This is a genomic window from Williamsia maris (genome assembly GCF_024171815.1).
In the GTDB taxonomy this organism is placed as follows: domain Bacteria; phylum Actinomycetota; class Actinomycetes; order Mycobacteriales; family Mycobacteriaceae; genus Williamsia_A; species Williamsia_A maris.
On record NZ_JAMTCJ010000001.1, the window covers coordinates 115,343 to 344,683 of the forward strand.

Consider the following 229,341-nt stretch of genomic DNA (forward strand, 5'->3'; position numbering starts at 1 on the left):
TGTGGGACGCCCTGAACACCTCGTGCCCGATGCTCGGACCGCCGAGCTACCTGCTCGCCGCGGTCGACCGCAGCGATCGTTCGACGATCATCTGCGGCTTCGACCACGCCCACGTCGACGCCTACTCGATGGCGATCGTCATCGACGACCTGCACCAGCTGTACGAGGGATGCCTCGCCGAGCCCGGAGGGTTCTGCCCCCGGCGCCTGCCGCAGGCGGGCAGCTTCGTCGACTACTGCGCCGCCGAGGCCGACGACGATCGCGACTACCGCACCCACCCGGCCATGGCGCGATGGCTCGAGTTCTTCGAGCGACACCGCAACACCCCGCCGTCGTTCCCGCTCGACCTCGGACTCGCCCCCGGCGAACAGGCACCCCAGGCCGTCGACCTGAGACAGGTGCTCGACCGCACCGGACTCGACGCGTTCGAGCGCGTGTGTCGCGAGAACGGCGCCAGCGTGTTCGCGGGCGTCCTGGCGGCGATGGCCCAGGCCGCGCACAACCTCGGCGCCGGGCGCGAGATGTCGGTGCTGTTCCCGATGCACACGCGTCGCTCCCGGCTGTGGCAGAACGCGGTGGGCTGGTTCACCACCAACGCCCCGCTGACCGTGCGCTGCGCAGACGACGTCCTCGACACCCTCGCCGCCACCGGGCCGGCGTTGCGGTCGGCCGTCGCACTCGGCGAGATCCCGGTGCCCCACGTCCTCGAGGCGATCGGCGGTCTCACCTGCCTGCGCAACGACATCTTCATGGTCTCCTACATCGACTACCGCCGACTCCCCGGCGCCGCCGCCCACGCCACGATCGACGCGCACCACATCTCCAACGTCACCACCGCCGACGACGCACAGTTCTGGGTCTCGCGGACCGACGACGGCGTCGCGCTGCGGAGCCGGTACCCGGACACACCGACCGCCCACACCCAACTGGGCGCGTTCTTCGCCGAGCTGGAGTTCGTCGTTCGCTCGATCATCTGATCTCGACCGCGGTGATGCGACGCGCGGGGACGGTGACCACTAGGCTCGGACGCGTACTCGTCCGCCCACCTCAAGCCCCGGGAGCCGTGCCGTGACCGTCCAGACCGACCCATATCCGGGCTTCGCCGCCTACGCTCACCCCGAGCGACTGGTCAGCACCGAATGGCTCAGCGCCAACCTCGGGACCCCCGGACTCAAGGTCGTCGAGTCCGATGAGGACGTCCTTCTCTACGACATCGGCCACATCCCGAGCGCGCAGAAGATCGACTGGCACCTGCATCTCAACGATCCCGTGACCCGCGACTACATCGACGGCGACCAGTTCGCGGAGTTGATGCGCGCCAAGGGGATCCGACGCGACGACACCATCGTGATCTACGGCGACAAGTCCAACTGGTGGGCCGCCTACGCCCTGTGGGTGTTCACCCTGTTCGGCCATTCCGACGTTCGCCTGCTCGACGGCGGACGGCAGGCCTGGTTCGCCGAGGACCGTGAGACCAGCTTCGAGGTCCCCGAGTACCCGCGATCGGACTACCCGGTGGTCGACCGCGACGACAGCACGATCCGCGCGTTCGCCCCGCAGATCCGCGAGATCATCGGGTCCGAGCCGCTCATCGACGTCCGCTCGCCCCAGGAGTACTCCGGCGAGCGCACCCACATGCCGGAGTACCCGCAGGAGGGTGCGTTGCGCGGCGGCCACATCCCGACCGCCGTCTCCATCCCCTGGGCCAAGGCCGCCGCCCCGGACGGGCGCTTTCGCAGCCGCACCGAACTCGACGAGATCTACGGCGACTTCGCACCGGATCAGCCGACCGTCGCCTACTGCCGCATCGGTGAGCGCTCATCGCACACCTGGTTCGTGCTGACCCACCTACTCGGGTTCTCCCGGGTGCGCAACTACGACGGCTCGTGGACCGAGTGGGGCAATGCGGTGCGCGCACCGATCGTCACCGGTGACGACCCCGGCACGCTGTGACGGTGCCCGCCGCGCTCGCCGAGATCGTCGACGACTTCGAGGCGCTGGGTGAGTCCGACAAGGTGACGTTGCTGCTGGAGTTCTCCTCCGAGCTCCCCGCACTGCCCGACACCCTGGCGACCGCCGCGATGGAGCCGGTTCCGGAATGTCAGTCGCCGGTGTTTCTCTCGGTCGACGCCGCCGACCGATCGTCGGTGCAGTTGTTCTTCAGCGCCCCGCCGGAGGCCCCGACCACACGCGGTTTCGCGTCCATCCTGCACCAGGGGCTGAACGGGGCGTCGGCCGACGAGATCCTCGCCGTGCCCGCGGATTTCTATCACGACCTCGGGCTGGACAAGGCGGTGAGCCCGCTGCGGTTGCGCGGGATGGCCGGGATGCTCGCCCGCATCAAGAACCAGATCGTCGCCCAGGCCGGTGACCCGAACCCGGCATCGCAGCCGTAGTCGTCACCGCCGCCCGCCATGAAGTTCATCCAGATGATGGACCAACCCGTCGACCCCGGCGGATTGGTCGAATGGTCACCGCACACCCCGGGCGGGTTCGCGAACTGGAACAGCGACCCCCGCCCGACGTCGCACAATCATGAACTGCACCTGCGCGGTGCGCTCGAATACCGATGGCGCACACAGCGTGAGGGCGGCCGCGAGTCCTGGCTGGGGCTGGCCATCGAGTTCGACGAACCGATGTCGGTACCGGCGATCCGTTCGGCGCTGACCCGGTGGATCGACCGGCACGAGGTGCTGCGCAGCCACGTGATCATCAAGAACACCGGCATGGCGCGACTGTCGACCCCGCCGGGATCGGTGGCGCTGAAGATGGGGCGCGTCCGGTGGTACGCCGAGGCCGGTCCGCTGCTCGATCAGCTCGCGGGCACCTTCGACCGCGCCACCGCACCCCTGCAGTGGCCCGCCTACCTGTTCGCCACGGTGGCGCGCGAACGCACCTTCACGCTGTTGTTCGCAGGCGACCACTCCCTGCTCGACGGCTACTCACTGATCCTGGCCCAGCACGAGCTCATCGAGCTCTACCGTGCCGCCCGCGAACGTCGGGAACCCGATCTGCCCCCGGTGGGCAGCTACGTCGACTTCAGCGCCGAGGAACGTCGCGTCGCCGACGCCGCCGAGCGGGACCACCCCGCGGTCGCCGCCTGGGACAGTTACCTGCTCTCGACCGATCGACAGATGCCGCGGTTCGCGACATCGGCGCCGGATCCGCAGCCGACGTCGGAGGAGGGCACCGACGCCCCCGCCCTGCCCCAGTCCTCGGTGACCATGGAGCTGCTCGACGACGACGCGGCCAACCGGTTCACCGCGGTGTGTTCGGCGGCCGGGGGGAACCTGTTCGCGGGCATCCTGTCGGCGTTGGCGCTGGCCTACCGCGAGGTCGGCGGCGGCGAGGAGTTCCGCTGCATCACGCCACGGCACACGCGTTCCGAGGGGCGCTGGCTCGGCGCCCTCGGCTGGTTCGTCGCGGTCTCGCCGCTGTACCTCGACACCACCGGCGTCGTCTCGTTCGACCAGCTCATCGACCGCGCGACCGCCGAGCTGCGACAGGCGCGGGTGGCCGCCGGGATCCCCTTCCTGCGCGTGGCGGGTCTGCTGGCGTACGAGGGGGAACCGAAGTTCGTGGTGTCGTTCATCGACACCCGGCACGCGCCCAACGCCGCGGAGGCCGACGCCGGCGGCGCGCGGGTGCTCCGCAGCCACAGCTACTCCACCGACGAGGTGTTCATCTGGGTGAACCGCACCCCGTCCGGGGTACGGATCTCGGCCCGGTTCCCGGCGGCGGGTCCGGCGCACGGTGAGGTCAGTCGTTTCCTGGTCACCTTCGGCGACATCGTGCGCGGTATCGGCGATCAGAGCACCTTCGCGCCACACAACACTTGACCGCCGAACCGATCAATCGCTCGGTGCGTTAGGGTACTTTTCGTTGCCAGCACCTCACATCCGCGTCACATCGCCACAGGAGAACAAGTGCCCAGTCATGCCAGTCCGGTGATCAGCAAAGTCCTCGTCGCCAATCGCGGTGAGATCGCCGTCCGGGTGATCCGCGCCGCGCGCGACGCGGGCCTGGGCAGCGTGGCTGTCTACGCCGAGCCCGACGCCGATGCACTGTTCGTCAAGCTGGCCGACGAGGCCTTCGCCCTGGGCGGCCAGAGCTCCGCGGAGTCGTACCTGGTGTTCGACAAGATCCTCGACGCCGCCGCCAAGTCCGGCGCCGACGCCATCCACCCCGGATACGGCTTCCTCTCGGAGAACGCCGACTTCGCCCAGGCCGTCATCGACGCCGACCTGGTGTGGATCGGCCCGTCGCCGCAGTCGATCCGCGACCTCGGCGACAAGGTCACCGCACGCCACATCGCCCTCAAGGCCGACGCCCCCATGGCGCCGGGCACCAAGGACCCGGTCAAGAACGCCGACGAGATCGTCGCGTTCGCCGAGGAGCATGGTGTCCCCGTCGCCATCAAGGCGGCATTCGGTGGCGGTGGCCGCGGGATGAAGGTCGCGTACACGATCGCCGAGATCCCCGAGCTCTTCGACTCGGCCACCCGCGAGGCCGTGTCGGCCTTCGGTCGCGGCGAGTGCTTCGTCGAGCGCTACCTCGACAAGGCCCGTCACGTCGAGGCCCAGGTGATCGCCGACCAGCACGGCAACGTCATCGTCGCCGGAACCCGCGACTGCTCGCTGCAGCGACGTTTCCAGAAGCTCGTCGAGGAAGCCCCCGCGCCCTTCCTGACCACCGAGCAGCGCGACAAGATCCACTCCTCGGCCAAGGCCATCTGCCGCGAGGCCGGCTACTACGGTGCCGGGACCGTCGAGTTCCTCGTCGGCTCCGACGGACTGGTGTCGTTCCTGGAGGTCAACACCCGCCTGCAGGTCGAACACCCCGTCACCGAGGAGACCGCGGGCATCGACCTCGTCCGCCAGCAGTTCCGCATCGCCGCCGGCGAGAAGCTCGAGTTCACCGAGGACCCCACACCGCGCGGACACTCCTTCGAGTTCCGCATCAACGGCGAGGACGCGGGACGCAACTTCCTGCCCGCCCCCGGCCCCATCACCGTCTACAAGGAGCCGACCGGCCCCGGCGTGCGCGTCGACTCCGGTGTCGTCCAGGGCGACGTCATCGGCGGCGGATTCGACTCGATGCTGGCCAAGCTGATCGTGACCGGCGAGAACCGCGAACAGGCGCTGGAGCGCTCGCGCCGCGCCCTCGCCGAGTTCCAGGTCGAGGGACTGGCCACCGTGCTGCCCTTCCACCGCCACATCGTCTCCAACCCCGCCTTCATGGCGTCCGTGGACGACAACGGCGTGGAGAAGTTCGACATCTACACCAAGTGGATCGAAACCGACTGGGACAACCCGATCGAGCCGTACACCGGTGGTCAGCCCATCGAGGAGGACGACTCCGCGCCGCGACACAACGTGGTGGTCGAGGTCGGTGGCCGTCGCGTCGAGGTCTCCCTGCCCGGCGACCTCGCCCTGGCCGGCGCCAACGGCTCCGCAGGCGGCGCCGTCCGCAAGAAGCCCAAGTCGCGCACCCGCACCAAGGGCGGAGCCGCGGCCGTGTCCGGTGACGCCGTCGCCGCACCGATGCAGGGCACCGTCGTCAAGGTCGCCGTCACCGAGGGCCAGGAGGTCACCGCCGGTGAACTCGTCGTGGTGCTCGAGGCGATGAAGATGGAGAACCCGGTCACCGCGCACAAGGACGGCACGGTCACCGGCCTGTCGGTCGAGCCCGGATCCGCGGTCACGCAGGGCACCGTCCTGCTCGAGCTCAAGTAGCACCGGGCCCGGTCTCCGCGATGGAACCCGTGGAGATCAACGCCGGCGCGTGGTACCTGCGCGCGCTCCGCGACGACGAACGGGTCAGTGACGTCCCCGCGCTCGCCGAGACGGGTCTGCTCGGCACCGCGAGCGGCTCACCCGCGCAGTTCGTGGTCGATGCCGCCTCGTGGTGGGCCGACGAGTCGCGGTTCACCTGGGCGGTCTGCGAACCGACCACCGGTGAGCTGATCGCACTGATCGCGGTCACCACCGACGACCGCCGGCCAGATCACGCGCGCCTGACCTCGGCCCACCGCGCCGATCACACCGAGGCTCTCGCCGTGGGGAGCGCGGCGGTCACCCGTTTCGTCGAGGGCGCACTGGGTCTGACTGTCGACCCTTCGGCCGAACTGTAAGACCTTGGCGTCCGCGAGCGATAGTCGAGGATAGGATCGACCAACCTCCTTCGAAAGGCCTGGACCCTTGTCTCACCGGACCCCGGTTGCCCGTGTGCGCACCGCGCTGCTGACCGCAGCGGCGGCCGCCGCAGTCGTGTTGGCGGGGACGGTCACCGTCCCGACCGCGACCGCAGCCCCGCTCCCCGTTCCCGGCGCGAAGTCGGCGGACGGCTCACAACTCGTCACGGTCACCAAGACCGGTGATCGGCAGCTGAACATCGAGGTCCGTTCGGCCGCGATGAACAAGGTCATCCCGCTCTCGGTCATCCTGCCGAAGGATCGCAGCGCTCCGCGGCCGACCCTCTACCTACTCAACGGCGCAGGCGGCGGCGAGGACGCGGCGACCTGGGAGCGACAGACCGACGTCGTGAAGTTCTTCTCCGACAAGAACGTCAACGTCATCACTCCCAACGCGGGCGCCTACAGCTACTACACCGACTGGGAGCGCACCGACAAGGTGCTCGGCAAGCCGCTGTGGTCGACGTTCCTCGGCAAGGAACTGCCCACCATCATCGACCAGGCGTTCGCGACCACCGGGCGCAACGCCATCGCCGGCATCTCGTCGTCGGCGTCGTCGGTGTTGAACCTGGCCGTCGAACACCCCGGTCTCTACCGCTCGGTCGGCGCCTACAGCGGCTGCGCCGCGTCGTCGAGCCCGGCGGGTCAGGCCTACGTCCGTCTCGTGGTGGAGAGCCGCGGCGGCGCCAACGTGACCAACATGTGGGGTCGCTACCCCGGACCGGGCTGGACGAACCACGATGCCCTGGTGACCGCACCCAAGCTCCGTGGGACGAGCCTCTACATCTCCAGCGGCAGCGGGTTGCCCGGCAAGTACGACAACCAGGCGGACCTGCGCCCGGGTGCCGACCTCGGCTCACAGATCATCCTGGGTGGTCCGATCGAGGCCGCGACCAACGCCTGCACCCATCAGCTCGCCGAGCGCCTGGGCCAGTTGAAGATCCCCGCCACCTTCCACTTCCCCGGCGGCGGCACGCACTCGTGGGGTTACTGGCAGGACGAGCTGCACCGGTCCTGGCCGCAGCTCGGTCGTGCGATCGGCGCCTGAGCGCAGACGTAGAAGACGAGACGACCGCCGGGCCCTGAGGGCTCGGCGGTCGTCTCGTTGGTGAGCGACTACTTCGCGGCCAGCAGGCCCTTCGCGACGTGGGTCACCTGGATCTCGTTGCTGCCCGCGTAGATCATGAGCGACTTGGCGTCGCGGGCGAGCTGTTCGACGCGGTACTCGGCCATGTAGCCGTTGCCGCCGAACAGCTGGACGGCCTCCATGGCCACATCGGTGGCTGCCTTCGACGAGTAGAGCTTCATCGCCGACGCCTCCGACAGGCTGATCGCCTTACCGTCCTTGCCGCGCTCGAGCGCGCTGAAGATCATGTTCTGCACGTTGATCCGCGCGATCTCCATCTCGGCGAGCTTGAGCTGGATGAGCTGGAACTGGCCGATGTTCTTGCCCCACAGGGTGCGGTTGCGGGCGTAGTCGACCGACAGGCGCAGGCACTCGTTGATGATGCCCAGCGACAACGCGGCGATGCCGACCCGCTCGGTGGTGAAGCCGGCCTTCGCGCCCTCGCCGCCCCGCTTGTCCGCGCCGGTGTCCTCGGTCTCGCCGAGCAGACGGTCCTTGGACACGCGCACGTTGTCGAAGAACAGCTCACCGGTGGGCGAGGACATCATGCCCATCTTCTTGAACGCCTTGCCCTGGGTCAGCCCCTCCATGCCTTTGTCGAGCACGAAGGTCAGCACCTTGCGATCGCGGATCGGGGTGCCGTCGCCCTCGTCGAGCTTGGCGAACACCACGATGGTGTCGGCGTACGGGCCGTTGGTGATGAAGGTCTTGTTGCCCTTGAGGATGTAGTCCTCACCGTCGCGCTTGACGGTGGTCTTCATGCCGCCCAACGCATCCGAACCGGAGTCGGGCTCGGTGATGGCCCAGGAGCCGACCTTCTCCAACGTGACGAGTTCGGGGAGCCAGCGCTTCTTCTGCGCCAGGGTGCCCTTCGAGCGGATGGTGCCGATGGTGAGCTGGCAGACGCCCAGCGACGCGATGATGCCGAGGCTGACGCCCGCGAGCTCGGTGTTGAGCAGCATGAACGTGCTGTCGCCCATCCCACCGCTCACCGTGGCCGGCTTCGCGGCCCCGGTCGCCTCGGACTCGAGCTCCTTCTCCAGACCCTCGCGGGCCATCTGGTCGACGCCGAAGGTGGTGTACAGCTTCCGCGCGATGTCGTAGGGCGGGAGCACCCCGGTCTCGAGCTCATCGAGGTGCGGTCGGACCTCTTTGTCGATGAACCCGCGCAGGGCATCGCGGATCATGAGATCTTCTTCGGACCATTCGTACATGGGGCATTCCTCCGGCGCTGATGGCGTCACTGATGGGCATCGATGAAACAAAAAGTGAAACTTGCTTCATTTCTGTGTATCAGAGTGACACCGATCCCCGCCACTGTCCAGTGGCAGGGACACCGTGTGCTCGGAGGCCGGCTCCACCTCGATGGACCAGTAGTCATGCGGGCCGCCGTGGGTGGCGCACGCGATCACGGCCTGCGCCACCGGCATCGAGACGACGAGGATCATCTCGGGGCTGCGGGCCCGGTCGAGCCAATCACCGATGCGCGCAACGAAATCCGCGATGCTCTCTCCGCCGTGGGGCACCGAGGCGACGTCGGTGAACCAGTCACGCAGTTCGCCGACGGGGATGTCCTCTGGTGCGCGACCCTGCCAGCGCCCGAGATCGAGCGAACACAGACCGGCGTCGACGCCTGCGTGGATGCCCAGTAGGTCGGCGGTCTGCACCACCGACGCCTCCGGCCCGCAGAACGCCACACCGACCGACGTGAGACCCGCCGATCCCTCGACGAGCCGGCGGCAGTCGCGCCGGCCGGTCTCGTCGAGGTCGTGGTGTTCTGATCCGAATCTCAGGTCCCGGTTGGGACCGGTCCGTCCGGCGGCGATGACCCGGACGGTCAGCGAAGCGACTCCGCGGCCGCCTGCGTGGTGCGGCGCGTCGCAAGCCGCGTGAGCACGACCGCGAAGACCAGTCCGAGGACCGTCCACAGGATCATCTGATTGGCGATCGAGTAGAAGCGGAACGTACCGACGACGTCACCGGGGAAGCCCGGGAACACGATCGCCCCGTCCGGAGCGGTCAGGGCCGTGGGCACCTCGTCGAAACTCGGCAGCAGCGCCATCGCGACACCGACGATCGCGAGATAGCCGACCGCGGACACGATCAGCGCGTACAGGCCGCCGATGCGAGGCAACAGCCAGAACGCCAGGACCACCGCGGCGATCGCGACGACCAACGACACGAGCGTCATCGTCAGGTAGGACCCGCTGCGCGAGCCGATGGTGTCGTCGTTGCCGACGGCGGGCGGGTTGGCCGGGTACTTGCCGAACGGCACGAGATAGACCGCGATGAACCCGCCGAACGCCAGCAGACCGGCGACGAGACGAGGATCGACGGACGGGTACCGACGACCGACGTAGGCCCACAAAACGGTGAAGATCACCGCGAAGATCGCGCCCATCGCCAGTCCGAAGACGATCGAGCCGACGCCGGCACCGATGTTCTCCTGTATCGAGCGGGTGAAGACCTCGGGGTGCTCGTGGCCTCCATGCCCGCCCGCCAGCATCTCCTCGGCGGCGCTGCGGCCACCCTCGTAATCGATGGCCTTGACCACCTGTGGCTCGATGAAGATCCGAGCGAACACGAACGCGAACAATCCGGCGACCAGACCCGAGATGAGTCCGGCGCCGATGAATTTCTTCTCCATGGAGTTGTCGACTTCCTTCGCTACGACCGGTGGGGTGCTCAGTGGCAGGGGAAACCGAGGAAGTGACGGGCGTCGTGGACGAACTCGTGCACGTGGGTGTCGGCACCGAACATCGAGACGGCGCCCTGGTCGTAGCCGAGGAAGTAGTAGGCCAGTGCCGCGACCGCGGTGGTGGCGGTGAGCCACAGCGCGGTGTTGACCAGCGAGATGTCCGGGGTGTCGAGAACCAGCGAGCCGGGGACGGCCCGGCGGTTCGCGGTGGCGACAGATGCGTTCGACATGGAGCTCCTCAACGGGATTGCGCGTCCCGTGTCGTGGGGGTGATGTGTGCCGTGCGCGGATACCTGACTCGATCACCTCGTCGGCGACCTCACAGTGGCGCGACCGTCCCGGATTCTCACCGGGTTCCCCGCGCACAGCTCGCATGACTGTATTGCCGACCATCACCGCTGGTCAATACGCATCGCCCGGCGAGACGGCGGAGTTGTCACAGGTGTGGTGGATCATGGACCGATGACCACCACCGTCGCTGCCGACGTGCTCGCGCGGTTCAGCGCGCCCACCCGCGACTGGTTCACCGGTGCGTTCACGGCCCCGACCCCGGCTCAGATCGGTGCGTGGAACGCCATCGCCGACGGCGCCCACACCCTGGTGGTGGCCCCGACCGGATCCGGCAAGACCCTCTCGGCGTTCCTCTGGGCGCTCGACCGCCTCGCATCCGAACACGCCGCTCCGACACCGGGTGCGCCCGACGCTCCCTCCCGCACGGGTACCACCGTGCTCTACATATCCCCACTCAAGGCCCTCGCGGTCGACGTCGAGCGCAACCTCCGGGCACCGTTGGCCGGGATCACCCGGTCGGCGGTCGCCCTGGGGCTGCCCGCGCCGGACATCACCGTCGGCGTGCGATCGGGCGACACCCCCACCGCGCAGCGCCGCCTGCTGCTGCGCACCCCGCCCGACATCCTCATCACCACGCCCGAGTCGTTGTTCCTGATGCTGACGTCGTCGGCGCGCGAGACGCTGACGTCGGTACACACCGTCATCGTCGACGAGGTGCACGCCGTCGCGGCCACCAAGCGGGGCACACATCTCGCGTTGTCCCTCGAACGGCTCGACGACCTGCTGGCCGCCCCGGTCCAGCGGATCGGGTTGTCGGCCACGGTCCGCCCGGCCGACCGCGTCGCCGGGTTCCTGGCCGGGGCCGCACCGTGCACGATCGTCTCGCCGCCCGCGGCCAAGACGTTCGATCTGCAGGTCGACGTCCCGGTCCCGGACATGGCCAACATCCCCGCTCCGCCCGGCGTCGGGGAGTTCGACGACGAGACCGCGCCCACGGCGGGATCGCTGTGGCCCTACGTCGAGAACGGCATCGTCGACCTGGTCGAGAAGAACCGGTCCACCATCGTCTTCACCAACTCGCGACGGTTGTCCGAGCGGCTCACCGCGCGGCTCAACGAGATCCACGCCGAGCGGATCGGCGATCCGGCGGAGAAAGGCCCGAACACGTCGGTGCCCGGCGGGGCGCCCGCCTATGTCATGGGCAGCGGCGCCAGCTCCGGCGCCGAACCGCTGCTGGCCCGCTCCCACCACGGGTCGGTGTCGAAGGAACAGCGCGCACTCATCGAGGACGACCTCAAGGCCGGCCGGTTGCGCTGCGTCGTGGCGACCAGCTCGCTGGAACTCGGTATCGACATGGGTGCGGTCGATCTCGTGATCCAGGTGGAGACACCCCCGTCGGTGGCCAGCGGGCTGCAGCGGGTGGGTCGCGCCGGTCACCAGGTCGGCGAGATCAGCAAGGGGGTGCTGTTCCCCAAGCACCGGGCCGATCTCATCCACAGCACGGTCGCGGTCTCCCGCATGCGCGACGGGCTGATCGAGGAGATCGCGATACCGGCCAACCCGCTCGACATCCTCGCCCAGCACACCGTGGCGGCGAGCGCCGTCGACGTGCTCGACGTCGAGGCGTGGTTCGAGACGGTGCGCCGCGCCGCGCCGTATCGGACGCTGCCCCGGTCGGCGTACGAGGCGACCCTCGACCTGCTGTCGGGGCGCTACCCGTCCGACGAGTTCGCCGAGCTGCGGCCCCGCGTCGTCTGGGATCGCGACGCGTCGACGATCTCCGGCCGGCCGGGCGCGCAACGTCTCGCCGTGACCTCGGGCGGTTCGATCCCCGATCGCGGCATGTTCGCCGTGTTCATGGTCGGCGAGAAGGGCACGCGCGTCGGCGAACTCGACGAGGAGATGGTGTACGAGTCCCGCGTGGGCGACGTGTTCGCGCTCGGCGCCTCGAGCTGGCGCATCGAGGACATCACCCACGACCGGGTGCTGGTCTCGCCCGCATACGGCCAACCCGGCCGACTCCCCTTCTGGATCGGCGACGCGGTCGGTCGGCCCAGCGAACTCGGTGCAGCCATCGGCAAGTTCATGGGCGAGATCGCCGACGACCTCAGTTCGGGCACGTCGACCGTGCTCGAGGACCGCGCACGCGAGCTCGGTCTGACCGACTACGCGCGGGACAACCTCCGGACGCTGGTCGCCGAACAGCGCGACGCGACCGGGCACCTGCCCACCGACCGCACCCTGGTCGTCGAGCGCTTCCGCGACGAACTCGGCGACTGGCGCGTGATCCTGCACTCGCCCTACGGATTGCGTGTCCACGCTCCGTGGGCCAGTGCCATCGGCGCGCGTCTGCGCGATCGTCTCGGACTCGACGGCGCCACCACCGCCTCCGACGACGGAATCATCGTGCGTCTGCCCGACACCGACGACGATCCGCCCGGCGCGTCGCTGTTCGTGATCGACCCCGACGAGATCGAGGACATCGTCACCGAGGAGCTGGGTGGGTCGGCGATGTTCGCGAGCCGGTTCCGCGAGTGCGCGGCGCGCGCGCTCCTGCTCCCCCGCCGCAACCCCGGCAAGCGCGCCCCCCTGTGGCAGCAGCGCCAACGCAGCGCCCAGCTGCTCTCCGTCGCAGCCAAGTTCCCGCAGTTCCCGATCATCCTCGAGACGATGCGCGAGTGCCTGCAGGACGTCTACGACCTGCCCGCGCTCACCGACCTGCTCACCGGGATCTCGACGCGGAAGATCCGCATCGTCGAGACGGAGACCGACTCCCCATCCCCTCTGGCGGCGTCGCTGCTGTTCGGCTACGTCGGTGCGTTCATGTACGCCGACGACGCCCCGCTGGCCGAACGGCGTGCAGCGGCGCTGTCGTTGGACACCGCCCTGTTGGCCCAGCTCCTCGGGCGAGTGGACCTGCGCGAGTTGCTCGACCCCGCGGTCATCTCCGATGTCGAGACCAAGCTGCAGCGCACCCACCCCGATCGCCGCGCGCACGACGCCGAGGGCATCGCCGACCTGCTGCGCTGGCTCGGGCCGCTCACCGACGAGCAGATCGCCGAGCGGTTCACCCTCACCGACTCCCCCGCCACCCCACGCGAGCTGGTCGAGAACCTGCAGCTGACCAACCGGGTCATCTCGGTCAACCACGCCGGCGCGGTGCTGTGGGCGGCCATCGAGGACACCGCCCGTCTGCGCGACGCGCTCGGGATCCCGGCGCCGCTCGGCGTCCCGGCCGCGTTCAGCGAACCGGTGCCCGACCCCGTCGGCGATCTCGTCGGCCGCTTCGCCCGCACCCACGGGCCGTTCACGGTGGCCGAGGCCTCGTCCTCGATCGGCATCCCGGTCGCGGTCGTCCGGGACACGTTGCGCAGGTTGGCATCCGAACGCCGCGTCATCGAGGGCGACTTCCGTCCGGAGCCGGCCGACGCCACACCCGACGCACAGCAGTGGTGCAACACCGAGGTGCTCGCACAGATCCGCCGGGGTTCGCTGGCCGCGAGTCGCGCCGAGATCGCCCCGGTCTCGGTCGACGCCTTCTCCCGGTTCCTGCTCGACTGGCAGCATCTGCGCCCCGCCGATTCGCAGGCGAGCGAGTCCCGCAAGCCCCTGCGCGGCGCCGACGGCGTCGCCACCGTGATCGACCAACTCGCCGGGGTACCGATCCCGGCGTCGGCGTGGGAGTCGTTGATCCTGCCCGCCCGGGTCGCCGACTACCGGGCGGGGATGCTCGACGAACTCATGGCGGGTGGCGAGGTGGCCTGGGCCGGACACGGCCGGCTCGGTACCGCCGACGGCTGGATCAGCCTGCACCCCACCGACCTCGCACCCCTGACCCTGCCCGAACCCGCCGAGATCGACATCACCGAGGTCCACCGCGGGCTGCTCGGACACCTCGAACACGGCGGTGCCTACCAGTTCCGACAGCTGGCCCCGGCGAGCGCCGACGACGGTCCCGTGCCCGACGACGCCGATCTCGAGCGCGCCCTGTGGGATCTGGTGTGGGCCGGTCAGATCAGCAACGACACCTTCGCGCCCGTGCGGGCGCTGCTCAGTCCACGGAAGTCGCCGGGTACGCCGCGCGGTACCCCCGCGCACCGCAGCCGCGGCCGGGCACCGCGCCTGCGGGGGCACCGTCTGTCCACCCGGTACCTCAGCGAGTCGCAGATGTCATTGCGTCAGACGCCTCCCACCGTCGCCGGTCGGTGGTTCGCCCTCGATGCCCGCGTCGACGACCCGACGGTGTCGACGCACGGGATCTGCGAGCAGTTGCTCGAGCGGTACGGCGTGGTCACCAAGGGGTCGGTCAGCAACGAGGGCGTGCTGGGTGGATTCGCGCGGATCTACAAGGCGCTCAGCGGTTTCGAGGACAGCGGTAAGGTCCGCCGCGGGTACTACATCGACGGTCTCGGCGGCGCCCAGTTCGCGGCGACCGGCACCGTCGACGCGTTGCGCGAGCACACCGAGGACGCGACCGACGATCGCACCGGCCCGCAGAACGCGACCGTGCTCGCCGCAACCGATCCCGCCAACCCGTTCGGCGCGGCGTTGACGTGGCCGGAGTCGACGAACACCGAGAACGCCGGGCACCGCCCCGGACGGAAACCAGGTGCTCTGGTGGTGCTCGTCGACGGGCGCCTGACCCTGTTCGTCGAGCGGGGCGGTAAGACGGTCCTGACCTTCGGCGACCGTGCCGCCGACCTCGTACCCGCGGCCACCGCACTCGCGGCGACCGTACGGTCCGGTGGCGTCAGCCGGTTGTTGATCGAACGTGTCGACGGCGATCCGATCTTCGGCACCGATCTCGCCACCGCACTCACCGAGTCGGGGTTCACGGCCACACCGCGGGGCATCCGACTCCGGCACATGGTGCGCTGAGGTGCCCGAGGGCGACTCCGTGTACCAGGCCGCCGCACGCGTTCGTACAGCGTTCGAGGGCAAGGTGATCGCGCACTGCCAGTTCCGCGTTCCGCGGTTCGCGACGGTGGATCTGAGCGGGCGGACGGTCGAATCGGTGCGCTCGGTGGGCAAGCACCATCTGATCGACGTCGGCGACGACCTCTCGATCCACACCCACCTGAAGATGGAGGGGGCGTGGCACGTCCACCCGATCGGGACGAAGTGGCGTCGCCCCGCCTTCCACGCACGGCTGGTGCTGCGCACCGACACCCACGAGGCGGTCGCCTTCGAGATGGGGATCTGCGAGATGCTCACCGACGCCGACGGCGCGTTGGCCTACATCGGCCCCGACCTGCTCGGCCCCACCTGGGACACCGACGTCGCCGTCGCCAACCTCATGCGCGACCCCGATCGACCCATCGGTCTCGCGCTGCTCGACCAGCATCTGATGGCGGGCGTCGGCAACGTCTTCCGCTGCGAGGCCTGCTTCCTGCGCGGGGTGGACCCGCGCAGGAAAGTGGCCGACGTGGACATCCCTGCAATGGTCGACCTGTGTCACAGGCTGTTGCAGGCCAACCGTTCCCGCATCCGCACGACGACCGGCGTGAACGTGAACGGCAAGCGCTACTACGTCTACGGACGCGGACGGAAGCCGTGCTTCCGGTGCGGTACGCCCATCAGCCGGGACTTCCTGGGTGAGGACGACAGCGAGGAACGGGTCCTCTACCACTGCACCCGCTGTCAGACCTGAGTCGACGGTCGGGAATACCCGCTCCTCGGGCGGCCTTGGATGTCCCATGAGACTCAACGACTCGGCGCGCGCACTGGTCGGATCCGGCGCCGACGCGACCCTCGTGACTTTGAACCCCGACGGCGGCCCGCAGGTGTCGGTCGTCTGGGTGGCGCTGCGCTCGACGCCCGAGGGCGACGAGCTGCTCACTGCCCACCTGGGGGTGTATCAGAAGGTGCGCAACGTCCGCCGTGACCCGCGCGTCGCAGTCACCATCGTGGGATCAGACCCTGCGGCCCTCATGACGCCCTACCTGGCGATCAACGGCACAGCCGACATCATCGAGGGCGGTGCGCCGGAGTTGCTGTCCGACCTCGCGGCCTCGCTCGCACCTGCCGGCTCCGGCTTCCCGCCGCAGGACGCGCCGCCCGGATACATCACCCGCATCCGGATCGAGAAGGTCGGCGGCGTCGGCCCCTGGAAGGACTGAGCCGGCCGTACCGGCTGCCCTACCCTGGGCTCATGCCCTCCGATCAGCACTGGACCCCGGCTCGCCTCGGCGATCGCACCGGTCAACGCATCATCGTCACCGGCGCGACGAACGGTGTCGGACTCGCAACCGCCCACGCTCTCGCCGGCGCAGGCGCGCACGTCATCCTCGCGGTCCGCAACACCGAACTGGGTGCGCAGCGGGCCACCGAGATCGGCGGGTCCACCGAGGTAGCGCACATCGACCTCTCGCATCTGGCGTCGGTGCGGGCATTCGCCGAGCGGCTCGACGACGACGTCGACATCCTGATCAACAACGCCGGGCTCGTCTCGCAGAACCGGGAGGAGACCGCCGACGGGTTCGAGAAGACGATCGGGACCAACTTCCTCGGACCGTTCGCGCTCACCAACCTCATTCTCCCCCGCGTCCGTTCGCAGATCATCAACGTCGGGTCCGACGCCCACAAGCAAGCCACCATTCGTCTCGACGACCTGCACCTGACGTCGCGGAAGTGGAACATCATGGGCGCCTACTCACGGTCGAAGCTCGCCGTGATGCTCTGGGGGCTCGAACTCGACCGTCGCCTGCGCGAATCGGGGTCGCCGGTGACCTCCCAGCTGACGCACCCGGGATGGGTCGCCTCCAACATCTCGAACGTCTCCGACACCCCGTTGATGTCGACCTTCCACAAGGGTGTCCAGGTGGTCGCCAACCGTTTCGCCAACGACATCGACGCCGGCGCCGGCCCCACCCTCTACTGCCTCAGCGAGCCCATCCCGCCGGGCAGCTACGTCGGCATCGACAGCCGTTTCGGCTACAAGGGTGGCCCCACTCTGGCCGGGCGAACCGGCAACGCCTGCGATTTCGCCGCCGCCCGGCAACTGTGGGAGATGGCCGAGAGCCAGACCGGTACGTCGTGGCCGCTTAGCTGATCCACACCGCGTTCAGCGGAACGTTTTTGTCGGTGCCCGTCGGTATTCTTCCCCAGTAGATTCATCACATCCGGGGAGGGATGGCAATGGATTTCGTGGACATGTCAGACGGGGAACTCGAGGACACGGTCATCGGTCACGCCGGCCAGCTGGCCGCACAGACCTGCACGTTCCTGGATGCGCTGCGGGAGTTCGACACCCGGGGCGCGTGGAACGGCGTCAACATCCGGTCGTGCGCACAGTGGTTGTCGTGGAAGACCGGATTGTCGCGACGCACCGCGCAGGATCAGTTGCGCGTCGCCCATGCGCTCGCCGGCCTCCCACACCTGCACGACGCATTCGCGCACGGGCGGCTGTCCTATTCGAAGGTGCGCGCCGTCTCACGCGTGGCCACCGCCGACAGCGAACCCGAACTGGTCGACATCGCTCTGTCGTCGACCGCCGAACAGGTCGAACGTCTCTGCCGTGGACTGCGCACCATCAACCGGCGCGGGGCACCCGACGCCGCGCCCGCCGAATCCACGGCCGGGTGGAACTGGGACGACGACGGGACCTTACGAGTGTCGATGCGGCTCAACCCGGTCGACGGCGCACGGTTCCTTGCCGGCGTCGTGCGCAGCGACTACGAACGGACCCGCACCGTCGACGATCCCGATGTACCGGAATCGCCGGGATCGCCGGACGACTCGGGCCTGCCCACCGATCTGTGGCGAAACGTCCCGTCGAACATCGCGCCTGCGGTCACTGCGATGTCCGACATCGCCTGCGACATGATCGACGTCCCCGAAACCGCCCCCGGCGCCGAGGTGTTGATCGTGGAGGACTCCGCCACCGGCGACGCGCACATCGACGACGGCCCACCGCTCGACACCCACGAGCGTGACGAGGCCCGCTGCGACGCCATCGTTCGCGCGGTGCGCGTGCAGCAGGGCGCCGTGCTGGCCTGGGGACGCCGACGCCGCACACCCAGCCCGGCACAGATCCGGGCGGTCTTCATGCGGGACCGCTGCTGCACGATGCCCGGCTGTGGCCGCACCCGATTCCTACACGTCCACCACGTCACCTTCTGGTCACACGGTGGGACCACGAATCTCGACGACCTCGTGCTGCTGGGCGAGCACCACCGTCGGCTGCACCGCGACGAATTCAGCATCGTCCCCACTGCGCCGCAACAGTTCGAGTTCCACACTGCCGCAGGCGACCTCATCGAGGTGGCGCCACCGATCGCCGCAGAACCCCGGTTCCGCCCCGACCGCACCATAGCTCCGGCAGCCATCGTGCCCAACTGGGGCGGCGAGAAGCTCGACCTGTCCTACGCCACGGATGTCCTCACCCACATCTGGGCGCTGCGCGCGCGGGAGAAAGCCGCGGACACCACACCGGCAGATGCGATGGCCGCCTGATCAGTTCGCGGCAGCACTGAGCCGGGCGCCCAGTTCGGCGATCGTGTCCATGCGCCCCCGCGTCGGTGCCCACGGCAGGGTCAGGCGATCTCTGGTCTTGTCGACATACCACGGGATGACGTGCAGATGGAAATGGAACACGGTCTGCCACGCGTCGGCCCCGCAGCAGTTGAGCAGGTTGACGCCGTCGGCACCGAGTTCTCGGACGGCCACCTCGGCGATGCGCTGAGCCGACAGAGTCACCGCGGTCAGGTCCTCGGCCGGGATGTCGAGCAGATCGGTGCTGTGCCGCTTCGGTATCACCAGCAGGTGCCCGTCGGACGCCGGGTTGATGTCCATGAACGCAAGGCTCGTATCGTCCTCGGCCACCGTCACACTCGGACTGTCACCGGCGACGATGTCGCAGAACACGCACTGTTTGCTCATCTCCTGACACTAGGTCAGGTGCGTTCCGCGGAACGCACGACGGCGCCGCGCCGACGGGCCCCACGTTTGCCGGAACGGCAACACTGCTGGCGCCGGGTACGTCTCGTCCGACAGGCTGCACCCATGACGGATGCACAGACGGTCGCTGCGGAGTGGGACGAACGCTTCAGCAGTTCCGAACAGTTGTTCAGCGGTCGACCCAACGGGTCCCTGGTCGCCGAGGTCGGCGAACTGCCCGATGGCCGGGCCCTCGACGTGGGTTGCGGTGAGGGCGCCGACGCGATCTGGTTGGCGCAGCAGGGCTGGACGGTCACCGCACTCGACGTGTCCCGCGTGGCCCTCGACCGCGGTGCCGAGGCCGCCCGGCAGGCGGGGGTCGAGGTGACGTGGCGCCTGTCCGACCTCTCCGGACTGGCGGAGTCCGATCAGTTCGACCTGGTGACGGTGCACTACCCGGCGCTGCCCAGCTCCCCCGATCGCCGAGCCGAGCACGCCCTGATGGCAGCGGTGGCACCGGGAGGACTCCTCCTCGTCGTCCACCACGCCGACATGGACGCCGAGACGGCACGGGCGCACGGCTTCGACCCCGCCGACTACGTGGGGACCACCGACATGGTTTGCGCGCTCCTGCAGGGTGACTGGCTCGTCGAGCTGGACACCCGGCGGCCCCGCGACGTGGCCGCCGGGGGCGGACGCCACACCCACGACGTCGTGCTGCGGGCACGACACGCCTGACGGCTCGGCGGAACTCAGCCGAGCGACGCCGCCAGGTGGGCCACCGCCCGGTCGATGTCGTCGGGCGCGAGGGCGGCGAAGCTGAGTCGTAGACAGTCACCAGCGTCTCGGGAGACCGCGAACGCCGAACCCGGGACGTAGGCCACGCCGTGGGCGACGGCCGTGTCGAGCAGAGCGGTCGTGTCGACCCCGGGCAGTCGAACCCAGCAGAACATGCCGCCCTCCGGCGCGGTGAACTCCGCCGCCGATCCGAGGTGCATCGTGAGTGCATCGACCAGTGCAGCGGCGCGCACACGGTACGCGTCGCGGATGACGGCGACGTGGCCGTCGAGCCACGCGTCGTCGCCCAGCAGATCGGCCACCATCGACTGGGTGAACGTCGAGCCGCACAGATCGGCGCCCTGGCGCAGGCGCTCGACGAGCGCGATCACCGCCGTCGGCGCCACGCACCATCCGACGCGCAGTGCCGGCGCGAGGATCTTGGACACGGTGCCCAGGCTGATGACGCGGTCACCGAAGTCTCGCCACGGGGTCGGTTCTGTTCCCCGGAAACGCAAGCGGCCGTACGGGTTGTCGTCGATGATCCAGAAACCGTAGCGCTCGGCGAGGCGGGCGAGGTGGGCTCGTCTCCCGTCGTCTGCGGTCACGCCGCCCGGGTTGTGAAAAGAGCTGACGGTGTGGACGATCACCGGACGCGCTCCGGCCGCGCACCACTGCTCGAGCAGGTCGGTGTCGATGCCGCTGCCGGTCAGCGGCAGACCCCGGACGTCGGCGCGCACCGACTGGAACACCTGCAGCGCACCGACATACACCGGGTCGTCGACAACGACGAGATCGCCGGGATCGAGGAGTGCATGCGCGAGCAGGAACAGCGCCTGCTGCGACCCGTGGGTGATCAGGATCTGCTCGGGACGGTCGATCCCCTCGTACCGCGCGACGGCGTCGCGACACTCACGCAGACCGGCACTGACCGTGTATTGCAGGAGGTCCCGATCACCGACCGCGCGTTGTGCGGCCACGGCGATCCGCTCCTGCGGGATCAACTCGGTGGCGGGCAGACCACCGGCCATGCTGAGGACGTCGGGGCGCTCGGTGAGGCTGAGCAGGTCGCGGATCGCCGAACCGCGGACGTTGGACAGGGCGGCGGACGGGGTGACGGGTGCGGACACGTGGGACTCCAGGGAAGTACGAGGTGAGTCGGTGATACGTGTGGTCACCAGATGACGGGGGATGTCCCGTCGCTCACGCTACGCCCCGCATTCCACAGGGTGAAAGCGGTTTCCCAGATGTCGGGACAGGTCAGTCCAGGTCGTCGTGGCGGATCAGCTGTCGCGCCGCCTCGGTCACCGACCCGGTGAGCGAGGGGTAGACCGAGAAGGTCTGGGCCAGGTCGTTGACCATCAGCTTGTTCTGAACCGCAAGCGCGATCGGCAGGATCAGCTCTGATGCGTTGGGGGCCACCACGACTCCTCCGATGACCACACCGGTGGCCGGGCGGCAGAAGATCTTCACGAAGCCTCGGCGCAGCCCGCTCATCTTGGCCCGCGGGTTCGTCGACAGCGGCAGCATCACGGTGCGGGCCGGGTACTCGCCGTCGTCGATGGCCTGCTGGCTGACGCCGACAGTGGCGATCTCGGGGCGCGTGAAGATCGCCGACGCGACGGTCTTGAGCTTGATGGGTACGACACCCTCGCCGAGCGCGTGGTACATCGCGATGCGCCCCTGCATGGCCGCCACCGACGCCAGCGGCAACAGCCCGGTGCAGTCGCCGGCGGCGTAGATGCCGGGCACCGTGGTCCGCGAGACCCGGTCGACGGTGAGGTAGCCGCCCTTCGACAGCTCGATGCCGACGTTCTCCAGTCCGAGGCCCCCGGTGTTGGGCACCGATCCGACCGTCATCAACACGTGCGATCCCGAGACGACCTTGCCGTCGGCGAGATGCACGTCGACACCATCGTCGGTGCGACGAACCGCGTCGGCGCGAGCGTGCTTGATCAGCGTGACACCGCGTTCGGCGAGGACGTCCTCGAGCACGAGCGCGGCGTCCTCGTCCTCACCCGGCAGCACACGGTCGCGGCTCGAGACCAGCGTGACCCGCACACCGAGCTCGGTGTAGGCGTGCACGAACTCCGCGCCGGTGACACCGGAACCGACCACCACGAGGTGCTCGGGCAGTTCCTCGAGGTCGTAGAGCTGACGCCAGGTGAGGATGCGTTCCCCGTCCGGCTGCGCGTCGGGCAGCACGCGCGGTGAGGCGCCCGTCGCGATCAGGACGACGTCGGCGTCGATGGTGATCTCGGGATCGGGTTCCACACCGTCGGCGCGTTCGCCGACCGGCGTGACGATCACCCGGTGCGTCGACATGCCGATCTCGGCGTCGCCCAGGTGTGCGCGGCCCGCGACCAGGTGGACGCCCTCGCTGACCAGTCGGGACCGGATGTCGGCGGATTGCGCGAAGGCGAGGTCGCGGACCCGCTGATGGATCTGCGGCAGCGACACCAGCGCGTCGTCGTGATGCAGGTTGATGCCCAGGTCGACCGCTCGACGCACCTCGGTGCGGATGCCGGTCGAGGCGATGAAGGTCTTCGACGGGACGCAATCCCACAGCACGCACGCGCCGCCGATCCCGTCCGAGTCGACAACCGTCACGTCCGCGCCGTAGGCGGTCGCGGCGAGCGCGGCCTCGTATCCCGCGGGCCCGCCGCCGATGATCGCGATCCTGGTCACTGCTGACATCACTCCTGTGGTTGTGAGTTCGTGGTCGGCCCGTCTTGTGGACATGCCTCGCGAGGAAACGCTAGTCGATCCATGACCGACTTCGCCGACCGCGCTCTCACATGGCCACCGGGGCTCATCTAGGCTTTCGCCGTGCCGATATACGCCGCCTACGGCTCCAACATGCACCCGGACCAGATGATGGAACGGGCCCCGCACTCACCCATGTCGGGTACGGGTTGGCTCAACGGCTGGCGGCTGACGTTCGGCGGCGGTGACATCGGCTGGGAGGGCGCTCTCGCCACCGTCACCGAGGACCCCGACAACCCCGACGCGCGCGTGTTCGTCGTCCTCTACGACGTCACCTCCGAGGACGAACTGACCCTGGACAGCTGGGAGGGATCCGAGCTCGGGATCCACCGCAAGATCCGCGCCCGGGTGCACACCGACGACGGCGCGGTCCTGGCGTGGCTCTACGTGCTCGACGCCTTCGAGGGTGGACTGCCCTCGGCGCGCTACCTCGGCGTGATGTCGGAGGCCGCGGAGATCGCGGGCGCTCCGGCCGACTACGTGCACGCGCTGCGTGTCCGCGACGCCCGCAACGTGGGGCCCGGCCCCGGCGACACGCTCGACACCTGAGTCGCCTGCTCACATGTCCCTCGAAGAGCGGCGTGGTCGCGGCCGACCCCGCGACGCCGACATGGAGGTCCGTGTCTTCGACGCCGTCCTCGAGGTCTACTGGGAGACCAGCTGGCGGGGGTTCACGTTCGACGCCGTCGCCCGGCGAGCCCGGGTGGGACGAGCAGCGCTCTACCGGCGGTGGTCCAGCAAGGAAGACCTCCTCGTCGCCGCGCTCGAGGCGCGCAGTCCGCTGCCCGCTCCCATCGACACCGGCTCGGTCCGCGGCGACCTGATCGAGCTGTCCGATCAGCTCGCGCGGGGCTACGCCGAACTCGCCGGACTGGTCTCTATCCGGGTGACCCTCGACGCGATGGTCAACCCGGACCTGCTGGCCCAGCTCACCGACACCCTCAACCAGAGCCGGTTGGTCACGACCCGACGGATCGTCGGTCGCGCGGTCGCGCGCGGCGAGTTGCCGCCGACGACGTCGACGACGCTGCTCCTCGAGCTGGTCACCGGTGCGGTGCTGAGCCACGCTCTGTTCTCCCATCCCCACCGGGACGCGGAGACCGACGCATCCCCCCGGCATTCCGAACTGGTGGTGGAGACCGTCCTGCGGGCGCTGGTCGAGGCCTGAATCACAGCCGGACACCTTTTACAGACAGTCACTGTCTGTATTACGGTCGACCACGTGGCAGACCCCAGCACAGTCCCCGTCATCATCGGCGTGTCCGACCTCCGATCGGGCGGTGCGGGCGTCACCGCCGAACCGCGGGAACCGGCCGCGTTGATCACCGAGGCGACCGACGGCGCGATCGCGGACACCGGCGTCGCCGATCTCGGGCCGCGGATCGACACCATCTACGCGGTCAAGACCGCGAGTTGGTCCTACGACGACCTCCCCGGCCTGATCGGCCGCCACGTCGGCGCCGCGTCGCCGCAGACCCACACCAGCTCGATCGGAGGGCACTGGCCCGCGGCCCTGCTCGACCGCATCGGCGCGCAGATCGCCGCAGGGACCACGTCGGTGGCCCTGCTGATCGGCGGCGAGTCCGCGGCGTCGACCCGCGCCCTGTCGAAAGCGGGCCTCGACCCGATCGGGCAGGGCTGGCTCCGCGAGCCCGGCGGGCCGCCCGACTTCAGCACCGACGACCTCGGCAGCGACGACATGCGCCGGGCGAACGTCGTCGCGCCCACCCGGGTGTACCCGCTGTTCGAGAACCGTTTCGGCCACGACCGCGGACTCACCCCGCAGGAGACCCTGCGGGAGTCGGCGACGATGTACGCGCGCTTCTCCGAGATCGCCGCCGAGCACCCTGTGGCCTGGACACCCACCGTCCGCAGCGCCGACGAGATCGCCACGGTCGGACCCCGCAACCGGTCGGTGAGTGACACCTACCCACTGATGATGAACGCCATGCCGTTCGTGGATCAGGCTGCTGCCGTGATCATCTGCTCACTCGCGGTCGCCAGGGAACTCGGCGTGGCCGAGGATCGCGTCGTCCACCTGTGGGGCGGCGCAGGCGCCACCGACACTCCCGACGTCGTCGCACGGGAGCATTTCGGGCACTCCCCCGCACTGACGTCCGCGGTCGATCGGACCCTGGCCGGCGCCGGGATCACCGGTCGTGACGTCGGGATCGTCGACGCCTACAGCTGTTTCCCGATCGTGCCGAAACTGCTCCTGCGCGCCCTCGATCTGCCGGACTCGTTCGTGCCCAGCGTCCTCGGCGGGCACTGCTCGTTCGGCGGTCCGCTCAACAGCTACTCGCTGCACGCCGTCGCCGAGATCACCCGACTCCTGCGGGCCGGTGAGCCGGGAACCGTGGCGATGGTGCACGCCAACGGCGGCTACCTCACCTACCAGCACACGGTCCTGCTCTCCCGTGCCGCGCACCCCGACGGCTACATCGGCGATCCGGAGCACGTCCGCATCACGTCGTCGGCGCCGGAACTGGCGGTTAGCTACGACGGTGACGCCGAGATCGTCACCGCCACCGTCGAATACGACCGCGACGGCACCCCGAAAACGGCGGTGATCATCGCCGAGACCGCGGACGGACGCAGGGTGGCCGGGCACACCGACCCGTCCGGCGCCGCCGAACTCCTCGGCCACACCGACGGTGGGGCACGCAGCCTCGTCGGCATCGCGATCCACGTGATCGACCGTGACGGCCGGCTCGCCGTGACCATCCGAGAAGAGGCGCACACATGACCGCAGTGGTACTCACCGAGCAGCGCGGACACACCCTGCTCGTGACCATCAACCGCCCGAAGGCGGCCAACAGCATCAACGCCGAGGTCCATCAGCTTCTCGGGGAAGCCTGGGAGACAGCGCAATCGACCGAGTCGGTACGCGCGGTGGTGCTGACCGGTGCCGGTGAGGCGACGTTCTGTGCCGGGGCCGACCTGAAGGCGCTCGGCACCTCGGGACCGGAGGGCATCACCCCCGCCGACACCGCACACTGGGGATTCGCCGGCGTCGTCCGACACCCGATCACCAAGCCGATCATCTGCGCGGTCAACGGGAACGCGCTCGGGGGCGGCACCGAACTCGCACTGGCCGGCGACCTGGTGGTGGCGGCCGACACGGCCACGTTCGGTCTGCCCGAGGTACGTCGCGGACTCATCGCCGGAGCCGGCGGGGTGTTCCGCCTCGTCTCGGCCATCCCCCGGGCGATCGCGATGGAACTGCTGCTGACCGGGACACCCCTGCCCGTCGAGGACGCCGCACGATGGGGCCTGGTCAACCGGGTCGTCCCCGCCGCCGATGTCGTCACCGCGGCACTGGAACTCGCCGACACGATCGCCGAGTGCGCCCCGCTGGCCGTACAGGCCAGCAAGGTCGTCGCACGCGGCATCGTCGACGGCGCGGTCCCGACCGAGACCCAGGGCTGGGAACAGACCGAGGAGGCCCTCGCCCGATTGACCACCTCGTCGGACACCGTCGAGGGCATCGTCGCGTTCATGGAGAAGCGCGCCCCGGTGTGGACCGGCAGGTGACGTCCTAGGCCGCCGGCGCCCCGAGAACCAGACCGGCGAGGGTACGAACCCCGATCGCGAGGGCGCGCTCGTCGAGGTCGAAGTTGGGTTGATGCAGATCCACCGGGGATCCCGCGCCGTTCCAGACGCCGAGTCGCCCCATCGCACCGGGTACGTGCTCGAGGTACCAGGAGAAGTCCTCGCCGCCACCGGATTGCGGGGTGTCGGCGACGGCGTCGTCGGAGATGGCCGCGACACTCCGGTGCAGCATCGCGGTCGCCTCGACGTCGTTGACCACCGGCGGTACCCCGCGGTGATAGTTGAGCTCGTACGGCACGGCCAACGGGGCCAACAGTCCGCCGATGACCTCGCGGACGAGTGGCTCGAGCAACGCCCAGGTCGCGTGGTCGCCGGTGCGCACGGTGCCCTTGAGGCGCCCCTCCTGCGGGATCGCGTTGGCGGCGTTGCCCGCGTGCGCGGCGCCCCACACCATGACGGTCCCGGTGCGCGGGTCGATGCGCCGCGACAACACGGCGGGCAGACCGGTGATCACGGTGCCCATCGCGTGGATGAGGTCGGCGGTCAGGTGCGGTCGTGAGGTGTGACCGCCGGGCGAGTGCAGCAGCAGATCGACGTGATCGGCGGCGGAGGTGATGGCCCCCTGCCGCAGGCCCACCTTGCCGACCTCCAGCTTCGGGTCGCAGTGCAGCGCGAAGAACCGTGAGACGCCCTGGGTGACACCGGCTTCCACCGCGTCCCGAGCACCACCCGGCATGACCTCCTCGGCCGGTTGGAAGACCAGCCGGACGCCGACGGGGAGATCACCCGCCGAGGCGAGGATCTTCGCGACCGCGATCAGGATCGAGGTGTGGGCGTCGTGTCCACACGAGTGCGACACCCCGTCGACCGTCGAGGCGAACGGCAGCCCCGTCCGCTCGGCGATCGGCAACGCGTCCATGTCGGCGCGCAGGGCGATCACCGGGCCGGCCGGGCCCAGGTCGCACACCACGCCGGTGCCCAGCGGGAGTCGTTGCGGGGACAGTCCGGCGGCGGTGAGTTCGGCGAGGACGAAGTCGGTGGTGCGGAACTCCTGTCGCGACAGCTCCGGGTGCGCGTGCAGGTCTCGCCGCCAGCCGATGAGCTCTTCTCCGTGCCGGGCGAGCCACTCGTCGACGTGCCGCATCGCCTCAGGACCCGATCTGATCGGACTCACGAACCGTTGGCCGACGGGGTCGCCAGGTCGGTGAGCAGCGTGCGTCGCAGGCCCTTCTTGATGACCGCCAGGTTCGGGCCCGCGAAGGGCACCCGGTCGGCGGCGACCGCACGGGCCGTGGCGAGCAGGTCGTCGGCGCCGACCGCCTGATCGACGATGCCGAACTCGGCCGCCTCGACGCCGCCGTAGCGGCGTCCGGTGGTCATCGCCTCGGTCACCGTCGCGTTCGGGATGCGTTCACGCAGCAGCGAGGTCATGCCCACCGGGAAGGGCATCCCGAGGACGACCTCGGGCAGCGACCAGAAGCCGCGCTCGGTCCGCATCACACGGTGATCGGCGCACTGGGCCAACATCGCACCGGCACCGAAGGCGTGACCGTTGATCGCGGCCACGGTGGCGACCGGCAACGAGAGCAGGCGGGCGTAGAGCCCGTGGACGAGGTCGATGTACGGGTCGATCCTCGACGGGTCGGTGATCTCGGCGATCTCGAGCCCGTTGCTGAAGTACTTGCCGGTGGCGGTGATGACCAGCGCGCCCGAGGGCTCCTTCTCGACGGTGTCGAGCAGACCGTGCACGGTGCTCATCCAGGCGGATCCGAACCGGTTCTCCGGATTGTCCGGATCCAGCTCGGCATCCTCGGCGCCCAGGTAGAGCTCCCACACGGCATCGGTTCGACTCAGATACGGCATCGCACGACCATATCGTGTGCAGCCGAGCGGGCTCAGGTCGTGCGCACCGTCGGGATCGCTCTACCCTTTTGTCCATGACCCGGCCGAACACCGTCACCGATCCGACCGTCGACGCAGACGCCGCGGCGGCCGCCGCGGCCGCGGTGATCGGCGAACGCACCGGCGTCGCCGCGCACGACGTCGCGGTGGTGCTCGGATCTGGGTGGGCGCCCGCAGCCGAGACCCTCGGCGGCGCGGCGGCGACGATCCCCATGGCCGAGATCCCCGGCTTCACCCCGCCGCGCGCGGCCGGGCACGCCGGGGTCGTGCACTCGGTCGCCATCGGGACGCGACGGGTGTTGGTGCTGCTCGGGCGTACCCACGCGTACGAGGGCAATCCCCTGGCGCGCGTGGTACACGCGGTCCGTACCGCCGCGGCGACCGGCGTACACACGGTGATCCTCACCAACGCCGCAGGTGGTCTGCGCGACGGTATGTCGGTCGGTCAACCGGTTCTCATCAGCGATCACCTCAACCTCACCGCACGGTCGCCGCTGCACGGCGCGCAGTTCGTCGACATGGTCGACGCGTACACGCCGCGTCTGCGCGAGATCGCCCGATCGGTGCGCCCCGACCTCACCGACGGGGTCTACGCGGGTCTGCCCGGCCCGCACTACGAGACTCCGGCGGAGATCCGGATGCTGCGCACCATGGGAGCCGACCTGGTCGGGATGTCCACCGTGCACGAGACGATCGCCGCGCGTGCCGCCGGCCTCGACGTGCTGGGGATGTCGTTGGTCACCAACCTGGCCGCGGGCATCACCGGCGAACCACTCGATCACACCGAGGTCCTCGAGGTCGGACGCAGTTCGGCCGGCGCGATGGGAACCCTGCTGGCCCAGGTCATCGAGCGGCTGTGACCCGACTGCGTTTCGGTACCGCGGGACTGCGCGGTCGGGTGGGACCCGGTACCGACCACATGAACGTCGACGTCGTGCGGCGCACCACCGACGCGCTGGCGCAGTGGCTGCTCGACCACGGGCACCGCGGCGCGACCGTGGTCGTCGGCCGGGACGCCCGACACGGGTCCGCGGAGTTCTTCTGCACCACGGTCGCGGCGTTCGACGAGGCCGGCTTCGACGTCGTGGCGCTGGACTCCCCGTTGCCCACCCCGGTCCTCGCCTTCACGACCCGCGAACTCGGTGCCGCCGCCGGCGTGATGATCACGGCGTCGCACAACCCGCCCGCGGACAACGGCTACAAGGTGTACCTCGATGGTGGGGCCCAACTCATCCCGCCCGCCGACGCCGAGATCGAGTCGCTCATCGACGCCGACGCGACCCCGCCGAGCGACCCCGCTCCCACCACCGCACCGCAGCCGGATCCCCGCGCCACCGCGGCACCGGATCGCTACCTGGCCCGCATCGCGTCCCGACTGGGGACCCGCCACTCGTCGATCCGGATCGCGCTGACCCCCATGCACGGCGTCGGCGGCGACCTCGCGCTGCGCGCACTCGCCGGCGCGGGGTTCACCGACGTGGTGGTGGTCGACGAGCAGTTCGCGCCCGACCCGGACTTCCCCACCGTCGCCTTCCCCAACCCGGAGGAACCCGGGGCATCGGATCTGCTTCTCGCACTGGCCCGTCGGCACGACGCCGACATCGCGATCGCGCTCGACCCCGACGCCGACCGGTGCGCGGTCGGCGCCGTCGTCGACGGCGGGTGGCGGATGCTGACCGGGGACGAGACCGGGGCGTTGCTCGGATCGGCCGTGTTGGCCGAGGACACCTCTCCGGTCGAGTCCGCGACCGAGGCCCTGGTCGCCAGCACCATCGTCTCGGGCAGCCTGCTCGCCGCGGTCGCCGCCGCCGCGGGTGCCCGGCACGTGCAGACGCTCACCGGGTTCAAGTGGCTGGTGCAGGCCGGCGAGGGCCTTCGCTACGCCTACGAGGAGGCCATCGGCCACTGCGTCGACCCGGATGCGGTGCGGGACAAGGACGGGATCAGTGCCGCGGTGGCGCTGGCGGTCGTCGCGCACGACCGGGCGGCCGCGGGCAGCACTCTCGGCGATGCTCTCGACGATCTGTTCGTCGATCACGGCGTGCACCGCACCGGGCAGGTCGCGATCCGGGCCGAGCGTCTGTCCGACATCGCCGACACCATGGCCCGACTCCGCGCCACCCCGCCGACGGAGTTGGCGGGCGTCGCGGTCGAGATGACCGATCACGCCACCCGCTCCGACGAACTGCGGACCGACGCCGTCGCGTTCACCGGGTCGTCGCAGGGCGCGCGGATCCGGCTCATCGCCCGACCGTCCGGGACCGAACCCAAGCTGAAGTTCTATCTCGAGGCGGCGCTCGCGCCGGCCGACCGAGGTGATCTGCCGGCGGACAAGCAACGGGCGGACGCACTGCTGGCCCGTCTGGAGAACGAGGCGGGGCAACTCGCAGAAGGTGGGTCATGACCGACAACGAGGCGTCGACGGTGGTCTCCGCATCCGGGATCGACGTGGTCCGCGGCGGGCGATTCCTGTTGCGCGACATCACCCTGCACGTGGCCGCCGGGGAACACTGGGCACTGCTCGGCCCCAACGGCGCGGGCAAGTCGACACTGCTGCACATCCTCGGGGCGTTCGGTCACCCCACGAGCGGCACCGTCGACGTCCTCGGCAAACGGCTGGGCCGGGTCGACATGCGCGAACTACGCACCCACATCGGTCACGTCGACCCCCGGCACCGACTCGACCTGCCGCTCGCCGCCCACGACGTGGTGCTGACCGGGCTCACGAACACCCCCGAACTCGACGCCCGACGCACCTACACCGCGGCCGAACACCGGCATGCCGACGACCTGCTGGACGTGCTCGGAATGGGCGACCGACGGTCGCTGGTGTGGACCACCATGAGTCAGGGCGAACGTGGCCGGGCACTCGTGGCCCGGGCGCTGATGGCCCGACCGTCCCTGCTGCTGCTCGACGAACCGGCCACCGGTCTCGATCTGGCCGCTCGGGAACAACTCCTGATCGGGATCGACCAGCTGCGGTCGGAGGTCCGCGACCTCGCGAGCATCCTGGTAACACACCATCTCGAGGATCTGCCCGCCAGCACGACCCACGCCCTGTTGTTGCGCGACGGTCTCGCCACGGCGCAGGGACCGGTCGACGAGGCACTCACCTCGGCGTCGATCAGCGACTGCTTCCGACATCCGGTGGTGCTGCGCCGCGACGGCGGGCGGTGGTCGGCGATGTCGTCGCAGCGGGCCTCCAGCGCCTGCTAGCGCGGTCCGAACTGACGGTCGCCGGCGTCGCCGAGGCCGGGCACGATGTAGGCGTTGTCGTTGAGTCCCTCGTCGACCGCGGCGGTGACGAGTCGGACCGGGTGTCCCGAATCCGCCAGTGCGGCCACACCCTCGGGTGCGGCCACCACACAGACCGCGGTGATGTCGACGGCGCCACGACCGACGAGCAGTTCGATCGTGTGCAGCATCGAGCCGCCCGTCGCCAGCATGGGGTCGAGCACGAACACCGTTGTGCGGGACAGGTCGTCGGGAAGCGACTCCAGGTACGGGACCGGCTGGTGGGTCTGTTCGTCGCGCGCGATGCCGACGAAACCCACGTTCGACTCGGGGACCATCGCGTGTGCCTGGTCGACCATCCCCAGTCCTGCGCGCAGCACCGGCACCAGCAACGGCGGGCTCGCCAGCTTCGCGCCGGTCATCGTCGCGACCGGGGTGGTGATCTCGATGTCGGCGACCGGGGCGCCGGACAGTGCCTCGTAGATCAGCATCTGCGTGAGGTCGGCGAGCGCGCCGCGGAACGACGCGTTGTCGGTCCGTTCGTCACGCAGGGTCGTCAGTCGTGCTCGTGCCAGCGGGTGATCGACGACGGTGACATCCATTCGGCAATGGTAATGGTCGGAACCGTCCGGTCGCGCGCGACGTCGAACCACCCATGAACCCCATCTCGGTCGAACCGACCACTCTCACCTCGGTGGCCGCCACCCACGCCACGGTCGCCTCCGACATCGACTCGGTCGTGTCGCGCGCCGACCTCGACGCCATCGCACTCGGTGTCGTATTCGGCATCATCGGAACGGAATTCGCGGCCACCGCACAGTCGGCCACCCACCGGTACCGCGAGCTGGTCGGTGCGATGGCGCAGGGCTCACACCGGATCGCGCACGACGTCGGTGCCGCAGGCGCGGCGTATCGCACCACCGACGAGGACGCGGGCACCGGCATCGCGGCCACCGTATGACCCCGGTCGACGCGCTCGCGGCACCGATCCGGACGCTGCTCGATTCGGTGGGGACGGGGTCGACCTCGGTCACCGACCCGACGGTGTCGGTGCGTGAGGTGACCGCCGAGCTCGAGCGGACGGACGCGCGGTTGCGACACGCACTCGACGCCGCGCTCGAGGACTGGGAGTCGACAGCCGGTGACGACGCCCAGACCATCCTGCGACGGCATCGCTCGCAGACGAGACACGCCGGCGAGGACGGTCGGACACTGACGTCGGTGATCGAGGACGCGGCGCGATCGGTTCGGCGGGCCGCGGTCGAACTGCGCGGGACACTCGACTCGTTCGTGCACGCGGCGGACGCGATGGGTCCCGCGTTGTACACACCGACCGGCGTCGCGATGATCCTGCCCGTGGCCGCGACCCACCTCCAGCGGGCGTTGGCCGTCGTCGAGCGCACCCGGGCCGAACTCGACGCCCAGTCGCGGCGACTGCTGTCGATCGGGCGGACGGTGGCACCCGGCACCGCGCACGGGGTCGCCGCCGCCGTCGGCGATGCCGCGAGGACTCCGGCGAAACGCCCGATCGCGACGGGCGGGGCCCGGACCCGGTCGGCGTCGGTCGGCCCCGCCGCCCACGACCGGCCCGACGCCGCGGCGTCGCGGTCCGGCGGACCACCGACCCCCGGCGCGGTCCCGATCACCCTGCCGGACGGCTCGGTGGCCTACGCCCCGAACCAGCGCGCGGCCACCGCCGTACGCGCTGCGCTCGGACAGCGTGGTGTCCCCTACGTCTGGGGTGGCACGACTCCCGGGCGGGGTCTGGACTGCAGTGCCCTCACCCAGTACGCGTATCGGCAAGCCGGAGTGGAACTGCCGAGACTGGCCCAGGACCAGGACACCGCGGGTTACCGCGTCGACCGCGGCGAGCTGCTGCCCGGCGACCTCGCGGTGTGGTCCGGACACGTGGCGATGTACGTCGGCAACGACCAGATGGTCGAAGCGGGCAACCCGGTCCAGGTCTCACCGGTGCGCACGAACAACCTCGACCAGGCTTTCGAGGGCTTCTATCGTCCCCGTTGACATCGCCGGAAAGGCCACGACCAGGGCCACTGGCCCGCTCACAGAACCAATGATTAGGCTTCATCCCCATGGCCGGAGACATCGTACCGATCGAGCTCGGATTGACCGACGGAAACGCGTTCACCCTCTGGGCGCCCCGTTGGCGCGAAGGCGACGACGAATGGGAGGCGTTCCTCGGTCTCGACGAAGATCTCTACGGATTCCCCGGCGTCGCCGAACTCGTCGCGTTCATCCGCAACAACGACGACAACGACCTCGTCGAGCACCCGGCCTGGGAGACCGTCGTCGGTCTCAAGGCCGAGGAACTGGTTCCGGCCGAGGACAAGTCCTACGACCTGATCGGTGTGCCCGAACTGGCGTCGGAGGATCCCACTCCCGAGGTCATCGCCGAGCTCGAGGACGTCCTGGAGATCGTCCGCATCATCGGCGAGGTCTGCGAGTTGGCCACCGTCACCAAGTTTTTCAACGGCAACCCGATCCTCGGTGCGGTCACCACCGGTACCCGCAACTTCATCGGCAAAGAGGGACAGGAACTGTGGGGACGCATCGGCGGCCTCATCGACAAGCACTGGGATGACGTGGTCGACGCGATCGACGACGTCATCTCCACCCCCGACGTCGACGCCACCGCGGTCACCACCGCCGAGGCCGAGTTGGAGGCCGCCGCGAGCGCCGAGGACGAGGACGAACCCGACGACGACGACATCGAGATCGTCGGCACCGGAACCGAGTCCACGCCTGCCGACGCCGACGACACCGATGACGATGACGATGACGACGAGGCCGATGAGGACGACGACGACCTCGAGGACGACTTCTGGGCCGGTGTCGGCATCGACCCCATCCGGATCGTCACCGACGCCGCCGAGTACCTCACCCTCCGGTGCTACCTCGGCGACGACCCGATCTTCCTGGGCCGCAACGGCAAGATCTTCGTCTTCACCTCCGAGCGTGCGCTGACCCGCTTCATCGCCGACCACGACGACCACGAGCTGTCCGAGGTGAGCACCTTCGAGGAGGTCCGGGTCGCGGCCACCGACGGCTCGCTCGAGGTCGACGTGTTCGACGAGAACGTCTACGTCTTCCCCGGCCTGGCCGCCGACATCGCCGACGGCCCGCGCCGCATCGACCGCAAGCAGTTGGAGCTCGCCGTCGAGTTGCTCAACGACGCAGCCGATTTCGCCGACGACGACTCGGTCAGCGAGGCACTCGGGTCGACGACACCGCTGGGCTTCTTCGTCAGCTACGCCGTCAACCCCGACCCGAAGCGGCTCGCGCCCAGCGGCCCGTTCGACAACGAGTCGGAGGCGTGGCGCGCCCTGGTCCACGAGCTCGAGGGCCGCCTGACCAAGAAGTAGGTCCGCGTCACCCGATCAGGACGGCGTACCCCGGCTTGATCACGTCGTCGATGAGGGCGAGCCGCTCGTCGAAGTGTACGAACGCCGACTTCATGGCGTTGACCGTGAAGCGTTCGAAATCGGCCCAGCCGTAACCGAACTGGTCGTGCAGAGTCGTGAACTCCTTGCTCATCGACGTGTCGCTCATCAGGCGGTTGTCGGTGTTCACCGTCACCCGGAAACGCAGCCGTGCGAGCACGTTGAACGGATGGTCGGCGATGCTCGCCACCGCACCGGTCTGCACGTTCGAACTCGGGCACAGCTCGAGCGGGATCCGCTTGTCCCGGACGTAGTTCGCGACGTCGCCGAGTTCGGCCCCGGCGAAGGCGTGCGCGGCGAGGTCGGATCCCGCGGGTAGCGAGATGTCGTCGATGACCCGGACCCCGTGACCGAGCCGGTCGGTGCCGCAGAAGCTGATGGCCTCGTGGATCGACGGCAACCCGAACGCCTCGCCGGCGTGGATGGTGAAGGGCGCGTTGTTGGCGCGCATGTACTCGAAGGCATCGAGGTGACGGCTCGGCGGATATCCCGCCTCGGCGCCGGCGATGTCGAAGCCGACCACGCCGCGGTGTCGGAACCGGACGGCGAGTTCGGCGATCTCCCGGGAGCGGGCCGCGTGACGCATCGCGGTCACCAGGCAGCGCATCACGATCGTCCGTCCGGCCGCCGCGGCGGCGGTCACGCCCTCGGTGAACCCATCGAGCACCGCCTCGACGACCTCGTCGAGCGACAGCCCGGCGGTCAGGTGTTGTTCGGGGGCGAAGCGCACCTCGGCGTAGACGACGCCGTCGTCGGCGAGGTCCTCGGCACACTCGCGTGCCACCCGACGCAGCGCGGCCGCGGTCTGCATGACCGCCACCGTGTGGGTGAACGTCTCCAGGTACCGGACCAGCGACCCGCTGTCCGCCGACTCCCGGAACCAGCGGGCCAGGGAGTCCGCGTCGTCGGCGGGCAGGTCGCCGTAGCCCACCTCGTGGGCGAGGTCGAGCACGGTGGCCGGACGCAGTCCACCGTCGAGATGGTCGTGCAGCAACACTTTCGGCGCCAGCCGGAGTGCACCGGGATCGAGAGGCGCCACGGCGCGGAGATCGGTCATGATCCGACGGTAACGCGATCGATGATCAGTGTCCCCGCCAGATCGCTCACACCGTCGTGCGCGTCGGCGACGGTGACCGCGTCGGCGAGCGCCTCGCGCGCCGAGGCGAACCGCTCGGGGGTCTGCGTCGACAACGTGAACAACGGATCGCCGGCGTGGACGCGGTCGCCGGGACGGGCGTGCCAGCGGACCCCGGCCTCGTGTTGGACGTCCTCGCCCTGCCGCGCGCGCCCCGCACCGAGTCGCCATGCGGCCACCCCGACGCCCAGGGCGTCGAGTCGCGTCACGACGCCGTCGCGCTCGGCGGTGATCACCTCCTGGTGATCGGCCCTGGGCAGCGGCGCATCCGGGTCGCCACCCTGAGCGGCGATCATCGCCCGCCAGCTGTCCATGGCGCGACCGTTGGACAGGTTGGTCGCGGGGTCGGCGTCGATGCCCCCTGCGGCGAGCATCTCGGCCGCCAACGCCAGCGTCAGTTCGACCACGTCGTCCGGGCCGCCGCCGGAGAGGACCTCCAGCGACTCCTCCACCTCGATGGCGTTGCCTGCCGTGTATCCCAGCGGCGTCGACATGGCGGTCACCAGTGCGACGGTCTCGACCCCGGCGTCGGCGCCGAGCGCGACCATGGTCTCGGCCAGTTCCCGCGCGTCGTCGATCGACTTCATGAACGCGCCGCTGCCGACCTTGACGTCGAGTACCAGCGCACCGGTGCCCTCGGCGATCTTCTTGCTCATGATCGACGACGCGATCAGGGGGATCGACTCCACGGTCGCCGTGACGTCGCGCAACGCGTAGAGCCGCTTGTCCGCGGGGGCCAGGCCGGACCCGGCGGCACAGACGATCGCCCCGACGTTCTCGAGCTGGGTCATCATGTCGGCGGCGGTGACGTCGGCGCGCCACCCCGGGATCGACTCCAGCTTGTCGAGCGTGCCGCCGGTGTGGCCGAGCCCACGGCCGGACAGCTGCGGCACCGCGAGGCCGTAGGAGGCGACCAGCGGGGCGAGCGGCAACGTGATCTTGTCCCCGACACCGCCGGTGGAGTGTTTGTCGACGGTGCGCAGTGACCGGCCGTCTCGACGCAGCGCCCCGAAGTCCATGCGGTCGCCGGAGGCGATCATCGCCCGGGTCCAGCGGGCGATCTCCCGCCGATCCATCCCGCGCAGGACGATCGCCATGGCCAGTGCCGACATCTGCTCGTCGGCCACGGCTCCGGTGGTGAAGGCGTCGACGACCCAGTCGATCTGGCCGTCGGTGAGGGCATGGCCGTCCCGCTTGGCGGCGATCACCGAGACCGCGTCGTGGGTGCTCACGCGTCGACATCCCGGGCGGCGGCGATGTCGTCGGGGCCGAACGCGTGCGGCAGCAGCGCCGAGAGGGGAAGCGGACCGTCGCGGTGGTCGACGAGCAACGCCGCCCCGCCGTGCTCGAAGAGGATCTGTCGACACCGGCCGCACGGCATCAGCGCGAGGCCTCGTCGGTCGGTCACCGACAGGGCGACAAGACGTCCCCCACCGGTACGCCGCAGGTCTCCTGCCAGCGAACATTCGGCGCACAGGCCGAGGCCGTATGAGACATTCTCCACATTGCATCCGAGGACTATCCGTCCATCGTCGACCAGGGCAGCGGCGACCACCGAGAAGTCCGAGTAGGGCGCATATGCGTGGACCATGATCTCTGTTGCCTTGGTGCGCAACAGATCCCAGTCGATCGAGGTCGACATCCCGGCGTCTCCTCCCGCACGGGGATCCGACGACTCCCGCACTGAGCTGCGATGGAAGTGATGTAAGGCAAACCTAATTCGTGAGAATCGGGACCGATCGAGAACTCGGGCCGGTTCTTGCAACGCTCAGCATAGGTTTAAAGTCGTTGAGGTAGGCATGTCCGAGCCGGAGCACCGCGGCTCAACGCATCCATCGACGATGTTGGAGGCCAGTCCCCTGATGAGTACTCAAACCGAGGTCGCACCGGATCCGGTGCGCCGCCGCTCCCTGTATCGCGGGGACCCGGGGATGTGGTCGTGGGTCCTGCACCGCATCACCGGCGTGTCGATCTTCTTCTTCCTCTTCGTCCATGTCCTGGACACCGCGATGATCCGCGTCAACCCGGACACGTACGACAAGATCATCGACACGTACAAGACCCCGATCATCGGCCTGATGGAGATCGGTCTCGTCGCCTGCGTGCTGTACCACGCACTCAACGGCGTGCGGATCATCCTGATCGACTTCTGGTCCACGGGCCCGAAGTACCAGCGCCAGATGCTCTGGACCATTCTCAGCGTCTTCGTGATCGTCTTCGCCGCCGGCGCGGTCCGGATGCTCCAGCTCCTGATCCAGAACCTGTAGAGGCGGGGACACGATGACCACTTCGCAAGCACCCAACATCGCCAAAACAGTTGGCACCGCACACGACCGCCCGGCGAGCCTGGACAACCCGCGCTCCCCGCGTCGTCCCAAGGGCGGCAACTTCGAGAAGAACGCATGGCTGTTCATGCGCTTCTCCGGACTCGCGCTCATCATCCTCACGCTGGGTCACATGACGATCATGCTGACCCTCGACAACGGCGTGCACCGGATCGACTCGGCGTTCGTCGCACAGCGCTGGGGACAGCCGTTCTGGCAGGTCTGGGATCTCACCATGCTCTGGCTCGCCCAGCTGCACGGAGGCAACGGCGTGCGCACCGTGATCGCGGACTACTCCCGCAAGGACTCCACGCGCTTCTGGCTCAACGTGGTTCTCGCGCTGTCGATGATCCTCACCGTGGGACTCGGCACGTACGCGATCCTCACTTTCAACGTGTAGTTCAACCACCCTCACCAGTCTCGCAGAGGAGACACCACATGCAGGAACATCGTTACGACGTGTTGATCGTCGGCGCCGGTGGAGCGGGGATGCGCGCAGCCATCGAGGCCGGTCCCCGAGCCCGTACCGCCGTGCTGACCAAGCTCTACCCCACCCGTAGCCACACCGGCGCGGCTCAGGGCGGCATGTGCGCCGCGCTGGCCAACGTCGAAGAGGACAACTGGGAGTGGCACACCTTCGACACCGTCAAGGGCGGCGACTACCTCGCCGACCAGGACGCCGTCGAGATCATGTGCAAGGAGGCGATCGACGCCGTCCTCGACCTCGAGAAGATGGGGTTGCCGTTCAACCGCACCCCCGAGGGCAAGATCGACCAGCGTCGCTTCGGCGGACACACCCGCGACCACGGCAAGAGCCCGGTCCGCCGTGCCTGTTACGCCGCCGACCGCACCGGCCACATGATCCTGCAGACGCTCTATCAGAACTGCGTCAAGCACGACGTGGAGTTCTTCAACGAGTTCTACGCACTCGACCTGTGCCTGAGCGAGAACGAGGCCGGCGAGCAGGTCGCCACCGGCATCGTCGCCTACGAGCTCGCCACCGGTGAGATCCACGTCTTCCACGCCAAGTCGATCGTCTTCGCGACCGGTGGCTCGGGACGCATGTTCAAGACCACCTCGAACGCGCACACCCTGACCGGCGACGGCATGGGCATCGTGTTCCGCAAGGGCCTGCCGCTCGAGGACATGGAGTTCCACCAGTTCCACCCGACCGGTCTGGCCGGTCTGGGCATCCTGATCTCCGAGGCCGTCCGCGGCGAGGGCGGGATCCTGCGCAACGCCGACGGCGAACGCTTCATGGAGCGCTACGCCCCCACCATCAAGGACCTCGCACCGCGTGACATCGTCGCCCGGTCGATGGTGCTCGAGGTGCTGGAAGGTCGCGGTGCGGGTCCGAACAAGGACTACGTCTACATCGACGTGACCCACCTGGGCGCGGAGGTGCTCGAGGAGAAGCTCCCCGACATCACCGAGTTCGCACGCACCTACCTCGGCGTCGACCCGGTGACCGAGTATGTGCCGGTGTTCCCTACCTGCCACTACGTCATGGGCGGCATCCCCACCAACATCCACGGTGAGGTCCTCTCCGACGCCGACACCGTCGTCAAGGGGCTCTACGCCGCCGGCGAGTGCGCCTGCGTCTCGGTGCACGGCTCGAACCGCCTCGGCACCAACTCGCTCCTCGACATCAACGTGTTCGGCCGTCGCGCCGGCATGGCGGCCGCCGACTACGCGACGTCGGCCGAGTTCGTCGAGCTGCCCGAGACCCCCACCAAGATGGTCGACGAGTGGCTCGAGCTGGTGCTCTCCGAGCACGGCCACGAGCGTGTCGCCGACATCCGCACCGAGCTGCAGGCGTCGATGGACGCCAACGCGTCGGTGTTCCGCACCGAGGAGACCCTCAAGCAGGCCCTCACCGACGTGCACGCACTCAAGGAGCGGTACAACCACATCCGCGTGCACGACAAGGGAACCCGCTTCAACAGCGATCTCCTGGAGGCCATCGAACTCGGCTTCCTCCTGGAGATGGCCGAGGTGACCGTGGTCGGCGCGCTCAACCGCAAGGAGTCCCGCGGCGGACACGCCCGCGAGGACTACCCCGATCGCGACGACACGAACTACATGCGGCACACGATGGCGTACAAGAAGGGCACCGAGCTCCTCTCCGACATCGAACTGGGCTGGAAGCCCGTCGTGCAGACCCGTTACGAGCCGATGGAGCGCAAGTACTGATGACCACCGCCCCCGACATCGCACGCGACCCGCGGACCGATGATCCGCCGTTGCCACCCGTCCCCGACGAGGCGACGATGGTCACCCTCAAGATCGCCCGGTTCAACCCGGAGGATCCCGACGCACAGGGCTGGGAGAGCTTCCGCGTCCCCGCACTGGGCACCGACCGCCTCCTGAACCTGCTGCTCTACGTCAAGGGTTACCTCGACGGCACCCTGACCTTCCGTCGCAGCTGCGCACACGGCGTGTGCGGCAGCGATGCGATGCGCGTCAACGGCGTCAACCGGCTCGCGTGCAAGCTGCTGATGAAAGACCTGCTGCCCAAGAACAAGGACGGGTCGTTCAAGGACAAGGAGATCACCATCACGGTGGAGCCCATCAAGGGTCTCCCCGTCGAGAAGGATCTCGTCGTCGACATGGAGCCGTTCTTCGACGCGTACCGCAAGGTCAAGCCCTTCCTGATGACCAGCGGCAACGAGCCGACCCGTGAGCGCATCCAGAGCGTCACCGACCGCGCCCGGTTCGACGACACCACCAAGTGCATCCTGTGTGCGTGCTGCACCACGAGTTGCCCGGTGTTCTGGAACGAGGGCAGCTACTTCGGCCCCGCGGCCATCGTCAACGCGCACCGCTTCATCTTCGACAGCCGCGACGAGGGTGCCGCCGAGCGTCTCGACATCCTCAACGAGGTCGACGGAGTGTGGCGCTGCCGCACCACCTTCAACTGCACCGACGCGTGCCCCCGAGGCATCCAGGTCACGCAGGCCATCCAGGAGGTCAAGCGCGCGCTGATGTTCTCGCGCTAGACCGCTCCGGAGATCGACACGAGACGCCGTGGGACATCAGTCCCGCGGCGTCTTCTCGTCGTCCTGGTCGAAGCGCACCACGATCTGCTCGAAGCCCTTGGCGCGCTGCGCCTTCGCCTGCTGTGTGTACGCCCGACGGTCACCCTTGGTGAGATCGACCGCGTCGGTGAACGGGGTGAGCAGGGCGCGCGGGAAGAGCCGGTTGACCCACACCGCGTTGATCTCGGCGCAGAACACCACCGCCGCCGAGGTGAGGTAGAGAAAGGCCAGCAGGCCCAGGACGACGGCGAAGACGCTGTTGGTCGCGCTGGCGTTGCGGACCACTCCGCCGACGTACACCGCGCCGAAGTTCTGCAGCAGCTGCCAGGCCACCGCCATCACGATGGCTCCGGGTGCGACATCGCGCAGTCGCAGCGACCGCGCGGTACCGATCCGGTAGCCCTGCGAGAAGATGAACGAGTTCAACACCACCGCGGCGATGGTCAGGCCCCAGTTGGACAGCGCGCCCAGGGAATCGAAGAAATTGCCGAGCAACGACAACGCCGTCGTCGCGGCCAGGGCCATCACCAACACCACCACGAGACGCAGGCTGTGCAGCCGCGACAGCAACGGGTTGGGGCGCGAGTTGCGCGGCACCGCCCACACGACGTTCATCGCGTTCTGTGCGGCCTGTCCGATGCCGGACGCGCCGTAGAGCGCCACGATCACACCGATCACGACACCGGCGGTCCCACCGCCGAGCTGTCGGGGCTGACCGAGCTGGTCGCCGATGATGGGGAACTCCCCCAGCGCCGAGTCGAGCAGGCTGGCCTGCATGGCCGGGTCGTCGGCGAGCAGGAACCCGAGGATCGTGGTCACCAGCAGCAGGATCGGGAACAGCGACAGGAACGCGTAGTAGGTGATCAACGCGGCGAGATAACCGCCCTGGTCGTCGATGAACTTGTAGATCACGCCGATCACGTAGCCGACGACGCGATTGCGTCGTTGCAGCGCATCGACGCGGGCCACCATCTGGACAACGCTAGTACACCGACCTCACAGATTCGCGAGGGGAAACCTGCCAGGGTCGCTGCCTACACTCGCGGCCTGTGAGGACATCCCGAACGGCGAGGGCGATCGCGGCCGGTGCCGCCCTGTGCGTCGCCGTCGCCTGTGCCCCCGCACCCGGCTCCCAGATCGACGACGCGGCGGTGGCGATCCCGGGTGTCGCGGCCACTCCGCCGATGGGCTGGAACAGCTGGAACTCGTTCGGGTGCGACATCGACGAGACGACCATCCGAGCGCAGGCCGACGCGTTGGTCTCCTCGGGGCTCGCCGCGGCCGGATACCGGTACGTGGTGGTCGACGACTGCTGGTACTCCCCGCAACGCGCCGCCGACGGCACCCTGACCGCGTCGCCGCAACGTTTCCCGTCCGGCATGGCCGCACTCGGCGACTACCTGCACGAACGCGGCCTGCGCTTCGGGATCTACGCAGGCGCGAGCGAGCAGACGTGCGCCCAGCTCTCGGGCACCTACCCGGGACGAACCGGCAGCGCGGGCCACGAGGCGACCGACGCACGGACGTTCGCGTCGTGGGGCGTGGACTTCGTCAAATACGACTGGTGCTCGCCGAACTCCGATCTCGCCGACCAGAAACAGGCTTTCGTCGCGATGCGCGACGCCATCCGGGCCACGGGGCGACCGATGGTCTACAGCATCAACCCCAACAGCGGCGTGACGAGCAATGGCGAGGTGCCCGGCGCGCGTTGGGACTGGGGCGGCGTGGCGACCATGACCCGGCTGACCAACGACATCAGCCCGCAGTGGACCACCGACACCGGATCGAGCGGCTATCAGGGCGTCGCCGACATCATCGACGCCTCCGCCGACGCCACCCCCCGGGTGTCGGCGGGGCGGTGGACCGATCTCGACATGCTCGAGATCGGTGTCGGCACGAGTCTCACCGCGGCACAACAGCGCTCACACCTGGCCCTGTGGGCGATGATGGCCGCGCCGCTCGTGGCCGGCAACGACCTGACCGTCATGGACCCCGCGACCGCGGCGCTGCTGCGCACGCCGGGGGTCCTCGCGATCGACCAGGATCCGGGCGCGCATCCGGCGACGTCGACGACCGCCGACGGCAGCGTGCGCACCCGCGAACTCTCCGGTGGTCGGCGCGCGGTGTCGCTGAGCAATCGCGGCGCCACCGCGACGAAGATGTCGTTCACGCCGACCACATCCGGACCGGTGCACGACGCGTGGACCGGCGCGGTGGTCCCGGTCGGGTCCGACGGGACGATCACGGTCACCGTCGCGCCCGGCGACACCGCCCTTTTCGAGACGGCGCCGGGCGGCTCGGATCAGTAGTGGTAGGTGTCCGACGGTGCCGGCGCGTGATCGGGATCGTCGTGATCGGGATGGATCTCGATGCCGTAGGAGCGCGCGAGGTCGATGATCTTGGTCGCGCGTGCGATGCGCGGGAGGTCGGATCCGTTGCGGATCTCGCCTCCGTCGCGTTCGAACTCGGCGAAGAACTCGCGCGCCCAGGCGATCTCCTCCTGTGAGGGGGAGAGTCCCTCGTTGACCGCGGCGCACTGGTCCGGGGCCAGGCAGATCTTGCCGGTCATGCCGAACTCGGAACTGACCGCGGTCGCCTCGCTGAGCTTGAGCGCCGAGGAACCGACGGTCGGACCGTCGATCGCGCTGGGCAGATGCGCGGCCTTGGCGGCGATGGTGAACCGTGATCGGGCGTACGCCAGCGTGGCGGGCTGGTCGCCGAAACCGGTGTCTCGGCGGAAGTCGCCGATCCCGAACGCGAGCCGGAACGTCCCCTTCGCGGCCGCGATCTCGCTGATGCGCTCGAGGCCGCGCGCGGTCTCGACGAGGGCGACGATGCGCACCCCGGGGAGCTTCTTGGCGGTCTCGGTGACGTGGTCGACCGACTCGACCATCGCCAACATCACCCCGCCCACGGTGGCGCCACTCTCCCCCACCGCACGCAACGCGTCGAGATCGTCGGCCCACCAGGGCGTGCCGAAGCCGTTGACGCGGACCCAGTCCGAGTTGCCCGCCGCGATCCAGTCGATGACGTTGCCGCGAGCGGAGACCTTGTCCTTGGGGGCCACGGCGTCCTCGATGTCGAGGACGACGATGTCGGCTCGGGAGTGTGCGGCCGCCTGGAAACGGTCGGACGACACCCCGTTGACCAGGAGCCAGCTGCGGGCGAGCACGGGGTCGATGCGCGAGCCGATATCCTCGGCATCGACATCGCTGTCGGTTTTCGGTGGCGGGTTCATCGCCGACCATCGTCTCCCACCGGGACGGCCAGAGCAATCGAAGGGGCGCCGAACGTGGCAGAGCGAGACCAGCCGTCGGAGCGGGAGCTCACCGCCGCGGACTACCCGGTGCTGTGGCCGGTGACGACCCGCTGGGCCGACAACGACATGTACGGCCACCTCAACAACGCCGTGTACTACCAGCTCTTCGACACCGCGATCAACGGATGGATCATCGGCGCGACCGGCATCGACCCGGTCAGCGCGTCCGCACAGGGTGTGGTCGTCGAATCCGGCTGCAGGTACTTCCGTTCCGTCGAGTTCCCCCATCCGCTACGGATCGGGATCCGGGTGGCGCGGCTCGGGAACTCCAGCGTCACCTACGATCTGGGGCTCGTCGACGCCGAGGGCGACGACGCCACGATCGCCGCCCGGGGCAGCTGGGTGCACGTCTACGTCGACACCGACTCCCGGCGCCCGGTCGCCATCCCCCCACCGATCCGCAACCTGCTCGCGGGAGCAGAGACCGAGGCCCCGTCATGAAGATCGATGCAGCCGTTCTCGTCGAGTCCGGCCGGACCCGTCCCTACGCCGAATCCGAGCCGCTCGTCGTCACCGCCCTGGAACTCGACGATCCCGGTCCCGGGGAGATCGGTGTCCGGATCGAGGCCGCCGGCGTCTGTCACTCCGACCTGTCGGTGGTCGACGGCAACCGTCCCCGACCGCTGCCGATGGCGCTGGGCCATGAGGCGGCCGGGATCGTGGAGTCACTCGGCGCCGGCGTCGACGACATCGAGATCGGCACCCGGGTCGTGATGGCGTTCCTGCCACGGTGCGGTGAGTGCGCCGAATGTGCCACCGACGGACGCCTGCCCTGCGCCCCTGGATCGGCGGCAAACAACGCGGGCACCCTGCTGGGCGGTGACAAGCGTCTGCACGGAACCGACGACTCCGAGGTGTTCCATCACCTCGGCGTGTCCGGGTTCGCGACCCACGTCGTCGTCGACCGCCGCTCGGCGGTCGCCGTCGGCGCGGACGTCCCGCCGGAGGTGGCCGCGGTCCTCGGCTGCGCGGTGCTCACCGGCGGCGGCGCGGTCATCAACGCGGGTAAACCGTCGCAGGGCGACACGGTCATGGTGGTCGGACTCGGGGGCGTCGGCATGGCGGCCGTCCTGACCGCGGTGTCGTTGGGCACCGGGGACGTCATCGCCGTCGACTCACTGCAGGAGAAACTCGCCGCGGCCACCGCGGCGGGCGCGTCGGCGGTGTACACGCCTGCGGAACTGGTCGAGCAGGGCATCACCGCGGCGGTGGTCATCGAGGCGGCAGGCAACGCACGGGCGTTCGAGACCGCGGTCGCGGCGACCGCGGCGGGCGGCATCACCGTCACGGTGGGACTGCCCGCCCCCGACGCCCGCTCGTCGATCTCACCGCTGGGGCTGACCGCCCAGGCCCGCACGATCGTCGGCAGCTACCTGGGATCGGCCGTGCCGAGTCGGGACATCCCGATCTACGAGCAGCTGTGGCGTGAGGGCAAGCTGCCCGTCGAACAACTCATCTCTTCGCGTATCGCGCTGCGCGACATCAACGCGGCGATGGACTCGCTGGCCGACGGGGCCGCGATCCGCCAGGTGATCGTCTTCGATCAGGACTGATCGAGCGCAGGTGCCGGGGTGCGGTTCTTCTTGACGCGGTTGCGGATCACGAGCGCGATGATCGCGACCACGAACAACCCGATGAAGACGTACGACGTGTAGCCGAGATCCTTCTCGACGGTCTTGTACGACTTGCCCGCGATGTAACCCAACGAGCCGACGACGCACGCCCAGATGGTCCCACCGATCGCGTTGGCGATCACGAAGGTGCGCAGTCGGACGTCGGACATGCCCGCGAGCCCGGGGATGAGCGCGCGCAGCGCGGCGATCCACCGACCGAACAGCACCGCCACGGCACCGCGCTTGCGCAACGCCTCCCGACCGCGCTCCACGTGTTCGGGTTTGACCAGGCGCTTCGGGAGTTTCTCGAGCAGCGCCGCGCCCCAGCGCCGACCGACCTCGAATCCCACGAAGTCACCGATGATCGCGCCCGCGCAGGCCGCCACGAGCACCTGCCACAGCTCGAGTCGACCGCCGTTGGCGATCACGCCGGCGATGAGCACGGCGATCTCACCGGGCACCACCACACCCACGAAGATCGAGGCCTCGAGGGCCGGGAACAGGAAAGCCATCAGCAGGGCCACCCACGGGGGGAGGTCCAGCAGCCATTCGACCAGTGCATCGATCACCCGTTGACGATAGCCGCACCACGATGCGGTGCGGCCGGTCGAGCGATCCAGCAGTTAGCGCGGGTAAAAACGACTGATTCAGTCGCTGTGTTACCGCATCGAAAACAAATCCGTCGTTCGAGCGCGGACTGGGTGCGGAAATCGTAGTGTCTGCGCATGGCCGTATCAAAGCCGGTGTCCACGCTGCCGGCACCGTCGTCCGACAAAGGACTCCGAGCGGGATCCCTGGGGCTCGTCGGGAACGTGGTGATCGGGTTGTCGGCGGTCGCACCGGCCTACAGCCTCGCCGCCACCCTGGGCTTCGTGGTCGCCGAGGTGGGGACCAAGGCCCCGGCGATGTTCGTCCTCGCCTTCATCCCGATGCTGCTCATCGCCTTCGCCTACCGCGAACTCGGTGAGGACACCCCCGACTGCGGCACCACGTTCACGTGGGCGACCAAGGCGTTCGGACCCTGGATCGGCTGGATGGGCGGCTGGGGCCTCGCGGTCTCGGCGATCATCGTGCTGGCCAACGTCGCCGAGATCGCCGCGATCTACATGTTCAAGTTCCTCGGACTCGAGTCGCTGGCCGACAACCTGCTCGTCAAGGTCGGTGTCGGGTGCTTCTTCATCATCGCGATGACGTGGGTGAGCATCCGCGGCATCCTGATCAGCGAGCGGATGCAGAACGTCCTCATCGCGGTGCAGTTCGGGGTGCTGATCGTCGCCAGCGTCATCGCCCTGGTGAAGGTCGGCTTCGACAAGGCCGGTCCGCAGGCCATCACCCCGAGCTGGAGTTGGCTGTGGCCCAGCGGGGTCTCGTCCTCGTCGCTCGCGGCAGCCATCATCCTGTGCATCTTCATCTACTGGGGCTGGGACGCCTGCCTGGCCGTCGGCGAGGAGACCAAGGACTCGACCAAGACCCCCGGACGCGCAGCCGTTCTCACCACACTGATCCTGGTCTGCACGTACGTCCTCGTGGCCTACGCGGTGCAGGCATTCGCGGGTTTCGGCGACACCGGCATCGGCCTCAACAATCCCGACAACACCGACGACGTCCTCACCATCCTGGGCAAGCCCGTGGCCGGCGTCGTGATGTCGTCGCTGCTGCTGCTCACCGTGTCGATCTCGGCGCTGTCGTCCACGCAGTCGACGATCCTGCCGACTGCCCGGGGGACCCTGTCGATGGCGGTCTACAAGGCGATCCCGCAGCGATTCGCCAAGGTCCACCCCCGGTACATGACGCCGGCGTTCGGTACCGCGGTCATGGGTGCCGCCGCGTTGTTCTTCTACCTGGTGTTGGCGTTGGCCAGCGAGAACACGCTCGGCGACTCGGTGTCGTCGCTCGGACTCGCGGTCGCCTTCTACTACGGCATCACCGCCTACGCCTGCGTCTGGTATTTCCGACGCTCGCTGTTCACGTCCGTCCGACACTTCTTCATGCGGGGCCTGTTCCCGCTGCTCGGAGCGCTCGCGATGACGTGGGCGTTCGTGCAGAGCTCCATCGACATGATCAAGCCCGACTACGGCTCGACGTCGTTCGGCGGGATCGGTGGCGTGTTCATCCTCGGGGTCGGCATGCTGGTCCTGGGCATCCCGCTGATGCTGCTGTGCGTCGCCGGCGGCAAGGACTTCTTCCGCGGCAAGACCCTCAACGCCACCACCGAGGTCAAGGTCCCCGATGTCTACTGACACCCACCCCCGCATCACCGTCGGCTATCTCGCCACGCAGTCCGGCGACGACGGGGTCGCGCTCGCGGTCGCGCTGGCCGAATCCACCGGCGCCGCGGTCGATCTCGTGTGCGTGGTTCGATCCGAGGAACCCGACGGCACGCCCGGTCGCGCCGCCTACCAGGACATGCTCGTCGCGCGGGCGCAGGAGTGGCTGGCGCAGGGGGCGAAGCTGGTACCCGAGGCAGTCGGGGTGGAACTGCATGCGCCGGTGGCCGAGTCGTTCACGGAGGGGCTGATCGATTTCGCCGCCGCCACCGGGGCCGACATGATCGTCGTCGGCGGGACTCGAGATGGGCTGTTCGGGCGACACACCCTCGGCTCGATCAGCTCCGAACTGGTGCACTGCTCCCCGCTGCCGGTCGCGCTGGCCCCCCGCGGATATTCCGATCGCGCGGATGTCCCGCTCACGTCGGTCACCGTGGCGGTACCCACCACGACCCGTGGCGACAACCCGCTCCCGTTCGCGCTGTCCCTCGCCGAGAAGGCCGGGATGTCGATCCGGCTGGTGTCGCTGGTGTCGTTGGACGACGGGCCGTTGGCCGATTCAGAGACCTCGTCGCAGACCCGCGTGCGTCACGTGGCGGCGGCCACGGCCATCCTCGACGAGGCACGCGACGGTGCCGAGACAACGCAGAAGATCGAATCCGTTGTCGCCGAGGGTGACACCCTCGACGAGGCGATGGAGATGCTGCGGTGGACCGAGGGCGACATCGTCGCGGTCGGCTCGGCCCGACTGGGGCCACCGAGCCGCGCGTTCCTCGGATCCACCGCCGCACGCATCCTGCGCGGAACCACCGCGCCGATCATCGTGGTCCCCAAGTCGGGCGAGTGATCGCCCGGCGGACGGGCTATGCGCCGGTGGTCGCCGCTGCGAGGCGTCCGAGGGAGTCCTCGAGTTCCTTCTCGCTGACCAGCGGGAAGGAGATCTGCTTGAGCAGTTCCTTGTCGGTGACGTTCGACCAGTCGTAGGTCTGACGCACGAGGGTGGCGTCGGGTCCCTGGGGCTCGAGCTCCCACAGCCACTCCCACCCGGGAGGCTCGGTGCCCGCGGGCGCGGTCTTCCATGCGAGCAGCTTGTCGTTGACGAAACCGCTGACGTGGTTGTCGGTCTTGTACTCGCCGCCCATGTGCGGACCGTCCATGTTCATGGTGAAGACGTCGCCGACCTTGCTGATCCGCTCGCCGTTCTCATCACCGCGGACGAACCCGGATCCGTCGAGTTCGACGTGGCGTTTCGGATTGGACAGGATCTCGAAGATGTCCTTCGCGGATGCGTCGATGAGACGCTCGACCGTGACACTCGTCTGATTGCTCATGCAATCCAACGTACGCGAATCGTTCTGCCGTCGAAACCGTCACGGAGCGATCAGCTGTCGAACCCGATCGCGGAGCGATCAACTGTCGAAACCCAGTCCGACGGCATCCATGGCGCGCAGCCACAGTCCGCGACGGCCCTTCCGTCGGTCGGACCTCGCGAACTCCTTGCGGGTGATGGTTATCCCGATCCAGCGCAACGGTTCCGGCGGGAACGGGATGGGCCGGCTGCGGACCATGGCACTGCGGGTGCGTTCGGTGTCCCGGCCGTCGACGAGATCGAGTGCGGTGCGCGCGCCGAAATGTGCTGCGCCGACACCGAGTCCGGTGAAACCGAGGACCGACACGACCCGGCCGCCCATACTCGTGTCCCAGAAGGCCGAGAACCGCGAACAGGTGTCGATGGCCCCGCCCCACACGTGGCTGATCCCGATCCCGTCGAGCTGCGGGAACATCTGCAGCAGGTGCTCGGCGAGCAGCGCGAACTCGGCGTCGTCGTACGCGTGGCGTGGATCGTGGTCCGAACCGTAGTGGTAGACCGCGTCCCATCCACCGAACAGGATGCGGTCGTCGACGGTCAGTCGGAAGTAGTGGAACCGGGATCCGCTGTCGGCCAACCCCTCCCGACCCGACCATCCGATGGCGGCCCGTTGCTCGGCGGTGAGCGGTTCGGTCATCAGGACGTAGTCCCACACCGGGACCATCGCCCAGCGGTTGCGCCGCAGCAGCGGCCGTGTGGCGGCGGTGGCCACGACGACGCGGCCTGCGGTGATGGTGCCTGCGGCGGTCCGCGCGCGGATCGAGCCCCGCCTGCGCCGCAGCGACACGATCTCGGTGTTCTCGACGATCCGGACACCGAGACGTTCGGCCGCGGCGGCCAGACCCCACGCGAGCTTGGCCGGGTCCACCATCATCACGTTCGGATCGTGTGCGGCGGCGGCGACCATCGGCGAGTTCACCCTCGCCCTGGCCTCGTCACGGCCGTAGAAGGTGGCCGGTTGGTCGTAGAGCAGGGCCTCGGTGACGTGTTCGCGGACATCGTCGACCTGCCAGTCGAAGTTCGCGATGTCCAGTTCCCCGACCCGTTCGGCGGCGGCGTCGACACCGAGCCGCTCCAGGGCCGCCTCGATGTCGTCGAGGGTCTCGACACCGAAACGCAGCAGGGTCGGCAACTCGTCGCGATATCGCGCAACCCCGTTGGCGAGGCCGTGGGTGAGGCTGGCCGAGCAGAACCCGCCGTTGCGGCCCGACGCACCGTCGGCGATGCGTGCGCCCTCGACGAGCAGGATCCGCCGATCCGGGTTCTCCTCCGCGGCCTGCACGGCGGTCCAGAGCCCGGTGAACCCGCCGCCGACGATCAGCAGGTCGGTGTCGGTGTCGGTGTCGGTCCCCAGACCCGGACGTGCGGCGGGTCGTTCGGGACGGTCCAGCCAGTAGGGTGCGCGGACCGCGTCTGCCACCATCGCGGCCCCGCGCTGGGTCGGCTCCTCGAGCCATGCCGACATCGCGGTCACCCCTCGCTCGGCAGGGTGAACACCGTGCGGTGCCAGTCCTTGTGGGCCACGCCGGTGATGTCGCTCATCACGTGTTTGACGCTGAGGTACTCGTCGAGCGAGTAGGCGGACATGTCCTTGCCGAACCCGGAGGCGCCGAAGCCGCCGTGCGGCATCTCGCTGACGATGGGGATGTGGTCGTTGATCCACACGCAGCCGGCGTGGATCTCACGTCCGGCGCGCTGCGCGCGGTAGACGTCCCGGGTCCACGCCGACGCCGCCAAGCCGAAGTCGGTGTCGTTCGCGCGCCGGATCGCATCGTCGTCGTCGTCGAACGCGCTGACCGTGAGCACCGGCCCGAAGACCTCGTCGCGGTAGACCTCCGCGTCCTCACCGACGTCGGCCAGCAGGGTGGGCGGGTAGTACGCGCCGGGCCCGTCCGGTACCGATCCCCCGGTGACCGCCCGGATCCCGGAATCGGTGGCGCGCGCGACCATCGCGGCCACCTTGTCGCGGTGCGCCCGGGAGATCAGCGGACCCATGTCGGTCGCGGGGTCGGACGGATCGCCCACACGCACGCGGGCCATCAACTCACCCACCCCGGCGACGAAGTCGTCGTAGAGATCCCGTGCCACGATCGCGCGGGTGGCCGCGGTGCAGTCCTGCCCGGCGTTGATGAGCGACCCGGCGACCGCGCCGTGGACGGCCGCGGTGAGGTCGGCGTCGTCGAACACCACGAAGGGCGCTTTTCCGCCGAGTTCGAGTTGTACGCGTGTGCCGTTCGTGGCCGCAGCCGCCATCACGCGCCGTCCCACACCGGTGGAGCCGGTGAAGGTCACGACGTCGACGCCGCGATGGCCCGCGAGATGCGCGCCCACCTCCGCGCCGGTCCCGGTGAGGACGTTGAGCACGCCGTTCGGCACACCGGCCTCGGTCGCCAGGGCGGCGAGGCTGATGGTGGTCAGCGGGGTCAGCTCCGCGGGTTTGAGGACCACCGTGCAGCCGGCGGCCAACGCGGGCATCACCTTCCACACGGCCATGCCGAGGGGATAGTTCCACGGCGTGATCGACGCGACGACACCGATCGCCTCCCGCCGGATCGACGAGGTGTGGTCGGCGGAGTACTCGGCGCTGGCCTTGCCCTCGAGATTGCGTGCGATTCCGGCGAAGAAGTCGGTGTTGTCGACGGCGCCGGGCAGGTCGAACTCGGTCGCCAGGCGGATGGGCTTGCCGGTCTGCGACACCTCCTCGGCCGCGAAGGCGTCCGAGTCGCGTTCGATCAGCCGCGCCAGGCGCCCGAGGACGGTGCTGCGCTCACCCGGGGTGGCACCGGCCCAGTCGGGGAGGGCGGCGCGCGCGACGGCCACCGCGGCGTCGACGTCGGCGGCGGTCGCGAGCGCCATGTACGCGACCGGCCGGTCCGTCGCGGGATCGATGACGGTGTGCTGGGCGCCGGTGGCGACGAACGCGGCACCGGACACCCAACCTGCGGGCAGAGTGGTCGACATGGCCTGATGGTAGGCGACCGAAGACGGAATCCGCCACGAAAGTGACCATTGAACGACCGAATCGGCGGCTTTTCTTGCGGAAAACTACGGAATCCGTCACCATGGCCACGTGGCCAAGGACCTCGATCATGTCTCGAAACAGATCATCGAGGCGTTGCAGACCGACGGTCGTCGGTCCTACGCATCGGTGGGCAAGTCGGTCGGTCTGTCCGAGGCAGCCGTCCGCAATCGCGTCCAGAAGCTCAGCGACAGTGGCGTTCTGCAGATCGTCGCGGTCACCGATCCGTTGCAGGTGGGCTTCGCCCGGCAGGCGATGATCGGTATCCGCTGCACCGGCGACTCGGTGGTGCTCGCCGAGAAGCTCGCCGAGATCGACGAGATCGACTACGTGGTCCTGACCGCCGGATCGTTCGACATCATGATCGAGGTGGTGTGCGAGGACGACGACGGCCTGCTCGAACTGCTGAACCAGAAGGTCCGCACTCAACCGGGCGTGACCGGCACGGAGACGCTCGTCTACCTGAAACTCGTCAAACAGCAATACAACTGGGGTACCCGATGACAACCACACCACTTCCCGTCACGTCCGACTCCGATGCGGCAGGTACCGATCTCGGGGCCCGCAGCGCCCGACACCTGTGGGGGCATTTCGCCCGCCACGGCGAGGGCATCACCCCACCGGTCATCACCCGGGGCGAGGGTGTCCGCATCTTCGACGACCGCGGACGGAGCTACATCGACGGCCTGTCGGGCCTGTTCGTGGTGCAGGTCGGCCACGGCCGGGAGGAACTCGCCCGCGCCGCCGCGAACCAGGCGCAGACCCTTGGGTTCTTCCCGCTGTGGTCCTACGCGACGCCACCCGCGATCGAACTCGCGGAGCGCTTGGCCCACTACGCCCCCGGCGACCTCAACCGCGTCTTCTTCACCACCGGCGGCGGCGAGGCGGTCGAGAGCGCGTGGAAGTTGGCCAAGAAGTACTTCAAGCTCAAGGGAAAGCCGTACAAGCACAAGGTGATCTCGCGTGCGGTCGCCTACCACGGCACCCCGCAGGGAGCGCTCGCGATCACCGGGATCCCGGCGATGAAGCAGGATTTCGAACCCCTGACCCCCGGCGCGTTCCGCGTCCCGAACACGAACATCTACCGCGCCACCGAACACGGCGACGACCCGAAGGCGTTCGGACGCTGGGCCGCTGACCGGATCGCCGAGGCCATCGAGTTCGAGGGACCGGAGACGGTGGCCGCGGTGTTCCTCGAGCCGGTGCAGAACGCGGGCGGATGCTTCCCGCCCCCGCCCGGATACTTCGAACGGGTACGCGAGATCTGCGACGAGTACGACGTGTTGCTGGTGTCGGACGAGGTGATCTGCGCCTTCGGACGGATCGGCTCGATGTTCGCCTGCGACGACTTCGGCTACGTCCCCGACATCATCACGTGCGCAAAGGGAATGACGTCGGGGTACTCCCCCATCGGCGCCATGATCGCCAGCGACCGACTGTTCGAGCCGTTCGACGACGGCATCACCTCGTTCGCGCACGGCTACACCTTCGGCGGACACCCGGTCTCGGCGGCGGTCGCGTTGGCGAACCTCGACATCTTCGAGCGCGAGGGCATCAACGACAACGTCAAGAACAATGCCGGCGCGTTCCGCTCGACCCTGGAGCGGCTGAAGGATCTGCCGATCGTCGGCGACGTCCGCGGCGAGGGCTACTTCTACGGGATCGAACTGGTCAAGGACCAGGCGACCAAGGAGACGTTCACCGCCGACGAGTCCGAGCGGGTGCTGCGCGGGTTCCTGTCGCACGCCCTGTTCGAGGCGGGGCTCTACTGCCGCGCCGACGACCGCGGCGATCCGGTGGTGCAGCTCGCACCCCCGCTGATCTGTGGTCAGTCGGAGTTCGACGAGATCGAGCAGATCCTGCGCTCGGTGCTCACCGAGGCGTACTCGCTGATCTGAGGTAGGTGACGGTGCCCGCCATTGCGCCTCTCGGCAGAAGGCCGCTCGTGGCGGCAAATGGGGTGGTACCCGGGGCAGTGGGTCGGGCACCGTCATGGGTGCTCAACCCACGTGCGCGCACCGGTATTCCGCCTACCCTGGGACCATGTCCGATGCCCAGCTCCCCCTGCCCGGGACGGCCCTCGTCTTTGCCCCCACCCCGACCGACGCCGGCAGACGCGTCGTCATCTCCGCGCACGGCCTGACCTCGAGTCGTTCCGACGAGGACGCCGGCGGCATCTTCGACTGGTCTGCCGTCGACGACGTCGACACACAGCTCGTGCGGTACGACGCACGAGGTCACGGCGAGTCCAGCGGACGCCCCGAACCGGCCGACTACGCGTGGACCACGCTGGCCGACGACCTCCTGGCGCTGATCGACGCGGTGTCGCCGGACGCCCCGGTCGACGCCATCGGCGCCTCGATGGGAACGGCGACCATCCTGTGGGCCGCACTCCGCCGCCCCGACCGGTTCCGACGGCTGGTGCTCGCGATCCCGCCCACCGCGTGGCAGACGCGAGCCGCCCAGGTCGAGGGATATCTGGCCGCGGCGGTGATCGCGGAGCAGCACGACATCGACGCGTTCGTCGCTGCGATGGCCGAGCAGCCGCAGGCGGAGATCCTCACCGCGGGCGGATGGGCGGACGAGCCTAAGCGGCCGTCGGTGGGCATCGACCTGCTGCCGTCGGTGCTGCGCGGGGCCGCCATCTCCGATCTCCCCGACACCGCGGAGTTGGCCGGTCTGGGGCACCCGACGTTGCTCCTGCCGTGGGCCACCGACCCCGGACACCCCGTGAGCACGGCCGAGTTGCTGGCCGACACGCTGGCCGCGTCGACCCTCGAGGTCGCCGAGGACCCCGACGCCATCCGCGGCTGGGGTCGCCGGGCCGCCGAGTTCTTACGGTCCTGATATACCGGGTTTGCGTTCGTTCGCGCGGTACGTTCGACAGCAATGTCCCCGGTCTCGCACTCGTTCCGCGTTCTCGTCGCGTCCGCCCTGCTCGCGGCGTGTGTCGCGGTCGGGGCACCCGCCCAGGCCGACCCCGTGGTCGCGACCCCCGATGTCGCCGCGCCCTCCACCCCGAACACCGAACGCTGTCCGTACCGGTCGCAGCCCGCGGCCGCGGTCGATTCCTCGGAGGTGCCACCGGCCGGCCAGGCCGCCCCCGCGCCGCTGCCGGTCCCCGATCCCACGGTCGGAGGTGAGCGACTCTCGGCGTGTGGCGTCGTGACGGCCGGGTCACCGAATGCCATCCCGCGTGGCATCACCTCGGCCGGCTGGCTCGTCGCCGACGCCGGATCGGGCGCGGTCCTCGCGGCCAAGGACCCGCACGGTCGCTACCGACCGGCCAGCACCATCAAGACCCTGCTGGCGTTGGTCGCGCTCGACGAACTCGACCTCGACAAGGTCGTCATCGGGACGCGGGAGGACTACGGCATGGAGGGTGACTCCGCAGGCATCGGTCCCGGCGGCACCTACACCGTGCGGCAGTTGTTGCAGGGCCTGCTGATGGTGTCGGGAAACGACTGCGCCAACGCCCTCGCCCGCGAACTGGGCGGTTACGACGTCGCCGTCGGCAAGATGAACGAGATGGCGCACGACCTCGGCGCCGAGGACACCCGCGCCGCGTCGCCGTCCGGCCTCGACGCCCCCGGGATGAGTACGTCGCCCTACGATCTGGCCCTCGTCTTCCGTGCGGCGCTGAAGAACTCGACGTTCCGCGAGCTCGTGTCGAACGTGAGCGCGCCGTTCCCGGGATACCCGAAACTCGCCGACGTCCCCGGCGACAAGGATCATCCCGGGTATCTGATGCAGACGCAGAACCGACTGTTGCTCGACCAGTACCCCGGCACGATCGGCGGGAAGACCGGTTACACCGACGATGCCCGTAAGACGTTCGTCGGCGCGGTCGAGCGGGACGGCCGGAGCCTGATCGTGGTGCAGATGTACGGCCTCAACGAGGCCGGCGATTCGTACTGGGATCAGGCGAAGGCGCTACTGGACCTCGGATTCGCAACCGGCGCACAGGCGTCGGTGGGGACACTGGTGTCGGGCCCCGCGGGTGCCGGCGCGTCGACCTCGCCGTCGGCGTCTGCCGGCGCGGACCGGTCGGGGAATCTGGCGTACCCCTCGTCCCCCGACGGGCCCGGCGGTTCGGACTGGACCGACCGACTGCTGTTCGGCGGTATCGGAGTACTCGTCGTGATCGGTCTGGTCTACGCCGCGATCCGCGTCAACCGCCGCTCCCACTGAGCGGCGCTGACAGCTACCTCCGGCGCGAGCGGAACCGCGAGAACGTCAGCGCCGCAACCGCACCGGCGGCGATCGACGCCGCGACGGCGGTGGGCGACGGCTCCGGTCGGACCACCACGGTCGGCGCGATGGTGACGGGGTCGGGGACCGCCGTCTGCTCGAAGCGGGCGTTCGCCTCGTCGGTGGCCGCCCAGGCCGTGGCGAACAGGATGATGCGGGTGGTGAAGAACGCGAACACCATGATGCCGATGATCGGGCCGAAGGTCGCGCCCGCGGGGCCGCTGGTGACGCCCTTGAGGTAGAAGGTCGCGATGAACTTGAAGACCTCGAAGACGACGGCGGTGAGCAGACCCGCCTTGACCGCGTTGCGGTACGGCAGCGGGATCCGCGGCAGCCGCGCGATGACCCAGGTGAACAGCAGCGTCGAGGCGGCGAGTGAGACCACGATCGACAGCACCCGGATCAGGATGGACACACCTGGCAGGTGGTCGAGATTGACCAGCTCGAGGAGCTTGGTGGTCAGGCCACTGCCCGCGAGCGCGGACAGTCCGAACGACACCACCAGGGCCACGAACAGTCCGAGCAGCGCTCCGAGGTCACCGACCTTGGTCTTGACGAACGACGACGACGGCGGCTCGGTCCCCCACTGCACGGTCAGCGCGTTGCGCAGGTTCGCCATCCACCCGAGGCCGGAGTAGATCGCGAGAACCAGCCCGATGACACCGATCGACGCACGCGACGAGATGGCCTGGTCCATCAGGTCCTGTAGCTGGTTGCCCATGTCGCCCTGGACCGAGTCGGCGATCTTGTTCTTCGCGTCGTCGAGAAGGCCGGGGCTCGCCGTGAACACGAAGCCGGCCGCGGCGAACCCGATCATCAGCAGCGGGAACAGCGCCAGGATGCTGAAGTACGTCGCACCCGCGGCGAAGAAGTCGCCCTTGCTGCTCTGATAGCGGCCGCCTGCGCGGACCAGATGGTCCAGCCACGGATACCTCGCCCGCAACGTCTCCAGGCGGGATGGTGTGTCGTCGGAGGACTCCGCGGTCTCGGGGGTCGTGGTCTTCTGCGTGTCGGCCATCATCGCTCCCTGCTCGTCGGCGGGTGGGCTGCTGCGTGCCTCACCGAGCTACGTCCTCGGCAGGAACCCCACCCTGTCATAGGCGGTTGCCAGCGTCTGCGCGGCCACGTCACGTGCCCGTGCTGCTCCGCGCGCCAGGATCGCGTCGAGCTCGCCCCGGTCGGCGAGCAACTCGGCGACCCGACCCCGCAACGGCTCGACGAACTCGACGAGTGCGTCGGCGGTCTCGACCTTGAGATCCCCGTATCCCTTGCCCTCGTATCCGGCCACCAGGTCGGCGATCGGGGTTCCGGTGAGGGCGGACTGGATGGAGAGCAGGTTGGACACACCGGGCTTGTTCTCGACGTCGAACCGGATCTCACGCTCGTTGTCGGTGACCGCGGACCGGATCTTCTTCGCCGATCGCTTCGGCTCGTCGAGCAGGTTGATCAGTCCGGCGTCACTGTCGGCCGACTTGCTCATCTTCGCGGTCGGGTTCTGCAGGTCGTAGATCTTGGCCGTCTCGGTGACGATGTGCGCGGTGGGGACGACGAACGTCTCCCCGAACCGGGAGTTGAACCGCTGGGCCAGGTTTCGGGTCAGCTCGAGATGCTGGCGCTGGTCCTCCCCGACCGGTACGCGATCGACTCCGAAGGCCAGGATGTCCGCGGCCATCAGGATCGGGTAGGTGAACAGTCCGACGCCGGCGGTGTCGACGCCCTGCTTGGCCGACTTGTCCTTGAACTGGGTCATCCGGCTCGCCTCGCCGAATCCCGTGATGCACGACAGCACCCAGGTCAGCTGGGCGATCTCCGGGACGTGTGACTGCACGTAGACGGTCGCGCGCTCGGGATCGACACCGACGGCGAGCAACTGGGCGACGCTGACGTGCGTGCGCTCACGCAGCGCGGCCGGATCGTGCGGCGCGGTGATCGCGTGCATGTCCGGGATGAAGTAGAACGCCTCGAAGTCGTCCTGGAGCGCCACCCACTGCCGAACCGCGCCCAGGTAGTTGCCGAGGTGGAACGAGTCGCTGGTGGGCTGGATACCGGACAGTACCCGGGGGCTGGTCATGGTTGTCGATTCTTCCATCCGTGCACAAACAGGTTTTCAGGCGTACTCGACGGTGACCGGCGCGTGGTCGGACCAGCGCCGGTCGTAGGCCTCCGCCCGCTCCACGCGTGTCGAGGTCGCGAGCTTCGCCGCCGCCGCGTTGGCCAGGTGGTAGTCGATCCGCCAGCCCGAATCGTTGTCGAAGGCCTTGCCGCGCCACGACCACCACGAATACGGTCCCGGCTCGTCACCGCTCAGCGAGCGCACCACATCGGTCCACCGACCGGAGAGCAGGTCGGCGATCCACTGCCTCTCCTCGGGGAGGAACCCGGGGCTCTTCGAGTTCGTCTTCCAGGCCTTCAGATCGAGCTCGGTGTGTGCGATGTTCCAGTCGCCGCCCACGACGACCGCACGGCGTTTGCGCGCGGCCGTGTCGAGGTGTGCGGCGAACGAGTCCATGAACCGGAACTTGTCGTCCCGCTTGGGTCCGTCGGAGGCGCCTTTGGGCAGGTACAACGACCCCAGGGTGAGCGGGGGTCGGTCGTCGGCGGCGGCGAAATCCGCCTCCAGGTACCGGCCGGTGTGATCGAACTCGTCATCACCGAATCCCCGGCGCACCGCGGTGGGTGCGACGGTGCTCAACACCCCGACACCGGCGTGGCCCTTGACCGAGGAGTCGACCATCGACAGGTGCCAGCCGTCGTCGAGGGCCGGGGCCAGGGCCTCACGGGCCTGCTCCTCGGTGGCGCGGATCTCCTGCATCAGCACGAAGCGCACGCCCGTCGGCGCACCCAACCAGGGCAACATCCCGGGGTTGTGCGGATTGCGTTCCTTGACCGCGGCGCGGACGCCGTTGACGTTGGCTGTGGTGATCGTGAAGGGCACGGCCGCGAGACTAGTGGACGCCTACCGGCGTATCGATTTCGGCCGCAACGGAGTTCGCCTTGTCCGTGGTGCGCCGCTGCGCGAACACCGCCACCGCGAGCATGACCAGCCCGGCGACCCCGAGCCCCGCCCCGAGCACCGACGGCGCGCGATAGCCGAACCCGCCTGCGATGACCAGACCACCGAGCCACGCGCCGCCGGCGTTGGCGACGTTGAGCGCCGAGTGGTTCAGAGCGGCGGCCAGGGTCTGGGCGTCGTCGGCGACATCCATGAGTCGGGTCTGCAGGGCCGGCACCAACGCCGAGCCGGTCACGCCGACGACGAAGACCAGGACCAGCGCAGTCCAGACGTTGCCCGCCACGGCGACGAACGCCAGCAGGGCGACGACGATCGAGACCAGTCCGGCCACGAGGGTCCCGACGACGTTGCGGTCGGCGAGCGCTCCGCCGACGATGTTGCCCACGACCATGCCGATCCCGAACAGCATCAGCGCGATCGGGACGAGTCCACCGGGTAGTCCGGAGACGTCGGTCAGGGTGGTGTGGATGTAGGTGTAGAACGCGAACATGCCGCCGAAACCGACGATCCCGATCAGCAGGGTGAACCACACCTGCGGGCGGGCGAGGGCGCCGAGCTCGGTCATCGGGTTGCTCATGGTCATGCCCGTGAGCGGGGGCAGGTAGCGGATCAGCGCCGCGATGGTGAGCAGTCCGATGACGACGACGACACCGAACGCGGTCCGCCAGCCGAGGGAGTCGCCGAGCCAGGTCGCGGCCGGGACACCGACCACGTTGGCGACCGACAGGCCCATCATCACCTGGCCGACGGCCTTGGCGCGGCTGCCCGCACCGGCGAGGTGGGCCGCGACCAGCGCGGCGACACCGAAGTACGCACCGTGCGGCAGACCCGCGACGAACCGGGCCGCCATCAACGTCCCGTAGGTGGGCGCGAAGACCGTCGCGGCGTTGCCCACGACGAACGCGACCATGAGTGCGATGAGCAGGGTCCGTCGGGACATCCGTGCGGTCGCTGCGGCGATCAGGGGTGCGCCCACGACCACGCCGAGCGCGTACGCGGAGATGACGTGGCCGGCAGTGGGTTCGCTGATGTCGAGCGAACCGGCGATGTTGGGGAGCAGTCCCATCGACACGAACTCGGTGGTTCCGATGCCGAAGCCGCCGAGGGCCAGCGCGAGGATCGCGACCCGTCGGGTGCGGGTCACCGCCGCAGAGGTCGAGTCGGCGTCGGTGTGCAGCGCGGTGGTCATGGCGCAGTCCTTTCACACAGGATGAACCGTCAGGTCCGCTTGCGATGAGAGGGCGCACACCAGCGGGCGCCACGAGTCACCTCAACGGCCGACCGTGTGAGAAAGATTCCGTAGAGGCGGGTGAGTTGCTTCACACCCGGCCCGGTTCAGGATGCGGCAGCGGCGCCGGTGTCGGAGTCGTGAGTGGTCGACGACTGGTCCGGGTGGGAGGTGGGCGACGGCGTGTTCGTCGTGCGGTCGGGGGTCGCGCTCGACGGCGACGGCTTCGCCGAGCTCGACGGGGCGGGAGACGGCCGGAACCTCGTGAGGACCTCACCGAGCCGGTGCTGCACGGCTGTACGCAGAGGACCGGTAGGGGTGCTGCTCGGGGGCGGGGTCGTCGGGCGCGGGGTCGCCGGGCTCGGGTCGACGTTCGAGGTCACCTCAGGCGGCATGGGCGTCGTCGGGGGGTCAGCGTTCGCGGCGGGACCCTGAACGGGTGCGGTGGCGGGCACATCGCCGACGACGCGGTCCCGGACGACCGCGGTCCAGTCGGCGACGAACCGGACCGGGAACCGGGCGATCCCACGAAGGGAGACGAGCAACCGCGCCTGCGATGCCGGGTCGCCCCGGAGCGCGGTACCGATCGTCAGGAGATCGGGGAGCGTCGCCCCGTGGCCCAGGTCCGGGTATTGCAGCCCCCTGGCCTGGAAGAACGCGACCACCGGTGCAAACCGCGCCAGTTCGGGGTACCCGAGCGGAATGTAGAAGGTGGGTACGCCGTCGAGGGCATGCACCCCGACGCCGGCGAGCAGGATCGACAAGGCCGTCGGCCTCGCCATCAGGACCGATCCGGTGGGCATGGCACCGTGTCCGAGAGCCGTGGGGTCCGCCATGTACTGGCCGTACTCGAAATGCTTGGTCCCGAACCCGAGCAGGGCGTCGATGGCACCGAGTGGATCGTGCAGCGGGTCGGGTAGATCGCAGATGGGGTCCCCGTCGACACACACGTCGAGTACGGGGATGTCTCCGTATCCTCCGGGTCCTCGCGGTCCGCGCATACCGAGGCCCGGAATGACGCCGATCATCGACAACTCGACTCCGCGCCCTCGTGCATCGCCGGTCCGCCGCGGATCGGAGTACAGCTCACCGGACACGATCGGTGCACCCTGGCTGTCGCGGGTTGCGACCGATGAGTGCGGGTCGGTGGCGAGCGCGTGCAGTTCATCGCCGGCGATGGCCGCGCCCTGCGAGTAACCCACGATGACGACCGGGCTCTCTGCGCACCCGGAAGTGGCCCGGTAGCTGACCACACCGTCGTGCACGGCTGTGCGGCCGGCGGCCGCGCTCGCCGCATAGGAGGTCGCGCCCAATGGCCACACCGTCGCGGGGTAATTCACGTGCTCGACGTCGTAACCGGGGTAGCGCCCGGCTATCTCCCTGGTGTGGTAATTCGACGGGTCATCATTTGTTCCGTCGACGATGAACACTTTTCCCGACGTCGGGCAGGTGGAGTGCTGGGTATCCGCTGCGGACGCCACATCCGCCTGGAACAGCACCAACACGGCCGGTATCGACACAGACAGAACGGCGAGCGCGAGTCGAGCCTGCAGGATTCTCACTACGGAAACCACTTTCCTACGGTGCCGGGTACGAGCACCCGTGATTCCCGAGAATATGGCCTCGCGCCATTGTGTGAAATCGTTCGAACGCGCGAACAATCAGCGCGAACAATACACACATGAAAGCATTGAATGTATTTTCGCTAACATTCTTCTCCACTCGACGCGAGGTCGTGGCGACCCCCTCCGCACCGACCTCCTCGACCGTTGGAATGCAAGGCAGCGGGCGGTTGCGATCGGGGTGCGTCAGAGCCTTCCGTCCGTGAATTCCCGGTGTTATATCCTTGACGCCAGGTCATGAGTGTCAGCGACAAGCCCCGGCTAGCTGATCGGCAACCCTCCAACCGCGGTGGGGTGCTCCGGGTGATTGACCGGGTTGTGGACGCCCACCGCACGCGGTGGGGCCACGGCAAGCGCGGGTCCGAAGGTCGGACCCACATCGGGCACTGTTGCCCGGCCGACCGAAAGAGAGCTCCTTTCAGATGTCTGACCTCCCGTACGACGGCACCCTCGAGCCCGAGGATCCCACCCTGAACTGGTCCTTCGAGACCAAGCAGATCCATGCCGGCCAGACCGCAGACGCGGCCACCTCGGCACGCGCACTGCCGATCTACCAGACCACCTCGTACACGTTCCGCGACACCCAGCACGCCGCCGACCTCTTCGGACTCGCCGAGCCGGGCAACATCTACACCCGCATCATGAACCCGACGCAGGATGCCGTCGAACAGCGCATCGCCGCTCTCGAGGGCGGCGTCGCGGCGCTGCTCGTGGCGTCCGGTCAGGCCGCGGAGACCTACTCGATCCTCAACATCGTCGAGACCGGCGGACACCTCGTGTCCAGCCCGCGGCTCTACGGCGGCACCTACAACCTCTTTCATTACACGCTGCCGAAGCTGGGCATCGAGGTCACCTTCGTCGACGACCCGGAGGACCTCGACTCCTGGCGCGCGGCGGTCAAGCCGAACACTCGGGCATTCTTCGGTGAGACGATCTCGAACCCCAACAACGAGATCCTCGACCTCCCCGGCATCTCGGGTGTCGCGCACGAGAACGGGATCCCGCTCATCGTCGACAACACCGTCGCCACTCCTTTCCTGATCCAGCCGCTCAAGCACGGCGCCGACATCGTCGTGCACTCCGCGACGAAGTACCTCGGGGGCCACGGCACCGCGGTCGGCGGCGTCATCGTCGACGGCGGCACGTTCGATTGGCGGGGTCAGCGCGACGGTGTCGACCTGTTCCCGGGGTTCACCACTCCCGACGCGAGCTACCACGGCGCGGTGTTCGCCGACCTCGGCGCTCCGGCCTTCGCGCTCAAGGCCCGTGTGCAGTGGTTGCGTGACACCGGTGCGGCGATCTCGCCGTTCAACGCGTTCCTGATCTCGCAGGGCCTCGAGACCCTGAGCCTGCGGATCGAGCGGCACGTCGAGAACGCACAGAAGGTCGCGCAGTTCCTCGAGGGGCATGCCCAGGTCGAGGCGGTGGCCTACGCCGGCCTGCAGTCGTCGCGGTGGTACGAGCGCGGTCAGCAGCTCGCCCCCAAGGGTCAGGGCGCGATCGTGGCGTTCGAGATCGTCGGTGGCGTCGACGCGGGCAAGCGATTCGTCGACGCCCTGACGCTCCACAGCCATGTCGCCAACATCGGTGACGTGCGCTCGCTGGTCATCCACCCGGCCTCGACCACCCACTCGCAGCTGACCCCGGAGGAGCAGCTCGCCGCGGGTGTGGCCCCCGGGCTGGTGCGCCTGGCGGTGGGTATCGAGGGGATCGACGACATCATCGCCGATCTGGAGACAGGATTCGGAGCAGCCGAGTAACTGTGAGCATCGATCCACGGACACGCGCGGTGTCCGCACCCTCTGAGACGTCATCCGACTGGGAGACCCTCCCGGACGGTCAGCTCACCGGCGTGTCCGTGGGTCCGATCTCGCTCGACAACGGCGACCGGATCGACGACGTCACCCTGGCGTTCCAGCGGTGGGGTCGACTCTCGCCCGACCGCGACAACGTCGTGCTCACCCTGCACGCGCTCACCGGCGACAGCCACGTGACCGGCCCGGCCGGTCCCGGTCAACTGTCCCCCGGTTGGTGGGACGGCCTGATCGGACCCGGCTGCGCGGTCGACACCGACGAGTGGTGCGTCATCTCGGCGAACGTTCTCGGCGGGTGCAACGGATCCACCGGCCCCTCCTCCCCCGACTCCGACGGCAACATCTGGGGGTCGCGCTTCCCGAACATCACCGTGCTGGACCAGGTCCGGGCCGAGGTCGCCCTCATGGATGCGCTCGGGATCGACTCGGTGGCAGCGGTTCTCGGTGGTTCGATGGGCGGAGCCCGATCCCTCGAGTGGGTCATCGGCTTTCCCGACCGCGTGCGCAGCGCATTGATCCTGGCCGTCGGCCCACGGGCGACCGCCGACCAGATCGGTACGCAGACAACGCAGATCGCCGCCATCAAGGCCGATCCGCACTGGCGCGGTGGCGATTACCACGCCACACCGGACCGACCCACCGCCGGCCTCGGCATCGCACGCCGGATCGCGCACATGTATTACCGTTCCGAACCCGAACTCGACAGCCGCTTCGCCAATCAGCCACAGGGCGAGGAGGATCCGTTGACCGGAGGACGGTACGCGGTGCAGAGTTACCTCGAGCACCAGGCCGACAAGCTCGTCGCCCGGTTCGATGCGGGCAGCTACGTGGTGCTCAGCGAGGTGCTCAACCACCACGACGTCGGACGCAACCGCGGCGGTACCCGGGCGGCCCTGCAGGGCTGCCATGTGCCGGTGGTCATCGGCGGTATCACCTCCGACCGGCTCTACCCGTTACGTACCCAGGCCGAGCTGGCCGAGCTCATGCCCGGTTGCGTCGGTGGACTGCAGATCGTGCACTCCGACAACGGACACGACGGGTTCCTGACCGAGTTCGACGCCATCGCCGATCTCCTCAAGCGCACCCTGGAACTCGCGCGCCGCTGATCGCATCGACCCGATGCGTGCGGCGTCAGCCGACCGGCGCGGTGGTCGGTGCTGTTCGTACGGAGCGATTCGGGGCAGGATTCAACGGATTCGGGTACGGCGTCAGCGTGCGCGTCGGCGCCTCTCCCGGCGGCGGGGTGACCGACCCCGAGTAGGGGCTCGTCGAGCCCGACGGGGAGCCCGGAGCGAGTGGTGAGCCGGTGGTCGGGGCCGAACTCTCGGGTGTGATCGTGGACGTCGGGACCTGCGACGAGGGCGTGATCGTCGGCAGTTCCGTTGTCGCCCAACCGGGGCGGTTGGGCACCCGCGACGATGGAGGCGCGATGGTCTCCACCGGCGCTTCCTCGGTCGTGGTCTGCGGAGCGGCCGTCGACGACACCTCGGGTATCGCCGGGGCGACCGATCGGGCGGGCGAGATCGACGTCGCCGAGGTGGCGGTCGCCGAGGCAGCGTCGACGGTCGGCTCGCTCACCACCGAGGACGCAGGCCCGGTCGGGGTGAACACCTCCGGCGACGAGTTGCCGGTGAGGGCGGCGCCAACGGCGTAGACGGTCAGCATCGTGCCCGCGAGCAGGGCCCCGACGATGGCCAGTGGGACCGCGGAGAGCCAGTCCCGGTGGCGGCGACCGCCGATGAACGCCAGTCGGAGTGGGGCCGTGGTGCCCGACCCGGCCAGCAGTGCGGCGCCGATGGCGCACAACAGTTCCGGCGACCGCGGCCGGATCACCTCGGTCGGGTTCTCGCGGTCGACGATGTCGTGCAGCGCAGGGATGTTCGCGAGGCCACCGACGAGGACGACGGGTACCGACGAACCGTCGACGAACTCGGTCAGCTCGGCGACCAACGCCCCGGCCATCGTGGCGATCGCCGCCCCGAGCATCGCCACCGACATCTCGCGATCGACCCCCGCGACCCCGAAGGTGGTCGAATCCTCGACCGAGAGATCCTCTTTGGCCGTGCGACAACCCGACACGAGTGCGGCCCAGCCGGCCCGGGAGGTCATCGGACTCGTCCGAGCGGTGACCTGATCGGCCAGTGCGGCGTCGAGCGCGAATCCGGAGATGGCGGTCGATCGCGTGATGTCGGCGATGGCACCGGTCGCGGTGTCGAGGCGGAACATCGTCACACCGCTGTCGCCGCAGTCGACGACGACGACCTCGGGATGTGCTGCTATCTCACCGGATTCGGCGAGTGCACGTGCCACCGACTCGGCATCACCCACGAGGTGGATCTGGCGACGCGGGCCGGTGCCACGGGAGGCGATCTCGCGACCTTGCGCCGTGGTGCGGCACGCCACTCCGATCGATCCCACCGTGGTGTCATTGCTGCGTGCGCGGTCGAGCATCAGGTCGATGCCGGAGTTGACCCGTCCCGCGCGATCGAGGCGGTCGGTGGGGTCGACATCGATGACACGCGAATCGACCGACCGCTGCCCCGCGTCGTCCACCGTGACGAGGGCACAGTGGATCATGCCGTTACCGGCAGAGACGCCAAGAGTGGTACCAGGACCGGAAGTCATATGTCTCAACGGTAACAGTTTGGTCACGGCGAGCACCACATGTTTTGCCGTGACGAGTGCCTCAGTCGGTCCCCAGGGGGTCGATCGAGGTGGCCAGCCACAGGATCGCCGCGCCCGCCGCGGCCATCGCCCCGACGTCGAACACGCGGCTGCGGACCTGCAGCAATCCCACGCGTGACGTGGGCAGGACCGCGCGCAGCAGGGCGGCCAGGACCGCTCCGGCACCGAAGACGAACGCACCGCGTCGCCAGCGATCGAGCAGCAGGAACACCACGGCGACCCCGACGAAGATCAGGACGATGACGAACGGGATCTGCACCACGATCGCGCGGACGCGCCGCGCCCGACCGAACGAAACCGCGGCATCCCGTCGGTCGGTGTCGGAGCGGCGGTCCGCGGTCATCGTGCCTGCGCCCGGTCTGCCGCCATCTGCTTCTCGGCGCGCTCGACCACGTTGACGAGCAGGAACGCGCGGGTCAGCGGCCCGACCCCGCCCGGGTTCGGCGAGACGTGCCCGGCGATCTCCCACACGTCGGGGGCGACGTCGCCGACGAGTCCGGCGTCGGTGCGGCTCACACCGACGTCGAGCACCGCGGCGCCGGGCTTCACCATGTCGGCGGTGATCAGGTGTGGGACACCGGCGGCCGCGATGACGATGTCGGCGCGCGAGACCTCCGCGGCGAGGTCGGCGGTTCCGGTGTGGCACAACGTGACCGTGGCGTTCTCGCTGCGCCGGGTCAGCAGGAGGCCGATGGGACGACCGATGGTGACGCCACGACCGACCACCACGACGCGGGCGCCGGCGATGGGGACGTCGTAGCGGCGGAGCAGGTGGACCACGCCGCGCGGGGTACACGGCAGCGTCGACTCGGTCCCCAGGACCAGGCGACCCAGGTTGATCGGGTGCAGACCGTCTGCGTCCTTCTCCGGGGCGATGCGCTCGAGTGCGGCGTTGTCGTCGAGCTGCGGGGGCAGCGGCAACTGGACGATGTAGCCGGTACACGCGGGATCGGCGTTCAGCTCGTCGATGACGGCGTTGAGCTGCTCGGTGGTGGTGTCAGCGGGCAGGTCGCGTCGGAGCGAGGCGATGCCGACCTTGGCGCAGTCGGCGTGCTTGCCGCGCACATAGGCCTGCGATCCCGGGTCGTCGCCCACCAGGACCGTGCCGAGGCCGGGCGTGATGCCCGCCTCGCCGAGTACGCGCACCCGTTCGGTCAGGTCGACGAAGATCTCGTCGCGGGTGGCCTTGCCGTCGAGTGCAGTCGCAGTCACCCGACCAGTGTCCCCGACCGCGCCGTTCAGCCCAACCTCAGCCCGTGCGCCACGGCGAAATCGACGGCGTGCGCCGGATCGACGGTGGTCTCGGTGACCGTCGCCTGCAGCCAGAACGTCGCCTCGACGCGCGCGCCCCGCAGGTCCGAGCCGGTCACCGTGGCCCCGACCGCGCGGGCCCCGGACAGGTCGACATCGGTCAGATCGGCGTCGACGAGGCTCGTCCCCGACAGGTTGACCTCACGCAGGCGAGAGCCCCGCAATGTCGCCTTGTGGATCTTCAGACCACCCAGTGACACGAGCGTGAGGTCGCAGTCGGTCATGGTCACCGCCCGCAGGAGCGACTCGGAGATCATCGAACCCATCAGGCTGCAGTCGGAGAAGACCGCGGAGGGCATCGGACTGCGTCGGAACGTGCAGTTGCGGAACGCGCTCTGTCGGTGCCGTGAGTCGGCCAGGTTGGCGCCGGAGAAGTCGCAGTCGGTGAACACGACGGTGTCGGTGCTCAGTTCCCGGAGATCGGCGTCACGGAAGGTGCAGTTCTCGAAGGTGTCGTGTGTGAACTGTCGTTCGCTCAGGTCGGCTTCGTCGAACGATTCGTCGATGTGGTCGGTCACGTCCCCAGTGCATCACGCGGCGACGACACCGACTCGACCGACAGTGTCCGCTCGAGCAGGTGCGGCGAGACCGGCGGCAGGCTCGCCTCCGTGACGGTGCGCTCGACGATGTGCGCGGACACCGGGGGCAGCTCGACGCGCAGCGGCGTCGTCCGGCCCACGCGGGTCAACGGGTAGCAGAGCAGGCCGATGAGGACGGCGCAGAGGTGCCCGATGTCGGTGAAGGTGCCGTGGCTGCCGTTGAGCAGCGGCCAGACGACCGGGCTGGCCGCGACCACGAGAAGTGCCACCAGGTAGCCGTACCGCCAGGGTCCGCGGAGTCGGTAGACCAGGATCCCCGCCACGCCTGCGAGTCCGTAGCTGACGCCGATGTCGATGACGTTGAGATCGCTCTGCGGTGCGTGACCGGTGTTGATCGCCCACAGCAGGACCGACTGGCTGATGTAGGTCGCGCCGACGTGCGCGATGACCACGACCGCCAGCCAACGCACGGTGCCGAGCCACCGTTCGATGGTGGCGTGGATCAGTACGTAGGGCAGCACGTAGACGAACCAGCCGTTGCCGTCGATCCAGAAGGCGCTCCGGAACAGGCTCGGCAGCGGATCGTGCATCAGGTGCCGCAGGTTGGTGGAGCGGTTCTGCAGGATGTCGGTGAGCTGGTCGTGACCGACGCGGTGCGCGATGACCGTGGTGACGAACAGGACGGCCAACCAGATGAAGGTGCCCGGGGCGGAGCGCACGTAGCGCCACGTGGCGGACGCGCCTGCGCGCGGGACACCGGTCATGATCGTCGCACCTCCCGGGATCGGCCGATCCCTCCCCTGAGCACCCGGGGATGACGGGTGGTCAGGCAATGTAGACGCCTGTGTTCCGACTTTTGTTCCATGAGCCCCGCATACCGCCCAATACGGGCAACGCGATCCGGTTGGCGGCCAACACCGGCTGCGAGCTCCATCTGGTCGAACCCATGGGGTTCGACCTGACCGAGGCGAAGGTGAAGCGCGCGGGCCTGGACTACCACGAGATGGCGTCGGTGACCGTCCACGCCGATCTCGCGGCCGCCTGGGCGGCGCTGGCCCCCGAGCGGGTCTACGCGTTCACCGCCCACGCAGAGAAGTTCCACACCGAGGTGCAGTACCGACCCGGCGACGTGTTGCTGTTCGGACCAGAGCCCACCGGGTTGTCGGCCGAGGTGCTCGCCGATCCGCACGTCACCGAGCGGCTGCGTATCCCCATGTTGGCCGGCCGCCGGTCACTGAACCTCGCCAACGCCGCGAGCATCGTCATGTACGAGGCCTGGCGTCAGAACGGTTTCGACGGCGCCGTCTGACGCGCGTGTCCGGGCCGCGGCGGCACACCCGGCCCGCGGATCACCAGACGACGCGGGATGCCATGTCGAGCAGTTTGTCTCGCCGGGCCGGGCTCGTGGCACCGATCCAGGCGATCTTCCCGTAGACGTGGGCCCGGAAATCGGCGTGTCCGTCGCGGTTCTGGGCGGCCCCGCCGGTTCGGATCGCATTGTGCAGCAACGCCCGCAGTGCGTCGTGATCGGCGCGCGACACCTGCGGGCGATCGTTGACGACAAGACCCGCGAGACGCTGTTGCTGGTGTGCGTACATGATCCGCGTCTTGGCCGGGTGCACGGTGAAACCCTCGTCGGCGACGACGCGCAGCACGGTCCACAACACCCGATCGGCGTCCATCCGGTCGCCGGAGAGCGCGAGGTCGTCACCGTAGCGGGTGTATCGCAGGTCGTTGCGCGTCGCGAACCCGGCCAGGCGCCGATCCAGACCGCGCAGAACCAAATTCGCGAGGTGCGGCGACGTCGGCGCACCCTGCGGGAGATGGCGCTCGCGCAGGAGGCCGGCGTGGATCGGGTCGAGACCGCGTAACGCATCGGGCGGAGTCGCGGTGGTGCAGAGTTCGGTGAGGATCCGGGCAATCGCCGACGAATACCCCACTCCGGAGAACACGCGTCGGACCCGTCGGGCGTCGATCGACTCGAAGCAGTGCCGCAGATCGACTCGGAGCACCACCGGACGATCGGTGTGCGGCCACGCGAACGCGGCCGTCGACGATCCACGTACGAATCCGCGAGCGGCCGGATGCGCCGGGATCCGCTCGATCAGACGACGCAGCAGTCGACGCTGGGTCTCGCGCATGCGAGGCTTCGGGGCCTCGATGATCCGGAACCCGTCCCGCTTCTCGACGCGGAACACGCGATAGTGCCGCAACGGTTCTCGCGCCTGACGCAACCATCGGCCGCGGTCGGCGAACCATTCGAGCTCGCGGACCGTGAAGTTCAGCCAGTGCGCGAGCTGTTCCACGTCGTAGATGTCGGGCAGGTCCTCGGGGACCCGACCGGTCGATGCGGGTTCGGCGAGCACGAGGACGGTAGGCGGCGGCGGCTCGACGACCGGAGGCGCGACCGTCCAATCACGCAACGCTGCGACGATTCGGCTCTCGATGTCATGCTCATTGGCGTCATCGGTTTCGACGCCGAACAATCGTTGCCCCACCGAGTCGGCGAGCTCCGCCCTCACACCGGCACCGATGAGGGCGCGCTGCATTTCCGGCCAGGTCCATCCGGTGAGATGGGCGTCGACGTACGAGGCGATCTCAGCGGCCTCCTCTATCGAGAACTCCGGCTCATCCACGCGCGAACCCGGGCACGATCGACGACGAAGTGGCGATGGACCGCGGGCGAGGTGACCAGCAACTCGTGAAGCGGCGCCGCGAAGCACGCGCAGCGTGCCGTCCGGCGTCGGACGCAGGGACCAACTGTGCGGTGTACCCAGGGGTTACCCCTGAGACGGGTCGTGACGACCCACTCTCACCTCGCCCGCCGTCCATCGCCCACGATGGTGCCACGGACGATCACTGCCAGTCGCGGGATCGGGTACCGACCTTGAGGTCGAGCCGTTGCAGATGTTCGGCCACGACGGTGACCGCACCCTCGGCGTTCTGCACCGTTCCGCGGATCATCAGGGCCGTCGCGCTCTGGGCGAGCTTGCGATACCGCTTCCACAATCCGACCGAACAGACGACATTGACCATGCCGGTCTCGTCCTCGAGGTTGATGAACGTGACCCCCGAGGCGGTGGCCGGTCGTTGACGGTGGGTGACGGCGCCCGCGACGAGCACCCGGGATCCGTCGCGCACCGACAGCAACCCGTCGGCCGGGACGACGCCCATCGCCGACAGCCGAGGTCGCAGGAACTGCGTCGGGTAGACCGTCGGCGTCACGCCGGTGGCCCACGCATCGGCCGCGGCGAGTTCGACGTCGGTCATGCCGGGCAGCGTCGGCGCCACACCCGACGCCTGCAACGCCAGATGATCGGCCCGCTCCAACGACGCCGCACCCGCGTCCCACAGCGCCTGTCGACGGGTTCCGCCGAAGCAGTCGAATGCGCCTGCGGTGGCGAGCGCCTCGAGCTGGCGTTCGCTCAGCTCGGCGCGGCGAGCGAGGTCGGCCGGGCTGCGGTACGGACCGTCGGCCACCCGGCGGTCGACGACGAGTTGTGCGACCTCGTCGCCGATGTGTCGGACCGAACCGAGCGCCATCCGGACGTCGAGCCCGTCGTTCTCCAGGTTCGCGTGGGCCAGGGAGAGGTTGATGTCGGGACCGTGCACGCGGACACCGTGTCGGCGGGCGTCGGCCACCAGCGACTGCGGCGAATAGAACCCCATCGGCTGCGCCCGTAGCAGCGCCGCGCAGAACGCCGCGGGGTGGTGCAGCTTGAACCACGACGAGTAGAAGACCAGCGCGGCGAAACTCTGCGAATGACTCTCGGGGAAACCGAAGTTGGCGAAGGCGGCCATCTTCTCGAAGACGCGGTCGGCCACGTCGCCGACGATGCCGTGGGTCTGCTCCATACCGGCATAGAACCGCTCCTTGAGGAGTTGCATCTTCTCCGGCGAGCGCTTCGACCCCATCGCGCGACGCAGCTGATCGGCCTCGGCCGCGTCGAAGCCTGCGACGTCGACGGCCAACTGCATCAGCTGCTCCTGGAACAGCGGCACACCCAGCGTGCGCTCCAGCGCGGTCTTCATCGACGGGTGCTCGTAACTGGTGACCTCGAGCCCGTTGCGACGGCGGATGTAGGGGTGCACCGACCCGCCCTGGATGGGACCGGGGCGAATCAGCGCCACCTCCACCACCAGGTCGTAGAACCGTCTCGGCTTGAGCCTCGGCAGCGTCGCCATCTGCGCGCGCGACTCCACCTGGAAGACACCGACCGAGTCGGCGGCGCAGAGCATGTCGTACACCGCGGTCTCCGCGAGGTCGATCCGGGCGAGGTCGACGTGGATGTCCTTGTGCTCGGCGACGAGGTCGATGGCGTAATGCAGCGCCGAGAGCATGCCGAGCCCGAGCAGATCGAACTTCACCAGACCGATTGCGGCACAGTCGTCCTTGTCCCACTGCAACACGCTGCGGCCGGCCATCCGGGCCCACTCGGTCGGACACACGTCGGCGATGGGGCGATCACAGATGACCATCCCCCCGGAATGGATCCCGAGATGTCGCGGCATGCCCGCGATCTGCCCGGCCAGGTCCATGACGTCGTCAGGGACTTCGTGCTCCGGGTTCTCCTCCTCGTCGACGGTGCGCCCCCACCGGCTGACCTGCTTGCTCCACGCGTCCTGCTGGCCGATCGAATAGCCCAGTGCGCGAGCCATGTCCCGCACCGACGACCGCCCGCGGTAGGTGATGACGTTGGCGACCTGCGCGCTGTACTCACGGCCATACCTGGCGTACACGTGCTGGATGGCCTCCTCGCGCCGATCGGACTCGATGTCGACGTCGATGTCGGGCGGACCGTCCCGCTCGGGGGACAGGAAGCGCTCGAACAGCAGACTGTTGCGCACCGGGTCGACGTTGGTGACCCCGAGCGCGTAACAGACCGCGGAGTTCGCGGCACTCCCCCGGCCCTGACACAGGATGTCGGAGCGTTTGCAGAAGTCGACGATGTCGTGGACGACCAGGAAGTACCCGGGGAAGTTCAGCGAGTTGATGACCGCGAGCTCGTGTTCGATCTGCCTGTACGCCTTCGGGTTCGACGTCGGCGGCCCGTAGCGGTTCGCGGCGCCTGCCATCGTGAGATGGCGTAGCCACGATTTCTCGGTGTGCCCGTTCGGGACATCGAACGGCGGGAGTTCCGGTGCGATCAGGCGCAACTCGAAGGCGCAGTCGCGACCGATCTGCGCCGAGTTGTCGATGGCCTCGGGGTGGGCGGCCAGCAACCGCGCCATCTCGTCGCCGCTGCGCAGGTGGGCACCGCCCACCGGACCGAGCCATCCGGCGATCTCGTCGAGACTCGCCCTGGCGCGCACCGCGGCCATGGCCATCGCGAGTCGGCGGCGGTCGGGGCCCGCGAAGTGGGCACCGGTGGTGGCGACGGTGACGAGACCGTGTGCCGCAGCCAGTTCGGCGAGGGCGGCGTTGCGTTCGTCGTCGGTCGGCATGGACTGGGTGGTGAGTTCGACGGCGACGTTGTCACGGCCGAATCGATCGACCAGCAGCCGCAGTTCGTGTGCGGCCGCCTCGGGCCCCCGGGTGGCCAGGGCCTGGCGCACAGTCCCCTTGCGGCACCCGGTGAGGATGAGCCACGACCCGTCGGCGGCGGTGGCCAACTCGTCCATGTCGTAGCGCAGCAGACCTTTCTCACCGGCCGCCATGTGTGCGGCGGCCATCTGCCGCGACAGCCGCCGGTACCCGTCCTGCCCCCTGGCCAGCACGAGCAGATGACTGCCCTCCGGGTCGTTGACGCCGGTACGTGCCGCGTCGTGCTGCATCGACAGTTCGGCGCCGAACACCGTCGGCAGTCGCCACTCGCGGGCGGCCTCGGCGAACCGGACCACACCGTAGAAACCGTCGTGATCGGTGACGGCGAGCGCCTCGAGTCCGAGTCGGTGCGCCTCGGTGACCATCTCCTCGGGCGAGCTGGCGCCGTCGAGGAAGCTGTAGGAGGTGTGCGCATGCAGTTCGGCGTAGCGCGTCGTGCTCCGCCCCCGCGCGCTGTCGTCGGCCTGGAACGGGTCACGCTTCCGGGACCAGGCGGGGCTGTCGCCACCGTCGCCGGGGAACGTCTCGCCCGGCCGCCCACCGTTGTTCGGGCGCCCGGACAGCACCCGCTCCATCTCCGCCCAGGTGGGCGGGCCCTCGTTCCAACCCACACCCGATGGTAGCGGGATTCGAACACATATTCGACCCGGTTCGGCCCGGTTTAGTCTGTTGCCCATGCATGCCCCGTGGCCCGGACGCGGGGTCGTCGCCACCCTCGAGCGGTTCCAGATCTCGTTCTATCTGCTGGCCCTGGCCGTGGGTGCCGCGCTCGGCCTGGCCGCCCCGGGCGCGGCTCCGACCGTCGAACACGCGATCAACCCCGCGTTGATCGTCCTGCTGTACGCCACGTTCCTGGCCGTGCCGTTCGCACGGATCGGCGCCGCTCTGCGCGACGTCCGCTTCCTCGTCGGCACCGTGGTCCTGAACTTCGCCCTCGTCCCGATCGTGGTGTTCGCGCTCACGCGGTTCGTCGCCGACGATCGGGCCGTACTCGTCGGCGCCGTCCTCGTGCTGTGCGCGCCATGCATCGACTACGTGATCGTCTTCAGCGGACTCGCCGGTGCGGCGTCCGAGCGACTCCTCGCCGGTGCACCTGCGCTGATGCTGCTGCAGATCGTGCTGCTCCCGCTCTACCTCTGGTTGTTCGTGGGCGCGGACGTGGTGGACACGATCGAGATCGCGCCGTTCGTCGAGGCCTTCGTGATCCTGATCGTCGTACCGATGGCCCTCGCCGCGACCACCCAGGCGCTCGCGCGTCGGCATCGGTTCGCCACGGCGGTCACCGAAGCGATGGCGGCGGGGATGGTCCCGATCATGATGGTGACGCTGGCCGTCGTCGTCGCCTCGCAGATCGACGCCGTCCGTACGCGCTGGGCCGACCTCGTCGGCGCCGCCACCGTCTTCGTCGCCTTCCTGGTGGTCATGGCCGTCCTCGGACGCGCCGCGGCAGCCGTCGCCCGACTCGACGTCCCCGCCGGTCGCGCTCTCGTGTTCTCCGGTGCCACCCGCAACTCGCTGGTGGTGCTACCGCTCGCGCTGGCCCTGCCGTCAGCCCTGGCCCCGGCGCCGGTCGTGGTGGTCACGCAGACACTGGTCGAGTTGATCGGGATGATCGCCTACGTCCGACTCGTCCCCCGCCTGATCCCGGCCGACTGATCCGGTCGCCGTACAAAAGTTACTGTTACTCTCGTAACACAAACACGGGTCAGTCCCGATCATGACGTCGTCAGGATGTGCCATGACCAGCTACTTCATCACCGGTGCGACCGGTTTCATCGGCCGCCGCGTGCTCCCGCGCCTCCTCGCGGCGCAGCCGGACGCAACGGTGTACGCACTGGTTCGCCCGCGGACGATCGAGGGTTTCTCCGACATCATCGACGGGTGGGACGGCGCGGATCGGCTGCACCTGGTGCCCGGCGATCTGACGGCCGACGCGCTGGGCATCGCCGACGACGCCGCGATCCCCGACCACATCGATCACGTGCTGCACCTCGGAGCCGTCTACGACATGACCGCCGACGCGATCAGTCAGCAGGCCGCCAACGTCGAGGGCACCTCCCGGATCGTCGACTTCGCACTGACACACGACGCGATGCTGCATCACGTCTCGTCGATCGCGGTGTCGGGCGATCACCGCGGCACGTACACCGAGGACGATTTCGATCTCGGTCAGCGCTTCCCCACGCCGTATCACCGCACCAAGTTCGAGGCCGAGAAGGTCGTCCGCGAACAATCCGGTCTGCGGTGGCGCGTCTACCGTCCGTCGATCGTGGTCGGCGACTCCACGACCGGCGCGATGGACAAGATCGACGGTCCCTACTACTTCTTCGGCCATCTGCGTCGCCTGGGTGCATTGCCCTCGCGCGCAACGGTTCCGATGCCCGCTCTCGGGAACACCAATGTCGTGCCGGTCGACTTCGTGGCCGACGCGATCGTCGCGTTGCTCGGACACCGACCGGACCAGACCGGTCGGGTGTACCACCTCGTCGACCCGGACAAGCGGTCGATCACCGATCTGTACAACGCCGTGGCGCCGGCGTTCGGCGGCCCCCGTGGACTCGACGTGATCCCCCGACGCATCGTCGCCCCGGTGGTGGCAGGCAGCAGCCGCGGCGTGATCCGGACCGCGCGCGATCTCGTTGCGCTGCAACAGAAGATCCCACCCGCAGTGCTCGACACCACCGAATTGCCCGCCGTGTTCACCACTGCGAGGACCACCCCGGTGCTCGATCGGTACGGCGTCTCGGTGCCCGATCTCGCCGAGTACGGCCCGCGACTCTTCGATTACTGGGCCGAGAATCTCGACCCGACCCGGTTCTCCCGCACCGACCCTCGCGGTCCGCTGGTGGGCAGGCACGTGCTGATCACCGGCGGATCGGCCGGCATCGGACTCGAGACCGCCCGTATCTGTGCGCGCAAAGGCGCCACGGTGTTCGTCCTCGCCCGCAAACAGGACGACCTCGACGCCGCGGTGCGCGACATCGGTTCCGCCCTGCGCACCGCGCCGTCCGACACCGACGTGCCGACCGGGTCGGTACACGCCTACGTCTGCGACATCACCGATCCCGAGGCCGTGGCGGTGACCGTGAAGACCATCCTGACCGAGCACGATCACGTCGACGTCCTGGTCAACAACGCCGGACGGTCCATCCGACGGGCCACGATCAACGCCACCGACCGCTCGCACGACTACCACCGGACCATGGCGGTCAACTACTTCGGTGCGGTGGAGATGGTGCTGGCGTTGCTCCCGCACATGACCGGTCGGCGCACCGGCCACATCGTCAACGTGTCGAGCATCGGCGTGCAGGCGCGCGGCCCGCGTTTTGCCGCCTACGTCGCGTCGAAATCTGCGCTGGAGGCGTTCAGCGACATCACCGCGGCGGAGACGCTGTCCGATCACGTCACGTTCACCAACATCCACATGCCGCTGACCAGGACCCGGATGATCGCACCCACCGACTCCTACGACAAGGCCCTGGCGCTGACGGCCGAGAAGGCCGCCGCGATCGTGGTCCGCGGCATCGTGGAGAAGCCCAAACGCATCGACACGCCATTGGGCACGCTGGCGCAGGTCGGCCAGTTCCTCCTGCCCGGTGTGACCGCTCGACTGCAACACCAGGGTTTTCTGCTGTTCGGTGAATCGACTGCGGCACAGGGAAAGACCGAGCCGACCGATGTGGTGCCCGCCGACGGCACCACCGCTGCGTCGTCGGCACCGGTGTCGCCGACGATGTCGATCGTGCACGGCGTGCGCGACCGTGCGCAGGCCGTGGCCCATCCGGTGAAGTCCGCGGTGGTCGACAGCGGTGCGCGTCGGGTCGTCCGCCGTTCGCTCAACCTGGTTCCCGGGGTGCACTGGTGACCGACGCGTTCTCCGGCGACACACCGGACACCCCGTACGTGGCAGTCGACGCCGACGTGCTCGACGCCAACATCGCCGCGCTCGCCGCGCAGACCGCCGGATCAGGCATGGCGGTGCGCCCGCACGGCAAGACCCACAAGTGCGCGCAGATCGCTCGACGCCAGGTGGCCGCGGGAGCTGTCGGACTGACCGTCGCGACGATCGGCGAGGCCGAGGCATTCGCCCGATCGGGGATCGACGACCTGTTCATCGCCTATCCGCTCTGGCTCACCGAGAACAAGGGCGCGCGGTTGCGCGAACTGTCCGAGCGGACAGCACTGCGTCTGGCCGTCGATTCCGCAGCCGGTGCAGAGTCGATGGCGCACGCACTCGGCGATGCGCGGGACGCCGTGGAGGTCCTGGTGGAGGTCGACAGCGGTCAGCACCGCACCGGATGCGACCCGACGCGGGCGGGTTCGGTTGCGGCACGGGCCCTCTCGGTCGGTCTACGGGTGGTGGGGGTCTTCACGTTCCCTGGCCACGGCTATCGGCCCGGCCATCGCGAGGAGACCGCCCATCAGGAGTCCGCAGCGCTCTCGACCGCCGCGGACGCGGTGACGTCGGTGGGGGTCGACCCTGTGGTCCGCAGCGGTGGATCGACCCCCACGGTGGAGTTCGCCGACGCAGGCGTCCTCACCGAGGTGCGCCCCGGCGTCTACCCCTTCAACGACGCCCAGCAGGTCGCGTTGGGGCGAGCCGGCATCACCGATGTCTCGCTGATGGTGATGGCGACCGTGGTGCATCGCGAGCCGGGACGGTTCGTGCTCGACTGTGGCAGCAAGATACTCGGGACCGAGCGACCCGAGTGGGTGAGCGGGTTCGGACTCCTGCTCGATCACCCTGATGCGCGCGTGGTGGCGCTGTCGGAGCATCACGCGACCGTGGTCACCGACACCGTGGTCCCCGAACTCGGTTCGGTGCTGCGGGTGGCCCCGAACCACGTCTGCATCACCGTCAATCTCGTCGACGACCTGGTGGTGACGGCGGGCGGTGCGGTCGTCGACCGGTGGTCGGTCATGGCGCGGGGTGCCAACACCTGATCAAGGCACCGATCGGGGTCGGGCACACTGTGGGCATGTCCTCTCGTCGCCGACTCGGCCTGTCGGTGGGCGTCGCTGGCGTGCTGCTGTTCAGCGGGTGTGCCACCGATCCGGCGCCCCCGACCACCGCACAGCTCAGTAAGGCGCCCAGCGTGACATTTCAACAGATCGGCATAGACCAGGTCCGTGCAGAATCGGCCGAGGTGGTCACGGCGACGCGGGATCTCGGTGTCGCCCTCGCGCAGGCGGAGCCTGACACCGGCGGCACCAACCGGGTGGTGTCGCCGTGGAGTGCGATGACCGCGCTCGGCATGGTCCGGGCGGGTGCCGACGGGACGACCGCCGACGAGCTGGACCGGGCCCTCGGCCCCTACCGACCGAAGGCCCTGGCCGCCTTGCTCGGGCAACTCGACGTGATCGGAGGCGACCCCGGCACTGTCGACGAGGACAACCCGCCCACCCCACCGGTCTACCGGCAGGGCACCGGCGCCTTCGTACAGAAGTCCTCCTCCCTGGGCAGGCAGTATCTCACCGACCTCAGCTCGTTCTTCGACACCGGCGTCTACCCCATCGACTTCCGGACCCCGCAGGCCGCCAACGCGATCAACGAATGGATCGCGGTCAACACCGGCGGTCAGATCACCCAGGCGCCGGTGCCGCCGGATCCGGAGACCGTGTTCAGCCTGCTGAGCACGGTGTATCTCGGGGCCGCCTGGGACCGACCGTTCACTCAGACCATCGACGACGGCACGTTCACCACCGGCCCGGGTCGGACGGTCCCCACGGCGATGATGTCGCAGACCGACGACTTCCGACTCGCCCGCGGGGCTGGGTGGACTGCGCTCGAACTCCCCTACGGCGGTGGTGGTCTGGCCATGCAGGTGGTGCTGCCCGACGTCGGCGCTTCGGTGGGCTCCACGCTCTCCGGCGCGGTACTCGGCGCGGTGTCGGACGGCCTGAAGCGGGCCCGGCCCGCCGAGGTGTCGGTGACCATGCCCCGCTGGAAGATCGAGCAGACGGTCGATCTGGCGCCGGTGCTCGAGGGTCTCGGCGCTCGACGGATGTTCACCTCCGACGCCGATCTGAGCGCGATCGGTGAGGACGTGTTCGTCTCCGGTGCCGCGCAGTCGGCGACGATCACCGTCGGCGAGAAGGGCACGGTCGCCGCCGCGGTCACACAGGTCGCGATGACGACGACCGGCCTTCCCCCGGAGCAGCCCGAGACCTTCGACGCCGACCGCCCGTTCGTGTACCAGATCGTCGACACCTCGACCTCGCTGCCGCTGTTCCTCGGTGTGGTGGCGAACCCGACGGCCAACTGATCCCGACTCATTCGTAGACCCCCTCGACGGTCCAGTTCTGCTGCTGGTACCGCAGCAGCAGTGCGCGCGAATCATCCAGCAGGACCTGGGCTCTCGCGTGTGTTCCCACCTGCTCGGAGGGACTGGCCCACCAGCGCTCGTCGGCGGGCCACGGACCGGCCCACCACCGCAGCTCCCAGGTACGCGATCCCCAGATCACCGTGGTCGGCTCGGCGCTGAACACCCCGCGCCGGGTGACCTGCACCGGCTCGTCGTACATGTCGCACACCCGCACCGGGGCGCTGAGCAACACCGACGGGGCCGGCTCGGGAACCCGACCCGGCCATGGCGCATCAGGGTCGGAACGCGGGGTCAGTTCGTCACCCAGCGGGACCAGGGTGATCCGCTCGGACGTACCCCGACCACCACTGCGCACCGGCACCCGTACCGCCTCGCCACCGAGCAGTCCCTGCACCCGGACCAGTGCGCGTCGGGCCCGGTCGGCCACCTCGCCGTCCCCGCCGGGGATGCCCGCGCCGCGGAAACCGAACTGCAGTGCACCGGAATCCACCAGCTCGACCGGTTCCAGGCGCAACGACACGATGGGGGAATCAGGACGGTCCCCGGCCTTGCCGCTGAGCCATCCGTCGAGTTGCCAGCGGATGCGGTCGGCGGTGGCCTCCGGGGTCAACGGCTCGGCACAGCGCCACGTGCGCGAGGACTGCTGCCCACCGGTGGTCGTCGCGTGCACGGTGAGTCGGGTGCAGGCCACCGCGGCCGCCATCAGTGCCCGATGCAACTCGTCGGCCAACCGTCGCCCCACGAACGCGGCCGCATCGACCCGGTCGATCGGCGGATCGCACTCATGGGAGATGACGACATCGGTCGCCGACAGACGACCCGAGGGCGCTCGGCCCGGCATCCCACGGGCGGCACGATGGGCCACCACGGCGTCGGATCCGAAACGCGTAGCGACATCACTCGACGCCAACTGCGCGAACGCACCCATGGTGCGCACCCCGAGCCGCCACAGCAGATCGATCAACTGATCGCGGTCGGCGGCGGACAGACTCGGCTCCGCACCGAGTTCCGAGATCGGCAGGTCGGCAAGGAACTCCGCGTCGGAGCCGGTCGGGACGATCTGTCCGTGACGGGCGGCGGCGACGCTGGTGAACAGTTCGTCGGCGATCCCCGTCTGCGATTCCACCCCGCAGGCGGAGATCACGTCGATCAGCTTCTCGGCGGCCACCTCCTCGCCGTCGAAGTACCGGGCCGCGCCGGCTGCGGGCAACACCATCAACCCCGGCCGCAACACCTCGACCGTCGGGATCACCTCGGCCACCGCCGCGACCACCGGGTCGAAGTACCGCCCGTCACGGCCGGCGTCGACGGTCACCACATGCAGGCTCGGACACCGGGCCTGCGACTCTCGCTTGCGCATCCCGCGTCGGACGCCCATCGCGCGGGCGGTCGCCGAACAGGTGACCACCCGGTTGGCCGAGATCACCGCCACCGGCTGGTCCGGGGACATGTCGGCGTCGGCCGCGGCGGCCACCGCGGGCCAGTCCGGACACCACACCGCGAGGGTGCGCCGCCCGGCCATCAGTGGGCCCCCATCAGTTCGCCACCGACAGCGACACCGGCGCCACCGCAGGAGAATTCACCGGGGCGGCCGCCGAACCGGCCGCGACCAGTTGCACGCGGTCGTCGAGGTGCACCACGTCGACGCGGGCATGCCTGCCTCGCGTACCCCGTCCGCGCGCCTCGACCGACAGCGACATCCCCGCGATGCGACCGTGCCCGAGATGGCGGAACGGCAGGTGCCGGTAGTCGGCGACCTGTGCGGTCAGCGACGCCTGCACGCCGGACCACCGTCCGTCGGTGACCACCAGGGCGGCCCCCTTCGCCCGCGCCCGGGCCATCACCGCCCGCGATCGCGACGGCGGGACCGAGACACCGCCGAGTCCGACGACCACCAGATCCAGGCCGTCGAGCAACACCGCGGCCGCCTCCACGGGATCGAATCCGGGCGCTCCGTCGACGGTCGCGATGCGGGACAGATCGGCCCCCATCTCGGCCGCGGCGTGCAGGCTCAGATGCGGCTGACCGATCACCGCGACGTAGCCGCCCGCGGCCGTGATGGCGGCGATCATCGACAGCAACATCGACCGTGCGCCGTCGACCGAGACCACCGAGCCGCGGGCGAGACCACCACCGGGCAACAGCTCCGCGAGGACCTCCGGGATCGGCAGCAACTCCCGCGCGCGCTGCTCCGACGCCGACACCGTGACCGTCTGCTGATTCTGCGGCACAACCGATTTCGTACGTCCCGTCGACGCCGCCGCCAATCGTGCGCGCAGCAGCGCAACAGTGTCCTCTACCGTCTCTCCGGTATCAATTTTCCCAACGCTCACAGGCGACATGGCACTTCCTCAACCGACTCAGGGCCGCGTGGAAGGTGTGCACAGGGAAGGTGCGAACACTCACGACAGTTCGAACATGTTTTCGATTCTGATCGTAGGTCCGGGGTCCGACAACCGTCAATCGCGAGCCGCTGACGAGGCGGTCCGCACCCCCGCGCTACCCGACGGGGGTCATCGCACGCCGCGCCGCGACCGCCTCGGCGATGTCGTCCTCCATGAGACTCGCGTGCACGGCCATCGCGACGTTCACCCCGGCCGCGGCCGATGCGACCACGGTCGCGCGCGCGTCGGCGACGTTGCCGGCCGCCCACACCCCCGCGACCCCGGTCGCGCCCATCGGATCGGTCGCGATCACGGTCGCCATCAGGTGATCGCCCACCCGCACCTCCTCGACCGTCAGCCCCAACGACTCCACCACCGCACCGCCGACCCGCCCGGTGCTAGCGACGACCACCGCGTCGCACGCCACCTCGACCCCGGAGGCGAGCCTGATCCCGACGATCCGATCGTCGCGCACGACCACCTCGGTGACGAGGCCGTCGACGACACCGATGTCGCGGGCGGTGAGCGCCTCGAGTTGCTCGCCGCCGAACTCCGGCGCCGTGTGCCGCGCGATGGTCACGTCGGCACTCAACTGCCGGAACATGTGCGCCTGATGCGCCGACATCGCACTCGTCGCGATGATGACGATGGCCCGATCGCGCACCTCCCAGCCGTGACAGAACGGGCAGTGCAGAACGTCACGACCCCATCGCTGCGACAGCCCGGCGATGTCGGGGAGCTCGTCGGCGACACCGGTCGTGACGACCAGACGACGCGCACGCACGGTGCCCCCGTCGTCGAGCGTCACGGTGAAGTCCCCGACCCCGCCGTCGACGCGTGACGCGGTGCCCCTGATCACCCGACCGCCGTAGAGCTCGACCTCCGCGCGGCCGGTCGTCACCAGTTCCGTGGGCGAGATCCCCTCGCGCGTCAGGAAATTGTGCACCCCGTCGGCGGGCAGATTGCGCGGCGACCCGGCGTCGACGACGACCACCGATCGTCGTTGACGCCCCACCGTCACCGCTGCTGCGAGCCCTGCCGCACCGCCGCCGATCACGGCCACGTCCATCATCTCGTCCATCGATCTCTCCTCTGCTCGATTCGCACTGTCCCCACTGTGCGACCACACCCCGAAGACTGGCAACGTTTGTTGCTGATCTGGCAAAGTGATCGGTATGGACGATCCCACCACCGACACCGACGCCGTACTCGCCGCCGTCGGGCCACGCCTGCGTGCGCTCCGCAACCAGCGCGACATCACCCTGTCCGACCTCTCCGAGACCACCGGCATCTCGGTCAGCACCCTCTCCCGCCTCGAATCGGGTCAACGCCGGCCGACGCTCGAACAGCTGCTCCCCTTGGCGAGCGCGTACCGGGTGCAACTCGACGACCTGGTGGGCGCTCCCCGTACCGGCGATCCGCGCGTGGTCCTCCGACCGACGAAACGTCATGGGCTGACGTTCATCCCGCTGACCGGACGCGCCGGCGGTCTGCAGGCCTACAAGATGATCCTGCCGGTGGCGCCGGATACCCCGGTCCCGGAACTACGGACCCACGAGGGCTACGAATGGCTCTACGTGCTCGACGGCAGGCTGCGGCTGATCCTCGGAGATCGCGACCTGATCCTGACGCCCGGCGAGGCCGCCGAGTTCGACACACACGTGCCGCACTGGCTCGGCGCTTCCGGACCCCACCCCGCCGAGGTGTTGGCACTGTTCGGCAAGCAGGGCGAACGAGCGCATCTGCGCACCGGGCCGCGACCGTAGAGTGCAGACGTGAGCCGTAGTGAACCCGACCATCGCCGAGCCGACGCGCGATTGACCGACCTCTTGCCCGCCACCGATCTGGCCGACCTGCATCAACTACGAGATGACTTCGCGCGCTTCATGATGCAGTACAAATTCGGGATCGACACGGTCAACACCAAGATCACGATCCTGCGGGACGAGCTCACCCACCTCCACGACTACAACCCGATCGAGAACCTGTCGTCGCGGCTGAAGGCACCGGAGAGCATCCTCGCGAAGATCGGGCGCAAGGGGTGCGCTCCGTCCTTCGAGGCCATCCGCGCGACCATCACCGACATCGCCGGGGTCCGGGTGACCACCTCGTTCGTCTCCGACGTCTACCACGTGATGGACATGCTCTCGCGGCAGGACGACGTCACCGTGCTCGAGGTCCGCGACTACATCGCGAACCCGAAACCCAACGGCTACCGCAGCCTGCACGTGCTCCTCGAGGTGCCGGTCAACATGTCCGACCGGGTCGTCCCGGTCGTCGTCGAGGTACAGATCCGCACCATCGCGATGGATTTCTGGGCGAGTCTCGAGCACAAGATCTACTACAAGTACGCCACCGAGGTGCCCCAGGATCTGCTCGACGAACTCGGCCAGGCCGCCGAGACCGCGCATCGACTCGACGCGACGATGGAACACCTGCACGAGGAGATCCGCGGAGCCGATCGCGGTTCCGCGGTCGGCGATGTGGTGCCGTCGGACGCGGTGTTGCACGAGTGGGTGGCCGCGCGGACGAGGTTCATCACCGAGCAGTAGGGCGGCATTGTCACGTTTGCGCGACCCGCGGTGTCTCAAGGGGGAGAGAATTCCCCACGAGGTCCACGAGGAGCGTCCGATGAACACACGCACGAGCGACAACCGACATGTGGTGGTGGTCGGCGGCGGATACGCCGGCACCATGGCGGCCAACCGTCTGGCGGCCACCGACACCGCCGCGGTCACGCTGATCAGCCCGAACGCCGATTTCGTCGAGCGCATCCGTCTCCACCAACTCGCCGCGGGTACCGGCGGGGCCACCGTCGGCTACGACACCCTGCTGCACCCCGGCATCGAACGGGTGATCGCGGCGGTCGACCGTATCGACGTGTCGGCTCGCACGGTGCTCACCTCGACCGGCGAGATCATCGCCTACGACCGGGTGATCTACGCGGTCGGCAGCGCGGCGGGTTCGGCGCCGGTTCCCGGTGTCGCCGAGTTCGCCCACACCGTCTCCGACCTCGACGACGCGACCCGACTGGCGGCCGCCCTGACCGACGCCCCCGCGGGCGCATCGGTCGTCGTGGTCGGTGGCGGGTTGACCGGTGTCGAGATGGCCGCGGAGGTCGCGGAGGCGCGGGACGATCTCGGGGTGACGCTGATCTGCGGCACCGGGGTGGTGCCGTCGGCCGGAGCCCGCGGCGGCGCGTCGGTGACGAAGCGGTTGCGCCGACTCGGTGTGGACCTGATCGAGCACACACCCGTCGGTGAGGTCACCGACACCAAGGTCGTCCTGACCGACGGTCGGGTGATCGCCGCCGACATCACCGTCTGGACAGCCGGATTCGCCGTTCCCGACCTCGCGGCGCGCAGCGGACTGAGCACCGACCCCATCGGCCGGTTGATGGTCGATGCGGACCTCGTCGGTGTCGACGATCCCCACGTCATCGGGGCGGGCGATGCGATCACGGTGGCCGGACGCGATCTGCGGATGAGCTGCCAGTCGGCGCTGCCGCTCGGGGCGCAGGCCGCGAACACCGTGCGCGCGTTGCTCGACGGCGACACCCCCGCGCCGGTGGACCAGGGCTTCGCCGCCCAGTGCATCAGCCTCGGCCGAACCGCGGGCACCGTGGTGGCCACCCACCGCGACGACCGTCCTGCACCGATCCTGGTGGGTGGCCGGGCCGGCGCGGTGGTCAAGGAGCAGGTGTGCCGGATGACGCTGCGATGGATGGCCGGTGAAGGCCGACGCGGCGGTTCGTACTCGTGGACGAAGGGCCCGCGCCGATGACCGGGGAGACGACGCACGCCGACACGTTCACCCACCTGCGTCCGCTGCTGTTCACCATCGCCTATGAGATCACCGGGTCGACGACCGACGCCGACGACATCCTGCAGGAGAGCTATCTGCGGTGGGCCGCCGTCGATCTCGACACGGTGCGCGACGTGCGGTCCTACGTGGCGTCGATCGTCACCCGGCAGTCGTTGAACACGCTGCGGGCCTCGGCGCGCCGTCGTGAGGAGTACGTGGGACCGTGGCTGCCCGAGCCGCTACGGATGCCCGAGATCAGCGGCGCCGCGGGTGATCCCGAGGCTGACGTCGTACTGAGCGAGTCGGTCTCGATGGCGATGATGGTGGTGCTCGAGTCGCTGGGTCCCGACGAGCGGGCCGTGTTCGTCCTGCGGGAGGTGTTCGGCTTCAGCCACTCCGAGATCGCCGAGGCCGTCGGGAAGTCCGTCGACGCCGTCCGCCAGAGTGCGGGTCGCGCCCGGTCCCACGTGCAGGCCCGCCGCCGACGCTTCGAGTCGACACCGGCCGCCGTCGAGGAGATCACCACAGCGTTCCTGTCCACCACCCTCTCCGGCGACCTGCAGGGGTTGATGAACATCCTCGCGCCGGACGCGATACTCATCTCCGACGGTGGCGGCAAGGTCAACGCGGCGCGTCGACCGATTCACGGCGCCGACAAGATCGCACGGTTCCTGATCGGCATCGCCCGCCGGGAGATGCCCGAACTCGGTCTGGAATCCGCGATCTACAACGGTGGCCCGGCGCTGGTGATCTCGTCGCGCGGGGTGGTCGACTCGGTGTTCGTACTCGAGATCGTCGGCGGTGCGGTCACCGGCGTGTACGCCGTCCGCAATCCCGACAAGCTCGCGGCGGTGCTCACCCCGTTCGACATCGCACGCTGACGACCCGGCCGCGCCTCGCGTGTCGCACGTCCGAACGACTCGCGGTGGCGTCCACTAATCTTGTGGTCGTGACCGTTCCCCACAACCCCCGACAGGTTCCCGGACCCGGCTTTCTCGTCGCCGGACGCTATCGGCTCCGGTCCAAACTCGGTGGTGGTGGGATGGGCGCGGTCTGGCTGGCGACCGATCAGCTGCTCGAGCGCGAGGTCGCGGTCAAGCAGGTGGTGTCCACCGAGGGCCTGACCGAGGAGTCCGCGAGCGACGTCCGCTCGAGGGCGCTGCGCGAGGGTCGGATGGCGGCCCGACTGAGTCATCGCAACGCGATCGCGATGCACGACCTCGCACTCGAGAGCGGCGAACCCTGGCTGGTCATGGAGTACCTGCCGTCGCGCAGCGTCGCGCAGATCCTGCACACCACCACGACCCTGCCGATCGGGTACGCCGCCCACATCGGGGCCCAGGTGGCCGCGGCGATGGCCACCGCACACTCCGAGGGGATCGTGCACCGCGACATCAAACCCGGCAACATCCTCATCGCCAACACCGGCCGGGCGGCGGGCACGGTCAAGATCTCCGACTTCGGCATCTCCCGGGCGAAGGACGACGTCGCCAACGTCGAGAGCGGTGTGATCACCGGTACCCCGGCATATTTCGCGCCGGAGCTCGCCCGGGGCGGGGAGCCCACCGAGGCCTCCGACGTCTACTCGCTGGGCGCCACGGTCTACACGGCCGTGGAGGGTGAGCCGCCGTTCGGCGTCGACGAGGACTCGCTGGTCCTGCTGCACCGGGTGGCTCGCGGCGAGATCACTCCCCCGACCCGGGCCGGCGACCTGACGCCTGCGCTGCTCGCCATGTTGGAGCCGAGCCCCGCGCGTCGACCGACCATGGCGCAGGCCCGAGATCAGTTGGCGCGCATCGCCGCCGGCCCCGGCGGCAACGTGGGCGCCGTGCTCCAGTCGCCCCTGCCCCGCAACGACAGCGCGATCCCGATCTGGGGGCTCTCGGGACGGTCGTCGACGCGGTCGAACCGGTCGTCTCCGCGGACCGAGTCGGGGTTGCCCGCCGCCCGCGTGCACCCGACCGCGACACGACCCGCCGCCGGTCCCGTGCCGGAGCCCACTCCACCGACACCGACACCGACAGCTCCAACTCCCGCTCCGGCTCCCGCGGCAGCGACCACACCGCCCCCGTCGCCGGACCGGCCGGCCGCGCCCACCCTGCCCATCTCACCGGCGACGATCGGCGTGGCCGCCGTGGTCGTGCTGGTGCTGCTGATGATCGTGCTCATCGTCGCCCTCTGACGGCGCCGGGTCCGCCCGTCGGCGCGCATCTCCACCGTCTCGTGGGCCAACGCGGCCAGACGGGTGTCGTGGGTGATCAGCAACGTCGCGCGTCCCGCGGCCAGACGGAGCAGCGGCCCGATGATCCGGTCCACGCTGTGGTCGTCGAGACCCGCGGTGGGCTCGTCGAGGACGAGAACGGGGGCGTCGCGCAGGATCGCCCGCGCGATCGCGATCCGTTGTCGCTGTCCGCCCGAGAGTCGTAGACCGCCGTCGGCGAGCTGCGTTCGGTAGCCGTCGGGGAGTCCGCGGATGAATCCGTCGGCATCGGCGTCGCGGGCCGCGGCGACGACGGCCGCCTCGTCGGCACCCGGTGTGCCGTAGGCGATGTTCTCCGCGACCGTGCCCGCACGGATCACCACCTGTTGTGGCAGCAGGGTGATCTGTTCGCGGACCGAGTGGGCGGTGTGGACGCCGATGTCGTTGCCGCCGAGCGTGATGACCCCGCACTGTGGTCGGTCGAAGCGGGCGACGAGTGCGGCCAGTGTCGATTTGCCCGAGCCACTGGGTCCCACCAGCGCGGTGATGGACCCGGGGCGGACGGTGAAGGTCGCGTCGGTGATGAGCGGACGGTCGTACTTGAAGCCCACGCCGCGCAGCTCCAGCGTTCCGCGGCCGCTCGGGAGGGGACGGGCGTCGTCGAGATCGGCTGCGCTGGGCGTGATGTCGAGGATCTCGGCGACGCGTTCGGCGCTGACCACCGCGGCGGCGACCGCCAACCGCAGCTCGGCGATCTCCTGCACCTTGGGGTACAGGTAGCCGAGGTAGCCCGTCAGTGCGATCAACTCGCCGACCGTGAGATGTCCGAGCCGGATCTGCCACGCGCCCACCACCGCGATGGCGAGCATGGTGAGAATCTGTCCGACCGACAGCACCGAGCCGAACCCGGCCTCGACCCGGGTCTGGGCCAGTCGGGCACGCATCCAGGACCGTCCGTGGCGATCGACCAGGTCGTGTTCGCGCTTCTGCTGGTTGTAGGCGACGGTGGTCTCGATGCCTGCGAGTCCCTCGTGCACAGCGACACCGATGGCGCTGGTGGCGGCACGCTCATCGCGTGCGGCCCGCGTCTGGGCCCTGCTGAACAGCGCCGAGAGCGCACTGAGGACCGGGATGGCGATGACGGCGACCAGCGACACCTGCCAGCTCAGGACGAACCCGACGACGAGCAGCCCGATCACGTGCAGCAGGGCGACGCCCAGCTGCAGCAACCCCGATCCGGTCATGTGCTCGACCGCCTCGATGTCGCTCGAATGTCGGGTGACCATGTCGCCCAGGCCGTAGCGGCGGTGGATGAGCGGATTGAGGCGTTGTACATGGGCGTAGAGCTGATTGCGCAGCCGCAGCACGAATCGCTCCGACGTCCCGACAGCGGTCAGCAGACCGGTGTAATCGGCGCCCGCGGCCACCACCGTGATGACCAACCACACCGCGGCCGACAGCGCGAAGGACTGCATCGAGTCCGAGGTGAGGGCGCCGTCGATCACATCGGACAGGAAGAACACGGCCGCGATCTCGCAGCCCGCCGAGATCGTCAGCAGGACAGCGGCGATCGCGAGAGACCGCAGGTCCGGGCGCAGCAGGGGTGCGAAACGGCGGAGGGCGGCGATGACGGTCACGAGGGGATCCTTCGGGGTGCGAGCTCGGTCGGTGGACGCACGTCCGGGGCCCGTCGAAACGGGCCCCGGAATGGCGTTCGGTTGTGCGCAGCGGTCAGCGCCAGATCCACAGCCACTGACGGCGGCGCGGATCCCAGGTGCGCTGCCGGCGCTTGGTGCGGGTCGGGGTCTGCTGTGCCACAGGCTGATTGCGGTATGCCATGTCGTTCTCCTTCATCGTGGTCGGCATCTCTTGCCGACCTGACCGAAGGTAGGAGCGCTGTCTGTACGGGCGCCGCTGCTGCACTGTGCGTCCGCTGGCAGAACCAGCGGAGCTGTTCGTCAGCTGATGTGCCGGTTGGCGGCCCACCGGGTGAGTGCGTTGCGGTTGGACTGCTGCGTCTTGCGCAGGACGTTCGACGCGTGGGTCTCGACCGTCTTGATCGAGATGACCAGGTCCTCGGCGATCTCCCGGTAGGTGTAGCCACGGGCCAGCAACCGCAGGACCTCCATCTCGCGCGGCGTCAGCGAGTCGAGCTCGGGGTCGAGATGCGGTTCCGGGGCAGCGGAGCGTCCGGTGAACGAATCCAGCACGAAACCGGCCAGGCGAGGACTGAACACGGCGTCGCCGTCGGCGACGCGACGCACCGCGTCGGCGAGGTCGGCCCCGGCGATGGTCTTCGTGACGTAACCGCGGGCGCCTGCACGGATCGTGGCGATCACGTCCTCGGCCGCGTCGGACACGCTGAGCGCCAGATAGACCGGCTGGGTGTCGATGCGGGAATCGGCGACACCGCGCACGACCGCCACCCCACCGCCGTCGGGCATGTGCACGTCGAGGAGCACGACATCCGGTGTGGTGGCGACGATCCCGTTCACGGCGTCGGCGACGTTCCCGGCCTCGCCGACGATCTCGAGACCGACCTCCGAGGACAGCTCGGCGCGTACACCGGAGCGGAACACCGCGTGGTCGTCGACCAGGAAGACGCGACACACCGCGGTGTCGGTGGGCACGGTCATCGATTCCTCTTCTCGTTCTGGGTCATCGGGTCGGCGGTGTGTTCGCGGCGCGGCATCGACATCGCCACCTCGGTGCCCCGATCCGGCCCGGTCTTGATGACGACCGTTCCGTCACTGCGTTCGAGTCGCGCGCGGATCGACTTCGCGACGCCCTGCCGGTCATCGGGTATCCGGTCGGGGTCGAAACCGCGCCCGCGATCGCGGACGAAGACGTCGACCGCGTCACCGGTCACCTCAGCGAACACGTCGACCTTGCGTTCCCCGGAGTGCTTGGCCGCGTTGATCAGTGCCTCACGGGTCGCGCCGATCAGGGCCGCCCATCGTTTCGACTCGGCGACGTCGGTGGCGGCGGCGCCCCGCGGCCAGGCCAGGTCGCCGACGGTCACCACGTCGACCTCGATGCCGTAGGCGTCCTCGACGTCGCCCGCCACGATCTCCAATGCGGCCGCCAGCGAACTGCCCGAGCGTTCCCGCTCTCCGAACAACCAGCGCCGTAGTTCGCGCTCCTGGCCGCGGGCCAGCCGGGCGACCTCGTCGGGACGGTTGGCCTGTTTCTGGATGAGCGCCAACGTCTGCAGCACCGAATCGTGGAGGTGCGCGGCGATCTCGTCGCGCTCAGCCGTGCGGATGCGTGCTGCGCGTTCGGCGTTGACGGTGCGCAACATGCGCATCCACAGGGGCACGGTCAACAGCACCACCCCGAGAAGGGTTGCCCCGACGGCCAACAGCGTCGCGCTGAGGCCACCGAAGGACCGGTTCGTGGCCAGCACGACGACGGCGAGACCGGCGATGACCAGGACCCCGCCACCGATGACTCGCGTCCACGTCAGAACCGCGCTGCGCGAATCGTTGGCGGGCGAGGCGTGTTCGGGGGAATCGAACTCACGCCACACCAGGGTCGCACCGATGGCGACGACGACGAGCGGAACCAAGTATTCGGCCGGGGTTCCCGACGCCGCGAAACCGACGACGATCACCGCGACGATGCCGACCACGGCCAGTCCGTACGCCTGGGTTCGCTCCCCGCGTGCGGGCGGTGTCGTGTCCGAGCCGGGCGGGCAGAAGAACCAGAGGAGTCCGTAGGCACAGACCCCGGCCCCGGCCAGCGCGCTGAGCACGACGAACACGATGCGCACGCGGACCGGGTCGACCCCGAGGTGGTCGGCCACGCCGCCCGCGACACCGCCGATGATGCGGCCGGCGTCGCGACGCGCGATGCGCTCGGGCAGCGGCGTCGAGCCACTGTCGGATGAGCGTTGGCGTGCCGGTGCGTCCACACGTCGATACTGACACGGGAGTCCGCACCCGCACATCAGGGAGAGCCCTGAGTCCGGTGTCGCGGTCGGGGCCGATTTCAGGGTGAATCCTGATGGTGTGGAGGGCAGCGCGCCGGTGAAGATGATCGGTATGAACACGACAACCGCCACACCGAGTGCCGAATCGTTGCTGCGCATGTGGAACACGCGACCGGTACGGCCGAACGCCGACGGCACCGTCGCCGGGGTGTGTGCCGGCATCGCGCGGCGGTATCGGGTGGACCCGACGCTGGTCAAGATCGCGTTCGTCGTCGCCACCCTCTTCGGCGGCAGCGGCGTCATCATGTACGTACTCGCATGGATCACACTCCCCGCAGGCGACGACGCACCCTCGGAGTACATGAACCGCGGGGAACGCAAGGCGGTGTACCGGCGGGCCCGTGCCGAGTACCGACGAGCCCGTCGCGAGCACCGTCACGGTCGGCGTCCCGACCTCGATGGGGCGCGGCACCGTTCGCATCCACCGACGATCGTGCTGATCGTCATCGCGGTGATCGTCGTGACGTCGTTCACCCCGAACATCGCGTGGAGTTCGGGTGGCCTGCTCGGCGCCGCGTTGATGCTGCTCGGGTGGTGGCTGCTCTACCAGCGCAGCCCGGACGCGGAGCCGGGCACCTCGGCCGACACCATCGGTACCGCACCCATCGTCGCCACCGAGACCTTCACCCGATGGGTGCCGAAGGCCTGGGCCGACAACGTCACCGCGGCAACGGCTTCCGGGGTGTCGACTCCTGATGCACCCGGCGTCGGCGACGCGCCGACCGTCCCGACAGAGCGGGTCGATCTCGAGAAGCCGATCGAGGCCCCGCCCGGCCCCCCGACCCCACCGGCGTGGGACCCGCTCGGGGCGGCCCCGTTCGCCTGGGATCTGCCCGAGCCGTCGGTGGCTCCGGCTCCCGCGCCGATGCGACGCCGCTCTGCGCTCACCCCGATCACCCTCGGCGTCGCGCTGCTCGCCGCCGCCGGCGCCGCCACCGCCGCGTTCGCCGGTGTCGGCGCCCTGACTCCGGCCCGTATCGCCGCGCTGGCCCTCGGCGTCGTCTGCATCGGCCTGCTCATCGGGGCGGTCACCCGCAGGGGTCCGGGTCTCGTCCCGGTCGCGGTGATCCTGGCCGTCGTGGTGGTGTTCACCTCTGCCGCTTCGGGTCTGGGTTCCCTACCCGGCGGTGGCGTTGGCGACCGTGACTGGCGTCCGGTCACCGAGTCCGACATCGACCCGAGCTACGAACTCACCGTCGGCTCGGCGACGTTGGACCTCCGGTCGGTGTCGTTGACGGGCAACCGATCGGTACGGCTGCGCGTCGGACTGGGTGAGGCCGTCGTGCTCGCGCCGGCCGGGATGAACCTGAAGGTGCGGTGCCGCACCACCATCGGCGACGAGACGTGCCGGACCGGACTCGACGGTGGCTCGGACGGGCCCGCCGGACCGGTGCTCGACATCGACGCATCGAGCATCGTGGGACACGTGGAGGTCGGCCGTGGATGACCGCCGCTTCTCCCCCACCCAGGCCGTAGTCGGTGTCGCGGGGCTCGCCGTGGCGGTCTGGGCACTGGCCGGCGCGCCCGACATCGCCGACACCGGCGCGGTGCGCTGGGGCGTGGTCGGCGTCGCCGTCCTGATCGGCGCGGTGCTGATCGTCGTCGGCGGACTCAGCGGCCGACACCGCTGACGCGAGGTGGGCACCTGAGCCCGGCGACGTTACGTGCCCAGGTGACGGGTTTACGTGCCCAACTGGCGGGGTTACGTGCCCAACTGGTGGCGGGTCACTCCCACTCGATCGTGCCCGGGGGCTTGCTGGTCACGTCGAGAACGACCCGGTTGACCTCGGCGACCTCGTTGGTGATGCGGGTCGAGATGATCTCCAGCACCTCGTACGGCACGCGGGTCCAGTCGGCGGTCATCGCGTCCTCGCTCGACACGGGCCGCAGCACGATCGGGTGGCCGTAGGTGCGGCCGTCGCCCTGCACACCGACACTCCGGACGTCGGCCAACAACACGACCGGGCACTGCCAGATCGAGTTGTCGAGGCCTGCGCTGGTCAGTTCCTCGCGGGCGATGAGGTCGGCGGCGCGCAGGGTCTCGAGACGATCTGCGGTGACCTCGCCGACGATCCGGATCGCGAGGCCCGGTCCGGGGAACGGTTGGCGACCGACGATGTCCTCGGGCAGACCGAGTTCACGCCCCACCGCACGGACCTCGTCCTTGAACAGCAACCGCAGCGGCTCGACCAGCGAGAACTCGAGATCCTCGGGCAATCCGCCCACGTTGTGGTGGCTCTTGATGTTGGCCGTTCCGGTGCCGCCACCGGATTCGACGACGTCGGGGTACAGCGTCCCCTGGACCAGGAAGTCAATGGCTTGCGGCCCGCTCGCTTCGCTCCCGGCGCCGGCCGTGCCCTCGCTGCCGTCGAGAACGTCGGTGACCGCGCCCTCGAACGACCGGATGAACTCGCGGCCGATGATCTTGCGCTTGGTCTCGGGATCGCTGTGTCCGGCCAACTCCCGCAGGAACGTCTCCTCGGCGTCGACGGTGACCAGACGGGCACCGGTGGCGGCGACGAAGTCCGTCTGGACCTGCTCGCGCTCACCGGCCCGCAGCAGCCCGTGGTCGACGAACACACATGTCAGCCGGTTGCCGATGGCCCGCTGCACCAACGCGGCGGCCACCGCGGAGTCGACGCCGCCGGACAGCCCGCACAGGGCACGCCCGTCACCGACCTGGGCGCGGACCTGCTCGACGAGGGCGTCGGCGATGTTCGCGGCGGTCCAGTCGGCCTCGAGGCCGGCGATCTCGTAGAGGAACTTCGTCAGGATGTGCTGTCCGTGCGGGGTGTGCATCACCTCGGGGTGGTACTGCACCCCGGCCATCCGACGCTCGAGGTTCTCGAACGCCGCCACCGGTGCACCCGGCGTGGACGCGGTGACCGTGAAGCCGGCCGGGGCCTCCTGCACGGCGTCGTTGTGGCTCATCCACACCGGCTGGGTCTCGGGGGTGCCTGCCATCAGCACCGACTCGCCGATCGACGACAGCGTCGTGCGACCGAACTCGCGGCCGCCGGTGTTGGCGACCACGCCGCCGAGTTCCTTGGCCATCGCCTGGTAGCCGTAGCAGATGCCGAACACCGGGATGTCGAGGTCGAGGACCGCGGGGTCCAGGCCGGGTGCGTCGTCGGCGTAGACCGACGCCGGTCCGCCCGAGAGCACCAGGGCGACCGGGTTTTTCGCGGTGATCTCCTCGATGGTCGCGGTGTGCGCGATCACCTCGGAGTAGATGCGGGCCTCGCGGACCCGACGTGCGATCAACTGCGCGTACTGGGCGCCGAAATCGACGACGAGGACCGGGCGGGGTGCGGCCGATTCGACCGGATCAGGGGCTGCGCTCACGCGTGTGAGTCTACGGTGCGACCGATCAGGCGCTCACGCCGTCGCGTCGCACTCCGGCGGCCGGGAACAGCGATGCCCCGTCGGCCGGTGCCGCGGTGCCGTTGGTGATCGCCACGATCGGCAGACGCAGCGCGCCCGGCGCCGACTCGGGGACGACCGGCGACTGTGGCGCGACCGCGGTGATGCGACGGTAGGCCTCACCCTGCGCGGGTCGGGTGTCGACGCTGTTCTTGTTGGGCCAGAACGACATCGCGCGCTCGGCCTGCGCGCTGATCGACAGCGACGGGTTCACACCGAGGTTGGCGCTGATCGCCGATCCGTCGGTCACGTGCAGGGTCGGGTAGTTCCAGACGCGGTGGAACGGGTCGATCACGCCGGTCGACGGCTTGTCGGAGATCACACAGCCGCCGAGATAGTGCGCGGTCATCGGCATGTTGAACACGTCGCCCCAGGTGCCACCGGCCAGGCCACCGAGCTTGGCCGCGACACGCTGCGCCGCCTCGTTGCCCTTCGGGATCCAGGTGGGGTTGGGCTCGCCATGGCCCTGTCGGCTGTTGACGAAGCGGAACGGTCCCAACTTCTGGACGAACGTCGTCAGCGAGTTGTTCTTGTTCTGCATGACCAGCAGGATCACTGTGCGCTGCGACCATTTCCGGACGTTGATCAGCGAGAGCAGCGCGAACGGGTTCTTGCGCACCTCGTCGAGGAACTTGAGGAACCGGTTCCGGCCGGGCTCACCGTCGGTCAGCATCGTCTGCAGCAGCCCCATCGCGTTGGACCCCTTGCCGTATCGGCAGGGCTCGATGTGGGTGTCGGAGTCGGGGTGGATCGACGACGTGATCGCCACACCCTCGGAGAAGTCGTCGGTCGGATCGACCTTGGTGCGCATCGCGCCGAGGATCGCCTCGGAGTTGGTGCGGGTGAGTTCGCCGAGTGCGTCGGACAGCTCCGTCAGCGACCCGTCGTCCTTGGCCAGGTGCAGCAGCTTCTGGCTGTTGTAGGTGCCTGCCGCGACGATGACCTGGCCCGCCGTCAGTGTGCGACGTCGGGCGCGCAGCTTCGTCCAGGTCCCGGTGCGCTCGGTCTCGACCGACCAGGTCCCGTCGGCGTGCGGGTGCAGCCCGGTGACGGTCGTGCGATCGAGGATCTGCGCGCCGTTGCTCTCGGCGAGACCGAGGTAGTTCTTGAGCAGGGTGTTCTTCGCACCCACCCGGCACCCGGTCATGCACGATCCGCACTCGGTACAGGCCGTGCGCGTGGGACCGGCTCCGCCGAAGTACGGGTCGGGAACCGTCGCCCCCGGGGCGCCGTCGCCGCCGGTCTTGGCGCCGAAGAACACACCCACCGATGTGGGTACGAACGTCTCGGCGACCCCCATCTCCTGCGCCAGGTCCTTCATGACCCGGTCGGAGTTGGTGAACGTCGGGTTGGTGACCACGCCGAGCATGCGACGAGCCTGGTCGTAGTACGGAGTGAGTTCGTCGTCCCAGTCGGTGATGTGACCCCACTGCGGATCGGTGAAGAACGGCGTCGACGGCTTGTAGAGCGTGTTCGCGTAGTTCAGCGAACCGCCACCGACACCCGCGCCGGCCAGCACCATGACGTCGCGCAGCATGTGGATGCGCTGGATGCCGTACAGGCCGAGCTTGGGTGCCCACACGAACTTGTTCAGACGCCAGCTGGTCTTCGCATGATCGGAGTCCTCGAAGCGACGTCCCGCCTCGATCACGCCGACGCGATACCCCTTCTCCACCAGGCGCAGTGCACTGACACTGCCGCCGAAGCCCGAACCGATGATCAGGACGTCAAAATCAGTGGAGTCGTGCGCCATTGGGAGAACCTCTCGCCGTGCCGGGGGCTGTCTCGCGTACCGCGGCTGTGTCACAAGTCTCTGTGACTGCCGTTAACAGACAAAATGCTACCCGCCCGGTCCGCGATCCGGCGACACCCGCGACGACATGGGTCGATCAGCTGCAGGCGGTGAGCCCGACCTTCTGGAATTCCTTGAGGTCGGAGTAGCCGGCCTTGGCCATCGACCGCCGCAGACCACCCACGACGTTGAGCTGGCCGAACGGCTCCGACGACGGCCCGTGCAGGACCTCGGAGAGCGGCGGACGGTCCTCGTCGCCGGCGACCTGCAGCAACGCGCCGCGAGGCAGTGACGGGTGCGCCGCGGCCGCGGTCCAGAACCAGCCGCGACCCGGGGCCTCGGCCGACGCGGCCAGCGGGGTGCCGAGCATCGCGGCGTCGGCGCCGCAGGCGATCGCCTTGGCGAGAGTGCCCGAGGAGTGGATGTCGCCGTCGGCGATGACGTGGACGTACCGTCCACCGGTCTCGTCGAGGTACTCGCGACGGGCGGCGGCCGCGTCGGCGATGGCGGTCGCCATCGGGACACCGATACCGAGCACCTCGCCGGTCGTGGTCGAGCCGGCGGCCGACCCGTATCCGACCACGACGCCCGCGGCGCCGGTGCGCATCAGGTGCAGTGCGGTGCGGTGGTCGTGCACGCCGCCGGCGACCACCGGGATGTCGAGTTCGCTGATGAACGTCTTGAGGTTGAGCGGTTCCCGGTCGTCGTGCGAGACGTGCTCGGCGGAGATGATCGTGCCGTGCACGACCAGCAGGTCGATCCCCGCCTTGACCAGGGCGGGGGTCAGCTCCTGCGCGTTCTGTGGACTGACCCGGACCGCGGTGGTGACGCCGGCGTCGCGCACGCGGGCGACGTTCTCGGCGAGCAGACCGGTGTCGAGCGGTGCGGCGTGCAGTTCCTGCAGCCGACGGATGGCCGCGGCCGGATCGACGTCGTCGACCGCGATCGCGATCACCTCGGCGAGCTTCGCCTCCACGTCGCGGTGCCGGGCCCACAGCCCCTCCCCGTTGAGCACACCGAGCGCGCCGAGTCGGCCGAGTTCGATCGCCGACTCCGGTGAGACCAGGGCATCGGTGGGATGCGACAGGATCGGGGTGTCGAACCGGTAGGCGTCGAGCTGCCACGCGGTCGACACCTCGCTCGACGACCGGGTACGACGCGACGGGACGATGTTGATGTCGTCGAGCTCGAAGGTCTGCCGGGCGGTTCTGCCCATGCCGATGTCCACAAGATCTCGCACCGATGCGCCCTTCTGTCAACCATGGTTCAACCGACCGGGACCCGGTCGGGCGATGTGTCTACGACGATCGCAGCGCGATCACCGGGAATAGTAGTTGGGCGCCTCGACGGTCATCGTGATGTCGTGCGGGTGGCTCTCCTTGAGACCCGCCGAGGTGATCTGCACGAACCGCGCCTGCTGCAGGTCCTCGATGGTCGCTGCGCCGGTGTAGCCCATCGCGGCACGCAGACCGCCGCGCAGCTGATGGATCACCTGGGTCAGGGGTCCGCGGAACGGGACCCGGCCCTCGATACCCTCGGGGACCAGCTTCTCCTCCGAGAGCACGTCGTCCTGGAAGTAGCGGTCCTTGGAGAACGACTTGCGGTCGCCGCGGCCCTGCATAGCGCCCAGCGAGCCCATGCCGCGGTAGCTCTTGAACTGCTTGCCGTTCACCAGGATCAGCTCACCCGGGGCCTCCGCGGTTCCCGCCAGCAACGACCCCAACATCACGGTCGACGCGCCGGCGGCGAGCGCCTTGGCGATGTCACCGGAGAACTGCAGGCCGCCGTCGGCGATCACCGGGACACCGGCGCGCTTGCACACCGCGACCGCCTCCATGACGGCGGTGATCTGCGGTGCACCGACGCCAGCGACGACCCGGGTGGTACAGATCGATCCCGGTCCGACACCGACCTTCACCGCGTCGGCACCGGCGTCGACCAGGGCCTGGGCCGCCTCGCGGGTCGCGACGTTTCCGCCGACGATCTGCACGCGGTCACCGACCTCGGCCTTGAGCTTGGCGACCATGTCGAGGACGAGGCGATTGTGGGCGTGCGCGGTGTCGACGATGATCACGTCGGCGCCTGCGTCGGTGAGCGCCATCGCTCGGGCCCACTGGCTGTCGCCGGTGCCGATGGCCGCACCGACCAGCAGGCGTCCGTCGGAGTCCTTGGTCGCGTCGGGGTGCTGCTCGGTCTTGACGAAGTCCTTGACCGTGATCAGGCCGGTCAGCTTGCCGTTGCCGTCGACGATCGGCAGCTTCTCGAGCTTGTTGCGCCGCAACAACCCCAGCGCCGCCTCGGCCGACACGCCCTCCTGGGCGGTGATCAGCGGCGCCTTGGTCATGACCTCCGACACCGGGCGGTTCTGATCGACCTCGAAACGCATGTCGCGGTTGGTGATGATGCCCAGCAGGTTGTCGTCGGAGTCGGTGACGGGCAGCCCGGAGATACGGAAGCGCGCACACATCGCGTCGACCTCGGCGAGGGTGTTGGTGGGGCCGCAGGTCACCGGGTCGGTGACCATCCCGGCCTCGGACCGCTTGACCGTCTCGACCTGCCCGGCCTGCTCGTCGATCGACAGGTTGCGGTGCAGGACGCCCATGCCACCGGCGCGGGCCATCGAGATGGCCATCCGCGACTCGGTGACGGTGTCCATGGCCGAGCTGACGAGCGGCACCTTGAGTCGGATCTCGCGGGTCACCTGCGACGAGGTGTCGACCTCGCTGGGGATCACGTCCGACGCCGCCGGGAGGAGGAGGACGTCGTCGAAGGTCAGGCCGAGCATGGCGACCTTGTTGGGGTCGTCGCCGCCGGTCCGCACCGCGGGGACGACAGGGGCCGTTCCGGATGAGCCGTTGCGGTCTGTGGGGTGAGTCATCGCCAGTGCGCCTCTCTGGTGAGTGCCGAGTGAATGGGGAACGAGTGCACTCGGGCGAAGTACTTCGGTCCATCGTATAAGCCGATCCCCTGTGCACGAATTCCGCTCGGCGCGCGCGGGAGAGTGGCGCGGCGTGACGGTCGCTGACTACGGTGGTCGTGTGCGTGACCACCTGCCGCCGGGACTGCCCCCGGACCCCTTCGCCGACGATCCGGGCGGCGATCCGTCGGCTGCTCTGGATTCGGTCGAGCCGGCACAGCCGCTCGACGCCGACGAGCGCCTCGCGGTCGAGGAGGATCTCGCGGATCTGGCCGTGTACGAGGCGTTGTTGGCCCGTCGCGGGGTGCGCGGACTCGTCGTGGTCTGCGAGGACTGCCAGCAGGATCACTATCACGACTGGGACATGCTGCGCGCCAACCTGCTGCAGCTCCTTGTGGAGGGCACGGTGCGTCCGCACGAGCCCGCCGTGGACCCGTCCCCGGACGCCTACGTCACCTGGGACTACTGCCGCGGATACGCCGACGCGATGATGCACACCTCCGACGACGACTGATCGTCACGACCACACTCGACGCACCTCGGGTACACACGACAACGGCCGACGGGATCACCGTCGGCCGTTGTTCGTCTGCGGACTCAGTTGCCGGACGAGGGGGTGGTCGTCGTGGTCGTGGTGGTCGTCTCGTCATCGGCCGGGGTGGACGACGATGGCGGCGCCTGCGGTGTGGTGGTCACCGGCGAGGACGGCCGGGTGGTCTGTTTCGTCGGTCGCTGCGACGGGTTGATCCGGGCCTGCATCTCGCGCTGACGCTGCAGGATGTTCGACGGGATGGTCGGGACGACCACATCCGACGGCAACTGGAGCGGCGGCAGACCCGACACCGACGGGAGTGAGGTGAGCGACGTCAACGGGTTGTCCGGGATCGGACCGACCTGGGTGGCCAGCCGCTGCACCCAGTCCTGCATCCGCTGGCGGGCGTCGTTCCCGCTCATGCCGCCCACCTGCTTCTGGGCGTCGGCGACGAGCTGTGCGGCCTGACGGTTGTCGCCGGAGGACAGTGCCTGTTCGGCCTTCTCCAGGTTCGACTGTGCATTCGCCGAGGCGACGGTCTGACTCGCCGCGCTGCCGAACATCGCCTCCTTGACCTGCCACAGCGGGTCGCCGGGGTTGGAGTTCTGGGCGAGGACGGTGATGGCCCCGAAGGCGACGACGGCGACCGCGGCCGCACCGCTCAGCACCCGAAGGCGCTTGAACGTGGTGTGGCGCGACCCGGCGCGCCTGGTCCGTGCGATCTCGGCCTCGACCTCGTCGAGGGTGGGCCCGATCGGCATCGGTCGCGCATCGATCTCGTGTCGCCACTCGGCCAACAGCGACGCCAACTGGTAGTCGGCGGAACCGTCCAGTCCGCTGCCCGGGACCTGGTTGCGGGACAGTGCGTCCAGCAGCCGGTCGTCGGCGCGCAGCGACGCGAGGTCGATCGGGGTCGCGTCGTCGGGATCCTCGGGTGAGGACACGGGATAGTCACGGTCGTTCATCTGCCCTCACCTGCTCTCATCATCTCGCTCTTCAACTTGTTCAACGCTCTGTGCTGCGCGACGCGCACCGCTCCCGCGGTGCTGCCGACCGCCTCGGCGGTCTCCTCCGCCGACATCCCCATCACCAGCCGCATGACCAGGACCTCGCGTTGCTTCTCGGGGAGCCGGTCGAGCAGCTCACTCATGCGCCGACTCGCGTCGGCGTTGAGGGCCATCTGCTCCGGCCCGTCGTCGACATCCATCGCCTCGGGGATGGTCTCGACGGGATCGGCCTTGACCCGGGCGGCCCCACGATGTGCGTCGGCGACCTTGTGTGCGGCGATGCCGTACACAAAGGCCATGAACGGCCGCCCCTGGTCTGAATACCTGGGCAGCGCGGTCATCACGGCCATACAGACCTCCTGCGCCACATCGTCGGCGGACAGCGAATGCCGTTCACCAGCCCCCACCCTCGCCCTGCAATACCGCACCACGAGGGGCCGAACACTCTCGAGAACATCAGAGAGAGCTGACCGGCTGCCCCGCCCTGCGGCGGCGACAGCGCGATCTAACTCGTCACCTGTGAGGATCATCGTCGAGTGGGGTCCCTGCGTTACATGTGGCCGAACGAACGGGTCTGCGGTACGACCAGGTCATCAGGCCGTGGTCGTGGAAGTCGCTCGTCAGCTTAGCGAGCGGCGCCCGGGAAAATCGTGACCACGGGTACAGATGGGTCACGGGATGACCGGGCACACGCTCATACGGGCGTGAATCCGCCCCCACGGGCGTTCAGTTCCGCGCGCAGACGGGCCTCGGACGCGACGAGACTCTCGTCCCGACCGCCGGAGGCCCCGATCCCGACCAGCAGAGCGGTCGCCGCCCATTCGAGCGGCAACTGATCGTGCGTTCGCGCCGCCTCGGCGCAGTCGGTGGCCGCCCGGGTCGCCTCGCCGGTGTCACCGGTGGCGGCCGACGTCGCCGCGGCAATCAACTCTGTCTTGATCCGATGTCGCACCGACGGACACGCGCGCAGCAACTCCTCGCGGTCGGCCATCGTCTCGCGAGCCCGGTGTGCGTCACCCCGATACAGGGCCGACTCGGTCCGGACCCAGAGATGTCGCAGCCGAAGCCGACCCGACCAGATCCATCCCTCGTCGTCGTCGACGAGGGCCAGAGGGCCCGCACACCGGGCCAGCAACCGATCGGCCAGATCGAAGTGGGCCGTGCCGAGGCTGTCCGCGGCCAACCCGATCAGCGCGTCGAGTGTCGCCGCCCGGGTCATCGTGTCGGCCACGCCGCCGGCCGACCACCAGAGCGCCTCGCCGTCGTACCGCCGTGCCGCCGCATGCCTGCCGGCCTGTCGCAGGTGCGAGGCCCGTGTGGAGGACGCGAGCGAACGGACGGTCCTGCCCGTCGTCGACGCACACAGATGGTCGAGTTCCGCCGATGCGGCGGCGTAGTGGCCGCGGGCGCCCGCCGCCACCGCGCGCATCCACGAATCGACCGACGCATCGCCGTATGCGGCACGCGTCGGGGCGTGCGCGGACCCCGGTCGGGATCCGAACGCGACGGCCTGCAGATGGTCATTCATGGGTATATCGTGCTGCGCTCGTCGATGTAGCGAGAAATTAACCTTCTGTTGACGCGGGAAGAATGTCGCGCGATGTCACCGACATGTCACCCGAATATGTATTCCATGTAACCCAAGCCCACGCAAACGGGCAATTGTCCACCGCTTCCGGGCGCACCGACAGGGTCACCACCGACCGCGAATTACCGTGCCTGACGAGCATTTTGACCGACGCCGGAAATGCTGACCGTGGTCCGTTTGTGGGAGTCGCAGCATGACAGAACTTGGCAACCCACCGTTAACATCTGGTCGATCTCGGGCCCTTTTCCGCAGGCTGGGTGGCTTGTTGACTCGTTTTCGACGGTTTGCTTACCTAGATCAAGTCGGACGGGAACAACGTCGTACTCGACCACGGAGAACTGCTTCACCCAACCAGTTCACGCCGATCTCGGCAGTTCAAGGAGCCAGCAGATGCCGCAACCAAACAGCCTTCCCGGACCCAACGCGGATATCTGGGACTGGCAGATGAAGGGACTCTGCCGGGGCGTCGACTCGTCGATGTTCTTCCACCCGGACGGTGAGCGCGGTCGCGCACGAGCGCACCGCGAGCGTCGCGCCAAGGAGTTGTGCCACCAGTGCCCGGTCATCGCGCAGTGCCGTGAGCACGCACTCGCCGTCGCCGAACCGTATGGCATCTGGGGAGGACTCTCCGAGTCCGAGCGCGGGATCCTGATGAAGCGCGGTGTCGGTCGCCGCATGGCCGGCTGATCGGCCCACAGACACACGACACCTCGAGGGGCATCCGGTATCCGGGTGCCCCTCGAGGCGTGTCCGTGACCGGTGACCGCTTTACGGACGTGCGTACGCCTCGATGATCGGTTCGAGTTCGCCCGGTGTGGCCCCGTGCAGGATCACCGCGTCGCAACCCAGGTCGAGCTGGCGCCGGATGGCGGTGACGCACTGCTCCGGTGTCCCGGTGGCGGCCGCGGCCAACCACTCCTGGGGGATCAGCGTGGCGGCGTGTTCGAGCTGATCGGGGGTGCCGACGATGTCGAGCCCGGCCACGCCGCTGATCACCGGATCGGTCAGGAAACGCTGAAGAACGGCGGGATCCCACCGGTTGGTCTCGACCATCAGTGCTCCGTATCCCTGCAGATAGGTGCCCAGACGTCCGACGGTCTTGCGCAACCGGTCCGCGTGGGGCACGTGATCGCCGACGGTGGCCAGGCACGACCACACCCGCACCCGATCCGGATCACGGCCCGCGCGCGCCGCCGCGGTCTTGACGGTCTCGACGCACCTCCGGGTGGTCTCGTCGGTGAAGTAGGTGTGCAGGATGACGTCGTCGAACAGGCGGCCGCCGAGTTCGAGCGTGCGGGGTCCGAACGCGACCAGCGCCATCGGCAGGTACTCGTCGAGCGACGCGTCGAGGTGCAGGACCGGGAACCTCCCGGCGGGGCCGTCGTGGTCGATGAGCGTCTCGCCGCGGAACAACGCCCGCATGATGCCGACGAAGTCCTCGATGGCCGCGGTGGTGATCGGCGGGATCCCGTAGGCGTCCTGCAGCAGTCGGATCCCACGGCCGAGTCCGAGGGTGAAACGGCCACCGGTGAGATCCCGGGCCGTGCGCGCCATACCCGCGGTGACCATCGGATGGCGGGTGTTGTGGTTCGTCGCGGCCGTGCAGATACCGATGTCGTCGCTCGCCGCACCCGCGGCGCCGGTGAGGACGGCGGCCTCTTTCTTGTTGTAGCGCTCGGAGATGAACGCCGTGCCCAGGCCCAGTCGTTGTGCGCCGCGTACCTCGTCGACGATGTCGCGGACACTGTCTGGTTGCCCCGCCAGCAGGTACGCCCCGAGCTCCGGGAAGCGCGGGGTCACGGCCGGTCGCCGATGAGATCGAGGGTCCCCAGTTCTCGGATCGCCTCGCAGCCGCGCTCGATCATGGCGATGAACATGTCGTCGCCGCGATCGGATCCGGCGGCGAAGGCGAACCCCAGGGTGGTGATGAGCGGGATCGCCAACATCCCGGATCGGTAGTCGCGCCAACACGTCTCGGCGTCGTATCCGGTCACGCCGTGTCCCGACAACGCCTGGTGGTAGGCGCAGACCAGGTCGCGTTCGTGCTCGGCTCGGGTATGGGGGTCCAGGCTGGTGCCGATGAAGTAGGCGAGGTCGCGCGCGGGCAGCCCCACGCTCAACGTCTGCCAGTCGACCACCGTGACCTCGTCGGTCTCCGGGTGGAACAGCAGGTTGTCGAGTCGGAAGTCGCCGTGTAGCAGCGAGAACCGCTCGGTGTCCGATAGCAGCCACGGCGTGATCGCGTCGGCGGATTCGGTGAGCGTGGCGCGGTCGGCGTCGCTGAGCGAGGCGCCGAGCCGTTCGATCGTGGTCGTGGTCGCGATCCGCGCGATCTCGCCGAACCCGTCGGCGGTGGCCGCGTCCGGCACCGGCATGACGACGCCCTCGAGGGTCAGCCAGGTCGGGTCGCACCATCGCGGGCCGTGCAGTCCGGCCAGGGCCGCCACGGCCGCACGGGCCTGCGTGGGCGAGCACCCGGCGATCTGGTCGCCCTGCACCGCAGGCGCGAGATCGGCCAGCACCAACACGAAGTCGGCAGCGTCGTCACTGATGTCGATGTGCAGACAGTCCGGGACCGGGACGGCGACGGTGTCCGCGACGCGGGAGTAGAAGACGTGCTCCGAGCGGTATCCCAGCGCCACCCGTTCGCGCACGCCCGCGTCCTGCGACGGCAGCTTCACCACGAGCGTGGTCGGTGACGACTCGGTCGGGTCGGTGTAGACGACGGTCAGCCGGTAGGTCGCGCCCGTCTGGCCGGTGCCCACCGGGTCGACGGTCACCGTGTCCACGGACACCGGGTGCTCGTCGGTACCGAGGACCGACTCGAGCCACCGGCCGGTCAGCTCGTGTGGGCTCGAGGGGATCGGGGATGCTGTCGCCGTCATCTGATCACATTTCGTCGTCGATGGGTGGGATGAGAACGAGACATCGGGAGACCAACTCCGACAACCGGATCCGACCCGGTGGCGCGGTCAACCATCGATGGAAGGCGAATTCGCCTGCGGCGAGGAAGACCTCGACCATCAGTCCCGGTCGGACGCTGTCCTGCGACGACACACCGATGCGCGCGGCGACCAGGTCCACGAGTGCCGCCCGGTCGGACGACCCGATGAGCGAGACGCGCTCGAGCAGGTGCGGTGCGCTGAGCACGGCGGTCCGCCAGTGGTCGACATCGACGTCGTCGAAGGCCGACATGCGTGCGGTGATCGCCGCGGTCAGGGCGGCATGGGCGGTCTCGTGCTCCGGCTGCGCCCGCAACGCGCGCACGATCGCCGCCCCACCGCCGCGCACGGTGTCGAGCAGCAGCCCCTCCTTGGTGGGGACGTATCGGAAGTAGGTGCTCATCGACACCCCCGCGGCCGCGGCGATCTCCTCGGTGCTCACCGAGTCGTAGCCGCGCTCGGCGATCAGCGCGAGGGCCGCGCGTTGGATGTCCTCGCGCACGCGGGCGCGTTGACGTTCGCGCAATGTGCCCGCGTGTGGTTCCGGCATACCGGATGTCTATCCCGCGTTGGGAGTCACTGTCAACGGGCGACCCCATCTCAGGTTTCCGCCCACGACGACGAACGAGGGGCACCCGGAGAAATCCGGATGCCCCTCGTGTCAGGAGACTTGCTCAGCCTCGACCTCCGGTCAGTGGCTGTGGCCGTGGTGGCCGTGTCCCTCGTGATCGTCGTCGGAATCGGCGGGCTTGTCGACGATCGCGCTCTCGGTGGTGAGCACCATGCGGGCGACCGACGCGGCGTTCACGACGGCCGAGCGGGTGACCTTCACCGGGTCGACGATGCCCTCGGCGAGCAGGTCGCCGTAGGTCAGGGTCGCGGCGTTGAAGCCGTGTCCCTTCTTCGCGGCGGCGACGGTCGCGGTGACGACCGAACCGTCGGCGCCGGCGTTGGTGGCGATCCAGTGCAGCGGTGCCCGGACCGCCGAGCGCACCACGGCGACACCGAGTGCCTCGTCGCCGGTGAGGGTCGCCGCCAGCTCGTCGAGAGCTTCCGACGCCTGGACGATGGCGGATCCGCCACCGGGGATGATGCCCTCCTCGACCGCGGCCTTGGCCGCGGCGACCGCGTCCTCGACGCGGTGCTTGCGCTCCTTGAGCGCGGTCTCGGTCGCCGCACCGACGCGGATCACCGCGACGCCGCCGGACAGCTTGGCCAGCCGCTCGGACAGCTTCTCGCGGTCCCAGTCGGAATCGCTGGCCTCGATCTCGCGACGCAGCTGATCGGTGCGCGCCGAGATGGCCTCGGCGGTGCCGGCACCGTCGACGATGGTGGTGGCGTCCTTGGTGACGACGACGCGACGCACCGAACCGAGCGAGTCGAGCCCGGCCTCGGCGAGGCTTAGACCGATGTCGGTGTTGATCACGGTGGCGCCGGTGACGACGGCGAGGTCGTCGAGGAACGCCTTGCGACGGTCACCGAAGAACGGCGCCTTGACCGCGACCGCGCGGATGGTCTTGCGGATCGAGTTGACCACCAGGGTCGAGAGCGGCTCGCCCTCGATGTCCTCGGCGATGATCAGCAGCGGCTTACCGGCCTCGGCGACCTTCTCCAACAGAGGGAGGAAGTCGGGAAGCGAGCTGATCTTCTCGCGGTAGAGCAGGACGCTGGCGTCCTCGAGGACGGCCTCCTGGCTGTCGACGTCGGTGACGAAGTACGGCGAGAGGAAACCCTTGTCGAACTGGACGCCCTCGGTGATCTCGAGATCGGTGCTCAGTCCCGAGCTCTCCTCGACGGTGACGACACCGTCGACGCCGACCTCGGACATGGCCTTGCCGACCATGGCGCCGATCTCCTCGTCACGCGAGGAGACGGATGCGACCTGGGCGATCGCCTTCTCGCCCTCCACCGGGGTGGCGGCGGCGAGCAGGGCCTTCGAGATCGCGTCGGCGGCCTGCGAGATGCCCGAGCCGAGTGCGATCGGGTTGGCGCCGGCGGTGACGTTGCGCAGGCCGTTCTTGATGATGGCCTGGGCCAGGACGGTCGCGGTGGTGGTGCCGTCACCGGCGACGTCGTTGGTCTTGGTGGCGACGGACTTGACCAGCTGCGCGCCGAGGTCCTCGAACGGGTCCTCGAGGTCGATCTCGCGGGCGATGGTCACGCCGTCGTTGGTCACGGTCGGCCCGCCGAACGCCTTGGCGAGGACCACGTGCCGGCCGCGCGGGCCGAGGGTCACCTTGACTGTGTCGGCGAGCTTGTCGACGCCGCGTTCCAGCGAGCGCCGGGCCTGGTCGCTGAATTCGAGTTTCTTGGACATGTGGTCGCTAGCTCCTTCAGGAGTCAATGCAGTGCTGTGAGTTCGAGCAGGTGGAACGAATCCGCCCCGGCCACTCCCCAGCAGGGAGTGTCCGGGGCGGGTCGTCCTCGACAGGCTCATACAAGCCTGCGGATGAGGACTACTTCGAGATGACTGCCAGCACGTCGCGTGCGGACAGGATCAGGTACTCCTCGCCGGAGTACTTGATCTCGGTGCCGCCGTACTTGCTGTAGATGACGGTGTCGCCTTCTTTGACGTCGACCGGGACCCGGTTGCCCTGCTCGGTGACACGTCCCTCGCCCACGGCGATGACGGTGCCCTCCTGGGGCTTCTCCTTCGCCGTGTCAGGGATGACCAGGCCGGAGGCGGTCGTCGTCTCAGCCTCATTGGCCTGGACGAGGATCTTGTCCTCGAGCGGCTTGATGTTCACGCTCGCCACGATGTGAGCCCTCCACTTTCGGGGTTCTGGGCCGGACGGTGCGTCCGACCTCTTTGGAGTCGATGCAATGCTTATGGCGCCTAGCTCGGTTGCGTCGTCGCGGGAGCCGTAACCGCACTCGGTGCCACCTGGCACTCTATACATGCGAGTGCCAGCACTCAAGTACCCCTGAGTGCCAGCCTCCACATGATCCTCAGACCGCGGCCGGCGTCGTGCTCGGACGCCGGCGGCGGATGATCACGGCCAGGCTCCCGGCCACGCCGAGCATCGAGAGCACGGAGATGACCGTGATCGCGGTCGGCATGCCGCCGATCATCTCCCCGGGCACCTGCGTCCCACCCGAACTGGCGGTGATCGCGGTGACCACGGCGATCATGATCGCCCCGCCGATCTGGATGCTGGTGTTGACCAGACCGGACGCCAGGCCCTGTTCGGCGTCGGAGACACCGGCGGTGGCCTGCGAGTTCACCGCCGGGAAGCAGAGCGCGAAGCCCAGTCCCAACAGCAGGATCGTCGGGAGCAGGAAGTTCGCGTACCCCATGCCCGGCTGCGCCCGGAGGAACAGCAGGTAGCCGGCGACAAAGGCGGTCAGCCCGATCGCGATCAGGATCGGGGTGCCGACGCGGTCGAGCACGCGGTCCATGCCGAACGCACTCGCGACGACGAGCAGGCCGGCCGGGAGGAACCCGAGGGACATCGCGATGGGCGACCAGCCGAGCGAGTCCTGCAGGTACAGCGTCACGAGGAACTGGAACGAGACGTAGCTGCCGAACATGACCGCCGCGGAGATGTTCGCGTGCACCAGGGTCAGCGAGCGCAGGATCCCCAGGCGCAGCAGCGGGTTGCGGTGTCGGGCCTCGATGGTGAGGAACGCGACGAGCAGCGCGGCCGACGCCACGAACAGTCCGACGGTCGACGGAGCGGCCCAGCCGACGTCGGGTGCGCGGACCACGGCGTAGACCACGATCAGCAGCGCGCCGGTACTGGTGAGAGCACCGCCCACGTCGAGGTGTCCCCAGTTGACCGCGGGGCGCGGGACCGACGGGATGACCTTGATGCCCGCGATGAGCAACAAGACCGCGACCGGGCCCGGGAACAGCAGGGTGGCCTGCCAGCCGACCTCGGTGAGCAACCCACCGAAGACGAGGCCCAGCGAGAAGCCGCTCGCACCGCACACCGTGTAGATGCTCAGCGCCTTGTTGCGCGCCGGCCCCTCGGCGAACGTCGTCGTGATGATCGACAGGCCCGCGGGCACGGTGAATGCCGCGGCCACACCCTTGATGAAGCGCAGCGCGACGATGGCCGAGTTGACCTCGACGAGCGCACTGATCACCGACGCGACGCCGAAGACCGCGAGCGCGGCCAGGAACACCGTCCGCCTGCCGAACAGGTCACTGGCGCGTCCGCCCAGCAGCAGGAAGCCGCCGTATCCGAGCACGTAGCCGCTGACGATCCACTGCAGTTGCGACTGGTCCATACCGAGGTCGGCGCCCATGGACGGCAGGGCGACCCCCACCATCGAGACGTCGAGCCCGTCGAGGAACAGCGCCCCGGCCAACACCACCAGCAGGACCCACGTCGCCGTGGACCATCCCCGCGCCGTCGTGACGACCGAGGAAACCGCCCCACCCCCATCCACCGACGACGCGGTGCGCACGTCGGTCTCGTTTCCTGATGAATCACTGAGTTCCAGAGTCATGCGGAGGACTATATGCACATGCATTCAATGTGTCTACAAATAATGTCAGTGCAATAAATGAGTTGACATGTGATAGTCTGCGGGGCATGTCCATCGGTGAGCATGCGTCGGCGACACCCGCCCCGGCTGCCGGTCCGTGCGACGAGGACGCCCTCGCCGCCGCGTGGCATCAACTGACCGTTCGCTATCACCGCCTGCACTGCGAGATCGACCGCGCACTCGAGGCCGGGCACCAGATCAGCGGCAGCGAGTTCGAGGTCCTCGAGCTCCTCGCCTCGGCGCCGGAGAACAAGCTGCGGATGAGCGAACTCGCCGCGCAGGTACATCTGAGTCAGAGCGCGCTGTCCCGTCTGGTCGCCGGACTGGACAAATGCGGACTGGCCCGACGATCCATGTGCGAGAACGACCGTCGCTCGGTGTTCGCCGAACTGACCGACTCCGGATGCGCCCGGTACGAGTCGGCGCGCCCCACCCAGCGGTCGATCCTGCGCAGTCAGGCGGTCGACACCGACGGGTCGTCACTCTGCGGTGCCGACGACTTCGTCGATGTCATGCGCTCGGTCCGCACGGACTCCTGACCCCTCGCCCGTTGGGCCCTCGTCCCCCGCTGTTGGGCCTTTGTTGCCCGCTGTCGGGCCCCCGTTCACGCGTGTGGGCCCTTGTCACCGCGTGTTGGGCGGTCACTCCCCGCTGTTGGGCCCTTGTTGCCGCGTGTTGGGCCGCGGTGCGCCTGTGGTGGGCCGTTCCGACGCCGACAGGTTGACCCGCACCCAACCGGCGCACACAACGGCCCAACGCACTGCGACGTCGGCCCAACTCGCGTCAGCGACGGCCCACCACGGAGGAACGAGGGCCCACCACGCGAAGTGGGGAATCGAACCGAGACGACTCAGTAGGCGCTGATCTGCACCGACATCCCCGGGTCGGTAGCCACGGTCAGGGCCGACGGCGGCGCTCCCCCGGCGATGACGTGGGCTCCCAGCGTCGCGATCATCACACCGTTGTCGGTACACAGGCGCGGCTTCGGGATACGAAGCGTCACACCGGCGTCCGCGCACCGCGCCGCGGTGAGCGATCGGATCCGCGAGTTCGCGGTCGCACCGCCGCCCAGCACGAGGGTGTCCACGCCGGTGTCCTCGCACGCCCGCATCGCCTTGCGCGTCAACACGTCGGCCACCGCCTCCTGGAACGACGCGGCGACATCGGCGATCGGCACGGCGTCACCCGCGCGCTCACACTTCTCGACGAAGCGGGCAACCGCGGTCTTCACGCCGCTGAAGGAGAAGTCATAGCGTGCGTCACGGGGTCCGGTCATGCCGCGGGGGAACGGGATCGCGGCCGGATCGCCCTGCGCGGCAACGGCGTCGAGGGCCGGTCCGCCGGGGTAGCCGAGTCCGAGCAGCCGGGCGACCTTGTCGAAGGCCTCCCCTGCCGCGTCGTCGACCGTCGTCCCCAGTTCGATGATGGGCGCCCCTAGATCGTCCACTCGCAACAGGTGGGTGTGCCCGCCGGAGACGAGCAGCGCGATGCACGCAGGCATCGGTCCGTGTTCGAGGGTGTCGACCGCCACGTGTCCCCCCAGGTGGTTGACCGCGTACAACGGCACATCCCAGGCCGCGGCATAGGCTTTCGCCGCCGCGACACCGACGAGCAGTGCCCCGGCGAGGCCGGGACCGATCGTCACCGCGATCGCGTCCGGTCGGTCGACACCCGCCGCTAACCGTGCCCGCCGCATCGTCGGCATGATCGCCTCGAGGTGGGCACGCGATGCCACCTCGGGCACCACGCCGCCGTAGCGCGCGTGCTCGTCGACGCTGGATGCGACCTCGTCGGCCAACAGGGTGGTCGTCGCGTCGTCGTTCCATTCGACGATCCCGACACCGGTCTCGTCGCAGGAACTCTCGATACCCATGACGATCATCTACGACGCCCCTCCGCGCGGACGCCGCATCGTGTACGCATCGGCGCCGCTGGGCTGGTAGTAGCCCTTGCGTAGACCGACCCGGACGAAGCCGTTGTGCTCGTAGAGTTCGATGGCGCGGTCGTTGTCGGTGCGGACCTCGAGGAACACCTCGGCGTCCACCTCGTCGGCAACCGCGAGCATCTCGGCCATCAGGGCCCGGCCGTGCCCACCGCCGCGGTGGGCGGGATCGACGGCGATGGTGTGGATCTCGCACTCGTGGTCCCCGGTCCGACCCAGGATCGAGACGCCCGCGTATCCGATGAGTACGTCGTCGTCCCCACGGACGGCGAAGTATCGGTTGTGCGGTGACGCGAGTTCGGCGGTGAACGCCTCGACCGGCCACGGCGAGTCACCGGCGAAGATGGCGGCCTCGAGTTGGGCGCAGCGGGGCGCGTCGGTCGCGCGCAGTGGTCCGATCATCGTTTCCGGTCCTTCAACTCGACGGCGTCCGGGCGGCGGAGGTACAGCGGGACGACGGGTTCGGGGGCCGCACCGGACTCCAGGGCGTCGCGTGCCGCGGCGACGAGTCCCGTGGTGGTCGGTGCGCTGATCGAATCGTCGGTCGGTTCGCCGAACAGCGCTGTGTGCGAGGTCGATCCGACGATGAGGTCGACCGTCTCACCGCGCAACCGCCCGATCAGGTCGGCGGGGGTGTCGACAGCTGGGCCCGCCATACGCCCGTCCGGACCGTAGAGCGCCCAGTACACCTCACGGCGGCGGGCATCGGTGACGACGAGAACACGTCCCGCGCCGGCGTCGGATCGGATCGCGTCGAGCGAGCACACCCCCTGCAGCGGGATCGCGAGGGCGTCGGCGAACGCCGCGGCGGTCGCCATGCCGACGCGGAGGCCGGTGAACGGTCCGGGGCCGGCACCGACAACGACCGCGTCGAGATCGGATCGCGCGACCCCGGCCTCGGTGAGGCACTCCAGTATCAGCGTCGTGAGGATCTCGGCGTGCCCGCGCGGAGTGTCTACCCGACGCTCGGCGCGCAGCACGACCGCGCGGTCCGGGGTCACCTCCCCGACCCCGGTGGTCACCGTGGGTGTGGAGGTGTCGACGGCCAGAACGAGCACGGTGATCCAGCCTATGCGGAACCGTCGGGAGACCGGACCCAGCCCCAGGTGGCCGTGCGGACGTCGGAGTCCGGTTCGCGCCGTAGCCGCACCAGCAGGTGACGGTCGGAGAGACGCTCGGCCACCCCCGCGCCCCACTCGACGACCACGACGTTGTCGGTGATCTCGGTGTCCAGGTCGAGCCCGTCGAGATCGGCGAGGACGTCGCCGCCGGTCGAGCCCAGTCGGTAGGCGTCGACGTGGACCATCCCGACGCCGCCGACATGTCCGGGGGCGTGTGCGCGGGCGATGATGAACGTCGGCGAGGTGACGCGTCCGGCGACCCCGAGACCGGCGCCGATCCCGCGGGCGAGGGCGGTCTTGCCCGCCCCCAGCGGCCCATCGGTGATGACCAGGTCACCGGCGCGCAGATCGGCGGCGAGTTCGGCGCCGAACGCCTCGGTGTCCTCGACAGTCGTCAGGGTCCGTCGGTTCGACGGTTCCGCGGGGTGGGCGTCCTCGCTCACCGGACGCTCCGCTGGACCAACCGCTCGATGGCCTCGGTGATCACCTCGGGTCGTTCCAGCAGCACGAGGTGACCGCAGTCGGGCACGCCGACGAGTTCGCAGTCGGCCAGCGCACCGTGCAGTTCGACCGAGTTGGGCAGTGGGGTGACCTTGTCCTCGTAGCCGCACGCGACCAGCGTCGGGATGCGCGACAGCACGGCGAGGGCGGCGCTCTCGTCGTGACTCTCCAGCGACCGGAGGAAGTCCACGACGGTGTCGATGGGGGTGTTCTGGATCATCGCCGCGACGAACTGGCTCAGTGCCGGCGAATGGAAGGTCGACCCGAAGCTCGCGGCGGTCAGCACCGGCGTCATGACGGCACGGGTGACGCCGCGGCCGGCGCGGACCGCCCGCGGGACCCGCCGCACCGAGAGACGGAACGCGTCGACGAGCGGGTTCTGCAGACCCCGACCGAGGCCCGCCTCGGTGATCCCCCGCGCCGCAGTGGCGATCAGCCCCACGCCGATGATCTTGTCGCCGAACAGTTCCGGTGCGCGGGTCGCGAGACCCATGACGGCCATCGCTCCCATCGAGTGGCCGACGAGCACGACCGGGCCGTCGGGGATTACCGATCGGATCACGGCGTCGATGTCGGCGCCGAGTTGGGTGATGGTGGCGGTGTGCGCGGGCGCCGCCCCCGATCGGCCGTGGCCGCGGTGGTCCATGAACACCAGCCGCACGTTGTCGCCCCACACCGCGGCCAACTGCTGACGCTGGAAGTGCCAGCTCGACATGCGCAGGCTGAAACCGTGCGAGAACAGCACGGTCACCGCGGCGTCGGCCGGTCCGACCTCGCGGATGGCCAGCGGGACACCGTCGTCGGCCGTCGCGAAGCTCGCGCGGTCGGCGTAGATCGCACGGAAGTCCTCGATCGAGTTCGGGTCGACGCGCGCGTCGGCTCGGCGGGTCACGTTGCGGGCGACCCCGCCGATCGCGACCGCCCCCAGAGCGGCGAATCCCGCGGCGCCCGCGAGGATCCCGAGTCGCTGCGGTCGGTCGGCGCTCATCTGCGCACCTCCGGAACGCCGGACACCGCCGAGGTCACGTGTCGACGCTGCGCCCGTCCACGGATGCCGGAGACGATCTCGTAGTCGATCGTGCCGATGGTGGCGGCCCACTCCTTGGCGGTGGTGCCCCCGTCGGCACCGGATCCGAAGAGCACGGCCCGATCCCCCTCCGTCACATCGCTGTCGGTGCCGAGATCGATCACCATCTGATCCATGCAGATCCGTCCGACACCGGGGTACGAGCGACCGTTGATCTGTACCCGGAGACGGTTGGACAACAGTCGCGGCACACCGTCGGCGTACCCGGCGGGCAGCAGCGCGAGGGTCGTGTCGTGCGGTGCGGTCCAGGTGTGTCCGTACGACACCCCCTGCCCGGCCGAGACCTTCTTGACCATCGAGACCTCCGCCGAGAGCGTCATCGCCGGGATCAGCCCGTAGCCCTCCGGCAGTGGCGAGGTGCCATAGACGGCGATGCCCGCCCGCACCAGATCCCGCGACAGATCCGGCCGGGCCAGCGCCGCAGCCGAATTGGAGATGTGCACGACCTGTGGTGCGACACCGAGACGGTCGAGTTCCCGGACACATTCGTCGAGGCGGGCGGCCTGGACGTCGTTGAGCGGGTGCTCCGGTTCGTCACCGCGGGCGAGGTGACACATCGCCGCCCGCAGCACGATCGACTCATCGGCTACAGCCTTGGCAAGAGCGTCACGGAGGTCGGGCCACTCCTGCGGGCCGACCCCGTTGCGGGCCAGGCCGGTGTCGATCTTGACGCTGAGGACCGCGGTTTCACCGACGTGCGCCGCCGCGGTGATGACCCGGTCGAGTTGGCGGGTCGACGAGACCGCCAGTTCGATCCCGGCGTCGACCGCCGGGGCGAAATCGGTGGTCGGGGTGTGCAGCCAGGCCACGAGCGGCGCGGTGATGCCGTCCGCGCGCAGCGCGAGTGCCTCGGCGACGGTCGCGACCCCGAGGTCGGTCGCGCCGGCCGCGAGCGCCGCGCGTGCCACCGGCGTCGCGCCGTGGCCGTATCCGTCGGCCTTGACCACGGCCATGACGGCTGCCCCCGACCGCCGGGCCACGACCTCGACGTTGTGGGCGATGGCGGCGAGGTCGATGGTCGCCTCGAGCGCGGGACGCTCCGCGATGTCGTCGACGATCATGCGACCGAACGCATCTCGCGGATGGCCGGGCGGATCGCCGCGAGCAGGTCCGACGCACCGATGGGAGCGCCCGCGGAGGTGTCGTCGTCCCCTCGCGCGGCGAGGATGGCGGCGTGCGCGTGGACCCGCGCGGCCGACGCGGCGGCCACCCGGGCGGTGAGGCCGGCGGCGAGCAGGGCACCCGCCAGACCCGACAGCACGTCGCCGGCGCCCGCGGTCGCCGCCCAGGAGGCGCCCGCGTCGTTGACCAACACCGGCCCGGCCCCGTCGGCCACGACGGTGATGCGGCCCTTGAGCAGGACCGTGGCACCGAGCCGCGTGGCGAGGTCGGTGACGGCGGTGACGCGGTCGGAGCCCACCGGGGCGCCGGCCAGCCGCGCGAACTCACCCGCGTGCGGGGTGAGCAGGGTCGGCGCCTCGCGCTGCTGCACCCAGTCGAGATGCGCTGCGAGAACGGTCAACCCGTCGGCGTCGACCAGCACCGGGAGATCGGTCGCGAGGATGCTGTGCACCTTGTCGGCGGCGTCGTCGTCGGTGCCCGCCCCGGGCCCGATGACCCACGCCTGCACACGCCCAGCGGAGTCCAGGTCCGGTGCGGCGACGACCTCGGGGTGGCGCGAGAGGATGTCGCCGGCGGCCGTGCCGACATAGCGGACCATGCCCGAGGTGGCGGCGACCGCGGCGCCGGTGCAGAGCATTGCCGCGCCGGGGAACCTGTCGGAGCCGGCGATGATCCCGGTGACACCCTGGGAATACTTGTCGTCCGCCGGTCCCGGGACCGGCCAGTTCGTGGCGACGTCGTGGTCGTCGAGGGCGACCATCCGCGCGCCGGGTACATCGATGCCGATGTCGACGCACTCGACCCGACCGCACTGGTCGGCGGCCAGGATGTGCGCGCGGCGTCGGGCGCCGAAGGTGACGGTCACCGCGGCGTGCACCGACGGGTCGTGCACGACGCCGGTGTCGGCGTCGACGCCCGACGGGATGTCCACGGCCACGACCGGCGCGCGCACGTGCTCGAAAACTGCTGCGGCCGCGGGGCGCAGGGGGCCGGAGCCACCGAGACCCACCACCCCGTCGACGACCAGGTCGAGATCGTGTCCGAGAGCGTCGACGACACGACCACCGGCGCGGCGGAAGGCGGCGAGACCGGCGGCGTGCGCGCGGTCGGGCGCGAGCAGCACCGCGGTGACGGCCACTCCGCGGGCGCGCAGGTTCGCCCCGGCGAACAGGGCGTCGCCACCGTTGTCGCCGGCACCGACGACGAGTCCGACGCGCGATCCGTACACCGCACCGCGGCGAGCGCGGAGTTCGGCCGCGACCACCCCGGCGAGACCGGCGGCGGCCCGTCGCATCAGGACACCGGACGCCAGCAGGTCGCCCGTCGCCGCCTCGGCGGCACGGATCTCGTCGGCGGAGTGGTAGCCGAGCACGGCCCTACTCCACCGTCACGGACTTGGCGAGGTTGCGCGGCTTGTCGACGTCGTAGCCGCGCGCCTGGGCGACCGCCGCGGCGAACACCTGCAGTGGGACGGTCGAGACCAGCGGCTGCAGCAACGTCGGGACACGCGGGATCTGGATGAGGTGGTCGGCGAACGCACCGACCGCCACGTCGTCGTCCTCGGCGATCACGATGGTCCGTGCGCCGCGCGCCTGGATCTCGCGGATGTTGCTGACCATCTTCGAGTGCAGCAGCGGCCGGCCACTGGCCGACGGCATCACGATGATGACGGGCAGACCGTCCTCGATCAGCGCGATCGGCCCGTGCTTGAGCTCACCGGCGGCGAACCCCTCGGCGTGCATGTAGGCCAGCTCCTTGAGCTTGAGCGCTCCCTCGAGCGCCACCGGGTAGCCGACGTGCCTGCCGATGAACAGCACCGTCGGGCTGGTCGCCAGCGAACGGGCCAGCGCGCGAACCGGTTCGACGGTGGCCAACACCTGTTCGACAGCCGCCGGCATGGCCTCCAGCTCGGCGAACTCACGGGCAACCTCGTCGGGGTACTTCGTACCGCGGGCCTGCGCGAGCGCCAGACCGACGAGGTAGGCCGCCGCGATCTGCGCCAGGAAGCACTTGGTCGACGCGACGCCGATCTCCGGGCCGGCGTGGGTGTAGAGCACGGCGTCGGACTCGCGCGGGATCTGCGCACCGTTGGTGTTGCAGATGGCCAGGACGCGGGCCTTCTGCTCCTTGGCGTGTCGCACCGCCTCGAGGGTGTCGGCGGTCTCCCCCGACTGCGAGATGGCCACGACGAGGGTGGACCGGTCGAGAACCGGGTCGCGATAGCGGAACTCGCTGGCGAGTTCGACCTCGACCGGCAGGCGGGTCCAGTGCTCGATCGCGTACTTGGCCAGCAGACCGGCGTGGTACGCCGTACCGCAGGCCACGACGAACACCTTGTCGATGTCGCGGAGGTCCTGGTCGGTGATGCGCTGTTCGTCGAGGACGATGCGCCCGTTCTCGAAGTGACCGACCAGGGTGTCGGCGAGCGCCTGCGGCTGCTCGGCGATCTCCTTGAGCATGAAGAAGTCGTGACCGCCCTTCTCGGCGGCGGCGAGATCCCAGTCGATGTGGAACGGCTTGCCCTCCTGCGGCGTGCCGTCGAACGAGGTGATCGTGTAGCTGTCGGCGGTGATGACGACGACCTGGTCGTGGCCGAGCTCGACCGCCTCGCGGGTGTGCTCGATGAACGCGGCGACATCCGAGCCGACGAACATCTCGCCCTCGCCGACACCGACCACCAGCGGGGTGGACCGGCGGGCGGCGACGATCGTGCCGGGGTGGTCGGAGTGCGTGAACACCAGGGTGAACGCGCCCTCGAGTCGGCCCAGCACGGCGTAGGCGCTGGCCACGAAGTCACCGGCGTTCTCGCCGGAGGCGTACTCGAGGTCGAGCATGTGCACCGCGGTCTCGGTGTCGGTGTCGGAGCCGAACTCGATCCCGGCGCGCTCGACCTCCGCGCGCAACGCGGCGTAGTTCTCGATGATCCCGTTGTGGACCACCGCGAACTTGCCGTCCCGGCTGGTGTGGGGGTGGGCGTTGCGGTCGGTGGGACGGCCGTGGGTGGCCCACCGGGTGTGCCCCATGCCGCTGGTCCCGGCGAATTCACTGCGCCCGACGGTCGCCAACTGCTTGTCCAGGTTCTCCAGACGGCCGGCCTTCTTCTCCACCGCGGTGTGACCGTGGCCGTCGAGGATGGCGACCCCGGCCGAGTCGTACCCGCGGTACTCCATCCGCCGGAGAGCCTCGACGACGATCTCGAGAGCATCCCGGTTTCCCACGTATCCGACGATTCCGCACATTCGTCACAGGGTACTGGGGGTAGGACCGTCCGATCTGCTCCCCTGGTGCCATAGGGTCGTGTGGGTGACCTCGGTGAAGAAGTTGTTCGGGCAGCTACAGCGACGTGGACCACATCGTGTCCTGCGCGGTGACATGGCCATCGTCGGTCTGCCCGGGGTGGTCTACACCCCCGAATCCGGTACGAACCTGCCCGGTATCGCGTTCGGCCACGGCTGGTTGACCCGCAGCAAGCAGTACATCGACACCCTCGAGCACCTCGCCTCGTGGGGGATCGTCGTGGCCGTACCCGACACCGAGCGCGGTCCGTTGGCGTCCGACCGTGCGCTCGCCGCGGACCTGGAGACCGCGTTGCAGGTGATCAGCAGCGTGCGCCTGGGATCCGGCGACATCACGGTGCACCCCGAGCGACTCGGGTTGGCCGGCCACGGGCTCGGCGCGTCGGCCGCGGTGCTCGCCGCGGGCAACTCGTCGCGCGCCAAGGCGTTGGCCGCCCTGTTCCCCGCCCCCACCAGTCCCGCGGTGCTGCCCGCCGCGCACCGGGCTCGGGTGCCCGCCCTGATCCTGGCCGCGCCCAAGGATCTCGACGGTGTGACGTCGAACGCACTCGCACTGCGCAACGCGCTGCAGGGTGACGGCGTGTCGCTGCGGACGGTGCCCAAGTCGACCAACCGCGGGCTCGCGGAGGGTTTCAGCATCCGAAAACGCCTCGGCGACGGTTCCGACGACAAGAAGACCCAGCGGGCCTCACGCGCGGTGCTCGCGGGATTCCTGCTGGCCCATCTCGGACCGGACAAGACCTACTCCGACTTCGGCGACCCCTCGACGGCGCTCGGGAAGCTGCAGACCGTCGACCCTGCGACCGCGGAGATCGAGGATCTCGATCCCGTCAGTCGTCTGCTTCGTCGCTGACGGTCGTCTGACCGTCCTCGTCGACGACTGCGTCGTCGGCGCGCGACTGTCTGCGTCTCGCGTGGGTGGCGCGGAGCGCGGTGAGGTCGGCGACCGCACGGTCGGCGGTCGCCTCGATCTGATCGGCCGGCCTCATCGGTCACCCGCCAACGCGAGTCCACCGCCGTCATCGGGGTCCGGACGACCCCGAGACTGCTCACGGTCACGCTGACGCGGACCCACCGACGGGACGCCCCACGCCTCTGCGGTGCCCGGTGACGGCGGGTCGGCGGTATATGTCGACGGTGACCGGTCGTCGGTGTCCGGCGACAGGACGGCGGCGGGCACCTCCGGCACCGTCTCCGACTCGAAACCTCGAACTGTCGGTGACGACGGCTCGACGCCGAGCAGCGGTTGCGGTGCCACGGGCACCGGTACGACAGCGGTCGGCGCGATCGGATCGGTTGCGCGCGAGGAGCCCTCGCCCACGGAGGCCTCCGGCTCGGTGCGCCCGGGGACGATCGGCACGATCGCACGGTCGTCGCCGTCAGGGCCGTCGCCCAGGTCGCTGCCTGCGTTGATGAGGTGGGTCAGCACCGCCCCCACACCTCCGGTCGCGGCGGTGCCCACCGACGACGCGGCCGCGATGGCGGCACCGGCGATCGTCGCGCCTGCCGAGATGGCGGCGACGACGACATCCGGATCGGGCCCGCCCCGACCGCGACCGCCGCCCGCCGTCGGGGTGACGACGATGTCGGTGCGACGGCGCGCGCGAGGGTCCCGTCGCGGACCCGAACGCTGCCCGGGTCGGAGGCTCGCCCGCGGTCCGATCTCGTGCGGTGCGGGCAGCGCCCGGAACGAGTCGGTGAGGGTGGCCAGGATCGCCGCGGCGGCGGCATCGACCACGTCCATGGTGCGGGTGAACAGTTCGACCGCGCCGACGATGTCGGCCCGGTACGGTTCGGGGTCGGCGGCGACGTCCTCGGCACTGATGGTCGACATGGGTTGTCCCGCAACGTTGTCGGCCTGCAGCATCGCCAGCGTCCGATGCTTCGACCCCTGCACCCGCCCCAGAGCGGTGGCCGCGGCGGTGACGGTCGCCGACACCGTGCGTACCCCGTCGACCACATCGCTCGCCGTCCGGAGATGCGTACCGACCGCCGCGTCGGCCGCTTCGGCCGCCGCACCGTGCCAGACGGTTGCGAGCCCACGACGGACGTCATGGGCGGAGTCGACCGCGCCGCCCAGCGTGACGATGACGTCGTCGAGCATGACGGCGTCATCGGCGAGCGCGGTCAGGTCGATGCTGTCGGTCGCGGCGAATCGGGCGGCGATCGCCGCATCGCCCGGTACGGCGACACCGACCTGCGCCGCGATGGCGCGCACGTCGGAGAAGTACTGCAGGCCGGCGAGCGCGGCCGCGCGGGTGGTCACGGCGCCCCGCGGACGGCGCGTATCGCCGTCCCGACATCGGCGTCGGTCGAGTGCAGGGCGCGCGCGGCCACATCGAGGTGGTCGACGAGTTCCGCGACGGATCCCGCCATCGCGTCGACGACGGCGCTCAGATCGCGCATGCCCGCGGTGTAGGCGACTCCGTGTTCGCGGAGATCGGCCGCGACCGAGTGGGGACCGAAACGCGCCGCGTCGGTCTCGGCGACGGCGCGGGTCAGCGCGTCGACGGCTGCGTCGAGACGATGTCCGACAGCGACGACCCCCGACGGATCGATCCGAATCCCATCACTCACACCGAACCCCCTGACCACGGCGTCGTCGTCCGCGCCCTGGACCATCTGACGCACCCACGACTCGATCGGTTCCGGTCGTCGGTGCCCGATTGTCCGTTTCGGGCGACTGATCGGGTCAGATTATCGCGAGGGAGGCGACCGCGCCCAGGAGTCCGTCGGGTCGCTGGTATGTGGGCAGCGGCTCGACGTGCGCGAACGCGCATCCGATCGCACGAGCACCGCCGTCGGCCTCGACACTGTCGCCGACCATCAGGGCCCGCTCGGGGGCCACACCGAGGTCGTCGAGTGCGGCGGTGAAGATTCCCGCGTCGGGTTTGATGATCCCGACCTCGTGGGACAGGGCCCACGCTCCGACGAGGTGGTCCCAGCCGTGCAGGGCGAACACCGGTCGCAGGTCGAAGGCGATGTTGCTGACGACGCCGACCGCCACATCCAGTTCGGCCAGCAGGGTGAGCACCTCGCCCGTGTCGGGATAGGGCTGCCAGGACTCCGGGTCGGCGACCCGCGCGTACAGCGACTCCGCGTGGCCGGGTGCCGTCAGCCCGGACGCGCGCAGGATCGCGAGGTACGCCGTTCGATGCAGTCCCGGATCCAGGTCGCGGCGGTGCCAGGCGTCGGTCGACTCGGCGTCGAGTTCGGCCGGGACGCCGGTGGGCGCGGTCATCCGTCGCATCAGCTCCGCCTGCAACGCCCCGTCGATCGGGTTGCCCACCGCATCGTGCAGCTCGGCGAACCAGTCGTCGCGCTCGGTCAGACGGAACAGCGTCCCGGAGAAGTCGAAGAGGACCGCGTCGTGGTTCAGGTCCGCATTCATCGCTCCGCCGTTCATCGACCGACCGCGCCGACGACGTCGGCGATCCGCCCGGCAACCTCTTTCGCGTGGGGCTCGGTGGTCGCCTCGACCATCACCCGCACCAGCTGCTCGGTTCCCGACGGGCGCAACAGGACTCGGCCCTGCTCCCCCAGCTCGACCTCGGCGGCGAGCACGGCCTGCTGCACCGACTCGGCGATGGCCACCGAGTGCTTGTCGAGCACCGGCACGTTGATGAGAACCTGCGGCAGCGCGGTGATCACCGACGCCAGCTCCGCGAGCGAACGACCGGTGGCCGCCATCCGCGCCATCAGCGTGAGACCGGTGAGGATTCCGTCGCCGGTCGTGGCGAACGACGGCAGGACGACGTGGCCGGACTGCTCTCCCCCGAGACTGAACGAGCCGCTGCGCAACTCCTCGAGAACGTAGCGGTCGCCGACCCCGGTGGTACGCACCGTGATCCCGGCCGAGCGCATCGCGATGTGCAGACCGAGGTTGCTCATCACCGTGGCCACGAGGGTGTCGGCGACAAGTGAGCCGGAGTCCTTCATCGCGAGCGCGAGGACGGCGAGGATCGCGTCGCCGTCGACGACCGCGCCGGTGTGATCGACCGCGAGACACCGATCGGCGTCACCGTCGTGGGCCAGGCCGAGATCGGCCCCGTGTTCGAGGACCGCCGCCCGGACCACGTCGAGGTGCGTGGACCCGCAGCGGTCGTTGATGTTGAGGCCGTCGGGTGCGGCGTTGATGGCGATGACCCGCGCGCCCGCGGCCCGATAGGCCTCCGGTGCCGTCGCGCTCGCGGCTCCGTGGGCGCAGTCGACGACCACGGTGACGCCGTCGAGCCGGGTGGGGACGGTCTGGGCCAGGTGCGCCAGGTAGGGCACTTCGGGGTCGACGGCGTCGGCGATCCGGCCGATGTCGGATCCGACCGGACCGGTCGCGGTCCACGCCGACGCGGGATCGGCCATCGCCGACTCGATCTGCGCCTCGAGGTCGTCGGGCAGCTTGTGCCCGCCGGCGGCGAAGAGCTTGACGCCATTGTCCGGCATGGGATTGTGCGAGGCCGAGATCATCACGCCGAACGCCGCACCGTGGTGCGCGGTCAGGAACGCGACGGCCGGGGTCGGCAGCACACCGACCCTGAGGGCGTCGACGCCGGAGGCGGCCAGACCCGCGCAGACGGCGGCTTCGAGCATCTCGCCCGAGGCGCGTGGATCGCGTCCCACCACGGCGACGGCCCGACCGTCACCGGCCGTCGGGCCCAACACCCGTGCGGCCGAGCGCGCGATCTCCAGCGCGAGAGCCGGGGTGAGGTCGACGTTCGCGAGTCCGCGAACACCGTCGGTACCGAAGAGTCGTCCCATCGACGTTGTTCCCCCTCATTCGTCTTCGAGGATGCGATGCGCCGGTGGCGACACCGGCGCATCGAGGTGACCGTGAACGCAGACGAGCAGGTGTCCAGACGTTCCTGAACACCTGCTCGTTGCCACGACCTACAGCAAGGATCCGCGCGTGAGCGCCGGGATCAACGCTTCGAGTACTGCGAGGCCTTACGGGCCTTCTTGAGGCCGTACTTCTTGCGCTCCACTGCACGCGGGTCACGCGTGAGGTAACCGGCCTTCTTCAGGACGCCACGGTCGTCCGGCTGCACCTCGATGAGTGCGCGGGCGATCGCGAGACGCAGTGCGCCTGCCTGTCCGGACGGGCCGCCACCGTGCAGCTTGGCGATGATGTCGAAGGACTCCGCGCGCTCGACGAGCACCAGCGGCGCCTTGATGAGCTGCTGGTGCACCTTGTTCGGGAAGTACGCCTCGAGGCTGCGGCCGTTGAGGGTGAAGCCACCGGTACCCGGCGACACGCGGACGCGGACGACGGCTTCCTTACGACGGCCGACGGTCACGATGGGTCCGTCGAGCACGATGGGGGCGGCCGGCTCGACGTACTCGCCGGCATCGGTGGCCGCACCGGTGGTCTCGTCGACCACGTAGTCGTCGGCGGCGACCTCGACGGACGAGTCAGCGACGGAGTCGCCGATGGACTGGGTCTCGACCTCGGGGGTCTCGGTTGCGATGGGCTCGGTCACTGGGACACCTGCTTGATCTCGAAGGGAGCGGGGCTCTGCGCCACGTGCGGATGATCCGGGCCTGCGTAGACCTTGAGCTTGCTGCTCATGGCGCGACCCAGCTTGGTCTTGGGGAGCATGCCGACGACGGCCTTCTCGATCACGCGCGTGGGCTGCGTTGCGAGCAACTCGGCCGTGGTGCGCGAGGAGAGTCCACCCGGGTGACCCGAGTGCCGGTAGTTGAGCTTGCGCTCCGCCTTGTTGCTGGTCAGGACGACCTTCTCGGCGTTGATGATGACGACGAAATCGCCGCCGTCCATGTGGGGGGCGTAGGTCGCCTTGTGCTTGCCGCGCAAGAGCGTGGCGACCTGCACGGCGAGGCGGCCGAGCACCACGTCGGTGGCGTCGATGACATGCCACGCGTGCGTGATGTCACCGGCCTTGGGGGTATAGGTGGACACAGGTGTGATCCGTTCCGTGTGATCGGGGCTGGTCAGATACGACGGCGGGGTGCTCCCGGCGACCAGTGGGGACCCGGGACCCGGTGTGTGCCGCGTACCAGCGGTCCAGAGTACGTGTCGGGGTCTGACCAGTCAAAATGCTCGCCACGGACGCGTTCAGGGCGCGATCGCGACCGAGCGGACGGCCGCGAGGCACTCGGCGTCGACCGACTGGCCCTGACCGCCGTCCTGACACCCGACACTGACCTGCAGCGCGGACTCGACGACCACGTACCAGCGGATCTGCCCGCCCGAGACGGGCGTCTCGCGGTAGCCGATGACGTCGCGGTCGCCGTAGCGGGTCCGCGGCGAGAACTCGGTGACGACGTCGGTCCCGCGCTGGTCCAGACGGTTGCGCAGGCTGACCGCCACGGTGTCGATGGTGGAGTCGGAGCGCACCGAGTTCTGGACCAGGATGATCCGGCGGTCGTCCGAGCGCGCCGCGAACGTGGTGAAGGGGACGGCTCCGTCGTCGTCGGCGGGATCACTGGTGCGGCGCCACCCCGCGGGCACGGTCACCGACACCCGGCCGACGTCCGCGGTGACCCCGGCGGGAGTCGGGGTGTCGCCGGTGGTCCGGTCGGCCCGGGCGGTGTCGGCGAGCCGTTGCGCGTCGTCGGTGTCGGTGCGCCAGGGCGCGACGACGATGACCGCGACGAGCACGGCGACCAGGACGGCCGACGCGGCGGTGACGATCGCGACGGTCTGGGCCCGGGACCGGGGCGCGGCGGATCCGACGGGAGCCGAGGTGAGCGGCGGCGCGGGTTGCCGGGTGCCGCCGTGCCGGTGCAGCAGGACGCGTTCGACCGCGGCGATGCGGCCGGTCGGCGTGTGCTCGTCGAACAGTCCCAGCGTGGCGGCCACCCGATCGCGGTTGTCGCCGTCGACGAGGATCGCCTCCACGGCGTCACCGACGAGGGGTTCGAGAGCATCCGCGGCCTCGTCGTCGTCCAGCGTCTCGTCGAAGACCGACGTGGCCGTCACCGACCAGTGGCCGGCGTCGCGGGTCAACTGGTGGACGTCGAGGCGACCGTCATGACATTCGGCGACGACACACATCTGCGCCGAGGACTCCATGTGCGCCTGCGCGATGGCGACGGCTCGCGGGACGACCGAGAGTGCGACGCGGTCATCGACGGCCGTCCGGATCGCCTCGGTGAGCAACGACGTGCGCAGCGTGCCCCACGCGGTCGGGTGGGCGAGGGTGATCGCTTGCGGATCGGCGCCGGTCAACGCGTCGGCGAACACCGCCGTCCAGGCCTCGCGAGCAGGTCTGCGGACGCCGTTGACCACGACGTACGGGCTGTTGATCGATTCGACGAGGGGGCCGATGCGCAGACCTGGCCGACCGGCCACTTCGAGGCGGGAGTAGGCGACGTCGACCACCATGGCCCGACGGGACGACGGTCCGGCCGCAGCCGCGGGCGACGCCGTCTCGGTGGAGGCCATCGCCGACGGGTCAGCGGGCGGTGCGGGCGGGGCGCAACTCCCGGGGAAGCGCGAACGTGAGGGTCTCGTTGGCCGTGGTGACCGTCTCGACGGTGCCGTAGCCGTGCTCGGCCAGGAGGTCGACGACGCCGCGGACCAGGACCTCGGGCACCGATGCGCCGGAGGTGACGCCCACGGTCTGCGCGCCCTCGAACCAGGCGGTGTCGATGTCGCGGGCGTAGTCGACGAGCTTCGACGCTCGGGCGCCTGCCTGCAGGGCGACCTCGACCAACCGGACCGAGTTCGACGAGTTCGTCGAACCCACGACGATGACGAGATCGCAGTGCGGGGCCATGGCCTTGACCGCGACCTGGCGGTTCTGGGTGGCGTAGCAGATGTCGTCGCTGGGCGGGTCCTGCAGCAGCGGGAACCGCTCGCGCAGACGTCCCACGGTCTCCATGGTCTCGTCGACCGAGAGCGTGGTCTGCGAGAGCCAGATCACCTTGGACTCGTCGCGCACCTCGACCGCGTCGACGCCGGCCGGGCCGTCGACGAGCTGGATGTGTTCGGGCGCCTCACCCGCGGTGCCCTCCACCTCCTCGTGGCCCTCGTGGCCGATGAGCAGGATGTCGAAGTCGTCGCGGGCGAACCGCTTGGCCTCCTGGTGGACCTTGGTCACCAGGGGGCAGGCGGCGTCGATGGTCCGAAGGTTGCGTGCCGCGGCCGACGCGTGCACGGCCGGGGAGACGCCGTGGGCGGAGAAGACGACGAGCGCACCCTCGGGCACCTCGTCGGTCTCCTCGACGAAGATCACGCCGCGCTCGGTCAGGGTCTCGACGACATGCCGGTTGTGCACGATCTCCTTGCGCACGTAGACCGGCGCGCCGTGCTTCTCGAGGGCTCGCTCCACGGTCTCGATCGCCCGATCGACTCCCGCGCAGTATCCGCGGGGTTCGGCCAGAAGTACTTTTTTGGCGGTCATGGGCTCCAGACTACGTGCCTTTCTCACCCCATTTGTGGTGACCACCGTGGCGATGAGGCAGAGTTGACCCATGATTCGTCCACCGTTCGCGGCTCGTGTCGTCACCGGGCTCATCGTGACCGCGATCGAGGAGACCCGGAAGCTGCCGAGCACCGCCGTCACCCTCCCGATGACCGCAGTCAGCCAGACCCTGCAGGCGGGAATGCGTTTCCAGCAGGGAATCGCCGAACTGGCCATCAAGGGCGACGAGGTCCTCGACGCGCTGTTCCACCGCGCACAGGAGGAACCCGAGTGGGCGACCTTCGACGACGACGCGCCTGCAGATGTGACGCACGACCCCAAGTCGCAGGCGCCGAGCGACTCCGAATCGACCTCGACGACCGCGACGGTGACTCCGATCACCGCTGCCCCGACCGCCACCGCGGCGAGCGAGGACGCGCCCACCGGGAGCGCCACCCCCGGCCACATCCCGACCGGCCCGGACGAGCCCACGCCCGCCGACATGCCGTCGGAGCAGGCCGACACGGTCGAGCCCACTCCCCCGGCGAAGGCCACGAAGGCGCCGGTGAAGGCACCTGCCAAGAAGTCCCCCGCGAAAAATGCTCCTGCGAAGAAGGCTCCTGCGGCCACGGCCGCTCCCGCGAAGCCGTCGACCGGCGACACGGGTTCGGCGAACGACGATGCCGCGCCGTCGAACACCGGGCGGTTCGCGCTGTACAGCTCCGCTCCCGAGAACGTCGTGCGCTCCGACGTCGAGGCGACACCGGTCGCCCCGTCCGCGGACGCCCCCGAGATCGTCGAGTACCTGGACTACGACGGGCTCACCCTGGCGCAACTCCGTTCCAAGATCCGCTCGGTCGACCTCGACGACCTGCGGGCGCTCGCCGACTACGAGCGCAGCCATCGTGGCCGCGCCCCGTTCCAGACGATGCTCGACAACCGGATCACGGCCGCGGCAGGCAAGTGAGCGCGTCGATCCACCCCGGATCGCTGCGATGAGCGGGCCCGGCAAGTCCACGCCGGAGGACCCGTGGCCCGTACGCACGCTCAACACCAAGATCGCCGACTGGATCCACCGCCTCGGTCAGGTGTGGGTCGAGGGCCAGATCACCCAGATCAGCCGTCGCGGGTCGAAGACCGCGTTCCTACAGCTGCGTGACCCGTCGGCCGACATCTCGATATCGGTGACCTGTTCGCCCGCCGTGCTCGATCGCTGCGAGGTCCCGCTCACCGAGGGCATCCGCGTGGTGATGGCCGGACGGCCCAGTTTCTACACCGGCCGCGCGACGTTGTCGTTGCGCGTCACCGAGATCCGACCGATGGGCATCGGCGAACTGCTCGCGCGGATCGAGCGCCTCCGTCGACTGCTCGCGGCCGAGGGCCTCTTCGAACCGGCCCTCAAGCGGCCGCTCCCGTTCCTGCCGCACGGTGTCGGTCTGATCACCGGTCGCTCCAGCGCCGCCGAACGCGACGTGCTCTCGGTCGCGCAGGGTCGGTGGCCGTCGGTGCGGATCGAGGTCCGCAACACCCCGGTGCAGGGACCGACCGCGGTCCCGGCGATCCTGCGTGCGCTCGCCGAACTCGAGGCCGACCCGGGCGTGTCGGTGATCATCATCGCGCGCGGCGGGGGCAGCGTCGAGGATCTGCTGCCGTTCTCCGACGAGACGCTGCTGCGCGCGGTGTCGCAGGCGCGGACGCCGGTGGTCTCGGCGATCGGGCACGAACCCGACCACCCGCTGCTGGACCTGGTCGCCGACCTCCGGGCCGCGACACCGACCGACGCCGCCAAGAGAGTGGTCCCCGACGTGGCCGCCGAGTTGGCGTTGATCGACGAGCTCCGTGCGAGAACTGCGGGCGCACTGCGCAACTGGGTGTCGCGGGAACACCGGGGGCTGCTCGGTCTGCGCGCCCGGCCGGTGCTGGCCGACCCGCTGCGGATGATCGACGAACGCACCGAATCGCTCGACCGGACCCTGCGCGAGGTGCGGCGTGAGGTCGCGCGGTTCGTCGGACACGAGGAGCATCGGGTCGAGAGCCTGGCCGCCCGACTGTCCACGTTGGGGCCGGCACAGACGCTGGCCCGCGGATACGCGGTGGTGCAGCGGATACACGGCGACGATCCACCCGAGGTGGTCGCGTCCGTTGGCGACATGCCCATCGGGTCGCAGCTGCGCGTACGAGTCGCCGACGGTGCCATGCGCGCCGCGGTGATGGGCACCGACAAGAAGAGGGATGCATAGATGGCCACCCGCAAGACCGACGCCGACACCGAGGAGCCCTCGGTCGACGAGCTCGGCTACGAGCAGGCCCGCGACGAACTGGTCGCGGTCGTCCGCACCCTGGAGCAGGGCGGTCTCGACCTCGACGCGTCCCTGACCCTGTGGGAGCGCGGTGAGGCGCTGGCGCGCCGGTGTGAGGAACATCTCGAGGGTGCGCGCAGGCGCATCGAGACCGCGCTCGGCGATGTCGATGCGGACACCGACTCCGACATCGTCGACGACGATGACGACGGCGATCTGGACGACGACACCGACGACTGAGTCGGGCCGGTCTATCCGGTGGGGACCGGCCGGTTCCGTTGCGGTTGCAGGACCTTCGCCGAGGTCACCGCGGACGCCAACGTCTGGAAGTCGCTCTCGTTCGCCTTGCTGTACAGGGCGATACGCGTGTCCCTGGTGTCGGTGACCCACACCGACTTACCGTCGTCGGCGCCGTATCGGACCCATTGCGCGCCGCCGACCTCGATGACCCCGCGGCCCAGTACCTGCCCGGTGCTCAGATACCCGACGAGGGAGTCCTCGGTCGCGTCGGTCTGGCTGAGCTGCATGTACACGCCGTCTCCGGTGATGTAACCGGCGTTGCTCACGGTCTTGCCGTCGATACCGCCCCGGCTACCGGAGTTCGGCTTCCAGTCCGTCGGGGTCTCGGGTAGCCGGATGGGGAACGACATCGTCTGGGCGTCGGCGGTCAGGCCGGCGGTCACGTCGTAGGCGGGGGTCTTGTCGTCGCGCGCCCCGCCGGTCAGACCGACCGAACAGTTACCCGAGACGACCGCGATCACCGCACAGATCGCGATGAGCGGGATCAGCGACCAGATCATGTCTTTGTGATCGGTCAGTATCCGGGGTTTGGCAGCCACGAGACCAGTATCCACGCACGCCCATGAAAGGATGAGCACCACACCCGCCGTGGGCTCCCACCACGCGCGACCGAGCACTGGAGGCCTCCATGTCCGACCCCGTCCGCTCCCCGCAAGCCCCGGATCGAAATCTGGCGATGGAGCTGGTCCGGGTGACCGAGGCAGCGGCGCTCGCGGCCGGACGCTGGGTCGGACGCGGCGACAAGAACGGCGGCGACGGCGCGGCGGTCGACGCGATGCGCCAGCTGCTGTCGACAGTGTCGATGCGCGGCGTCGTGGTCATCGGCGAGGGCGAGAAGGACGAGGCCCCGATGCTCTACAACGGCGAAGAGGTCGGGAACGGCGAGGGACCCGAGGTCGACGTCGCCGTCGACCCGATCGACGGCACCACGCTGATGGCCGAGGGCCGCCCGAACTCCATCGCGGTTATCGCGGTGTCCGAGCGCGGCACCATGTACGACCCGTCCGCGGTGTTCTACATGGAGAAGATCGCCGTCGGCCCGGAGGCCGCGGGCGCCATCGACATCAACCAGTCCGTCGAGTGGAACGTCACCTCGGTGGCCAAGGCCAAGAACATCGCCGTCGCCGACACGACCGTCGTCGTGCTCGACCGTCCCCGTCACGCCGATCTGATCGGCGAGATCCGCGCTGCGGGCGCCAAGGTGCGGCTCATCTCCGACGGTGACGTCGCCGGTGCGATCGCCGCCGCGCAGGCGGAGAGCTCGGTGGACATGCTGATGGGCATCGGTGGCACGCCCGAGGGCATCATCACCGCCGTCGCGATGAAGTGCATGGGCGGCGAGATCCAGGGCAAACTGTGGCCACAGACCGAGGCCGAGCGCCAGAAGGCGCTCGACGCCGGCCTCGAACTCGACCAGAAGCTGACCACCAACGACCTGGTCAAGGGCGAGAACATGTTCTTCTGCGCGACCGGCGTCACCAACGGCGACATGCTGCGTGGCGTGAGCTACCGCTCGACCGGCGCCACCACCCGCTCGCTGGTGATGCGGTCGAAGTCCGGGACGATCCGACGGATCGAGGGCTTCCACCAGGTGGACAAGCTGCGTGAATTCGCGACCATCGACTTCGGTTAAGGTCGTTGTCCATGAGTGATTCTGACGCCGACGGCACACCGCAGTTCCGTATCGAACACGACACCATGGGCGAGGTCCGGGTACCCATCGACGCACTGTGGCGGGCCCAGACCCAGCGTGCGGTCGAGAACTTCCCGATCTCCCACCGCCCGCTGGAGCGCACGCAGATCCGCGCGATGGGGCTGCTCAAGTCCGCGTGCGCGCAGGTGAACAAGGATCTCGGGTTGCTCGACGCCGAGAAGGCCGACGCGATCATCGCCGCCGCCGCCGAGATCGCCTCCGGTGCGCACGACGACCAGTTCCCGATCGACGTGTTCCAGACCGGCTCGGGCACCAGCTCGAACATGAACGCCAACGAGGTCATCGCCTCGATCGCGAAGGCCGCCGGTGTCGAGGTGCACCCCAACGACCACGTCAACATGTCGCAGTCGTCGAACGACACCTTCCCCACCGCAACCCATGTGGCCGCGACCGAGGCCGCGGCGACCGACCTGATCCCCGCACTCGAGCACCTGCACGAGGCCCTCGCGGCCAAGGCCATCGAATGGCGTGAGGTCGTCAAGTCCGGTCGCACCCACCTGATGGACGCCGTCCCGGTCACCTTGGGTCAGGAGTTCGGTGGTTACGCCCGCCAGATCGAGGCCGGGGTCGAGCGCGTGCAGGCCTGCCTGGTCCGCGTCGGCGAACTGCCCATCGGCGGCACCGCCGTCGGCACCGGGCTCAACGCGCCCGACGAGTTCGGCACCAAGGTCGTCGCCGACCTGGTCAAACAGACCGGCGTGCAGCATCTCTCGCTGGCCGTCGACAACTTCGAGGCGCAGGCCGCGCGCGACGGGCTCGTCGAGCTGTCCGGCGTTCTCAAGACCGTCGCGGTGTCGCTGACCAAGATCGCCAACGACGTCCGCTGGATGGGATCGGGGCCGCTGACCGGTCTCGGCGAGATCCGGCTCCCCGATCTTCAGCCCGGCAGTTCGATCATGCCCGGCAAGGTCAATCCCGTTCTCCCCGAGGCGGTCACGCAGGTCGCGGCGCAGGTCATCGGCAACGACGCCGCGGTCACCTGGGGCGGCGGCAACGGTGCGTTCGAGCTCAACGTCTACATCCCGATGATGGCCCGCAACGTCCTCGAGTCACTGAAGCTGTTGGCCAACGTCTCCCACCTGTTCGCCGACCGGTGCATCGCCGGCCTGGAGGCCAACGTCGACCATCTCAAGACCCTCGCCGAGAGCTCCCCGTCGATCGTGACGCCGCTCAACAGCGCGATCGGGTACGAGGAGGCCGCCGCGGTCGCCAAGCAGGCCCTCAAGGAGGGCAAGACGATTCGTCAGACGGTGATCGATCGCGGTCTCATCGGCGACACGCTGAGCGAGGCCGAGCTCGACAACCGGCTCGACGTGCTGAAGATGGCCAACCTCGACCACAAGCGCTGAGCGCTGCGGGACCGTTCCCGCGACTCGAATCCGTTACCGCGACCGAGATCTCGGTCGCGGTAACGGATTTGTGTCGCGGGAGGCCTCAGAGGAACACCGCCTCACTGCGATAGCAGAGGAAGGCGAGCAGCGCGACGACCACCGCACGCACCAGGTCGGCCTGCCTGCCGCGCAGCCGACCGGCGAGAGTCATGCCCACCGGGACGATCGCGGCCGCGGTGACCGCGTACCCGGCGAATACTGTCGGGCGTGCAGGCGGCGTGCCGGTCACCCATGCCACCAGACCGGTTGCCAGCCAGGCGGTCACGGCCACCCAGAGCATCGTGATGGGCAGTGTGGACGGCGCCGTGGCCGGTCCGAGCACCGCCCGTCCGAGGAACCACAGCCCGGCCGCGCCCGCCCAGATGATCACCGCGAGGGCGACCGTCTGGTTCATGCCCCGGCGGGAGCAGAACGGCCGGCGTCCCGCGCCGCGCGAGCCTGCTTCTTGCGCTTGGTGGTTCCCCGTCGGAACAGCCAGGTCGACACCCCGGTGATCATCAACATCAGCGGGGTGAGGCCGAACAGGAACCACAGCGACCGCCACCACGGGTTGACCGAGACGCCGTAGTGCAGCATCGGTTGGGCCCACTGCTCGATGATCTCGGTGGAGAGACCGTCCGGGGTCCCGCTCATCACCTTCACGTCGGTCGCGTCGTGGGCGTCGACCCCGACCGAGCGGTTGCCGTGGTAGGTCGGGCTGTGGGCCCACAGGTCGGCGTCCGTCCCGTCGGGTCCGCGGTCGAGGAGAGTGAAGCCGTAGTAGCCGTCCGTGTCGGCCGGTAACGTCACCGCCGTCACCACGGAACCGGGGAACGCCGAGGTCGCCGCCGCGGAGGCTGCGGCGAGGGTGATGCCGGGGCCGGTCGTCCCCGACGGTTCCATCTCGTAGGCGTCGTCGGCTGCCGCGGTTCCTCCGGTCGTCGAGTACCAGAGGTCGGTGACGGCGGGGATCTCGAAGTTCATCCCGGTCAGCGCCCAGACGAGCAACGCCGGAGCGGCGACGATACCGATGACGTTGTGCAGGTCGTAGTCACGGGCGAAGCGGCCCCGTCCGAGCCGCACCCGGAAACCGTGGCGCCACTTCCGGATTCCCGGCCACCACAGGACGAATCCGCTGATCGCCAGGACCAACAGCAGCAGGCCCGTGCCGGCGAGGATCAGTCCGCCCCACGTCATGTCCGCGGTCGCCGCGAACCCGGCCAACGGCGACGCCTCGTTCAACCAGGGCAGGTATCCGGGGTAGGCCTCGCAGGTGAGACCGCAGTCGTGCACGTTGACTCCGAACCCGATGACGCCGCCGTAGATGTCACCGTGACCGTTGATCGCGCCGGTCCCCGCGTCCACGAAGTAGGCCTCGTTGGATGTCGCGTCGTCGGAGAACAGAACGTACACACCGTCTTTCTCGGATGCGTACGACGTGGCGAACCCGGGGTCGGCGGCGCGTACAGCGTCGAAGGCCGCTGCGAAACCCACCGGCCGCTCGGCCGCGGTCGACGCGAACAGGTCGGAGTTGGTGGCCCTGAGGAGTTCCGGCGCGTAGACGAGGGAGGCACCGGTGGTGCAGACCACCACCAGGACGAGTCCGAGGACGAGCGAGGACCACCGGTGCGCCAGCACCAGACCCTGCGAACGGGTTTGCGGGTGCGCCGTTTTCGTGCGCGCGGTCTCGGCACACGGGCAACCACGGGCTCGGTGAGGCCTGGAGGATCCAGGACGACGTCGGACATAGCTGGTTAGGCTAGCAGTACCTAACTCGACTCCCCACCCTGTGAAAGCGGCGGGATCGCCCGCTAGCGGCGCAGCAGGTCGAACGTGGGCTTTCGCTTGTAGTCGTAGGTCAGCAGGGCCCCGAAGCGGGTCTCCCGATTCGCCAGTGACTGCGGATCGCCCGCCGTGTCCCGGATGCTGTAGATGAACGCCGGTCCGGAGTACGGCAGACGGGCCAGGAACGCCAACGTGTCGCGGATCTGGTCGCGCTGCTGGATCGGGGTGTTGCCGCCGAAACGCGGGCCGTTCGTGGGCGCGCCGAACTCGGTGAACCAGATCTTCTTCCCGCCGTCGCCGTTGCGCGACATGATCGCGTGGACCACCGCGATGTCGGAGATCCCGTTCTCCTGGTTGGCGCGCAGTCCACCCGGGAAGGTGTACGGGTGCATGGCCGCCGCGTCGAAGAAGCCCTTGGCCCCGTAGCGGTACATCGCCTGGATGAAGGCCGGCGGTGAGAGCGCCCCGATCTGACGGCTCAGGCCGGCCGCGATCACGGTCGCGCGCGGCTGGACACGCTTGATCGCCGGGTAGGCGGCGCGGAGCAACTGGGTGTACTTCAACGCCGGATTGGGCACGTTGCCGAAGAACAGCGGGAGGTTGGGCTCGTTCCAGATCTCCCAGTTCGACACCCGCCCCTGGTACCGCTGTGCCGCACGCGAGGTGAACACGGCGAAGTCGTTGACGTTGGCCGGGGGTGCGGTCCGGAGGAGACCGCCGCCCTGCAGGATCGGGGTGTAGGCGATCACGGCCAGGACCGTGAGGCCACGCGCACGGGCCGCGTTGATGACCCGGTCGGAGGTGCTCCAGTTGTAGACGCCGGGGCCGGTCTCGATCTGGCTGCGGTCGACACCGACACGCAACCACCGGGCACCGGTCGCCGCGACGGCGTCGAGTTCGCGGTTCAGGTCTCCCTGCGACAGCGCGAGCAGATCCGCACCACCGGAGAAGCCGTACCCGGCCGCCGGCGCGAGCGGTGCCGCCGATGCGGAGGGAACGGTCGAGAACCCGAGCGTGACCGCGAGGATCACGCCGGTGATGAGAGTTCGCAGAGAAAGCCGTGACATGCGGAACATTGTTACATCACCAGCGTGAATCCAGCGCATCGAAAGTGCAGGCTCACAGGAAAATCGGGAGCTTGGTCGGCAATGTCAGGCCTGGTTGGCGTTCAACCCGATCGTGATGACCGGATCCTTGCTCGGGTCGAGCCACTTGAGCACGGAGACCATCGTCGCCTTGTCCACCGCGACGCATCCCTGGGTCGGCGAGCCGTCGGTGACGTGCAGGAAGATGCCCGACGCGTAACCGGGACGGCGCTGCGGGTTGTGCGCGATGTTCACCGCGTAGTCGTAGACGGGGCCGCTGTCGTACAGGTTCTCACTGTCGCCGCCGGGGCTCTTCACCTGGCGGACGTGGGTGTTGTAGGTCGGGGACGACGGGAACTCGTCCCACCAGTCCTGTCGATCAGCCTGGAAATAGGGCAGTTTCGTGCCCGGGTTGGGCTGGCGACCGAAGGCCTGGTCGAAGGCGAAGGTGCCCTCGGGCGTGCGCGGCACGTTGTCCCGCGGAGCGCCGATCCCCTGCGAACCGACGAACGCCTTGACCGGGCCGATGGTGGCCTTCCAGGCGCCGTCGACCTTGTCCCACGCGGTGAGGGTGGCGGTCGTGTCCGACCGCTCGTCGGACATCACCGTGACCATCTGCGCGGTGCTCGGGAAATCCGCCGGCGAGACGACCGTCGCCGCGTTCGCAGGTGCCAACCCCACAGCACCCGACAACGCGGCCATCATCACCACCCCGGCCGCGATAGCAGGAGACAACACACGCCACTTGAACAACTCTCGTAACTCGAACACCATAGAAGTATCCGGCCACGCCGGTCGATGATCGATATCGACAGGGTCACAACACTGCACTGATACGGTCACCGACCGGCGTGGTGACGTGAGTCACGAGCCAACGGTCAGTTTCACGCTCCCGGCGCGAACTCCTCCAGCATCTCCGTCACGAGCGCCGCGATCGGCGACCGCTCACTCCGGGTCAGCGTGATGTGCGCGAACAGCGGATGCCCCTTCAACTTCTCGATCACCGCCGCGACCCCGTCGTGCCTGCCGACGCGGAGGTTGTCGCGCTGGGCGACGTCGTGGGTGAGGACCACCCGCGAGCCGGAGCCCAGACGCGAGAGCACGGTGAGCAGGACGTTGCGTTCGAGCGACTGAGCCTCGTCGACGATGACGAACGAGTCGTGCAGCGACCGGCCGCGGATGTGCGTGAGCGGCAGGACCTCCAACATCCCCCGACTCAGCACCTCCTCGATCACCTCGGTGGATGCCAATCCCTCCAGGGTGTCGAACACGGCCTGCGCCCAGGGGCCCATCTTGTCCGATTCACTGCCGGGCAGGTACCCGAGATTTTGACCGCCCACGGCGTAGAGCGGACGGAACACGACGACCTTGCGCTGCGTGCGACGCTCGAGGACCGCCTCGAGTCCGGCGCACAGGGCCAGCGCCGACTTACCGGTGCCCGCCTTGCCGCCCATCGAGACGATCCCGACGCTCTCGTCGAGCAACAGATCGAGCGCGACCCGCTGCTCGGCCGACCGACCGCGCAGCCCGAACGCCTCGCGATCGCCGCGGACCAACTGCACCTGCTTGTCCGCGTTGACCCGGCCCAGTGCACTCGACGAACCGCCGAGGAGTCGAACCCCGGTGTGGCACGGCAGTTCCCGGGCCACATCGACATCGGCCACACCCTCGGCGAACAGCCGGTCGATGTCGGTGGGGTCCACCTCGACCTCGGTCATCCCCGCCCACCCCGACACCACCACGTCCTGGGCGTGGTACTCGTCGGCGGCCAGTCCCACCGCGCCTGCTTTCACCCGCAGCGGGGTGTCCTTGGACACCAGCACGACATCGTTGCCCTCGGCCCGAAGATTCAACGCACAGGCCAGGATTCGTGAGTCGTTGGTGTCGGTGCGGAAGCCGGCGGGCAGGACTGCGGGGTCGGTGTGGTTCAGCTCGACCTGAACGGTCCCGTCGTCGTCGCCGATCGGGACGGGGAGATCGAGGCGCCCGTGTTCGATTCGCAGATCGTCGAGCATCCGCAACGACTCGCGCGCAAACCATCCCAGCTCGTGGTGATGCCGCTTGCCCTCGAGTTCGCTGATCACCACCAGCGGCAGGACGACGCGATGCTCGGCGAATCGCGTCACCGCCCACGGGTCGGACAGCAGCACGGAGGTGTCAAGGACATAAGTGCGTGTGGTCACGAAGGGCTCCTCGGCCGGCACGGCTCCCGTGCAAGCAGTTTCGACAGGACCGGGCCGGTACAGAGACCGGGGCCGGTCCCCTCGCGGTGTGTGAGGAAAACCACGAATAGAACCTCCCGGACGGACCACTTCCCCGCGATCCGTCATTCGCCAAGCTACGCCCGGAGGACCCGGACTTCGCGTCATGCCGCCCGCGTGTCCGTGAACAACACGTAACGCGGTGAACCGCCGTGTTCGACCGGTGTTCATCCGGTGACGCGCGGACGATCCGAGTTCATGCGCGGGTCATCCACCCACCCCCGCAGCGACCCGCGACGGTCAACGCAACCTGGTCGGCTGGATCACCATGAGCCCTCGAATCCTCGCGCCCTCGGTCGTCGTCGACGCCGACAAGTCCATCCGCCACGGGGTGAACCGCCGTCGCTTCCTGACCTGGACCGGTGTCGCCGGGGCGCTGGCCTTCACACCCGGGCTGTTCGCCGACGCCGCTCCCCTGGCCACCGCGCCGTCGTCCGGCGACCACCTGTTCACCCTCGGCGTCGCGTCCGGCGATCCGCTGCCCGACGGTGTCGTCCTCTGGACCCGACTGGCGTCGGCCCCGCTGTCCCGGGGTGGCGGGATGGGGGCGGCATCGGTCCCGGTCGAGTGGCAACTCGCCACCGACGAGAAGATGACATCGGTCGTCCGACGCGGACGTGTGGTCGCGACCGCCGCCGACGGACACAGCGTGCACGTCGACGTCCGGGGCCTGACCCCGGCACGCGAGTACTTCTACCGGTTCCGATCCGGACCGCACATCTCCGATGTCGGACGGACCCGGACGGCGCCGGCGGCCGGGTCCCCACTGTCCGCGCTGACCTTCGCGTGGGCGTCCTGCCAGTCGTGGGGCGACGGGTTCTTCAACGCCTACGAGGACATGGCGTCGTTCGCACCCGACGTCGTGTTCCATCTCGGTGACTACGTCTACGAGAAGGGGATCCCGGCAGGCGGCGGGCGCCGCAACACCGCGGCGCTGCCCGCGTCGTGCCTGACCGAGATGATGACGCTGGACGACTACCGCGACCGGTACGCGCTCTACAAGCTCGACCCACAGCTGCAGCACGCCCACCGCGTCAGCCCGTTCATCACCGTGTTCGACGACCACGAGGTGGAGAACAACTGGGCGGGGCCCATCTCCGAGGACAACGCGCCGATCCCGCAGTTCCTGGCTCGGCGCGCCCAGGCGATGAAGGCGTGGTGGGAGAACACCCCGGTGCGCGCGGCCCAGCGTCCGCTCGGACCCGACGTCCAGGCCTACCGCCGCTTCGATTTCGGCGATCTCGCGCGCTTCGACGTCCTCGACACGCGTCAGTACCGCAGCGATCAGGTCAACGGCGACATGGACTCTCCGCAGGACGCGCAGACCGCCGATCCCCGTCGGACCATCACCGGCGCCCGCCAGGAACGATGGATCCTCGACAGCCTGGGCTCGAGCCGTCGCCGCTGGAACGTGCTGGCGCACCAGACCACCATCGCCGATCTGGCCCGCGACATCGACGGACAACGCAAGGTCAGCATGGACGGATGGAGTGGGTACGAGGCCTCACGCGTCCGCATTCTCGACGGCGCCCGCGACCGCAAGGTTCGCAACCTGGTGTCCATCGTCGGCGACATCCACCGCAGTGTGGTGTCCGACCTCCGGTCGACCTATACCCGCGAATCCCCCACCGTCGGAATCGAACTGGCCGGGACATCGATCGCATCGGGCAAGGACGGTGCCGACAGCGACGCGAGCGACAAGCAGCTCAAGGCCGCGTCACCGCACGTCCGCTTCGGCAACGCCCAGCGTGGATACGTCCTCAACCGACTGACGCGGGCACAGTGGCAGGCCGAGTTCCGGGTGACCGATTCGATCGCCGATCCGCGGAACCCGTTGCACCGCAGGGCAGTCGTGACCATCCCCGACGGCCGACCCCAGGCCGACGTCTCCGCCTAGGCGGTCATGCGTTCGCGCGGGCGAAGAGTTCCTGGCGGGCGGCTTCCGCGTCCGCGCCGAGACCGTCGAGGGAGTTCAGACCGAGCGCGGACACCAGGCTCTTCGCGACACCACCGAGCACCGACGAGTCGGTGTACTCGCCGAGCAGCGCGTACTCCGCCTCGAAGTGCGCGATGTCGGCACCGATCGGCACCGCGGCGTTGACCGCGGCGGCGACGGCGAGCACTGTGTCGTCGGGTTCGGCGTTGAGCGCGGCGTTGAGGAACGCGATGAACGTCGCGGCCTGTACCTCGTCGTCCTTGGCGACCAGTCCGAGCATGTCGGCCAGACTCTTCGTCTCGACCTTCTCGGCGAGCGCGCGTGCGAATCGGGAGGCCTGCAGTTCGTGCACGGCCATCAGCGCCAGCGCCAACGCGGGTCCGGTGGACTCACGGAAATCGCTGTTCTGCTGATACCCCTGGGTCACGTGTGAGAGGCGCAGGGCCTCGAGTCCCTCGGGGTCGATCTGGCGGGTCACCACGAGGTGGTCGCGTAGAGCGATCGAGTGGCGGTTGTCCTCCGCGGTCCAGCGGCCGACCAGATCACGCCATTCCGAGAACGGCGGGAAGTGCAGCCCGAGCACACGGTGGAACGACGGCAGGTTCTCCTTCGTGAGGAGCAACGCGAGAACGGCCGCACGGACCTCTGCCGACATCGTCGATTCGGCGGCGTCCCAGTCAGATCCGCCCAGGAACGCGAAGTTGCGTCCCTCGTCCCACGGCACCAGGTCGTGTGGATTCCAGGTGATGGAATCCTCCTCGTGCGCGGCGGCGATCTCCGGCAGAGCCTTCTCCAGAGCCAGGATCAGGTCGTCGTAGGCAATGTTCTTCACGCGAAACACGATAGAGAATCGGCGGGACGGAAGCCAACGAACGCGGTTTTCACGCGCGCACCCCGGTGCTCAGCATGCCCCACTCCTCGAGTCCTTCGTAGAGCGGGAAATCCAGGGCGAGCTGCGAGACCCGACCGCGCAACGCGGCCACATCGGCCGACGCGCCGGCGGCGAGCGCGGTGCCGATGATGTCGGCGACCTCGGTGAACTCGGTGGCCGAGAAACCACGGGTCGCGAGAGCGGGCGTACCGATACGCAACCCGGAGGTCACCATCGGCGGGCGCGGATCGAACGGAACGGCGTTGCGGTTGACCGTGATACCGACCTGGTGCAGGAGATCCTCGGCCTGCTGGCCGTCCATCTCGCTGTTGCGCAGATCGGCGAGCACCAGGTGGACGTCGGTGCCGCCGGTGAGGACGGACACGCCCGCCGCGGACACGTCCGAGCCGGTGAGTCGTTCGGCCAGCAACTGTGCGCCCTCGATCGTGCGGCGCTGGCGGTCGACGAACTCGTCGGTGGCCGCGATCTTCAGCGCGACGGCCTTGGCGGCGATCACGTGCATGAGCGGTCCACCCTGCTGGCCGGGGAACACCGCGGAGTTCAGCTTCTTGGCCCATTCCTGCTTGGCCAGGATGATGCCGGAGCGTGGGCCACCGAGCGTCTTGTGGACGGTGCTCGTGACGACGTCGGCGTAGGGCACCGGCGACGGGTGCAGTCCCGCTGCCACGAGGCCGGCGAAGTGCGCCATGTCGACCCAGAGGTACGCACCGACCTCGTCGGCGATGGACCGGAACGCCTCGAAGTCGAGCGTGCGCGGGTAGGCCGACCAGCCGGCGACGATCACCTTCGGCTTCTCGGCGACCGCGATCTTGCGGACCTCGTCCATGTCGATGCGGTAGTCCTCTTTGCTCACCCCGTAGGCGGCGGTGTCGTAGAGCTTCCCGGAGAAGTTGAGCCGCATGCCGTGGGTGAGGTGTCCGCCGTGCGCGAGGTCCAGCCCGAGCAGCTTCTCGCCCGGGTTCATCAGGGCCATCAGGACGGCGGCGTTGGCCTGCGCGCCCGAGTGCGGTTGGACGTTGGCGAAGTCGGCGCCGAACAGCGACTTCGCGCGTTCGCGGGCGATGTTCTCGACGACGTCGACGTACTCGCAGCCGCCGTAGTAGCGCCGACCCGGATAACCCTCGGCGTACTTGTTCGTCAACACGCTGCCCTGCGCCTGCAGAACCGCCCGGGGGACGAAGTTCTCCGAGGCGATCATCTCGAGCGTGTCGCGCTGTCGGCTCAGCTCACCGTTCATCGCGGCGGCGACGTCGGGATCGAGTTCGGCCAGGGACGCGGTGTTCAGATCCTGCGCGGTCATGCCGACCAGTCTATTGCGCCAATTCCGCCCGCAACGCCGCCGGGGTCAGCGGCTCGTCGAGGAGCCGCCCGAACCGGGCGGATCGGCCCGGACCCGAGGGCCCGTCCGCGTCGGCATCGAGCCACGTCCCCAGCAGTCGGTAGCCCTCCACGTAGGTGGTGATGTAGGCCCGCCACAGCGGTGACGACAGGAATCGCAGCATCTGACGGGCTCGGGGCTGCGACGCCAACAGCCAGGTCTGCAGGTACTCGGCGACGGTGTCGTGGTCGGCGCCGCGATCGTGCAGGAGCAGCGCCGCGTCCTGCCGGACGCCCAGGAGTCCGCCGGTGGCACGGGAGATCCGCTGCGCGCGGTCGCCGTCGAAGCGCAGACCGAGGTCGGCGTAGATCTCCTGGGCCCAGAGCCCCCAGTCGGGACCGATCGCCGACTGGAGCGCGTGGTCGGCCAACCCCTCGGCCATCAGGCACTGCGGGGTGTTGACCAGGAAGATGCTCTGCTCCCGTTGGCCGCCCGCCACCAGGATCTCCTCCTTGCGGCAGTGCTCGGTGTGGTGCCCGGGGTAGGCCTCGTGCGCGATCAGGTGCGGCAACGACGCCATGTGCTGGGTGAGGTCGACGTTGATGGCGACCCGCGAGCGGAAGTCGCCGAGGTAGTAGTTGAACCCCGACCACGGCTTGTCGGTGACCACCTCGAACTCGACGATCTCGGTGTCGGGCAGCGGATGGGAGGCCCGGACGCGTTCGCGCAGCGCCGAACTGAACGCCGCGACGCAGTCGGCGACCCGATCACCGGGGATCTCGTCGCTCGCACGGTGCGTGGCGTACCTCTCGGCGAGGTCGCCGGATCCACCGAGCACTTCCGACAGCGCCGTGTGGGCGCGTCGATAGTCCTCTGGATCGCCGAGCGCGATGTCGACGTCGAAGTAGTGGCGCACCTCGTCGACGAACCCGATCTCCTCGCCCGCGAACCGGCGGGCGGAGCACTCCATGGCGTCGAGATGCGCGGCGACGAACGCACGACGCTGCTTGGGCAGGTCGGATGCGGTGACGTCGGCACACAGGCCGCGGATCCGTCGGGCCAGCTCCGACGGGTCGGGGGCCGGGCTGTTCACCGACTCGGCACGCAGGCGCGGGTCGCCGGTGAACGCGTCGACGAAGCCCTCCTCGAGCCGGTCGAACGCCAGACCGACGCGCAGGTAATCAGTGATCAACGACTCGGAATCCACGACGTCGACGCTACCCAAACGACCCCCGAGTTTCGGATCCCGCGCCGATTGGCGAGACTATGTGCCATGCCGCCGGAGTCTGCCGAACGGCCCGTACGTCCGGCCGAGAGGCTTGCATGTCACGGGTAGCCGAACCGAGCCCCTATATCGAGCTCGATCGCGCGCAGTGGCGGAAGCTGCGTCAGTCGGTCCCGCTGGTGATGAACGAGGAAGAGCTCCGCGGTCTGCGCGGGCTGGGCGAGCAGATCGACCTCTCCGAGGTCGCTGACGTCTACCTGCCCCTGTCACGTCTCATCCATCTGCAGGTCGCCGCCCGGCAACGACTGTTCGCGGCCACCTCGACCTTCCTCGGCGAGCGTCAGCCCGAACGTCAGGTGCCGTTCGTCATCGGTGTCGCGGGCAGTGTGGCGGTCGGCAAGTCCACCACCGCGCGCGTGCTGCAGGCGCTGCTCGCCCGGTGGGACGCCCACCCCAAGGTCGACCTCGTGACCACCGACGGCTTCCTCTACCCCACCGCCGAACTCGAACGGCGAGGGATCATGCACCGCAAGGGTTTTCCGGAGTCGTACGACCGACGGGCGTTGTTGCGCTTCGTGACCGAGGTCAAGGCAGGCGCGGTCGACGTCCCGGCGCCGGTCTACTCACACCTGAGCTACGACATCGTCCGCGGCGTGGAACACCATGTGGAGCAACCGGACATCCTCATCCTCGAGGGGCTCAACGTGCTCCAGACCGGACCGCGGCTGATGGTGTCGGATCTGTTCGACTTCTCCGTCTACGTCGACGCCCGCATCGAGGACATCGAGGACTGGTACGTGCACCGGTTCCTCGCGATGCGGTCGACGGCGTTCGCCGATCCCAACTCGCACTTCCACAGCTATTCGTCGCTCGGCGATCACGACGCGACGTCGGCCGCCCGCGACATCTGGCACGGGATCAATCTGCCCAACCTCGTGCAGAACATCCTGCCGACGCGCCCGCGCGCGACCCTGGTGCTGCGCAAGGACGCCGACCACGCGATCAACCGCGTGCGGCTGCGAAAGATCTGACCCCGAGGCGCTAGCGGCCGAACCGCCTGCTGCGGGCACCGTAGTCGCGAAGGGCGCGCAGGAAGTCGACGCGTCGGAACTCCGGCCAGTAGGCGTCGGTGAACCAGATCTCGGAGTAGGCGCTCTGCCACAGCAGGAAGCCCGAGAGTCGTTGTTCGCCCGAGGTCCTGATCACGAGATCCGGGTCGGCCTGTCCCTTGGTGTAGAGGTGCGCGTCGATCGCGTCCACCGACACCGCCTTGACGAGGTCGGCCGCGTCACCCCCGGATTCCAACCGGTCGACCAACAGTGAGCGCACGGCGTCGACGATCTCCTGACGACCGCCGTAGCCGACCGCGACGTTCACGTGCATCCCGGTGTTGTCGACGGTGCGTTCCTGTGCGGTCTGCAGCCGGAGGGCGACGGGCTCGGGCAACTGATCGAGCGTGCCGACGATGTGGACCTTCCAGTCCTGCCCGGGTGCGGCGATCTCGTCGACGATGTCGGGGACGATCTGCATCAGCGCGTCGAGCTCCTCGGAAGCGCGCTGCAGGTTCTCCGTCGACAACAGGTAGATGGTCACCGTCTCGATCGACAGCTCTGTGCACCAGCGCAGCATCTCGGCGATCTTCTGGGCGCCGACGCGGTGCCCGTGGCTCACGTCCTCGAAACCGGCCTCCCGCGCCCAGCGTCGGTTCCCGTCGCAGATGATCGCGATGTGTCGGGGCATCCGCTCGGGGTCCATGAGTTGAACCAGCCGGGTCTCGTAGACCCGATAGAGCGGGATGCGGAATTGTCCGGGGATCAATTTCACCGGATGGGCTCCACAGGTTCGGCGCGTTCTCGGACTTCCTCCACGCAACGAGAGGATACTCGTGAATTCACCGCCGGTTCAGGCCCCACAGGCAGAACCTACGGTAGCGTAGGTTTGTCCGAAGAAGTCCGGCCCGTCGCGGAGGTGAGTGCGATCGTCATCGAGACGAGCAAACAGGATCTCGCAGAGCTCTCGGTGCTCGCCGATCTCCGCCCCCGGATGCGCGGGTGGATCCACCTGTACTCCGGATTCGTCGCCATCATCACCGGCGCCACGCTGGTCGCCGTCGCGTGGGCGATGACCGGTCCGGTCGCCGCGTTGGCCTGCGGCATCTACGCCCTGACGGTCTGCGGTGTGTTCGGGGTCAGCGCGACCTATCACCGCGTCCACTGGTCGACGGTGGCCGCGCGCACCTGGATGAAACGCGCCGACCACTCGATGATCTTCATCTTCATCGCGGGCAGCTACACCCCGTTCTGCGTGCTGGCACTGTCCGCTCCCGAGAAGTGGGTCGTGCTCGCGGTGGTGTGGGCGGGTGCCCTCGCCGGGGTCACGTTGAAGATGATCTGGCCGGGCGCGCCGCGCTGGCTCGGCGTGCCGCTCTACATGATCCTGGGGTGGACGATCATCTTCGTGGCCCCCGAGCTCACCGCCCGCGCCGGCGTCGCAGTCATGGTGTTGCTCGCCGTCGGCGGCCTGTTCTACACGGTGGGCGCCGTCCTCTACGCGACGCGGTGGCCCAACCCGTGGCCGTCGACGTTCGGCCACCACGAGTTCTTCCACACCGCGACCGTGATCGCAGCGCTGGTGCACTATGTCGCGGTCTGGCTCGTCGTCTTCACCGCCGGCTGACCACCGCGCCCGCCAGCGACTCGATCACCTCGACCGTCTTGGCGAGATCCATGCACTTGTCGGTGACCGACTGCCCGTAGACCAGTGGCGCATCACCCGGCGACCTGCCGTCGAGCGACTGGGCGCCCGCGACGAGGAAGCTCTCGAGCATCACTCCGGAGACTGCGCCCTGCCCGCGGCCGATCTGGTCGGCGACCTCGAGGGCGACGACGGCCTGCCGCAGATGGTCCTTGTGCGAGTTGGCGTGTGAGCAGTCGATCATGAGCCGGGCGGGCAGCCCCTGCGCCGCGAGTCGGTTCGCCGCGGCGGCCACCGACTCGGCGTCGTAGTTCGTCCCGGCCCGACCGCCGCGAAGGATGACGTGACAGTCGCCGTTGCCCACGGTCGCGACGACGGCTGCCGACCCCACGTCGTCGACGCCGAAGAACACGTGTTCGGCCGCGGCCGCGCGCACCCCGTCGATCGCCGCCTGGACGTCGCCGTCGGTCCCGTTCTTAAAACCGATGGGCATGGACAGCCCCGAGGCGAGTTGGCGGTGCACCTGCGACTCCGTGGTCCGGGCGCCGATGGCACCCCACGAGACCGCGTCGGCGATGTACTGCGGGCTGGTCGGTTCGAGGAACTCGCAACCGACAGGCAACCCGAGGTCGATGACGTCGAGCAGAAGTGCTCGCGCGGTACGCAATCCGCGCTCGATGTCGAAGCTGCCGTCCATCCCCGGGTCGTTGATGAGACCCTTCCAGCCGACCGTGGTCCGCGGCTTCTCGAAGTAGACGCGCATGACGATCTTGAGCTGATCGACGTGCTGCTCGGCGACCACCGCGAGACGTCGGGCGTAGTCCAGGGCGGCGACGGGGTCGTGGACCGAGCAGGGGCCCACGACGACCAGGAGGCGGTCGTCTCGGCCGGCGAGGATGTCGGCGATCTCGGCGCGGTCGCGGCGCACGGCAACTGCTTGCTCGGCGGTGAGGGGTAGTTCGGTGCGTAGGGCCTCCGGCGAGGGAATGGTGCGGAAGGACCGGATTCGTCGATCCGAGGTCCCGGTGTCGGGCGCGGTGGTGAGTCCGCTGGTCATGGCGTGCCTTTCTGGGGGAAGGGCACCCGTGCGGGAGTCGTCCGGTGCCCTGAAAAACAGGAGAGCAGCGACCATGTGGTCGCTGCTCGGGGCTCCGGGGGGTGTGATCTCACGCGTGCGTCAGCGGCGCGCTCCATCGTCGACTCCACCCGGAGCCTCGATAAAACGACGCCAGCGATAGGCGCGCGTCACGGAGATCATGAGATCGAAAGTAGCACCCGATCGGACGCCCGTGCCACATCCGGTTGTCGGGCACCCAAGTTCGTTAATTGTCATAAAGAACTACGGAAACGGAATTATCGCCTACTTCGTTCTCCTAACGTCCTTTGTGGCGCCGGACCACCGGCCGCCACTCACGAGCTCTTCTCGCACATGGAGGACACCGAAGATGACGTTCAACACCTCAGCTCGCTCGCGCACATTCGCGACCGCAGTCGGAACCGCAGCGGCGACCGTCGCGGTCATCGGCGCGACGCTGGGAGCCGGCGTCGCCGGTGCCGCGACGATCTCGCCCGCGAACACCGCGTTCACCGCGCCCGGATCCATCGTCGTCACCTCGCCGGCGTCGTTCAACGTCCCGGTGTCGTGCTCGATCACCCTGACCGGCTCCACCGCGGCCGACGGCGCCTCGGCGACCATCACCGCGGCCCAGGTCAGCGGAACCAACCGCCTCTGCAACGTGCCCGTGATCAAGGGCCTGCCGTGGACCCTCACCCCCACCAGCGCCACCACCGGCGAGGTCTCGAACGTCGGCTTCTCCATCCTCGGTTCCAACTGCGGACCGGCCACGCTGGCCGGATCGTTCGACAACATGACCAACACGCTGACCTCGACCGATCAGTCGCTCTCGGGTAACTGCAAGATCAACAGCCTGTCGGTTCAGCCGAACCCGGCCTTCACACTGTCCTGATCTCCCGCGCACGACGACGATGCCCCCTCGAGAGATCGAGGGGGCATCGTCGTGAGGTGGGTCGCTCAGCCGGTGTGGTTCCGGCCGGACTCGTCGCGTCCGGGGGCCGCGTCGTCGGTGGCGGGCGCGCCGTCCGTGGGTTGATCGGGCAGCAGCCCCGCGCTGTCGGTGCCCTCGTCGGCGGCCTGGTCCGGACCGGGCTCGCCCCGCATGAACGAACTCGGCAGCTTGCGTAGGTGCTTGTTCATCGAGCGGATCAGGAAGATGGTGCCGACCAGCAGGAGCAGGACCAGCAACAGACCCAGCGGGGACGCCTTGCCGAACTCGGGGCCGTCGGCGTCGCGGGCGAGGATCTCGGTGGCGGCCAGGGTCACCGACGTCATGACGTCGCCTCCGCGTCGTCGAGCCCCGCGAACAGGTCGGTCTCGGGGATGGCGGTGGTCACCCGGGTCTTGGCCAGCTCGAACTCCTCGGTCGGCCACAGGCGCTGCTGCCAGTCCATGGGCACCGCGAAGAAGACACCGTTCGGGTCGATCTGGGTCGCATGGGCCCGCAGGGCCTCGTCGCGCTGCGGGAAGAACTCGCCGCAGGTCACCTGCGTCGTGACGCGACCCATGAGGTCACCGCGGCTGGGATCCCAGTTCGACAGCCACTCCTTGTACGGGCTCTCCTGGCCGTGGAGCTCGAACTCGTCGGAGAAACGCACCATGCGGTCGCGGATGAAGCCGTGTGTGTAGTAGACCTTCGAGACCGTCCAGGGCTCACCGGCGTCCGGGAAACGTTCCGGATCGCCCGACGCCTCGTACGCGGCCATCGACACCTCGTGGCACCGGATGTGGTCGGGGTGCGGGTACCCGCCCCGCTCGTCGTAGGTGATCATCACGTGCGGCTTGAAGTCGCGGACGACCTTCACCAGGGCCTCGGTCGACTCCTCCAGCGGCACCAGGGCGAAGCAGCCCTCGGGCAGCGGCGGCAGCGGATCACCCTCGGGCAGACCGGAATCGATGTAGCCCAGCCAGACCTGCGAGACGCCGAGTGCGGCGGCGGCCTTGGCCATCTCCTCCTTGCGCACCTCCGGCATGCGGTCCTTGATGCCGGGGAGATCCATCGCCGGGTTCAGGATGTCGCCACGCTCACCGCCGGTGAGGGTGACCACGAGAACCTCGTGCCCCTCACTGGAGTACTTGGCCATCGTCCCGGCACCTTTGCTGGACTCGTCGTCGGGATGCGCGTGCACCGCCATGAGCCGAAGTCCACTCACCTGTAACGTCCTCACCTTCATCTGCCACCGGACGAGCCCCTGGGCGTGCTCATTCCCTCGACCGACCAATCCTCCCACCGACACCTGCCCGGTGTGGTGGCGGGATGCGCCCGTCGCATCTCATGGTAGGTATTGATCCATGAGCACCGGTCCCTCACTTCCCCCCGGCCGGTACCCCACCGAGCGGTCGGCGGGCAATCGTCGACGTTGGCTGATCGGGCTCTCGGTGCTCGTCGTGGTCGCGGGCGTGGCCACCGCCTACCTCGGCTACTCGAAGTTCGCCGATCCCGCGGTGTCCGGCGAGGCCACCGGCTACCAGGTCATCGACGAGTCGACGGTCGACGTGCAGTTCACCGTCACCCGGAGCGACCCGCGCCGACCCGCCGCGTGTGTGATCCGCGCCCGGTCGCGCGACGGGGCGGAGACCGGACGGCGCGAGGTCCTGATCCCGGGCAGCAACGCCCAGCAGACCGGGGTGAAGTCGCAGGTCCGGACGTCCGAGCCACCGGCGATCGGCGAGGTCTTCGGCTGCACCGAGAACGTACCCGCGTATCTGCAGGCCCCGGCCGACTAGACCGGCTCCCCCGTCGTCCGATCGGCCGACGAACGATAACGGATTGATCTCAGTCCTTTCCGTGCGCTAACGAACCGCGGCGGTACTCCGAAATACCAGCATCACCCCTGGCTTCGGACGTAGAGGACAACGAACATGGTCGACTCACCCGGGTTCCGGCGACTGACGCCCTCCATCGCGCTGTTCTCCGCCGCCGTCGTGGTGGCGGTGGCCGTTGTCGCCGCCTGTGGCGCCGACGATGCGCTGCCGCGCGCATCCGAGGCGACGATGACGATCGTGGCGGACCCGGCACCCACCTCCGTCGCCCCGTCGACCACCGAACTCCCGCCCTTGTCGGCGACCGAGACCGTCGACGCCCGTGGCGGTTCCACCGCACTCGGCGACACCGACGGTTGTGCGCCCGACATCGGCGCCGCGGCTGCCGCCGAGCGGGACATCGCCTCCATCCCGCCCCCGCGACCGCAGGGACGGTGGCGTGCGTACAACTCGGGCGGCGTGTGGTGTCCGGGACTCAGTTGGATCGAGCTGGACTCCACGATCAGCGGGAGTCCGGTCCGACCGCACCAGTTGCTGATCTACCACGCGGGACGATTCCAGGGCACCGGAATCACCTGTGAGGCGAGGCATGGGGAGTACGTGCTCGCCACCACCCGCGACGCCATCACCGTCCGCTACAGCTACGTCGACGTCGCGAACCCGGATCAGCAGAGCACCCAGAACCCGGTCGGCAAGGTCGTGGTCACGTTCCGCTGGAACGGTTCTCGCGTCGTCATGGACGGCTCACTGCCGTACGCGTTCACCGAAGGGAAGTGCTGACATGCCCATCATCCGAGTCCGATCCACAGGAGACCACATGCGTTCCATGATCCGTTTCAGCACACCACTTCTCGCACTCGGCGCGATGTCGATGCTCGCCGGGTGCGGCAGCGACACACCGACCGCGCAGACGCCGACCGTCACCTCCACGATCACCGCCGCACCCTCGTCGACGCCGGCCACGGCCGGCGAACCGGGACCGACAGGTCAGTCCGACGGCGCCGAGACCGCCACCTCCACAGTGGATCCCGTCGCCACGCCGAATACGCCCGACTGCGCCACACCCGATGTGGCCGCCGACATCGGCCGCATCGCGGGGCCGCTTTCCCGCACCCGGGATGCGTACTGGGTACGAGGCGAGTCGGGCGGGACGCGCTGCCCCGGTCTGAGCTGGGTGGGTCTCGACACCAACGGCGCCACGGCGTCATCACCGATGCAGCTGCTGATCTACCACAACGGCTATTTCCAGGGCACCGGGATCAAGTGCAACGCGGGCTATCAGACCGTCCTGGGATCGACGCCGAACTCGATCCAGGTCCGGTACCGATACCTGCAGGGGAACGACATCAGCGCACGCCCCAGCGGGTCGGCGACGGTGACGTTCCGGTGGAACGGTTCCGCGGTCGTCATGGACGGCTCCCTGCCGTACGGGGTCACACTCGGTCAGTGCTGACGCGGGGACCCGCGTCGTCTCGGACACGGCATACTTGGCCACCATGACCACTGCCAAGTCTGGGCAGCCGGTTTCGCGATCTGACAGCGATCAGCGGGCAGCACGCCCGGCGGAACCGGCCTTCGCCTCACTCTCCAGCCACTACTTCCCCATGCTCGTCGCGCTGTTCGTCGGCGTGATGATCATCAGCAACATCACCGGCACCAAGGGCGTGCTGCTGTTCCCCTCCCTGAACTTCGACATCGGTCCGTTGGCCGTCCACGGACTCGTCACCGACGGCGCCTTCTACCTGTTCCCCCTCGCCTACGTCCTCGGGGACGTGATCAGCGAGGTCTACGGATTCCGCGCCATGCGCCGGGTCATCTTCAGCGGTTTCGCGGTCCTGCTCATCGCGTCGATCTGCTTCTGGATCACCATCGAACTCCCCGCCGCGCCGTTCTACGACGGCCAGGAGTCGTTCAAGACCGTCGCCGGGGTCGTGCCGCAGTTCCTGCTCGCCGGGCTCGCCGGATACGTCGTCGGCGAGTTCCTCAACTCCTACGTGCTCGTCGCCATGAAGAAACGCAGCGGCGAGAAGCGCCTGTGGGCCCGTCTGATCGGGTCGACGGTCGTGGGCGAGTTCTTCGACACCCTCGTGTTCTGTTCCATCGCTGCCAGCGCCCTCGGGATCTCGACCTGGGAGGACTTCGTCAACTACACCGTCATCGGATTCGTCTGGAAGACGCTCGTGGAGTTGGTCGTCATGCCGGTGACCTACGCCGTCGTGGCCGCCCTGAAGCGTGCCGAGCCGAGCTATCAGGAGGCGCTGGGACGCGCGCCGTCGACGGCCTGAGTCCGCACGCCCGGCGGGCCCGATCAGACGACGGAACACACTCGTCACCCGGCAGACCTGGTAGTATGGATCGACACACGGTCCCGCGAGGGGCCGTGTTGCTGCATTTTGCAGGTGCCTGCAGGCGATGGGCACTGCGGCCCGATTCGCGGGCACGACGATAGAAGGAGTGACACCGATGACCGATACACAGGTGACCTGGCTGACCCAGGAGTCCCACGATCGGCTCAAAGACGAACTCGATTCGCTCATCGCCAACCGTCCGATCATCGCCGCCGAGATCAACGAGCGTCGCGAAGAGGGCGATCTGAAGGAGAACGGCGGATACCACGCCGCTCGCGATGAGCAGGGCCAGCAGGAAGCTCGCATCCGCCAGCTCCAGGAACTGCTGAACAACGCCAAGGTCGGTGAGACGCCGACGCAGTCGGGCGTCGCGCTGCCCGGATCGGTCGTCAAGGTCTACTACGACGACGACGAGTCCGACACCGAGACGTTCCTGATCGCCACCCGTGAGCAGGGTGCCGAGGCCGAGACGCTCGAGGTCTACTCGCCCAGCTCGCCGCTCGGTGGCGCGCTGATCGACGCCTCCGTCGGCGACTCCCGTGAGTACACCGTGCCCAGCGGCGCCACCGTCAAGGTGACGTTGCTCAGCGCGGAGCCGTACCACTCCTGATCCACCCTGCACCCGGTAGCCGCTGTTCTCCCGCAGAACACGGCTACCGAGTGCTTTGTGGTCGAAACACACAGGTGGGGCGCAGACCGTCCACAGTCGGTCGGTGTTTCGTGAGGTGAGAAGTCCACCCCACGAGAGGAACACCACCATGGCAACCGCCTACACCCCCGAAACCGATGACGTCATCGTCGTCGCCGTCGCCGATCACTCGGGTGCCGAACTGGCGCGGGATCTGATCGGGCGCGGTCACCGCGTCGCCGTCGCAGGCACCTCGGCCGGTCACCTCGTACCGCTCGTCACCGGCCATGTCGACAACACCATGGCCATCGTCGCCGATCTCGCCGACCCGGCACAGGTGCGGTCCATGATCGACCGTGTCGAGCGTCGGCTCGGACCGGTCACGGTGATGACCGACCCGGCCGGCGCCTTCGGGTCGACCCCGTGGCGTCTGCACGCCATCGAGTGCGCCACCGATCATCCTGTGGCCGCCTGACAGAGTTTCGTGGTCCTCTTTTCACAGGGGCAACAGAGATTCTTTAGACACCGCGAGTGTCATGGAATACATGACCAGCACAGTGATTCTCACGATCAGCACCCACTCCGACGCCGGCACCCTGGCGCAACGACTGCTTCGCCGGGGGTGCCGCGTCGCGGTCCTCGGACCGGATGTCGGCACCTTGCTCGACGCGGTCCGCGGCTACGGAACCGGACGCGCCGCGGTGTTCGTCGGTGACGTCGACGATCCCGCCGAGGCGGCCCGTCTCCGCGCCCGCGCCGAAGCCGTGATGGGCCCCGCCGACGTGATCATCCCGGCCGAGATCACCGCGACCACCGAACGGTTCGCGTCGGTGCACCGCCTCCCGGTCCGACCCGCCGCACGCCGACTGGTCCCGGCACCGCAGCACAGCGCCGTCGCCTGAATCAGCCGGCCAGATACCCCGCATCCGCGAGCGAGGTACGCACCAGGTGCTGATGGTCGGGCCCGCGTGTCTCCACGCTGACGGTCACCTGGACCTCCCCGAGCCGGAGTTCCCCCGACACCCGCGAATGGATCACGTCGACGACACTCGCGCCGGTGTCCCGAAGGAGTTCCAGCAGCGCAGCCAGCCCGCCCGGCCGGTCGGGAACCGTCACGGCCACGGTCAGATAGCGTCCGGCCGCCTGGAGTCCGTGCGTCGTCAGGTGCGACAGCAGCAGCGGATCGACGTTCCCGCCCGAGAGCACGGCACAGACCGGCCCCACCAACCCCAGCCCGACCGGGTTCATCATGGCGGCCACCGCAGCCGCGCCCGCCGGCTCCACCAACAGCTTCGCGCGCTCCAACATCATCAGCACCGCGCGACTGATCGCGTCCTCACTGACCGTCACCACCTGGTCGACGAACTCGGTCACGTGTGTGAACGTCACCGCACCGGGCATCGCCACCGCGATCCCGTCGGCCGTCGTGCTCATCGACACCGCCCGCGTGGGTACGCCCGCAGCGAGCGAATCCGGCCACGCCGCAGCCTGTTCGGCCTGCACACCGATCACCCGCACGTCCGGTTTGGCCATCTTGACCGCGATGGCGAGCCCCGCCAGGAGACCACCACCGCCGAGTGGGACGACCACGGTCCCCACGTCCGGCATCTGCGCGGCGATCTCCACCCCCACCGACGCCTGTCCGGCGACGATGTCCTCGTGGTCGAAGGGATGGATGAGTGTCGCGCCCGTCTCGTCGGCGAATTGCTGTGCATGCGCAAGACTCTCGTCGATGATCTCACCGGCCAACACGACCTCGGCGCCGTAGGCACGGGTGGCGGTGACCTTGGGCAGCGATGCACCGGTCGGCATGTAGACGCGCGAACTGATGCCCAGCGTCGAGGCCGACCACGCCACCCCCTGCGCGTGATTGCCCGCACTCGCCGCGACCACCCCGCCTGCGCGCTGCTCGTCGGACAGCCCCGAGATGCGCACGTACGCGCCGCGGGGCTTGAACGACCCGGTGCGTTGCAGGTTCTCGCATTTGAGCCACACCTCGTGCCCACAGGCGTCCGACAGCGCGCGGGAGGCGACCATCGGCGTGCGTCGCATGACGGGGGCCAACAGGGCCACGGCCCGATCGATCTGCTCGGCGGTGATCAACATCTTCTCGACGGTAGCCGCTACCGCGGTCGACCGCGGGACCGCGAGCCCCGCCGACCTCAGGACGTTGCGAGGCAGGGCTTCGCGCCGTTGATCACGCCGCTGCGGTAGGCCTCGGTCCGCACGAATCCCGCGCCCTGCCGGTCGGCGTCGCCGGGACCTCGGAAGGTCAGCAGGGCCTCGATGGCCTCGTCGAGGTCTCCGGGCGAGAGCGAGTAGCCGCTCGTCGCGTCCCGGTTCTGCAGCAGCACACTCGCGGTCCAGGCCCCCGCGAGACAGTCCGCCCGCTGCGAACTCATGGCCTCGTCCGACGAATCCCCCATCTGCGTCAGTGCCGCGATCCCCCACTGGGTAGCCAGCAGCGCGGCGACGGCGAAGTCGCCTCCCTCGGCGTAGAAGCCCTGCATCGACTCATCCTCGAATCCGACGTAGTTGTCCGGGACGCAGTAGAAGAGCAGGTATCCCTGCGCCGAGGTGTCACCGCACGCCGGGGCCCGTGATCCGAAGGGGACGACGCGACGCACCGGCGTCCACCGCTTGCCGGTCAGCTCGGGGTAGACCTGTGACCAGTAGTCCTCGAGGTCGACCGGCACGCCGGCGATGATGTCGTCGTAGGGCGCGTCCCCGCCCGCGGCCTCGTCGGCAGCGCTGCCGAACGGCAGCTCGACCACCGCGGGCGCACCGTCGCGGTAGCCGGCGCACGTGGTCGGGCCGTTCTCGTATCCGTTCTGGAACGCGTTGATGCGGTCGAACCCGCTGCCGTGGGCCGAGGGATCGTCTGCCGCGGTTCCGGGTTCGTCCCGCAGGGACAGGAACCCGGCGAGCGCGCGGTCGAGGTCGACACTCGAGACGCGGTACTCACCGGAATCGATGGCGTGCCGGCTCCAGGCCCCCGAGAAACAGTCGGCCTGGATCTCCCGCGTGATGGTCATGCCGTCGAAATCCGATCGAGCCTGCAGCGCGTGCCCCCACTCGTGGGCCAGTACCACCGGGATCACGAAGTCGCCGTATGTCTTCCGCAGTTCGGGCAGCAGTCCCGCCGCGTCCCAGGCGACGACGTCCTTCGTCGCGCAGTAGAAGGCGTTGCCCGCGATGTCGGACGCCGTCTCGGCGCACGGCGGCAGCGGACCCGTACCGGGGTCCACCGCGTAGAAGCCGCCGGTGACCGGCTGGTATGCCGCGCCGTCGTAGACCCGGGGGTACTCGGTCGTCCAGTAGTCCTGGATGTGCGCGATCGACTGCGCGACCATCACGTTCACGGGGTCGGCGCGGTCGCCGATGATCGGCACCGCCGGGACGCTTGACGACGCCGAGGACTCCTGCGGGCGCGGCCCACCGGTCTGCCCGGAGGAGCACGCGGTCGCGATCGTGACGACCGTCGCGACGATGACGACGACGGGGCGGACTCGGTTCAGGCGCATGTCGCGCAGTCAACCGTGGTGGGGTTGAACAAATCATGGACAGCTCGGCGGCGGCGATCCAATCGGTTTCCAATTCGCGATCTCTATCTTGCCACCATGAAACTCACGAAGATCGGATCGGCGACCGTCGTCGTCGGCGCAGCACTCACCCTCGTCCTCGCCGGCTGCTCGAGCAGCTCCGACTCGGCGTCGGGATCGTCCACGTCCTCATCCGCCCCGAGCTCGACCTCCAGCGCGGCGGCACCGTCCACCGGCGAGCTCACCCCCCGATCGGTCGACGCGACCGGAGCCAACGTCACCATCGCCGACTACATCAAGCAGAACAACATCACCGAGACGCCGATCAAGATGGGCGACACGACCGCGCCCACCATCGACCTGCCGATCCCGGAGGGGTGGACCCCTGCGGGCGACAAGACCCCGGACTACGCCTACGCCGCAATCGAATACACCGGGCCCGACGCGTCGTCGGCGTCGTACACCCCGAACTTCGTCGCCCTGCTGTCGCGACTCGAGGGCACCGTCGACCCGCAGAAGCTGATCGATGCGGCGTCGGGCGAGGTCAAGAACCTCAAGGACGCCGAGGTTCTCGACGAACAGACCGCCACCCTGTCGGGTTACCCCGCGTACGAGATCGCGGCCAACTACGACCTCGAGGGCACCAAGGCGCTGAGCGCCCAGAAGACGGTGGTCATCCCCGGCGACGGAGCGGTGTACATATTGCAGCTCAACGGAACCAGCGATCAGGCGCAGTCGGAGATCCTGCAGACCGCGGCCCAGTCGATCGACAAGGCGACGATCACGCAGTAGCGCGACGGCGAACTCCTCAGCCGGCGTTGCCGGAGAAGTGACCGTCGACGACGCGACCGTCGGTGGACCGGAGCCCGCGGTTCACCGACGGTCGCCTCTCCCATGCCATCTCACCGGTGGCGTGCGCCATCAGTTCGGCGCGGTGGGTCGAGGCGCGGGCGTCGTCGATGTGACCGTGCGCGTTCTCGACCTCGGCCAGCAGCCGCAGGTAGAACGGCGCGAAGATCCGCATGCCGCCGGAGGTGTGGTGCGCGAGGCCCTCGCGGATGGCGCCGGTCGTGTCGGGACCGCCGACGGCCATGCCGCGCGCCCACCCGGCGATGATCTGCGTCGAGCCGAGGAGATCCACGGCACCGGCCCGGTTCAGCACCCCGATCAGCTCATCGGCCTCGGCGGCGGTGCCGGGCACAACCCCGCAGAACGCGTTGACCTGCAAGGCATTGACCGAGATGATCGCCTCGGCGAACGCGTTCGATCGGGATCGAGCCAGTTGGATCCCGTTGTGCGCCATGGCCCGACCCGTCACGGCATCGCCCAGGGTGGCGTGGGCCAGAGCTGCGACCCCGAAGGCCCGGACGTCGAACAGCAACAGGTTGTCGCGAGCGGGAACCGCGGGCACCTCGGTCTGCAGCCGTTCGACGGTGCGCACCGCAGCGGCGGGTTCCCCGCGCATCAGCTCGGCGACCGCCCGGACGTAGAACCCGGCCGCCCCGGCCGCCGGGTCGCCGCCGGCATCGAACGTCACGATGAGTTTCTCGCCGAGCGCGGCAGCCTCGCGATAGCCGGCGGTCCCCACCAGCATCGCGCAGCGTAGCGCCACCGCCGAGGTGAACAGCGACGTCGACGACATCGCCGACCCGACCTCGAACGCCCGCGCCAGCGCCTCCTCGGCCTCGGTCGAGGTGTGTCCCTTGAGGACGGCGAGCACCGACGCCCGTTGCATCCAGTGTCTGGCCTCGCGCTCGAGCCGGGAGTCGCTGGGTGGCATCCGCTGCGCCATGTCGAGGGCGTGTTCGGTGAGATCGGCGATGTCCTGGTACTCGGCGCGCGTCACCGAGTGTTGCAGCGCACGGTCGATGAGGCCCGCCGCGACCTCGGGTTGCAGCTGTTCCCCCGCCCGCCACGCGTGGTCGGCGGCGGCGATGGTCTGGTCGTAGGCACCCACGTCGGCCCGTGCCGCGTACGCGCCGGCGATGCGTGCGTGCCCCCACTCGCGACGGTCCGCGGGCAGGTCGTCGGCGGACACGTGCCGGATCACCGCGTGGGTGAACCAATACCGTTGCGGCGCCAGCGCACTCGGGGTCAGCACACCGATGCGGCAGGCCGGACCGAGGAGTTCGCGCAGTTCGGAGTCGCTGATGTCGAGCACCTGCGCGAGCAACGCCGATTCGATGACGACCCCGAGCAGCGCCCCCACGCTCAGCGCATCCCGGGTGCGTCGCGACAGTCCGGCCAGCCGTCGGCGCACCACCCCCGCCACCGCGTCGGGCAGGACGGCGATGTCGATGCGCCGGGTGTCGGCGTCGAGGTGACCGCCTGCGTACAGCAATCGGGCCAGTTCGCGGGTGTGGAACGGGTTGCCCCCGGTTCGGTCGTGGATGGCCGCGACCAGATCGGGATGCGCGCGTACGCGGGTCTCGACGGTCAGGAGTTCGCCGACGGCCTCGGGGCTGAGCGGTCCGAGTCGTATGGTCACGGTGTCGGATCTGCTCAGCAGGCGGTCGAAGGCCTTGGGGCGCAGCGGCCGATCCGGTCCCGCGTCCTGCCAGGTGACGACGACGAGCAGGGGGACCTCGCGGAGGCGATGTGACAGCACCTCGAGCACCTCACGGGTCGGACGGTCCGCGCGGTGCAGATCGTCGAGGACCAGGACGGTCGGCGTCGCGCCGACCAGCATGGCGATCACGGTCGCGATCTGATCAGCGCCCTCGAAGCGTGATGCCGCAGTCGAATCCGTCGATGGGCCTGCCGATCCCGGCCCCCGTGTGGAGAGGAGGTCGGGGGCGAACGCCGTCGCGCGGGTGACGGCGTCGGGGTCGGCGTGTTCGACGAGGCGGTCGACGATGTGCACCCAGGTCCACATCGGCGGTTCGCGGACACCGTCGGTCTGCGTCGACCACGCGAAGACGAATCCCTGCTCCAGGGCGTCGTCGACGACGGCCGCGGCCATCGACGACTTGCCGGTGCCGGAGTCACCGCGGATGACCGTCATCGCGCCGTGCCCGCGTGGCGTGGCCGACACCAGGTCGGCCAGCACCGACAACTCGCGGTCGCGGCCGACGATCCGGTGGTTGCGCGGCGTGTCGACCACCGCGGTCCGCAGTTCCAGCCGCAGCGGTGCGTAGTCGAGTTCGGTGGACTCCCTGGCGATCTCACGCCGCAGGTGTTCGAGGGCGGCGCCCGGTGCGACGCCGAGTTCCTCGTCGAGCACCGTCCGGGCCCGCTGGTAGGTCCCCAACGCCTCCGCGCGCCGTCCGGACCGGTACAACGCGACCATCAACTGTCCCCACAGCCGTTCGTGCAGGGGGTCGATGCGCACCTGCTCCTCGAGCCCCGGGATCAATTCGGCGTCGCGACCGAGCTGCAGCCCGGCCTCGTAGAGCCCCTCGGCGGCCATGGTCCGCAGGGCACCGAGACGGTGGACCGCTGCGTCGGCGAACCGGTGCTCGCGGAAGTCGAACAGCGCGGGCCCGCGCCACAGGTCGAGCGCGACACGCAACGAATCCTCGGCCCGGGCGGCGTCACCGACGGTCAGGGCCTGCCTGCCCTCGGTGGTCAGCCGCTCGAACGTGGCGGTGTCCAGCTCGTCGGGGGCGACGTCGAGGCGGTAGCCGGTCGTGTCCGTCACGAGCGCCCGTGCCCCGGTCGGATCGCCGTCGGCGAGGGCTCGGCGCAGGTTCGCGATGTAGGCGCGGACCGACGAGATCGGCTTGGCCGGCGGGGTGTCGTCCCACACCAGGTCGACGAGGGTGTCGAGGTCGACACTCGACCCGGCGTTCAGCAACAGGATCGCGAGTACCGCCCGCTGCTTGATCCCGCCCACGGAGAGGTCACGCCCGTGGGCGCGCACCACCATGTGTCCGAGAAGTCGGTACTCCACCCGCGGATTCTAAGCAGTTTCTCAGCTTCACGGGCGGCTTGTCGCGCAGCCGTACGGCCGCACACTCACGAACGGGTCAGCCGAGCGCGTTCTCCACGTCACCGAGGAGGTCGTCGATGTCCTCGATCCCGACCGACAGACGCACGAGGTTCGCGGGCACCTCGAGCAGCGAACCGGCGGTCGAGGCGTGCGTCATCGCAGCGGGATGTTCGATCAGCGACTCGATGCCGCCCAGCGACTCGGCGAGGGTGAAGATCTCGGTCTTCGCGCAGAACTCCTGGGCGGCCGGGGCCCCGCCGGCGACCAGGACCGAGATCATGCCGCCGAAACGCTTCATCTGTTTCGCCGCGACGGCGTGGTTCGGGTGCGACTCGAGGCCGGGGTAGAGCACCGACTCGATCTTGGGGTGCGACTGCAGGTAGTCGACGATCTTCTCGGCGTTGTCGCTGTGCCGGTCCATCCGCACCGCGAGGGTCTTGATGCCCCGCATCGTGAGGTAGGCGTCGAACGGTCCCGGGACCGCGCCGGCGCCGTTCTGCAGGAACGCCAGATCTGCGTCGAGCTGCTCGTCGTCGGTGACCAGGGCGCCACCGACGACGTCGGAGTGTCCACCGAGGTACTTGGTGGTGGAGTGCAGGACCACGTCGGCACCGAGTCGCAGCGGCTGCTGCAGGTAGGGCGAGGCGAAGGTGTTGTCCACCACGAGCTTCGTGCCCGCCTCGTGGGCGACGCCGGCCAGGGCCTCGATGTCACCGATGTTGAGCAGCGGGTTGGTGGGTGTCTCCACCCACACGAGCTTGGTCGCGGGGGTGATGGCCGCACGCACCGCGTCGACATCGGAGACCGCCGCCACCGAGTAGGTGATCCCCCACTGGGTGAACACCTTGTCGATGAGTCGGAACGTGCCGCCGTAGGCGTCGTTGGGGATCACCAGGTGATCGCCGGGACGCAGGGTGGCGCGCAGCAGGGCGTCGGTCGCGGCCATGCCGGAGGCGAAACCGCGACCGTACGAACCGCCCTCGATCGCAGCGAGGTTGCCCTCGAGTGCCTGACGGGTCGGGTTGCCGGTGCGGGCGTACTCAAACCCACCCCGCATGCCGCCGACGCCGTCCTGGGCGAAGGTCGAGCTGGCGTAGATCGGGACGTTGACCGCGCCGGTCAGCGGGTCGGGCTCGTACCCCGCGTGGATTGCCTTGGTGCCGAAGCCCTGCCAGTTGCTGGCGTCGACACGGCTGCGCTGTTCACTCATGACGAGGCTCCGATCTTGGGTGAGGAACTGACGAAGGCGAGGAGGTCGTGCCGGGTGATGACACCGATCGGCTTGCCGTCCTCGACCACCATCAGCGCGTCGGACTCCGACAGCGCCTTGGTCGCCGCGGACACCGGCTCGCCGGAACCGATCAGCGGGAACGGCTCGCCCATGAACGACGACACCGGGTCGGCGAGGGTCGCGCGTCCCTCGAACACCGCGCTGAGCAGTTCGCGCTCGGTGACCGCGCCGGCCACCTCACCCGCCATGATCGGCGGTTCCGCGCCGACCACCGGCATCTGCGACACCTCGAACTCACGCAGGATCTCGATCGCGTCGCGCAGCGTCTCCGCCGGATGGGTGTGCACGAAGTCGGGAAGCGAGCCGGACTTGCCGCGCAGCACGTCGCCGACCGACGGGTCGCCCTTGTCCTTGCCGTCGAGCGGGGTGCGCAGGAATCCGTAGCTGCTCATCCACTTGTCGTTGAAAATCTTGCCCATGTAGCCGCGACCGCCGTCGGGCAGCAGGACGACGACGATCGCGTCCGGCCCCTCACGCTCGGCGACCTTGAGCGCGGCCACCATCGCCATGCCGCAGGATCCGCCCACCAGCAGACCCTCCTCGCGGGCGAGGCGACGGGTCATGTCAAACGAGTCGGCGTCGGAGACGGCGATGATCTCGTCCGGGATCGACGGGTCGTAGGCACTGGGCCAGAAGTCCTCACCGACACCCTCGACGAGGTAGGGCCGACCGGTGCCGCCGGAGTAGACCGAACCCTCGGGGTCGGCGCCGATGATCTTCACGCGACCGTCGGACATCTCCTTGAGGTAGCGACCGGTGCCGGTGATGGTGCCGCCGGTGCCCACGCCGGCGACGAAGTGCGTCACCTTGCCGTCGGTGTCGTCCCAGATCTCGGGGCCGGTGGTCTCGTAGTGGCTCTGCGGGCCGGCCGGGTTCGCGTATTGGTTGGGCTTCCACGCACCCTCGATCTCACGGACCAACCGGTCGGAGACGCTGTAGTAGCTGCCCGGATCCTCCGGGGCCACCGCGGTCGGGCACACCACGACCTCGGCGCCATACGCCTTGAGCACGTTGCGCTTGTCCTCGCCGACCTTGTCGGGGCACACGAACACGCAGTGGTAACCGCGCTGCTGGGCGACCAGCGCCAGGCCCACACCGGTGTTGCCGGAGGTCGGTTCGACGATGGTGCCGCCGGGCTTGAGCTCCCCGGAGGCCTCGGCCGCGTCGACCATCTTGACGGCGATGCGGTCTTTCGACGACCCACCCGGATTGAGGTATTCGACCTTGGCGGCGACCAACCCCGAACCCGGTGTGACAACCGAGTTCAGACGGACCAGCGGGGTGCCGCCGACGAGGTCGACGACGTGATTTGCGATGCGCATGTCTCCATCGTTCCAGATCGGCGCCGACGCGGTTGCGGCGTACCGCTGAACTTTCTCCCACACCGATAGGCTCGGGGTGTGCCAGCATCCCGACGGCGAGTGGTCCGCGACGTGACCGCGTCCATCGCGGCCACCGCGGGCAGCGCCGGGGCCGGGTGGGCAGCGTGGAATTTCCTCAACGGTCAGGCGCGCGCGGCGCGCGCGGTGATCCCCCACCGCACCGACAACGCACCCAACGGTGACGGCATCTATCGACCGGACGGAACGGGTCCGATCCGGGTCACCCCGCGCGTCAGCGCCGACATCCACATGATGGTGTTCGGCGACTCCACCGCCGCCGGGCTCGGCGCGGAATCGGCCGACGAGACCCCCGGCGTGGCCCTGACGCGGATGGTGGTCCGCGAGACCGGCCGGTCGGTGCGGTTGAGCACGAAGGCCATCGTCGGGGCCACCTCGCGCGGGCTGTCCGGACAGGTCGACGCGATGCTCATCGCAGGGAAGCCACCGGACGTCGCGGTGATCCTGATCGGCGCCAACGACATCACCGCCGTCAACGCGCCCTCACCCGCGGCCAAGCGGGTCGGATCGGCGGTCCGACGTCTCGTCGAGGTCGGCGCGAAGGTCATCGTCGGCACCTGCCCGGATCTCGGCGTGGTGACGGCAATCCCGCAGCCGCTGCGTTCGGTGTTGCGCCAGTGGGGCTTCCGGCTCGCCGCGGCCCAGACGCACGAGGTGCGGGCGGCGGGCGGCCGACCGGTGCCGCTGGCCGACCTGTTGTCGCCGGTGTTCCTCGCGTCCCCCGACCGGATGTTCTCGTCGGACAACTACCACCCGTCGGCGGCGGGGTACCAACTCGCCGCCGAGACGCTGCTGCCCGAGGTGCTCGCATCGTTGGGCGAATGGGGTACCGGTCCGCTTCCCGATCCCCCGGAGGTGTCGGAGTTCGCGGAGAACAACCGGCTGGTCGTCCGCGTTCGTCGACGGCTCGGCATACCGGTCCGATTGCGCCGCCGACGTGCGGACGCGACGGTCGGGAGCGATCGCTCCACCGGTCGGAGCATGGCGTAACGTCCGGTTCGCAGTCCTGTCGCGCACACACGAGGAGTCACGTCATGCCCGAAGCCGTCATCGTCTCCACCGCACGATCGCCCATCGGACGGGCGGTCAAGGGGTCGCTCAAGGACATGCGTCCCGACGATCTCGCCGCCCAGATGATCGAGGTGGCCCTGAACAAGGTGCCCGAGCTCGATCGAGCGGACATCGAGGACATCCACCTCGGAATCGGTCAGCCCGGTGGTGGTGGTGGCTTCAACATCGGCCGCGTCGTCGCCGTCCAGCTCGGTCTCGACCACGTTCCCGGTGTCACCGTCAACCGCTACTGCTCGTCGTCGCTGCAGACCACGCGCATGGCCCTGCACGCCATCCGATCCGGCGAGGGTGACGTCTTCATCTCCGCCGGTGTCGAGAGCGTCTCGAGCTACGGCACACTGGGCAACTCCGACGGATGGCCGAACAGCAAGAACCCGATCTACGCCGACGCGCAGGCCCGTACCGAGAAGAACTCGCAGGGTGGCGCCCCGGTCTGGACCGATCCCCGCGGCGCGGGTCTGATCCCCGACGTCTACATCCCGATGGGCCAGACCGCCGAGAACGTCGCCAGCTTCACCGGCATCTCGCGTGAGGACCAGGACCGCTGGGGTGTGCAAAGCCAGAACCGCGCCGAGGCCGCCATCGACTCGGGCTTCTTCGAGCGCGAGATCGATCCGGTCACGCTGCCCGACGGCACCGTCGTGTCCACCGACGACGGTCCCCGCGCCGGCACCACCTACGAGAAGGTGTCGCAGCTCAAGCCGGTGTTCCGTCCGGACGGCACGATCACCGCGGGCAACGCCTGCCCGCTCAACGACGGCGCTGCCGCGCTGGTCATCATGAGCGACACCAAGGCCAAGGAGCTCGGCCTCACGCCGCTCGCGCGCATCGTCGCCACCGCGGCGACCGGCCTGTCGCCGGAGATCATGGGCCTCGGTCCGATCGAGGCGATCCGCAAGGTGCTGCGCCTGTCGGGCAAGACCATCTCCGACATCGACCTCGTCGAGATCAACGAGGCGTTCGCCGTGCAGGTGCTGGGTTCGGCCGCCGAACTCGGCATCGACCACGACAAGCTCAACGTCTCCGGCGGCGCGATCGCGCTGGGTCACCCGTTCGGCATGACCGGCGCCCGCATCACCACCACGCTGATCAACAACCTGCGTACCCACGACAAGACCTTCGGCATCGAGTCGATGTGTGTCGGTGGCGGTCAGGGTATGGCGATGGTGCTCGAGCGCCTCAGCTGAGTCGCGTCAACTCGTCCGACGAGCCCTGCACCGAGATCGTCGGTGCGGGGCTCGTCTCGTCGGGGAGCGTCTCGCCGACGTCCGTGTGCTCGGGGTGTACCGACGACTTCGGCGCCCGCACGAACGCGACGATGACGATCAGCACGAGGCCGAGGACACCGGCGACGGTGAAGACGGTCCGCACACCGTCGGTGATCGCCTGCGCGTCGGCCACGCCCGCGGCCCGGCCGTCGGCCGCGACCACGGTCATCACGGTGATGAACAACGCCGTGCCTGCAGCGCCTGCCACCTGCTGGAACGTGCCGAGCGCGGCCGAGGCGTGCGAGTAGCGCGCCGGCGCAACCGATCCCAGAGCGGACGTCATCAGCGGGGTGAAGGTCGCCGCCAGCCCCAGGCACAGGGTCATGTTGGCCCCGGTCAGCAGCCAGGCCGACGTCGTGGTGTCGATGGTGGTGAGCAGCCACACCCCGGCGGTGATCAGCAACGCTCCGGGCATGACGAGTACCCGCGGTCCGCGTCGGTCGTAGATACGTCCGACCACGGGTCCCGCGATGCCCATCAGCAGACCACCGGGCAGGGTCAGCAGGCCCGTCGACAACGGGCTGAAGCCGAGTACCGCCTGCGCGAAGTACGGCACCACGATGAACGTCCCCATCATGGTGGACATCGCGACGACCATCGCCACGATCGCCAGCGAGAACTGGAACGACGCGAACACCCGGAGGTCGAGCAGCGCACGGTCGGTCCGCTGCAGCCGCAACTGCCGGATGACGAACGCACACAGCCCGATCACGCCGACGGTGAACGGGATCCACACGGGTACGGCCGATCCGTGGTCGGCGGCCTCCCCGATGCCGACCAGTCCGTAGACCAGTCCGCCGAAACCGAGGATCGCCATCGGCACCGACACCACGTCGATCGGGACGCTCACCGTCGGCGACACCGACCGCACGCAGACCGCGCCGACGACCAGCGCCGCGACGGCGATGGGGATCATCACGCCGAAGATCCAGCGCCACCCCAGGTGATCGAGAACCAGCCCGGACAGTGTGGGGCCGAGCGCGGGTGCCACCGCGATGACGACGGAGATGTTGCCCATCATCACGCCCCGGCGGTTCTCCGGGACCAGGGTCATGACCGTGGTCATCAACAGCGGCAGCATGATCGCCGTTCCCACCGCCTGCACGACCCGCGCGACGAGGAGCACCTCGAAGCCGGGCGCGACGAACGCGAGGACCGTTCCTGCGGTGAACGACGACATCGCCGTGATGAACAGCGGACGGGTACCGATCCGCTGGATCAGGAAACCGGTCAGCGGGATGACGACCGCCATCGTCAGCATGAACACCGTCGTGAGCCACTGACCGACGCTGGGCGGGACGCCGAGTTGCTCCTGGAGCACCGGGATCGCGACGCTCATGACCGTCTCGTTGAGGATCACGACGAACGTCGCGACCAGGAGCAGACCGATCACCAGCACGTGGTCGCGAGTCAGTCGGTCGGTCGCGTCGGTACGCGTGATGGTCATGGGTCCCCTCTTCGTGAGCTGGAAAGAGTGTCGCCGGGTATGACTCGTGCGCGCAAGGAAAATAATCGCGGCCGGACACGACAGCGGCCCCACACCCGCCGGGTGTGGGGCCGCTGTCGATCAGTTGCGTGGTGCCCGATGACTAGTCGGAGTTGAAGTAGCTCAGCAGTCGCAGGATCTCGACGTAGAGCCAGACCAGGGTCACGGTCAGGCCGAGGGCGATGCCCCAGGCGGCCTTGGCCGGCGCGCCGGCACGGATGAGACGGTCGGCCGAGTCGAAGTCGATCAGGAAGCTGAACGCGGCCAGACCGATGCAGACGAGCGAGAAGATGATCGCGATCGGGCCACCGCTGCGCAGGCCGAGACCCTCACCGCCGTTGAAGAACCCGACGACCAGGTTGGCCAGGATGAGCACGATGACGCCGACGAGACCGGCGAACAGCATGCGGGTGAAGCGCGGGGTGACGCGGATGGCGCCCGTCTTGTAGACGATCAGCATGCCGCCGAAGACACCGAACGTGCCGAGCACGGCCTGTCCGATGAGCATCCCGGCCGAGATGTCGCCCGCCACGACGAAGTTGGCGAAGACGAACGAGATCGCACCGACGAACAGACCCTCGAGCGCCGCGTAGGAGAGCACGATGGCGGGGTTGTCCTGCTTGCGCCCGAAGGTCGCGATCATGACGAGGACGAATCCGCCGAGGCCACCGACGAGCAGCAGCGGCATCGCCAGGCCCTCGTTCTGGTGGATCAGGAAGTAGGAGATGAGGGCGGTGACGATCAGCACGCCGAGCGTCGACGCGGTCTTGGTGACGACGTCGTCGATGGTCATCGACCGGGCGCCGACCGGTTGCCCGGGGCGGGCGTACGGGTCGGTCTGCTGCGGCTGGCCCAGCTGCTGGCCCATCACGGCGCCCTGGCCGGCCCCGGCCATCCCGGTTCCGAACCCGGCGTAACCACCATTCTTCTGGTTGTCGCGGAGTACACCCCGCATGACCGGATTGCTACTTTCTCGCACCGTCTGGTCCCTTCACTAAGTTCGATCGGCTCGATCAATTCGTTCAACACTGCCCATGGCCGTCAGTGGCTTCCGGTGTCACCGTGAGCGACTGTCACGTCAACGATCGACACGGTGTCCGAGTTCCGTGACCGACTTTACCTACTCTTGACCATTGGCGCAGCGACCGCGTGCCCGTCGGTCAGTCGCACGCCGCGATGGCGATGCGCGACCGCGGCACCCGCGGCGAGCAGCGGTTCGGTGCTGCGCGTGGTGCGGGCCATGACGAAGGCGCCCTCGAGGGCGCAGATCACCGAGATCGCCACCTCGCGGGCCGCGTCGGCGTCGACGCCCCGCCGGGCGAAGTGCTCTGCCGCACCGCTCACCCAGGACTCGAAGACCTCGGCGGCGGCGACTCGGAGCGACTCCTCGGAGTCGGCCACCTCGCCCGCCACCGTGGAGACCGGGCACATGTTGGCGAATCCGGTCGACTCCATCGTCTCCGCGGCCGCGCGGAATGCGTGGGCGATCGCCTCACCCAGATCGTCGTGTCCCTCCATCAGGGTCGGTATCAGCACCGCGTAGGCGGCCCCGGAGTCGACCAGCGCCTCGCGGGCGATCTGCGTCTTGCCGCCCGGGAAGTGGTGGTAGATCGAACCGATCGGCGCGCCGGAGCCTGCGGCGATCTGTTTGATGCTCACCGCGGCGTATCCCTGGCGGCGCATCAACTCGGCGGTCGCGGTCAGGATCGACTCCCGCGTGGATCTCGCCATGGCCGCTGCCTTTCTATGGTGTTCACTGGAATGATAGTTCTAGAATGATCGCTCTAGCGGATTCGTCGAGAGGGAGCCTCATGCACGTCGGGAACCGGGACCGCCGGTCGGTGGAGTTGAGCGCAGGGCTCCTCGAGTACGCCGAGGCCGGGGACCCGCACGGCCCACCGGTCGTCCTGCTGCACGGTCTGTTGATGAACGACGCGCAGTGGGATCTGGTCCTCCCCCGATTGCCGGAGTCGTGTCGATACGTGTTGCCGGTGCTGCCGTTGGGTGGTCACCGGGTACCGATGTCGCCGCACGCCGACCTGACGCTCGCGGCGATGGTCGACCTGCTGGCCGAGTTCCTCGACGCGCTGGACCTGCGCGACGTGACCCTGGTCGTCACCGACTGGGGCGGTCCGCTGTTCCTCACCGCCCGCGGACGCGACGAGCGGGTCGGGCGGATGATCGTCCTGCCGTGCGAGGCGTACGACAACTTCCCACCGGGGCTGGCGGGGAAGATGGTCGCGGTGGCCGTACACACCCCGGGCGGCATCCGGTTCGCGGCCTGGCAGCTGCGCATCCCGTTTCTCCGACGCATGCGACTGCTACTCGGCGACATGGCCGTTCGCGAGATCCCGCAGGACATCGTGGAACGGTGGACCGCCGGCGCCCTGGCGTCGGCGGGCGTCCGATCCGATGTCCGCCGGTATGCGCTGACCCGATTCGACCGACAGGCCCTGATCGCCGACACCGAGAAGCTCGCCTGCTTCGACCGACCCGCGCTGATCATCTGGGCGCCGGAGAACCGGATGATGCCGGCTGCGCACGGCCCCGCGCTGGCCGAGTTGCTGCCCGACGCACGGCTCGTCGAGATCGAGGACTCCTACGTCCTGACGATGCTCGACCGGCCGGACCGCACCGCCGAGGTGATGTCGGAATTCCTCCGCGCCGAACTGTCGTTGCCCCGCTGACCGGGCCGACCCGGCGACATCAGCGCAGGCGGGTGGACGCACGACCGGGTACGGCAGGGGCGGGATCGATTGCGGCATCGGGGTCGTCGCCGTCGGATTCGGTCAGCCCGAAGCGATCGTGGAATCTGCGCAGCGGACCCGGCGCCCACCAGTTGGCCCGACCGGCCAACCGCATGAACGCCGGCACCAGCAGCACCCGCACGAGCGTGGCGTCGACGAGCACCGCGAGCATCAGTCCGAGTCCGAACATGCGCATGAAGGACACCTGCGAGGCGATGATGCCCGCGAACACGATCGCCATCAGCACCGCTGCGGCGGTCACCACCCGGCCGGTGCGGGCGAGTCCCATGGCCACCGCCTGCTCGTTGTCGGCGCGGGTCGCCTGCCCGGTGCGCAGCCACTCCTCGCGGATCCGCGAGAGCAGGAAGACCTCGTAGTCCATCGACAGCCCGAACGCGATACAGAACATCAGCACCGGCATGGTCGCGGCCAGCGAACCGGTCACCGTGGTGCCCAACCCGCCCAGGTGACCGTCCTGGAAGATCCACACCATCGCACCGAACGTGGCGCTCAACGAGAACGCGTTGAGCACCAACGCCTTCAGTGGCAACAGGACACTCCCGCTGAGCAGGAACAGCAGGACGAAGGTCGTGACGGCGATCAGGCCGAGCACCAGCGGCAGTCGGTCGACGATGGCGTCGACGTTGTCGCGGTTCTGCTGCGCCAATCCGGTGAACAGGACCTGCGTACCGCCCGGTGTCGGCACCGCACGCAACGCATCGAGCTGGTCGGAACCCGCGCGCGACAACGGATCCAGCGACGTGGCGACGGTGACGAACTGTGCGCGGTCGATGCTCGCCCCCGGGTCGCCGCGCGCGAACTCCTGCCCGTCGACGAAGGCCGCCTGTGCGGTGGTCACGCCGTTGACGTCGGCGATCCGCGACATCGTGTCGGCGTAGGCCGCCACCGCGGAGTTCGCCGCCGCGTCGCCACCGACGTCGGGGAGCACGGCGGTGATCGACACACTCGCGTTCTGCGGGAAGTCCTCTCGGAGCTGCGCACCGATCTCGAACGACGACGCCGAGGTGGGCAGGACCCGCTCGTCGGGGAACCCCACCTTCATGCCGAGGAAGGGCGCGCCGAGCAGCAGCAGGAAGGCGATGATCGACACCCCGACCACCAGGTGATGTCGGAACACGAATTTCGTCGACCGGTAGAACGCGGAGTCCTCCGGGTCGATGGCCGCCGGCGGCGGCTTGCGCAGCAGTCGACGGATCGGTCGGCGGACGTCGAGCGCGTCGACCCGGTCACCGAGCGCGAACAGGATCGCCGGGGTCACGATGAGTGCGGCGGCGGCCGCGACGATGATCACCCCGATGCCCGCGTAGGCGAACGACCGCAGGAAGTACATGGGGAAGATCGCCATGGCGCACAACGACAACCCGACCGTGGCCGCCGAGAACAGGACCGTCCGTCCCGCGGTGCTGATCGTGCGGATCAACGCGTCCTCACGCTTCCGCCCGGAGGCGAGTTCTTCGCGATAACGGCTGATGATCAGCAACGTGTAGTCGATGGCCAGGGCCAGCCCGAGTGCGGTCGCCAGGTTCAGCGCGAAGACGGACACATCGGTGAACAACGTCATCATGCGCAGGATCGCCGCCGCCCCGATGATGGCGATCAGGCCGATGACCACGGGGATGGCGGCCGCGACCAGCCCGCCGAAGACCCAGATCAACAGGCAGAAGCTGATCGGGATGGCGATGGCCTCCGCTATGGCGAGGTCGCGCGACGTCTGGTCGTTGATCTGTTGATAGACCAGGGCCTCACCGCCGACGGTCACGGTGATCCCCGAGCGACCCCCGGCGAACTCGTCGTCGATGGCCTGCGCGTGCAGTGCACCGTCGCGTTCACCGCCCGACACCGTGAACACGATGAGGCCGGTGGACCCCTCGGCACTCTGCAGCGCGGGGGCGAGATCGGAGTTGCGCCACAGCGACAGCACCGGTTGCTGGACGAACGTCTCGGTCTCGAGGGTGTCGGTGATCTGTTTCGCGACCCCGAGGGCGGTCGGGTCCTGGGAGATGTCGCCGGTCGTCGGGAGGCGGAGCGCTATGACCACCTGGAGACCGCCGCGGTTGAACGTCTCACCGAGTTGCGCACCGGCGCGGGCCGATTCCGACGTGGGGTCGCTGTAGCCGCCGGCCGAGAGGGCGGACCCGACCCCGAACCCCAGTGCACCACAGACCACCAGGATCGCCAGCGTGACCAGCAGGACGCGGCGAGGTGCGGCGATGACACCCTTGGTCAGACGGGAGAGCATCGTGGTGCTCCTTCGGCGCCGACACAGGTGGACGGCGTCAAGTTAACACTGCGACGTCAGAAGGTCCGCCGGGCGATGTCGTAGCCGCGGTCGAAGGCCCGCATCCGGTCCACCTCGATGTCGTAGTAGACCCGACGGACGACCATGTCGCGGAGTTCCGGCGACAGCAGTCGCGACAGCCGCAGTGGACGCGGGACGAGGTCGGCGGGCAGTTCGGCGAGGAGACGGTCGGCGCATGTCCCGTGCAGACTCGACAGACGTATGTAGTCGGCTCGGAACTCTTTGTAATGCCTCGTGTCGCGGTAGTTCACGCCCCACACCTCGGCGAGAGCAGCGGGGGTGTCCTCGGCGAGATGAGCCCGCGACCCGGCCCGGATTCCGGCGAGCACGCCGCCGAAAGCCCGACGCGGCGAGGTCTCCTCGCATCGCGCCCAGGCCGACCGCCACGTCGGCGAGATCGGGCCACCGGTGCGGTAGGCGTGCAGATTGGACACATAGCGGCGATGCAGCGTCGACATCACGTGCAGCAGCCAGTCCGGGTTCTCGATGACGCGCGCGTCGACGAGCGCCAGCGCCTCCTCGTTCGCGAGCACATGACTGCGCGCCAGCCAGTATTTCGGGTCACCGGTGCGCGCGAACTCGTCGGCGATCAGTCGCTGATGGCCGAGTTGGCGGTCGACCTCGGGGCGCAACACCGACGCCGGCGTTCGGCGCGGACGAGCGGGGTGCGGCCGACGCGTGGTCACCACGGCCGGCGGCGGCATCAGCTTGGACTGCTCGGAGAGCCCGGCGAGGGATTTCTCCATCTCGCGCCGCAGGCTCGGCGTCGCGATCATGCCGAGCTTCGTCGTGAAGGACACGTCGACGGTCCATCGGACGGCGCACCCCGCGGGCGTCGTCTCGATGTCGATGCGGCCGTGGTGATCTCGGAGCAGCGGGGCACCCTTGTAGACCATGTAGTCGAGCCGATGGGGTTCGTCGGCCACCGTCACCACCTCGTGTACCCGGGTACGCAGTGGCACGGAGATCTCCACCTCGCGCAACGCTCCCGCGCGATCACATCGGTCGTCCTCGCCGACGTCCTCGACATGGAAGGGCGCCGCAGACCAGATGGTCTTCAGATCGGGATCGGTGAGCAGTCCCCAGGCCTGCTCGGCGCTACAGGCGAGCTGCGTCGCCACATCGATACGCGTCACGTCGACTCACCGCGGGCAGAGGTCGGTCACGCGTACGAAAGGCACAAAAGACATGGTGTCTATTTCGGGGTCGGGAGTCAAGGGTCGGGAGACGGTTGCGCTCCCTGGAAGCCGGACCAGAGCAGGTTCGTCAGATGGTCGACGAGTTCGTCACGATCCATGGTGCGCTCGCGAACCCACCATCCCACAGTGACCGAGATCGCGCCGATGAGAGCGCGTGCCCACGGACCGGCCGCGCGGACGTCGCTCCCCAGGGTCGCGAACCCCTGCTCCAGCAACGTCTCCAGGTATCCGGTGATCGCCGAGTGGCCCACCCCTCGATGCATCTGCGGCATCAGCACCGGCGCCAGCGACGACTCGCTCTCGACCCACTCGACCAGGACCTCGACCGCGGCACGCGTTGCGGCCTGCAGGTCGGGCGCGCCGGTGACCGCCGCACCGAGATGGCCGGTGATCCGAGCCGTGTGTCGTCGCGTCAGCGACGCGACGAGGTCGTCCTTGTCCTCGAAGACCGCGTAGACGGCCGACCGGGTCAGGCCGGCCAGGTCGGCCACCTGACCGAGGCTGAACTCGATGCCGTTGACGCCGATCGCCGACTCGGCGGCGTCGAGGAGTGTTTCGCGACGTGCGAGGAGGTCCACGCCGGGTCCCGGCGGGCGGCCGCGGGTGCGACGGACATCGTCGGGTCGACTCACCGCATCCGATGTCACGCCCGACAGTCTCTCACCTCGTCGGCGGGTCGATGCGCGACCGTGAGATTCTGGTTGTCGGCCGCATGGACGTCGCGAGCCGAGCGCCCCCATAGCCCAATTGGCAGAGGCAGCGGACTTAAAATCCGCCCAGTGTCGGTTCGAGTCCGACTGGGGGCACTGGTCGTCGCCCCGACGGGTCGGGCACCTGCGTCGCATCGGTGGGCCATCACCCGCGACACCGAACGGACCGGTGACCACCGCACTCGCGGTCCACCGCACGACCATCGAAAGGCGCACCCGTGTCGACAGAACTGGCCTCCACCACCGCCCTCGTGACCGGAGCGAGCAGTGGCATCGGAGCCGCGACCGCCCGGTCGCTCGCCGCCCGTGGCGCACGGGTGGCGCTCGTCGCGCGCCGCCGTGACCGCCTGGATCAGGTGGTCGCCGACATCACCGACGCGGGCGGCAGCGCGTTCGCGGTCGAGGCCGACCTGACCGACGAGGCGCGGGCGCAGGCAGCCGTGCACAGCGTCGTCGCGGAATCGGGGCGGCTCGACATCCTCGTGAACAACGCGGGACTGATGCTGTCGGGCCCCATCGCCGATGCGCCCGACGGTGAGTGGGACCGCATGCTGGACATCAACGTTCGTGGACTGCTGTACGTCACACGGGCTGCGATCGGACATCTCACCGACGCCGCGAGAGACTCCCCGCGCGGTGTGGCCGACATCGTCACCATCAGCTCCACGGCCGGCCGGGTCGCGCGCCCGGGCACCGGGATCTACAGCCTGACCAAGTTCGGGGTCAATGCGTTCAGCGAGTCACTACGCCAGGAGTTGCTGGCCGCGCGGATTCGCGTGGGGGTCGTGGAGCCGGGAACCGTCGACACCGAGTTGCTCGACCACGTACGCGACGGTGCCCGGGAGGCGATGCGGGCGAACGTCGATGCCATCGTGCCGTTGCGACCCGACGACATCGCCGACGCGGTCACCTACATGGTGACGAGGGATCGCCGAGTGGCAGTGAACGAGATGCTGGTCCGCTCGGCAGAACAGACCTGGTGACGCGTCACTCGGCCGGACGGTCCTCGGTACCGGCGCTCTGAGTCTGCTGTTGCTGCTGATGCGCCGGGTAAGCGCTGCGGTAGCGGGCCCGACGGAGTCGACTCGATCGCTTCTGCGCCCCGGGATCCTGTCGCGCCTGCGAATTGATGCGGGTGCCGACCGCGGTCACGCCGAACAGCACCACTGCGACCACCACGGCGATGACGCCGAGGACGGTGCGCCCGGTCAGCAGACCGACCACACCGAGGGCCACGAGTACGACGCCGAGCGCGCCCGCGAGCGAACCCACCTTGCTCAGCACCGCTGCGTTGCGGGCATGGGTGATCCGACCGTGTGTGTCGTCGTGAGTCATGCGTCCTCCTCAGGATCTCCACCAAGTGAACCAAATGTTCAATAATGGAACCCTAGACCAGTAGCCGATGATTCCGGCCAGCGACCGAGATCACATGAGACCAGATGCACACATCCGGCGACCGGATTACTGGACAGGAAGTTCAAGAACGTCGTCCGAACGGCGTACCGTTGGGTACTACGACGCGGGAAGCTCCCATGCCCATTCCGGTCGCCCAGACGCGGCGATGTTGTGCGGAGCCCATCGCACGGTCGCAGGTTCACAACAGAGCCAGGCCCACCTCGAAACTCTCACCCACTGCGCCGATCCGACGGCAGCGGACGAATTCTCAGTTCAGGAGTCATATGACCACCGAGCCCAACCCGTACAAGCCCGACGCCGACCTCGAGTCCGGCGGCGAACTCGCCCCGGGCGCGACGCCCCCCGACAGCGGATCGACCTCGCTGGAGTCGGACGGCCGTCAGACCGTGCCGAAGCGGTTCTCCCCCACCATCATCACGGTGATGATCATCGTGGGCATCATCATTGTTCTCGCGGTCGCCGGCGGAATCGCAGTGATCTTCGACGCATTCCAGCTGTTCACCTAGCCGCGCGGTTCAGGCCTCGAAACCGTGGATGACCGCGGCCATGTCGCTGTCGCTGTAACCGGCGTCGGATGCGGCCGCGAATCGTGAGCGGATGGCCCGCATGACCGATGCGTCCATGCCCGCACCCTCCATGGCGTCGGCGATGAGGCCGCTGTCCTTGGTGGCGCCATCCAGGGCGAATGAGGGGTCCAACGAACCGGTGATCATCGCGTCGCCCTTCAGCTGCGCGTAGCCGCAGTCGAGCGGGCCGCCGCTGATGGAGTCGAGGAACTGACGCGGATCGATCTCGAGATGCTGCGCCATTCCCACCGCCTGTGCAGTCGCGGTCGTGATCGACAGCACCCACGAGTTGGCGACCAGCTTGAGGCGATGCCCGTCACCGGCCTTCTCACCGACCCACACCGTCGTCGAGCCGATCGCGTCGAACAGCGGTGCCACCTGATCGCGCACGTCGACCGGACCGCCCGCGAGCACGGTGAGGGCGCCGTTCTCGGCGGGTGCGCGTGTCCCCAAGACCGGGGCATCGACGAACGTGACGTCATGCTCGCTCGCCAGAGAGGCCAGACGCTCCGTACCGGCGATGCCGACGGTGCTGGTCTGCACCCACGGCACGCCGTCTGCGATGGCATCGATGGCCTCGCTCATCACTGCTTCGACCGATTCGACGTCGAACAACATGGTCACGACGATGTCGGCGTCGCGAACAGCGTCGGACGGATCGGTGGCCACCCGCGCCCCGGCCTCACCGAGGTCGGTGGTCTTGTCCACCGACCGGTTCCAGACGGTCACATCGAGTCCGGCGCGCAGCATGCTCCGCGCCATTCCCGCTCCCATCAGACCGGTTCCCAACAGAGCCACTCGCAACGTCATCAGATCTACCTTTCGTCGACACCGACTACCGTTGTACCCGTCCGCACCTCAGCACGGCGAAAGCGCGAAACCACATGGCGAAGACGATCGTGATCACCGGGGCAAGTGACGGCATCGGCGCATCGGCGGCGAAACAGTTGTCCGACAAGGGCGACGAGGTCATCGTCGTCGGACGCTCCGCCGAGAAGACGAAGGCAGTGGCGGGTTCCATCGGCGCACAGTTCCACGTCGCCGATTTCGCCGACCTGTCCGAGGTGCGTGGACTGGCGTCGACGCTGAAGGCGGCGCACCCACGGATCGACGTCCTGGCGAACAACGCCGGGGGGATGTTCGGACAGCCCGCGCGCACGGTCGACGGCTTCGAGAAGACCTTCCAGGTGAATCACCTCGCGCCGTTCCTGCTCACCAACCTTCTGCTCGACACCTTGATCTCCAGTCGCGCGGCGGTCGTCAACACCTCGAGTATCGGCGCCCGACTCTTCGGCGACATCGACATCGACGACCTCAACAACGAAAAGAACCCCTCACCGCACAAGTCCTACGGCGACAGCAAACTCGAGAACATCCTCTTCACCCGAGAACTCGACCGACGGTTCTCCGACCGCGGCCTCACCTCGGTGGCGTTCCACCCGGGAAACGTGGCGACGAATTTCGCGTCCGACACGACCAGTCCGATGCGTTTCGTCTACGCGACTCCGTTGCGCCGACTTGCCATGATCGGCCCGGACAAGGGCGCGCGGACGCTGGTGTGGCTCGCGCAGGGCACCGCCGGTGAGGACTGGCAGTCCGGCGAGTTCTACATCAAACACAAGGTGCGCAAGACCAACAAGCAGGCCTACGACGCCGACCTGGCGCGCCGCCTCTGGGAGGTCAGTGCGGAGATGGTCGGCGTGCCCGCCTGAGCGGCGCGGACATCGCCATGTGACACCTGCACCGGCGGATCCATGACAGGTGTCACTGTCGCCTCGTCGCCGACCCGACCAGAGTCGGTGACATGAGATGGCGTCGCAATCCCGTTGTCGGACTGTTCTTCCTGGCTCCCCTGATCGCCGAGTTCTTCCTCGGCGATTTCCCGATCTACCTGCTGCCGCTGATCCTGCCGCTCTCGCTCTGGTACGGCGCCGGAGCGGTGATGATCCGTGAGGTCACGCGCAGACTCGACCGGGGATGGCCCACGATCCTGCTGCTCGGACTCGCATTCGGCGTCGCGGAGGAGGGACTGCTGACGATGTCGCTGTTCAACCCGGACTACGCCGACCTCCGCCTCCTGGACTCCGGCCACATCGCCGCGCTCGGGATCGGACTGCCCTGGACCATTTTCGTCCTGAGCCTGCATGTCCTGTGGAGCGTGGCCGCGCCCATCGCGTTGATCGAGGAGGCCCAACCTGATCGACGAACCACCCCATGGCTGAGCAACCGGGCGCTGACGGTGATCGGCGTGCTCCTCGTTCTCGGCGCCGGGGTCACCTTCGCCACGAACTACCCGGCTTACGGCGACTTCCTGGCATCGCCGGCACAGCTCGTCACCTGCGCGGTGATCGTCGCCGCGCTCGTCGCCCTGGCCGTGAACCTGCCCCGAAGTCAGTCACCGACGACACCGGGCCGCTTCGCTCCCTCGGCGTGGTCGGTCGCCGGCGTCGTCCTGGTCTGCGCGGGAGCGTTCCAGGTGGCGGGCCACACCGGCATCGCGTGGGTCGCGGTTCCCGGGATGGTGGTGTCACTCGCCGTGCTCGGAGCGTCGGTCGCCTGGTGGTCGCGGTCCGCCGAATGGACCGCGAACCACCGGTTGGCCGTCGCCGCCGGTCTCGTACTGACCTACACCTGGCGCGCATTCTTCGGCGGGTACGGCACCGGAGCCGGCGAGCTCGTGGTCAGCCTGGTGAGCTATGTCGTGTATGCCATTGCTGCGGTGACGATCCTGATCGTGTGTTCTCGCAGGATCGGACGCGCCGCCGAGGAGATCAGGACATCGTCGCCTTCTGCTCGCCGTCGGCATCGGCGTCGCTCACCAGTGGACGCCACAGCGCCCAGATGACGAACACCGCGGCGACCACCACCATGATCAGCCCGACCCAGGTGTTGGCATCGGTGCCCGCGGCCATGTCGACGCGATTCGCGTCGCGGGGTTGGTGTTCACGGGTACCGAAGGCGTCGGGCATCAGGCCGGCGAGGACCAACAGGACGCCGTAGATCCCGATGAGGGCGGCGATGATGTTCCGGATGTCGAACAGCCGGGCCAGGATCCGGGTCTTCCGACTGGCGCCGGGCGTGGTGTCGGGGGTGATCATGATGACTCCTGATCTCGTGAGACGTCAGTGGAAGACGAGGTTGAGTGCGAGGACGAGCACGAGCCCCACACCGGCCAGCGGCACCGGCCGCTTGAACCACGGGTTGTTCGCGTCCTCGGGATCGGTGAAGTGCGACTTCGGCGTCTCCGAATAGACGAGGCCGACCAGCGCGGCCACCGGTTTCGCGGTGGTCACCGTGCTGACGGAGACGCTGACCGCAATGTCGACCACGAACGCCGCCGACGCCGCGACGAACGGCATACCCTGCCCCGGGAGGTTGATCACCCCGACCTTCGAGAGGATGAAAACTGTCACGGCGGAGAGGGTTCCGGCCACCAACCCCATCCAGCCGGCCGTCGGGGTCATCTTCTTCCAGAACATGCCCAACAGGAACGTCGCGAACAACGGCGCGTTGAAGAACCCGAACAGGGTCTGCAGATAATCCATCAGGTTGGAGTAACCGGATGCGATCAGTGCGGTGAAGATCGCCAGGATCGTCGCACCGACGGTGGCGAGACGGCCGACGCCGATGTAGTAGTTGTCCGGCTTGTTCTTCACGATGTACTGCTGCCAGATGTCGTAGCTGAACACGGTGTTGAACGCCGAGATGTTGGCCGCCATGCCGGCCATGAACGACGCGATCAGCCCGGCCACGGCCACACCGAGCAGGCCGTTGGGCAGGATGTCGCGGATCATCAGCAACATCGCGTCGTTGTAGGTGACGCCACCGGCGTTGGGGCCGTTCTTGAGCGAGATCATGTCGCCGACGACCGCTGCGCAGATCATGCCCGGCACCACCACGACGAACGGGATGAACATCTTCGGGATGGCGCCGATGATGGGGGCGCGGCGCGAGGCGGACATCGACTTCGAGGCCATGGCGCGTTGCACCTCGACGAAGTTGGTGGTCCAGTACCCGAACGACAGCACGAAACCGAGTCCGAACACGATGCCGATCACCGACCAGACGGGACTGTCGAAGCCGCTCAGGGCATTTCCGGGCCACGACGACATCTGGTCGCCCACGGTGGCGGTCACCTTGCCATCGGTGGTGGTGGCCACGATCTTCTCTTTCATCCCGTTCCAGCCACCGACCTTGATCAGACCGATCACCGTCAACGGCACCAGCGCCGCGAGGATGACGAAAAACTGCAACACCTCGTTGTAGATCGCTGCCGACAGGCCGCCGAGCGCGGTGTAGGTCAGCACGATCGCCGCCGCGGCGATGAGCGAGACCCATTGGCTCCAGCCCAGGATCACGTTGACGACGGTCGCCAGCAGATACAGGTTGACCCCCGCGATGAGCACCTGGGCCACCGCGAAGCTGATCGCGTTCACCAGGTGCGCGCCGGTGCCGAAGCGACGCCGCATGAACTCGGGAACGCTGCGCACCTTGGAGCCGTAGTAGAACGGCATCATCACGACGCCGAGGAACAGCATCGCGGGGATGGCACCGATCCAGTAGTAGTGCATCGTCGCGAGGCCGATCTGCGCGCCGTTGGCTGACATGCCCATGATCTCGACCGCGCCGAGATTGGCCGAGACGAAGGCGATCCCGGTGACCCAGGCCGGCAGTCGGCGACCGGAGAGGAAGAAGTCCAGGCTCGACGAGATCTGGCTGCGTGCCAGATAACCGATCCCCAGCACGAACACGAAGTAGAGCGCGATGAACACGTAGTCCAGGGCTCCGGCATCGAGGCGGAGCACGTTGCCCGACGCGAGGTTCATTCGACAACTCCTTTGTTGGCGGTGAGCTGGGTCACTAGCCCAGACAACCTCACACATTTCCGAACAATTAGCAACACCGACGATGTTTGATACTGTTCGACCACCGACCCCGCCGATTCAGGAGGTGCTGATGCTCGCAGTCGAGCGCCGCCGCTGGATCCTCGACGCCCTGCAGCGGGACGGCACCGTTCGGGTCGCCTCTCTCGCAGCCGATCTCGGGGTGTCGGAGATGACCGTCCGCCGCGATCTCGACGCCCTCGACGACCGGGAGGCCCTGCACAAGGTGCACGGCGGCGCGGTGTCGCGGCACAACCGTGGCGAGGAACCGTGGTCGGCGATCAAGGCCACCCAGCAGCGGGCCGAGAAAATTGCGATCGCCCACACCGCACTCGAACTCATCGAGAACGGGATGACCGTGGCGATCAGTGCGGGCACGACCACACTTGAACTCGCCCGCCTTCTCGGCGAGCGTTCGTCGATCACCGTTGTCACGAACTCGATCTCGATCTTCCAGGAACTCACCGATCCCCAGCGCCCCCAGTCCCCGAGCAACCCCGAGGTGTTCCTCACCGGCGGTTCACGCACGCCGTCGGACGCATTGGTGGGGCCGATCGCCGACGCCGCGCTGTCGACTTTCCGTGTCGACGTGAGTTTCCTGGGCGTGCACGGGGTGGACCCCGAGGCGGGCCTGACCACACCGAACATCGCCGAGGCGCAGACCAACCGACGGCTCGCGGACATCGGTCGCAGCCTGATCGTCCTCGCCGACCACACCAAGTACCTCGAGGTCGGTGCGAACGTGATCGCGCCGCTGAGTCGGGTCGACACCCTCGTCACCGACACCGCGTTGCCCGAACCGGCGCGCATCGAGCTCGCCGACCACATCACCGACCTGCGCATCGCACCTGTCGACCACGATCGGACACCGACATGACCGGCGCCGACGCCGCGCCCCCGGTGCACGCCACTCTCGCCGATGGCCGCGAGATCCTGTTCTTCGCGCTACCGGGACACCGTCCCGATCCCGTACCCGACGTCCGCCCCCTGCCCGACCGCGCCGGGCTCGCATCCGAGGTTCGCTTCGACAGGGCGACCGGCGACTGGGTGGCGGTGGCCGCGCTGCGGCAGGACCGCACTTACAAGCCACCCGCCGATCAATGCCCCCTGTGCCCCTCGGCCACCGGCGCCGTCAGCGAGGTGCCCGCGGCCGACTACGACGTCGTCGTGTTCGAGAACCGGTTCCCCAGTCTGTCCGGTGCCGCCGCGGGATCAGATTTCGTTCTGCCGCAACCGCTCGACGACGTGCCGACCGCCGCCGAGGGGTACGGCCGATGCGAGGTCATCTCGTTCTCCAGCGATCACGACGCGTCGTTCGCGTCGCTGAGCCACGCCCACGCGCGTCTGGTGGTCGAGGCGTGGCGCCACCGCACCCGGTCGCTGCTCGCCCTCCCCGGGGTCGCGCAGGTGTTCTGTTTCGAGAACCGCGGTGAGGACATCGGCGTGACCCTCACCCACCCGCACGGCCAGATCTACGCATACCCCTACCTCACGCCACGCACCCGCTCGATGCTCGATCGGGCCGACGCCCATCGTCGCGACCACGACACGAATCTCTTCGCCGACATCGTGGCCTCCGAACGCACGGAGAACAGTCGTGTCGTGGCCGGCGACGAGCTCACCACCGCCTTCGTGCCGTTCGCCGCACGGTGGCCCGTCGAGGTACACATCTACCCGAATCGAAAGGTGCACAACCTCACCGACCTCGACGACGACGAGATCGACTCACTGACCGCGGTCTACCTCGACGTGCTCACCCGGTTCGACGCGCTGCACCCGACACCGTTGCCGTACATCTCCGCGCTGCATCAGTACTCGTCAGATCCCGCGCAGCGGGAGGGCTACTTCCACATCGAGCTGATGTCTGTTCGCCGCAGCGCCACCAAGCTCAAGTTCCTCGCGGGATCGGAGTCCGCCATGGACGCGTTCATCACCGACGTCACGCCGGAGAGCATCGCGGCTCGTCTACGCGACGTCGCCGACGCCACGGGAGAACGAGACGCCGCGGGAGAACGATGAGCCCCACGGTGGTGTGTTCGGCACCGGGCCGGGTCAACCTGCTGGGCGAACACACCGACTACAACGGCGGTTTCGCGTTGCCGATCGCGCTGGAGCAACGCACCCGGGTCGGCCTCACGCCGGACGACTCGACCACGATCGTCATCGAGGCCGACGACCACGGCACCGCCACCGTGAGCACCTCACCCCGGCCGGGAGACGTGACGGGGTGGTCGGCATACGTCGCGGGTGTTGTGTGGGCGTTGCGAGAGAACGGGATCGCGGTACCGGGTGGGCACATGACGATCAGCAGTGAGGTGCCCGTCGGCGCGGGTCTGTCGTCGTCGGCAGCCCTGGAATGCGCCGCGATCGGCGCCTTCACGGCAGCCACCGAGACCACACTCGACAAGCTCGCCTGGGCGCGGGCCGCACAGCGCGCCGAGAACGACTACGTGGGTGCGCCGACGGGACTGCTGGATCAACTGGCCTCACTGCACGGCCTGGCCGACCACGCGCTGCTGATCGACTTCGAGTCCCTCGACGTCGAACCCGTTCCGTTCGAACTCGATTCAGCAGGCATCGCCTTGGTCGTCCTCGATTCGTTGTCTTCACACGGGCACGCCGGCGGCGAGTACGCACAACGCCGGGCGTCGTGCGAGCGGGCGGCCGCCGCACTGGAGGTCGCATCACTGCGCGCTGTCACTGACGTCGTTTCGCTGAGCGCCATCACCGATCCCACCGACCGTCGACGTGCCCGACACGTAGTCACCGAGAACCAGCGGGTACTCGACGCATGCACCGCACTGCGTGATCGGGACTATGTCCGCGTGGGCGCGAAAATGACCGAATCCCATGCGTCGATGCGCGACGACTTCGAGATCACCACCTCGGGAATCGATCTGATCGTCGACTCGGCACTGCGCGCAGGCGCTCTCGGCGCACGAATGACCGGTGGTGGTTTCGGCGGGTGTGTGATCGCACTGGTCGAGTCGACCCGCGCGACAGCCATGGTCGACGCGGTCACCGAGGAGGTCGAGGCCGCGGGGTTTCCCCGACCGCGGGCCTTCGTCGCACGTGCGGGCGCCGGCGCCATGGTGCATCCGGCCCCGTAGTCGTGCCGCGCTGCCGACTATCGCGCTATGCGGGCGAGATGGCGCACCCGCGCGTCGATCAGCAGGATGAGCACAAAGCCGACGGGCACGGTGACCCACAGGCTGATCGCGAAGTCGTCGTGCACGACCCACACGCCGAACAGGACGGCGATGTTGGCCAGTTCCAACAGCCAGACCTCCGGATGGAGCCACCATCTGCGGCGATGGACGTCTACTCGATCAACCGGCCTCATGCCGTTGTCGATGGGGAGATCGTCATCGCGCACGGTGTTCCTCTGTGTCATCAACTCTCAGAACGCCACCGAAGCGATCAGATACACCAACACCGCGGCCAGCAGAACAAAGCTGAAGATCGCGAGTCGCTCCTGCGTGGTGAACCGCGCCCACGAATTCTTCACCGTGGCCACGATACCCAGGCCAGGCCGCGATGATCACGTCTTTCGGTGCCGGTCGACGAGTTGGGCCGCGTCGAGCAAACTCAGACCGGGATAGGTCTCGCGGAGTTCCTTGACGGCAGGTACCCGCTCGCCGTGACGCGCGGTGATGGTGTGCACGGTGTCCTCGTCGATGTCGTCGAGTGGGATCGACGACGGCCCCATGAGGCCTCGATTCAGAGGCTTGTTGCGATCGCGCCATGTATTCCGAACCTCGAACGGAATGTAGACGACTATCGCCAACCACAGGGCGAAGAGGATGCACTCCCACCACGAAGGGGTCGACAGCACTCTCGGAATGATCAATGGGCCGTAGATGGCGAGAATCAGTGTGTCCCGAACAACCGGCCGCCAACGCAGGAACCCTGACCACCATCGCGTCCGTCTACCCATCGCCCCATGGTCGCACGATCGCGAGCACGAGCTGTCGAACCGCGGCGTCGATCGGGCTGGCGACCCGCAGGATCGCCGTCGTTTCGATGCGCTTCACGCGGCCTGTGGACAGACGCGTCTGCACGGCCGCGAGATGTCGTAGGGCTGATCTACACTGCCGCGCTCGTCGTTCAGATCGCTGTAATTTACTGGTGTTCAACATGATTCACTAAATTCAATGGTTGCACCTCGTTCGAACATGTGTACGATGGAGTCATGAGTGGGGGAACACTTACCGACATCGCCAACGCAGTTGTCGATGAATACGGTTGTAGAGAAACAGTTGTCGCTGATGTCGACAAGCTGATCGTGGACGCGATCCGAGGTGCTGTGGCACTACGCGCGGTGGCTGACGATCTGTTGGCGCGGTTGACGGCACAGGCCGAGCGCGTCGGTACCGCGAAGCGGTCGGGTATGTCGCTACGGGAGTTGTTGTGTGCCAACGGTCTGGCTCCCGCTGTCGCGTCCAGGTTGATCCGGCTCGGGCGGGCACTGCAGGTGTTACCGCGGTTGTCCCGCCACAGTCGCAACGGGTCGGTGTCGGCTGAGCACCTCGACGCGGTCGCCCGGGGTGTCGAGCACGTCGCGCGCCGCACCGGGGAGTCCGTGGATTCTGAGGCCATCACCGCGCTGGAGGGCAGTCTGATCGGCCACGCGGTCGCCGGCACCGCGCCCGCGGAGATCGTGGAACGGGCACGCGCAGTCGCGATCGAGCTGACAACCGACAGCACCAACGCCGACGATCCGGACCGGTTGCCGCCCGCGGAGGACTCGTCCCTCAATGAATTGGATTGGCGGGCCGGTGACGACGGACGACTCCGGGGGACCTTCGAGCTCGACGCACTGACCGGCGAACGCCTGATCACCGCACTCGACACCGCATCACGCCCACGATCCGAACCCGACGGATCCGACGACCTTCGGCCCGCCACTCGCCGCCGCGCGGACGCATTCGCGCAGCTACTGGAAGTCGGCTCTCGCGGACTGGCTCCCGATGCGCTGTCGGGGCCGCCGCGCACCGAGATCCTGGTGACCATCCCCGTCGAGGTCGACACCACCACCCTCACCGCCGGCACTGCGTCGCTGACGTGGATGGGGCCGATCACGCAACTGTCCGCGAAACTCCTCTCGTGCGACGCACGGCTGGCCGGCGTCGGACTCGACCTCAACGGAGCACCGGTCTCGGTCACCGCACCCGAACGCCTGTTCACCGGGGCCGCCCGCAAAGTCGTCCTCCTACGTGACCGCGGCTGCATCAAATGCGGGGCACCCGCCTCGTGGTGCGACGTCCACCACATCGTCCACCACGTCGACGGCGGGCCGACCACCGTCGACAACGGGTGCCTGCTCTGCCGGTCGTGTCACACCGCGGTCCACCACAACGGCTGGGACATCGTGATGGGCGCCGACCGACACCCCTGGCTCATCCCACCCACCACCGTCGACCCACAACAACGACCACTACCCGCCTACAACCGGAGAACCATGCGACTCGACGACCCCATCGCCGCCTGAACTCCAGAGCCGCCACCCAGACCACCCGAATACATGCACCCGCCCCGGCGGGACCGCATCAGCACTTTGACAACTACACAGTGTGATCACGAGATGGCTCGAGAATCGAGTTCACTCCGCGACGTCGGTGTAGTCGGTGAAGCCGTACTGCTCGTGCGGTCCGATCACGGCGAACTCGAACAGGCCCCGGGCATGTTCACTGGACTCGCCGTCACTGACGGTGAACTCGGCTAGATGGTCGATCGGGCAGAACAGTTTCATCGTGTCGTCGAGGTCGGCGACGAGCGTGTGGCTGTTCTGTACCTCGAGCTCGCCCTGCCACATCCCGTGCCGCCAGTCCTGTTCGAGTCCATATCCGGTTCCGAAACCGAGGAAGTTGGCCAGCTGCGGGACACACTCGACGGTGGTCACCGCACCTCCGGGACGGGTGAAGACCAGCGTGGCGGCGGTCGGTTCGCGTGTGCCGGGCCGGAACGTGATGGTGTGCTCGACCCGTCCCAGCCATTCGGCGCGCCGGTCCCGGTCGTGCCAGATCCTCTGGGTCTCGTCGACCACCCGTTCGCCGGTCGAGGTCTCCTGCAGCAGAACGACGATGGAGTAGTCCCGGCACGCGATCACGGCGTAGATCCAGAAGAACGACCCGTGCGTCTCGGTCACCGCACGACCGGGTGGCTCGGGCTCTCCGACGGGACGCACACCCCAGGATCGATCCCGGTTGCCGCGCCAGGTGTCCGGGGTGACGTCGAAGGACTCATCGGCGACCGTCAGCCGACCCGACCAGGATCCGGTCTGCACAAAACGCATCGTGTCGATGAACACCCGGTCGAGACGACGTTGGAAGTGCCTGGCCTCCAGCGTCGCCGGGCTGATCCCGGTGAACGTCAGGTCGAACGACATGCCGACGTTGTCGTCGTCGAGGACCAGTCGCAGACGTTCGAGGCCCTGCTCGATCTCGATACGGAACGGCCCCACCGCGAGATCAGATCTTTCGGCCCCGAGTGCGCGCGACGCCCGGAACACCCGGTGGTCGCCGCCGTGTCGCAGCACCGCGAAGCAGTCGGTGACGCCCAGGTTCGGGTAGACACCGAAGCCGACGATCAGCCACGGCAGTGTCGGATCGCCTCCGTGACAGTTGAAGTAGTAGCGGTCGTAGAAGTTGCGGTCGGAGGTGCCCGGGTGGCGGATCACTTCGGCGACCTGGTGGACGGGGTAGTCGTCCATGCTCGAGAGGGTCATCGCCTGGTCGCCGTCCCTGTCGATATCGCTGTCGCGGTCGCGGTCGGTGTCATGACCCGCTGCCCTCGTCATCCTCGTCGGCCCAGTAGGTTCCCGCGATCATCGCGTCCACCGTGGCGCGGTGCATGATCATGTCGTCGGGATCGTCGGGGACGGTGGCGTGCCCGAACGCGATCGCGCGGATCTGGATGCGGTACATGATCACCGCGTGGATGATCGAGGCATAGGTGATGTAGAAGTCCAGATCCCGGACCTCGTATCCGGTTGCCTCCCGGTAGATCTCGGCCACCCGCGCTCGTCCGAGGAAGTGGGGAAGTCCGGGCAGGCCTGCCATCTCCGTGATGTCCTGGAAGAAGCGGTGCAGGAATATCGTCCATCCGAGGTCCAGCTCGCGCGGACCGAGACAGGCCATCTCCCAGTCCAGCACGGCGACCGGCCGGAACTCGTCGAAGATCATGTTGCCGATGCGCGCGTCTCCCCACGACAGTGCGGCGGCACTCTCGGCCGGGATGTTGTCGTCGAGCCACCCGAAGGCCCGCTCGATCAACGGGGAGCGCGGGTGTCCGTCGCCGGCCCACTCGTAGAAGGACCGGAGCCTTCGGACGTGTGCGCGCAGCGGGGTCTCGCCGTCACCGGGCGCCTCGAGCAGATCGTCATCGACCGGTGTCGCATGGATCGCCGCGATGGTCTCGACCGCGCTGCGTTCGAGCAGGGCGCGGTCGTCGTCGCTCGCCTCGGTCACCCACGAACCGAAGGTGTACGGCATGACGTCGGGCGGGATGACACCGTCGATCCGCTCCATCACGAAGAAGGGCGACCCGAGCGGGCCCGGATCGGGTTCCGACCAGAACAGCGCGGGCACGGGCACCTCGGTCGTCTCGGCCACTCGCCTCATCACCGCGTACTGACGGTCGAGGTCGTAGGTCGCGAACACCGGGTCGGACTCGGCCAGCGGCGCGACGCGGGCGACGAGCCGGTGCACCTGCCCTGACCATCGCGCATCGAACAGAATGGTCTCGCTGGACATGCCGTTCGCGGACGGGATCCGCAGGTCCTCGATCATCGCGTCAGCGCCCTGCACACCCGTCAACCACACACCGAGCCGTTCGCGCAGCATCACCGGATCGCGTTGCGACTCCTTCGGGCGCGCCACGTCACCGTGATCGGCGTCGGCGACATCGCTCTGCTCTACAAACGAAATATCATCGGCCACAATCGATCCCAATCGTCCACCACGAATCGTCGTTGATCGACGGTGGTTGTGGATGCTACGCCGGGAGATCAGAACCAGAACACGTTTTAGTTCGATTCATCGGTCGGTGTCCGAGGGCATCGGCGACACTGGTCCGATGACACGACATCGACCGGTTTCGCAGGCACTCGGCGCCGGCGCCCTCCTGTTCGCCCTGGCGGCCGTCACAGCCTGCGGCAGCGACAGTTCGCCCGCATCGTCCTCGGCCGACGGGCCGCCCGCGGTGACCGTCAACGGTGTCGGCGAGGTGCAGGGCACCCCGGACACGCTCACCGCGCAGATCGGCGTCGAGACCCAGGCCACCGACGTGACCGCGGCGATCGGGCAGGCCAACAGCAGCGTTCGCACCGTCACCGACGCGGTGGTGTCGGCAGGTGTCGACCGCAAGGACGTGCAGACCCAGCAGGTCTCCATCACCCCGCAGTATGCGGGTGCCCTCCCGGGCGGCAGCAACGCGATCTCCGGGTATCAGGCCACCAACACGCTGCGGGTCACCGTCCGCGACCTCGCCAAGGCGTCCACGGTCCTCGGTGACGCGGTGTCGGCCGGTGGCAACGCCACTCGACTGTCCGGGGTGTCGTTCCGGGTCGACGACAACTCGAAACTGCTCACCGACGCCCGGTCCCGTGCGTTCGCCGACGCGAAGGACCGTGCCGAGCAGTACGCGAAGCTCTCCGACAGCGACCTCGGGAAGGTGCTGTCGATCTCGGAGAACATCAGCGGTCAGGAGCAGTCGGCGAACTCGGACCGCAGCGCATCGTCGAGCCTGGCGGTCCCCATCGAACCGGGACAGCAGACCATCAACGTCTCGGTCAGCGTGAAGTGGGCGCTGAACTGAATCGACTCGGCGGGACCGGAACCGGCTAGAGGCGGTCGAGTATCAGATCGGTCTTGAGGATGTCGCCGTGGTACAGCCAGGCGTTGGAGTCGGTCACCGAGATGGCCTTCGCCCGCAGGGCCGACGCCTCGGAACGGGTGTCGGCGGTGAACGACAACTCGATGACCGTCTGCGTCCCGCTGCCCGACGCCGCGGGGACCGTCAGCACCTCGATGCTCGGTTCGGTCCCCTGCCAGGAACCGCTGTAGACCTTGGTCGTCACCGGGCCGTGGGCCCCCGACTCGGTCAGGCGGTCGGTCCCCCAGTGCTTCGCGGTCCAGTCGTCGAGCTTGCCGGGGATGTTCGACACCAGCAGCGACCGCGCGGTCGACACCGCAGGCAGGGACGTCCCGGAGTAGCTTGACCCGCTCGCCGACTTGTCGTTGCTGAAGCTGAGCTCCTGCTGGCTGTACCCCCAGTCGACCTGGGCGTCGTAGTTCGTGTCGGACGAATCGAAGCCGGCCCGGTTGGCGGCGTCGAGAGCCGAGGTCACGTCGCCGTTCGACACGTCGAATCGCTTCTTGTAGTTCAGTTCCAGGTCCTTGCCGCTCTTGTGGCGCAGCCGCACACTCCAGCCCTGACCCTTCAGCGCTCGCGCGCTGGTGTCGAAGTACTCGTACGACCGCGACGACGCGGTCGACGCCAGCCCGAACGCACTACGTACGGCCGCCGACGGCGCTCCCGAGCTGTCCAGGGCCGAGGCCAACAGATCCAGCTTGACCTCGTAGTCCGGGGTGGCGTTCGCGTCGGCGGCGGCGACCCCGGCCGCGGCACTGATCGAGACGACAGTGGCCACAGCGGTGACGACGACGCGCAGGGACAGGGGCAGAAGAGTCCGGCTCATGGGCAGGAAGTTATGCCGAGCCGATGAACGACGGGGGCACGCCGCGGCGAACGGTGTTCACCCACACGCCACCTGCGAGTCGACCGCGACTGGTACCCCTGCCCGATGCACATGGTTCGAAAGTTGTTGCTCGCCGCCGGTATCGCGTCGGTTGTCGCATCCAGCGCCTGTTCGTCGTCCCCGGACCCGACGACGGGATCCGACAACGGAACCGCCACCACCGGCGCCACCGCGAGCGCCCGCGATGCGGTGCGGCTCTACACGACCGACATCCCGCCGCTGGCGACGATCGGCGGGGTCACGATCGGCGGGAGCGCCTTCGGGTCCGCTCTCACCCCAGTGCCCGGTTCGCGCGACGAGTTCTACGGACTCACCGACCGCGGACCGAACGTCGACGGCCGCACCGACACCGAGAAGGTGTTGCCGATCCCCGACTTCCATCCGGCCATCGGTCGGTTCCGTCTGTCCGACGGCCGCGCCGAACTGACGAGGACGATCACGCTCTCCGGCACCGACGGCGCCCCGCTGAACGGTCTCGTCGACCCACGCGCCGACACCGGTGAATCGCTCGTCGACATCAACGGCCGCGCGCTGCCGCGATCCGACCACGGCCTCGACACCGAGGGACTCGTCGCGCTGCCGGACGGAACCTTCTGGGTGTCCGACGAATACGGCCCCTACATCGTGCACTTCGACGCCACAGGCAAGGAGATCGCCCGCCTGTCGCCGTTCGACGGCACGCTGCCACGGGAGCTGTCGCTGCGCACCCCGAACCAGGGCATGGAGGGTCTCACCGTCACCCCCGACGGCAGCACGCTCGTCGGCGTCATGCAGTCCGCCCTGAAGACACCGGGGCTGAAGGGATCCGCGAAATCCGTTCCGCTGACCCGCATCGTCACGGTGAACCTGACCACCAGGGCGGTGTCGGAATACCTGTACCCGCTGACCGACCCGCAGAAGACCAAGGTCGCCGTCTCCGAGATCACCGCGCTGAGCAACACCCGGTTCATCGTCGACGAACGCGACGGCCGGCTCGAGCCCGGAGCCGACAAGAAGCTCTACGTCGCCGACATCGCCGATGCCACCGACGTCGGACCGCGGTCGACGGTTCCCGGAGCACGGTACGTCGCCGACGAAGGCGGCCTGCAGATCGCCGGGCGCGCCATCGAGACCACGGTCGGCGTCGGCACCGACACCGCGGCGATCGAGACGCTGCGCACGGCCGGGATCATCACCGCGACAAAGAAGCTCGACCTCGATCTGGGCGCCCTGGTGACCCGGATCGACCCGTCCGGGGCGTTCTTCGGCCACGACAAGGTGGAGGGCGTCGCCGTCCTCGACGGCGGGTCGACCCTGGTCATCTCCAACGACAGCGACTTCGGACTCGCGGGCCTCGCCGACGACACCCCGCCGTTCGCGCTGAAACCCAAGATCCTGCCCGACGGCAAACAGGACTCCGGCGAGATCCTGGTCGTGGACACGACCCGACTTCCCGAAGCAGGCAACTGACCCACGAATCCGGCTGACCAGCGCAGTCGAGCGCCGCCATCGATAGCATCAGGCGATGCGGCACATGATGATCTTCGTGGTGGTCATCGTGGCCTCGGCCCTGATCGGCGGCGCCGCCTCGTCGACGTCGATCGACGTTCACGCCAACCGCAAGATCGGCGCACTGTTCGTCGGCGACACCGATCGACACACGTGCACGGCGGAATCGGTCCACAGCCGCTCCGGTGACCTCGTACTCACCGCGGCACACTGTCTGACCGGCGCGACCGGTCCGATCACCTACGTCCCCGCGTACCGGGCGTCGCAGGCCCCCTTCGGTCGGTGGACGGTCACCTCGGTCTATCTCGATCCCGGCTGGCTCACCGGCCAGGACGTCAACCGGGACTACGCGGTGCTCCGCGTGCGCGCCGACCCGCAGACCGCACATCGGACGCTCGAGTCGGTGACCGGCCGCGGCTTCGGCATCGGCTCGTTCGGCATCGGCACGGCCATCCGGGTGGTCGGGTACGGCGCCGGGTCGGGCGACACCCCGATCGGATGCCGCGGTCGCACCCGAGAGGCGCGGAACTCACCGACGGTGACCTGCCGCGGACTGGTGGACGGGACCAGCGGATCCCCCTGGATGACCGGACGCGCCACCACGATCGGCCTGGTCGGCGGCTACAACCAGGGCGGCTGTGTCAGCTTCATCTCGCACTCGCCCGTGTTCGACGCCGACCTCACCGCGCTGATGGCACGCGCGGACGCCGGCGGACCGGGTGACACGGCACCGCCCACCGGCGCCGCGGTCTGCTGAACCGTCGCGCCCGGACGATCAGTAGAGGTACACCACAGCGTCGTCGCCACCGTTGCAGGTGACGATCTGCCCCTGCGCCGCGCACATCATCGCGATGCGCTCCCCGGTCTCCGGACTCGTCGCCCGCACCGTGCGCGGCAGCTGACCGGGGCGCCCGCTGTCGGAGTACGCCAGTCGGACCTGCTCGGCGAAACCACATGTCGTGGCCGATGACCCGACCGAGGACGCACGGTAGAGGCCGGTTCGTCCGTACCGGATCGGACACGCCCGCGACCCCTCCGGCGCGCCGTCCGCGGTGGTCACCGGCGTGGACCTGGTACTCGAGGGCGAACTGCTCGTGGTGCTGCGGGTGGTGGTGACCGGCGGCTCGCCGGTCACCGACGGCGTCGCGGTGACCGTCGACGTCGACGCGATCGGCGCCGTGGTCGGGAACGAACCGCCCGAATCGGATCGGCCGAGCACCAGGTACCCGACGACGGCCGCCAACCCGAAGACGAACACCACGATCAGGACGCCGAGCGCGATGATGACCCCACGCGACGGGCCCACGTGGCCGGGCGGCGGCGGTGCGTCAGGGTATTCGGGGTCAGGCGGTGTCGGGTCGCCGGTCATGACAGGCAGTTTCTCACCGACGCGCGACTATTGCTGGGACGTGCGCCACGAATTCATGCCGAGGATGACCATCACCAGCTTGCGCTCGGAGCGCGCCGTGACCTCGCGATCGTCACCGTTGTCGCGTCGGTTGGCCTCGAGCATCTCGGCCACCGCCTGCAGCAGGACGTTCACCATGAGATCGGCGGCGAGCTCCAGATCCTCCGCACCCCAGCGGGCGAGCTCGGGTATCCGGGACAGATCGATGGCCAGTTCCTTGACGAACAGGCGCAGCTCGGTGTCGATGGCCCGTCGGATCTCCGACACCCCGCCGTGCTGCTCGCGGATGAGGAACCGGAACTGGGCCTCGTTCTCGCGCACCTGCTGGACGAGGATGGCCACCGAACTCTTCACGGTGGGTACGGCGTTGCGGGTGGCGAGATCGCGGCGACCCTCACGCAGTGTCTTGCGCAGCACCCGCATCGAGTCCTCGACCACGGTGACGCCGAGATCTTCCATCGAGGCGAAGTGTCGGTAGAACGCGGTGGGGACGATGCCCGCGGCTTTTGCCACCTCACGCAGGCTCAGACTCGCGAAACTGCGGTCGGACACGAGCGCGAGAGTCTCGTCGAGCAGCGCCTGCCGGGTACGACCCTTGCGCGCTGACCGACTCTCGGAGGCATCGACCGCAGCCGACCGGGTCGGCGGTCGGGGAGGCGAGGCGGGATTTCTGGACCGCGACACGGTGGCAAGTGTAGGAGAACCGGCCCTGTGACGGTTGTTACATCCCACGATGCTTGACCATCGCACCCTGCGGAGTGGCACACTATCCGTGTACAAGTGTTCACCGAAATTCGATGAACGGTACAGCCCAACTCTCGCACCCTCTGGAGGCAGCGATGCTCGACCGCTTTCCGGCGATGCTCGGCTCGGTGATCGAGGCCGCACTGGCACCGCACCCGGTGGACCGCTATCTCGAACTCGTCGACCCGATGATCACGTGGACCGATCTGCGTGGTCGCGTCGTCGACGTCCGTCGGGACACCGCCCGCACCGTGACGCTCACCCTGGCGCCCACACGACAGTGGTCCGGCTTCCGCGCCGGCCAGTACATCCAGCTCAGCACCGTTATCAAGGGTGTACGTCACACCCGGTGCTTCTCGCCGGCCAACGCCGAGTGCGGACCGGACGGCTTCATCGAGCTGACCATCACCGCGCACGACGACGGCTTCGTGTCCCGCCATCTCCGCGACCACGCGGCGATCGGCGACGTCATGGGCCTACAGCCCGCCACCGGCGACTTCGTCCTGCCGCAGCGACGACCCGAACAGACCGTCTTCATCAGCGGGGGCAGTGGGATTACACCTGTACTCTCAATGCTGCGCACGCTCGTGGCCGAACGGCATACCGGTTCGACTGTGTTCATCCACTACGCGACCACGCCTGCCGACGCCGTCTACGCCGACGAGTTGCAGGCGATCGCCGCCGCGAACCCGTCGATCAGCGTCCACACCGTCTTCACCCGCCACACCGACACCGACGGTCCGAACGGACACTTCAGCCCGGAGCACCTCACCGAACTCGCGCCCGACTTCGCACGGGCGCAGACCTTCCTGTGTGGCCCGGCCGGCCTGATGGACGCGGTGCGGGAGTTCTACACCGAGCGCGATCTCGACGACGCACTGCACAGCGAGGCGTTCACCGCCCCGTCACTGGCCCCCGACCCCGACGAGCCGGTCAGCGGAACGCTGTCGTTCAAGTCCTCGGGACGGTCGGCCGACAACGACGGCCACACGATCCTCGAGCAGGCCGAGGCCGCGGGTCTGTCACCGGAGTTCGGGTGCCGCATGGGCATCTGCTTCTCCTGCAGCGCGGTGAAGAAGTCCGGGTGCACCCGCAACGTGCTCACCGGGGACGTCGACACCGATTCCGACACCCACATCCAACTCTGCATCTCCGCGCCGGTCGGCGACGTCGAGATCGACATCTAAGAGGAGACACCATGACGATCATGCAGCTTCCCACCAGCACCGCGTCGGACGAGAAGTCGACCGCATCGAAGAAGACCGAACTGGTCCTGTCCTACGAGGAGGTCGAGGCCCTGGGCCGCGAACTCGACGAACTGCGTGCGCGCATCGTCGCCGACCTCGGCCAGTCCGACCGCGACTACATCTACAAGGTGATCAAGGCGCAGCGCGGATTCGAGATCGCCGGGCGTGGTCTGGCGTACCTCGGTTGGTTCCCGCCGGCCTGGATCGCCGGTGTCGGCTCGCTCGCGGTGTCGAAGATCCTCGACAACATGGAGATCGGCCACAACGTCATGCACGGCCAGTACGACTGGATGCGTGAGCCGTCGCTGAACTCGCGTGAGTTCGAGTGGGACACCGTGTGCCCGGCAGATCAGTGGCGCCACAGCCACAACTATCTGCACCACACCTTCACCAACATCGTCGGCGAGGACCGCGACATCGGCTACGGCATCCTGCGGATGGACCGGGACCAGCAGTGGAACCCGTACTACCTGGGCAACCTGCTGTGGGCCTCGATGCTGATGGTCGGCTTCGAGTGGGGCGTCATGCTCCACGACCTCGAGGCGGAGAACGTCATCCAGGGCAAGCGCAAGTGGACCGACGTCAAGGGCATCGTCAAGGGCATGTGGCGCAAGGCCAGCAAGCAGGTCCTCAAGGACTACATCGTGTTCCCCGCCCTGACCGGACCGCTGTTCCCGATCACGGTGGCGGGCAACGTCAGTGCCAACCTGGTCCGCAACCTGTGGACGTTCTCGATCATCTTCTGCGGACACTTCCCGTCGGGCGTGCAGACGTTCACCCCCGAGGAGTGCGAGAACGAGACCAAGGGCCAGTGGTACCTGCGTCAGATGCTGGGATCGGCGAACATCAGCGGCAGCCCGCTGTTCCATCTGATGAGCGGCAACCTGTCGCACCAGATCGAGCACCACCTGTTCCCCGACATCCCGGCCAACCGGTACCCGGAGATCGCCCCCGAGGTACGCGCGATCTGCGAGAAGCACGGATTGCCCTACAACACGGGCACTTTCAGCCACCAGATCTTCTCCACCTGGAAGAAGATCGCGAAGCTCTCGCTGCCCAATTCCTGGACCGAGGACGACAACAACTTCAGTGTTAAGGTCGAGCGCGAACGCAAGGGAGTCGCCTGATCGGTGTGTGGGGCCGCCGCGAGGCGGCCCGCACACGGTGACGGCCCCGGACCGATGAGGGTGGTGTAGCCGATGGTCGGCAAGTTCGAACGCAACAAGGACCTGCTGCAGGAGGCCGTGGAGTCGACGGCCTCGCACGTCGGACGTATCGCCACCATCATCACCGGGGCCATCGTCGACATCACCCGTGAGATCGGCGACCTCGTCGCCGACGGCGTGGAGATGCGCGAGGCGGCGAAGAAGGCACAGATCGACGAGGGCGACCTCGACGACCTGCCCCAACTCCCCTCCCCCGACGACGTGATCGACACCCAGGGCGAATACCTGCCCGACGAACGTCGCTCCTAGTCGACCGGGTTCGGTCAGGTCGTACATTCGTCCGACCTGGCCGTTACGCTCCTCCCCATGACCCGCTTTCGCGGCCTGGCCATGGCCGTTCTGACGTTCGCGATGTTCATGGATCTCATGGACGTCACCATCGTCAACGTGGCCCTGCCCGCGATCCGCGAGGACCTCGGCAGCACACCGTCACAGCTCGAATGGATCGTCAGCGGCTACGTGCTGGCCTTCGCGGGCGTCCTCATCACCTCGGGCCGGCTCGGTGACCGCTACGGCCGTCAACGGGTGTTCATCGCGGGCATCGCCGGGTTCACGCTCGCGTCGCTGACCGCGTCCCTGGCCCAGAACGGCGAGACCCTCGTCGCCTCGCGGGTCGCCCAGGGACTCTTCGCGGGTCTGATGGTGCCGCAGGTGCTCGCCAGCGTCCAGGCGCTCTACAAGCCCAGGGAGCGGGCCGCGATCTTCGCCGTCATCGGTGTGATCACCGCGATGGCGGCCGTCATCGGACCGGTCCTGGGCGGATGGCTGGTCACCAACAACCCCATCGGTGGCGGCTGGCGCTCGATCTTCTTCATCAACATCCCGATCGGGATCGTGATCGTGATCGCCGCGCTGGTGCTCGTCCCGAACTCGAAGGCCGACCGGCCCTCCCCACTCGATCCACTCGGGGTGCTGCTCGCGGTCGGTGGGATCCTGCTGATCGTCTACCCGCTCGTCGAGGGGCGTCAGCTCGGCTGGCCGATCTGGTCCTACCTGCTCATGGCCCTCTCGCCGGTTGTGCTCGCGCTGTTCGTCCTCAACGAACGGCGACACGGCGCGGACAGCGCGATGATGCCGCTGCGGCTGTTCACCAACCGAGGGTTCACCGGCGGACTGACGATCCAGTTCCTGTTCCAGGGGTCGATCAACTCGTTCTTCCTCATCCTGGCGCTGTACGTACAGACCGGGCTGGGGTTCACCGCCATCGTCTCCGGGGCGTTGACGCTGCCGTTCAGCATCGGCGCGACGCTCGCGGCCGGCGTGGCGGCGGCGCTCGTGGCCCGTCTCGGGCGCATCCTGCCCGCGATCGGCGGGACCTTGATGGCGGTCGGCACGGCCTGGACCATCTACGTGTTCAACTCCACCGGCGCCGACTACTCGGCGTGGGACACCGTCATCCCCATGGCCATCGCCGGCATCGGTCTCACCGTGATGGTCGTCCCCCTCCTCGACATCGCCCTCGCCACGGTCCACGCCGCGGACTCCGGGGCCGCATCCGGTGTACTCGGAACGTTCCAACAGGTCGGCGGCGCACTGGGTATCGCGGTCACCGGGGTGCTGTTCTTCGGCGGCGCCGGCCGCTACACCCAGTCCGAACTCCTCCACGCGCTGACCATCGCGGCGTGGGTGCCGATCATCGGCTACGCGCTGGCGGCGCTGTGCAGTGCGCTGCTGCCCGGCATCTCCGAGGTGAAGGCGCACCTCGAGACCGTCGTCGACGAGGAGGAGGAGCCCGTCACCGCCTGACCCCTCGATCGACGAAAACATTCCCGATGTGGGACAAAGCACCACCGTGGGCGAATACTTGTCGCGCAGGTCAGACCCCACTACCGTCGATGCCGTGCTGCCGTCATCGCTGAAGTTCCCGAACCCGGTCAACGAGTACGCCGCTCGGACCACCGCCGGACTCGTGGTGATCCTCGCGGTCGTCACCATCGCCGTGAACCACCCGGCGCTGTACGCCGTCCTCGCCGCCGGCTTCCTGCTCCGCGTCATCTCGGGGCCGACGCTGTCGCCGTTCGGTCAGCTCTCGGTGCGGGTGATCGTGCCGAGGCTCGGTCTGACCAAGATGGTCCCGGGTCCGCCGAAACGGTTCGCGCAGGCCATCGGCCTCACGATCACCGGCGTCGCTCTGGTGCTGAGCCTGCTCGGCCACGGTCTCGCGGCGCAGATCACCGTCGGCCTCGTCGTGATAGCGGCGCTGCTCGAGTCGGTGTTCGGAATCTGCCTGGGCTGCATCATCTTCGGTTTCCTGCAGCGTCGCGGGGTCATTCCGCAGAGCGTGTGTGAGGCCTGCAACAACATCTCGCTGCGCCAGCCCGCCTGACGCCATCGGGACCACGCGGGCTCAGCTGATCGACAGCGCGATACCGTCGAGGATGTCGTGCTCGCTGACGACCAGTTCGGTGATGCCCGCCTCGGCCTCGAGCACCCGCGCGAGTTCCAGGGTCACCAGCGAACCGCCACCGATGACGTCGACTCGGCCGGGGTGCATCGGGCCCAGCGCCGCGCGTTCGGCCCGGGTCATCACGATCAACTGTTCACAGACCTCGCGCAGCCGTTCGAACGAGACCCGTGAGCGGTGGATGAGGTCGGGGTCGTAGGTCGACAGGTCCGCGGCGAGCGCGGCCAGGGTTGTCATGGTGCCCGCGACACCGACCCATGTCGACGCCTGGGCGACGGGCACCGCGGCGAACGCGCGCGCCAACTCCTCGCGGGCGACGCCGCGCGCCGTGGCGATCTCGTCGGCGGTCGGCGGATCGGACGCCAGCACACGTTCGGTCAGACGAACGCAGCCGATGTTCGCGGAGAACGCTGCGGTGACATCGCCTCCGCGGCCGAGGACGACCTCGGTCGACCCGCCACCGAGGTCGGTGACCACGAACGGTCCGTCGGCCGCGTCGAACTCGCCGACCGCGCCGGCGAACGACAACCGCGCCTCCTCGTCGCCGGTGATGACCTCGGCCACCGACCCGGCGACGACGGGGTCGAGCAGTTCGCGGGTCATGTCGAAGAACTCGTCGCGGTTGGACGCGTCGCGCGTCGCCGAGGTCGCGACCATCCGGACGGCGGTGACGTCGTGGTCGGCCATGATGGCGGCGTAGTCGGCCAGGGCCGCTCGGGTCCTGGCCACGGCGGCGTCGGTGAACGACCCGGTGGCGTCGACGCCCTCGCCGAGTCGGACGACGCGCATCTCGCGATGCAGGTCGACGAGTCCGTCGTCGCTGCGTCGGGCGATGAGCAGTCGGATGGAATTGGTGCCGCAGTCCACCGCGGCGACGATGCTCACGACTCGTCGCCCTCGGTCAGGTCGGGGAAGTCCGACACCTGCGGCCAGTCCGCAGGCAGTGCGGTCCCCCGCAGTCGCGACTGTGCGGCCAACGCGACCGCCTCGTCCCCGAGCGGGTTGACCCCCACCCCCTTGGCCAGCGAGTGCGCCATCAACACGTGCAGACATTTCACGCGATCGGGCATCCCGCCTCCGGTGAAATCTGTTCCGAGGGAGTCGATCTCGTCCCGCTCGGAGAGGTAGGCCTCGTGTGCGCGGCGGTATCGCTGCGCCAGGTCGGTGTCGGTGGTCAGGCGGAGGCTCATCGCCCGCATGACACCGGCCGACTCCAGACGGCTGGCCTCGGCGGTCAGTCGCGGGTCGGTCAGGTAGTACAGCGTCGGGAACGGGGTCCCGTCGGGGAGCCGAGGCGCCGTCATGACGACCGCGGGCACCCCGTCGGGGGTGCGGTAGCTGACGGCGAGCACGCCTCGTGGCTCACGGCCGAGCTGCTCGGCGACCACATCGAGGTCCGCCTGAGACACAGAGGTCACCGGTGCGGGCTCACTTCTCCGCCGGGGTCGACACCGACTCCAGCAGTTGCGAGTACCAGGGATCGCCCGCCCGACGCTCGGCGCGCTTCTGCTCGTCGCTCTTCTCCGGGGCGGTGGGGAACTGCATCACCAGCGCCTTGTCCCCGGGCATGACGAACTGCAGCCGGTCGCGGGCCAGTGCGGCGATGTTCGCCGGATCGCTCTGTTCGTCGACCTTGGCCTGGTAGTCCGAGACCTCCTGTCGCAGCGAGGAGTTGGTACTGCGCAGCTGGTCTGCCTCGGACCGCTGCGAGAAGTAGGTCCGCAGCGGGACCGCGAGCGTGAGCGCCACGACGCTCAGGACCAGCGCGAGGACGACCGCGCGCTTGGGACTCAGGCCGCGGACTCGTCCCGTCGCAGGAGCGCTGTCGACGACGCCGCTCCCGGACGCGACCTCCGCGCGATCGGCCGACGTCCGCGCGTCCCGACCGTTGTCGGTCCGGCGGAGGTCGCGTCGCTGTTCGCGCCTGCCCTCGACACGGCGACCCGAGGTCGGACGCGCAGTCCTACGCGTCCGACCGTCCGGCTTCTTCCGCTGTGCCATGGCAGTTCCCGGTTCAGCTCTCGAACGAGAAACGCGGGAACGCGAGATCGCCCGCGTAGCGCGCGGCGTCGCCGAGTCCCTCTTCGATACGGAGCAGCTGGTTGTACTTGGCGACGCGTTCGCTGCGTGCCGGCGCGCCGGTCTTGATCTGTCCGCAGCTGCAGGCCACGGCGAGATCGGCGATGGTGGTGTCCTCGGTCTCTCCCGACCGGTGGCTCATCATCGTCTTGTAGCCGTTGTTGTGGGCCAGCGCGACGGCGTCGAGGGTCTCAGTCAGCGTGCCGATCTGGTTGACCTTCACCAGTAGCGCGTTGGCGGCTCCCTTGTTGATGCCGTCCTCGAGCCGCTCGGGGTTGGTGACGAACAGGTCGTCGCCCACGAGCTGGACCTTGTCGCCGATCGACTCGGTCAGCGACACCCAACCGTCCCAGTCGTTCTCGTCGAGCGGATCCTCGATGGACACCAGCGGGTAGGCGTCGACGAGCTCGGCGTAGAACGCCGACATCTCCTGCGCCGTCTTGGTCTCGCGCTCGAACGCGTACCCGGTTCCCGCGGTGTAGAACTCGGTGGCCGCGACGTCGAGGGCCAACGCGATGTCGCGTCCCGGCGTGAGGCCGGCCTTGGTGATGGCCTCGAGGATCAGGTCGAGCGCGGCCTTGGTGCCCGCGAGGTCGGGGGCGAAGCCACCCTCGTCGCCGAGACCGGTGGACAGGCCCTTGGCCTTGAGCACCGACTTGAGCGAGTGGTAGACCTCGGCGCCCCAGCGCAGGGCCTCTTTGAAGGTCGGTGCGCCGACCGGCGCGATCATGAACTCCTGCACGTCGACACCGCTGTCGGCGTGGGCGCCGCCGTTGATGATGTTCATCATCGGGACGGGCAGGATGTGGGCGTTCGGCCCACCGATGTACCGGAAGAGCGGGAGGCCTGCGGACTCGGCCGCGCCCTTGGCCACGGCGAGCGAGACGCCGAGCAGCGAGTTCGCGCCGAGGCGGGACTTGTCGGCGGTGCCGTCCAGATCGAGCAGGGCCTGATCGACCACGCGCTGGTCGTCGGCCTCGATGCCGATCACGGCCGGGGCGATCTCGCCCAGCACCGACTCGACGGCCTTGGTGACGCCCTTGCCGCCGTAGCGGTCGCCACCGTCGCGGAGCTCGACGGCCTCGTGCTCACCGGTCGACGCGCCGGACGGGACCGCCGCGCGGGTGAAGGTTCCGTCATCGAGGACGACCTCGACCTCGACAGTCGGATTTCCGCGGGAGTCGAGGATCTCTCGCGCTCCCACCTGTTCGATGATGGCCACTGTTGCCCCTTCGTTGTTCGAAACGTTCTCGGCCTCGGTGCCAGGCGAGGGCACCGACCACTGACTCCGATGACGACGTCGGATCAAAGACTAGTGCCAAACACCGCGGTGTCCGGCGCTGGCTCGCCGAGCGTCATCTCACCGACACCGCTCAGAACGCGACGTTCACCGAGTAGGCGTTGGCGTGGTCCCGGACGTCGAGCACGTATTGCATCGAGCGGTTGTAGACCATCACCGCCTTCTCCCAGCCCTCGGGCGTCGTGAGGTCCTTGCCCGACACACACAGATAACGCGCGGCTGACAGCGCAGCATCGTCGATGTTGTCCGGGTCGGCGACGCCGTCACCGTTGGCGTCGACGCCGTAGCGCTTCCACGTCTCCGGGATGAACTGGAACGGCCCCATCGCGCGGTCGAGTGTCGCGTCACCGTCGAGCTGACCACCGTCGGTGTCGGCGATCCTGGCGTTGCCGCTGGTGCCGTCGAGGAGCACACCGCGGATGGGCGGGGCGACGTCACCGTTGGCCGCGATACGTGCTCCGCGGTACGTGCCGTGCTTGCTCTCCACCCCACCGATACCCGCCAGCGTGGTCCACGCGATGCCGCACTCGGGTCGCTGCTGGCGCTGGATCTCGGCGGCGTTTCCGTAGGCCTCCAGCGAGATGCGCGGGATACCGGTCGATTCGGCGAGCGGCGTGGCCCAGGTGGCCAACCGGTCGGCGGTGCGTCCGGGGGCGTTGATGTCGAGGAACGGGATCGGCGCACCCGCGCCCGGCGGGAGACCCTCGGGGATGTCGACCGAGTCGCGGCCGGGGAGGTCGACGCACGACGCCAGGGTCACCGCGGCCACGCAGGCGATCGCCGCGGTGCCCACCGCGCGTCGGGCCCTGGTCAACGGATTCACGCCACGTCCCCTCTCCGAGATGTCGTGTGGTTTGTTCACAATGCCAACTGGTCGGGATTGGTTATGGTTCCCACGCCGCATCGGGGTACTCTCCCCAAGTTAGGCTTACCGAACGATGCGTAGGCTTGGCTCCCCTCGGATCGCTGCAGCACTGCACGGTTCGCTGATCCTCGAAGGACACGCGACATGATCGATGCCTCCAGCGCCGTCCTCGCCGCAGCATCCTCGGGTCCGTCCGTTTTGTCGCAGTTGTTCGGCAGTGGGCTGATCGGGGTCCGTGAGGGCCTCGAGACCGGCATCGTCGTGATGATCCTGGTGGCGTTCCTCGTGAAGTCCGACCGCCGCGACTCGCTCAAGTGGGTGTGGACCGGTGTCGCGATCGCGGTCGTGATGGTCCTCGCGGTGTTCGCGGGCATCCACTACGGAACCTCTACGATCTCCGGGCTCGCCGCCGAGGCGGTGGCGGGCGTCGCGTCTCTCGTCGCGGTCGTCATCGTCACCCTGATGGTGCTGTGGATGCGCGGTGCCGCCGCGCACATCTCCGGCGACCTCAAGGCAGGGATGGGTCGCGCCCTGGAACTCGGGGCGCCTGCCGTTCTCGCCCTGTCGTTCCTGGCGGTCGGCCGCGAGGGACTCGAGACGGCGCTGCTGATGGTCGGGTACGCCGAGAACACATCCGGCAGCAGCTGGCCGCTCGTGGGACTGCTGATCGGCGTCGTGATCGCGGTCGCCATCACCATCGGCCTCTACTTCGGCACCGTGCGCATCAACCTGCAGAAGTTCTTCACCTACACCGGCGCGTTCCTCGTGGTGGTGGCCGCAGGCATCCTCGCCTACGGCATCCGCGCGATCCAGACCGTCGGCTGGCTGCCCGGACTGAACACCCGCGCGTTCGACTTCTCGTCGGTGTACGACCAGTCGTCCTGGTACGGAACGCTTCTCGGTGGGATCTTCAACTTCCGACCGGATCCGACCCTGCTCCAGGTGATCGGCTGGGTCATCTACCTCGCCGTCGTCATGACCCTGTTCTTCCGCCCTCGACGTCCGCAGAGCTCCAGCCCGAGCCCCGCCGAGACGTCGAAAGTAGAGACCCCGGCCGCATAGGCGCCGGCACTGAAAGGGAACCGGTGTGAAATCACGGGTCATCACCACCGCCGTCGCGTGCGCGGCGCTGTCTGCACCACTGTTGCTCGCCGCCTGCACCGACAAGGCGTCGTCGGACTCCGAGGGAACGATCGCGGTCACCTCGACCGACAACTCATGTGACCTCGCGACCTCGGAAGCACAGACCGGCAACGTCGACTTCACGGTCAACAACAACGGCAACAAGGTCACCGAGTTCTACGTCTACGGCAACAACAACCGTGTGCTGGGCGAGGTCGAGAACATCGGCCCCGGCCTCACCGGCAAGCTGACCGTCGAGATCGTCGACCCCGCCACCTACCAGGTCGCGTGCAAGCCGGGCATGGTCGGCGACGGCATCCGCAAGGACCTGACGGTCTCGGGTGAGAAAAAAGAGAAGTCGGAGGCTCCGGCGAGCGTCACCACCGCCAAGCAGACCTACCTCACCTACGTCCGTGGGCAGCTCAACGGCCTGCAGGCACAGACGAAGACGTTCACCGACGCCATCGTCGCCGGCAACCTCGACGCCGCCCGCGCCCAGTTCGGTCTGACGCGTACGTTCTACGAGCGCATCGAGCCCGTCGCCGAGTCGTTCCCCGATCTCGACCCCGCCATCGACATGCGGTGGGACGACACCGCCGATGGCACCGAGCCGTTCACCGGATTCCACCGTCTCGAGCGGTTCCTGTGGCCGCCGAAGCAGTCCGACGTTGGTGAGCAGGGCAGCGATGTCGCGGCCGCCGACCTCGCCAACGCGCAGAAGACCGACACCAAGCCCGAGATCGACAAGATCGCGGCGCAGCTGAACACCGACGTGGGCCGGCTGGTCACCGAGGTCGCCAAGCCGGACTTCACCTTCGAGACGCAGTCGTTCGTCAAGGGCCCGCAGGCCCTCGTCGACGAGATCGCCGCGACCAAGGTCGGCGGCGAGGAGGATCGCTACTCGCACACCGACCTGTTCGACTTCGCGGCCAACATCGACGGCTCGGAGACGCTCATCGCTGATCTGCAGCCGATCATCTCGGCGAAGAACCCGCAGCTGATGGACAAGATCACCGCGCAGTTCCAGACCATCCGCAACGACATCAACTCGTTCCGCTCGGGCGACGGATACGTCTCCTACGACACGGTGCCCGCGGACAAGCGCAAGTCGCTGTCCGACCAGATCGACGCACTCTCGCAGTCGTTGAGCCAGGTGCCGGGATTGGTTCTGCAGCAGTGACCGAACCCACCCCCGCTCCCGACGAACCGACGAACAAACGGCGGTTCTCCCGTCGCGCGCTCTTCGGGGCGACGGGCGCGGGGGTGGTGGTCGCGGCCGCGGGCGGGGTCACCGCCGCACGACTGGCCGACGACGACTCATCGACGTCGAACGTGGTGGCGTTCCGGGGAACCCGGCAGGCCGGCATCGTCACCGAGGCGCAGGACCGTCTGCACTTCGCGTCGTTCGACGTCATCACCGATTCGCGTGACGACCTGATCGACATGCTCCAGCGGTGGACCGCTGCCGCCGAGCGGATGACCAGGGGCGACGAGACGGTCGACGGCGGTGCGGTGGACCACGGTGAGTACAACCCGCCCGCCGACACCGGCGAGGCGCTGGGACTCGACGCGTCGTCGCTCACCCTGACCGTCGGGTTCGGGCCGGGCCTGTTCGGTCCGAGCGCGTCGGACCCCGACCGTCCCGACCGCTTCGGCCTCGCAAGCCGCAAACCCGATGCGCTGAAGGATCTCCCGGCGTTCGCCAAGGACGCCATCGAACCGTCGCGCAGCTACGGCGACATCTGCGTGCAGGCCTGCGCGAACGACCCCCAGGTCGCGGTCCACGCGATCCGCAACCTCGCCCGGATGGGTTTCGGCGTGGTCAGCGTGCGGTGGTCGCAACTCGGTTTCGGCCGCACCTCGACCACCACCGTGAGCCAGCAGACCCCGCGGAACATGTTCGGGTTCAAGGACGGGACGGCCAACATCCGCGCGGAGCAGACCGATGTGGTCAACCGTTGGGTGTGGGTCGATCCCGCCGACAACGCCGCCCCGGCGCAGTGGATGACCGGCGGCAGTTATCTCGTCGCACGCCGCATCCGCATGGACATCGAGCCGTGGGACCGCGCCAACCTCAGCGAGCAGGAGGCCATCGTCGGCCGCACCAAGGGTGCAGGCGCTCCCCTGGGCATGACGCGCGAGGACGACACCCCGGACTTCGCGGTGGCCACCGCCGACGGCCCGATGATCGCCCGCGACGCGCACGTCCGACTCGCCCACCCGGACAACCTGAACGGCATCCAGATCCTGCGCCGCGGCTACAACTTCACCGACGGGTCCGACGGGTTCGGGCACCTCGACGCCGGACTGTTCTTCATCGCCTACTGCCGCGATCCGGACAGCCAGTTCGTCCCGATGCAGAAGCAGCTGGCCTCCAAGGACGCGATGATGGAGTACCTCACCCACAACGGCAGCGCGCTGTTCGCCTGTCCGCCCGGACTACAGCCCGGCGAGTGGTGGGGCCAGCACCTGTTCACGTGATCGGTGGCAGTTCTTCCCGCTCAGCGGGAAAGACTGCTGACTCGTCCGTCGGTACGGTGGATCTGTGGACATCGATCGCTGGCGTGGCCGCCTCCCGGTACGCCGACCGTCCGACCGCGAGATCGTCGGCTGGACGGTTTCTGATCAGCCGGACGACGAGACCGTCGACGCGGTGAACCCCGTCGGTCAGGTCGTCGCCGCGGGTATCGACATCGCCGACGCCTACGACGTCCTGCTGGAGCGTGGACTCGCATCGCTGACGGCACCCTGCTGGGCGCGGGCGCCGATACCGATCACCCGCGACACCGATTTCACCCGCCCGCAGGATGATTGGTTGTGGCGGCGGATCGCGATGACCCAGCTCGACGACACGCAGGTCTGGGTGCGCGCCGCCTATCCGCACTACTTCGAGCGGTTCACCGAGGTCCCGTTGCGGCTGCCTGCCGACGACATCCTGCTGTTCGATCCGCCGGCCACCGACGAGTGATCAGTCGCGCGGGAAGTGATCGCGCCAGACCTGCGCGGATCGCGTCGACTCCCCCGCCGCGCGCATGGCGGCCTCGGCCCGCCGGACACCGACCATGAACTCGCCCAGGCGATTGCGCTGACGGTCCTCGATGCTGACCTCGGCGTCGACGGACAGATCGGCGGCCAGGTGGATGGTCAACAACGATTCCGGGATCAGGTCGCGCGGGAACGACGCCGCGTCGAGCCGCTCGATCACCTTCTGGGTCAGCGCGAGCGCCGGCTGCGACACCGCGACACCGTCGAGCACGGACTCCCGCGCCTTCTCGGCGGCCTTGCTCTCCTCCCACTGCCGCAGCTGGGTCTCCAGATCGGTCTCGCCCGCCAGCACCCCCGCGGTGCGTGACGAGATCTTCGCGGTGAACGCCCGTGCGACGTCGTCGATGTCGAAGGGGTGCTCCGGGTGATCGGCGGCGATACGCGCGTGGAAGAGCACCTGCAGCAGTATGTCGGCGAGCTCCTCGATCAGATCGTCCCGGTCACCGCCGGTGATCGCGTCGAGCAGCTCGTAGGTCTCCTCGAGCAGATAACGCCGTAACGAGTCGTGCGTCTGCGCGGCCTCCCATGGCCCGTCGCGGCGCAGACGGTCCATCAACGCGACCGCGTCGAGCAGCGCCGCCCCCGGGCGCGGCGAGGGCTCGGTCACGACGCCGGACGATCGTCGACCGTCGGTCCGCGCATGTCGCGCGATCCGGGGTCGGAACCGTTGATCACGAGCAGCAGATCGGCGACCACCTGGATGAGGTCGACGTCGCGCACCCGGGTGCTGCCGACACCCGCGGTGCGCGGGATCGGCATCGTGAGCACCGACGTCGTCTCGCGGTAGTTCGACCCGGGGAACAGTCGCCGCACCCGGATCTGCTGGCTGTCGAGGAGGGTGACCGGCGCGATCTTCAGCTGCGTTCCGGCGACACCGACCTCGGTGACCCCGAGCTCGCGTGCCAGCAGTCGTAGCTTCGCCACCGACACCAACCGCGACACCTCCTCGGGCAGCGGTCCGTAGCGGTCGAGCAACTCGTCGACGATCCCGTTGATGTCACCGTCGTCGAGCGCGGCGGCGAGCTTGCGGTAGGCCTCGAGCCGGAGCCGATCGGAATCGACGTAGTCGGCCGGGATGTGCGCGTCGACCGGGAGGTCGATCCGCACCTCGCGGGTCTCCTCCGACACGATCGTCTTGCCGTCGGCGGCGGCCCGGTAGGCCTCCACCGCCTCACCGACCAACCGCACGTAGAGATCGAAACCGACCCCGGCGACGTGCCCGGACTGCTCGGCGCCCAACACGTTTCCCGCGCCGCGCAGTTCGAGGTCCTTGAGCGCCACAGCCATTCCCGCGCCGAGTTCATTGTTCTGCGCGATCGTCGAGAGCCGGTCGTAGGCGGTCTCGGTGAGTGGCTTCTCCGGGCTGTAGAGCAGGTAGGCGTAGCCGCGCTCGCGGCTGCGGCCGACACGGCCACGCAACTGGTGCAGCTGCGACAGACCCAGCGCCTCGGCCCGGTCGACGATCAGGGTGTTGGCGTTCGAGATATCCAGGCCGGTCTCGATGATGGTGGTGCACACCAGCACGTCGAACTCGCGGTTCCAGAACCCGGCGACGGTCCGCTCGAGCTGGTCCTCGCCCATCTGCCCGTGTGCGACGACCACGCGTGCCTCGGGCACCATGTCCTGGATCTGCTTGGCGGCCTTGTCGATCGAGCTGACGCGGTTGTGCACGAAGAACACCTGGCCGTCGCGCAGAATCTCGCGACGGATCGCCGCGGCGACCTGTTTCGACTGGTACGCACCGACGTAGGTGAGCACCGGGTGGCGTTCCTCCGGCGGGGTGAGGATGGTCGACATCTCCCGGATGCCCGCCATCGACATCTCCAGGGTGCGTGGGATCGGCGTCGCCGACATCGTCAGGACGTCGACGTGCGTGCGGAGCGACTTGATGTGTTCCTTGTGCTCGACACCGAAGCGCTGCTCCTCGTCGACCACGACGAGTCCGAGGTCCTTCCAGCGCACCGCGGTCTGCAACAGCCGGTGGGTGCCCACCACGATGTCGACCTCGCCCTGGGCCATCTTGTCGATGACCTCGCGGGATTCCTTGGCGTCGGTGAACCGCGAGAGCCCGGCGATGGTCACCGGGAAACCGGCCATGCGCTCGGTGAAGGTCTGCAGATGTTGTTGCGCCAGAATGGTCGTCGGCACCAGCACGGCGACCTGCTTGCCGTCCTGGACGGCCTTGAAGGCAGCGCGGACCGCGATCTCGGTCTTGCCGTACCCGACGTCGCCGACGATCACGCGGTCCATCGGGACCGCCTTCTCCATGTCCTCTTTCACCTCGGCGATGACCGTCATCTGGTCGACGGTCTCGGTGAAACCGAACGCGTCCTCCATCTCGGTCTGCCACGGGGTGTCGGGGGCGAAAGCGTGTCCCGGAGCGGCATGCCGGGCCGCGTAGAGCGCCACCAGCTCACCGGCGATCTCGCGAACCGCCTTGCGCGCCTTGCGTTTGGTGTTCTGCCAGTCCGACCCACCCAGCTTCGACAGCGACGGCGCCTCGCCACCGACGTAGCGCGACAGCTGATCCAACGAGTCCATCGGCACGAAGAGTCGGTCACCCGGTTGCCCGCGTTTGCCCGGGGCGTACTCGATCACCAGGTATTCGCGACGCGCGCCGCCGATCGTGCGCTCGATCATCTCGACGAACTTGCCGATGCCGTGCTGATCGTGGACCACGAGGTCGCCGGCGGTCAGGGCCAGCGGGTCGACCTGGTTGCGGCGCTTGGCCGGCATCCGCTTGCCGTCGCGGACGTTCGCCACCCGCGTACCGGTCAGGTCGGCCTCGGAGACGACGACCAGACGGGCGTCGGGGCACACCAGACCGCGGCGCAACGACCCGCAGATCACCGACACGATCCCGACGGCCGGCGTCGAACCGGGGTCGACCATCTCGGCGGGGACCTCCGCCTCACCGAGTCGTTCGAGGTAGCGCTGCGCGGTTCCCTTGCCCTGCACCACGATGGCCGCGCGTCCACCGGTCGTGACGTGCGCGCGCAGCGAGGCGAAGGTCGTCGCGACCTCGTCCTCGGAACCGCGCGGCGCCGGTCCGGCGGTCAGGTCGAGACGTACCGCGGTCTCGTCGTCGAGGTCGGGCGCGGACTCCAGTGGCGACATGGTCCACCACGGCCGACCCGCGGCCATGGTGGTGTCCTGCACCTCGGCGAGTGGTCGGTAGCTGCTGGCCTGCAGGTCCACCCCGCCCAGCGGCGTACCCGGCGCGGTGCCGTCGAGGGGAGCATCGCCACCGACCGACGCCGCCGTCCAGGACGCCTCGAGGAACTCCGCACCGGTCTTGGCGAGATCGGCTGCGCGAGTGCGCACCTTCTCCGGGTCCAGGACCAGGACGTGGGTGCCTGACGGCATGACCTCGGTGAGCAGTTGCATCTGCCCCGGCACCAGTACCGGGATGAGTGCCTCCATGCCCTCCACCGGGATGCCCTCGGAGAGTTTGGTCAGCATCTCGGTGAGTGATCGGTCGGAGTCCGGTCCGCCGGGGTCGATCAGGTCGTTCGCCCGGGCGCGGACCTCGTCGGTGAGGATGAGTTCGCGGCAGGGGTGGATGTGGACCACCGTGGCGTCGACCTCGGGCTGGCTGCGCTGATCAGCCACCGAGAACGCCCGTTGCTCGGTGATCTCGTCGCCCCAGAACTCCACGCGCACCGGATGATCGGCGGTGGTGGGGAAGACGTCGAGGATGCCGCCGCGCACGGCGAACTCGCCGCGCTTGCCCACCATGTCGACCCGGACGTAGGCCAGTTCGACCAATCGGGCCAACAGGTGGTCGAAGTCGATCTCCGCGCCCTCGCGCAGGGTGATCGGTTCGGTGGACCCCAGCCCGGGCGCCATCGGCTGTACGAGCGAGCGGACCGTGGTGACCACCACGCGCAACGGCGGGCCGTAGTCGGCGTCGGTGGGATGGCCGAGGCGGTAGAGGACCTGCAGTCGCGAGCCGACGGTGTCGGCACTGGGCGAGAGCCGCTCGTGCGGCAGCGTCTCCCACGACGGGAACTGGGCGACGGCGTCGCCGATCATCTCGCGGAGTTCGGCGGTCAGATCGTCGGCCTCGCGTCCGTTGGCCGACACCACGAGCAGCGGCGCATCGGCGCTCTCGTCCTCGGCCGAACCCGTGGCGGCGACGATGACGAACGGACGCGCGGCGTCCGGGGCGGTGATCTCCAGCAGATCCCGGCCGCGGAGTCGGCGGATCTGTTCGATCGCCGTGTCCGAACAGGCGACCTCGGCGAGGCCGGCCAATCCGGGCACGGTCGTACCGGGACTCGTTACCGGAGGTGATGCCACAGGTGTGACTCTATTCGGCGGGTCTATCCCCGGACACCGTGCAGGGGTCATCATCGAGGCATGGATCACGCCGCCGAGACCGTCGCCGCCGCGCAGACGCACACCGTCGATTCGCTCGCCGAGCTGCGAGCGATCGTGGGCCACCCGAACGAGCGGGTGGCGAACAAGGTCGCCGGGCGTCTGTCCGAGATGCACCGCGAGTGGATCGCGCACTCACCGTTCGTCCTACTGGCCACCACCGACGCGGTCGGCAACGTCGACGTCTCCCCCAAGGGTGACCCGCCCGGGTTCGTCCACGTCCTCGACGACACCACCATCGCCATCCCCGAACGCCCGGGCAACAAACGCGTCGACGGGTACTCCAACGTGTTGGACAACCCGCACGTCGGCGCCCTGTTCGTCGTACCCGGTCGCGGCGACACCCTGCGGGTCAACGGAGTCGCCCGCATCGTGTCCGACGCGCCGTATTTCGACGACATGATCGTCTCGGGCAACCGACCGATCCTGGCGCTCGAGGTCACCGTGCACGAGACGTTCTTCCACTGCGCGAAGGCATTCATGCGCTCGGCACTGTGGAAACCCGAGACGTGGGAGCCCGGCGCGCTGCCGTCGACGGCGCAGATCGCCCACGCGGTGATGCCCGGCCCCTCGTTGGAGGAGTACCAGGAGCACTACCGGGACGAGAACTACCGGCGCAAGCTGTACTGAGCGCAGGTCACCGCCGCACGGTCTCGTATCGTGTGCGCCATGAGCTCACCCTGGACCGCGGCGCAGATGCCCCGCCTCGACGGCACCCGGGTGGTCGTCACCGGGGCCACCCGCGGTCTGGGCGAGGCAACCGCGCGCGGTGCCGCCGACGCCGGCGCGACGGTCGTGGTGGCCGGCCGGGGCGCCGACGCGGCAGCACAGGTCGCGCGGTCCATCGGCGGCGGCGCCACTCCCGCCGTCCTCGATCTCACCGACCGCGACTCGATCCACGCGTTCGCCGAGTCGGTCGGCGACATCGACGTGCTCATCCACAACGCGGGCGTGCTGCCGACCAGACGGACCGTCACCGCCGACGGGCACGAGACCACGTTGGCCACCAATGTCCTGGGACCGTTCCTCCTGACGAATCTGCTCGCGCCGCGGATCCGGGATCGGGTCGTCGCGGTCAACTCGACGGTCCATCACGCGGGGCGACTCGACCTCGACGATCTCGACTTCACCCGACGCCGCTTCACCGGCGCCGCCGCCTACAGCCAGTCCAAACTGGCGCAGGCGTTGTGGATGCTGGCCCTCGACCGCCGACTGCGCGCGGCGCGATCAGATCTCACCACCGCACTGACGCATCCCGGCTGGGCGGCGACCGAGATCACCGCGCTGCCGGGGGTTCCCGCCCTCACGCCGTTCATCACGTGGCTGGGCAACACCGTCGCCAACTCGGTGGTCGAGGGCGCGGCCTGCACCCTCTACGCCGCAACCATGCCCATCCCGTCCGGTAGTTTCGTGGGGCCCGCCGGGTTCGGCGGTCTGCGGGGCTCCCCCACACTGGTCGGACGGTCGGCCACCGCGTCCGACACCGCTCTGGCCGAACGCTTCTGGGATGCCGCAGCCGAACTCACCGGATCGGAGCTGCACCTGTGACCGTGACCCTGCGGACCGCGACCACCGCCGACTGCGCACAGATCGCCGAGATCTACCAGCACTACGTCGAGCACACCGTCATCACGTTCGACTACGTGTCACCGTCGGCGCAGGACTGGGATCACAAGCGCGCCGGCATCATCGACCGCAGACGTCCGTTCCTCGTCGCGGTCGAGGACACCACTGTCCTCGGGTTCGCCTACCTCGCGGAGTTCCGCACGAAGCAGGCCTTCGACTGGACCACCGAGGACACCATCTACCTGCGGCCCGATGCCACCGGACGCGGTCTCGGTTCGACGCTGCTGCGCGCACTGCTGACCGACCTCGATCCGACGTCGGTACGGCGCATCGTCGCGGTGATCGCCGTCATCGAGTCGGACGCGTCGATCGCACTGCACGAGCGAGCCGGCTTCGTCGACGCGGGCACGCTGCGCCGGGTCGGGTTCAAACACGACCGCTGGGTCGACTGCGTGTTCATGCAGTACGACGTGCCCGAGGCCTGATCGCCTCAGTTCACTCGCGCCCACCGAGTTGCGGGTCGATCTCCAGGTTCGTCAGGCCGTTCCAACACAGGTTCACCAGATGCGCGGCCACGACCTCCTTCGACGGCTCGCGGACGTCGAGCCACCATTGCGCCGTCACCGACACCATCCCGACGAGGGCCTGCGCGTACAACGGCGCCAACGTCGGGTCGAAACCCCGCCGGTCGAAGTCGCCCGCGAGGATGTGTTCGACCTGGCTGATCGCGTCGTTGAGCAGGCTGGAGTATTTCTCGTCGCCGGCCGAGCTGGTCGATCCGTGCACCAGGATGCGGAACCCGTCGGTGCGTTCTTCCATGTAGGTCAGGAGCGCGAGCGCCACCTGCTCGAGTCGTGACCGCGACCGGTTCTTCGTCAACGACGACGTGATCATCTCCAGCAGCGTCTCCATCTCCCGGTCGACGACCACCGCGAACAAGCCCTCTTTGCCCCCGAAGTGCTCGTAGACGACCGGTTTCGACACCGACGCGCGCTGGGCGATCTCCTCGATCGAGGTGCCCTCGAACCCTCGTTCGGCGAAGAGACCACGCGCCACCTCGATGAGCTGGAGTCGGCGCTGCGGGCCTGTCATCCGGGTTCGCGGCGCCGCGCGGACCTCGCGCTCGCCGTCGATCGGCCGTTCGACTGCCATCAGATCACTCCGTCGTGTTGTCCGTCGTCGATGTCGGGTCCGGTCGTCCCCCGTAGCGATATTTTCGCATCCGCCGTGGTGACGCAGGGGTGCGCACTAGGTTGTTCGACATGCTCGGTCTGCAAGAGATCTCCGATCGCCTGGAGATACAACAGCTCATCACGGATTACTCGACCGCGGTGGACACCCGGCAGTTCGAGCGTCTGCTCGACATCTTCACCCCCGACGCGGTGATCGACTACTCGGCCGTGGGGGGCACGGTCGGCACGCCGGCCGAGGTCGTCCCGTGGCTGCGCGAGAACCTGGCGATCTTCTCGGACTACTTCCACCTCGTCGGCAATCACTCGATCGTCGTCGACGGGGACACCGCGACCGCCACCAGCATTTGCGTCAACCCGATGGTGTTCGCCGACACCGCGCCGCAGGCGATGATGATCGTCGGCGTCTGGTACCACGACACCTTCGTACGGACGCCGAACGCCTGGCGGATGACCGGACGGGTGGAGCAGAAATCGTTCATGCACTCCGTCTGACCGGCCGCGCCGACATCAGGCCGGTGGGAACGCCGACCGCAGCGAGTCGATGTGCGCGCGTGCCTCGTAGAGCTCCAGACGCCGGGCCCGGGCCAGGACCATCAGACGGGCACCGTTCTTGGCACCGCGCATGCTCGCGGACTTCTCGAGAGCGGTGACCTGGAGTTCGAGTTGGGTGGCGACGAGTTCGAGCTGCTCGGTGAACATTCGCGCCTGCACGAGGTTCGGGTCGGGTACGGAGACCGGATCTGTGACCACCTGAACAGGATACCGTTGCTCCGCCACCAGGACTCGAACCTGGAATACCTGAACCAAAATCAGGAGTGTTGCCGATTACACCATGGCGGAAAGTCGTCGGTTCGACGTAGGCGATTGTGCCATGTGGCTACGGACGCTGGGCAATCCAGTCGATGATTTCGGCGAGCGGCATCGGCCGGGCGATGTGATAGCCCTGGGCGAGGTCGGCCTGCTTCTCGCCGGCGATCGCGAGCATCTCCTCGTCCTCGACACCCTCGAGCACGACCTTGGCGTCGAGAGCGTGCGCGAGTTGAACCGCGGCGTCGAGGATGTTCATCCCGCGGTCGTCCTCCTGCGCGCGGCGCAGCAGCGACCGGTCGACCTTGATGATCCCGGGCTCGAGTCGGTCGAGGAGTTCGAGATTGGAGTACCCGGTTCCGAAGTCGTCGATGCTGATGGTGGCGCCGAGTCGGCGGAGCAGTCCGAGGGTGTCGAGCGCGCGACTGTCCGGACCCAACAGCACCGACTCGGTGACCTCGGCGACGATCTTGCCGAGTCCACCTGCGGGTTGCCATGCCAACAACCAGTCGGTGATGTCGCGCTCGTCGAGTTCGGTGACCGAGAGGTTCACCGCCACCGACGGCTGGCGATCACCCAGCGCGGCGTGCAGAGCGGTGATGTCGGCGTCGACCAGTTGCAGCACGATGCGTCCCAGCGCGCGCATCTGTCCCGTCTCGGCCGCGTATTCGATGAAGTCGGCGGCGGACACGACCTCGCCGTCGCGCCGCCACCGTACGAGCGCCTCGACCATCACCGCTCGCCCGTCGACGAGGTCGACCACCGGCTGGTAGTGCATCTCGAACTCGTTGCGGCTCAACGCGGCACTCAGTCGCTGACGCATCGCGGCCCGCTCGTCGGCGGCCGCGTTCATCTCCTGCGCGAAGTAGGCGTGCCGGTCGCGCCCACGGTCCTTGGCCACGTACATCGCGGTGTCTGCGTTGTGCAGCAACCCGTCGGCGGTGGCCGCGTCCTGCGGGTGCACCGCGATGCCGACCGACGCCGAGACGTAGGCCAGCGAGTCCTGCAGCGGGATCGGCTCCCGGATGGCCGCGAGCACACGCAGCGCCAGCGAGTCGAGACCGTGCAGATCCCGGCTGCGGGTCACCAGCAGTGCGAACTCGTCGCCACCCAGCCGACCGACGATGTCGTGACGCCGTGCCGCCTGATGCAACCGGGTGGCTATGGTGGCCAGCACGAGATCGCCTGCGCGGTGCCCGAATCGGTCGTTGATCTCCTTGAAACCGTCCAGGTCGATCCAGAGCAGGGCGACGGAGTTGGCCCCCGACGCCATCAGCTCCTCGGTCTTGGACCGCAGGTAGCCCCGCGTCAACAGACCGGTCTGGAGGTCGTACTGCTCTCGTTTGGCCAGCTCGGTGGTGATCTCCCGCATCCGTGAGATGTCTCGCACCAGGGCGATCGTGCGCGGGCCGTCGCGCTGGCCCTCCCCCTCGACGGCGACGGTCTGCAGCTCGACGGTGACCGGCCGCGCCACGCCGTCGGCGGTGACGATGCGGCGGGGCACGTCGGTGTCCGGACCGTCGGACTCGGCGCGACCCGCCGGGTCGGGTTCGAGGAGCACGGTGATCGGCGTGCCGATCAGGAACGACGAGGTGTAACCGGTCAGCGCGGAGACCCCCGCGTTCGCGGAGAGCACCCGATCATCCGCATCGAGAACCAACACGCCCATGTCCTCGGTTCGCAGCACGGCGTCGAGCACCGCGGAGCGACGATCGGCCAACTGACGCAACTCGCGCCGCTCGGTGATATCGAGCGAACTGCCGACCACGTGATCGGGTTCGGCTCCGTTGCCGGGCGCGAACTGTGCCGACTCCGCGATCCATCGCACCGCCCCATCCGGGCGGATGATCCGATACTCGATCTGCCACTGTCGATCGGCCGAGGCCAAAGCGGTCTGCACCCGGTGGCGGTCGTCGGGGTGGACCGCGGCGAGCAGGAGCTCCGGATCTTCCAGCACCGCGGCGCGATCGAGCCCGTAGAGCTGCTCGACCCGGGATGTCACCATCGTCAGCTCGCCGGTCAGCGTTCTCTGCCAGACGAACTCGCGTACCGACTCCGCGACCTGGTTGAGGTTCGCCAATGCCGCCTCGCGACCCCGGCGCTCGGCGGCGACGTCGCCGACGTCGGTGACCACGACGATCGCCCCGCGTACCTCGCCGTCGGAGTCCACGTAGGGCTGTATCTGCACGAGCAGGTCGCGATCCTCGCTCGTGAGTTCGCGCATGTTCGCCGAGCGCGACCGGATGGTCGCCTCGAGATCGGCGCGGAGATCCGGGACGGGAATGGTGGTGGGGACGGCGGGCAGCGGGCGCCCGAGGTCCTCGTTGATCAGCGAGAACAGCCGTACCGCGAGCGGCGTGAAGCGCGTGACGCGCATCTCCCGGTCCACGATCACCAGACCACTGGTGATCGACGACTGGATGTTCTGCAGGTCGACGTTGACCCGCACCAGTTCGTTTCCTCGCAGCTGGAGCTCGGAGTTGAGGGTGGTCAGCTCCTCGTTCGTGGCCTCGAGTTCCTCGTTCGAGGCCTGGGCCTCCTCCGAGGTCGCCTGCAGTTCCTCGGCGGACGCCTGGAGTTCCTCGTTGAGCGCCTGCAGCTCCTCGTTGGACGAACTGAGGTCTTCGATCGTCGACTGCAGTGCGTCCTGGGTGGCCCGGAGCTCCCCGCTGAGGATCAGTTCATCGTCCGTGGACGAGTACAGCGGCGGGATCTCCCTGTCGTCGTCGTCCGGGGACGCCGTCTGGGTCAGCAGGTGGAAGGAGAGGACCGAGCCGCTCCCTTTGCCCACCAGTCGGGCAGCGGTGATCTCGACCCGCTGTCCCCCGGGTTCTGCGATCACCCGGGTCACCGAATCAGGCGAGCTGTGCCGGAGCTGGCTCAGCATGGTGCGCACGGTGACCTGGTAGCGATCGCGGATCAGATCACTGACGTGACCGGTGTGTTGTCCGATCGACACCGCGCACCACCGCGAGACGTCACCGACCACCTCGACCACCGTGTCGCTGTCGTCGAGTACGAGCGACGGCGGGGCGACGGTGGCCAGCAGCCGACGGAACAGCACACTCGACGGCTCGCGCCCCGTGGGCAGCACCGGCGGCGCCTGGACGAACACCGGCGGGACGTAGCGACCGTTGGGCAGATGCTGGACCCGAGCACTGTTGGCGCGGCGATAGAGCCGATGGGATGGGTCGACGACGCTGAACATGTTGTCCACGCGAGGAATTCGTTCCGACTGGCCCAGCACCAACAGCCCACCGGGCACGAGCGCGAACTGGCAGAGCGCCAGTACGCGCTCCTGGAGGTGGTTCTGGAAATAGATCATCGTGTTGCGTAGCGAGATGACCGCGATGCGCGGAAACGGCGGATCGTAGGCAACGTTGTGCCGCGCGATGACCAGCGCCTCGCGCAGTGCCGGAGTGACCTCCCATTCCCCACCGACCCGCTGCATCCATCGCGTGCGCAGGTGATCCGGAACGGTGGCCACGGCGGCGTCGGAGTAGCGGCCGCGCCGCGCGACCGCCAGCGCCCGTTCGTCGAGGTCGGTGGCGAACACCTTGATCCGCAGTGGGTGGTCGGTAGAGCGCGGGTGCACGGCCTCTGCCGCGAGCATCGCGATGGTGAAGGCCTCCTCACCACTCGCGCAGCCCGGCACCCAGATCCGGAGGTCCTCGCCGGCGGCGAGATCCGCTGCGATGGTGCGCAACTGCTCGGCCACGGCATCCCACACCTCGGCGTCGCGGAAGAACGCGGTGACGCTCACGAGGACGTTGCGGCTCAACGCATTCGCCTCGATGGCGTCGTCGGCGACGCGTTCCAGATAGTCCTCGGTCGACAGGTCGACGAGTCGCTGTCTGCGCTCGATCTGACGCAGCAACGTGGACCGTTTGTAACCGGAGAAGTCGACTCCGGTGACATCGCGCAGCACCGTGATCACCTGCTCCAGGTCGGAGTCGTCGAGGCCAAGCGCCGTGTCGGCAGGCGCCGATGATCGCTTCGAGGCCTGATCGAGCACCCGCGCCATCTCGGGCAGCATCTCTCCGGCGGACAGCACCAGATCGGGTGTCCCGGTGGCCACCGCCGCCCCGGGCATGCCTGCGAACGACGCGGTGGCCGGATCCTGCGCCACGACGAACCCGCCCGCGCTGTGCACCGACTCCACCCCGGCGGCACCGTCGTCACCGGTGCCGGACAGCAGGATCGCGACCGAGTCGACTCCGTAGGTCAGTCCCACCGAGGTGAACAACCGATCGATACTCGGCCGCGGCCGGCCCTGCTCGTCGGGCTCCGCGACCCGCAGGACCCCGCCGTCGACGACCACGTCCATGCCCGGCGGCGTGACGTAGACGACGTCGGACGCCAGGGGCGCCCCGTCGGTTGCCGGCGTCACCTGCAACGAGGTGACCCGCGCGAGCAGGGCGGGGAGAACACTCGTGTCCGTCGGAGACAGGTGTTGTGCCACCACGAAGCACTCGTTGCGGCCGACGGACGCAGTCGACAACAGCGCCGACAGGGCCTCTATCCCCCCGGCCGAACTCCCCACTGCGATCACACGACGGTGCGCGGTACCCGGGTCGTGCCCAGACGTCATCAGTCCCGCCTCCCCCGAACCCGCGACTTGGGTCCGGGAAATCGTATCCCCGATTGGCGCAGCCCACGCTGCAATCCGCGCCGTTCGGAGTCCATGTGCGTCAGTCCCGGGGGCCACCTGCGACGTAGAGAACCTGACCGGAGACGAATCCGGCGCCTTCACTGGCGAAGAACGACGCCGCGTGTGCGATGTCCTCGGGGACGCCGCCGCGCTTGACGGGGATCGCCTCGGCGTTGGCCTTGACGAACTCCTCCCAGTCCATACCGACGCGCTCGGCGGTCGCCTTGGTCATGTCGGTCTGGATGAAGCCCGGCGCGATGGCGTTCGCGGTGACGCCGAACTTCCCGAGTTCGATGGCGAGGGTCTTGGTGAAGCCCTGCATGCCCGCCTTGGCGGCGGAGTAGTTCGACTGGCCACGGTTTCCGAGGGCCGACGTGCTCGACAAGTTCACGATGCGACCCCACTTGGCCGCGACCATGTGCTCCTGGACGCCGCGCGCCATGAGGAACGCGCCCCGCAGGTGCACTCCCATGACCGCATCCCAGTCGCCGACGGACATCTTGAACAGGAGGTTGTCGCGCAGGATGCCCGCGTTGTTGACCAGCACCGTGGGGGCGCCGAGGTCGGAGGTGACCTTCGCGATGGCCGCGGTCACCGACTCCTCGTCTGAGACATCGGCGCCGACCGCGAGGGCGGTGCCGCCCGCCTCGGTGATCGCGGCGACCGTGTCCGCACTGGACTCCTCGGTCAGGTCGAGCACGGCGACGGCGAGGCCGTCGGAGGCCAGACGCGCCGCCACGGCCGCGCCGATCCCTCGACCTGCTCCGGTCACAATTGCGGTTTTACGCTCGCTCACTGGTCCACCTTTCGTCGACTGCCAGGACTCTCAAGTTCTACCAGTGCGTAGGATCGGGCCCGATCCACATCCCTACCAGTGGAAACAGGAGTTGTATGTCTGCGCTGACAACCGATCTGGGGTCGCCCGGCCAGGCGGTCGGAACGGCTGTCCTCGTACTCGCCGCCGGTGCGGGTACGCGAATGAAATCCACCGTCCCCAAGGTTCTGCACTCGATCGGTGGGCGCACGCTGCTCGCGCACTCCCTGCACGCAGCCGCCGGTCTCGACCCCGACCATCTCGTCGCGGTCGTCGGCCACGCCCGCGAACGCGTCACCGCCGCCTGCGACGAGGTCGCCGCCGTACTCGGCCGACCGATCGCCGCCGCGGTGCAGGAGACACAGAACGGCACCGGCGGAGCGGTGCGCGCCGGGCTCTCGGCGCTCCCCGAGGACTTCACGGGCGTGGTCGTCGTGACCGCGGCCGACGTCCCGCTGCTCTCCGGCGACGCGCTGCGCACCCTGCGCGAGCACCACGTGTCGACCGGCTCACAGGTCACGCTGATGACCTCGACCGCACAGGACCCGACCGGCTACGGACGCGTGCTCCGCACCCAGGACGGTGAGGTCACCGAGATCGTCGAGGAGCGGGACGCCACGCCGCAGCAGCGGCTGATCACCGAGGTGAACTCCGGCGTCTACGCATTCGACTCGGTCTTGTTGGCGGCCGCGTTGGCCGACCTCGACGACGACAACGCCCAGGGCGAGATCTACCTGACCGACGTGGTCGCGATCGCCCGCGGCATGGACAAGACGGTGCACGCCAACCGAATCGACGACGCACTGCTGGTCGCCGGCTGCAACGACCGCCTGCAGCTGAGCACCCTCGGGGCGGAGTTGAACCGGCGCGTCGTGGCCGGCCTGATGCTCGACGGCGTCACGGTGGTCGACCCCGCGACCACGTGGGTCGACGTCGAGGTCCGGGTCGCCGCCGACGTCACGCTGCTGCCCGGCACCCAGCTGCACGGCACCACCGCGATCGCCGCACACGCGGTGGTCGGACCCGACACCACCCTCACCGACGTCGAGGTCGGCGAGGGCGCCACGGTGATCCGCACCCACGGCAGCGAGTCACGGATCGGGCCGGGAGCCCAGGTCGGGCCGTTCGCCTATCTGCGACCGGGCACCGATCTGGGCGAGGGATCGAAGATCGGCACCTTCGTCGAGACGAAGAACGCCACCGTGGGCGCCGGGTCGAAGGTCCCGCATCTGACCTACGTGGGCGACGCGACCATCGGTGAGCAGTCGAACATCGGCGCCTCGAGCGTGTTCGTCAACTACGACGGGGTGTCGAAGAACCGCACCACCGTCGGCTCGTATTGCCGCACCGGATCGGACAACATGTTCGTCGCTCCGGTGACCGTGGGTGACGGCGCGTACACCGGGGCCGGTACGGTGCTCAGGCAGGATGTTCCCCCGGGTGCCCTCGCGGTGTCGGGTGGGGCCCAACGCAACATCGAGGGGTGGGTCGCCGAGAAGCGCCCCGACACCCCATCGGCACACGCGGCAGCGCGTGCTCGGGCAACAGGTACGAACGGCGCGGGCGACGACGTCGCGTCCGGCACACCGAAAGAGATGGACGAGCAGTGAACTGGACCACGGACAACCAGAAGAACCTGATGCTGTTCTCTGGTCGGGCACATCCCGAACTGGCCGCGGCGGTCGCAAAGGAACTCGGCGTCTCGGTGACCCCGCAGACCGCACGCGACTTCGCCAACGGCGAGATCTTCGTCCGCTTCGAGGACTCGGTCCGCGGCTCGGATGCTTTTGTGCTGCAGAGCCATCCGGCGCCGCTGAACACGTGGCTGATGGAACAGCTCATCATGATCGACGCGCTCAAGCGTGGATCGGCCAAACGCATCACCGCGATCCTGCCGTTCTACCCCTACGCCCGCCAGGACAAGAAGCACCGCGGCCGGGAGCCCATCTCGGCCCGCCTCGTGGCCGACCTGCTCAAGACCGCGGGCGCCGATCGCATCATCACCGTCGATCTGCACACCGATCAGATCCAGGGCTTCTTCGACGGCCCGGTCGATCACATGCACGCCCAGGGTCAGCTCGCCGAGTACGTCAAGCACAAGTACGGCACCGAGAACGTGACCGTCGTGTCGCCGGACTCCGGCCGCGTGCGCGTGGCCGAGAAGTGGGCCGACTCGTTCAACGGCGCGCCATTGGCGTTCATCCACAAGACGCGGGATCCGTTGGTGCCCAACCAGGTCAAGTCCAACCGTGTGGTCGGTGACGTCGAGGGCCAGATCTGTGTCCTGATCGACGACATGATCGACACCGGTGGCACCATCGCCGGCGCCGTGCGCGTGCTCAAAGACGCCGGTGCCGGAGACGTCATCATCGCGACCACCCACGGGGTGTTCTCCGATCCGGCCGCCGAGCGCCTGGCGTCGTGCGGAGCGCGCGAGGTCATCGCCACCGACACCCTGCCGATAGCACCCGAGAAGCGGTTCGAGAACCTCACGGTCCTCTCGATCGCCCCGCTGCTCGCCCAGACGATCCAGCAGGTCTTCGAGAACGGCTCGGTCACAAGCCTGTTCGACGGCAACGCCTGAGTCGCGTCGTGTCCGCGACCATCTTCCACAACCCGAAGTGCTCGACCTCGCGTAAGGCGCTCGCCCGGTTGCAGGACGCGGGCATCGAACCCGAGATCGTGCGGTACCTCGACACCCCGCCGACCCGGACCGAGTTGGTCCGCCTCATCGCCGACGCCGGCATCGAGGTCCGCGCCGCGGTGCGCAGGCGGGAGCCGTTGTTCGCCGAGCTCGCTCTCGCCGACGCATCGGACGACGCGCTGCTCGACGCGATGGCCGAACATCCGCGGCTCATCGAGCGGCCGTTCGTCGTCACCGACAGGGGCACGCGCCTGGCGCGGCCGGTCGAGTCGATCGACGAGATCCTCTAGATCCGATCTCCGCAGCTCTCGGCACCGCACGCGCCTGAACTGGGCGTATTGCCCGAATCGACGCCGAAGGCCCCCTCTGGCCATCCCTTTCTCGCCGTGTTACAACGGTGTTACTGGTAGTTGCATGTACTAAGTAACCGAGCCTGGGGAGGCTGTGATGTGCGGAATCACCGGATGGGTGTCCTTCGATCGAGACCTGTCGACCGAGCGGGCGACCCTCGACGCCATGACCGCCACGATGGCCTGTCGTGGGCCTGACGGATCAGGCACCTTCGTCGACGGTCACGCCGCACTCGGTCACCGACGCCTCGCGATCATCGATCTCCCCGGCGGTACGCAGCCGATGACCGTCAGCACCCCCGCCGGTGCCGTGGCGATCGTCTACAGCGGTGAGACCTACAACTTCACCGAGTTGCGCCGCGAGTTGATCGGTCTCGGACACGGTTTCACCACCGACAGCGACACCGAGGTGGTGCTGCGCGGCTACCTCCAGTGGGGCACCTCCCTGGTGGAACGCCTGAACGGGATGTACGCGTTCGCGATCTGGGACGGGCGCGACGAGAAGTTGGTCATGGTGCGCGACCGGATGGGCATCAAACCGTTCTACTTCTACCCCACCCGCGACGGAGTCCTCTTCGGCTCCGAACCGAAGGCGATCCTGGCCAACCCGCTCGCGCGGCGGGTGGTGGACACCGCTGGTCTGCGCGAGTTGTTCGCGATGACCAAGGCGCCGGGATGGTCTCTGTGGCAGGGGATGTCAGAGGTCCTGCCGGGAACGGTCGCGACGCTGACCAGTCGCGGACTCGACACCCGCACCTACTGGAAACTCGACGCGCGCGAGCACACCGACGACCGCGAGACCACCGTCGAGCGGGTCCGTGAGCTGATGACCGACATCGTCGACCGCCAACTCGTCGCCGATGTCCCGAGATGCGTCCTGCTGTCGGGCGGTCTGGATTCGAGCGCGGTCACCGGGTTGGCCGCGGCCCGCCTCGCCGAGCAGGGCGAGCGGTTGAACACCTTCTCGGTCGATTTCGCCGACCTCGAGGACAACTTCCAGCCGGACGAGATGCGCGACACCCCCGACTCCCCCTACGTGCGGGAGGTCGCCGAACTGGTCGGCTCCGATCATCGCGACGTGGTTCTCGACTCCGCCGAGCTGACCGACCCGGCGGTGCGTCGCGCGGTCGTCTCCGCCCGTGACATCCCCGGGGGCATGGGCGATCTGGACAACTCGCTGTACCTGCTCTTCAAGGCGATCCGCGAGCGGTCGACGGTGGCTCTGTCGGGCGAGTCGGCGGACGAGATCTTCGGCGGCTATCGCTGGTTCCACGACGAGACCGCCCGCAATGCCGACACCTTCCCGTGGCACGCGTTCAGCAGCTCGTTGACGAGCAACCGACTGGCGCTGCTCACCCCCGACCTGCGCACGAAACTCGATGTCGACGGCTACATCCGCGATCAGTACGCCACCGCACTCGACGCCGTCGAGCAGCTCCCGAACGCGTCGGATTTCGAGCAGCGGATGCGGGCGATCTGTCACATGCACCTCACCCGGTTCGTGCGGATGCTGCTCGATCGCAAGGACCGGGCGTCGATGGCGGTGGGCCTCGAGGTGCGGGTGCCGTTCTGTGATCACCGGCTCGTCGAGTACGTCTACAACACCCCGTGGTCACTCAAGTCGTTCGACGGGCGCGAGAAGAGTCTGCTACGGCACGCGACGAAACACGTTCTGCCACAGTCGGTCATCGAGCGGGTCAAGAGTCCCTACCCGTCCACCCAGGATCCCCGGTATGCGGCGGCGCTGCAGGAACAGCTCCGCGAGGTCCATGCCGATCCGCACAACGCGATCTTCGAGATCATCGACCGGGCCGCCTTGGGCGAGGTCATCACGGCCGAGACCGCGTCCATCACCGGCGATGTGCGCACGGCGATGGACCGGGTCCTCGACATCTACCACTGGATCGACATCTACGCGCCCGACCTCCAGGTGGCCTGACCCTGCCCTCGGTCAGATGGTGGCGGGCGGCGGCAGCGGGCGCTGGATGGACGGGATCGCCACGGCCGCCAGGGCCGGGATCAGCTTCGCGGCTGCGTGCAGGTGATCGAAGTAGTCGCGCCATCCCACGACCAGGCCGTCGCGGATCTCGAACCGACCGCACACCCAGAACTGCCAGTGCAGGCGCCCGAGGCTCAGTTCGTCGATGCGTTCGGTGAGGACGGTGTCGCCGTCGGCGGAGACATTGAGAAACCGGACGCCGAAACCCACCGGCCCGTCGAGACCGCGCAGCACCTTCACCGTGCCTGCGTGACGCAGCGTCGGCCATCCGACGTTGGTGTAGACGAGGTCGGGGTGCAGCAGCGCGATCGCGGCGGCGGAGTCACCGGCGGCCATCGCGGTGAGGAAGTCGACGGCCACGTCGGCCGCGGTCGGGATCGCTGTGGGGGTGCTCATCGTGCGATGGTCGCATGACCGAGGGCTCACTGCGGTGGCATGTGCGCCCGCATCGACGGAACCGCCGCACCGAGGAGTCCCCGCGAGATCGCCCGCACGAGGGCGATCCGCCCCACCTCGTCGTGCCAGCGGACGATCTTGCCGTCATCGACCTCAGCGGTACCCCGCACCGCGACCTGGATGCGCAACCGACCCCGGATGAGCGCATCGGTGCGCTCGGTGCGGACCGTGCTCCCGTCGCGCGTGACCTGATGGACGACGACGTCGAAACCCCAGGAGGAGCCGGCGATGCGGTGCAGCCTGCGCATCACCGCAGCCCGACCGCGACGGGCACCGGAGTGACCGACGCGGTACTCGACCTGCGGTGCGAGCATCTGCTCGGCGACATCGGGGTCGGCGAGCGCGAGGGATTCGAGGAACCGGATGGCCACGTCCTCCGGCGACCACAGCAGACAGTCGACGACCGACCCGCCACGACGGATGCGGTCGGGGTCGCTGCGCTGGGGATACACACCGGCCATGCTCCGC

The 229,341-nt window shown here is 68.7% G+C and carries 215 protein-coding genes, 2 tRNA genes, 2 pseudogenes and 2 riboswitches (1 of these 221 running past the window's edge); of the genes and pseudogenes, 103 read left to right on the forward strand and 116 right to left on the reverse strand.

The genetic code is table 11. The annotated features are described in order from the left end of the window. The 7 genes from LX13_RS00515 to LX13_RS00545 all read left to right on the forward strand — a co-directional run. On the forward strand, window positions 1-977 hold the 3' portion of the coding sequence (locus LX13_RS00515) for a condensation domain-containing protein (RefSeq protein ID WP_253659373.1). 379 nt of this gene lie to the left of the window's left edge; the window shows 977 of its 1,356 coding nt (coding positions 380-1,356); the start codon falls outside the window, past its left edge; it ends in the stop codon at window positions 975-977. Between the two features lie 91 nt (window positions 978-1,068). Then, entirely contained in the window at window positions 1,069-1,953 is an 885-nt protein-coding gene (locus LX13_RS00520; protein ID WP_253659374.1) for a sulfurtransferase, read from the forward strand. After that, complete coding sequence (locus LX13_RS00525) at window positions 1,950-2,396, forward strand: SufE family protein (RefSeq protein ID WP_253659375.1); 447 nt, start codon at window positions 1,950-1,952, stop codon at window positions 2,394-2,396. Before LX13_RS00520 ends, LX13_RS00525 begins: the two co-directional genes overlap by 4 nt. A gap of 18 nt (window positions 2,397-2,414) precedes the next feature. Next, on the forward strand, window positions 2,415-3,839 hold the full coding sequence (locus LX13_RS00530) for a condensation domain-containing protein (protein ID WP_253659376.1): 1,425 nt from the start codon (window positions 2,415-2,417) through the stop codon (window positions 3,837-3,839). Between the two features lie 87 nt (window positions 3,840-3,926). Continuing rightward, window positions 3,927-5,735: an acetyl/propionyl/methylcrotonyl-CoA carboxylase subunit alpha gene (locus LX13_RS00535; RefSeq protein ID WP_253659377.1), complete on the forward strand. Its 1,809-nt coding sequence runs from the start codon at window positions 3,927-3,929 to the stop codon at window positions 5,733-5,735. Between the two features lie 20 nt (window positions 5,736-5,755). Further along, the gene (locus LX13_RS00540) at window positions 5,756-6,133 is read left to right on the forward strand and encodes a hypothetical protein (RefSeq protein WP_253659378.1); all 378 of its coding nucleotides are present in this window, start codon (window positions 5,756-5,758) and stop codon (window positions 6,131-6,133) included. 94 nt (window positions 6,134-6,227) lie between these two features. Then, the gene (locus LX13_RS00545; protein WP_372499768.1) at window positions 6,228-7,241 is read left to right on the forward strand and encodes an alpha/beta hydrolase; all 1,014 of its coding nucleotides are present in this window, start codon (window positions 6,228-6,230) and stop codon (window positions 7,239-7,241) included. 68 nt (window positions 7,242-7,309) lie between these two features. Here the strand turns inward: LX13_RS00545 and LX13_RS00550 are convergent, their stop codons facing one another. The 4 genes from LX13_RS00550 to LX13_RS00565 all read right to left on the reverse strand — a co-directional run bounded on the left by LX13_RS00550 (window position 7,310) and on the right by LX13_RS00565 (window position 10,247). Continuing rightward, window positions 7,310-8,533: an acyl-CoA dehydrogenase family protein gene (locus LX13_RS00550; RefSeq protein ID WP_253659379.1), complete on the reverse strand. Its 1,224-nt coding sequence runs from the start codon at window positions 8,531-8,533 to the stop codon at window positions 7,310-7,312. A 66-nt stretch (window positions 8,534-8,599) separates the two neighbouring features. Next, on the reverse strand, window positions 8,600-9,247 hold the full coding sequence (locus LX13_RS00555; protein WP_253659380.1) for a histidine phosphatase family protein: 648 nt from the start codon (window positions 9,245-9,247) through the stop codon (window positions 8,600-8,602). Continuing rightward, a complete protein-coding gene (locus LX13_RS00560; protein ID WP_253659381.1) occupies window positions 9,157-9,966 on the reverse strand; it encodes a CbtA family protein in 810 nt (269 codons plus the stop codon). Before LX13_RS00560 ends, LX13_RS00555 begins: the two co-directional genes overlap by 91 nt. A 38-nt stretch (window positions 9,967-10,004) precedes the next feature. Further along, a complete protein-coding gene (locus LX13_RS00565; protein ID WP_253659382.1) occupies window positions 10,005-10,247 on the reverse strand; it encodes a CbtB domain-containing protein in 243 nt (80 codons plus the stop codon). Between the two features lies 1 nt (window position 10,248). Continuing rightward, window positions 10,249-10,402: riboswitch (adenosylcobalamin (AdoCbl) riboswitch) on the reverse strand. Window positions 10,403-10,479: 77 nt separating this feature from the next. Here LX13_RS00565 and LX13_RS00570 point away from each other — a divergent pair. The 5 genes from LX13_RS00570 (at window position 10,480) to LX13_RS00590 (ending at window position 18,762) form a co-directional block, all read left to right on the forward strand. After that, window positions 10,480-15,186: an ATP-dependent helicase gene (locus LX13_RS00570; protein WP_253659383.1), complete on the forward strand. Its 4,707-nt coding sequence runs from the start codon at window positions 10,480-10,482 to the stop codon at window positions 15,184-15,186. A 1-nt stretch (window position 15,187) separates the two neighbouring features. Then, window positions 15,188-15,958 (forward strand): DNA-formamidopyrimidine glycosylase family protein, encoded by a 771-nt coding sequence (locus LX13_RS00575; protein WP_253659384.1) that lies wholly within the window; start codon window positions 15,188-15,190, stop codon window positions 15,956-15,958. Window positions 15,959-16,004: 46 nt separating this feature from the next. Then, window positions 16,005-16,427: a TIGR03618 family F420-dependent PPOX class oxidoreductase gene (locus LX13_RS00580; protein ID WP_253659385.1), complete on the forward strand. Its 423-nt coding sequence runs from the start codon at window positions 16,005-16,007 to the stop codon at window positions 16,425-16,427. Window positions 16,428-16,459: 32 nt separating this feature from the next. Then, a complete protein-coding gene (locus LX13_RS00585) occupies window positions 16,460-17,359 on the forward strand; it encodes an SDR family NAD(P)-dependent oxidoreductase (RefSeq protein ID WP_253659386.1) in 900 nt (299 codons plus the stop codon). Between the two features lie 86 nt (window positions 17,360-17,445). After that, on the forward strand, window positions 17,446-18,762 hold the full coding sequence (locus LX13_RS00590; RefSeq protein WP_253659387.1) for an HNH endonuclease signature motif containing protein: 1,317 nt from the start codon (window positions 17,446-17,448) through the stop codon (window positions 18,760-18,762). Here the strand turns inward: LX13_RS00590 and LX13_RS00595 are convergent, their stop codons facing one another. Then, complete coding sequence (locus tag LX13_RS00595) at window positions 18,763-19,188, reverse strand: HIT family protein (protein ID WP_253659388.1); 426 nt, start codon at window positions 19,186-19,188, stop codon at window positions 18,763-18,765. It lies immediately after the preceding gene. Window positions 19,189-19,311: 123 nt separating this feature from the next. Between LX13_RS00595 and LX13_RS00600 the strand changes: the two genes are divergently transcribed. Beyond that, window positions 19,312-19,923: a class I SAM-dependent methyltransferase gene (locus LX13_RS00600; RefSeq protein WP_253659389.1), complete on the forward strand. Its 612-nt coding sequence runs from the start codon at window positions 19,312-19,314 to the stop codon at window positions 19,921-19,923. Between the two features lie 14 nt (window positions 19,924-19,937). On the opposite strand, the gene LX13_RS00605 is transcribed toward LX13_RS00600, so the two are convergent. After that, the gene (locus LX13_RS00605; RefSeq protein ID WP_253659390.1) at window positions 19,938-21,092 is read right to left on the reverse strand and encodes an aminotransferase-like domain-containing protein; all 1,155 of its coding nucleotides are present in this window, start codon (window positions 21,090-21,092) and stop codon (window positions 19,938-19,940) included. 130 nt (window positions 21,093-21,222) lie between these two features. Then, window positions 21,223-22,650, reverse strand: coding sequence for an NAD(P)H-quinone dehydrogenase (locus tag LX13_RS00610; RefSeq protein ID WP_253659391.1), 1,428 nt, complete (start codon window positions 22,648-22,650; stop codon window positions 21,223-21,225). A 141-nt stretch (window positions 22,651-22,791) separates the two neighbouring features. Here LX13_RS00610 and LX13_RS00615 point away from each other — a divergent pair, with 141 nt between their 5' ends. Genes LX13_RS00615 through LX13_RS00630 form a run of 4 tightly spaced genes read left to right on the forward strand, consistent with a single transcriptional unit; the run spans window position 22,792 to window position 26,262 of the window. After that, entirely contained in the window at window positions 22,792-23,277 is a 486-nt protein-coding gene (locus LX13_RS00615; protein WP_253659392.1) for a gamma-glutamylcyclotransferase family protein, read from the forward strand. A gap of 13 nt (window positions 23,278-23,290) precedes the next feature. Beyond that, window positions 23,291-23,896, forward strand: a complete 606-nt coding sequence (locus tag LX13_RS00620) for a TetR-like C-terminal domain-containing protein (protein WP_253659393.1) — start codon at window positions 23,291-23,293, stop codon at window positions 23,894-23,896. A 54-nt stretch (window positions 23,897-23,950) separates the two neighbouring features. Then, window positions 23,951-25,474, forward strand: coding sequence for a TLP1 C-terminal extension domain-containing protein (locus LX13_RS00625; RefSeq protein ID WP_253659394.1), 1,524 nt, complete (start codon window positions 23,951-23,953; stop codon window positions 25,472-25,474). Next, complete coding sequence (locus tag LX13_RS00630; RefSeq protein ID WP_253659395.1) at window positions 25,471-26,262, forward strand: enoyl-CoA hydratase-related protein; 792 nt, start codon at window positions 25,471-25,473, stop codon at window positions 26,260-26,262. The genes LX13_RS00625 and LX13_RS00630 overlap by 4 nt, the downstream gene beginning before the upstream one ends. A gap of 4 nt (window positions 26,263-26,266) precedes the next feature. Here LX13_RS00630 and LX13_RS00635 read toward each other — a convergent pair whose 3' ends face one another. Both LX13_RS00635 and LX13_RS00640 read right to left on the reverse strand, forming a co-directional pair. Continuing rightward, window positions 26,267-27,424 (reverse strand): amidohydrolase, encoded by a 1,158-nt coding sequence (locus tag LX13_RS00635; RefSeq protein ID WP_253659396.1) that lies wholly within the window; start codon window positions 27,422-27,424, stop codon window positions 26,267-26,269. 26 nt (window positions 27,425-27,450) lie between these two features. Continuing rightward, window positions 27,451-28,143, reverse strand: a complete 693-nt coding sequence (locus LX13_RS00640; protein WP_253659397.1) for an enoyl-CoA hydratase/isomerase family protein — start codon at window positions 28,141-28,143, stop codon at window positions 27,451-27,453. Window positions 28,144-28,217: 74 nt separating this feature from the next. Between LX13_RS00640 and LX13_RS00645 the strand changes: the two genes are divergently transcribed. The 3 genes from LX13_RS00645 to LX13_RS00655 are packed head-to-tail and all read left to right on the forward strand — an operon-like array spanning window position 28,218 to window position 31,398. Further along, window positions 28,218-29,042, forward strand: coding sequence for a purine-nucleoside phosphorylase (locus LX13_RS00645; protein WP_253659398.1), 825 nt, complete (start codon window positions 28,218-28,220; stop codon window positions 29,040-29,042). A gap of 59 nt (window positions 29,043-29,101) precedes the next feature. After that, complete coding sequence (locus tag LX13_RS00650; protein WP_253660508.1) at window positions 29,102-30,586, forward strand: phospho-sugar mutase; 1,485 nt, start codon at window positions 29,102-29,104, stop codon at window positions 30,584-30,586. Beyond that, window positions 30,583-31,398 (forward strand): ABC transporter ATP-binding protein, encoded by an 816-nt coding sequence (locus LX13_RS00655; protein ID WP_253659399.1) that lies wholly within the window; start codon window positions 30,583-30,585, stop codon window positions 31,396-31,398. Before LX13_RS00650 ends, LX13_RS00655 begins: the two co-directional genes overlap by 4 nt. Here LX13_RS00655 and upp read toward each other — a convergent pair. After that, on the reverse strand, window positions 31,395-32,018 hold the full coding sequence (upp, locus tag LX13_RS00660; RefSeq protein WP_253659400.1) for a uracil phosphoribosyltransferase: 624 nt from the start codon (window positions 32,016-32,018) through the stop codon (window positions 31,395-31,397). The genes LX13_RS00655 and upp overlap by 4 nt on opposite strands. Before the next feature lie 53 nt (window positions 32,019-32,071). Here upp and LX13_RS00665 point away from each other — a divergent pair, with 53 nt between their 5' ends. The 3 genes from LX13_RS00665 to LX13_RS00675 all read left to right on the forward strand — a co-directional run bounded on the left by LX13_RS00665 (window position 32,072) and on the right by LX13_RS00675 (window position 34,799). Further along, entirely contained in the window at window positions 32,072-32,377 is a 306-nt protein-coding gene (locus tag LX13_RS00665; protein ID WP_253659401.1) for a type VII secretion target, read from the forward strand. Next, entirely contained in the window at window positions 32,374-33,441 is a 1,068-nt protein-coding gene (locus tag LX13_RS00670; RefSeq protein WP_253659402.1) for an NlpC/P60 family protein, read from the forward strand. Before LX13_RS00665 ends, LX13_RS00670 begins: the two co-directional genes overlap by 4 nt. A gap of 68 nt (window positions 33,442-33,509) precedes the next feature. Then, window positions 33,510-34,799, forward strand: a complete 1,290-nt coding sequence (locus LX13_RS00675; protein WP_253659403.1) for a SatS C-terminal domain-containing protein — start codon at window positions 33,510-33,512, stop codon at window positions 34,797-34,799. Window positions 34,800-34,806: 7 nt separating this feature from the next. Here the strand turns inward: LX13_RS00675 and LX13_RS00680 are convergent, their stop codons facing one another. Genes LX13_RS00680 through LX13_RS00690 form a run of 3 tightly spaced genes read right to left on the reverse strand, consistent with a single transcriptional unit; the run spans window position 34,807 to window position 37,654 of the window. Beyond that, window positions 34,807-35,934, reverse strand: a complete 1,128-nt coding sequence (locus tag LX13_RS00680; protein WP_253659404.1) for an adenosine deaminase — start codon at window positions 35,932-35,934, stop codon at window positions 34,807-34,809. After that, window positions 35,931-37,244, reverse strand: coding sequence for a thymidine phosphorylase (locus tag LX13_RS00685; protein ID WP_253659405.1), 1,314 nt, complete (start codon window positions 37,242-37,244; stop codon window positions 35,931-35,933). Before LX13_RS00685 ends, LX13_RS00680 begins: the two co-directional genes overlap by 4 nt. Then, window positions 37,241-37,654: a cytidine deaminase gene (locus tag LX13_RS00690; RefSeq protein ID WP_253659406.1), complete on the reverse strand. Its 414-nt coding sequence runs from the start codon at window positions 37,652-37,654 to the stop codon at window positions 37,241-37,243. Before LX13_RS00690 ends, LX13_RS00685 begins: the two co-directional genes overlap by 4 nt. 220 nt (window positions 37,655-37,874) lie before the next feature. Between LX13_RS00690 and sdhC the strand changes: the two genes are divergently transcribed. The 4 genes from sdhC to LX13_RS00710 are packed head-to-tail and all read left to right on the forward strand — an operon-like array spanning window position 37,875 to window position 41,335. After that, window positions 37,875-38,279, forward strand: a complete 405-nt coding sequence (sdhC, locus tag LX13_RS00695) for a succinate dehydrogenase, cytochrome b556 subunit (protein WP_253659407.1) — start codon at window positions 37,875-37,877, stop codon at window positions 38,277-38,279. A gap of 13 nt (window positions 38,280-38,292) precedes the next feature. After that, entirely contained in the window at window positions 38,293-38,736 is a 444-nt protein-coding gene (locus LX13_RS00700) for a succinate dehydrogenase hydrophobic membrane anchor subunit (RefSeq protein ID WP_253659408.1), read from the forward strand. Window positions 38,737-38,774: 38 nt separating this feature from the next. Then, complete coding sequence (gene sdhA, locus LX13_RS00705) at window positions 38,775-40,529, forward strand: succinate dehydrogenase flavoprotein subunit (RefSeq protein WP_253659409.1); 1,755 nt, start codon at window positions 38,775-38,777, stop codon at window positions 40,527-40,529. Next, entirely contained in the window at window positions 40,529-41,335 is an 807-nt protein-coding gene (locus LX13_RS00710) for a succinate dehydrogenase iron-sulfur subunit (protein ID WP_253659410.1), read from the forward strand. The genes sdhA and LX13_RS00710 overlap by 1 nt, the downstream gene beginning before the upstream one ends. Before the next feature lie 36 nt (window positions 41,336-41,371). Here LX13_RS00710 and LX13_RS00715 read toward each other — a convergent pair whose 3' ends face one another. Further along, entirely contained in the window at window positions 41,372-42,346 is a 975-nt protein-coding gene (locus LX13_RS00715; RefSeq protein WP_253659411.1) for a YihY/virulence factor BrkB family protein, read from the reverse strand. Between the two features lie 77 nt (window positions 42,347-42,423). Between LX13_RS00715 and LX13_RS00720 the strand changes: the two genes are divergently transcribed. Then, the gene (locus LX13_RS00720) at window positions 42,424-43,683 is read left to right on the forward strand and encodes a glycoside hydrolase family 27 protein (protein WP_308214689.1); all 1,260 of its coding nucleotides are present in this window, start codon (window positions 42,424-42,426) and stop codon (window positions 43,681-43,683) included. Here the strand turns inward: LX13_RS00720 and LX13_RS00725 are convergent. Further along, a complete protein-coding gene (locus LX13_RS00725) occupies window positions 43,677-44,612 on the reverse strand; it encodes an HpcH/HpaI aldolase/citrate lyase family protein (protein WP_253659412.1) in 936 nt (311 codons plus the stop codon). The two genes, LX13_RS00720 and LX13_RS00725, sit on opposite strands and share 7 nt — an antisense overlap. A 54-nt stretch (window positions 44,613-44,666) precedes the next feature. Here LX13_RS00725 and LX13_RS00730 point away from each other — a divergent pair, with 54 nt between their 5' ends. Both LX13_RS00730 and LX13_RS00735 read left to right on the forward strand, forming a co-directional pair. Further along, window positions 44,667-45,134, forward strand: coding sequence for an acyl-CoA thioesterase (locus LX13_RS00730; protein WP_308214690.1), 468 nt, complete (start codon window positions 44,667-44,669; stop codon window positions 45,132-45,134). After that, complete coding sequence (locus tag LX13_RS00735; protein WP_253659413.1) at window positions 45,131-46,246, forward strand: alcohol dehydrogenase catalytic domain-containing protein; 1,116 nt, start codon at window positions 45,131-45,133, stop codon at window positions 46,244-46,246. Before LX13_RS00730 ends, LX13_RS00735 begins: the two co-directional genes overlap by 4 nt. Here LX13_RS00735 and LX13_RS00740 read toward each other — a convergent pair. Next, window positions 46,237-46,875 carry a DedA family protein gene (locus LX13_RS00740; protein ID WP_253659414.1) on the reverse strand — a complete coding sequence of 213 codons (639 nt, stop codon included), beginning with the start codon at window positions 46,873-46,875 and terminating at the stop codon, window positions 46,237-46,239. The two genes, LX13_RS00735 and LX13_RS00740, sit on opposite strands and share 10 nt — an antisense overlap. 156 nt (window positions 46,876-47,031) lie before the next feature. Between LX13_RS00740 and LX13_RS00745 the strand changes: the two genes are divergently transcribed. Next, window positions 47,032-48,546 (forward strand): APC family permease, encoded by a 1,515-nt coding sequence (locus LX13_RS00745; protein WP_253659415.1) that lies wholly within the window; start codon window positions 47,032-47,034, stop codon window positions 48,544-48,546. Next, a complete protein-coding gene (locus LX13_RS00750; protein ID WP_253659416.1) occupies window positions 48,536-49,420 on the forward strand; it encodes a universal stress protein in 885 nt (294 codons plus the stop codon). Before LX13_RS00745 ends, LX13_RS00750 begins: the two co-directional genes overlap by 11 nt. 16 nt (window positions 49,421-49,436) lie before the next feature. Here LX13_RS00750 and LX13_RS00755 read toward each other — a convergent pair whose 3' ends face one another. From LX13_RS00755 to LX13_RS00765, 3 genes are all read right to left on the reverse strand, one after another. Continuing rightward, window positions 49,437-49,904, reverse strand: coding sequence for an SRPBCC family protein (locus LX13_RS00755; RefSeq protein WP_253659417.1), 468 nt, complete (start codon window positions 49,902-49,904; stop codon window positions 49,437-49,439). A 78-nt stretch (window positions 49,905-49,982) separates the two neighbouring features. Next, entirely contained in the window at window positions 49,983-51,407 is a 1,425-nt protein-coding gene (locus LX13_RS00760; protein ID WP_253659418.1) for an NAD(P)/FAD-dependent oxidoreductase, read from the reverse strand. Between the two features lie 5 nt (window positions 51,408-51,412). Then, window positions 51,413-52,903, reverse strand: a complete 1,491-nt coding sequence (locus tag LX13_RS00765; protein WP_253659419.1) for a gamma-aminobutyraldehyde dehydrogenase — start codon at window positions 52,901-52,903, stop codon at window positions 51,413-51,415. Between the two features lie 109 nt (window positions 52,904-53,012). On the opposite strand from LX13_RS00765, the gene LX13_RS00770 reads away from it, so the two are divergent. The 4 genes from LX13_RS00770 to LX13_RS00785 all read left to right on the forward strand — a co-directional run bounded on the left by LX13_RS00770 (window position 53,013) and on the right by LX13_RS00785 (window position 57,152). Continuing rightward, window positions 53,013-53,465 (forward strand): Lrp/AsnC family transcriptional regulator, encoded by a 453-nt coding sequence (locus tag LX13_RS00770; protein WP_253659420.1) that lies wholly within the window; start codon window positions 53,013-53,015, stop codon window positions 53,463-53,465. Beyond that, window positions 53,462-54,859: an aspartate aminotransferase family protein gene (locus LX13_RS00775; RefSeq protein ID WP_253659421.1), complete on the forward strand. Its 1,398-nt coding sequence runs from the start codon at window positions 53,462-53,464 to the stop codon at window positions 54,857-54,859. The genes LX13_RS00770 and LX13_RS00775 overlap by 4 nt, the downstream gene beginning before the upstream one ends. 145 nt (window positions 54,860-55,004) lie before the next feature. Further along, window positions 55,005-55,808 carry an alpha/beta fold hydrolase gene (locus tag LX13_RS00780; protein ID WP_253659422.1) on the forward strand — a complete coding sequence of 268 codons (804 nt, stop codon included), beginning with the start codon at window positions 55,005-55,007 and terminating at the stop codon, window positions 55,806-55,808. Between the two features lie 42 nt (window positions 55,809-55,850). Continuing rightward, window positions 55,851-57,152, forward strand: coding sequence for a D-alanyl-D-alanine carboxypeptidase family protein (locus LX13_RS00785; RefSeq protein ID WP_253659423.1), 1,302 nt, complete (start codon window positions 55,851-55,853; stop codon window positions 57,150-57,152). A 13-nt stretch (window positions 57,153-57,165) separates the two neighbouring features. Here the strand turns inward: LX13_RS00785 and yhjD are convergent, their stop codons facing one another. The 5 genes from yhjD to LX13_RS00810 all read right to left on the reverse strand — a co-directional run bounded on the left by yhjD (window position 57,166) and on the right by LX13_RS00810 (window position 63,015). Then, on the reverse strand, window positions 57,166-58,230 hold the full coding sequence (gene yhjD, locus LX13_RS00790; protein ID WP_253659424.1) for an inner membrane protein YhjD: 1,065 nt from the start codon (window positions 58,228-58,230) through the stop codon (window positions 57,166-57,168). Between the two features lie 48 nt (window positions 58,231-58,278). Continuing rightward, window positions 58,279-59,283, reverse strand: a complete 1,005-nt coding sequence (trpS, locus tag LX13_RS00795) for a tryptophan--tRNA ligase (protein WP_253659425.1) — start codon at window positions 59,281-59,283, stop codon at window positions 58,279-58,281. Window positions 59,284-59,319: 36 nt separating this feature from the next. Then, the gene (locus LX13_RS00800; protein WP_253659426.1) at window positions 59,320-60,147 is read right to left on the reverse strand and encodes an exodeoxyribonuclease III; all 828 of its coding nucleotides are present in this window, start codon (window positions 60,145-60,147) and stop codon (window positions 59,320-59,322) included. A 10-nt stretch (window positions 60,148-60,157) separates the two neighbouring features. Further along, complete coding sequence (locus LX13_RS00805) at window positions 60,158-61,414, reverse strand: MFS transporter (RefSeq protein WP_253659427.1); 1,257 nt, start codon at window positions 61,412-61,414, stop codon at window positions 60,158-60,160. A gap of 146 nt (window positions 61,415-61,560) precedes the next feature. Continuing rightward, complete coding sequence (locus tag LX13_RS00810; protein WP_253659428.1) at window positions 61,561-63,015, reverse strand: PE-PPE domain-containing protein; 1,455 nt, start codon at window positions 63,013-63,015, stop codon at window positions 61,561-61,563. A 293-nt stretch (window positions 63,016-63,308) separates the two neighbouring features. Continuing rightward, window positions 63,309-63,437, forward strand: a riboswitch (SAM riboswitch). Between the two features lie 60 nt (window positions 63,438-63,497). On the opposite strand from LX13_RS00810, the gene LX13_RS00815 reads away from it, so the two are divergent. Further along, a complete protein-coding gene (locus LX13_RS00815) occupies window positions 63,498-64,835 on the forward strand; it encodes a bifunctional o-acetylhomoserine/o-acetylserine sulfhydrylase (RefSeq protein ID WP_253659429.1) in 1,338 nt (445 codons plus the stop codon). Between the two features lie 29 nt (window positions 64,836-64,864). Continuing rightward, window positions 64,865-65,995, forward strand: a complete 1,131-nt coding sequence (gene metX, locus LX13_RS00820; protein WP_253659430.1) for a homoserine O-acetyltransferase MetX — start codon at window positions 64,865-64,867, stop codon at window positions 65,993-65,995. Between the two features lie 25 nt (window positions 65,996-66,020). On the opposite strand, the gene LX13_RS00825 is transcribed toward metX, so the two are convergent. The 5 genes from LX13_RS00825 to LX13_RS00845 form a co-directional block, all read right to left on the reverse strand. Beyond that, on the reverse strand, window positions 66,021-67,466 hold the full coding sequence (locus LX13_RS00825; RefSeq protein WP_253659431.1) for an Hsp70 family protein: 1,446 nt from the start codon (window positions 67,464-67,466) through the stop codon (window positions 66,021-66,023). Between the two features lie 109 nt (window positions 67,467-67,575). After that, window positions 67,576-67,917, reverse strand: coding sequence for a DUF3017 domain-containing protein (locus LX13_RS00830; protein ID WP_253659432.1), 342 nt, complete (start codon window positions 67,915-67,917; stop codon window positions 67,576-67,578). Beyond that, a complete protein-coding gene (locus tag LX13_RS00835; protein ID WP_253659433.1) occupies window positions 67,914-68,786 on the reverse strand; it encodes a bifunctional methylenetetrahydrofolate dehydrogenase/methenyltetrahydrofolate cyclohydrolase in 873 nt (290 codons plus the stop codon). The genes LX13_RS00830 and LX13_RS00835 overlap by 4 nt, the downstream gene beginning before the upstream one ends. A 26-nt stretch (window positions 68,787-68,812) precedes the next feature. Beyond that, window positions 68,813-69,403 (reverse strand): pentapeptide repeat-containing protein, encoded by a 591-nt coding sequence (locus LX13_RS23360; RefSeq protein WP_253659434.1) that lies wholly within the window; start codon window positions 69,401-69,403, stop codon window positions 68,813-68,815. Beyond that, complete coding sequence (locus LX13_RS00845) at window positions 69,400-70,188, reverse strand: rhomboid-like protein (protein WP_253659435.1); 789 nt, start codon at window positions 70,186-70,188, stop codon at window positions 69,400-69,402. The genes LX13_RS23360 and LX13_RS00845 overlap by 4 nt, the downstream gene beginning before the upstream one ends. Window positions 70,189-70,268: 80 nt before the next feature. On the opposite strand from LX13_RS00845, the gene LX13_RS00850 reads away from it, so the two are divergent. Then, window positions 70,269-70,733 (forward strand): tRNA (cytidine(34)-2'-O)-methyltransferase, encoded by a 465-nt coding sequence (locus LX13_RS00850; RefSeq protein WP_253659436.1) that lies wholly within the window; start codon window positions 70,269-70,271, stop codon window positions 70,731-70,733. 40 nt (window positions 70,734-70,773) lie between these two features. Here LX13_RS00850 and LX13_RS00855 read toward each other — a convergent pair whose 3' ends face one another. Continuing rightward, window positions 70,774-72,060, reverse strand: a complete 1,287-nt coding sequence (locus LX13_RS00855) for a reverse transcriptase family protein (protein ID WP_253659437.1) — start codon at window positions 72,058-72,060, stop codon at window positions 70,774-70,776. Between the two features lie 220 nt (window positions 72,061-72,280). Next, window positions 72,281-75,580, reverse strand: coding sequence for an error-prone DNA polymerase (locus LX13_RS00860; RefSeq protein WP_253659438.1), 3,300 nt, complete (start codon window positions 75,578-75,580; stop codon window positions 72,281-72,283). Between the two features lie 64 nt (window positions 75,581-75,644). On the opposite strand from LX13_RS00860, the gene LX13_RS00865 reads away from it, so the two are divergent. The 4 genes from LX13_RS00865 (at window position 75,645) to LX13_RS00880 (ending at window position 81,235) form a co-directional block, all read left to right on the forward strand. Further along, entirely contained in the window at window positions 75,645-76,625 is a 981-nt protein-coding gene (locus tag LX13_RS00865; protein ID WP_253659439.1) for an arsenic resistance protein, read from the forward strand. A gap of 82 nt (window positions 76,626-76,707) precedes the next feature. After that, on the forward strand, window positions 76,708-78,834 hold the full coding sequence (locus LX13_RS00870; protein ID WP_253659440.1) for an SDR family oxidoreductase: 2,127 nt from the start codon (window positions 76,708-76,710) through the stop codon (window positions 78,832-78,834). Continuing rightward, window positions 78,831-79,913, forward strand: a complete 1,083-nt coding sequence (locus LX13_RS00875; RefSeq protein ID WP_253659441.1) for an alanine racemase — start codon at window positions 78,831-78,833, stop codon at window positions 79,911-79,913. The genes LX13_RS00870 and LX13_RS00875 overlap by 4 nt, the downstream gene beginning before the upstream one ends. 35 nt (window positions 79,914-79,948) lie before the next feature. After that, window positions 79,949-81,235: a serpin family protein gene (locus LX13_RS00880; protein ID WP_253659442.1), complete on the forward strand. Its 1,287-nt coding sequence runs from the start codon at window positions 79,949-79,951 to the stop codon at window positions 81,233-81,235. A gap of 7 nt (window positions 81,236-81,242) precedes the next feature. On the opposite strand, the gene LX13_RS00885 is transcribed toward LX13_RS00880, so the two are convergent. The 3 genes from LX13_RS00885 to LX13_RS00895 all read right to left on the reverse strand — a co-directional run bounded on the left by LX13_RS00885 (window position 81,243) and on the right by LX13_RS00895 (window position 84,760). Beyond that, complete coding sequence (locus tag LX13_RS00885) at window positions 81,243-82,817, reverse strand: DNA polymerase Y family protein (RefSeq protein WP_253659443.1); 1,575 nt, start codon at window positions 82,815-82,817, stop codon at window positions 81,243-81,245. A 13-nt stretch (window positions 82,818-82,830) separates the two neighbouring features. Then, window positions 82,831-83,526 (reverse strand): DnaE2-dependent mutagenesis accessory factor ImuA', encoded by a 696-nt coding sequence (imuA', locus tag LX13_RS00890; protein ID WP_253659444.1) that lies wholly within the window; start codon window positions 83,524-83,526, stop codon window positions 82,831-82,833. Between the two features lie 268 nt (window positions 83,527-83,794). Next, entirely contained in the window at window positions 83,795-84,760 is a 966-nt protein-coding gene (locus LX13_RS00895; protein WP_253659445.1) for an NAD(P)/FAD-dependent oxidoreductase, read from the reverse strand. A gap of 94 nt (window positions 84,761-84,854) precedes the next feature. On the opposite strand from LX13_RS00895, the gene LX13_RS00900 reads away from it, so the two are divergent. The 5 genes from LX13_RS00900 (at window position 84,855) to LX13_RS00920 (ending at window position 89,665) form a co-directional block, all read left to right on the forward strand. Continuing rightward, window positions 84,855-85,445: a helix-turn-helix domain-containing protein gene (locus LX13_RS00900; protein WP_253659446.1), complete on the forward strand. Its 591-nt coding sequence runs from the start codon at window positions 84,855-84,857 to the stop codon at window positions 85,443-85,445. Window positions 85,446-85,454: 9 nt separating this feature from the next. Then, window positions 85,455-86,231 carry a GTP pyrophosphokinase gene (locus LX13_RS00905; protein WP_308214691.1) on the forward strand — a complete coding sequence of 259 codons (777 nt, stop codon included), beginning with the start codon at window positions 85,455-85,457 and terminating at the stop codon, window positions 86,229-86,231. Window positions 86,232-86,310: 79 nt separating this feature from the next. Continuing rightward, on the forward strand, window positions 86,311-87,462 hold the full coding sequence (locus LX13_RS00910; RefSeq protein ID WP_253659447.1) for an NAD(P)/FAD-dependent oxidoreductase: 1,152 nt from the start codon (window positions 86,311-86,313) through the stop codon (window positions 87,460-87,462). Then, complete coding sequence (locus tag LX13_RS00915; RefSeq protein ID WP_253660512.1) at window positions 87,459-88,364, forward strand: RNA polymerase sigma-70 factor; 906 nt, start codon at window positions 87,459-87,461, stop codon at window positions 88,362-88,364. The genes LX13_RS00910 and LX13_RS00915 overlap by 4 nt, the downstream gene beginning before the upstream one ends. 68 nt (window positions 88,365-88,432) lie before the next feature. After that, a complete protein-coding gene (locus LX13_RS00920; RefSeq protein ID WP_253659448.1) occupies window positions 88,433-89,665 on the forward strand; it encodes a serine/threonine-protein kinase in 1,233 nt (410 codons plus the stop codon). A gap of 164 nt (window positions 89,666-89,829) precedes the next feature. Here the strand turns inward: LX13_RS00920 and LX13_RS00925 are convergent. The 3 genes and pseudogenes from LX13_RS00925 to LX13_RS00935 form a co-directional block, all read right to left on the reverse strand. After that, window positions 89,830-91,320: pseudogene (locus tag LX13_RS00925) on the reverse strand (ABC transporter ATP-binding protein); the annotation flags it as partial. A gap of 321 nt (window positions 91,321-91,641) precedes the next feature. Then, on the reverse strand, window positions 91,642-92,319 hold the full coding sequence (locus tag LX13_RS00930) for a response regulator (RefSeq protein WP_301300442.1): 678 nt from the start codon (window positions 92,317-92,319) through the stop codon (window positions 91,642-91,644). After that, a complete protein-coding gene (locus tag LX13_RS00935) occupies window positions 92,316-93,596 on the reverse strand; it encodes an ATP-binding protein (protein WP_253659449.1) in 1,281 nt (426 codons plus the stop codon). Before LX13_RS00935 ends, LX13_RS00930 begins: the two co-directional genes overlap by 4 nt. A 130-nt stretch (window positions 93,597-93,726) precedes the next feature. On the opposite strand from LX13_RS00935, the gene LX13_RS00940 reads away from it, so the two are divergent. Next, a complete protein-coding gene (locus tag LX13_RS00940; protein ID WP_253659450.1) occupies window positions 93,727-95,121 on the forward strand; it encodes a PspC domain-containing protein in 1,395 nt (464 codons plus the stop codon). Beyond that, on the forward strand, window positions 95,114-95,305 hold the full coding sequence (locus LX13_RS00945) for a hypothetical protein (RefSeq protein ID WP_253659451.1): 192 nt from the start codon (window positions 95,114-95,116) through the stop codon (window positions 95,303-95,305). The genes LX13_RS00940 and LX13_RS00945 overlap by 8 nt, the downstream gene beginning before the upstream one ends. A gap of 94 nt (window positions 95,306-95,399) precedes the next feature. Here the strand turns inward: LX13_RS00945 and guaA are convergent, their stop codons facing one another. From guaA to guaB, 4 genes are all read right to left on the reverse strand, one after another. Beyond that, window positions 95,400-97,019 (reverse strand): glutamine-hydrolyzing GMP synthase, encoded by a 1,620-nt coding sequence (gene guaA, locus LX13_RS00950; RefSeq protein WP_253659452.1) that lies wholly within the window; start codon window positions 97,017-97,019, stop codon window positions 95,400-95,402. 25 nt (window positions 97,020-97,044) lie between these two features. Next, window positions 97,045-98,850 carry a GMC family oxidoreductase gene (locus tag LX13_RS00955; RefSeq protein ID WP_253659453.1) on the reverse strand — a complete coding sequence of 602 codons (1,806 nt, stop codon included), beginning with the start codon at window positions 98,848-98,850 and terminating at the stop codon, window positions 97,045-97,047. 136 nt (window positions 98,851-98,986) lie between these two features. Then, window positions 98,987-100,129, reverse strand: coding sequence for a GuaB3 family IMP dehydrogenase-related protein (locus LX13_RS00960; protein ID WP_253659454.1), 1,143 nt, complete (start codon window positions 100,127-100,129; stop codon window positions 98,987-98,989). Between the two features lie 78 nt (window positions 100,130-100,207). Beyond that, entirely contained in the window at window positions 100,208-101,767 is a 1,560-nt protein-coding gene (guaB, locus tag LX13_RS00965) for an IMP dehydrogenase (RefSeq protein WP_372499769.1), read from the reverse strand. A gap of 160 nt (window positions 101,768-101,927) precedes the next feature. On the opposite strand from guaB, the gene LX13_RS00970 reads away from it, so the two are divergent. Then, window positions 101,928-102,320, forward strand: a complete 393-nt coding sequence (locus LX13_RS00970) for a DUF5319 domain-containing protein (protein WP_188491596.1) — start codon at window positions 101,928-101,930, stop codon at window positions 102,318-102,320. Window positions 102,321-102,403: 83 nt separating this feature from the next. On the opposite strand, the gene LX13_RS00975 is transcribed toward LX13_RS00970, so the two are convergent. The 3 genes from LX13_RS00975 to LX13_RS00985 all read right to left on the reverse strand — a co-directional run bounded on the left by LX13_RS00975 (window position 102,404) and on the right by LX13_RS00985 (window position 104,873). Then, window positions 102,404-103,303 carry an anti-sigma-D factor RsdA gene (locus tag LX13_RS00975; protein WP_253659455.1) on the reverse strand — a complete coding sequence of 300 codons (900 nt, stop codon included), beginning with the start codon at window positions 103,301-103,303 and terminating at the stop codon, window positions 102,404-102,406. Next, window positions 103,300-103,875, reverse strand: coding sequence for a sigma-70 family RNA polymerase sigma factor (locus LX13_RS00980; RefSeq protein ID WP_253659456.1), 576 nt, complete (start codon window positions 103,873-103,875; stop codon window positions 103,300-103,302). Before LX13_RS00980 ends, LX13_RS00975 begins: the two co-directional genes overlap by 4 nt. 164 nt (window positions 103,876-104,039) lie before the next feature. Continuing rightward, on the reverse strand, window positions 104,040-104,873 hold the full coding sequence (locus LX13_RS00985) for a hypothetical protein (protein WP_253659457.1): 834 nt from the start codon (window positions 104,871-104,873) through the stop codon (window positions 104,040-104,042). Between the two features lie 450 nt (window positions 104,874-105,323). On the opposite strand from LX13_RS00985, the gene LX13_RS00990 reads away from it, so the two are divergent. Then, window positions 105,324-105,620, forward strand: a complete 297-nt coding sequence (locus tag LX13_RS00990) for a WhiB family transcriptional regulator (RefSeq protein WP_188490780.1) — start codon at window positions 105,324-105,326, stop codon at window positions 105,618-105,620. An 81-nt stretch (window positions 105,621-105,701) separates the two neighbouring features. Here LX13_RS00990 and LX13_RS00995 read toward each other — a convergent pair whose 3' ends face one another. The 6 genes from LX13_RS00995 to LX13_RS01020 form a co-directional block, all read right to left on the reverse strand. Then, window positions 105,702-106,733 carry a TIGR03857 family LLM class F420-dependent oxidoreductase gene (locus LX13_RS00995; RefSeq protein ID WP_253659458.1) on the reverse strand — a complete coding sequence of 344 codons (1,032 nt, stop codon included), beginning with the start codon at window positions 106,731-106,733 and terminating at the stop codon, window positions 105,702-105,704. After that, window positions 106,730-107,818 carry a phosphotransferase family protein gene (locus LX13_RS01000; RefSeq protein WP_253659459.1) on the reverse strand — a complete coding sequence of 363 codons (1,089 nt, stop codon included), beginning with the start codon at window positions 107,816-107,818 and terminating at the stop codon, window positions 106,730-106,732. The genes LX13_RS00995 and LX13_RS01000 overlap by 4 nt, the downstream gene beginning before the upstream one ends. A gap of 4 nt (window positions 107,819-107,822) precedes the next feature. Continuing rightward, a complete protein-coding gene (locus LX13_RS01005) occupies window positions 107,823-108,425 on the reverse strand; it encodes a TetR/AcrR family transcriptional regulator (RefSeq protein ID WP_253659460.1) in 603 nt (200 codons plus the stop codon). 141 nt (window positions 108,426-108,566) lie between these two features. After that, a complete protein-coding gene (gene groL / locus LX13_RS01010; RefSeq protein WP_253659461.1) occupies window positions 108,567-110,192 on the reverse strand; it encodes a chaperonin GroEL in 1,626 nt (541 codons plus the stop codon). Between the two features lie 139 nt (window positions 110,193-110,331). Next, the gene (gene groES, locus LX13_RS01015; RefSeq protein ID WP_045822080.1) at window positions 110,332-110,631 is read right to left on the reverse strand and encodes a co-chaperone GroES; all 300 of its coding nucleotides are present in this window, start codon (window positions 110,629-110,631) and stop codon (window positions 110,332-110,334) included. A 193-nt stretch (window positions 110,632-110,824) separates the two neighbouring features. Beyond that, the gene (locus tag LX13_RS01020; RefSeq protein WP_253659462.1) at window positions 110,825-112,330 is read right to left on the reverse strand and encodes an MFS transporter; all 1,506 of its coding nucleotides are present in this window, start codon (window positions 112,328-112,330) and stop codon (window positions 110,825-110,827) included. Between the two features lie 86 nt (window positions 112,331-112,416). On the opposite strand from LX13_RS01020, the gene LX13_RS01025 reads away from it, so the two are divergent. Beyond that, window positions 112,417-112,908, forward strand: coding sequence for a MarR family winged helix-turn-helix transcriptional regulator (locus LX13_RS01025; RefSeq protein WP_253659463.1), 492 nt, complete (start codon window positions 112,417-112,419; stop codon window positions 112,906-112,908). Window positions 112,909-113,219: 311 nt separating this feature from the next. Here the strand turns inward: LX13_RS01025 and tsaD are convergent, their stop codons facing one another. From tsaD to glmS, 8 genes are read right to left on the reverse strand one after another with little or no spacing between them, the layout of a single operon-like run. Beyond that, a complete protein-coding gene (gene tsaD / locus LX13_RS01030) occupies window positions 113,220-114,251 on the reverse strand; it encodes a tRNA (adenosine(37)-N6)-threonylcarbamoyltransferase complex transferase subunit TsaD (protein ID WP_253659464.1) in 1,032 nt (343 codons plus the stop codon). Next, window positions 114,252-114,713 carry a ribosomal protein S18-alanine N-acetyltransferase gene (rimI, locus tag LX13_RS01035; protein WP_253659465.1) on the reverse strand — a complete coding sequence of 154 codons (462 nt, stop codon included), beginning with the start codon at window positions 114,711-114,713 and terminating at the stop codon, window positions 114,252-114,254. It abuts the gene before it with no gap. Further along, complete coding sequence (gene tsaB / locus LX13_RS01040; protein ID WP_253659466.1) at window positions 114,710-115,369, reverse strand: tRNA (adenosine(37)-N6)-threonylcarbamoyltransferase complex dimerization subunit type 1 TsaB; 660 nt, start codon at window positions 115,367-115,369, stop codon at window positions 114,710-114,712. Before tsaB ends, rimI begins: the two co-directional genes overlap by 4 nt. An 11-nt stretch (window positions 115,370-115,380) precedes the next feature. Further along, complete coding sequence (gene tsaE, locus LX13_RS01045; RefSeq protein ID WP_253659467.1) at window positions 115,381-115,875, reverse strand: tRNA (adenosine(37)-N6)-threonylcarbamoyltransferase complex ATPase subunit type 1 TsaE; 495 nt, start codon at window positions 115,873-115,875, stop codon at window positions 115,381-115,383. Further along, on the reverse strand, window positions 115,872-116,921 hold the full coding sequence (locus LX13_RS01050) for an alpha/beta fold hydrolase (RefSeq protein ID WP_253659468.1): 1,050 nt from the start codon (window positions 116,919-116,921) through the stop codon (window positions 115,872-115,874). Before LX13_RS01050 ends, tsaE begins: the two co-directional genes overlap by 4 nt. Next, entirely contained in the window at window positions 116,918-118,081 is a 1,164-nt protein-coding gene (gene alr, locus LX13_RS01055) for an alanine racemase (protein ID WP_253659469.1), read from the reverse strand. Before alr ends, LX13_RS01050 begins: the two co-directional genes overlap by 4 nt. Further along, window positions 118,078-119,514, reverse strand: a complete 1,437-nt coding sequence (locus LX13_RS01060; RefSeq protein WP_253659470.1) for an NAD(P)H-hydrate dehydratase — start codon at window positions 119,512-119,514, stop codon at window positions 118,078-118,080. The genes alr and LX13_RS01060 overlap by 4 nt, the downstream gene beginning before the upstream one ends. 4 nt (window positions 119,515-119,518) lie before the next feature. Further along, window positions 119,519-121,381 carry a glutamine--fructose-6-phosphate transaminase (isomerizing) gene (glmS, locus tag LX13_RS01065; RefSeq protein ID WP_253659471.1) on the reverse strand — a complete coding sequence of 621 codons (1,863 nt, stop codon included), beginning with the start codon at window positions 121,379-121,381 and terminating at the stop codon, window positions 119,519-119,521. Window positions 121,382-121,445: 64 nt separating this feature from the next. On the opposite strand from glmS, the gene LX13_RS01070 reads away from it, so the two are divergent. Beyond that, window positions 121,446-122,291, forward strand: a complete 846-nt coding sequence (locus LX13_RS01070) for a dienelactone hydrolase family protein (RefSeq protein ID WP_253659472.1) — start codon at window positions 121,446-121,448, stop codon at window positions 122,289-122,291. Here the strand turns inward: LX13_RS01070 and LX13_RS01075 are convergent. The 9 genes from LX13_RS01075 to LX13_RS01115 all read right to left on the reverse strand — a co-directional run bounded on the left by LX13_RS01075 (window position 122,269) and on the right by LX13_RS01115 (window position 129,801). Beyond that, entirely contained in the window at window positions 122,269-122,427 is a 159-nt protein-coding gene (locus tag LX13_RS01075; RefSeq protein ID WP_253659473.1) for a hypothetical protein, read from the reverse strand. The two genes, LX13_RS01070 and LX13_RS01075, sit on opposite strands and share 23 nt — an antisense overlap. Then, window positions 122,424-123,704 carry a hypothetical protein gene (locus LX13_RS01080; protein WP_253659474.1) on the reverse strand — a complete coding sequence of 427 codons (1,281 nt, stop codon included), beginning with the start codon at window positions 123,702-123,704 and terminating at the stop codon, window positions 122,424-122,426. Before LX13_RS01080 ends, LX13_RS01075 begins: the two co-directional genes overlap by 4 nt. Beyond that, a complete protein-coding gene (locus tag LX13_RS01085; protein ID WP_253659475.1) occupies window positions 123,701-124,015 on the reverse strand; it encodes a hypothetical protein in 315 nt (104 codons plus the stop codon). The genes LX13_RS01080 and LX13_RS01085 overlap by 4 nt, the downstream gene beginning before the upstream one ends. Before the next feature lie 115 nt (window positions 124,016-124,130). Further along, window positions 124,131-124,829, reverse strand: coding sequence for an HAD family hydrolase (locus tag LX13_RS01090; protein WP_253659476.1), 699 nt, complete (start codon window positions 124,827-124,829; stop codon window positions 124,131-124,133). Window positions 124,830-124,840: 11 nt separating this feature from the next. Further along, the gene (gene glmM, locus LX13_RS01095) at window positions 124,841-126,193 is read right to left on the reverse strand and encodes a phosphoglucosamine mutase (protein ID WP_253659477.1); all 1,353 of its coding nucleotides are present in this window, start codon (window positions 126,191-126,193) and stop codon (window positions 124,841-124,843) included. Between the two features lie 161 nt (window positions 126,194-126,354). Continuing rightward, on the reverse strand, window positions 126,355-126,864 hold the full coding sequence (gene rpsI / locus LX13_RS01100) for a 30S ribosomal protein S9 (RefSeq protein ID WP_372499848.1): 510 nt from the start codon (window positions 126,862-126,864) through the stop codon (window positions 126,355-126,357). A gap of 44 nt (window positions 126,865-126,908) precedes the next feature. Beyond that, window positions 126,909-127,352: a 50S ribosomal protein L13 gene (gene rplM, locus LX13_RS01105; protein WP_188490799.1), complete on the reverse strand. Its 444-nt coding sequence runs from the start codon at window positions 127,350-127,352 to the stop codon at window positions 126,909-126,911. A 156-nt stretch (window positions 127,353-127,508) separates the two neighbouring features. Then, window positions 127,509-128,840, reverse strand: a complete 1,332-nt coding sequence (locus tag LX13_RS01110) for a type VII secretion-associated protein (RefSeq protein ID WP_253659478.1) — start codon at window positions 128,838-128,840, stop codon at window positions 127,509-127,511. Window positions 128,841-128,850: 10 nt separating this feature from the next. After that, window positions 128,851-129,801 carry a 4-hydroxy-3-methylbut-2-enyl diphosphate reductase gene (locus LX13_RS01115; protein ID WP_253659479.1) on the reverse strand — a complete coding sequence of 317 codons (951 nt, stop codon included), beginning with the start codon at window positions 129,799-129,801 and terminating at the stop codon, window positions 128,851-128,853. A 70-nt stretch (window positions 129,802-129,871) separates the two neighbouring features. Here LX13_RS01115 and LX13_RS01120 point away from each other — a divergent pair, with 70 nt between their 5' ends. The 3 genes from LX13_RS01120 to LX13_RS01130 are packed head-to-tail and all read left to right on the forward strand — an operon-like array spanning window position 129,872 to window position 132,341. Continuing rightward, window positions 129,872-130,768: a lipid droplet-associated protein gene (locus tag LX13_RS01120; RefSeq protein WP_253659480.1), complete on the forward strand. Its 897-nt coding sequence runs from the start codon at window positions 129,872-129,874 to the stop codon at window positions 130,766-130,768. A gap of 28 nt (window positions 130,769-130,796) precedes the next feature. Beyond that, window positions 130,797-132,041 (forward strand): exodeoxyribonuclease VII large subunit, encoded by a 1,245-nt coding sequence (xseA, locus tag LX13_RS01125; RefSeq protein ID WP_253659481.1) that lies wholly within the window; start codon window positions 130,797-130,799, stop codon window positions 132,039-132,041. Continuing rightward, window positions 132,042-132,341, forward strand: a complete 300-nt coding sequence (locus LX13_RS01130; protein WP_253659482.1) for an exodeoxyribonuclease VII small subunit — start codon at window positions 132,042-132,044, stop codon at window positions 132,339-132,341. A gap of 11 nt (window positions 132,342-132,352) precedes the next feature. On the opposite strand, the gene LX13_RS01135 is transcribed toward LX13_RS01130, so the two are convergent. After that, on the reverse strand, window positions 132,353-132,940 hold the full coding sequence (locus tag LX13_RS01135; protein ID WP_253659483.1) for a DUF4245 domain-containing protein: 588 nt from the start codon (window positions 132,938-132,940) through the stop codon (window positions 132,353-132,355). Window positions 132,941-133,029: 89 nt separating this feature from the next. Here LX13_RS01135 and glpX point away from each other — a divergent pair, with 89 nt between their 5' ends. Then, the gene (gene glpX / locus LX13_RS01140; RefSeq protein ID WP_253659484.1) at window positions 133,030-134,034 is read left to right on the forward strand and encodes a class II fructose-bisphosphatase; all 1,005 of its coding nucleotides are present in this window, start codon (window positions 133,030-133,032) and stop codon (window positions 134,032-134,034) included. A gap of 11 nt (window positions 134,035-134,045) precedes the next feature. Then, entirely contained in the window at window positions 134,046-135,464 is a 1,419-nt protein-coding gene (locus tag LX13_RS01145; RefSeq protein ID WP_253659485.1) for a class II fumarate hydratase, read from the forward strand. Window positions 135,465-135,549: 85 nt separating this feature from the next. Here the strand turns inward: LX13_RS01145 and LX13_RS01150 are convergent, their stop codons facing one another. From LX13_RS01150 to phoH2, 5 genes are all read right to left on the reverse strand, one after another. Beyond that, a complete protein-coding gene (locus LX13_RS01150; RefSeq protein WP_253659486.1) occupies window positions 135,550-135,900 on the reverse strand; it encodes a hypothetical protein in 351 nt (116 codons plus the stop codon). Then, window positions 135,897-137,123, reverse strand: coding sequence for a PepSY-associated TM helix domain-containing protein (locus tag LX13_RS01155; protein ID WP_253659487.1), 1,227 nt, complete (start codon window positions 137,121-137,123; stop codon window positions 135,897-135,899). The genes LX13_RS01150 and LX13_RS01155 overlap by 4 nt, the downstream gene beginning before the upstream one ends. Window positions 137,124-137,296: 173 nt before the next feature. Continuing rightward, entirely contained in the window at window positions 137,297-138,337 is a 1,041-nt protein-coding gene (locus LX13_RS01160) for a glycoside hydrolase 5 family protein (RefSeq protein ID WP_253659488.1), read from the reverse strand. A gap of 84 nt (window positions 138,338-138,421) precedes the next feature. Next, window positions 138,422-139,126, reverse strand: coding sequence for a L,D-transpeptidase family protein (locus tag LX13_RS01165; protein ID WP_253659489.1), 705 nt, complete (start codon window positions 139,124-139,126; stop codon window positions 138,422-138,424). Between the two features lie 113 nt (window positions 139,127-139,239). Beyond that, a complete protein-coding gene (phoH2, locus tag LX13_RS01170) occupies window positions 139,240-140,538 on the reverse strand; it encodes an RNA 5'-3' helicase PhoH2 (RefSeq protein WP_253659490.1) in 1,299 nt (432 codons plus the stop codon). A 346-nt stretch (window positions 140,539-140,884) separates the two neighbouring features. Here phoH2 and LX13_RS01175 point away from each other — a divergent pair, with 346 nt between their 5' ends. Next, window positions 140,885-142,513 (forward strand): alkaline phosphatase D family protein, encoded by a 1,629-nt coding sequence (locus tag LX13_RS01175; protein ID WP_253659491.1) that lies wholly within the window; start codon window positions 140,885-140,887, stop codon window positions 142,511-142,513. Between the two features lie 4 nt (window positions 142,514-142,517). On the opposite strand, the gene LX13_RS01180 is transcribed toward LX13_RS01175, so the two are convergent. The 3 genes from LX13_RS01180 to LX13_RS01190 are packed head-to-tail and all read right to left on the reverse strand — an operon-like array spanning window position 142,518 to window position 145,969. Next, on the reverse strand, window positions 142,518-143,384 hold the full coding sequence (locus LX13_RS01180; protein WP_253659492.1) for an acyl-ACP desaturase: 867 nt from the start codon (window positions 143,382-143,384) through the stop codon (window positions 142,518-142,520). 49 nt (window positions 143,385-143,433) lie between these two features. Beyond that, entirely contained in the window at window positions 143,434-144,744 is a 1,311-nt protein-coding gene (gene glyA / locus LX13_RS01185; RefSeq protein WP_253659493.1) for a serine hydroxymethyltransferase, read from the reverse strand. 10 nt (window positions 144,745-144,754) lie between these two features. After that, window positions 144,755-145,969 (reverse strand): DUF885 domain-containing protein, encoded by a 1,215-nt coding sequence (locus tag LX13_RS01190; RefSeq protein ID WP_253659494.1) that lies wholly within the window; start codon window positions 145,967-145,969, stop codon window positions 144,755-144,757. Window positions 145,970-146,085: 116 nt separating this feature from the next. On the opposite strand from LX13_RS01190, the gene coaA reads away from it, so the two are divergent. Beyond that, the gene (gene coaA, locus LX13_RS01195) at window positions 146,086-147,018 is read left to right on the forward strand and encodes a type I pantothenate kinase (RefSeq protein WP_253659495.1); all 933 of its coding nucleotides are present in this window, start codon (window positions 146,086-146,088) and stop codon (window positions 147,016-147,018) included. 10 nt (window positions 147,019-147,028) lie between these two features. Here the strand turns inward: coaA and LX13_RS01200 are convergent, their stop codons facing one another. Further along, window positions 147,029-147,811 (reverse strand): isoprenyl transferase, encoded by a 783-nt coding sequence (locus LX13_RS01200; RefSeq protein WP_253659496.1) that lies wholly within the window; start codon window positions 147,809-147,811, stop codon window positions 147,029-147,031. Between the two features lie 219 nt (window positions 147,812-148,030). Here LX13_RS01200 and trhA point away from each other — a divergent pair, with 219 nt between their 5' ends. Beyond that, on the forward strand, window positions 148,031-148,663 hold the full coding sequence (gene trhA / locus LX13_RS01205) for a PAQR family membrane homeostasis protein TrhA (protein ID WP_253660516.1): 633 nt from the start codon (window positions 148,031-148,033) through the stop codon (window positions 148,661-148,663). Here trhA and LX13_RS01210 read toward each other — a convergent pair. After that, entirely contained in the window at window positions 148,650-149,738 is a 1,089-nt protein-coding gene (locus LX13_RS01210; protein WP_253659497.1) for a 3-deoxy-7-phosphoheptulonate synthase, read from the reverse strand. The genes trhA and LX13_RS01210 overlap by 14 nt on opposite strands. 388 nt (window positions 149,739-150,126) lie before the next feature. On the opposite strand from LX13_RS01210, the gene praA reads away from it, so the two are divergent. Further along, window positions 150,127-150,648, forward strand: a complete 522-nt coding sequence (gene praA, locus LX13_RS01215) for an alkane oxidation protein activator PraA (RefSeq protein WP_253659498.1) — start codon at window positions 150,127-150,129, stop codon at window positions 150,646-150,648. A 65-nt stretch (window positions 150,649-150,713) separates the two neighbouring features. On the opposite strand, the gene LX13_RS01220 is transcribed toward praA, so the two are convergent. Together LX13_RS01220 and mca are read right to left on the reverse strand one after the other, a co-directional pair. Continuing rightward, on the reverse strand, window positions 150,714-151,031 hold the full coding sequence (locus LX13_RS01220) for a hypothetical protein (RefSeq protein WP_253659499.1): 318 nt from the start codon (window positions 151,029-151,031) through the stop codon (window positions 150,714-150,716). Beyond that, the gene (gene mca / locus LX13_RS01225) at window positions 151,028-151,930 is read right to left on the reverse strand and encodes a mycothiol conjugate amidase Mca (protein ID WP_372499770.1); all 903 of its coding nucleotides are present in this window, start codon (window positions 151,928-151,930) and stop codon (window positions 151,028-151,030) included. The genes LX13_RS01220 and mca overlap by 4 nt, the downstream gene beginning before the upstream one ends. A 118-nt stretch (window positions 151,931-152,048) precedes the next feature. Here mca and LX13_RS01230 point away from each other — a divergent pair, with 118 nt between their 5' ends. From LX13_RS01230 to LX13_RS01260, 7 genes are all read left to right on the forward strand, one after another. Beyond that, complete coding sequence (locus tag LX13_RS01230; RefSeq protein WP_253659500.1) at window positions 152,049-152,483, forward strand: DUF4307 domain-containing protein; 435 nt, start codon at window positions 152,049-152,051, stop codon at window positions 152,481-152,483. Between the two features lie 135 nt (window positions 152,484-152,618). Next, window positions 152,619-153,299, forward strand: a complete 681-nt coding sequence (locus tag LX13_RS01235; protein ID WP_253659501.1) for an LppP/LprE family lipoprotein — start codon at window positions 152,619-152,621, stop codon at window positions 153,297-153,299. 37 nt (window positions 153,300-153,336) lie between these two features. Continuing rightward, window positions 153,337-153,972, forward strand: coding sequence for an LppP/LprE family lipoprotein (locus LX13_RS01240; RefSeq protein ID WP_253659502.1), 636 nt, complete (start codon window positions 153,337-153,339; stop codon window positions 153,970-153,972). A gap of 43 nt (window positions 153,973-154,015) precedes the next feature. Continuing rightward, window positions 154,016-154,804 (forward strand): queuosine precursor transporter, encoded by a 789-nt coding sequence (locus LX13_RS01245; protein ID WP_253659503.1) that lies wholly within the window; start codon window positions 154,016-154,018, stop codon window positions 154,802-154,804. Window positions 154,805-154,982: 178 nt separating this feature from the next. Next, the gene (gene greA / locus LX13_RS01250) at window positions 154,983-155,477 is read left to right on the forward strand and encodes a transcription elongation factor GreA (protein WP_253659504.1); all 495 of its coding nucleotides are present in this window, start codon (window positions 154,983-154,985) and stop codon (window positions 155,475-155,477) included. Window positions 155,478-155,625: 148 nt separating this feature from the next. Then, window positions 155,626-155,970 (forward strand): SDR family NAD(P)-dependent oxidoreductase, encoded by a 345-nt coding sequence (locus tag LX13_RS01255; protein ID WP_253659505.1) that lies wholly within the window; start codon window positions 155,626-155,628, stop codon window positions 155,968-155,970. A gap of 70 nt (window positions 155,971-156,040) precedes the next feature. Next, entirely contained in the window at window positions 156,041-156,397 is a 357-nt protein-coding gene (locus tag LX13_RS01260) for a hypothetical protein (protein WP_253659506.1), read from the forward strand. Between the two features lies 1 nt (window position 156,398). Here the strand turns inward: LX13_RS01260 and ilvA are convergent, their stop codons facing one another. After that, window positions 156,399-157,601 carry a threonine ammonia-lyase gene (gene ilvA / locus LX13_RS01265; protein WP_253659507.1) on the reverse strand — a complete coding sequence of 401 codons (1,203 nt, stop codon included), beginning with the start codon at window positions 157,599-157,601 and terminating at the stop codon, window positions 156,399-156,401. Between the two features lie 56 nt (window positions 157,602-157,657). Beyond that, entirely contained in the window at window positions 157,658-159,019 is a 1,362-nt protein-coding gene (locus tag LX13_RS01270; RefSeq protein WP_253659508.1) for a neutral zinc metallopeptidase, read from the reverse strand. Between the two features lie 96 nt (window positions 159,020-159,115). Here LX13_RS01270 and LX13_RS01275 point away from each other — a divergent pair, with 96 nt between their 5' ends. Next, the gene (locus tag LX13_RS01275) at window positions 159,116-159,829 is read left to right on the forward strand and encodes an LpqN/LpqT family lipoprotein (protein WP_253659509.1); all 714 of its coding nucleotides are present in this window, start codon (window positions 159,116-159,118) and stop codon (window positions 159,827-159,829) included. A 16-nt stretch (window positions 159,830-159,845) separates the two neighbouring features. Here the strand turns inward: LX13_RS01275 and LX13_RS01280 are convergent, their stop codons facing one another. From LX13_RS01280 to LX13_RS01290, 3 genes are all read right to left on the reverse strand, one after another. Further along, window positions 159,846-162,929 carry an ATP-binding protein gene (locus LX13_RS01280; RefSeq protein ID WP_253659510.1) on the reverse strand — a complete coding sequence of 1,028 codons (3,084 nt, stop codon included), beginning with the start codon at window positions 162,927-162,929 and terminating at the stop codon, window positions 159,846-159,848. A gap of 76 nt (window positions 162,930-163,005) precedes the next feature. Beyond that, window positions 163,006-164,178, reverse strand: coding sequence for a cystathionine gamma-synthase (locus LX13_RS01285; protein ID WP_253659511.1), 1,173 nt, complete (start codon window positions 164,176-164,178; stop codon window positions 163,006-163,008). Continuing rightward, the gene (locus LX13_RS01290) at window positions 164,175-165,581 is read right to left on the reverse strand and encodes a cystathionine beta-synthase (protein WP_253659512.1); all 1,407 of its coding nucleotides are present in this window, start codon (window positions 165,579-165,581) and stop codon (window positions 164,175-164,177) included. Before LX13_RS01290 ends, LX13_RS01285 begins: the two co-directional genes overlap by 4 nt. Before the next feature lie 78 nt (window positions 165,582-165,659). Between LX13_RS01290 and LX13_RS01295 the strand changes: the two genes are divergently transcribed. Continuing rightward, the gene (locus LX13_RS01295) at window positions 165,660-166,649 is read left to right on the forward strand and encodes an SGNH/GDSL hydrolase family protein (protein ID WP_253659513.1); all 990 of its coding nucleotides are present in this window, start codon (window positions 165,660-165,662) and stop codon (window positions 166,647-166,649) included. 44 nt (window positions 166,650-166,693) lie between these two features. After that, window positions 166,694-167,917, forward strand: a complete 1,224-nt coding sequence (locus LX13_RS01300; protein ID WP_253659514.1) for an acetyl-CoA C-acetyltransferase — start codon at window positions 166,694-166,696, stop codon at window positions 167,915-167,917. Here the strand turns inward: LX13_RS01300 and LX13_RS01305 are convergent. The 3 genes from LX13_RS01305 to LX13_RS01315 form a co-directional block, all read right to left on the reverse strand. Next, on the reverse strand, window positions 167,910-169,445 hold the full coding sequence (locus tag LX13_RS01305) for an MDR family MFS transporter (RefSeq protein ID WP_253659515.1): 1,536 nt from the start codon (window positions 169,443-169,445) through the stop codon (window positions 167,910-167,912). The two genes, LX13_RS01300 and LX13_RS01305, sit on opposite strands and share 8 nt — an antisense overlap. A 142-nt stretch (window positions 169,446-169,587) precedes the next feature. Further along, window positions 169,588-170,463 carry a Bax inhibitor-1/YccA family protein gene (locus LX13_RS01310; protein WP_253659516.1) on the reverse strand — a complete coding sequence of 292 codons (876 nt, stop codon included), beginning with the start codon at window positions 170,461-170,463 and terminating at the stop codon, window positions 169,588-169,590. Between the two features lie 137 nt (window positions 170,464-170,600). Continuing rightward, a complete protein-coding gene (locus LX13_RS01315) occupies window positions 170,601-171,215 on the reverse strand; it encodes a TetR/AcrR family transcriptional regulator (protein WP_253659517.1) in 615 nt (204 codons plus the stop codon). Between the two features lie 80 nt (window positions 171,216-171,295). On the opposite strand from LX13_RS01315, the gene LX13_RS01320 reads away from it, so the two are divergent. Continuing rightward, entirely contained in the window at window positions 171,296-172,171 is an 876-nt protein-coding gene (locus LX13_RS01320) for an alpha/beta fold hydrolase (protein ID WP_253659518.1), read from the forward strand. Window positions 172,172-172,190: 19 nt separating this feature from the next. On the opposite strand, the gene LX13_RS01325 is transcribed toward LX13_RS01320, so the two are convergent. The 3 genes from LX13_RS01325 to LX13_RS01335 all read right to left on the reverse strand — a co-directional run bounded on the left by LX13_RS01325 (window position 172,191) and on the right by LX13_RS01335 (window position 176,397). Beyond that, window positions 172,191-174,491, reverse strand: coding sequence for an MMPL family transporter (locus tag LX13_RS01325; protein ID WP_253659519.1), 2,301 nt, complete (start codon window positions 174,489-174,491; stop codon window positions 172,191-172,193). A gap of 56 nt (window positions 174,492-174,547) precedes the next feature. After that, window positions 174,548-175,687 (reverse strand): DUF5995 family protein, encoded by a 1,140-nt coding sequence (locus LX13_RS23365; protein WP_253659520.1) that lies wholly within the window; start codon window positions 175,685-175,687, stop codon window positions 174,548-174,550. A gap of 77 nt (window positions 175,688-175,764) precedes the next feature. Beyond that, window positions 175,765-176,397, reverse strand: coding sequence for a TetR family transcriptional regulator (locus LX13_RS01335; protein ID WP_253659521.1), 633 nt, complete (start codon window positions 176,395-176,397; stop codon window positions 175,765-175,767). An 85-nt stretch (window positions 176,398-176,482) separates the two neighbouring features. Here LX13_RS01335 and LX13_RS01340 point away from each other — a divergent pair. After that, a tRNA-Leu gene (locus LX13_RS01340) sits at window positions 176,483-176,556 on the forward strand. Between the two features lie 122 nt (window positions 176,557-176,678). Next, a complete protein-coding gene (locus LX13_RS01345) occupies window positions 176,679-177,443 on the forward strand; it encodes an SDR family NAD(P)-dependent oxidoreductase (protein ID WP_253659522.1) in 765 nt (254 codons plus the stop codon). A 4-nt stretch (window positions 177,444-177,447) separates the two neighbouring features. Here the strand turns inward: LX13_RS01345 and LX13_RS01350 are convergent, their stop codons facing one another. Beyond that, a complete protein-coding gene (locus LX13_RS01350; protein WP_253659523.1) occupies window positions 177,448-177,795 on the reverse strand; it encodes a hypothetical protein in 348 nt (115 codons plus the stop codon). 344 nt (window positions 177,796-178,139) lie between these two features. Here LX13_RS01350 and LX13_RS01355 point away from each other — a divergent pair, with 344 nt between their 5' ends. Beyond that, the gene (locus LX13_RS01355; protein WP_253659524.1) at window positions 178,140-178,382 is read left to right on the forward strand and encodes a DUF6480 family protein; all 243 of its coding nucleotides are present in this window, start codon (window positions 178,140-178,142) and stop codon (window positions 178,380-178,382) included. A gap of 9 nt (window positions 178,383-178,391) precedes the next feature. Here the strand turns inward: LX13_RS01355 and LX13_RS01360 are convergent, their stop codons facing one another. Then, complete coding sequence (locus LX13_RS01360; RefSeq protein WP_343947347.1) at window positions 178,392-179,255, reverse strand: NAD(P)-dependent oxidoreductase; 864 nt, start codon at window positions 179,253-179,255, stop codon at window positions 178,392-178,394. Between the two features lie 71 nt (window positions 179,256-179,326). Between LX13_RS01360 and LX13_RS01365 the strand changes: the two genes are divergently transcribed. Both LX13_RS01365 and LX13_RS01370 read left to right on the forward strand, forming a co-directional pair. Next, entirely contained in the window at window positions 179,327-180,154 is an 828-nt protein-coding gene (locus LX13_RS01365; RefSeq protein WP_253659526.1) for an SDR family NAD(P)-dependent oxidoreductase, read from the forward strand. A gap of 92 nt (window positions 180,155-180,246) precedes the next feature. Further along, entirely contained in the window at window positions 180,247-181,287 is a 1,041-nt protein-coding gene (locus tag LX13_RS01370) for an AF_0692 family protein (RefSeq protein WP_253659527.1), read from the forward strand. Here the strand turns inward: LX13_RS01370 and LX13_RS01375 are convergent. Both LX13_RS01375 and LX13_RS01380 read right to left on the reverse strand, forming a co-directional pair. Then, window positions 181,214-181,540: a hypothetical protein gene (locus tag LX13_RS01375; protein WP_253659528.1), complete on the reverse strand. Its 327-nt coding sequence runs from the start codon at window positions 181,538-181,540 to the stop codon at window positions 181,214-181,216. The two genes, LX13_RS01370 and LX13_RS01375, sit on opposite strands and share 74 nt — an antisense overlap. A gap of 24 nt (window positions 181,541-181,564) precedes the next feature. Then, window positions 181,565-183,268: a sodium:solute symporter family protein gene (locus tag LX13_RS01380; protein WP_253659529.1), complete on the reverse strand. Its 1,704-nt coding sequence runs from the start codon at window positions 183,266-183,268 to the stop codon at window positions 181,565-181,567. Between the two features lie 130 nt (window positions 183,269-183,398). Between LX13_RS01380 and LX13_RS01385 the strand changes: the two genes are divergently transcribed. From LX13_RS01385 to LX13_RS01395, 3 genes are read left to right on the forward strand one after another with little or no spacing between them, the layout of a single operon-like run. After that, window positions 183,399-184,202 carry a DeoR/GlpR family DNA-binding transcription regulator gene (locus LX13_RS01385; RefSeq protein ID WP_253659530.1) on the forward strand — a complete coding sequence of 268 codons (804 nt, stop codon included), beginning with the start codon at window positions 183,399-183,401 and terminating at the stop codon, window positions 184,200-184,202. Beyond that, on the forward strand, window positions 184,199-185,344 hold the full coding sequence (gene galT / locus LX13_RS01390) for a galactose-1-phosphate uridylyltransferase (RefSeq protein WP_253659531.1): 1,146 nt from the start codon (window positions 184,199-184,201) through the stop codon (window positions 185,342-185,344). Before LX13_RS01385 ends, galT begins: the two co-directional genes overlap by 4 nt. Further along, on the forward strand, window positions 185,341-186,435 hold the full coding sequence (locus LX13_RS01395; RefSeq protein WP_253659532.1) for a galactokinase: 1,095 nt from the start codon (window positions 185,341-185,343) through the stop codon (window positions 186,433-186,435). Before galT ends, LX13_RS01395 begins: the two co-directional genes overlap by 4 nt. A 17-nt stretch (window positions 186,436-186,452) precedes the next feature. Here LX13_RS01395 and LX13_RS01400 read toward each other — a convergent pair whose 3' ends face one another. Both LX13_RS01400 and LX13_RS01405 read right to left on the reverse strand, forming a co-directional pair. Then, entirely contained in the window at window positions 186,453-186,719 is a 267-nt protein-coding gene (locus tag LX13_RS01400; protein ID WP_253659533.1) for a hypothetical protein, read from the reverse strand. 147 nt (window positions 186,720-186,866) lie between these two features. After that, window positions 186,867-187,034 carry a hypothetical protein gene (locus LX13_RS01405; protein ID WP_253659534.1) on the reverse strand — a complete coding sequence of 56 codons (168 nt, stop codon included), beginning with the start codon at window positions 187,032-187,034 and terminating at the stop codon, window positions 186,867-186,869. 483 nt (window positions 187,035-187,517) lie between these two features. Between LX13_RS01405 and LX13_RS01410 the strand changes: the two genes are divergently transcribed. Beyond that, a complete protein-coding gene (locus LX13_RS01410) occupies window positions 187,518-188,816 on the forward strand; it encodes an HNH endonuclease signature motif containing protein (RefSeq protein ID WP_253659535.1) in 1,299 nt (432 codons plus the stop codon). Window positions 188,817-188,927: 111 nt separating this feature from the next. Here LX13_RS01410 and LX13_RS01415 read toward each other — a convergent pair whose 3' ends face one another. After that, entirely contained in the window at window positions 188,928-190,052 is a 1,125-nt protein-coding gene (locus LX13_RS01415; protein ID WP_253659536.1) for an Rv3169 family protein, read from the reverse strand. Between the two features lie 49 nt (window positions 190,053-190,101). Then, window positions 190,102-191,169, reverse strand: coding sequence for a phosphotransferase family protein (locus LX13_RS01420; protein WP_253660518.1), 1,068 nt, complete (start codon window positions 191,167-191,169; stop codon window positions 190,102-190,104). Between the two features lie 232 nt (window positions 191,170-191,401). Here LX13_RS01420 and LX13_RS01425 point away from each other — a divergent pair, with 232 nt between their 5' ends. After that, window positions 191,402-192,142: an SIMPL domain-containing protein gene (locus LX13_RS01425; RefSeq protein ID WP_253659537.1), complete on the forward strand. Its 741-nt coding sequence runs from the start codon at window positions 191,402-191,404 to the stop codon at window positions 192,140-192,142. A 25-nt stretch (window positions 192,143-192,167) separates the two neighbouring features. On the opposite strand, the gene LX13_RS01430 is transcribed toward LX13_RS01425, so the two are convergent. Next, on the reverse strand, window positions 192,168-193,025 hold the full coding sequence (locus tag LX13_RS01430; RefSeq protein ID WP_253659538.1) for a hypothetical protein: 858 nt from the start codon (window positions 193,023-193,025) through the stop codon (window positions 192,168-192,170). Between the two features lie 105 nt (window positions 193,026-193,130). Here LX13_RS01430 and LX13_RS01435 point away from each other — a divergent pair, with 105 nt between their 5' ends. Both LX13_RS01435 and LX13_RS01440 read left to right on the forward strand, forming a co-directional pair. Beyond that, complete coding sequence (locus LX13_RS01435) at window positions 193,131-194,534, forward strand: esterase-like activity of phytase family protein (protein WP_253659539.1); 1,404 nt, start codon at window positions 193,131-193,133, stop codon at window positions 194,532-194,534. Window positions 194,535-194,589: 55 nt separating this feature from the next. Further along, a complete protein-coding gene (locus LX13_RS01440) occupies window positions 194,590-195,330 on the forward strand; it encodes a trypsin-like serine peptidase (protein ID WP_253659540.1) in 741 nt (246 codons plus the stop codon). 18 nt (window positions 195,331-195,348) lie between these two features. On the opposite strand, the gene LX13_RS01445 is transcribed toward LX13_RS01440, so the two are convergent. Together LX13_RS01445 and LX13_RS01450 are read right to left on the reverse strand one after the other, a co-directional pair. Beyond that, a complete protein-coding gene (locus LX13_RS01445; protein ID WP_253659541.1) occupies window positions 195,349-195,942 on the reverse strand; it encodes a hypothetical protein in 594 nt (197 codons plus the stop codon). A 27-nt stretch (window positions 195,943-195,969) separates the two neighbouring features. After that, on the reverse strand, window positions 195,970-196,665 hold the full coding sequence (locus tag LX13_RS01450) for a TetR family transcriptional regulator (protein WP_253659542.1): 696 nt from the start codon (window positions 196,663-196,665) through the stop codon (window positions 195,970-195,972). A 113-nt stretch (window positions 196,666-196,778) separates the two neighbouring features. Between LX13_RS01450 and LX13_RS01455 the strand changes: the two genes are divergently transcribed. The 5 genes from LX13_RS01455 to LX13_RS01475 all read left to right on the forward strand — a co-directional run bounded on the left by LX13_RS01455 (window position 196,779) and on the right by LX13_RS01475 (window position 201,524). After that, the gene (locus tag LX13_RS01455) at window positions 196,779-197,912 is read left to right on the forward strand and encodes a ferredoxin reductase (RefSeq protein WP_372499772.1); all 1,134 of its coding nucleotides are present in this window, start codon (window positions 196,779-196,781) and stop codon (window positions 197,910-197,912) included. Window positions 197,913-197,932: 20 nt separating this feature from the next. Next, a complete protein-coding gene (locus tag LX13_RS01460) occupies window positions 197,933-199,099 on the forward strand; it encodes a fatty acid desaturase family protein (protein ID WP_253660520.1) in 1,167 nt (388 codons plus the stop codon). A gap of 72 nt (window positions 199,100-199,171) precedes the next feature. After that, entirely contained in the window at window positions 199,172-199,447 is a 276-nt protein-coding gene (locus LX13_RS01465) for a hypothetical protein (RefSeq protein WP_229705217.1), read from the forward strand. Window positions 199,448-199,504: 57 nt separating this feature from the next. Then, entirely contained in the window at window positions 199,505-200,944 is a 1,440-nt protein-coding gene (locus tag LX13_RS01470; RefSeq protein WP_253659543.1) for a DHA2 family efflux MFS transporter permease subunit, read from the forward strand. Between the two features lie 94 nt (window positions 200,945-201,038). Beyond that, entirely contained in the window at window positions 201,039-201,524 is a 486-nt protein-coding gene (locus LX13_RS01475) for a DUF4395 domain-containing protein (RefSeq protein WP_253659544.1), read from the forward strand. 21 nt (window positions 201,525-201,545) lie between these two features. On the opposite strand, the gene LX13_RS01480 is transcribed toward LX13_RS01475, so the two are convergent. The 5 genes from LX13_RS01480 to LX13_RS01500 form a co-directional block, all read right to left on the reverse strand. Next, on the reverse strand, window positions 201,546-202,487 hold the full coding sequence (locus tag LX13_RS01480; protein WP_253659545.1) for a Ppx/GppA phosphatase family protein: 942 nt from the start codon (window positions 202,485-202,487) through the stop codon (window positions 201,546-201,548). Further along, the gene (locus LX13_RS01485; RefSeq protein WP_253659546.1) at window positions 202,484-203,020 is read right to left on the reverse strand and encodes a DUF501 domain-containing protein; all 537 of its coding nucleotides are present in this window, start codon (window positions 203,018-203,020) and stop codon (window positions 202,484-202,486) included. Before LX13_RS01485 ends, LX13_RS01480 begins: the two co-directional genes overlap by 4 nt. A 10-nt stretch (window positions 203,021-203,030) precedes the next feature. Further along, complete coding sequence (locus tag LX13_RS01490) at window positions 203,031-203,603, reverse strand: septum formation initiator family protein (RefSeq protein ID WP_253659547.1); 573 nt, start codon at window positions 203,601-203,603, stop codon at window positions 203,031-203,033. 13 nt (window positions 203,604-203,616) lie between these two features. Further along, complete coding sequence (gene eno, locus LX13_RS01495) at window positions 203,617-204,903, reverse strand: phosphopyruvate hydratase (protein WP_253659548.1); 1,287 nt, start codon at window positions 204,901-204,903, stop codon at window positions 203,617-203,619. Window positions 204,904-205,054: 151 nt separating this feature from the next. After that, window positions 205,055-205,795, reverse strand: coding sequence for a lytic transglycosylase domain-containing protein (locus tag LX13_RS01500; protein WP_253660521.1), 741 nt, complete (start codon window positions 205,793-205,795; stop codon window positions 205,055-205,057). A gap of 195 nt (window positions 205,796-205,990) precedes the next feature. Here LX13_RS01500 and efeU point away from each other — a divergent pair, with 195 nt between their 5' ends. From efeU to LX13_RS01520, 4 genes are all read left to right on the forward strand, one after another. After that, the gene (efeU, locus tag LX13_RS01505) at window positions 205,991-206,908 is read left to right on the forward strand and encodes an iron uptake transporter permease EfeU (RefSeq protein ID WP_253659549.1); all 918 of its coding nucleotides are present in this window, start codon (window positions 205,991-205,993) and stop codon (window positions 206,906-206,908) included. Between the two features lie 25 nt (window positions 206,909-206,933). Further along, complete coding sequence (gene efeO / locus LX13_RS01510) at window positions 206,934-208,148, forward strand: iron uptake system protein EfeO (protein ID WP_253659550.1); 1,215 nt, start codon at window positions 206,934-206,936, stop codon at window positions 208,146-208,148. After that, window positions 208,145-209,449 carry an iron uptake transporter deferrochelatase/peroxidase subunit gene (gene efeB, locus LX13_RS01515; RefSeq protein WP_253659551.1) on the forward strand — a complete coding sequence of 435 codons (1,305 nt, stop codon included), beginning with the start codon at window positions 208,145-208,147 and terminating at the stop codon, window positions 209,447-209,449. Before efeO ends, efeB begins: the two co-directional genes overlap by 4 nt. 64 nt (window positions 209,450-209,513) lie before the next feature. Further along, window positions 209,514-209,936 (forward strand): hypothetical protein, encoded by a 423-nt coding sequence (locus LX13_RS01520; protein ID WP_253659552.1) that lies wholly within the window; start codon window positions 209,514-209,516, stop codon window positions 209,934-209,936. Here LX13_RS01520 and LX13_RS01525 read toward each other — a convergent pair. Further along, a pseudogene (locus LX13_RS01525) lies at window positions 209,937-210,596 on the reverse strand (nucleoside triphosphate pyrophosphohydrolase); the annotation flags it as partial. A 20-nt stretch (window positions 210,597-210,616) separates the two neighbouring features. Next, window positions 210,617-214,315 carry a transcription-repair coupling factor gene (gene mfd / locus LX13_RS01530; protein ID WP_253659553.1) on the reverse strand — a complete coding sequence of 1,233 codons (3,699 nt, stop codon included), beginning with the start codon at window positions 214,313-214,315 and terminating at the stop codon, window positions 210,617-210,619. A 60-nt stretch (window positions 214,316-214,375) separates the two neighbouring features. Here mfd and LX13_RS01535 point away from each other — a divergent pair, with 60 nt between their 5' ends. The 3 genes from LX13_RS01535 to LX13_RS01545 are packed head-to-tail and all read left to right on the forward strand — an operon-like array spanning window position 214,376 to window position 216,444. Continuing rightward, entirely contained in the window at window positions 214,376-215,023 is a 648-nt protein-coding gene (locus tag LX13_RS01535; protein WP_253659554.1) for a pyridoxamine 5'-phosphate oxidase family protein, read from the forward strand. A gap of 39 nt (window positions 215,024-215,062) precedes the next feature. Further along, on the forward strand, window positions 215,063-215,941 hold the full coding sequence (locus LX13_RS01540; protein WP_253659555.1) for an SDR family NAD(P)-dependent oxidoreductase: 879 nt from the start codon (window positions 215,063-215,065) through the stop codon (window positions 215,939-215,941). Then, on the forward strand, window positions 215,938-216,444 hold the full coding sequence (locus tag LX13_RS01545) for a GNAT family N-acetyltransferase (protein WP_253659556.1): 507 nt from the start codon (window positions 215,938-215,940) through the stop codon (window positions 216,442-216,444). Before LX13_RS01540 ends, LX13_RS01545 begins: the two co-directional genes overlap by 4 nt. 10 nt (window positions 216,445-216,454) lie before the next feature. On the opposite strand, the gene LX13_RS01550 is transcribed toward LX13_RS01545, so the two are convergent. Further along, the gene (locus LX13_RS01550; RefSeq protein WP_253659557.1) at window positions 216,455-217,111 is read right to left on the reverse strand and encodes a TetR/AcrR family transcriptional regulator; all 657 of its coding nucleotides are present in this window, start codon (window positions 217,109-217,111) and stop codon (window positions 216,455-216,457) included. A gap of 110 nt (window positions 217,112-217,221) precedes the next feature. Between LX13_RS01550 and LX13_RS01555 the strand changes: the two genes are divergently transcribed. After that, window positions 217,222-217,644 carry a nuclear transport factor 2 family protein gene (locus LX13_RS01555; protein ID WP_253659558.1) on the forward strand — a complete coding sequence of 141 codons (423 nt, stop codon included), beginning with the start codon at window positions 217,222-217,224 and terminating at the stop codon, window positions 217,642-217,644. A gap of 15 nt (window positions 217,645-217,659) precedes the next feature. Here LX13_RS01555 and LX13_RS01560 read toward each other — a convergent pair whose 3' ends face one another. The 4 genes from LX13_RS01560 to LX13_RS01575 form a co-directional block, all read right to left on the reverse strand. Further along, window positions 217,660-217,902 (reverse strand): hypothetical protein, encoded by a 243-nt coding sequence (locus LX13_RS01560; protein WP_253659559.1) that lies wholly within the window; start codon window positions 217,900-217,902, stop codon window positions 217,660-217,662. 18 nt (window positions 217,903-217,920) lie between these two features. After that, window positions 217,921-217,992: transfer RNA gene (locus LX13_RS01565), tRNA-Gln, on the reverse strand. A 37-nt stretch (window positions 217,993-218,029) separates the two neighbouring features. Beyond that, window positions 218,030-222,550, reverse strand: a complete 4,521-nt coding sequence (locus tag LX13_RS01570) for an EAL domain-containing protein (protein WP_253659560.1) — start codon at window positions 222,548-222,550, stop codon at window positions 218,030-218,032. A gap of 100 nt (window positions 222,551-222,650) precedes the next feature. Then, on the reverse strand, window positions 222,651-223,406 hold the full coding sequence (locus tag LX13_RS01575; RefSeq protein ID WP_253659561.1) for an SDR family oxidoreductase: 756 nt from the start codon (window positions 223,404-223,406) through the stop codon (window positions 222,651-222,653). 95 nt (window positions 223,407-223,501) lie between these two features. On the opposite strand from LX13_RS01575, the gene glmU reads away from it, so the two are divergent. From glmU to asnB, 4 genes are all read left to right on the forward strand, one after another. Beyond that, the gene (glmU, locus tag LX13_RS01580) at window positions 223,502-225,034 is read left to right on the forward strand and encodes a bifunctional UDP-N-acetylglucosamine diphosphorylase/glucosamine-1-phosphate N-acetyltransferase GlmU (RefSeq protein ID WP_253659562.1); all 1,533 of its coding nucleotides are present in this window, start codon (window positions 223,502-223,504) and stop codon (window positions 225,032-225,034) included. Continuing rightward, window positions 225,031-226,008, forward strand: a complete 978-nt coding sequence (locus LX13_RS01585; protein ID WP_343945944.1) for a ribose-phosphate diphosphokinase — start codon at window positions 225,031-225,033, stop codon at window positions 226,006-226,008. Before glmU ends, LX13_RS01585 begins: the two co-directional genes overlap by 4 nt. A gap of 8 nt (window positions 226,009-226,016) precedes the next feature. Further along, complete coding sequence (gene arsC, locus LX13_RS01590) at window positions 226,017-226,358, forward strand: arsenate reductase (glutaredoxin) (protein ID WP_253659563.1); 342 nt, start codon at window positions 226,017-226,019, stop codon at window positions 226,356-226,358. A 157-nt stretch (window positions 226,359-226,515) separates the two neighbouring features. Then, window positions 226,516-228,357, forward strand: a complete 1,842-nt coding sequence (gene asnB, locus LX13_RS01595) for an asparagine synthase (glutamine-hydrolyzing) (RefSeq protein ID WP_253659564.1) — start codon at window positions 226,516-226,518, stop codon at window positions 228,355-228,357. 12 nt (window positions 228,358-228,369) lie between these two features. Here the strand turns inward: asnB and LX13_RS01600 are convergent, their stop codons facing one another. Both LX13_RS01600 and LX13_RS01605 read right to left on the reverse strand, forming a co-directional pair. Continuing rightward, window positions 228,370-228,813, reverse strand: coding sequence for a limonene-1,2-epoxide hydrolase family protein (locus tag LX13_RS01600; RefSeq protein ID WP_253659565.1), 444 nt, complete (start codon window positions 228,811-228,813; stop codon window positions 228,370-228,372). A gap of 26 nt (window positions 228,814-228,839) precedes the next feature. Next, the gene (locus tag LX13_RS01605) at window positions 228,840-229,334 is read right to left on the reverse strand and encodes a limonene-1,2-epoxide hydrolase family protein (protein ID WP_253659566.1); all 495 of its coding nucleotides are present in this window, start codon (window positions 229,332-229,334) and stop codon (window positions 228,840-228,842) included. Window positions 229,335-229,341: the final 7 nt, after the last annotated feature.

What these genes read in the sequence shown, in the direction of transcription:
- LX13_RS00825 (WP_253659431.1), bottom strand. Translation starts at nt 67,466, where the DNA reads ATGATCCACTGTGCCCTCGTCACGGTGGACGACGCGGGGCAGCGGTCG.
- LX13_RS00990 (WP_188490780.1), top strand. Translation starts at nt 105,324, where the DNA reads ATGCCGCAACCAAACAGCCTTCCCGGACCCAACGCGGATATCTGGGAC.
- LX13_RS00915 (WP_253660512.1), top strand. Translation starts at nt 87,459, where the DNA reads ATGACCGGGGAGACGACGCACGCCGACACGTTCACCCACCTGCGTCCG.
- LX13_RS01370 (WP_253659527.1), top strand. Translation starts at nt 180,247, where the DNA reads ATGAGATGGCGTCGCAATCCCGTTGTCGGACTGTTCTTCCTGGCTCCC.
- LX13_RS00955 (WP_253659453.1), bottom strand. Translation starts at nt 98,850, where the DNA reads ATGGCGCACGACTCCACTGATTTTGACGTCCTGATCATCGGTTCGGGC.
- LX13_RS01600 (WP_253659565.1), bottom strand. Translation starts at nt 228,813, where the DNA reads ATGAGCACCCCCACAGCGATCCCGACCGCGGCCGACGTGGCCGTCGAC.
- glmM (WP_253659477.1), bottom strand. Translation starts at nt 126,193, where the DNA reads ATGGGACGACTCTTCGGTACCGACGGTGTTCGCGGACTCGCGAACGTC.
- LX13_RS00885 (WP_253659443.1), bottom strand. Translation starts at nt 82,817, where the DNA reads ATGGCCGGGCGGCGCACCCTCGCGGTGTGGTGTCCGGACTGGCCCGCG.
- LX13_RS00530 (WP_253659376.1), top strand. Translation starts at nt 2,415, where the DNA reads ATGAAGTTCATCCAGATGATGGACCAACCCGTCGACCCCGGCGGATTG.
- praA (WP_253659498.1), top strand. Translation starts at nt 150,127, where the DNA reads ATGACGTTCAACACCTCAGCTCGCTCGCGCACATTCGCGACCGCAGTC.
- LX13_RS01570 (WP_253659560.1), bottom strand. Translation starts at nt 222,550, where the DNA reads ATGACGTCTGGGCACGACCCGGGTACCGCGCACCGTCGTGTGATCGCA.
- LX13_RS01120 (WP_253659480.1), top strand. Translation starts at nt 129,872, where the DNA reads ATGATTCGTCCACCGTTCGCGGCTCGTGTCGTCACCGGGCTCATCGTG.
- efeU (WP_253659549.1), top strand. Translation starts at nt 205,991, where the DNA reads ATGATCGATGCCTCCAGCGCCGTCCTCGCCGCAGCATCCTCGGGTCCG.
- LX13_RS00775 (WP_253659421.1), top strand. Translation starts at nt 53,462, where the DNA reads ATGACAACCACACCACTTCCCGTCACGTCCGACTCCGATGCGGCAGGT.
- LX13_RS01445 (WP_253659541.1), bottom strand. Translation starts at nt 195,942, where the DNA reads ATGACCGGCGACCCGACACCGCCTGACCCCGAATACCCTGACGCACCG.
- LX13_RS00910 (WP_253659447.1), top strand. Translation starts at nt 86,311, where the DNA reads ATGAACACACGCACGAGCGACAACCGACATGTGGTGGTGGTCGGCGGC.
- LX13_RS00735 (WP_253659413.1), top strand. Translation starts at nt 45,131, where the DNA reads ATGAAGATCGATGCAGCCGTTCTCGTCGAGTCCGGCCGGACCCGTCCC.
- LX13_RS01150 (WP_253659486.1), bottom strand. Translation starts at nt 135,900, where the DNA reads ATGAACCAGACGGTCGCCCTCGCGGTGATCATCTGGGCGGGCGCGGCC.
- LX13_RS01315 (WP_253659517.1), bottom strand. Translation starts at nt 171,215, where the DNA reads ATGGCGAGATCCACGCGGGAGTCGATCCTGACCGCGACCGCCGAGTTG.
- trhA (WP_253660516.1), top strand. Translation starts at nt 148,031, where the DNA reads ATGCGCGGGTGGATCCACCTGTACTCCGGATTCGTCGCCATCATCACC.
- LX13_RS01235 (WP_253659501.1), top strand. Translation starts at nt 152,619, where the DNA reads ATGGTCGACTCACCCGGGTTCCGGCGACTGACGCCCTCCATCGCGCTG.
- guaB (WP_372499769.1), bottom strand. Translation starts at nt 101,767, where the DNA reads ATGACTCACCCCACAGACCGCAACGGCTCATCCGGAACGGCCCCTGTC.
- LX13_RS01380 (WP_253659529.1), bottom strand. Translation starts at nt 183,268, where the DNA reads ATGAACCTCGCGTCGGGCAACGTGCTCCGCCTCGATGCCGGAGCCCTG.
- LX13_RS00725 (WP_253659412.1), bottom strand. Translation starts at nt 44,612, where the DNA reads ATGAACCCGCCACCGAAAACCGACAGCGATGTCGATGCCGAGGATATC.
- LX13_RS01400 (WP_253659533.1), bottom strand. Translation starts at nt 186,719, where the DNA reads ATGACACAGAGGAACACCGTGCGCGATGACGATCTCCCCATCGACAAC.
- LX13_RS01230 (WP_253659500.1), top strand. Translation starts at nt 152,049, where the DNA reads ATGAGCACCGGTCCCTCACTTCCCCCCGGCCGGTACCCCACCGAGCGG.
- LX13_RS00830 (WP_253659432.1), bottom strand. Translation starts at nt 67,917, where the DNA reads ATGACCGCGGACCGCCGCTCCGACACCGACCGACGGGATGCCGCGGTT.
- yhjD (WP_253659424.1), bottom strand. Translation starts at nt 58,230, where the DNA reads ATGGCCGACACGCAGAAGACCACGACCCCCGAGACCGCGGAGTCCTCC.
- LX13_RS00980 (WP_253659456.1), bottom strand. Translation starts at nt 103,875, where the DNA reads ATGATCCTCACAGGTGACGAGTTAGATCGCGCTGTCGCCGCCGCAGGG.
- LX13_RS00670 (WP_253659402.1), top strand. Translation starts at nt 32,374, where the DNA reads ATGACCCCGGTCGACGCGCTCGCGGCACCGATCCGGACGCTGCTCGAT.
- LX13_RS01385 (WP_253659530.1), top strand. Translation starts at nt 183,399, where the DNA reads ATGCTCGCAGTCGAGCGCCGCCGCTGGATCCTCGACGCCCTGCAGCGG.
- coaA (WP_253659495.1), top strand. Translation starts at nt 146,086, where the DNA reads ATGTCACGGGTAGCCGAACCGAGCCCCTATATCGAGCTCGATCGCGCG.
- LX13_RS00750 (WP_253659416.1), top strand. Translation starts at nt 48,536, where the DNA reads ATGTCTACTGACACCCACCCCCGCATCACCGTCGGCTATCTCGCCACG.
- LX13_RS00765 (WP_253659419.1), bottom strand. Translation starts at nt 52,903, where the DNA reads ATGTCGACCACTCTGCCCGCAGGTTGGGTGTCCGGTGCCGCGTTCGTC.
- LX13_RS01240 (WP_253659502.1), top strand. Translation starts at nt 153,337, where the DNA reads ATGCGTTCCATGATCCGTTTCAGCACACCACTTCTCGCACTCGGCGCG.
- LX13_RS01260 (WP_253659506.1), top strand. Translation starts at nt 156,041, where the DNA reads ATGACCAGCACAGTGATTCTCACGATCAGCACCCACTCCGACGCCGGC.
- LX13_RS01075 (WP_253659473.1), bottom strand. Translation starts at nt 122,427, where the DNA reads ATGAGGCCGGCCGATCAGATCGAGGCGACCGCCGACCGTGCGGTCGCC.
- LX13_RS01405 (WP_253659534.1), bottom strand. Translation starts at nt 187,034, where the DNA reads ATGGGGCCGTCGTCGATCCCACTCGACGACATCGACGAGGACACCGTG.
- LX13_RS00940 (WP_253659450.1), top strand. Translation starts at nt 93,727, where the DNA reads ATGAACACGACAACCGCCACACCGAGTGCCGAATCGTTGCTGCGCATG.
- LX13_RS00780 (WP_253659422.1), top strand. Translation starts at nt 55,005, where the DNA reads ATGTCCGATGCCCAGCTCCCCCTGCCCGGGACGGCCCTCGTCTTTGCC.
- tsaD (WP_253659464.1), bottom strand. Translation starts at nt 114,251, where the DNA reads ATGATCGTCATGGGTATCGAGAGTTCCTGCGACGAGACCGGTGTCGGG.
- LX13_RS00630 (WP_253659395.1), top strand. Translation starts at nt 25,471, where the DNA reads ATGACCGCAGTGGTACTCACCGAGCAGCGCGGACACACCCTGCTCGTG.
- LX13_RS00715 (WP_253659411.1), bottom strand. Translation starts at nt 42,346, where the DNA reads ATGGTGGCCCGCGTCGATGCGCTGCAACGACGCAATCGCGTCGTCGGC.
- LX13_RS01245 (WP_253659503.1), top strand. Translation starts at nt 154,016, where the DNA reads ATGACCACTGCCAAGTCTGGGCAGCCGGTTTCGCGATCTGACAGCGAT.
- LX13_RS01550 (WP_253659557.1), bottom strand. Translation starts at nt 217,111, where the DNA reads ATGGCAGTCGAACGGCCGATCGACGGCGAGCGCGAGGTCCGCGCGGCG.
- LX13_RS00565 (WP_253659382.1), bottom strand. Translation starts at nt 10,247, where the DNA reads ATGTCGAACGCATCTGTCGCCACCGCGAACCGCCGGGCCGTCCCCGGC.
- LX13_RS00700 (WP_253659408.1), top strand. Translation starts at nt 38,293, where the DNA reads ATGACCACTTCGCAAGCACCCAACATCGCCAAAACAGTTGGCACCGCA.
- LX13_RS00585 (WP_253659386.1), top strand. Translation starts at nt 16,460, where the DNA reads ATGCCCTCCGATCAGCACTGGACCCCGGCTCGCCTCGGCGATCGCACC.
- LX13_RS01285 (WP_253659511.1), bottom strand. Translation starts at nt 164,178, where the DNA reads ATGAGTGAACAGCGCAGCCGTGTCGACGCCAGCAACTGGCAGGGCTTC.
- LX13_RS00845 (WP_253659435.1), bottom strand. Translation starts at nt 70,188, where the DNA reads ATGACCGGTGTCCCGCGCGCAGGCGCGTCCGCCACGTGGCGCTACGTG.
- sdhC (WP_253659407.1), top strand. Translation starts at nt 37,875, where the DNA reads ATGAGTACTCAAACCGAGGTCGCACCGGATCCGGTGCGCCGCCGCTCC.
- LX13_RS01365 (WP_253659526.1), top strand. Translation starts at nt 179,327, where the DNA reads ATGGCGAAGACGATCGTGATCACCGGGGCAAGTGACGGCATCGGCGCA.
- LX13_RS01420 (WP_253660518.1), bottom strand. Translation starts at nt 191,169, where the DNA reads ATGCTGCGCGAACGGCTCGGTGTGTGGTTGACGGGTGTGCAGGGCGCT.
- LX13_RS00650 (WP_253660508.1), top strand. Translation starts at nt 29,102, where the DNA reads ATGAACGTCGACGTCGTGCGGCGCACCACCGACGCGCTGGCGCAGTGG.
- LX13_RS00570 (WP_253659383.1), top strand. Translation starts at nt 10,480, where the DNA reads ATGACCACCACCGTCGCTGCCGACGTGCTCGCGCGGTTCAGCGCGCCC.
- LX13_RS00595 (WP_253659388.1), bottom strand. Translation starts at nt 19,188, where the DNA reads ATGAGCAAACAGTGCGTGTTCTGCGACATCGTCGCCGGTGACAGTCCG.
- LX13_RS01210 (WP_253659497.1), bottom strand. Translation starts at nt 149,738, where the DNA reads ATGACCAGCGGACTCACCACCGCGCCCGACACCGGGACCTCGGATCGA.
- upp (WP_253659400.1), bottom strand. Translation starts at nt 32,018, where the DNA reads ATGGATGTCACCGTCGTCGATCACCCGCTGGCACGAGCACGACTGACG.
- LX13_RS01290 (WP_253659512.1), bottom strand. Translation starts at nt 165,581, where the DNA reads ATGCGCATCGCAAATCACGTCGTCGACCTCGTCGGCGGCACCCCGCTG.
- glmU (WP_253659562.1), top strand. Translation starts at nt 223,502, where the DNA reads ATGTCTGCGCTGACAACCGATCTGGGGTCGCCCGGCCAGGCGGTCGGA.
- sdhA (WP_253659409.1), top strand. Translation starts at nt 38,775, where the DNA reads ATGCAGGAACATCGTTACGACGTGTTGATCGTCGGCGCCGGTGGAGCG.
- LX13_RS00975 (WP_253659455.1), bottom strand. Translation starts at nt 103,303, where the DNA reads ATGAACGACCGTGACTATCCCGTGTCCTCACCCGAGGATCCCGACGAC.
- alr (WP_253659469.1), bottom strand. Translation starts at nt 118,081, where the DNA reads ATGATCGTCGACGACATCGCGGAGCGTCCCGCGCTCGAGGCGACCATC.
- LX13_RS01305 (WP_253659515.1), bottom strand. Translation starts at nt 169,445, where the DNA reads ATGACCATCACGCGTACCGACGCGACCGACCGACTGACTCGCGACCAC.
- glyA (WP_253659493.1), bottom strand. Translation starts at nt 144,744, where the DNA reads ATGACCGCGCAGGATCTGAACACCGCGTCCCTGGCCGAACTCGATCCC.
- ilvA (WP_253659507.1), bottom strand. Translation starts at nt 157,601, where the DNA reads ATGTTGATCACCGCCGAGCAGATCGATCGGGCCGTGGCCCTGTTGGCC.
- LX13_RS00745 (WP_253659415.1), top strand. Translation starts at nt 47,032, where the DNA reads ATGGCCGTATCAAAGCCGGTGTCCACGCTGCCGGCACCGTCGTCCGAC.
- mca (WP_372499770.1), bottom strand. Translation starts at nt 151,930, where the DNA reads ATGAAGGTGAGGACGTTACAGGTGAGTGGACTTCGGCTCATGGCGGTG.
- LX13_RS01535 (WP_253659554.1), top strand. Translation starts at nt 214,376, where the DNA reads ATGGATCACGCCGCCGAGACCGTCGCCGCCGCGCAGACGCACACCGTC.
- LX13_RS01540 (WP_253659555.1), top strand. Translation starts at nt 215,063, where the DNA reads ATGAGCTCACCCTGGACCGCGGCGCAGATGCCCCGCCTCGACGGCACC.
- LX13_RS00635 (WP_253659396.1), bottom strand. Translation starts at nt 27,424, where the DNA reads ATGCGGCACGTCGACGAGTGGCTCGCCCGGCACGGAGAAGAGCTCATC.
- LX13_RS01020 (WP_253659462.1), bottom strand. Translation starts at nt 112,330, where the DNA reads ATGACTCTGGAACTCAGTGATTCATCAGGAAACGAGACCGACGTGCGC.
- LX13_RS00930 (WP_301300442.1), bottom strand. Translation starts at nt 92,319, where the DNA reads ATGACCGTGCCCACCGACACCGCGGTGTGTCGCGTCTTCCTGGTCGAC.
- LX13_RS01350 (WP_253659523.1), bottom strand. Translation starts at nt 177,795, where the DNA reads ATGACTCACGACGACACACACGGTCGGATCACCCATGCCCGCAACGCA.
- LX13_RS01375 (WP_253659528.1), bottom strand. Translation starts at nt 181,540, where the DNA reads ATGATCACCCCCGACACCACGCCCGGCGCCAGTCGGAAGACCCGGATC.
- LX13_RS00620 (WP_253659393.1), top strand. Translation starts at nt 23,291, where the DNA reads ATGTCCCTCGAAGAGCGGCGTGGTCGCGGCCGACCCCGCGACGCCGAC.
- LX13_RS00580 (WP_253659385.1), top strand. Translation starts at nt 16,005, where the DNA reads ATGAGACTCAACGACTCGGCGCGCGCACTGGTCGGATCCGGCGCCGAC.
- LX13_RS01455 (WP_372499772.1), top strand. Translation starts at nt 196,779, where the DNA reads ATGAACGGTACAGCCCAACTCTCGCACCCTCTGGAGGCAGCGATGCTC.
- rimI (WP_253659465.1), bottom strand. Translation starts at nt 114,713, where the DNA reads ATGATCGGACCACTGCGCGCGACCGACGCGCCCCGCTGCGCCCAACTC.
- LX13_RS01410 (WP_253659535.1), top strand. Translation starts at nt 187,518, where the DNA reads ATGAGTGGGGGAACACTTACCGACATCGCCAACGCAGTTGTCGATGAA.
- LX13_RS01460 (WP_253660520.1), top strand. Translation starts at nt 197,933, where the DNA reads ATGCAGCTTCCCACCAGCACCGCGTCGGACGAGAAGTCGACCGCATCG.
- LX13_RS00560 (WP_253659381.1), bottom strand. Translation starts at nt 9,966, where the DNA reads ATGGAGAAGAAATTCATCGGCGCCGGACTCATCTCGGGTCTGGTCGCC.
- LX13_RS01220 (WP_253659499.1), bottom strand. Translation starts at nt 151,031, where the DNA reads ATGACGTCGGTGACCCTGGCCGCCACCGAGATCCTCGCCCGCGACGCC.
- LX13_RS01110 (WP_253659478.1), bottom strand. Translation starts at nt 128,840, where the DNA reads ATGGCCTCCACCGAGACGGCGTCGCCCGCGGCTGCGGCCGGACCGTCG.
- LX13_RS00690 (WP_253659406.1), bottom strand. Translation starts at nt 37,654, where the DNA reads ATGTCGACCTCGATCGACTGGGATCTGTTGCGCACCAAGGCAACAGAG.
- glmS (WP_253659471.1), bottom strand. Translation starts at nt 121,381, where the DNA reads ATGTGCGGAATCGTCGGATACGTGGGAAACCGGGATGCTCTCGAGATC.
- glpX (WP_253659484.1), top strand. Translation starts at nt 133,030, where the DNA reads ATGTCCGACCCCGTCCGCTCCCCGCAAGCCCCGGATCGAAATCTGGCG.
- LX13_RS01000 (WP_253659459.1), bottom strand. Translation starts at nt 107,818, where the DNA reads ATGACGGCGACAGCATCCCCGATCCCCTCGAGCCCACACGAGCTGACC.
- LX13_RS01090 (WP_253659476.1), bottom strand. Translation starts at nt 124,829, where the DNA reads ATGAATGCGGACCTGAACCACGACGCGGTCCTCTTCGACTTCTCCGGG.
- LX13_RS01050 (WP_253659468.1), bottom strand. Translation starts at nt 116,921, where the DNA reads ATGAGCGCCGACCGACCGCAGCGACTCGGGATCCTCGCGGGCGCCGCG.
- LX13_RS01270 (WP_253659508.1), bottom strand. Translation starts at nt 159,019, where the DNA reads ATGCGCCTGAACCGAGTCCGCCCCGTCGTCGTCATCGTCGCGACGGTC.
- LX13_RS01005 (WP_253659460.1), bottom strand. Translation starts at nt 108,425, where the DNA reads ATGCCGGAACCACACGCGGGCACATTGCGCGAACGTCAACGCGCCCGC.
- LX13_RS00785 (WP_253659423.1), top strand. Translation starts at nt 55,851, where the DNA reads ATGTCCCCGGTCTCGCACTCGTTCCGCGTTCTCGTCGCGTCCGCCCTG.
- LX13_RS01160 (WP_253659488.1), bottom strand. Translation starts at nt 138,337, where the DNA reads ATGTCACGGCTTTCTCTGCGAACTCTCATCACCGGCGTGATCCTCGCG.
- LX13_RS01255 (WP_253659505.1), top strand. Translation starts at nt 155,626, where the DNA reads ATGGCAACCGCCTACACCCCCGAAACCGATGACGTCATCGTCGTCGCC.
- LX13_RS01175 (WP_253659491.1), top strand. Translation starts at nt 140,885, where the DNA reads ATGAGCCCTCGAATCCTCGCGCCCTCGGTCGTCGTCGACGCCGACAAG.
- LX13_RS01130 (WP_253659482.1), top strand. Translation starts at nt 132,042, where the DNA reads ATGGCCACCCGCAAGACCGACGCCGACACCGAGGAGCCCTCGGTCGAC.
- LX13_RS00880 (WP_253659442.1), top strand. Translation starts at nt 79,949, where the DNA reads ATGTCCTCTCGTCGCCGACTCGGCCTGTCGGTGGGCGTCGCTGGCGTG.
- LX13_RS01415 (WP_253659536.1), bottom strand. Translation starts at nt 190,052, where the DNA reads ATGACCCTCTCGAGCATGGACGACTACCCCGTCCACCAGGTCGCCGAA.
- LX13_RS00675 (WP_253659403.1), top strand. Translation starts at nt 33,510, where the DNA reads ATGGCCGGAGACATCGTACCGATCGAGCTCGGATTGACCGACGGAAAC.
- LX13_RS01435 (WP_253659539.1), top strand. Translation starts at nt 193,131, where the DNA reads ATGCACATGGTTCGAAAGTTGTTGCTCGCCGCCGGTATCGCGTCGGTT.
- LX13_RS00590 (WP_253659387.1), top strand. Translation starts at nt 17,446, where the DNA reads ATGGATTTCGTGGACATGTCAGACGGGGAACTCGAGGACACGGTCATC.
- LX13_RS00540 (WP_253659378.1), top strand. Translation starts at nt 5,756, where the DNA reads ATGGAACCCGTGGAGATCAACGCCGGCGCGTGGTACCTGCGCGCGCTC.
- LX13_RS00870 (WP_253659440.1), top strand. Translation starts at nt 76,708, where the DNA reads ATGACCAGCTACTTCATCACCGGTGCGACCGGTTTCATCGGCCGCCGC.
- LX13_RS00640 (WP_253659397.1), bottom strand. Translation starts at nt 28,143, where the DNA reads ATGCCGTATCTGAGTCGAACCGATGCCGTGTGGGAGCTCTACCTGGGC.
- LX13_RS00900 (WP_253659446.1), top strand. Translation starts at nt 84,855, where the DNA reads ATGGACGATCCCACCACCGACACCGACGCCGTACTCGCCGCCGTCGGG.
- groL (WP_253659461.1), bottom strand. Translation starts at nt 110,192, where the DNA reads ATGTCCAAGAAACTCGAATTCAGCGACCAGGCCCGGCGCTCGCTGGAA.
- LX13_RS01320 (WP_253659518.1), top strand. Translation starts at nt 171,296, where the DNA reads ATGCACGTCGGGAACCGGGACCGCCGGTCGGTGGAGTTGAGCGCAGGG.
- greA (WP_253659504.1), top strand. Translation starts at nt 154,983, where the DNA reads ATGACCGATACACAGGTGACCTGGCTGACCCAGGAGTCCCACGATCGG.
- LX13_RS01425 (WP_253659537.1), top strand. Translation starts at nt 191,402, where the DNA reads ATGACACGACATCGACCGGTTTCGCAGGCACTCGGCGCCGGCGCCCTC.
- LX13_RS00655 (WP_253659399.1), top strand. Translation starts at nt 30,583, where the DNA reads ATGACCGACAACGAGGCGTCGACGGTGGTCTCCGCATCCGGGATCGAC.
- LX13_RS01395 (WP_253659532.1), top strand. Translation starts at nt 185,341, where the DNA reads ATGAGCCCCACGGTGGTGTGTTCGGCACCGGGCCGGGTCAACCTGCTG.
- LX13_RS01275 (WP_253659509.1), top strand. Translation starts at nt 159,116, where the DNA reads ATGAAACTCACGAAGATCGGATCGGCGACCGTCGTCGTCGGCGCAGCA.
- LX13_RS01555 (WP_253659558.1), top strand. Translation starts at nt 217,222, where the DNA reads ATGCTCGGTCTGCAAGAGATCTCCGATCGCCTGGAGATACAACAGCTC.
- LX13_RS01115 (WP_253659479.1), bottom strand. Translation starts at nt 129,801, where the DNA reads ATGACCGCCAAAAAAGTACTTCTGGCCGAACCCCGCGGATACTGCGCG.
- LX13_RS00895 (WP_253659445.1), bottom strand. Translation starts at nt 84,760, where the DNA reads ATGGACGAGATGATGGACGTGGCCGTGATCGGCGGCGGTGCGGCAGGG.
- LX13_RS00680 (WP_253659404.1), bottom strand. Translation starts at nt 35,934, where the DNA reads ATGACCGATCTCCGCGCCGTGGCGCCTCTCGATCCCGGTGCACTCCGG.
- LX13_RS01605 (WP_253659566.1), bottom strand. Translation starts at nt 229,334, where the DNA reads ATGGCCGGTGTGTATCCCCAGCGCAGCGACCCCGACCGCATCCGTCGT.
- LX13_RS00550 (WP_253659379.1), bottom strand. Translation starts at nt 8,533, where the DNA reads ATGTACGAATGGTCCGAAGAAGATCTCATGATCCGCGATGCCCTGCGC.
- LX13_RS01300 (WP_253659514.1), top strand. Translation starts at nt 166,694, where the DNA reads ATGCCCGAAGCCGTCATCGTCTCCACCGCACGATCGCCCATCGGACGG.
- trpS (WP_253659425.1), bottom strand. Translation starts at nt 59,283, where the DNA reads ATGACCAGCCCCCGGGTACTGTCCGGTATCCAGCCCACCAGCGACTCG.
- LX13_RS01470 (WP_253659543.1), top strand. Translation starts at nt 199,505, where the DNA reads ATGACCCGCTTTCGCGGCCTGGCCATGGCCGTTCTGACGTTCGCGATG.
- LX13_RS00645 (WP_253659398.1), top strand. Translation starts at nt 28,218, where the DNA reads ATGACCCGGCCGAACACCGTCACCGATCCGACCGTCGACGCAGACGCC.
- LX13_RS01465 (WP_229705217.1), top strand. Translation starts at nt 199,172, where the DNA reads ATGGTCGGCAAGTTCGAACGCAACAAGGACCTGCTGCAGGAGGCCGTG.
- LX13_RS00865 (WP_253659439.1), top strand. Translation starts at nt 75,645, where the DNA reads ATGCATGCCCCGTGGCCCGGACGCGGGGTCGTCGCCACCCTCGAGCGG.
- LX13_RS00710 (WP_253659410.1), top strand. Translation starts at nt 40,529, where the DNA reads ATGACCACCGCCCCCGACATCGCACGCGACCCGCGGACCGATGATCCG.
- LX13_RS00985 (WP_253659457.1), bottom strand. Translation starts at nt 104,873, where the DNA reads ATGAATGACCATCTGCAGGCCGTCGCGTTCGGATCCCGACCGGGGTCC.
- LX13_RS01490 (WP_253659547.1), bottom strand. Translation starts at nt 203,603, where the DNA reads ATGGCACAGCGGAAGAAGCCGGACGGTCGGACGCGTAGGACTGCGCGT.
- LX13_RS00760 (WP_253659418.1), bottom strand. Translation starts at nt 51,407, where the DNA reads ATGTCGGCATGGCTCGAGGAGCCGACCCAGCGCGGGGCCGCGATGGTG.
- asnB (WP_253659564.1), top strand. Translation starts at nt 226,516, where the DNA reads ATGTGCGGAATCACCGGATGGGTGTCCTTCGATCGAGACCTGTCGACC.
- LX13_RS01025 (WP_253659463.1), top strand. Translation starts at nt 112,417, where the DNA reads ATGTCCATCGGTGAGCATGCGTCGGCGACACCCGCCCCGGCTGCCGGT.
- LX13_RS01145 (WP_253659485.1), top strand. Translation starts at nt 134,046, where the DNA reads ATGAGTGATTCTGACGCCGACGGCACACCGCAGTTCCGTATCGAACAC.
- LX13_RS01440 (WP_253659540.1), top strand. Translation starts at nt 194,590, where the DNA reads ATGCGGCACATGATGATCTTCGTGGTGGTCATCGTGGCCTCGGCCCTG.
- LX13_RS00665 (WP_253659401.1), top strand. Translation starts at nt 32,072, where the DNA reads ATGAACCCCATCTCGGTCGAACCGACCACTCTCACCTCGGTGGCCGCC.
- LX13_RS00805 (WP_253659427.1), bottom strand. Translation starts at nt 61,414, where the DNA reads ATGACCACCGCGCTGCACACCGACGCCGACTCGACCTCTGCGGCGGTG.
- galT (WP_253659531.1), top strand. Translation starts at nt 184,199, where the DNA reads ATGACCGGCGCCGACGCCGCGCCCCCGGTGCACGCCACTCTCGCCGAT.
- LX13_RS00600 (WP_253659389.1), top strand. Translation starts at nt 19,312, where the DNA reads ATGACGGATGCACAGACGGTCGCTGCGGAGTGGGACGAACGCTTCAGC.
- LX13_RS01325 (WP_253659519.1), bottom strand. Translation starts at nt 174,491, where the DNA reads ATGCTCTCCCGTCTGACCAAGGGTGTCATCGCCGCACCTCGCCGCGTC.
- xseA (WP_253659481.1), top strand. Translation starts at nt 130,797, where the DNA reads ATGAGCGGGCCCGGCAAGTCCACGCCGGAGGACCCGTGGCCCGTACGC.
- LX13_RS01430 (WP_253659538.1), bottom strand. Translation starts at nt 193,025, where the DNA reads ATGAGCCGGACTCTTCTGCCCCTGTCCCTGCGCGTCGTCGTCACCGCT.
- LX13_RS01355 (WP_253659524.1), top strand. Translation starts at nt 178,140, where the DNA reads ATGACCACCGAGCCCAACCCGTACAAGCCCGACGCCGACCTCGAGTCC.
- LX13_RS00815 (WP_253659429.1), top strand. Translation starts at nt 63,498, where the DNA reads ATGTCTGACCTCCCGTACGACGGCACCCTCGAGCCCGAGGATCCCACC.
- LX13_RS00755 (WP_253659417.1), bottom strand. Translation starts at nt 49,904, where the DNA reads ATGAGCAATCAGACGAGTGTCACGGTCGAGCGTCTCATCGACGCATCC.